At 41.8% G+C, this 166,938-nt stretch carries 147 protein-coding genes, 3 tRNA genes and 3 CRISPR repeat arrays (1 of these 153 running past the window's edge); of the genes, 101 read left to right on the top strand and 49 right to left on the bottom strand.

What is annotated here, in order from left to right:
* Positions 1 to 723: 723 nt before the first annotated feature.
* The gene (locus tag M23134_RS37870; protein ID WP_004155909.1) at positions 724 to 3,360 is read right to left on the bottom strand and encodes a phage tail tape measure protein; all 2,637 of its coding nucleotides are present in this window, start codon (positions 3,358 to 3,360) and stop codon (positions 724 to 726) included.
* 180 nt (positions 3,361 to 3,540) lie between these two features.
* Positions 3,541 to 4,692: direct repeats of the CRISPR family, unit length 30 nt; unit sequence ATTTCAATTTCTGAATGATCCGATTAAGCC.
* Between the two features lie 385 nt (positions 4,693 to 5,077).
* On the opposite strand from M23134_RS37870, the gene M23134_RS10635 reads away from it, so the two are divergent.
* The 8 genes from M23134_RS10635 (at position 5,078) to M23134_RS10600 (ending at position 10,503) form a co-directional block, all read left to right on the top strand.
* Positions 5,078 to 6,067, top strand: a complete 990-nt coding sequence (locus M23134_RS10635; protein WP_004155893.1) for a hypothetical protein — start codon at positions 5,078 to 5,080, stop codon at positions 6,065 to 6,067.
* Between the two features lie 8 nt (positions 6,068 to 6,075).
* Positions 6,076 to 6,774, top strand: a complete 699-nt coding sequence (locus M23134_RS10630) for a hypothetical protein (RefSeq protein ID WP_004155892.1) — start codon at positions 6,076 to 6,078, stop codon at positions 6,772 to 6,774.
* On the top strand, positions 6,761 to 7,108 hold the full coding sequence (locus M23134_RS10625; RefSeq protein ID WP_004155891.1) for a hypothetical protein: 348 nt from the start codon (positions 6,761 to 6,763) through the stop codon (positions 7,106 to 7,108). Before M23134_RS10630 ends, M23134_RS10625 begins: the two co-directional genes overlap by 14 nt.
* Before the next feature lie 73 nt (positions 7,109 to 7,181).
* Complete coding sequence (locus M23134_RS10620; protein WP_045113336.1) at positions 7,182 to 7,427, top strand: hypothetical protein; 246 nt, start codon at positions 7,182 to 7,184, stop codon at positions 7,425 to 7,427.
* A 31-nt stretch (positions 7,428 to 7,458) separates the two neighbouring features.
* On the top strand, positions 7,459 to 8,274 hold the full coding sequence (locus M23134_RS10615) for a hypothetical protein (RefSeq protein WP_004155889.1): 816 nt from the start codon (positions 7,459 to 7,461) through the stop codon (positions 8,272 to 8,274).
* An 8-nt stretch (positions 8,275 to 8,282) separates the two neighbouring features.
* Complete coding sequence (locus M23134_RS10610; RefSeq protein ID WP_004155886.1) at positions 8,283 to 8,783, top strand: hypothetical protein; 501 nt, start codon at positions 8,283 to 8,285, stop codon at positions 8,781 to 8,783.
* Between the two features lie 12 nt (positions 8,784 to 8,795).
* Positions 8,796 to 10,061 (top strand): hypothetical protein, encoded by a 1,266-nt coding sequence (locus tag M23134_RS10605; RefSeq protein WP_004155884.1) that lies wholly within the window; start codon positions 8,796 to 8,798, stop codon positions 10,059 to 10,061.
* A gap of 10 nt (positions 10,062 to 10,071) precedes the next feature.
* Positions 10,072 to 10,503 (top strand): hypothetical protein, encoded by a 432-nt coding sequence (locus M23134_RS10600; protein WP_004155883.1) that lies wholly within the window; start codon positions 10,072 to 10,074, stop codon positions 10,501 to 10,503.
* A 781-nt stretch (positions 10,504 to 11,284) separates the two neighbouring features.
* Here the strand turns inward: M23134_RS10600 and M23134_RS10595 are convergent.
* Entirely contained in the window at positions 11,285 to 13,102 is a 1,818-nt protein-coding gene (locus M23134_RS10595; RefSeq protein WP_004155877.1) for a hypothetical protein, read from the bottom strand.
* Between the two features lie 182 nt (positions 13,103 to 13,284).
* On the opposite strand from M23134_RS10595, the gene M23134_RS10590 reads away from it, so the two are divergent.
* On the top strand, positions 13,285 to 13,632 hold the full coding sequence (locus M23134_RS10590) for a helix-turn-helix transcriptional regulator (RefSeq protein ID WP_004155874.1): 348 nt from the start codon (positions 13,285 to 13,287) through the stop codon (positions 13,630 to 13,632).
* A gap of 109 nt (positions 13,633 to 13,741) precedes the next feature.
* Here the strand turns inward: M23134_RS10590 and M23134_RS37865 are convergent, their stop codons facing one another.
* The gene (locus M23134_RS37865; protein ID WP_004155872.1) at positions 13,742 to 14,146 is read right to left on the bottom strand and encodes a helix-turn-helix domain-containing protein; all 405 of its coding nucleotides are present in this window, start codon (positions 14,144 to 14,146) and stop codon (positions 13,742 to 13,744) included.
* An 850-nt stretch (positions 14,147 to 14,996) separates the two neighbouring features.
* On the opposite strand from M23134_RS37865, the gene M23134_RS10580 reads away from it, so the two are divergent.
* The 11 genes from M23134_RS10580 (at position 14,997) to M23134_RS10525 (ending at position 24,654) form a co-directional block, all read left to right on the top strand.
* Positions 14,997 to 15,290: a hypothetical protein gene (locus M23134_RS10580; RefSeq protein WP_045112974.1), complete on the top strand. Its 294-nt coding sequence runs from the start codon at positions 14,997 to 14,999 to the stop codon at positions 15,288 to 15,290.
* Positions 15,291 to 15,373: 83 nt separating this feature from the next.
* Positions 15,374 to 15,736 carry a hypothetical protein gene (locus tag M23134_RS10575; RefSeq protein ID WP_004155870.1) on the top strand — a complete coding sequence of 121 codons (363 nt, stop codon included), beginning with the start codon at positions 15,374 to 15,376 and terminating at the stop codon, positions 15,734 to 15,736.
* A 345-nt stretch (positions 15,737 to 16,081) separates the two neighbouring features.
* Entirely contained in the window at positions 16,082 to 16,375 is a 294-nt protein-coding gene (locus M23134_RS10570) for a hypothetical protein (RefSeq protein ID WP_004155869.1), read from the top strand.
* Between the two features lie 35 nt (positions 16,376 to 16,410).
* On the top strand, positions 16,411 to 16,752 hold the full coding sequence (locus tag M23134_RS10565; protein WP_004155868.1) for a hypothetical protein: 342 nt from the start codon (positions 16,411 to 16,413) through the stop codon (positions 16,750 to 16,752).
* Between the two features lie 33 nt (positions 16,753 to 16,785).
* The gene (locus M23134_RS10560) at positions 16,786 to 18,543 is read left to right on the top strand and encodes a hypothetical protein (protein ID WP_004155867.1); all 1,758 of its coding nucleotides are present in this window, start codon (positions 16,786 to 16,788) and stop codon (positions 18,541 to 18,543) included.
* A 43-nt stretch (positions 18,544 to 18,586) separates the two neighbouring features.
* Positions 18,587 to 20,065 (top strand): replicative DNA helicase, encoded by a 1,479-nt coding sequence (dnaB, locus tag M23134_RS10555; RefSeq protein ID WP_004155866.1) that lies wholly within the window; start codon positions 18,587 to 18,589, stop codon positions 20,063 to 20,065.
* A gap of 45 nt (positions 20,066 to 20,110) precedes the next feature.
* On the top strand, positions 20,111 to 20,914 hold the full coding sequence (locus M23134_RS10550; RefSeq protein WP_004155865.1) for a DnaB-like helicase C-terminal domain-containing protein: 804 nt from the start codon (positions 20,111 to 20,113) through the stop codon (positions 20,912 to 20,914).
* Positions 20,915 to 21,326: 412 nt separating this feature from the next.
* Positions 21,327 to 22,064, top strand: coding sequence for a DnaB-like helicase C-terminal domain-containing protein (locus tag M23134_RS10545; protein ID WP_004155863.1), 738 nt, complete (start codon positions 21,327 to 21,329; stop codon positions 22,062 to 22,064).
* A 162-nt stretch (positions 22,065 to 22,226) separates the two neighbouring features.
* Positions 22,227 to 23,084, top strand: coding sequence for a Rha family transcriptional regulator (locus M23134_RS37860; RefSeq protein ID WP_232296798.1), 858 nt, complete (start codon positions 22,227 to 22,229; stop codon positions 23,082 to 23,084).
* 130 nt (positions 23,085 to 23,214) lie between these two features.
* Entirely contained in the window at positions 23,215 to 23,634 is a 420-nt protein-coding gene (locus M23134_RS10535; RefSeq protein WP_045113334.1) for a hypothetical protein, read from the top strand.
* 750 nt (positions 23,635 to 24,384) lie between these two features.
* The gene (locus M23134_RS10525; protein WP_002702486.1) at positions 24,385 to 24,654 is read left to right on the top strand and encodes a helix-turn-helix domain-containing protein; all 270 of its coding nucleotides are present in this window, start codon (positions 24,385 to 24,387) and stop codon (positions 24,652 to 24,654) included.
* A gap of 58 nt (positions 24,655 to 24,712) precedes the next feature.
* On the opposite strand, the gene M23134_RS10520 is transcribed toward M23134_RS10525, so the two are convergent.
* The 3 genes from M23134_RS10520 to M23134_RS41055 form a co-directional block, all read right to left on the bottom strand.
* A complete protein-coding gene (locus M23134_RS10520; protein WP_004155846.1) occupies positions 24,713 to 25,975 on the bottom strand; it encodes a site-specific integrase in 1,263 nt (420 codons plus the stop codon).
* A gap of 279 nt (positions 25,976 to 26,254) precedes the next feature.
* Positions 26,255 to 26,374: transfer RNA gene (locus M23134_RS41060), tRNA-OTHER, on the bottom strand.
* A gap of 534 nt (positions 26,375 to 26,908) precedes the next feature.
* A tRNA-Lys gene (locus M23134_RS41055) sits at positions 26,909 to 27,045 on the bottom strand.
* Positions 27,046 to 27,450: 405 nt separating this feature from the next.
* On the opposite strand from M23134_RS41055, the gene M23134_RS37855 reads away from it, so the two are divergent.
* The 8 genes from M23134_RS37855 to M23134_RS10480 all read left to right on the top strand — a co-directional run bounded on the left by M23134_RS37855 (position 27,451) and on the right by M23134_RS10480 (position 35,203).
* A complete protein-coding gene (locus M23134_RS37855; protein ID WP_004155843.1) occupies positions 27,451 to 28,938 on the top strand; it encodes a DNA-methyltransferase in 1,488 nt (495 codons plus the stop codon).
* Positions 28,939 to 29,193: 255 nt separating this feature from the next.
* The gene (locus M23134_RS10510; protein WP_004155842.1) at positions 29,194 to 29,757 is read left to right on the top strand and encodes a hypothetical protein; all 564 of its coding nucleotides are present in this window, start codon (positions 29,194 to 29,196) and stop codon (positions 29,755 to 29,757) included.
* Complete coding sequence (locus tag M23134_RS10505; protein WP_004155841.1) at positions 29,747 to 31,360, top strand: hypothetical protein; 1,614 nt, start codon at positions 29,747 to 29,749, stop codon at positions 31,358 to 31,360. Before M23134_RS10510 ends, M23134_RS10505 begins: the two co-directional genes overlap by 11 nt.
* Positions 31,350 to 31,979 (top strand): hypothetical protein, encoded by a 630-nt coding sequence (locus M23134_RS10500; RefSeq protein ID WP_004155840.1) that lies wholly within the window; start codon positions 31,350 to 31,352, stop codon positions 31,977 to 31,979. The genes M23134_RS10505 and M23134_RS10500 overlap by 11 nt, the downstream gene beginning before the upstream one ends.
* Positions 31,980 to 32,029: 50 nt before the next feature.
* Positions 32,030 to 33,889: a phage portal protein family protein gene (locus M23134_RS10495; RefSeq protein ID WP_004155839.1), complete on the top strand. Its 1,860-nt coding sequence runs from the start codon at positions 32,030 to 32,032 to the stop codon at positions 33,887 to 33,889.
* A gap of 36 nt (positions 33,890 to 33,925) precedes the next feature.
* Positions 33,926 to 34,411 carry a phage virion morphogenesis protein gene (locus tag M23134_RS37850; protein WP_053337281.1) on the top strand — a complete coding sequence of 162 codons (486 nt, stop codon included), beginning with the start codon at positions 33,926 to 33,928 and terminating at the stop codon, positions 34,409 to 34,411.
* A gap of 11 nt (positions 34,412 to 34,422) precedes the next feature.
* Positions 34,423 to 34,902 (top strand): hypothetical protein, encoded by a 480-nt coding sequence (locus M23134_RS10485; protein ID WP_004155831.1) that lies wholly within the window; start codon positions 34,423 to 34,425, stop codon positions 34,900 to 34,902.
* 115 nt (positions 34,903 to 35,017) lie between these two features.
* A complete protein-coding gene (locus tag M23134_RS10480) occupies positions 35,018 to 35,203 on the top strand; it encodes a hypothetical protein (protein ID WP_004155830.1) in 186 nt (61 codons plus the stop codon).
* Positions 35,204 to 35,205: 2 nt separating this feature from the next.
* On the opposite strand, the gene M23134_RS10475 is transcribed toward M23134_RS10480, so the two are convergent.
* The 3 genes from M23134_RS10475 to M23134_RS10470 form a co-directional block, all read right to left on the bottom strand.
* Complete coding sequence (locus tag M23134_RS10475; RefSeq protein WP_004155829.1) at positions 35,206 to 36,054, bottom strand: competence protein CoiA family protein; 849 nt, start codon at positions 36,052 to 36,054, stop codon at positions 35,206 to 35,208.
* 71 nt (positions 36,055 to 36,125) lie between these two features.
* Complete coding sequence (locus M23134_RS41050) at positions 36,126 to 36,296, bottom strand: DUF1660 family phage protein (RefSeq protein ID WP_004155827.1); 171 nt, start codon at positions 36,294 to 36,296, stop codon at positions 36,126 to 36,128.
* A gap of 37 nt (positions 36,297 to 36,333) precedes the next feature.
* On the bottom strand, positions 36,334 to 36,828 hold the full coding sequence (locus tag M23134_RS10470; RefSeq protein WP_004155826.1) for a hypothetical protein: 495 nt from the start codon (positions 36,826 to 36,828) through the stop codon (positions 36,334 to 36,336).
* 165 nt (positions 36,829 to 36,993) lie between these two features.
* Here M23134_RS10470 and M23134_RS10465 point away from each other — a divergent pair, with 165 nt between their 5' ends.
* Complete coding sequence (locus tag M23134_RS10465) at positions 36,994 to 37,686, top strand: hypothetical protein (RefSeq protein WP_004155820.1); 693 nt, start codon at positions 36,994 to 36,996, stop codon at positions 37,684 to 37,686.
* A 373-nt stretch (positions 37,687 to 38,059) separates the two neighbouring features.
* A CRISPR array of direct repeats spans positions 38,060 to 38,547; the repeat unit is 30 nt; unit sequence ATATTAATCGCACCATATAGGAATTGAAAT.
* 360 nt (positions 38,548 to 38,907) lie between these two features.
* Here the strand turns inward: M23134_RS10465 and M23134_RS10460 are convergent.
* Together M23134_RS10460 and M23134_RS10455 are read right to left on the bottom strand one after the other, a co-directional pair.
* Complete coding sequence (locus M23134_RS10460) at positions 38,908 to 39,339, bottom strand: hypothetical protein (RefSeq protein ID WP_004155819.1); 432 nt, start codon at positions 39,337 to 39,339, stop codon at positions 38,908 to 38,910.
* Positions 39,340 to 39,743: 404 nt separating this feature from the next.
* Entirely contained in the window at positions 39,744 to 40,313 is a 570-nt protein-coding gene (locus M23134_RS10455; RefSeq protein WP_045113333.1) for an SH3 beta-barrel fold-containing protein, read from the bottom strand.
* Positions 40,314 to 40,754: 441 nt separating this feature from the next.
* Between M23134_RS10455 and M23134_RS10450 the strand changes: the two genes are divergently transcribed.
* Positions 40,755 to 41,036: a hypothetical protein gene (locus M23134_RS10450; protein WP_004155814.1), complete on the top strand. Its 282-nt coding sequence runs from the start codon at positions 40,755 to 40,757 to the stop codon at positions 41,034 to 41,036.
* 168 nt (positions 41,037 to 41,204) lie between these two features.
* Here M23134_RS10450 and M23134_RS10445 read toward each other — a convergent pair whose 3' ends face one another.
* Complete coding sequence (locus tag M23134_RS10445; protein WP_004155813.1) at positions 41,205 to 41,702, bottom strand: hypothetical protein; 498 nt, start codon at positions 41,700 to 41,702, stop codon at positions 41,205 to 41,207.
* Positions 41,703 to 42,123: 421 nt separating this feature from the next.
* On the opposite strand from M23134_RS10445, the gene M23134_RS10440 reads away from it, so the two are divergent.
* Entirely contained in the window at positions 42,124 to 42,366 is a 243-nt protein-coding gene (locus M23134_RS10440) for a hypothetical protein (protein WP_045113332.1), read from the top strand.
* A 42-nt stretch (positions 42,367 to 42,408) separates the two neighbouring features.
* Complete coding sequence (locus tag M23134_RS10435) at positions 42,409 to 42,792, top strand: hypothetical protein (protein WP_004155809.1); 384 nt, start codon at positions 42,409 to 42,411, stop codon at positions 42,790 to 42,792.
* A 346-nt stretch (positions 42,793 to 43,138) separates the two neighbouring features.
* Here the strand turns inward: M23134_RS10435 and M23134_RS10430 are convergent, their stop codons facing one another.
* Together M23134_RS10430 and M23134_RS10425 are read right to left on the bottom strand one after the other, a co-directional pair.
* Positions 43,139 to 44,209, bottom strand: a complete 1,071-nt coding sequence (locus M23134_RS10430; protein WP_004155807.1) for an IS481 family transposase — start codon at positions 44,207 to 44,209, stop codon at positions 43,139 to 43,141.
* A gap of 119 nt (positions 44,210 to 44,328) precedes the next feature.
* The gene (locus tag M23134_RS10425) at positions 44,329 to 44,556 is read right to left on the bottom strand and encodes a hypothetical protein (protein ID WP_004155805.1); all 228 of its coding nucleotides are present in this window, start codon (positions 44,554 to 44,556) and stop codon (positions 44,329 to 44,331) included.
* A gap of 436 nt (positions 44,557 to 44,992) precedes the next feature.
* On the opposite strand from M23134_RS10425, the gene M23134_RS10420 reads away from it, so the two are divergent.
* Complete coding sequence (locus tag M23134_RS10420; RefSeq protein WP_004155802.1) at positions 44,993 to 45,280, top strand: hypothetical protein; 288 nt, start codon at positions 44,993 to 44,995, stop codon at positions 45,278 to 45,280.
* A 269-nt stretch (positions 45,281 to 45,549) separates the two neighbouring features.
* On the opposite strand, the gene M23134_RS10415 is transcribed toward M23134_RS10420, so the two are convergent.
* From M23134_RS10415 to M23134_RS10395, 4 genes are all read right to left on the bottom strand, one after another.
* Positions 45,550 to 45,801, bottom strand: coding sequence for a hypothetical protein (locus M23134_RS10415; RefSeq protein WP_045113331.1), 252 nt, complete (start codon positions 45,799 to 45,801; stop codon positions 45,550 to 45,552).
* A 397-nt stretch (positions 45,802 to 46,198) separates the two neighbouring features.
* On the bottom strand, positions 46,199 to 46,429 hold the full coding sequence (locus M23134_RS10410; RefSeq protein WP_004155797.1) for a hypothetical protein: 231 nt from the start codon (positions 46,427 to 46,429) through the stop codon (positions 46,199 to 46,201).
* 61 nt (positions 46,430 to 46,490) lie between these two features.
* Entirely contained in the window at positions 46,491 to 46,706 is a 216-nt protein-coding gene (locus M23134_RS10405; RefSeq protein WP_004155796.1) for a hypothetical protein, read from the bottom strand.
* 4,410 nt (positions 46,707 to 51,116) lie between these two features.
* The gene (locus M23134_RS10395) at positions 51,117 to 51,476 is read right to left on the bottom strand and encodes a hypothetical protein (protein WP_002702419.1); all 360 of its coding nucleotides are present in this window, start codon (positions 51,474 to 51,476) and stop codon (positions 51,117 to 51,119) included.
* Between the two features lie 423 nt (positions 51,477 to 51,899).
* Between M23134_RS10395 and M23134_RS10390 the strand changes: the two genes are divergently transcribed.
* From M23134_RS10390 to M23134_RS10380, 3 genes are read left to right on the top strand one after another with little or no spacing between them, the layout of a single operon-like run.
* On the top strand, positions 51,900 to 52,205 hold the full coding sequence (locus tag M23134_RS10390) for a hypothetical protein (RefSeq protein WP_004155791.1): 306 nt from the start codon (positions 51,900 to 51,902) through the stop codon (positions 52,203 to 52,205).
* A 35-nt stretch (positions 52,206 to 52,240) separates the two neighbouring features.
* Positions 52,241 to 52,519: a hypothetical protein gene (locus tag M23134_RS10385; RefSeq protein ID WP_004155790.1), complete on the top strand. Its 279-nt coding sequence runs from the start codon at positions 52,241 to 52,243 to the stop codon at positions 52,517 to 52,519.
* Positions 52,516 to 52,896, top strand: coding sequence for a hypothetical protein (locus M23134_RS10380; RefSeq protein ID WP_004155789.1), 381 nt, complete (start codon positions 52,516 to 52,518; stop codon positions 52,894 to 52,896). The genes M23134_RS10385 and M23134_RS10380 overlap by 4 nt, the downstream gene beginning before the upstream one ends.
* A 53-nt stretch (positions 52,897 to 52,949) precedes the next feature.
* Here M23134_RS10380 and M23134_RS41045 read toward each other — a convergent pair whose 3' ends face one another.
* On the bottom strand, positions 52,950 to 53,093 hold the full coding sequence (locus M23134_RS41045; protein WP_157558424.1) for a hypothetical protein: 144 nt from the start codon (positions 53,091 to 53,093) through the stop codon (positions 52,950 to 52,952).
* Between the two features lie 475 nt (positions 53,094 to 53,568).
* Here M23134_RS41045 and M23134_RS10375 point away from each other — a divergent pair, with 475 nt between their 5' ends.
* The 3 genes from M23134_RS10375 (at position 53,569) to M23134_RS10365 (ending at position 55,449) form a co-directional block, all read left to right on the top strand.
* Positions 53,569 to 54,006, top strand: a complete 438-nt coding sequence (locus M23134_RS10375) for a hypothetical protein (protein WP_004155785.1) — start codon at positions 53,569 to 53,571, stop codon at positions 54,004 to 54,006.
* 62 nt (positions 54,007 to 54,068) lie between these two features.
* The gene (locus tag M23134_RS10370) at positions 54,069 to 54,482 is read left to right on the top strand and encodes a hypothetical protein (protein ID WP_004155784.1); all 414 of its coding nucleotides are present in this window, start codon (positions 54,069 to 54,071) and stop codon (positions 54,480 to 54,482) included.
* 676 nt (positions 54,483 to 55,158) lie between these two features.
* Positions 55,159 to 55,449: a hypothetical protein gene (locus M23134_RS10365; RefSeq protein WP_004155783.1), complete on the top strand. Its 291-nt coding sequence runs from the start codon at positions 55,159 to 55,161 to the stop codon at positions 55,447 to 55,449.
* Between the two features lie 462 nt (positions 55,450 to 55,911).
* Here the strand turns inward: M23134_RS10365 and M23134_RS10360 are convergent, their stop codons facing one another.
* From M23134_RS10360 to M23134_RS10345, 4 genes are all read right to left on the bottom strand, one after another.
* Complete coding sequence (locus tag M23134_RS10360) at positions 55,912 to 56,505, bottom strand: hypothetical protein (RefSeq protein ID WP_004155782.1); 594 nt, start codon at positions 56,503 to 56,505, stop codon at positions 55,912 to 55,914.
* 154 nt (positions 56,506 to 56,659) lie between these two features.
* Entirely contained in the window at positions 56,660 to 57,349 is a 690-nt protein-coding gene (locus tag M23134_RS10355; RefSeq protein ID WP_004155781.1) for a histidine kinase, read from the bottom strand.
* A gap of 322 nt (positions 57,350 to 57,671) precedes the next feature.
* Complete coding sequence (locus tag M23134_RS10350; protein ID WP_075164007.1) at positions 57,672 to 62,387, bottom strand: PKD domain-containing protein; 4,716 nt, start codon at positions 62,385 to 62,387, stop codon at positions 57,672 to 57,674.
* Positions 62,388 to 62,697: 310 nt separating this feature from the next.
* Positions 62,698 to 63,249: a DUF4255 domain-containing protein gene (locus M23134_RS10345; RefSeq protein ID WP_004155779.1), complete on the bottom strand. Its 552-nt coding sequence runs from the start codon at positions 63,247 to 63,249 to the stop codon at positions 62,698 to 62,700.
* A 418-nt stretch (positions 63,250 to 63,667) separates the two neighbouring features.
* Here M23134_RS10345 and M23134_RS10340 point away from each other — a divergent pair, with 418 nt between their 5' ends.
* From M23134_RS10340 to M23134_RS10255, 20 genes are all read left to right on the top strand, one after another.
* Positions 63,668 to 65,014 carry a hypothetical protein gene (locus M23134_RS10340; protein WP_004155778.1) on the top strand — a complete coding sequence of 449 codons (1,347 nt, stop codon included), beginning with the start codon at positions 63,668 to 63,670 and terminating at the stop codon, positions 65,012 to 65,014.
* A gap of 5 nt (positions 65,015 to 65,019) precedes the next feature.
* Positions 65,020 to 65,673 carry a hypothetical protein gene (locus tag M23134_RS41765; RefSeq protein WP_045113328.1) on the top strand — a complete coding sequence of 218 codons (654 nt, stop codon included), beginning with the start codon at positions 65,020 to 65,022 and terminating at the stop codon, positions 65,671 to 65,673.
* Between the two features lie 25 nt (positions 65,674 to 65,698).
* Positions 65,699 to 67,066 carry an ATP-binding protein gene (locus tag M23134_RS37845; RefSeq protein WP_075164006.1) on the top strand — a complete coding sequence of 456 codons (1,368 nt, stop codon included), beginning with the start codon at positions 65,699 to 65,701 and terminating at the stop codon, positions 67,064 to 67,066.
* A gap of 261 nt (positions 67,067 to 67,327) precedes the next feature.
* On the top strand, positions 67,328 to 67,621 hold the full coding sequence (locus M23134_RS10325) for a GIY-YIG nuclease family protein (RefSeq protein ID WP_004155775.1): 294 nt from the start codon (positions 67,328 to 67,330) through the stop codon (positions 67,619 to 67,621).
* Positions 67,622 to 67,772: 151 nt separating this feature from the next.
* Positions 67,773 to 69,626 carry a serine hydrolase domain-containing protein gene (locus M23134_RS10320; protein WP_004155773.1) on the top strand — a complete coding sequence of 618 codons (1,854 nt, stop codon included), beginning with the start codon at positions 67,773 to 67,775 and terminating at the stop codon, positions 69,624 to 69,626.
* Positions 69,627 to 69,701: 75 nt separating this feature from the next.
* Complete coding sequence (locus tag M23134_RS10315) at positions 69,702 to 70,196, top strand: hypothetical protein (protein ID WP_004155772.1); 495 nt, start codon at positions 69,702 to 69,704, stop codon at positions 70,194 to 70,196.
* Positions 70,197 to 70,638: 442 nt separating this feature from the next.
* A complete protein-coding gene (locus M23134_RS41040) occupies positions 70,639 to 70,803 on the top strand; it encodes a hypothetical protein (RefSeq protein ID WP_157558423.1) in 165 nt (54 codons plus the stop codon).
* A gap of 132 nt (positions 70,804 to 70,935) precedes the next feature.
* Positions 70,936 to 72,198, top strand: a complete 1,263-nt coding sequence (locus M23134_RS10310) for a lanthionine synthetase C family protein (RefSeq protein WP_004155770.1) — start codon at positions 70,936 to 70,938, stop codon at positions 72,196 to 72,198.
* A gap of 7 nt (positions 72,199 to 72,205) precedes the next feature.
* Positions 72,206 to 73,498, top strand: a complete 1,293-nt coding sequence (locus tag M23134_RS10305) for a serine hydrolase domain-containing protein (RefSeq protein WP_004155769.1) — start codon at positions 72,206 to 72,208, stop codon at positions 73,496 to 73,498.
* Positions 73,499 to 73,507: 9 nt separating this feature from the next.
* Positions 73,508 to 76,402: a triple tyrosine motif-containing protein gene (locus M23134_RS10300; RefSeq protein WP_004155768.1), complete on the top strand. Its 2,895-nt coding sequence runs from the start codon at positions 73,508 to 73,510 to the stop codon at positions 76,400 to 76,402.
* A 185-nt stretch (positions 76,403 to 76,587) separates the two neighbouring features.
* Entirely contained in the window at positions 76,588 to 76,965 is a 378-nt protein-coding gene (locus M23134_RS10295) for a hypothetical protein (protein ID WP_004155760.1), read from the top strand.
* A gap of 80 nt (positions 76,966 to 77,045) precedes the next feature.
* Positions 77,046 to 80,321 (top strand): lantibiotic dehydratase, encoded by a 3,276-nt coding sequence (locus tag M23134_RS10290; RefSeq protein ID WP_004155757.1) that lies wholly within the window; start codon positions 77,046 to 77,048, stop codon positions 80,319 to 80,321.
* Between the two features lie 886 nt (positions 80,322 to 81,207).
* A complete protein-coding gene (locus tag M23134_RS10285) occupies positions 81,208 to 83,907 on the top strand; it encodes an NHL domain-containing protein (protein WP_045113327.1) in 2,700 nt (899 codons plus the stop codon).
* A gap of 83 nt (positions 83,908 to 83,990) precedes the next feature.
* Positions 83,991 to 84,251 (top strand): glycine-rich domain-containing protein, encoded by a 261-nt coding sequence (locus tag M23134_RS10280; protein WP_004155749.1) that lies wholly within the window; start codon positions 83,991 to 83,993, stop codon positions 84,249 to 84,251.
* A gap of 795 nt (positions 84,252 to 85,046) precedes the next feature.
* Positions 85,047 to 86,054 (top strand): DNA phosphorothioation-dependent restriction protein DptF, encoded by a 1,008-nt coding sequence (gene dptF, locus M23134_RS42475; RefSeq protein ID WP_004155738.1) that lies wholly within the window; start codon positions 85,047 to 85,049, stop codon positions 86,052 to 86,054.
* Positions 86,039 to 86,836 carry a DNA phosphorothioation-dependent restriction protein DptF gene (gene dptF, locus M23134_RS42470; protein WP_004155736.1) on the top strand — a complete coding sequence of 266 codons (798 nt, stop codon included), beginning with the start codon at positions 86,039 to 86,041 and terminating at the stop codon, positions 86,834 to 86,836. The genes dptF (M23134_RS42475) and dptF (M23134_RS42470) overlap by 16 nt, the downstream gene beginning before the upstream one ends.
* A gap of 2 nt (positions 86,837 to 86,838) precedes the next feature.
* The gene (gene dptG / locus M23134_RS10265) at positions 86,839 to 88,326 is read left to right on the top strand and encodes a DNA phosphorothioation-dependent restriction protein DptG (protein WP_002704322.1); all 1,488 of its coding nucleotides are present in this window, start codon (positions 86,839 to 86,841) and stop codon (positions 88,324 to 88,326) included.
* A 6-nt stretch (positions 88,327 to 88,332) separates the two neighbouring features.
* Positions 88,333 to 90,852, top strand: a complete 2,520-nt coding sequence (locus tag M23134_RS40485) for a hypothetical protein (protein ID WP_004155730.1) — start codon at positions 88,333 to 88,335, stop codon at positions 90,850 to 90,852.
* A gap of 126 nt (positions 90,853 to 90,978) precedes the next feature.
* Entirely contained in the window at positions 90,979 to 93,519 is a 2,541-nt protein-coding gene (locus M23134_RS40480) for a helicase HerA domain-containing protein (RefSeq protein ID WP_004155727.1), read from the top strand.
* Positions 93,520 to 93,528: 9 nt separating this feature from the next.
* Positions 93,529 to 95,361, top strand: coding sequence for a DUF262 domain-containing protein (locus tag M23134_RS10255; RefSeq protein ID WP_004155725.1), 1,833 nt, complete (start codon positions 93,529 to 93,531; stop codon positions 95,359 to 95,361).
* Here M23134_RS10255 and M23134_RS10250 read toward each other — a convergent pair.
* The 5 genes from M23134_RS10250 to istA all read right to left on the bottom strand — a co-directional run bounded on the left by M23134_RS10250 (position 95,358) and on the right by istA (position 101,861).
* On the bottom strand, positions 95,358 to 95,744 hold the full coding sequence (locus M23134_RS10250; protein WP_004155721.1) for a DndE family protein: 387 nt from the start codon (positions 95,742 to 95,744) through the stop codon (positions 95,358 to 95,360). The genes M23134_RS10255 and M23134_RS10250 overlap by 4 nt on opposite strands.
* Entirely contained in the window at positions 95,737 to 97,827 is a 2,091-nt protein-coding gene (locus M23134_RS10245; RefSeq protein WP_004155719.1) for an AAA family ATPase, read from the bottom strand. Before M23134_RS10245 ends, M23134_RS10250 begins: the two co-directional genes overlap by 8 nt.
* 2 nt (positions 97,828 to 97,829) lie before the next feature.
* The gene (gene dndC / locus M23134_RS10240) at positions 97,830 to 99,236 is read right to left on the bottom strand and encodes a DNA phosphorothioation system sulfurtransferase DndC (protein ID WP_045113326.1); all 1,407 of its coding nucleotides are present in this window, start codon (positions 99,234 to 99,236) and stop codon (positions 97,830 to 97,832) included.
* Between the two features lie 327 nt (positions 99,237 to 99,563).
* Positions 99,564 to 100,307 (bottom strand): IS21-like element helper ATPase IstB, encoded by a 744-nt coding sequence (gene istB, locus M23134_RS10235; RefSeq protein ID WP_004155717.1) that lies wholly within the window; start codon positions 100,305 to 100,307, stop codon positions 99,564 to 99,566.
* Between the two features lie 6 nt (positions 100,308 to 100,313).
* Positions 100,314 to 101,861: an IS21 family transposase gene (gene istA / locus M23134_RS10230; RefSeq protein WP_157558422.1), complete on the bottom strand. Its 1,548-nt coding sequence runs from the start codon at positions 101,859 to 101,861 to the stop codon at positions 100,314 to 100,316.
* 139 nt (positions 101,862 to 102,000) lie between these two features.
* Between istA and M23134_RS42465 the strand changes: the two genes are divergently transcribed.
* From M23134_RS42465 to tnpB, 3 genes are all read left to right on the top strand, one after another.
* Positions 102,001 to 102,162: an HIT family protein gene (locus tag M23134_RS42465; protein WP_082226541.1), complete on the top strand. Its 162-nt coding sequence runs from the start codon at positions 102,001 to 102,003 to the stop codon at positions 102,160 to 102,162.
* An 83-nt stretch (positions 102,163 to 102,245) separates the two neighbouring features.
* On the top strand, positions 102,246 to 102,518 hold the full coding sequence (gene tnpA / locus M23134_RS42700; RefSeq protein ID WP_004155715.1) for an IS66 family insertion sequence element accessory protein TnpA: 273 nt from the start codon (positions 102,246 to 102,248) through the stop codon (positions 102,516 to 102,518).
* The gene (gene tnpB / locus M23134_RS10220; protein ID WP_004155714.1) at positions 102,511 to 102,810 is read left to right on the top strand and encodes an IS66 family insertion sequence element accessory protein TnpB; all 300 of its coding nucleotides are present in this window, start codon (positions 102,511 to 102,513) and stop codon (positions 102,808 to 102,810) included. The genes tnpA and tnpB overlap by 8 nt, the downstream gene beginning before the upstream one ends.
* A 207-nt stretch (positions 102,811 to 103,017) precedes the next feature.
* On the opposite strand, the gene M23134_RS10215 is transcribed toward tnpB, so the two are convergent.
* A complete protein-coding gene (locus tag M23134_RS10215) occupies positions 103,018 to 105,420 on the bottom strand; it encodes an FAD-binding protein (RefSeq protein ID WP_004155713.1) in 2,403 nt (800 codons plus the stop codon).
* A 296-nt stretch (positions 105,421 to 105,716) separates the two neighbouring features.
* Here M23134_RS10215 and M23134_RS10210 point away from each other — a divergent pair, with 296 nt between their 5' ends.
* The gene (locus tag M23134_RS10210) at positions 105,717 to 105,923 is read left to right on the top strand and encodes an HIT family protein (protein ID WP_004155711.1); all 207 of its coding nucleotides are present in this window, start codon (positions 105,717 to 105,719) and stop codon (positions 105,921 to 105,923) included.
* Here the strand turns inward: M23134_RS10210 and M23134_RS10205 are convergent.
* Together M23134_RS10205 and M23134_RS10200 are read right to left on the bottom strand one after the other, a co-directional pair.
* Positions 105,918 to 107,081 (bottom strand): cysteine desulfurase family protein, encoded by a 1,164-nt coding sequence (locus M23134_RS10205; RefSeq protein WP_004155710.1) that lies wholly within the window; start codon positions 107,079 to 107,081, stop codon positions 105,918 to 105,920. The two genes, M23134_RS10210 and M23134_RS10205, sit on opposite strands and share 6 nt — an antisense overlap.
* A 168-nt stretch (positions 107,082 to 107,249) precedes the next feature.
* Positions 107,250 to 107,777 carry a hypothetical protein gene (locus tag M23134_RS10200; RefSeq protein WP_004155709.1) on the bottom strand — a complete coding sequence of 176 codons (528 nt, stop codon included), beginning with the start codon at positions 107,775 to 107,777 and terminating at the stop codon, positions 107,250 to 107,252.
* Between the two features lie 224 nt (positions 107,778 to 108,001).
* On the opposite strand from M23134_RS10200, the gene M23134_RS10195 reads away from it, so the two are divergent.
* From M23134_RS10195 to dcm, 13 genes are all read left to right on the top strand, one after another.
* Positions 108,002 to 108,559, top strand: coding sequence for a hypothetical protein (locus M23134_RS10195; RefSeq protein ID WP_004155708.1), 558 nt, complete (start codon positions 108,002 to 108,004; stop codon positions 108,557 to 108,559).
* Between the two features lie 90 nt (positions 108,560 to 108,649).
* Positions 108,650 to 109,798 (top strand): helix-turn-helix domain-containing protein, encoded by a 1,149-nt coding sequence (locus M23134_RS10190; protein ID WP_004155707.1) that lies wholly within the window; start codon positions 108,650 to 108,652, stop codon positions 109,796 to 109,798.
* Positions 109,799 to 109,804: 6 nt separating this feature from the next.
* Positions 109,805 to 110,500 (top strand): hypothetical protein, encoded by a 696-nt coding sequence (locus tag M23134_RS10185; RefSeq protein ID WP_004155706.1) that lies wholly within the window; start codon positions 109,805 to 109,807, stop codon positions 110,498 to 110,500.
* Positions 110,501 to 110,658: 158 nt separating this feature from the next.
* Positions 110,659 to 110,937 carry a hypothetical protein gene (locus M23134_RS10180; protein ID WP_004155705.1) on the top strand — a complete coding sequence of 93 codons (279 nt, stop codon included), beginning with the start codon at positions 110,659 to 110,661 and terminating at the stop codon, positions 110,935 to 110,937.
* 10 nt (positions 110,938 to 110,947) lie between these two features.
* On the top strand, positions 110,948 to 112,225 hold the full coding sequence (locus M23134_RS10175; RefSeq protein ID WP_004155704.1) for a Clp protease ClpP: 1,278 nt from the start codon (positions 110,948 to 110,950) through the stop codon (positions 112,223 to 112,225).
* Positions 112,226 to 112,314: 89 nt separating this feature from the next.
* Positions 112,315 to 113,202 (top strand): hypothetical protein, encoded by an 888-nt coding sequence (locus M23134_RS10170; protein ID WP_004155703.1) that lies wholly within the window; start codon positions 112,315 to 112,317, stop codon positions 113,200 to 113,202.
* A gap of 128 nt (positions 113,203 to 113,330) precedes the next feature.
* On the top strand, positions 113,331 to 113,783 hold the full coding sequence (locus tag M23134_RS10165; RefSeq protein WP_004155701.1) for a hypothetical protein: 453 nt from the start codon (positions 113,331 to 113,333) through the stop codon (positions 113,781 to 113,783).
* 231 nt (positions 113,784 to 114,014) lie between these two features.
* Entirely contained in the window at positions 114,015 to 115,229 is a 1,215-nt protein-coding gene (locus M23134_RS10160) for a DUF2586 family protein (protein WP_045113324.1), read from the top strand.
* 99 nt (positions 115,230 to 115,328) lie between these two features.
* A complete protein-coding gene (locus M23134_RS10155; protein WP_002694114.1) occupies positions 115,329 to 115,757 on the top strand; it encodes a hypothetical protein in 429 nt (142 codons plus the stop codon).
* Between the two features lie 162 nt (positions 115,758 to 115,919).
* Positions 115,920 to 116,540 (top strand): hypothetical protein, encoded by a 621-nt coding sequence (locus M23134_RS10150; RefSeq protein ID WP_004155697.1) that lies wholly within the window; start codon positions 115,920 to 115,922, stop codon positions 116,538 to 116,540.
* A 32-nt stretch (positions 116,541 to 116,572) separates the two neighbouring features.
* Positions 116,573 to 116,758 (top strand): hypothetical protein, encoded by a 186-nt coding sequence (locus M23134_RS10145; RefSeq protein ID WP_002698042.1) that lies wholly within the window; start codon positions 116,573 to 116,575, stop codon positions 116,756 to 116,758.
* Between the two features lie 312 nt (positions 116,759 to 117,070).
* Positions 117,071 to 117,667: a DUF6046 domain-containing protein gene (locus tag M23134_RS10140; protein WP_004155691.1), complete on the top strand. Its 597-nt coding sequence runs from the start codon at positions 117,071 to 117,073 to the stop codon at positions 117,665 to 117,667.
* 91 nt (positions 117,668 to 117,758) lie between these two features.
* Positions 117,759 to 118,934 carry a DNA (cytosine-5-)-methyltransferase gene (gene dcm, locus M23134_RS10135; RefSeq protein WP_004155689.1) on the top strand — a complete coding sequence of 392 codons (1,176 nt, stop codon included), beginning with the start codon at positions 117,759 to 117,761 and terminating at the stop codon, positions 118,932 to 118,934.
* Positions 118,935 to 119,417: 483 nt separating this feature from the next.
* Here the strand turns inward: dcm and M23134_RS10130 are convergent, their stop codons facing one another.
* From M23134_RS10130 to M23134_RS37830, 11 genes are all read right to left on the bottom strand, one after another.
* Positions 119,418 to 119,630, bottom strand: a complete 213-nt coding sequence (locus tag M23134_RS10130; protein ID WP_045113323.1) for a heavy-metal-associated domain-containing protein — start codon at positions 119,628 to 119,630, stop codon at positions 119,418 to 119,420.
* A 62-nt stretch (positions 119,631 to 119,692) separates the two neighbouring features.
* Positions 119,693 to 121,945, bottom strand: coding sequence for a heavy metal translocating P-type ATPase (locus M23134_RS10125; protein ID WP_004155685.1), 2,253 nt, complete (start codon positions 121,943 to 121,945; stop codon positions 119,693 to 119,695).
* A 238-nt stretch (positions 121,946 to 122,183) separates the two neighbouring features.
* Positions 122,184 to 124,178: a copper-translocating P-type ATPase gene (locus tag M23134_RS10120; RefSeq protein ID WP_004155684.1), complete on the bottom strand. Its 1,995-nt coding sequence runs from the start codon at positions 124,176 to 124,178 to the stop codon at positions 122,184 to 122,186.
* Between the two features lie 172 nt (positions 124,179 to 124,350).
* Complete coding sequence (locus tag M23134_RS10115) at positions 124,351 to 124,923, bottom strand: helix-turn-helix domain-containing protein (protein ID WP_004155680.1); 573 nt, start codon at positions 124,921 to 124,923, stop codon at positions 124,351 to 124,353.
* A 55-nt stretch (positions 124,924 to 124,978) separates the two neighbouring features.
* Complete coding sequence (locus M23134_RS10110) at positions 124,979 to 125,614, bottom strand: DUF3347 domain-containing protein (protein ID WP_004155679.1); 636 nt, start codon at positions 125,612 to 125,614, stop codon at positions 124,979 to 124,981.
* 17 nt (positions 125,615 to 125,631) lie between these two features.
* Positions 125,632 to 127,416 carry an efflux RND transporter periplasmic adaptor subunit gene (locus tag M23134_RS10105; RefSeq protein ID WP_053337284.1) on the bottom strand — a complete coding sequence of 595 codons (1,785 nt, stop codon included), beginning with the start codon at positions 127,414 to 127,416 and terminating at the stop codon, positions 125,632 to 125,634.
* Between the two features lie 18 nt (positions 127,417 to 127,434).
* Positions 127,435 to 128,064, bottom strand: coding sequence for a DUF2911 domain-containing protein (locus M23134_RS10100; protein WP_004155672.1), 630 nt, complete (start codon positions 128,062 to 128,064; stop codon positions 127,435 to 127,437).
* 13 nt (positions 128,065 to 128,077) lie between these two features.
* Complete coding sequence (locus M23134_RS10095; RefSeq protein ID WP_045113322.1) at positions 128,078 to 129,343, bottom strand: TolC family protein; 1,266 nt, start codon at positions 129,341 to 129,343, stop codon at positions 128,078 to 128,080.
* A complete protein-coding gene (locus tag M23134_RS10090; RefSeq protein ID WP_004155667.1) occupies positions 129,330 to 133,103 on the bottom strand; it encodes an efflux RND transporter permease subunit in 3,774 nt (1,257 codons plus the stop codon). Before M23134_RS10090 ends, M23134_RS10095 begins: the two co-directional genes overlap by 14 nt.
* Before the next feature lie 170 nt (positions 133,104 to 133,273).
* The gene (locus M23134_RS10085) at positions 133,274 to 133,720 is read right to left on the bottom strand and encodes a hypothetical protein (RefSeq protein WP_157558421.1); all 447 of its coding nucleotides are present in this window, start codon (positions 133,718 to 133,720) and stop codon (positions 133,274 to 133,276) included.
* Positions 133,721 to 134,061: 341 nt separating this feature from the next.
* Complete coding sequence (locus M23134_RS37830) at positions 134,062 to 136,704, bottom strand: phage tail tape measure protein (RefSeq protein ID WP_053337280.1); 2,643 nt, start codon at positions 136,702 to 136,704, stop codon at positions 134,062 to 134,064.
* Positions 136,705 to 136,884: 180 nt separating this feature from the next.
* A CRISPR array of direct repeats spans positions 136,885 to 137,378; the repeat unit is 31 nt; unit sequence TATTTCAATTTCTAAATGATCCGATTAAGCC.
* 380 nt (positions 137,379 to 137,758) lie between these two features.
* On the opposite strand from M23134_RS37830, the gene M23134_RS10070 reads away from it, so the two are divergent.
* The 8 genes from M23134_RS10070 to M23134_RS10035 all read left to right on the top strand — a co-directional run bounded on the left by M23134_RS10070 (position 137,759) and on the right by M23134_RS10035 (position 143,324).
* Positions 137,759 to 138,748, top strand: coding sequence for a hypothetical protein (locus tag M23134_RS10070; protein WP_004155652.1), 990 nt, complete (start codon positions 137,759 to 137,761; stop codon positions 138,746 to 138,748).
* A gap of 3 nt (positions 138,749 to 138,751) precedes the next feature.
* Entirely contained in the window at positions 138,752 to 139,450 is a 699-nt protein-coding gene (locus M23134_RS37825) for a hypothetical protein (protein ID WP_004155651.1), read from the top strand.
* Positions 139,437 to 139,784 (top strand): hypothetical protein, encoded by a 348-nt coding sequence (locus M23134_RS10060; protein WP_004155649.1) that lies wholly within the window; start codon positions 139,437 to 139,439, stop codon positions 139,782 to 139,784. The genes M23134_RS37825 and M23134_RS10060 overlap by 14 nt, the downstream gene beginning before the upstream one ends.
* Before the next feature lie 76 nt (positions 139,785 to 139,860).
* Positions 139,861 to 140,103, top strand: a complete 243-nt coding sequence (locus M23134_RS10055) for a hypothetical protein (protein WP_004155648.1) — start codon at positions 139,861 to 139,863, stop codon at positions 140,101 to 140,103.
* Between the two features lie 120 nt (positions 140,104 to 140,223).
* Complete coding sequence (locus M23134_RS10050) at positions 140,224 to 141,039, top strand: hypothetical protein (protein ID WP_004155646.1); 816 nt, start codon at positions 140,224 to 140,226, stop codon at positions 141,037 to 141,039.
* A 13-nt stretch (positions 141,040 to 141,052) separates the two neighbouring features.
* A complete protein-coding gene (locus tag M23134_RS10045) occupies positions 141,053 to 141,553 on the top strand; it encodes a hypothetical protein (RefSeq protein WP_004155644.1) in 501 nt (166 codons plus the stop codon).
* 9 nt (positions 141,554 to 141,562) lie between these two features.
* Positions 141,563 to 142,837: a hypothetical protein gene (locus M23134_RS10040; protein ID WP_004155643.1), complete on the top strand. Its 1,275-nt coding sequence runs from the start codon at positions 141,563 to 141,565 to the stop codon at positions 142,835 to 142,837.
* 46 nt (positions 142,838 to 142,883) lie between these two features.
* Positions 142,884 to 143,324: a hypothetical protein gene (locus M23134_RS10035; RefSeq protein ID WP_004155642.1), complete on the top strand. Its 441-nt coding sequence runs from the start codon at positions 142,884 to 142,886 to the stop codon at positions 143,322 to 143,324.
* Between the two features lie 50 nt (positions 143,325 to 143,374).
* On the opposite strand, the gene M23134_RS10030 is transcribed toward M23134_RS10035, so the two are convergent.
* Positions 143,375 to 145,396, bottom strand: a complete 2,022-nt coding sequence (locus M23134_RS10030) for a hypothetical protein (RefSeq protein WP_004155641.1) — start codon at positions 145,394 to 145,396, stop codon at positions 143,375 to 143,377.
* A gap of 174 nt (positions 145,397 to 145,570) precedes the next feature.
* Here M23134_RS10030 and M23134_RS10025 point away from each other — a divergent pair, with 174 nt between their 5' ends.
* On the top strand, positions 145,571 to 145,894 hold the full coding sequence (locus M23134_RS10025) for a helix-turn-helix domain-containing protein (protein ID WP_002698006.1): 324 nt from the start codon (positions 145,571 to 145,573) through the stop codon (positions 145,892 to 145,894).
* Between the two features lie 1,194 nt (positions 145,895 to 147,088).
* Here M23134_RS10025 and M23134_RS42460 read toward each other — a convergent pair.
* Positions 147,089 to 147,214, bottom strand: a complete 126-nt coding sequence (locus M23134_RS42460; RefSeq protein ID WP_004155638.1) for a hypothetical protein — start codon at positions 147,212 to 147,214, stop codon at positions 147,089 to 147,091.
* Positions 147,215 to 147,243: 29 nt separating this feature from the next.
* Between M23134_RS42460 and M23134_RS10020 the strand changes: the two genes are divergently transcribed.
* The 12 genes from M23134_RS10020 (at position 147,244) to M23134_RS09960 (ending at position 156,729) form a co-directional block, all read left to right on the top strand.
* Positions 147,244 to 147,552, top strand: a complete 309-nt coding sequence (locus M23134_RS10020; protein ID WP_004155637.1) for a hypothetical protein — start codon at positions 147,244 to 147,246, stop codon at positions 147,550 to 147,552.
* 144 nt (positions 147,553 to 147,696) lie between these two features.
* Positions 147,697 to 147,987, top strand: a complete 291-nt coding sequence (locus M23134_RS10015) for a hypothetical protein (protein WP_004155634.1) — start codon at positions 147,697 to 147,699, stop codon at positions 147,985 to 147,987.
* Positions 147,988 to 148,027: 40 nt separating this feature from the next.
* A complete protein-coding gene (locus M23134_RS10010; RefSeq protein WP_157558420.1) occupies positions 148,028 to 148,486 on the top strand; it encodes a hypothetical protein in 459 nt (152 codons plus the stop codon).
* 6 nt (positions 148,487 to 148,492) lie between these two features.
* A complete protein-coding gene (locus tag M23134_RS10005; protein WP_004155628.1) occupies positions 148,493 to 148,834 on the top strand; it encodes a hypothetical protein in 342 nt (113 codons plus the stop codon).
* A 33-nt stretch (positions 148,835 to 148,867) separates the two neighbouring features.
* Positions 148,868 to 150,604, top strand: a complete 1,737-nt coding sequence (locus M23134_RS10000; RefSeq protein ID WP_004155627.1) for a hypothetical protein — start codon at positions 148,868 to 148,870, stop codon at positions 150,602 to 150,604.
* Positions 150,605 to 150,647: 43 nt separating this feature from the next.
* A complete protein-coding gene (gene dnaB / locus M23134_RS09995; protein ID WP_004155626.1) occupies positions 150,648 to 152,126 on the top strand; it encodes a replicative DNA helicase in 1,479 nt (492 codons plus the stop codon).
* A 45-nt stretch (positions 152,127 to 152,171) separates the two neighbouring features.
* Positions 152,172 to 152,975, top strand: coding sequence for a DnaB-like helicase C-terminal domain-containing protein (locus M23134_RS09990; protein WP_004155625.1), 804 nt, complete (start codon positions 152,172 to 152,174; stop codon positions 152,973 to 152,975).
* Positions 152,976 to 153,389: 414 nt separating this feature from the next.
* Entirely contained in the window at positions 153,390 to 154,127 is a 738-nt protein-coding gene (locus tag M23134_RS09980; protein WP_004155624.1) for a DnaB-like helicase C-terminal domain-containing protein, read from the top strand.
* Positions 154,128 to 154,287: 160 nt separating this feature from the next.
* Positions 154,288 to 155,145, top strand: a complete 858-nt coding sequence (locus M23134_RS37820; RefSeq protein ID WP_232296796.1) for a Rha family transcriptional regulator — start codon at positions 154,288 to 154,290, stop codon at positions 155,143 to 155,145.
* A 130-nt stretch (positions 155,146 to 155,275) separates the two neighbouring features.
* Entirely contained in the window at positions 155,276 to 156,076 is an 801-nt protein-coding gene (locus M23134_RS42050; protein WP_232296795.1) for a hypothetical protein, read from the top strand.
* A gap of 54 nt (positions 156,077 to 156,130) precedes the next feature.
* Entirely contained in the window at positions 156,131 to 156,373 is a 243-nt protein-coding gene (locus tag M23134_RS09965) for a hypothetical protein (RefSeq protein ID WP_045113319.1), read from the top strand.
* An 86-nt stretch (positions 156,374 to 156,459) separates the two neighbouring features.
* Positions 156,460 to 156,729 (top strand): helix-turn-helix domain-containing protein, encoded by a 270-nt coding sequence (locus tag M23134_RS09960; RefSeq protein WP_004155618.1) that lies wholly within the window; start codon positions 156,460 to 156,462, stop codon positions 156,727 to 156,729.
* A gap of 64 nt (positions 156,730 to 156,793) precedes the next feature.
* On the opposite strand, the gene M23134_RS09955 is transcribed toward M23134_RS09960, so the two are convergent.
* From M23134_RS09955 to M23134_RS09950, 3 genes are all read right to left on the bottom strand, one after another.
* On the bottom strand, positions 156,794 to 158,056 hold the full coding sequence (locus tag M23134_RS09955; RefSeq protein ID WP_004155613.1) for a site-specific integrase: 1,263 nt from the start codon (positions 158,054 to 158,056) through the stop codon (positions 156,794 to 156,796).
* A 279-nt stretch (positions 158,057 to 158,335) separates the two neighbouring features.
* A tRNA-OTHER gene (locus M23134_RS41030) sits at positions 158,336 to 158,457 on the bottom strand.
* A gap of 276 nt (positions 158,458 to 158,733) precedes the next feature.
* Positions 158,734 to 159,246, bottom strand: coding sequence for a tetratricopeptide repeat protein (locus tag M23134_RS09950; protein WP_004155612.1), 513 nt, complete (start codon positions 159,244 to 159,246; stop codon positions 158,734 to 158,736).
* A gap of 425 nt (positions 159,247 to 159,671) precedes the next feature.
* On the opposite strand from M23134_RS09950, the gene M23134_RS09945 reads away from it, so the two are divergent.
* Positions 159,672 to 160,814 (top strand): hypothetical protein, encoded by a 1,143-nt coding sequence (locus M23134_RS09945; protein ID WP_157558275.1) that lies wholly within the window; start codon positions 159,672 to 159,674, stop codon positions 160,812 to 160,814.
* Here the strand turns inward: M23134_RS09945 and M23134_RS09940 are convergent.
* Positions 160,732 to 162,201, bottom strand: coding sequence for an acetyl-CoA carboxylase biotin carboxylase subunit (locus M23134_RS09940; protein WP_232296799.1), 1,470 nt, complete (start codon positions 162,199 to 162,201; stop codon positions 160,732 to 160,734). The genes M23134_RS09945 and M23134_RS09940 overlap by 83 nt on opposite strands.
* A 681-nt stretch (positions 162,202 to 162,882) precedes the next feature.
* On the opposite strand from M23134_RS09940, the gene M23134_RS09935 reads away from it, so the two are divergent.
* Positions 162,883 to 164,136, top strand: coding sequence for an aminotransferase class I/II-fold pyridoxal phosphate-dependent enzyme (locus M23134_RS09935; RefSeq protein ID WP_004155607.1), 1,254 nt, complete (start codon positions 162,883 to 162,885; stop codon positions 164,134 to 164,136).
* Positions 164,137 to 164,191: 55 nt separating this feature from the next.
* Positions 164,192 to 164,392 (top strand): hypothetical protein, encoded by a 201-nt coding sequence (locus M23134_RS09930; RefSeq protein ID WP_004155603.1) that lies wholly within the window; start codon positions 164,192 to 164,194, stop codon positions 164,390 to 164,392.
* Positions 164,393 to 164,491: 99 nt separating this feature from the next.
* Here the strand turns inward: M23134_RS09930 and M23134_RS09925 are convergent, their stop codons facing one another.
* Entirely contained in the window at positions 164,492 to 165,943 is a 1,452-nt protein-coding gene (locus tag M23134_RS09925; RefSeq protein WP_004155601.1) for a tetratricopeptide repeat protein, read from the bottom strand.
* Positions 165,944 to 166,740: 797 nt separating this feature from the next.
* On the opposite strand from M23134_RS09925, the gene M23134_RS09920 reads away from it, so the two are divergent.
* On the top strand, positions 166,741 to 166,938 hold the start of the coding sequence (locus M23134_RS09920; protein WP_004155592.1) for a hypothetical protein. 552 nt of this gene lie beyond the right edge of the window; 198 of the gene's 750 nt are visible here — the first part of the coding sequence; its start codon is at positions 166,741 to 166,743; its stop codon lies off the right edge, out of view.

Below are 166,938 nucleotides of genomic sequence, written 5' to 3'. Positions count from 1 at the left end.
TTTTTTTTACTTGGGTTTGACCCAACTGAGCTAGTAATGACTCACAATAAGCAGGTAAAGTAGGCATTTTTGACCCTAAATTTAAAACATTTGCAACTCTTCCCTAATCTGTAGAGTTTTCAGAAAAGAGCTGTTCTTTTTATTCGAATATGCTACATTTGAAGCATAAACGATATAAATAGTGATTTTTTAAACATCTAAATACTTATTGATATATCATTTATGCTTTTATCCAAGCAAAGCCCCACTGGTGCACATTTTAATGTGTTCCTTTTTTCTACGAGCATTTAATAATGCGGTTACGAAGCAAACTAAATATTGATTATTAGAAAGTGAAAGCCGAGTCATTTGTCTATAGCTTTTTTATGAATAAGTCTGTCTAGTTTTTACATCTCTCAGCAAAGCATCCAGATTATATAAAATGCATTCTCTGCCTTTTTCGGAGAGTGGGGAATGCATTTGTTTCTTTCAGCCCCGCTGGAGTAAGTCGCCTCGGATGCGCCGTCTTACTCAATATAGATTAAGTTAAAATCAGCTTGCTTGTACCACTCAATGGTACAAAGTTAGAGGTGGTGACCGTACCAATGCGTGCGAAGAATTGACATATTACACACCTCACGGCAAACGTACTTGTATACCGCTGATTTGTTTGATATACTATTTTTTCTTGTCAACAAAGTTACAGGTGAAAAGTACCAGGCATAGCTCACTATTAAAGCTGGCCTACCCCTCCTGCACCATCATTGCCCCATTGATCTTGCGCACAATCTCCTGTACAATCAAATCGGCCGATTGCTGCACCTCTTGACCTTTGGCATCCAGGTTGTTGATACTGTCTACATTCATCCCGATGATGTTGCCAATGGTAATGTTGATGTTTACTTGTTTGCTGCCTCCCCCCGTGATTTTATTCATGCCACTCGCACTGGTGGTAGCATCGCTGCCACCAGTGGGACTTGCCTTGGTTTTACCCGGCGTTTTGGTGGGGTTAATCAAGGTATTGAAAGCCGCACCAGTCATCGTATCTACCGTTTTTTTCTTACGGTCTTCATTGAACCTGTCTATCTCATCCTGTAGTTTTTTGAGGCGTTTTTTACGCTCTTTTTCTTCCTTTTCCTGTTGTTCTTCGGCGGGAGTCTTGGGTTGGGGCTTTTTGTCTTGCTGGGCTTGATCTTTTTGTTTTTGACTCAGGCTGTCTGCCTCTTTCGACATCACCCCAATCAGGCGCAGCCCTTGTTTGATTTTGTTGAATACCCAGCTAAACTTGTCAATCAACCAGTTGAACAAATCGCCAATGCCACCAAATACTTTGCCCACAATGGTACCCAAACCTTCAAAAGCTGTACCTACCACTTTAAGCAAAATGCCTCCAATCCACAAAAAGAGTTTGCCCAGTGGGGTAAGCAGGCGTAAAATCACCCGAAGCACCGGGCGCAAACCATTAATCACGGCAGTAACTCCTGCCATGACATTCCCTAGCAAGCCCCCCACATCTACGTTTGCCCGAAACGAATCGGCAAGCTGATAGACAAAAGGCAACACCATATTTACCACTCCGGTAATTGTCTTCCAGATATGCCCAAAATTGTCCATAATCGTATTTGCCACATTGAGCACTACCTCAATGAGAGGCGATAGTGCCCCAATCAGGTTGCCCGCGATGTTCCATACATCCTGGCTGACCATCAGCAGGTTGGTGCGTAACCCACCAAGCAGCTGCTGAATATGATCTTTCATGGGGGCAAAGGTGGTGGCCAGGCGACCAATCAACCCTGAGATATTAGCAAGCATTGTGGCAATAAAAGGAGAGACAAAGCTGACTGCCTGGGCAATGCCCTGCACCACCTCTTTTACGCCCAGCGAAGCATTGCCAAACGCGTGTAGGCTGCCCTTTGCCCCCAACAAATCGCGTTTGAACTGCCCAAAGGCTTGACGCAAGGGAGCAAAAGCATCGCTGAGTATTTTGTAATACTGTCCAAAGTTTTCGCCCAAATCACTGAGCACCCCCGTCATTGATTGGGTCATTTGGCGCAGGAAAGGATCAAAGCGGTCACCAATTTCAATCATTAGTCCACTAAAAGCCGACTTTGCCTTGGTGACATCCCCCGCCAGGTTGTCTTCCATCGTTTTGGCCATTTTTTTGGCGGTGCCCGCTGCGGTATTGAGCACAATGTCGTAGCCCTTGATGGCTTCAGCTCCTTTGAGGGTAATTTCACCTCCTTTTTTGAGGGCAGCCTGCAAACGCTTTTCCCCAAGGAGTCGCTTCATCAGGGCTACCTGGGTGGCATTGGCCGCATCAATTTTTAGCTTCTTTTCTCCGTTGAGTAGCGAGAGCATATTTTTGGTGGCCTCAGAACCATAAAGGGTGGCAATGGTGGCTTGCTTTTGCTTGTCGGTCATATTGACCGTGACTCGGTTGAGTTCCTGAATCATCCCGGCGATGCCTTTGAACTTGCCCTTGGCATCAAACATTTCAATGCCTAAGCCTTTCATGAGGGTACGCATTTGACGGGTGGGTTTGGCCAGGCGATTGAAACCCGAAGCCAGGGTAGTGGTGGCTACCGAACCCTGCAAACCATTGTCGCCCAAAATACCAATGGCTGACGCCGATTCTTCCAGGCTTACTCCCAAAGCCCTTGCTGTAGGTGCCAGGTACTTCATACTTTCGGCGAGCATTTCGAGGTTGGTATTACTGGAAGTAATCGTTTTGGCAAATACATCGGCTACCCGGTCGCTTTGGTCAGCGCTGAGCCCAAAGGCAGAAATGGCATTGGAGGCAATGTCGGCGGTGCGTCCCAAGTCCATTCCCGAAGCCGCCGCCAGGTCAAGCACTCCCCCCAAGGCACTCGCCGCATCCTTTGCCGAAAAGCCCGCCATCCCCAGGTACTCTAAACCTTGCCCCGCTTCCCTGGCGCTAAACCGGGTCGTTTTACCCATTTCAAGCGCCTTGTTACGCAGTACTTGAAACTCTTCGGCGTTTGCATTACTAATGGCTTGCACCTGGCTCATCTGGGCGTTGAAGCCCATACTTTCTTTGACCGCCACTCCAAAGGCAAGGGTGGCGGCTGCCCCCATGGCAAGCAAGGTCTTTTTGAGTCCTTTGAAGGCAGTGCTCACTCCCGAAACTACGACCCCACGAAGCTTGCCCATTTTGCGGATGACCCTTGAAATGGCGTTGCCCACGGCAGCTACCGCACGGCTTGCCACCGGGAAACGCTCCTGAAACTTGCCCGCTGCTTTGCTTGCTTGTGCACCCAGTTGCTCTACCTTAGACCTGGCTTTTCCGGCAAGCTTGTTTAATTTATCAACTTTGGAACTTGCCAGGTCCCGCATTTTGAGGGCAAACTCGTAGATTTTCATGAGATGTTTTTGCTCTCAAGCTAGGTGGGATTTGAGGATAGTATAAAGTCTTTATTTAGGCTTTAGTTAATTACAAAGGTAAAATAGTAGCTAAAGACAAGGATTAAAATCAAAAGTATTTAGGTTGGTGTTTTGAATGATAGGGTTAAATATATTCAGAAAGTTTTATGCACCTGACTGTTATCAATTTCTGAATGATCCGATTAAGCCATAGCTGGTGGGTTGCTCCTGAGCAGGTAGGATGGTATTTCAATTTCTGAATGATCCGATTAAGCCTCTTGTATTAAAATAGGGGTTCGTTGTGTTATAGTGAATTTCAATTTCTGAATGATCCGATTAAGCCTTAGTTTTAAAGCTAATGTACAATTGCCTAAGTTCTATTTCAATTTCTGAATGATCCGATTAAGCCTTTAAAGATGAAAGAGGCAAAAGAGAAAAACAACAGGATTTCAATTTCTGAATGATCCGATTAAGCCCAATCGTTGCCGGAAGGAAGCAAATCGAAAGAAATCAATTTCAATTTCTGAATGATCCGATTAAGCCTTTGTGTATGGAAACAACAACAGAAGTACTAAAAAAATTTCAATTTCTGAATGATCCGATTAAGCCCTGAAACAAAAAAACCGCCACGATCAAATTGGCCGATTTCAATTTCTGAATGATCCGATTAAGCCACAGATAAAGAAATAACAGAGCGAATAGATTACAAATTTCAATTTCTGAATGATCCGATTAAGCCATCAGTTTGTATAGAATAATAAAGGTTTTATTGTAGATTTCAATTTCTGAATGATCCGATTAAGCCTGAAGAAGATAAGCTAAAAGCTAAACGAATGTTCAAATTTCAATTTCTGAATGATCCGATTAAGCCAAATAAAAACAACCTGAGTGCCCTACCTGAGAGCATATTTCAATTTCTGAATGATCCGATTAAGCCGAGAGGTAATAAATTTTTATGAGGTAATCAAAGCCATTTCAATTTCTGAATGATCCGATTAAGCCATAAAAATTTTTAGTACTGGCGGTGGTTTTAGTTAATTTCAATTTCTGAATGATCCGATTAAGCCTTATACAGCTCCAATATTTTTATTATAGCAATTGGTATTTCAATTTCTGAATGATCCGATTAAGCCATCGGGTTTTTGTTTTTGTACATTGCAAATGCCTTTATTTCAATTTCTGAATGATCCGATTAAGCCATGGCCAAACGAGTACGAGCGACCAAAAGGCATTCGCATTTCAATTTCTGAATGATCCGATTAAGCCACATCGCTTGAGGCAGGCGCCGAAACATTACCGCTCATTTCAATTTCTGAATGATCCGATTAAGCCCCGTGAAGTAATGGCTAAAAATGGGCATTTACAAGCTCAAATCAAAGTTGAGGCAAGAGTTTTTAACCTTGTAAAGTCTGTAACCTACAATAGTGTAAAAAGCTCTAGAGGGTTACAGACCTTGCAAGTAGCTGACTATCAGAATATTGAATACTGTTAATAGATTGCACTACCTTTTAAGCCATCAATATGCATAAGGTTTCAGACTTTAAGATGGGTTGGATGCATAGGATGTGATATCTTTTGGTATAGTTGGTCATTCAATTTATCATCACAACTAAAGTATTGAATGGCTCTTTATGAAAACCACAAAATAACCCATTCAAACCTCAATCCTCAAAAAACGCTTACCTAAAAACACCCAACCAGTACTAAATTGCCCCCCATGCTCACATTCAATACCCAAGTCATATTTACCCCGGTCACTGGTGGGGTGGAGTATCTACTCGACAGTTTTACCTCGCTGGAAATCACCAGTTCGTGGAAAAACCTGGGCGATATGGCCATACTTAAGCTGGGCAGGTTAAGGGGGCAGTTCAACAAGCAACTCAAAGAGGGAGATGGAGTAGAAATTAAGTTGGGCTACGACGGCGAGCTGCCTACCGAATTCAGGGGCTACATTGCCCGGCTACTTCCCAACCAACCCTTCGAGATGCATTGTGTGGACGAGGTCTATCATTTGCAGCGCTCTAACCTCAACCAAACCTGGAAGCACACCACTTTGAAGGAGGTGATTGAAGAAGCCATCAAGGGCTTTGAAATAGAGCTGGTAGATACCCAAGAAGTCCCCGAAGTAACCCTTGCCCCCTTTCGGGTGGCCAATGCCAGTGCCGCCAGGGTGTTGCAAAAGCTCAAAGACAATTATGGGCTTGCCATGTACTTCCGGGGCAAGCAGTTGTACGTGGGCTTGCCTTATTCAGAGGATGTGGCACTGACTACCGGGGTAGATGAAACACCTGTGGTGTATGACTTACAGCGAAACGTACTTGCCACCGAGTTGGAGTATCGCCGCAAGGAGGATATTAAGATCAGACTCAAGGCAACCTCTTATTTGAAGAACAATCAAAAACTGGAGGTGTATGCGGGCAGCGAAGAAGGCGAACTCAGAACCTGGATTTCACCTGAGCCCATTGCAGATAAAGATACTTTACAAAAAATTGCCAACGAAAAAGTCAAGCTGTACCGCTACGAAGGCTACAAGGGCGGGGTTAAAACCTTGGGCATTCCGCATGTGGTACATTCGGCGCGTTGCCAAATCCGGGATGCTGATTATCCCGAACGTGAGGGCGTATATTTTGTAGATGAGGTAAAAACCACGGTAAGCAAAACCGGGGGCTTCAAACGGGCGGTAAAAATTGGAAGGAGGGCGCAGTAAACTAAACTATGGATGAAAATATCAACGCTTTTATTAATTCTATTCGGCGAATTATGGAGGCATTGCCTGCCGATAGCAAAAACCTTCGGGGTACGGTGGTAGAGGTAGACGAAGCCGAACGCACTTGTGAGGTGCAACCACTGGGCGGTGAAGCTCCTTTGCCGGATGTACGCCTGGTGGCAAGTATAGACAGCGAGGTAGCAGGCGGGGTAGTGTTTATTCCAAAAATAGGCAGTGCAGTGATTGTATCGATGCTCGAAGCCTCAGAAAGCGAGGCTTATGTGGCAAAGTTTGGCGAAGTAGAAAAGCTGCTCGTTCAGTTCAGCGAAGACAGTGTGGCTGAGCTGAGCGAAGCGGGCTTGAGCTATAAAAATGGGGACTTGGAAGTGAATATGAGCCAGGATGCTCATCAGTTGAAAGTGGGTGATTTGAGCTTGCAACTCACCGCTGACAAGCTTTCGCTCAATGGAGACAGTGCGGGTGGACTGATCAAGGTAACTGAGCTCAAAACCGAGTGGAACAAGAACAAAGCAATCCTCGATGGCTTGGTTCAGGTACTTTCGGGGTCACCTATTCCTGAACCGGGCAATGGCAGTCCTTCGGCGTTGCAGGCCACCCTCAAGGGAGTCGTGGCGGGTAAACAGACGGGAGTATTTAAACCCAGTTTTGAAAATAAAAAAGTAATGCACGGCGATGGCGACAACTGACCCTAATAAGTGGCGTAAGGTGACAGATGTACTACTCTCGGAAGTAGACGGTGATTTGGCTTTTGAAAACGGTGACTTTGCCTTGGGCGATGCCACCTTGCAGCACCAGGCGCATAACCTGGTGGCCAACAAAGGCGATTTGCGGGCTGCACCCCAGGCGGGTATTGGGCTGGATATTTTTCTAAATGATGAAAACCGTGATTTTAGTGAAATGCGGGCTGAGATTGAGCTGCAACTGGAACTGGACGGGCAAACTATAGAATCGGTGCGCTTTGACATAGATGAGCAAATAGGAGGCGATTTGGTACGAATTGAAGCGGGGTGGAGTAATTAAATGCTTGAATGGTTTCGCTTCGCTAATGGTTAAATGGTTGGCGCAAAGCGATGATTGATACACTGATATAGATATGATGCAAGTTTATACTACTTACGAGGGGCAAAACATCATAGACCTTGCCTTGCAACTGTATGGAAACCCCCAGACGTTTTTTATGCTGCTAGACGACAATCCTACACTTTCGCTGGATCAGGAGATTGCGGCAGGTACTGAGGTCAGGTACGACCCTGACAAGGTAGACATTCGTGACTACCCTTTAATCAAGTACTTTACAAATAAACTACCCCAGACGGTGATTGTAAAAACAGGAAATTAAATACCGCAAACAAACAAGCAAACAAACAACCATGGCAAGAACCCTTACTCAAATACGCAATGAACTGCTGGCGGCCAAAGCTGCCGAACCTAAGCTTGATGCCTTAGACTCTCCTTCTAACTTTGCGATCTGGCGGCTTTGGCTCTACGTAGTGGCCATGGCAGTCTGGACGCTGGAACAACTCTTTGACCGCCACAAGGCAGAGGTAGAAGCAAGACTTGCCCAGAACATTTTTGGTTCCGCAGAATGGTTTGTACTACAGATGAAAAAGTTTCAGTACGGAGACAACCTCGTCAGAGATGAAAACGGGGCGCTGGGCTACGCCCAAATTTCTCCCGAAAAACAAATCATCAGCCAAGCGGCCATCTCGGTAGCGAGCGGTAGTGACAACGTTGCCACGCTCAAAGTAGCCAAAACAGTGAACGGACAGCCGGGGCAACTTTCGGCCAGTGAACTCGCCGCCGCAAGAGGCTACATTGATCGCTTGCAACCGCCAGGAGCATATATTCTCGTCAATAGCTTGCCTGGTGACATCGCAAGGCTCAGCCTGGAAGTATATTACAATCCTTTGCTCGAAGCTACCTCACTCAAAACAAGCATAGAAACTGCCATTGATCAACACCTCTCCAACCTGCCTTTTAATGGTAAAATCCTGCGATCTAAAATTGTAGATGCGGTGCAGGCGGTAGCAGGCGTGGAAGATGTAGTCATTACATTATTTGAAGCCAAGGCAAGTGGAGAAACTTACACCCCAGTAAACCGGGTATACATCCCCAAATCGGGCTATGTAAAAATAGACAATGAACACCCGCTTAAAGACCACCTCACCTTAAAAACTCCTTTATAAATAAAAGCATGACCATTGACTGGAATAAATTTGTACGTTGGCTAGTACCTTCGTACCTCAAAAAGGAACAAGCACGGCATTTGGCTTGGCTACAAGTAATGCTTACCCCTATCAAAACCTTGCACACAAAGTTTGTGGCTTTTAGGGTGGCCACCCAACTGGAAATCGCCATCAGCAACCAAACGATGGTGCTCGAAGAAGAACTCAACCGCAGGTTAGGGCTAAGCCAGGAGATCATTATCATCAACCAAACCTATCAGAAAAACCGCCGCCATATCTATTACCTCAGCGAAGCATCCAGTTTGCAATATTACCGTTACTGGTTGAGCGAAATTACCGAAAAAAACCTTCTTCCCAAGTTTAGCTACACTTTGAGCGAATTTCAGGGGGAGTACGATTTTGTAGTACAGACTCCGGCACTGAGTGAGGATCAACAACTTCAGGTACGTGCCTTCATCAACAAATACAAATTACCCGACAAGATTTACACAGTTATCATCAAAGAATAAACAGCACACACTATGGCAAAAATATTAGACCTCATTACGGGCGGGCACCCCGACTCGCTGGACGATTTGCTCCATTTGCAGGAGGCTCAACAAGAAGGACAAGTGGCAAGCTTTATGGCGTTGGGGCTTGATTTGAGTAAGAGTTATATACTTCAAGGCTGCGAAATCAGCGAAGATGACAGCGGTTTTGCTACCACCACCGCAGGTATGATTCTTTATAATGGCGAAGTGTTCGAAGTAGAGGCTCAATCGGTACCAGACGCTGAGAACTATGGTTGGGCAGTAGAGGACACTTATCGCCCCGGCAACCCAGTGACTTATGCTAACGGCAATGTCCATTCACCCCATAAGATCAGGAAAATGAAGCTCGTAAATATAGCAGCACAAGCCGAAGTGCTTCATCAGGAGTTGTGGCACACCAAGGTAGCACTTGGTACCGAAGAAGGTATTGTGGCAGGTTTCGACCTGAAAAAGCCACTCGGTGACAGTCTTATATTTAATGGTGAACGCACTGGCAACCAGACCAGCGAAACTGAAATTATCTGTCAAGGCAAAAAATGGCAGGTTGTGGGAGATATTGTGCTTAGTTTTCCTCCACCTGATTCACTACCCAACAGTCATTATAATGGAGAGGAATACCAGATGTATTGTCAGCCGAATAAATGGCAGGATGCCCTGGAGTTTTTGGTAGCAGAAGAGGCGCCTCCTGCAAACGTCTGTATACTGGGCAAGGTAACCTTGGATAATAGCTACGAACCAACAGGTGCCAGCGTGCAGGAGTTGTATGCAATAAACGAAGAGTATGAACCAAAAATCCGGATGGAAATTTATAAAACCGGGCATAGGCTTATTAAGTACTTCCCGGTACACAGCTATGCAAATAAAACAGACTTTGAGGCCTGGGTGAGAATAGCCCAACCCATCAAGGAAGCCATTGATACCAAACTGCAACAGTCGCTCTATGCCGAAGTCGAGTTTAGAGAACATCGCTACCCTTTCAGAGTGAGCTTGTTTGGCTACCTTGCTTTTGCTGACTTGTCTTCTGGGGTACTTGCTAATATGTATGGGGAGTTTATACCCCAGTCTGCCAAAAGGATCAGCACAGGCATCTACCGCTCCGCTGACCGTTTGAATACTTATCAGCTGATAGCAAGTAATATATCAGCTGATTTGTCAGACGACACAGGACTGAACCTGATAAATCCGCCAATGATAAGCAATATAGAAAATAGCGACATCATGCACTTTCTCGGCATTTTTGCCAGTTATTTTATTTAATCAAATCACCATGAAAAAACAACAACAAACCCCGCTCCCTACTTTGTATTGTACCGTAGGGCTACCCTTTTCGGGCAAAGCAGCATGGGCGGCTTGTCAGGGGCTGCCCGTGGTTTCGCTTGCTGCCAATGAAACAGTAATTGATGGAGGTGGCAAAGTTACTCAGAAAACCAAGGCTACCACTGAGCCACTGGCTTTTACCCGCCAACTCATCGAATGCTTGTTTGCCGCAGGTAACCAAGTGGTCATTTTACTGGCCGAAAACCTTACCAAAAAAGAACGTGCTTACTGGCAAAACCCTGATGCCTGGCAAACCATATTCAGGGAGTTTAAGATTAGCGAGAAAGAAGCGATTCGTAAGGCAGTCGCAGCGGGGGTGGGCAAGCAGCAGGTACTAACTATTCAGGAGAAAGCCAAAAAGTATGAAATGCTAAATCAGTAAGCAAGCTAATCAACCAAGCAATGGAAAATCTGTAAATCAGATTTGTGAGTGGGCAAAAAACCAAAGAGTACATCCAAGACTTAATTGATTATTATTTTGTGTTTTTGCAACAAGAGAAGGCAAGTCCGACAACTGAGATATCAGACAATGAAACGGTTACTGGTATAGTGTGTAATATTTGCTGTAAAGGGGCTTAATGGAGTGATTAAGGGTGATAAAAATGAGGCGGCTTATTTTTCAAAAGATGCGGGTGTGGTGGGATTCAGGTTGAAGCCCTGGCAGTTAATTGCTCTAATGGGCTGGCATAAACAAAAACCTGACAGAAAAATATACCTCTATCTCCCTGCCAGGATATCTAAAACCTGAGGCATTAGATATAGTGATTTCAGTAGCAAAAGTAAGACTTTGATCTATTCTATGCTAGAATAAATATCATATTTTAATATCATTAACAAAATACGTATGAGTTTACAAATTGATGTGGATCAACTCAGGGGTGGAGTAAGTGATACCAAAGCCACCGAATTTGGGTTGTGAAAACTCGAAATTTATGACTTTGGGGATAGCCAACCCATCATAAGGTTTGGCATCAGGGATAATTCTTCGGTACAGGCAAACATTGATCATACCGCAAAAACCTTTGTTTTACGTGACCCTTATGAGCTTAACTCTCAGGGAGGGCTTGCAGTTGCCTATAACTAAATAACCTTACCCCCGAAAAGTCACCATCTCTTAACCTCCCCCCTTCCTTAATCAAAAAGAAGAGGGTTGTTTTTTTGTACTATTCAGAGTCAGCTAAACTTTTCAAACCCTTCACCAGTGTAATCCTAAGCGTAGTATCACTAATGTGTTTCACTACATACCTGTCCTGACAAAAGTCGTACACTTTATATTTTTTCTGTAGAATATCGGCATACTTTACTCCCTTTATCAAATCAGGCAACACCTCTTCATACCACCTTAATTTCCGATAAGGGTCGTCGGTTCGGTCGCGTCCCTGGTAGTACCTGTCAAAACACTCCGGTGGAATATAATAACCATTTTTACTGGTTTTCTTTGCGCCTGCCTTAACAGGTGTACCAGTTACACCAGTTGCTTTCCTGGTTTTTGATTTAGGGTGTTTAGACACCGTTTTAACGGGTACAACACTGGTGAGCATGTGGGTCCCGTTTAGACTGTTTTGACTGGTGTAACTGCCATCACTGTTATCCTCTTTTTTAGGTGTTTTGACTGTGCCCATACCCTCGTTGATGGGTGTTTTAACACTGTTTTGACTGGTATGACTGCCATGACTGTTTTTACCTGTTTTAATAGTATTCACGTCTTTGTTTACAGGTGTTTTAACACCGTTTAAACTGTTTTGACTGATACAACTGTTATCCTCTGTTTCAGGTGGTTTAACTGTTGCATCAGGTGTGACTGATACAACACCATCTTCACTGTCAACCGGGGCGTTATCTGCTTTAGGTGTTTTAACTGCCTCAACTGTTGCATCACTGTTGATGTCACCTGCCGTTGTTTTAATGCTTGGATGACTGGGATGATTATCAGGTAATGTAACACCACCAGTAGGGTATAAACCAGCCTTGCTTCCTGCATTTGCCACCTGAAGTATGCCAGCCACAATTGCGTCGGTAATTTGTTCCGGAGAAGGTTTGCCGCCTGGGTCATCACTTGTACTTTCCTTAGAATTCAAAATATCATATTCGTTCCCTTCTTCTTGTACCCGTTTCATAAAAACACTATGAAAGTAATAGGCATAAATCGTGAGTAGTTCCATCAGCAGCACCAGCGAAAAACCAATGCCTATGCCCATTGTCCGGTAATGATCATTGGTGCTGGTTGCTGCCTCATATTTAGTTTTTACCTGAGTGATCTCATCCAGCTGTTTTTTCTCCAGCGCCAATTTTTCTGCTTTGCCCGCCTCCAGGTTTTCCTGCTCTTTTACTGTCAGCCCCCAACGCCTGAGTTGGGCATTTACAGACAGGTTTTCGAGCCCGGCAATGGTATTACTAAGCTGAGTCAGGCGAGGTTGGTTTTTCTTTTTGATCTGCTGCACTTTTTGGGTCTCAGCAGCGGCAATAGCCTTGGACTGGTCAATCTGTGAATCCCCAATCAAAGCTCCACCCACCGCACTCACCACAAGTGATGAAATCACAAATAAACTTAGATACCCCCATTGTATTAGTGGTACTTCATTTCCATTTGCCCGCTTGTAAAACACGTCGGTTGCCTTCTCTTTCTTGCCCCATTCCAAAGCTCCAAAAATTATGATAAGGCATACCAATGTGAGGAGTAGCAACAGGGTAGTAATAACCCCCAACGATTTAAAATCCAGATGGCGGGTAGCAAGTAAAACAGCTGTAATAAGGGCAAGCACAACCGAAACCGGGTGATAAAACAAGCGAAAGCCTTTGCCTAGTTTATACCACACCACTCGTCGTTCCAGGTACGACTTGCCTGTCATGTAGGTGTCTGCCTTCTGGTAATACTCCTTATACTGAGAGCTTTTATGTTTCTCATCATAAGGATTCTTTGTGTTTAACTCAGAAGTTGAATTGGCTTTTTTGATTTTTTGTAAAAAAGTATTTTTAGTCATAGTTAGTCAGGTATTGGTTTACCCGCAAATGCAAGCAAGAATTTAAAAAACATCACTTAATTATGTCTTAATAATTTAAAAATAGTCATTTAAAGACTGTTTACAAATAAAACGACTACTTATCACATAAAAAAGCATCAATTACTGATGTATAGAAAATAAAAACCGGGTATTTTAGCAAAATGAAAAAAAAGGAACTACTGAAAATAGTCAAACAACTGCGCAAAAGTCATGGGTTTACCCAACAACAAATGGCTGATAAACTGAAGTGGGGCAAACAGTCTTATGAGAGACTGGAGAATGGCCGTACTCAGGCATTCGACCTCGATGAGATTACCAGCATTGCTCAAATATTTCAATTAACCGCGACAGAAATGATGGAGTACCATGCCCCTCATGGACAGGTAAAAACTTTATTAAAGGAGGGGATTGCTCTTTTCCGGCAGAGCAGCCAGCTTTTTCAGGAAGCACAGCAGAAAATTGATGAGGCAGAAAGGTTGTTGAATAACCTGGAAACAAAGGAAGCATAAAAATATCCGGAAGTATATATATAAGAGGAGAAGTTTCATAAAAAAACCTTCTCCGATCGAAGCAGAGAAGGTTTTACACTTACTTTAACTAAAACTATTCATCCAAAATTTAGCCTTTAATTTGAGTACCAGAATTTTCATTGGCTCTTTTGACTGCGTCCAATTCTGATTTCAAATAAGTATTTTCCTGAAACAACGTATCAATAAGCGTTTGTTGTGTCAATACCTGCTCTCTTAGATTTTTTACCAGCCCACTTTGATTACTCCTGCTCCCATCCATGCTCAGGAGGGGAGTTCCCTGACCTGTGAGTAACCAGTTGCCATTCACATTCGGAAACCGATCTAAAAACTTAATAAAAAAATTAAGCGAAGGCTTGATGGCGCTTTTTTCTCTGATGTATTGATAAACGCTTGTGATAGGTACATCTATTTCTTCAGCAAATGTTTTTCTGTTATACCCTAAGTCTTGTATAATTTTAAGTAACCTTTCTTTAAAACCTATATCTATTCCCATTTGTAATGTTTAATGTTGGTAATTGTTATATATTTTATTTTAGTGCAAATATAGCAATTCCATTTACTTCCACAAAATATCATATATGAGAAAATAGCAATAGAAGCCTTGTTTCAAAATGAGCGAATTTTTAGTCTGATTACCTACAACAAACCCATGCGGTTTACCAAACAGGCAACCAGAGAGTTGTTGTACCTCTTTTGCTTATGTCCACACAGAAATGTAATTGATTACTGTCGGAGCAAACAAAGAGGTTCAGACTTATAATTCCGCCATCTTCCCAAAAAAAAAGCATAAAAGTGCCCTGAATGTTTTTTTGGAAACATTTTAAATTAAGCTAAGGAATAAGAAAGTGGGGTTTCTTTGAGAAAGAATTTGATGTCAAGCAAGCTAACTGACAACAAATTGGAGTGAATGTACACGAAAAATTATTGAAAATAGGTGGAGCTAACGCTCGTAGAGCATAAGGAAAATTACACAAAAACATTACTTGTTGTATAACTCCCCAAATGAAAGAACCCAAACATCCTGCAATAATATAAACTTAACCTTACATTACAAAATTTAATCGTATTTTTTATTACTATCATTTTTGATAAAAATAATTCTCCAAAAAAATTATTAAATATTTTAAATAATGTTTGCAGGTAAACATCTTGTTTTCAATATTTGCATCTCGTTAAGGAAAAGACCTTAATGCATTGCGTAAAAAACGCCTGCAAAAAAATAATAGGAGTTAATTGTAAAAATACTATAAAGTAGAATTCAGGCTGGCTCAGGTAGTAAACAAACTGTTGAGTCAATTCTGTCTTTTTACAACTTACTTAATAACAAATAAACAGATCAAATTATGAATGAATTCAACAAACGCACAAGGAAGCGTATAGCAAGAAAAGTGACCATACTGCAAAAAATTTATGAAAGTAATATTGACAACTTTACTGCCAGTGATCTTCGCAACTTAAATGCCTGGTTACTCTATAATGTGTGGCAGGAACCAGACTCCTTACCTGTTCAAGTGATCACTTTTGGAAACGAACAGATCAGACTTTTTAAATTTCCGGCAAGTTTTGCTCATCAAATAGAAACCCGGATAATTTCTTACTTCAAACAAAAAGATAAATGTAGCCAGGTGTCTGCTTAGGCAACCCGGCAAAATCAATTTTAGAACTCGATAGATACCTCAAGCCAGTAGTTCAATAAATTGTTTATCCAAAGTAAGATTAAATGAATAAGCCAAAGAAGCGCCCGCAAAAGAGTGCTCCTAAGAGCACTACTGTGCTTCAAAAGATTTTTGAAAGTAATATCAAAGATTTCACTATTACTGACCTTAAACACTTAAATGGTAGTTTGTTCTACCGTGACTTCAAAGAAAGATATCCTCAGGCAGAGGATTTACCTATCCAAACCATTGTTTTTGAAGGAAAACGGCTCACTCTTTTTGAGTTTCCCGAAAGTTTCGAAGGAAAGATCAGATCAAAAATATTCTTTCATTTCAAACGTAAAGCAGAAAACCTTCGTCGTGAACGGGCTTGCCAAAAAAATGAAGGAAAATCAGAAGAAGATGACGAAAGCTTTGTTCAGGGATAATTTATAAATGCCTGAAAAAAGAGCGTAAGAAAGGAAGCACTGTTTCAACCCGGTGCAACCTTTTCTTTTCAGATAGCTGAACTGTTCACTGTATCTAAGACGAAGGGAGACCTAAGACTTGTTATCACAGCTGGATTACTCATAAGACGTATTACTATGCCCAAAATTCCTGGGCAAAAAAAATCACTTGTAACTATATTAACCTTGTTTTATGCTCGCTCCATAAAGCAAACGCTTTATCGGTATACGAATACCACCGACTACTTCTTTGTGACACAGAGAACTGTAGTTATCGGTGTTCTGTGTAACCGGGGAAAATTAAGTAACCAACTAAAAATATTTATCATGAGCTGGGAAATTACCTGGGAAGATCGACGTAAAGCCAAAGTGCTTGCCCAAATCCGTCAGAAGAGATTGCGGGGCAAAGTCAGGGTACAAATCAATCAAAATACGTGGATATATGTACCAAAGAAAATTGCCCGCAGCAAACGTAAGTTACGGGCGTTTTTATCTTGCCGGGATCGTAAACTATTGGAAAAAAAAGCCTTGGAAACAGGTAAAAACAGACAGGCGGCAACGGGGCAAGGCCTCAGCAATGAAGACGAAAAAGCAGCGAAAGCTGTCTTACACAAATGCTAAAACAAATAAAAATAAATTCATCAAACTAAATAACAATGCCTTACAAAAAAAATTTAATTCTTGATTTTCACGCGCTTATTCAAAATCAAACAGACCTTAAGCTCACTGAGCATGTGGTTTTGACCTGGGCTTATGAAGCTGCCTGGGATGGCACTCTTGAACCTCTTGAGGATGATGGTATCAGGTATTATTGTTTTACTCCAAAGGGTGTTCGGGATGCCCTGCCTACCCTCAAAATTAAGACTGATAGAGGAATCCGGAAAATCATCGAAAAACTGGTAAAGCAAGACCTGCTTGTTCCCCACTACAATCGGCAGGGGATAGGTGCTTACTACGCTTTTTCTCCTATCACCCAAAAGTTGTTTAAAGGCTCCTGATGTACTGTCTCAATTTACCTTAAATAATTAGTGATGAAAAATCAAAAACAAACAGATAACACCTATAAAAAACGAATCAACCTCGATTTTGAGGCAGTCATCCGGCAAGGCATCAGTCTTAAACTGGACGAGCATGCGATTCTTGGCTGGGCACACGACTTTGCCAGAAGTGGTAAAAATAAGTCTATCAAAGAAGGAGAGATTGAGTATTTTTGGTTACAGGCTAAAAAGTGTCGTCAAGACTTGCCCGCACTTGAGATAAAAAGTGATCGGGGCATTCAGAAAAAACTGGAAAAGTTAGTCAACGCTGGATTTTTAATCCCTCATCCCAATCGAAAAGGATTGGGGGCTTATTTTGCTTTTTCAGGCATTGCCCAAAAAATTTTTGAAAACACCTGTATTTTGCCCAATGAATCGCAGTTGCATCATTTACCAGGACTTGAGAGCCGAAAGAAACAATTGTTCGAACTCATAGGAGAAATCAGTAAAGATCGAACCATTGTTCTATCAAATAACGAACAATTCTTCGATATACTCATTGAAACTCTCTTGGGACAACGAAAGATTGATCGAAGTGACATCGAACAGTTTATCGAAGCAACATCATACAGTTGTTCGCACAATAATTTAGTTAAAGATAATATAGTTATTGATAAAACCTATACTCTCTCTAAAGAAAAAGAAGAAAAAGAAATTTTTGAAAGTAAAGAACAAATATTCACTGCTGTGCAAGAAGAAGAGAAGGAGGAAAATGTTTTGTTAAAAAAAGAACATTGTCAGGCAGGAGTTAATGACCACGAAAAACCGAACAAAGATTTAGCTGCTCTGGAAAAAAACGTAAAGGCAATGGAAGCCAGAGAACTGGAACGGCAAAAGGAAGCCAGTGCAAACACTCAGGTGCTCCTAAGCAAAATGGCGGCTATGGAAAAAAGAATGGCAACCCTGGAAGCCAGGGAACAGGAACGGCAAAAAGAAACTGCTAAAACCAATGAGTCGATCCTGAACAGAATAAATGCTTTGGAAAAAAAAGCATCGGTTACCCCCACAAATGAAAACCAAAAGGTAAAAGAGGAAATTTATTCAGAAAAACAATCAACTCAGGTAAGCGAAAAGAATCAGTCTGTTGCCACAGAAATGCCCCAAAACAAACCCGCACCATCTGGTCAGCAAGAATCAAAACACCTGGTAAATCCGGTACCTTCCAAAGAAGAAGTCATTCAAATATTTACTGAGGAAGGCAGCACTGTGACAATGGCAGAAAAATATTTCAGTGATAACCTGTCGCTTATTCAGGAAGGTTTGATTAGTGAAGCTACGGTTCGCCGTAATGCCCTGTCAGCTGTTCCACCAGACACAACGCAAGCGTCTGCGGATCAGGCAGAGCAAAAACCAGAAAATACTGCGGTAAAAGATACTGCCAGACAGCACGAGACCTATCATCTGGCACAAGAAACCTACAAAGCCTTTAACATTTTGCCTTCCAAAAAGGAGTTGGGAAACCTTATGCAACAAATTTCAACCATTCAACAGGAGCGTGACCTGAGCATTCAACAAATGCGGCAAAACCTGCAAATGTATCAAAGCTTTATTCAAACCCCAGGGGTAACGACCAACTACAGCCTCAAAAACTGGCTCACAATTGAAGGAAATGGCTATGGCAGAGACTGGTCGAAAGACCTCGATAGAGTTCAAAAAAAACAAGACTATCAACGAAAGAAAGAGATGGGGCAAATAATATATACCTCCTACCAACAGGACTTTGAGCCCGCCACCAGACCAGACTGGTATTAGCATAAAACTCAAAAAATAATCACTCAAAAACTGATCAAAACCCATGACCAAAAAAACAATGGTAGTACAAGGACAGGTTCCTCCTCAAGCCATCGATATAGAAGAAGCGGTACTCGGAGCGATACTCATTGAACAACCTGCCTTCATGCAGGTTATTGACTTGCTGCAACCCGATTACTTTTACAAGCCTGCCCACAAGGAGGTTTATCAGGCAATACTGGAGCTGTTTGCGCAAGCCAATCCAGTAGATATGCTTACAGTAACTCAGCAACTAAGGCAAACAGGTAAACTTGAAATGGCAGGAGGTCCCGCTTTTGTGATGAAGCTGACCTCCATGGTAAATTCCTCCGCCAATATTGTGTACCATGCCCACATTCTGGTAGAACAGGCAATAAAGCGGCGACTGATCGAGATAAGCTCCAAAATCCGTAAAGTGGCCTTTGACCACACCAGCGATGCATTCGAGGTCATAGATGACCTGGCAAACGATGTATTTCAACTAAGCGAGACAGGAATAAAGAAGCAGTTCAGCCGGGCATCAAAAATAGTTTCAGAGAACATACTCACGCTTGAGGAGGATGTAGCAAACCCGCAAAGAATTCAGAAAAACAAGATACCGTCGGGTTTGTATAGCCTGGATAAGCATATTGGAGGGTTTGATAAGGCAACGCTGACTGTGTTAGCAGCTCGACCCGCGATGGGTAAAACCGCCTTTGCCCTGAACCTTGCCCTCAATGCCGCAGAAGTATTTGAGCGACCTGTGGCCTTCTTTTCACTTGAAATGAGCGCAAGAGAGCTGGGTTACAGGCTACTTGCCATGTGTTCAGGCATTGCGTCTAAAAGAATCAAAAACAGAGCGCTGTTCCAGGAAGAGATACCGAAGGTAAGGCAGGCAGAAAAGCTCATCCAGAAACCTAACCTCTTTATTGATGACACCCCACAGCTATCCCTGCTTCAATTCAAAGCAAAAGTACGACGGCTGGTGTTTAGCCATCAGGTAGAGTGTGTAATCATTGACTACCTTCAGTTGATGAAAGGGCATAGTGGTCAGGCAAGCCAAAACCGACAGCTGGAAGTAGCCACCATTGTCAAGGATTTAAAGGCGCTCGCCAAAGAAATGGATATCCCCATCATTGCACTCTCTCAGCTTAACCGGGGGGTAGAAACCAGACCAGGGGATAAACGTCCTGTGATGGCCGATTTGAGGGAATCAGGAGAAATAGAACAGTCGGCCGATACCATCGCATTTCTCTACCGACCAGCTTATTACGGAGTTACCGAAGATCACCTTGGAAACTCTACCGAAGGAGTCACTGAACTCATCATTGCCAAGCATAGGGATGGTAAACCGGGAACGATTCTGCTGGAGTTCGTTCCTCAGCACCTCAGATTTCAGGACTTGAATCAACAGTTTTGGAGAGAGCCCATACCAAAACCTGAGCAGCCAGGCAGGGCAACACAATCGCTTCCGGCAAAACAGTTCAGAGGGTTTAGTCAAAACCCTGACGATTTTGACAAATAAAAGGCATTCATAAGAATTAAATAAAAACAACAAAAGAGTTATCAAATGAAAAAGCAAAGTAACAATCAATCACAGAATAAGACCCCGGCAGAAATTTCTGGCATTAGAAGTGGTTTTGAAGAATTGGATCAACTCACAGGTGGATGGCAAAAGGGGCAACTTACTTTGATTGCTTCACTTTCTAGCTTGGGTAAAACCTCTTTAATGGCAATGTTTGCCCACAGTGCCAGCAAAGAAAACACCCCTACTCTGATCTTTAACCTGGAATCACCAACGGATTGCCTTGTTCACAAAATGATATGCACTGAAGCAAGGATAGAGATGAACAGCAGCAGGTCGGGACAACTGACCAAGGAAGAATTTGCTTCACTTGAAAAACAAGCCCAACTGTTGAACCAACGTCCAATATTTATTGATGACAGCAGTAGTTTTCCACTTCAGAAGTTAAAGACCAAAATCATGCGGTTCAAAATTAAACACGATATTCAACTCGTATGCATTGACTTTATTCAATTCATTGAAGTCAAAGAACAATCTTTTGGTAGCAGGTCTCAGGAACTCGCCTGGATCACAGAGCAACTAAAAAAAATGGCCAGTGAACTGCAAATATCCATCATTGCTGTAGTACAGTTAAATCGTTCACATGCCTTGGAAAGACGACCGCCTTGCCTGGCTGATCTGGAAGCCACCAAAAATGCTGATACTGTTTTATTTCTCCACCGGGTACCGGAAGATGCCCAGGGCATTACGCAACTTATCCTGGCAAAGAACAAAGCCAAACCAACCAATGTAATCATACCATTGCAGTTCATTGGCAAGCACACTTACTTTAAAAGCTTGCAAAAGTGATCCAGAGGGGCAGGTAGTGGTAGGGAAGGACTTAAACTCGCTACCCAAAAACAGAACCAGACTTATGACCTGGTTCAGTGTTGACAGACAAAGTAACAATGCAAAGAAGGTTTTAGAGGAAGATTTACATAACTCGCTGACTATCAGTTTTCCCTTCAAGTTGCGGAAAAATAAAAAGGCAGGAAGAGAAGCCCCTTTGATGTTATTCGTATGTCAGTCGAATGTGCCAAAGATTTGAAAATTTAGAAGAGAGTTTTGGCAAATGGCTAATGGAGAGGTTATGCCTCCTCAAACACTACCTACAGCTCCCTGAGAGGATTTAGCAGGAATCCGGATGACTTTGAAGAAAAGTAAATCCTGCCAGCAAATAGCAAAATAGGTTTTTCAAACATTTTAAATCAAGATAACTCTTATGATGACAGCCGATTTATTTCACCTTACCCAACCCCTTACTCATATTGCTTCTTACCCTAAAGCAGGCAAAACCAGCCTGGCGGTAAGTTTGGCTCTCGATGCACTTATACACCACGATATGGGTATTTTCTTTTGTTCGGCAGGCAAAGAAAGAGACATCAGGCATCGCATGGTATCAGCCATGAGTGATATTGACCTGATAGAAATAGAGCACATCAAAGAAAGTCCCGAAGATGCAAAGTACAAAAAATACCAGGATACGTTAATGGCCACCTTTAACCTTAATTTCATTGCCTGTAACATCAGAGGGCTTGCATTTGAGGAGTTCAGACGCAAATGCCTTTATCACGCCTATTACAATCAGGTTAAACTCATTATTATAGATGATTTACATCAGGTAGTGGATGGAGACACTCAAAGTAATATTCAGGAATTAAAAAAGCTTGCCAACGTGTTGAACATCCCTTGCATTGTATTTACCCCATTGCCCCAGGCAGAAGATGACAATATACAAAAGGTGACTAAAATCAATGCTTTGCTGAACACTTATGCAGATGTAACCATGTGGCTGGATCGTCCGGAGTATGAAATAGCGGCTCAATTGGAAGTAATTAAGCAGCCTACAGGCGAGCCCTCTGACATCCCCCTGAGTTTTACTCCGCGAACGGCTCACTTTACGGATGTGGAAATGGTTGGCTTACATTTTATTCTGACAGAATTGGAAGCGACCAGATAGCATATTTGTGAGCTGTCCCCCTGATATCTTAAATATTATGGGGGGACATAGAACAGTTTAGTTTTCAAAAATAACAAGGGGCGAATGAGGAACCGGGAAAGATGTTATTTTCTAAAAAAAACGTTTTCGCCCCACTCAAACCTTATTTTAATGACAAAATCAATGAACAAAGACAACTCAACACAAGTTTCACTGGAAGGCTTATTACCTATTGAAATAAAAAACGAAATGCCAGTAGTAGATAGCAGGTTGGTGGCAGAAACATTAGGAATCAAGCATAAAGCTTTGATGGCAACGATCAGGCGTTATCAGGCTAAAATAGAAGAATTTGGCTCACTGCCTTTTGAAACCGAAGTGAGAAAACGTGATGTAGGGGCAACTACCCTAAGATTCTGCTACCTTAGTGAGAATCAGGCCATCTTCATTGGTACCCTTTCCAGGAACACGAAAAAGGTTGTTGCCTTTAAATCCAAACTGATTCAATCATTCGACCATGTTCGAAAAACAGTTCAGGGACAGCCATTCAATCAGAAGCTTTGGGTACAGGCAGTAAAAAACCTCTGTGAACTAACAAAGTCCACCAAAGAAACTAAAAGGGAAATAAAAATTTTGAACTCCCGGCAAACATTTTTGGCACACGAAATAAGTAGCATCAGGGATGCACAAGATTCCTTGACAGACAAAATAACCCATATCAAGGCAGCTCAAGCAAGTTTACAGATAGAAAACTTCAACCCGCTTTTTACCAAAGTCAGAAAAGAATTGGGGCAAATGATGCAAAATTATTCGATCTGGTATGGGATAACCACCCAGGGACTCTACCAGATTCTTTACAAGGAATTTACCGTAGCATCCGGACAAAATATATATCAGCAAGCAAAAATGGCAAATAAAACACCCATCGAGTGGCTCGAATCCACAGGCTGGATTTTAGAGGCTTATGACCTGGCAATAAAACATTTTGGAATGCCAGAGGAAAATCAAGATTATAAGGGTGACTTAGGAAATCCTGACAGATAAGAGAGTAGAAGGCATCATAACAGTAGTTCAATCTTTCAAATTGGAAGAAAGACAACTACTGTTATTTTAACCAGTGAGTGATGTTGAGATTCAAAAATGGTAAATCAATCAGCTTTTAATGATAAAACCAATGAACACAAATGATTTAAGGCAGCAACCTCCTGTGGCAGGTTTGCTTCTGGTAAAGGCATTGGCTGAGGCTCTAATGGAAGCTATTAGGTGTTATCAGGCTAAAATAGAAGAGTCTGGCTCGCTGCCTCTTGAAACGGTAGTGAGAAAACGCGATATAGGGGTAGCTACCCTTGATCAGGCTAGAATAGAAGAGCCTGGCTCGCTGCCTTTTGAAATGGAGATGAGAAAACGTGATATAGGGGCAGCTACCCTTGATCAGGCTAAAATAGAAGAGCCTGGCTCGCTACCTCTTGAAACGGTAGTGAGAAAACGTGATATAGGGGCAGCTACCCTTGATCAGGCTAACATAGAAGAGCTTGGCTCGCTGCCTCTTGAAACGGTAGTGAGAAAACGTGGTGTTAAGATGCTGCTACCTTAACGAAAGCCGGGCGATTTCTGTTGGTACCCTGTCCAGAAAAAGGTTGTTGCCTTTAAAAAACGACAATACAAAGAAGGTTTTAAAGGAAACCTCACATAACTCACTGACTATCAATTTTTCCGCCAAGTTGCGAAAAATAAAAAGACAGGAAGAAGCAGACCCTTTGATACTATTTGTATGTCAGTCGAATGTGCCAAAGCGTTTACCATGTTAGCCCAAACTGATAAGGGGCGGGAAGTCAGAAAACACTTTATTGAGTGTGAAAAAAAGTACAATGCGAGAAATGAAGCATTATCCCCGGCACAAATGCTTTTGATACAGGCTCAACAAATGGTAGACTTCGAATCAAAACTATAGAGCAGGATAAGCAAAAAGTAGAAGTAGAATTGAATGCACTGGAAAAAAGAAGAAACCTTGACGCTTTTTGTAGATTCTCGAAAAGTGTTGAATCAATTAGTAAAAAACTATGCAACCTATAAGCGCGCACCAGTACAGAAGATATACCAAACTGTTTACAAGTAATTCTCTTTGGTATATGGAAAAAAACTATATCAAAATGCTAAAAGGGTGAATAAAACGCCTATTGCCCCAATGCATCGGGATTTTCAACCTGGTTGGAAAGCAGAGGTTGGATTCCAGAAGCGTATGATCTGGCAAAAAAGATTTTCGTAATAACAACTAGTGAAAAAATCAGAGACAAATGCCTGCAACCATAACCTTTTATTTAAAAAAAAATAAGTATTTAAAATTATGGCAATAAATATTCCAACAACAGAAGATCTTCAGGACTTAATGAAGGATTTTGAAAAAACAATGTATGGCAAGATAGAAGCGTTATTTAAAGCTGAAAACAGTGGGTTAGATATATACACCAACAAAAGAATCAAAGAAGAAATGGGAGGAGACATCAGCGATGATACCCTTGCCCGAATGAGAGAAAGAGGGGAGCTTCCAGCGAAAAAAGTGAGCGGAAAGTGGTACTATAAAGGAGAAGATATACGCAGAGTCTTTACAGAATAGTCGTACACACTACCAAATACCCCTCGTTTTATATTGCTAAACCGAGGGGTAATATCTCTCAATCAGTAAACAAGCCTTCAAACTTATCCATTTCTTTTGCAATGGTTTCATTGGCAAGGCTTGCATAAATTTCTGTGATTGCTTCATTAGTATGCCCGGTCATTTCTTTTAGTTTTGATCGGTCAGTCCCCGCATTATACACCAAAGTGGCAAAGGTTCTACGCCCTACATGGCTTGTCAAGTGCTTATCAATTCCTACATACTCCGCAATCATTTTGAGGTAAGTATTGTAATTTCCACTGGTAATTACAGGAATCAATACACCTTTACTTAAACAGACAGGATCATCTTTGTACTTATCTAAAATAAACCTGGCCTGAGGAAGCAAAGGCATCTTGGCAATGGTGGAAGATTTTACCCGTTCTTTAATAATCCAGGTTCGCTCACCTTGCTCAATCAGGTGCTCTGGTTTCAAGTCCACAATATCAGAGAAAGCAAATCCGGTAAAACACTGGAAAACAAAACAATCACGAACTCTTTCCATTCCTCGCTTATCAGATAAATCTACTTCCATAATTTGCTTTAACTCATCCAGAGTAAGGATAACCCGCTTTGGGCGCTCATCTTTAGGGATTTTGAACTTCGCAATTAATGGGTTAGTTCTAATTTCTCCCAACTGTACAGCAGTGTTGACTGCCTGACGGAAATGCCTCACCTCTTTGATGGCGGTCTGATGTTTCTTAGGCAAACGGGTAGAACCATCAAACCTGATCGTGGTTTTAGTAGTACACCAATCTACATACCGAATATCAAAGCCCTTATAAGCTTCTTTTAAAAGATCAGTCAGATAAATGTCCTCCTTGCCATACTCATCCCGTAAAAACAACTTTAAGTTCTGAATGGAGATTTTGATTTTTCTTTGCGTACCACTTCTAAGTCCGCTCCGGTTAGCTGATCTGGTAAGTACTTCTAAAAGAGTGATGCCTTTTTCTTCTTCCCCTTTGGCAACTGCTTTTAATTTTTGAAGTCGTACTTCTTCTTCCTCGTTTACCAAATCAGTATAAGCATTCAGAATCCTGCCTCTCATCTTATTTAGCAGGCGATTCATGCTTTTGATCACTTCGCTAGTACCTTTGATAAAAATTTGATCTCCATTCTTTTCCAATTTGACCACTGGAGGCAACCATCTATCCATAGGTATTTTGACCTCAGTCTGGAAATCCACTCTTTTCCCTTGATAAGATATACGGCAAAACACAGGGGTTTCACCTTTCTTGTTTGTCTTATCTTTTCTTAATAAAAAACCTATTGAAAGTCCCATAATTATTGTATGTTTAGTTACCAATTTTACTCATATAGCAAATGGTAACCTACTCTAAGTTTTAGTATTTATGATGCTTATTAACAACCACTTACAATGCACAGCACTAGAGATACGGCTACTTTTCAGGTTACCTAAAAGCTAAAATAGCACAAGGTAACCCCAAGGGTAGCTCGAATGATGCGTAAAGATGCGCATTACTGCTTATAAATAAAAATATAAATACCTGAAAATCAAAGAGAAACAATGATTTGCGTATGATTAAAGAAAGGGGTTGGAAAGCAGACAGGGCTCGAACCTGCACCCCCGGCACCAAAAGCTAAGGAGTAAGTTAGATTTGACCCTTGTGTGGATAATGAAATAACTTTACGGTGTTCTATCCAGTTGAACTACTGCTTTCATGTTTTTTAAAATTTGGGTGGATAATTTTCAAACTGCCGGGTTCGAACCGGAGCCTCCTTGCGGAGGTTCAACCAATAGAATAGAAGTAAGTTTGAATGGAGCCTGCCCAAAGTTTTTGTTTTCAAAATATCAGATTTTCATACAGCTTTTCTGTATTGATAAAACAAAGTAAAAGGGGGCTTGCGCAGTCTTTTTGCGTAGCTTATATTTTTTTTTAGGAAATAGAGTTAGGACAGCCCGCGACTGCTGAGAACAAACAAACTACAGGGGCACACATAGCTATAAGGCTAACACGCGCATCCTTGCGCGTGACTGCTGAGAACAAATAAATCAATGTACAAAGAAGGTGGCAACGTGGGCACACGCGAGGGTGATGGGCGTTAACGAAGGTAAATAATAAAAAAGAAGTGGGTAGGATTCGAACCTACAGCCCATAACAGGAAAGAAGTAAGGTATATTTGACCTGTTGGGTAATGATATAACTTAGCCACTGGGCACTGCTCTAGAGTATAGCGCTACCACTTCTGACAATGGCAAAGCAGGCAGGACTCGAACCTGCATTTCTGGAATGGAACATTTTAGAAGTAAGTTTCATTTGACCTGCCAAGGTGAGCGATAATTTCGAAACTTAAAAATTTCCAGCGTCCTAACCGTTAAACGACTGCTTTTTATATCAGCTCATAGCGTTCAGCCAATAGACGATAACTATTTTGTGAACACCCGAAACTGAAAAACAATAGGTTACCAATACTCTTATAACATTTTTCACACGAGCGTATTGATATAATGTAGTGAAGCAGGCAGGACTCAAGTAAAAAACATAAAATACTGATATTCAGCATAAAAAAACCTGTAAATACCAAGCAGTAACCTATATGGTAACCATTTGGTTTAGGTTTGTTTTTGACTGTTTGCTTACGCTTACTCCCTTATTTGATTACAAAGTAAAACTGCTATTACGCAACCTTTTTGCGTACTACTTTTTTATTCAAAAAAAATCTCTGTGAATGCCTGAAAACCTCCTGTAATCAACTAATAATAAACTTTTTACATCAAACAACTATTGAAAGATTATGGCAAAAGAAGATCAAACCCCCACTCCCGAAGCCTTGCGTTCCCGCATTTTAGGTTTAGAAATGATCGACTGGAAAGCAATGGATTTTATCCAGCAGGACAACTTTAAGGTATCTACCGACGAGCAATACCAAAAAGTGGTCAGCTCGTTAGTCAATAACCAGTTCGTAGCCCCTTTTTATGTATGGCGAGACGAAGCAGGCAACCACTGGTGTGTAGACGGCAAGCGCCGCGATACCGTGTTGCGTCGTATTGAAGAAGAAGGTGGGGCAACGGTGCACGATACCGATACCGGGCAAAACCAGTTCTACGAAATTACTATCCCCACAGAACTACCTGCGCTCATTATCGAGGCAGACTCCAAAGAAGAAGCGGCCAAGTTGGTGCTCCTTTATTCCTCCGGTTATGGTGAGGTGACTCAACAAGGGCTGGCCGAATTCATTGAACAGTACGACCTCAACTTTCCTCAGCTCAAGTTTGAAATCAACCTCCCTGAGTTTTCTATGCCTCGCTTCGAGCAAACCTTTGATACCTTTGGGCTGGGCAGTAATGGCAGTGCAGGCGGGGAAGCTCCCTATGCCGAAGAACACGAAGACTTTATGCCTGACGAAGAAGCCGAGGTAATCGTACAAAAAGGAGATGTATATGAGCTCAACGGCAAACACCGTCTCATCTGTGGGGACAGCCTTTTGGCAGCAACCTTTGAAACCCTAATGAATGGAACACTAGCAAGAGTACTTATTACCGACCCACCTTATAACATCCCTTACAGTCTATTTGGTGGCTTAGGCAAAGTACAGCACGAAGACTTTTCTATGGCTGCGGGCGAAATGGGTGACCAGGAGTTCGTGGAGTTTCTTGCAACCTATATGCGCCACGCCGTACAACACACCGTAGATGGCAGCATTCATTACAATTTTATGGACTTTCGTCACGCCTGGCACATGTGCGAGGCTGGAGGTAAAGTATATGGCAGCCGCGAACCCAAACAAGTCTGCGTTTGGAACAAATCTATTCAGGCAAATGGCAGCTTCTATAGGGCAAAACATGAGTTTTGTTTTATTTTCAAGTCGGGTGAGGCAAAACACTTGTCTCATCTGGAACTCAAAGATCGTTTCCGCTCTAATGTTTGGGAATACAAATCTGCCAACGATTTCTCGAATGAGGAACGCAAAGAGTTTGGCAGGTTAGGTGCCCTGGAAAACCACCCCACACCCAAACCAGTGCGAATGATTGCCGATGCCTTGCTCGATACTACCAACGAAGGGGACATTGCGTTGGACTGCTTTTTGGGTTCAGGTACCACTCTGATGGCCGCCGAACGCACCCGCCGGATATGCTATGGTGTTGAATACGAACCTGGCTATATGCAAGGCATTCTTACCCGGTTTATTCATCATTGCCAAACCGAAAACAAACCATTTGAGATCACACGCAATGGTGAGTTGATGACGGAGGAAGCCCTTGCCCCCTTGATGCCTAAATAAATGCTGGGGCAGTCAAATCCGTGTCTAATCAGTTAGGCATGGATTTGCTGACCCACTCCCTTCCCCTTTATTTTTTGCTTTAGGCAAATTATACCACTACACCTTGCCTATTTCTCCATTCTCATAACAAATGGCTGTTTAAGCTCTTTCAATTGCGCACTTTTGTAACTACCGTCATATAGCGCAGTTACTGAGTAATAATAACTTATATTGGGCAAATTGTACACGCCCATGCGCGGGCGCGCGCGAAGGAAAATGAGCAAAGATAAAAAAAACATATCGCCCCAAAGGAAAAGCAAGGCTACCGAACACTACACGACTCCTGACAAGCAAAAGGCTTTTGTGGAGGCACTCGTGCATACCGGAGGTAACCGCCAACTTGCCTGTGAACGCGCCAGCCAACAATTGGGAGTCAAGGTATCACGCAGCTCGGTCTATCACTGGCTCAAAAACAACCAAAGCTTTGCCAAAAAAGTAGCCGAAGCCAACCAGATTGGCGATGCTATTACGGTAGACCTTGCCCAAAGTACCCTGGTACAACGCACCCAGGGCATGTATTACAAAGAGCAGGTGGTGGTAAAGCTGAAGGTAGATAAGTACAAAGAACGGGTAGAAGTAAAAGAAGTGAAAAAGTACCTGCCGCCTGATTATCACGCGGCAAAAATACTGCTGAGTGCCAAGGCACAACACCTGGGGTATGGTACCCAAAAAGTGGAGCATTCGGGTGAAATCACCACCAAAAATATTCAGGTAACCATTGCCAACCCTTATGAAGCTGAGGCAAACGAAAATGGGGAGGGAGAAATAGATGACCAGTAAAAAGAAAGGGCAAGCAGTGACCGTCCGCCCCAGTAAACCCCAGTTTGATATTTACGTGTCGCGTACTCCGGTCAACTTGTTTATGGCGGGGCAGGGAGCAGGAAAAACGCACGGGGCTGGTTTGATTTCGTTTCGTTTGATTACCAACTTTCCCGGAGTGTTTGGTTTTATGGGCGCCAACACCGATATGCAGCTCACTGACTCTACCCTATACCGGGTCTTTTTGGTCTGGAAAGATTTGGGGTTGGAAGAATATGACGAATACCTGGGGCAGGGCGACTATGTGGTGGGCACTCAACCCCCCAGGCACTTTAGCCGGGAAGGGCACGCTTTTAAAAGCTACCGCAACAAAATCAGCTTTTGGAATGGCTGCGTAGTTTTTATTGGGTCTTTGGAGAACTACAAAGCCCACGATGGGAAAGAATTTGCCTGGGCGATTTTGGATGAAACCAAGGACACGCGCGAGGAAGCAGTGCAGGAAGTAATCCTGGGAAGGCTTCGCCAACAAGGTTTGTATATTAGCCAGACAAGGGTGGGGGCACTCACTAGTGAGGAATATGATGAAGGAAGCCCTGTAGCAGCTAACCTCCCTTTTAACCCTTTGTATATTTTTACTTCTCCTGCCAAAGTCCCTTGGATCAACGATTGGTTTGAGTTGAGCGAGTATGAAGAAGAAATCAAGGCAAAGATTTATGATCCGCCCCAGTACTTTAAAAAGAAAGTAGGCGGGGGCTCTAAGTTTGTGGTGATTTCAGCTACTCACCTGAACCTCAAAAACCTGCCTTCTAACTACATTCAAAAACAAGAAGCCAACCTTGCCTCTCATCGGCACGGGATGCTCATTTATGGAGACCCCCTGGCCAAAAGTGGAGGTGAGTTTTGGAAACAATGGGATGCCAGCGTGCATTCAGGGTATTATTATGAAGCAGTGTATGATCCTGCCCACCCCCTGGATATTACCTGGGACTTCAATGTGCACCCTTATGTGACCTGCATTGTCATTCAGGTATTTGTGCGACCCAAGGAAGGGATGATTGATGTGTATATTTTAGATGAGATACTGGGTAAGACCCCTCGCAATACAACCCCTCATACTTGTGAGAATTTTTTAAAAATATACCAATCCCACCAGGGGCGAATTTATGTGCACGGTGATCCATCGGGCAAAAATAAGCAGACCAAAACCAAAGACAAGCGCTCCGATTTTAAGGTGATTGCCGAGCAGCTCAAGCCTCACTTTACCAGCCTGCGTGATATGGTGCTGTCCAAGGCACCAAGCATATCAGAGAGTGGAGATTTTATCAACCTGATCTTAGAAAAGCAAAGCTATGGTATTCGGGTGCACGTAGACAAAGCCCGTTGCAAAACGGTGATTCGGGAATTTGAATACACCAAAGAGGCCGAAGATGGCACCATCAGCAAAAAAACGATCGAAGACACCAAACTCAAAATTCGCTACCAACCCTTTGGGCACATTTCAGATGCGATCCGCTACTTTTTTGTGGCAAAGTTTGCGAAGGAGTACAAAAAATTCAGAGGGAAGGGCACCAGCCAACGCAAAACACAAACTGTACCACGAAAACAATCAAAAGATGCATTCTAATTTTTTACACCGCTACGACTACCGCCGAAGGTTGAGTGAAGCGGATTTACTTGATTTCATAGCAGGGGACTGGGGCAAGCTTGCCGAAGCCCAAAAATCGGCCATCGAAGAAATGGGGGAGTACATGGCTGCCCGTTCGTCATTGCCAAAAATATTTATCCAGTTATTTGCCTATGATTTTGCCCAAACTTTCGCAGCAGGTGATTTGGTATGGGTGAATATGAGTCCTGATACTCATCTGCCCCCAGAGGTGAAATACTATAGAGTCATCAAAGCCAACCAAGGCATTACTCCATCCAGCGATAACCCTGCTTATTGGCAGCCCTTGACCACCGATCCTCGCAGTACGATTGTACGTGATTTTGTGGTAGATATTGCCCTTTACAGGGTAGTGCCTGCCAATAGCCCCATAGAGATTGCCAATCAGTTTCGGCAATTTTATGACGATGCCATTGCCTGGTGTAAAGTCTATATGAAAAACGAGCGCCCGACTCAGTTGCCTCAAGAACCTCCTGGGGACCGGGGGATACTCATTGCAGGTGGTAAAGATAAACCAAGCTACGGCAGTAGTAGCAGCAGCAATAACAACGATCGACGAAATAGTTACCAAGGTTGGTAAACATCAGTTACACTTTTTTTCAATTGCCCAATGTCTAAAAAAACAAACGAATGACTCTGCCTACTACCCCTCACCTGAGCACTTTTGCCTCGGTGTTTCAATACGGCAGGGACCGCGTAACCATTGCCGACTGGATGCAAGCCTGGCGCATTGCCGAAAGCCCGGTCATGCCCCGTACCTATCCTTTGATGGAAATCTATGACATGGTCTGCATTGATGCCGAAGTAATCACCGCCATCAATAACCGCAAGAACAAAGTATTGGGTGAGCCTTTTTTAGTACTTGACTCTGACGGTAATTATCAGGAGGCTGCCACTAAAAAACTTCGGGGCAGTTGGTTCGATGATTTCATCAATGCGGTGCTCGATGCAGAGTTTTTTGGTTACTCGCTGATTGAGATAGGGCAAGATTTACATGATAACTATTCTATCAAAGAAATCAATACCGTTGAGCGGCGCAACATTATTCCTGGGCGAAAGTTAGTGCTTCCTTATCCTTTCTCTGCCTACGGTGAGGGCATTGACTTTAGTGCCGATTATTTGAAGCGTTGGTATATCTTCTGCCATAGCAAACGTTTCCCGTTAGGCTTGTTGTTGTACGCGGCCCCTTATGCCATTCTCAGCAGGGATGCCCTCATAAAGCACGCTGACTTTAACCGGGATTATGGCAAGCCCTATAAGATTGTGCATACCGACAAGGAAGGAGAAGAACGCCGTGAGGTATTGGATGCTTTGCTCAATGTAGAGGAAGAGCTCAACGGGGTATTTGATATTGAAGAAAAGGTAGAGGTTGCTTTTCCCTCCGGAGGGGGCGGTACCATAGATACCTTTGATAAAATGGATGAGAAGGCAAGCAAGAAGCTGCTGAAAATCATTCAGGGACACGTCAAACTCAGTAACGATACTGAGGGCGGTGCCCAAACCTACATGAACAAAGACAGCATTGCCAAAACACCCAGCGAAGAGATCAGAGAATATGATATGGCAAGGGTGGAGTCGGTAGTGAATGAAGAACTCTTTCCTCGCCTGCTGGACTTCAATTACCCGTTGGCCGGGCATTCGTTTATCTTTTTGGATACCCACCTGCGCGAGCTCCAGCGCCAAAAGAAAAGCATCTCGGAAACCGCGCTCACCCTTGCCTTGAATCACTTTGAGGTAAGCCCTGCCGAGTTTAAGAAAGCTACGGGAATTAAGGTAAAAAAGAAGGCAACCTTGCCCATAGACCAAAATGTAAAGCAGGTAATAAAAAAGAAAGAAGCAACAAGTGATGAAGGTACTACAGATATCAGTATTGCCACTGAACCTAAGACTGAAGCCAGTCAGGAAACAGGCAACCAGGTAGACAGTGCGAGCAATCTTGATACTAATGTCGAAGTTGCCAAAAACCAAGACTTTTTTAAGTATGGTGCGGTAACGCTGCCCATTAGAGATAAAAATCTATGGGTGAGCCTACTGCCAGACATCGATATAAACGACTTGTACATCTGCCCCAAGGCAGGAGTATACGGCTACGAAGATACGCCGCACATCACTGCTTTGTATGGATTACATGCTTTAGCAGGAACACCGGATCAAATCAAGGAGTTGCTTTCTGCCAAAAAGTATGCTTCAAAAGGTATTGAGGTAAACCTCACCTCCATTTCGGTGTTTGAGCAAAAAGACAGGGACTATGAGGTGCTCAAGTTTGAGGTAACCAGCCCTGCCTTAGTAACGCTCCACGAAGCATTAAAAGCAGAACTTAAACATACTTTGCAGTATGAGACCTATCAGCCCCACGCCACCATTGCTTTTATAAAAAAAGGAGCCGCAAAGAAATACATCATTGCCAAAATAGAGCAGCCGATCAAGCTATCTCTAAGCGAAGCGATTTATAGCGATGGCAGCGGGAACAAGACACTCATCAAACTCTAAACGACGCTTTGCGCTAACCATAAAACCTAAATGCTGATGATCAACGAACGAAAATTTAGAAAAGTCATGCGCGGCATGCCCAGTGGCGTGGGACGGGTCATGCTGCGCTACGTCCAGCGCAACTTTGCCAGTGAATCGTATAGAGGCAGCGCCTGGCAACCTCGCCGAAACCAGGGCAACAACCGCAAGCCACTACTGGTAGACACAGGCAAGCTCAAAGCTTCTTTTAAGGTAAGGGAGGCTAGTTGGCGAGTGATTAGGGTAGGCAGTGATCGGCAGGCAGCAAGTGGCAACGCTCACCTTGCCCAACTCCACAATGAAGGGGCGCAAGGCGTTGCCACCGTTCGCACTTATACCCGGAGGGGGCGTAATGGATCAGTGAGGGTACGTAGCCACCGCAGACACGCCCACCTGCCTCAACGACAGTTTATGCCCATCCCAGGTACAGAACCACTCCCTCCGGAACTTTGGGCAGCCATTGAAAATTTTGTAAGCGTAGAGTTAGACAAAGTATTTAAATAAAACGCATAAAAATGATTGATTTATACAACGAATTAGAGATACGCCTCAAAACACCCGAAGTAGGCATTCGTCATTTTAACTTGTGGGAAGGGCAATTTGACAATACCAGCGAAAAATTTCCTTACCCCCTACCTGCCGCCTACCTGGAAATCACCCGCGAAGACACCAGTCCGCTGGGTGACAAGGTGCTGCTGGTCAAATCCAGCTTTACCCTGCATCTGGGTTGCAAAGATTACCGTCCCACTACCACTGGAGCCAAAGTTACCACGGGCAAAGGTATCCTTTTGCTCTCCCAAGTCATCACCGCCCAGCTCCACGGTTGGCAATCGGGTAAGTTTGGTACGCTTACCCAAGTGAGTAGGCGCACCGTGAATGGCAATGGGTATTTGTACCGGGTGGAGCATGGGTATGAGATGAGTTATAAGGATTATTCGCCACAAGTAGAAAGAGAGAAGATCGATGGGGATAAGGTAGTAGTAAGAATAGAGTAACGCTACCAGTACCGGATACTTGATTTTTTACCTTGGTATTACGTATTTTATTTCAGTTGATTTTTACATCAAAACCTGACCTTAAAAAGTTATTAGTGTTAAACTATATTTACCAATGAGCCAACCTGCCGAAGGGGATGAATTTTCTCACCATTGTTTTCATTGCGATCAAAAATCTACTCAACATTACCTATATTCAGAGAAGGAACAGGTAGAGTTTGAAGGAGATACAGTAGAGATTATAGACTCTTTTTATTTGTGTTTATTATGTGGACAGGTGAATAAAATAGAGGATATATAAATTTACCCATTCTCCCACCACTTTGCCTGGCTATCTATAAAAATATTGCTCTCCGGGACGCTTAACTTGTCGTTGGTCAGGTGAAAAAATGGTCGGTTACTTTGAGTTTTAAAATCTTTGGTCAAATCTGCTTTTTGACCATACACAGGTGTTTTGAGGCGTTTATACGTTTTCTCATATCCACCCACGCACCGCTCTTCTCCGTTTTCAAACCAGGTGGATACTTCAATATATCTGGTAGCTTTGCCATAATGCACAGGAGTTAAGATACTGCCACTGCCTGGATACCAGTAATAAACCCGGCCATAATACAAAGTATGCAAAAAACGCTCAAAAAGTCTTGGTCTGAATGCTTCTTCTCCCAACGCTTTGGTGAGCGGCACCACCCAAAGGATGTATGCCCCTCTTTTTTTATATTGCGCAGTTCGGTGTAAAATTTTAGGAATGGAAAGTGTGCTGGCTTGCACCTCTATAACCACTCCTTTTCCGTCGATCCTTCCGCTTATATCAGGTCTGACCATCTGGTAGCCTTTACTACTGTTTGCCCACAAGGGTCTTTCTACTTCCCAGCGACCGCCTGAATAGGCTTGTTGTAAAACAGCCGCAATTTCGTTTTTACAGTTTTTATGCAGCTCGCTTTCTTTGGTCCCTACAGGACTGTGCCTGGCACTGTACGCAAAGTGGTCACGTTTTTCTACACACCTTCTAATCACCACTTCTTCATAAGTATCAGGGCAATAGAAAGGGGCACCTGTTTTAACCGCTTGTGAAATATGTACCGCCTGGTTGTCAGCAGCACGTTTGGCAACTAACTTTATCTTATCAGGGGTAGAATTGTACTCGTAAGGCATACAGATCAAATCATTAGTTTGTAAAATATTTGACAACTGGACAAAAGGTGGTAGAAGGGGCAAACCACCTCTTATACATCTATCCACCCCTCTACCGAATACCTTGATACCTGGGTTTTGCCACAGCGGGTACAGCGCCTTTTGAGGCTGTCGCCTTGCCATTTGTGCCCCCATATTTTGCAGGCAAGTGGGGTAGGCTTGCCTTTAGCTGTATCTTTATCTCCAGTCTTCTTATTATTCATGCGCGGTGTCATTTTTTGGTTAAATAATCAGTAATGGCTACTTGCTTTTATAGTCTACTTCTTTCAACAACTGGCGCACGGTTTCGGGGCGGTAATAGAACTGATGCCCCAGCAAACGACACAAGAAATTGGTATCGCCCAGAGTTTGCCATTTCTTAAAGGCTGCCCGCACTGCTTCGTGGCGGCGGGTGCTATTCATCCAATCAGTTGACTTGACCTGTTGCCGGATGTGCATCAACTCTTCGACCCCCACTTTCACCTCTGCCAAGTCTGCTTCTTTGAGCCGATTGGCGTTGCGTAAAACCAACGCATACACCGAACGAGGGCGGTAATAGTATTTGTAAGCAAGGGTTTGGCAAATGACCTCTGTCGATCCATACTTGATCCTTTGCAGGTACTTGAAGCTGCCCAGTACATCGTCGCGGCGGCGCACGGCGGGTTCTTTATTTTCGTCTGCCTGGTATAGCTGCTCTATCATGGCTTCGAGGGCTACTACCTCCCAGGGGGGTAGCGCGCTATGTGTAGTGCTCATAGTGTTTTACTGTTTTTGCCTACTAAATTACAAAAAAGTTATCAAACCCTAATTCACTATCTATCATACACTTAAATGTATCTATCCTAAAAAAAAGCCCCAAAAACGAGCACTTGATTCTCTTAGCTTTCGCCTTGTTCAAAAATCAAAACAATACAAACATTGATGAAACAAATCACACGCAAACACCTGGCAGTAATGCTGGGCTTGTTGTTATTGGGGACCAGCCTGGTGGTAGGCTGCAACAAAATCATCCGGGTAAGCAAAGCCCCGGATGAAAAACTTAGCCCCGAAAAAATGGTATTGCCTCGCTTTGTGGCAGGCAAGCTCACCCAAAAACTACGGGAGGTGCTACCTGATACTTTTGCCCGTGTAGAAACCAGGCAAATATTACCCCTGGGCGACACCAAAACCGTGCTCATTGAGGGCAAATATGCCGTAGGTGGCATCCAGTTTCTGGAGAAGGAAGGCAGAGTGGGCGTAGCAGTTTCTTATGACCTGGAACAGCTCTTTGCTTTTGTGGCAGCCAAACTCAAAGAAGAGCTCACTGTTAACGGCAAGACAAGCCCGGAGATCATAGAAGCCCTGGGTTTGTCGCTGGACATTTTGTTTGCTTATTACGAAACCAAAGCGAAAATACCCGTGCAAGGCAAGGTCAACACTGTTTTTCCGAACTCAGCGACCGCCACTGCCCAGGTGTTTTTATCTCAGCTTCGCTTGCTTTACTTTCAGATAGTAAGCCGGGGTGATGGCAATGGGGTAATACTTAAAATGGGTTGGAATGTAGAGGTGTTTGAAGCCTTTTTGACCGATGTGTTGGCGGGGAAGTATAAAGTAAAGGTGGTAGAGAAGGAGTGAGTTGCCCTAAAGCAAAAAAACTTGAAGGAAAGTAGATTAGCATCTACCCATCCCCCAAGATCCTTTAACCAGCTATGCGTTGCAAAGGTATGTTTCTTTTTGGTAATTTAAAATAACACTGCTGTTTTTTTTAACATTTTAATCAAGTAAAAACTTTTTAAAATTAACTGTTGCCAAGGGATTGGATATAGGGACATACAAAAAAGTTTTTTTTAAGAAGCAGCTTTATAGAAAAAATACAACACATCACCAAGTGTCGTCGCTCTTCAATGATACGATTAGAGACTGACGACATTTTTGCCCACTGTTACAGGTTTTTTTAAAAAAAATGTTATGTTTACCGTACAAACACGCACTTCTGCAAATTGAACGCATATTAATCGCACCATATAGGAATTGAAATTCTTCAGGTGACAAATGTTTTGAGATGAATCCATCAATATTAATCGCACCATATAGGAATTGAAATTAGGCCACAGGGTCACCCATCACGGTGAGAAACCCGATATTAATCGCACCATATAGGAATTGAAATACAGTATCAAGTATCGGGCAGCGGCAACGCTCCGAATATTAATCGCACCATATAGGAATTGAAATGTAGGTGTTTTCGCCCAAAAGACAGCACCTCCTCCAATATTAATCGCACCATATAGGAATTGAAATGTAGTTATCCACATAGGGGTGAGAAGCAAATGTATATATATTAATCACACCATATAGGAATTGAGATTAGAGCCTTTTGTAACAAAGAGGTGACTGATAATATTAATCGCACTATATAGGAATTGAAATTAAAATCTCCAGTACCTGGCTTGCCCTGATAGGTCCATATTAATCGCACCATATAGGAATTGAAATATATCCTGAACAACGCCTGCTGTAGTGTTGGGGAGAGTTTTTTTTGGAATAACATCCATCTGACTAAGTAGGGGTAGGTATTGGAGGTATGGCTACCTGGAAACTTTCTTGTTCGAATTGACTCACATCTGAGCCTACTAATCTCCAGGGTAGGGCGGAAACAACAAATCCGGCATGTTTATCAATTAAATAATCGATCAGGGTTCAAGCTAATTGAATATTTATTTAAGGTAAAAGTTAGAAAAAATCCTGAATGGGGGATATGTGTCAAATTATCTAAAGTTGACAATATTTCTCAAAAGTGAAGAGCCTCCTGGATTGCATCTGGTTACATTACAAATCAGGCAATACAAATATATATTATTGATCGCATTCCTGAAGCCACTTCACCGCATGAACTTTGGCCGCAATAGGCATGATATGCAAGCAACCACTGGGGAACAGTTTATTCAAACGGCGTGAGAATCCAAATTGATAAATTACGTTTTCAGGAAAAGTAAAGGCAACGTAGTGTTTGCAGCCTATGGTTTTGGTCATTTTAGGAATCCATTCATTGACCACCCAATCAATGTCTTCGGGGCTTGCTGAAAAATGTTGTAAGTCTAAAAACCATTTGCCCACTTGGTATTTTTTGGCATGTTGACCCACTTCTTGTAATAAACCTTTGAAATCTTTTCTGGGACAATGTCCTTTGCTTTTAATAATGAAAATCCCTTCTGAAGCCATTAAATCAGCGCTGATGTAGTTGCTTCTATAAATATCGGTCACCTTAATGTTTGCTGTAGTGCTCATTGCGAATGATTAATCGTCAAATTTTGTATTAAGTAGTTGATTTGATAGTTGGCAAAGATCAAACAAAGAATATAAGCAACTGACTATTAAGTATTTAAATTAACAAGAACAAGTGTTAAAGAACCATTTAGAGAATAAAATTCCCTATTTGGGAATAAAAAGTTAAGCTTGGCTTTTTATTGGTAGAAGGTGGAGGCGGCAAGCCAAACCTCTGGGAAAGATAGGTTTTGTAGAGGAAGAATGTATGATGACAAATGTAAAAGCATCACACATCATTGTTTTAAGGAGTGAGTCCATGCTTCAAAAGAAGTTTGCATAATTTAGTCGTTGTGCTAAACCACTATATTAGCAAACTACCCCATTTTATTCAACAATCAGCAATATACACTAATAAAAACTGGAGTCTAAAACTCCAGTTCCTCCTCCTGATAATATAGCCTGAATATTTCGCCCTCTTGCAGGCTAAAGTTCCAGTCAGCCTCAAGGGTTGCCAGTTCCTGCATCAGCTCACTTACCTTTTCCTGAGTTGCCCAATAACCTGCTTCACGCAGGGCTTTCTTTAGGTGCAGGGTAGTCAGTATTTTATGTTGGTTAAAGTGAGCCGTGGCCTGTTGTTTCACTACTTCATAACTCAGTTTTTTGAAGCGTAGGGTGTGGTATTCAAACTCCTCATTTACCGGGTTCAGCTCAAATAAAACATTCAATTCTTTTAACCGATCGATGTGCAGTTTACGCCACTCTCCCTTGTCGAGGTCGTAGTAATTAACCCAACCTTGGTCTTTGGGTGGATTATACTCTGCCCCGTTTGGGTGATCCTTGGCCGGGATCAGGCTAAAGTTTAAAGTTGCTTTCCGCACGTTTAGGGTGCCGTCTAACTTGGTGTAGGCGACCTGTACGATGCCTTTTCTTAAATCTTGTTTTAACTCCTCCTTAGTAAGGGAGTTGGTAGCGTTGATTTCAATGGTTGTTGTCATTGTAGTAAGCGTTTTGGTTGTTTGTTTAACTTTAATTATAAACCAAAGTACGACAAACACACACCCACTATCAAGCACTTAATCCCTTGATAACGAGGCGAATAAGATTAATTGCAAAAGCATACATTTCGCCCCAAAACCCACCAAATTGCCCACAATATGTCCTTGTTTGCCCCAAAACGCCCCTGGTTTTTTTCTAATTTGATCAAATACAGCTACCACGTAGACTCACCATTGCACTACTCCAATCCAAATCGCCCCAAACTCACATAAAAGCTGCACTTTTCCAAGGGAACAAAACGTATCAAAATATCGCTTTTCGCAGACAATATTACACCATAATTACCTGTGCCACAGTGAGTTGCTAAGGGTACGCAATTAGTCGTTCTTTGTATCATAATAATTAAACAAGTAAACAAAAACATAAAAAAATAAAAAAAGATGAATCATATAAAACAAAGAACAATAGTAGCACTAAGCAGCGGAACAGTTCAAATTACCCTCAACGGAAAGATTGAAAAAACCACCTTAAACCTTGATTTGATCCCAGCTAAAAAGCACCAGCAAATTGGTAAAGAAAACCACCAGGGCAAGCAGCTCACCTTTTACAGCCTCAGCGAAGAAAAATGGAAAGTAATTGATTTTGAACAGGTAAGCGAAATAAGAGTTCTTACCTTTTTCACCCAGACAATGCCCGTAACCATTTTCAAGAAATTAATATAAAGCCAGACAAAACCAAGCCCTTGCCCTACCTCTACAGGTGGGGCGTTGCTTGTTGGTGCAAACTATGAGCAGGTTGCTAATGACCGTTCGTTTTTTTATCTTTTTTGGTTGCTCTAAAGCAATGCCCCACTGACTTCGGGTAAAATCAGTGGGGCTTTTTTTGTTGGCTTATATTGCATCCACTCTTTCTATTGAAAAATCAATCACTGCCATGCAAGGCTTTTTCTCCCAGAATGCTTTCCCGTAATGGCTTATCAAATAAGTTTTAGCGCTCTCCTGTGAGTCAGTCAAGTCATAAGCACCAGTGGAATAATTTTTATACAAATACTGGTTTCTTGGGTAGTTATATTGATCTACAGCCTTGAATACCTTAGAGTCAATATAGTTTATATCCAGAAGACTCAGGATATGGCAAAACTTTCGAACCTTTAGATTGATCAGTTTAATAATCAAGGAAAGGTTGGTTCCTTCAATGGGCATTGATAACTGATCATTTAATTGAGCGAACAAATCCTCCTGAGTTTGTAGAATATTTTCTCTGTTTTCATGTTGAATTTGTTCCCAACCAATGATTGGCAGGAAAATCCGTGAGATTTTCTGTCGTCCAATTATTTTATTGAACAAATCAAGCGAGATGCTTCGGTTTTGAATAGTTATATGATCCATGTATTCTCGTTTTATTTAGTAGTACGTTTAACTTTAATTATGAACCAAAGTACGACAATACCCTGCCCACTATCAAGCACTTAAATCGCTGATAAAGAGGCGAATAAGGTTAGTTTCAAAAACGTACTTGTTGCCCCCAAACCAGCTAAAACACCCTCAATATGTCCTGATCTGCCCCAAAACGCCTGCACTGTTTTTATCATTTATTATCATTTGCCTATAGCATAGCTACTCTATTGCACTATGGTAATCTAAATTGCCCCAAACCCGCCCACAAATGGCACTTTTCGAAGTACACAAAACACCTCAAAATATCGCTTTCTGCAAGTACTATTACATCATAATCACTTGTGTCACAGTGAGTTGCTAAGGGCACGCAATTAGTCGTGCTTCGTGATATAAATTATTAGAAAACAAGAAAATGAAAACAAGAAAAAGATTTCGAATACCCGGAAGAACCGTTTTTGACCGGGACCTGGAACAGCACCAGGTAATACTTGACATGGGCAAAATTCATGAAGGGTTGCTGAAGGTGACCCACGAACAACTTGGCTCCACCTGGTTACCCATCAGTGTGGTTCGAAACATAGAACCACTCAGCACTAAAAACTACATCATCGAAGTAAACCGAGATTACTGGAAGGATATTTTTTGGATGAGTTAAACTACCGAAATATGATTTTAAAACAACAAACCAAGCCTAAATATGAGCTACGATAAAATACTAACCGAAGCGGATAAACTTAGCAGCAACGAACTACTCTGGCTAATTGCTGACCTTAACCACATGCAAAAAGTGAAGGAATACGATGAAGTACGTCCTAAGCTTCAGGGGCATACTAAAGGTGTGGTGTTGTCTGAAAAAAACGAACTTGGTTTTATTCTGACTGACGAGCCGGAATACGATGAAGGAAAACTTCAGCTGATGGCAGAACCTTATGGAGATAAAATGATTTATGCCTTGTATACCCTGCACGGTATCGAAATTAAACACCTGTTTACCTTAACGGATGGCTGTTTCGATTGGGAGAAAAAACTGGCTCCAAAAATCAGACTGTTTTTTGAAAAAGGGGCAGCAGCATTTGAATAATAAGGAAGGAACCGGGAGCCTCCCTCGATGAGTCGGCTTCCAGATTCTGATTTTTCGGGGGAGCCTTGCTTTGGGCAGGAGCAAAAACGAAACCCTATATCAGGTTTCGTTGGCTGGTGTGATCGGTAAAGCAGGGGTAACACTTTTTGGTTGCTTTCTGAATATATAAACTGTAATGGTTCAAACTTTTTCTGACAGCAGGAATGCTACGCACTTGGAATAGTGCAATATTAGGATGAGTGGTTGTCAGACAAGTTGTCCGATCTTTCATCCTCTCTTTACGTCAAAGTTACTCTTAATTCTTTCCACTTCCAAATTTCCTTACGTCGTTTGGAAGTGGTCAGAATTAAGTTGATTTTGTCTGCAAGTTCGGATTCACTTCCGAAAAAGAAATCATTTTTATTTTAGCTAAATGCAAACTATCTAACCAAGTTCTCATCGGTGTTTTTCCATAACAATATTTTCCCTGATGAGTTCGGTTAAGATTGTATTCATCCAACCATTTATTCAAATCTTCTTGTAGCTCCTCTAAATTATTATAAATCCTTTTGCGAAAGGCTACCGCGTAAAATTCGTCTTGTATTGTCCGATGGAAACGTTCACAGATACCATTGGTTTGAGGACTTCTAGCTTTGGTTTTAGTATGATCAATATCCTCTATAGTTAGGTACAATTCATATTCATGGTGTTCTCTTTTACCACAATATTCCGTTCCTCTATCAGTCAATACTCTCAGAAGCTTAATGTCGTGTTGCTCGTAAAAAGGTAAGACTTGATCGTTCAATAAGTGGGTGGCTACCAACGCATTTTTTCGGTCATAGAGCTTGGCAAAGGCCACTTTTGCATACGTATCAATAAAAGTTTGTTGATAAATTTTACCAACTCCTTTAATAGTTCCCACATAATAAGTATCCTGAGCACCTAAATAACCAGGGTGGTAGGTTTCTATTTCTCCGTGCGCTTCTTTTTCCTGTTTAGCTTTCTCCAAAGCTTGCACTTGAGACTCGGTTAAAATCAAGCTCTCCTGAGCTACTTTTGCTTCTAATGCCTTCAAACGTTTTTTGAAATTCTCTAAATCGTGTCGGAGCCAAATGCTGCGTACTCCACTTGGAGAAACGAAAACGCCTCGCTTTTTGAGTTCATTACTGGCCCGTTGTTGACCATAAGCCGGGTATTCTATAGCAAAAGCTACCACCGCTTTTTCCACCTCAGCATCTACCCGGTTAGCGAGTAAAGGCTTCTTACGACTAATTTCTTGCAAAGCCGTTTCTCCCCCTTCTTCATAGAGTTGTTTAAAACGGTAAAAGCTGTCTCGGCTATAGCCGAGTACTTTGCAAGCTTGGGATACATTCCCTAATTCTTCTGCTAGTTTTAACAAACTGAGTTTGTTCGCTATTATCTTATCGTGATGGGACATAATGAAATAGTTTAAACCTTTAATAGTACAATTGTTTTACGATGTACTGTCAGATCAAGTTTAAACTATTTCACATAAACGAGGCTGTATGACCAACCCCGTTTTACTGCCATCCCAACCTACCCCTCTTTTTTAGCCGCTTCTTCCGCTTTTGCGATGCGATAGTTGAGCTGCCTCAACTCCTCAATCATCAGGGTTAAAAATTCCACTTGTTTTTCCTGTACTACTACTTGCTCAATGGCTTTGGTCGCTTTGGCTGTTTCAAGTGTTTTTTTTACCTGGGCTAGTTCAATAGCTAACTCATTTCTTCTTTCTATTATTACCCAGTATGCTTCGTTTGTAATCATGGCTGTTTTATTTAGTAATGTGTGCGTTTAACTTTAATTATGAACCAAAGTACGACAAACAATCTCTCACTATCCAGTACTTAATCCCTTGATAACGAGGTGAATAAGATTAGTTGCAAAAGCGTACTTTTTGCCCCAAAAGCTGCCATTTCGCCTCCAATATGTCCCCGGTTGCCCCAAAACGCCCCTGGTTTTTTCTGATTTGATCAAAAGCTCCCATCTGGTAGTTGCTTGATTGCACTACTCCTATGCAAACCGCCCCAAACCCGCCCAAAAGCTGCACTTTACCAAGGGAACAAAGCGCCTCAAAATATCGCTTTCTGCAAGTTGTATTACATCATAATTACCTGTGTCACAGTGAGTTGCTAAGGGCACGCAATTAGTCGTTCTTAGAGTCATAATAATTAAAACAACCCCCAAACAAGATTAACAACAGATGAAACCAACGAATTTAAACCCCACGATATTAAAAAGTTTTAAAGCAACCGAAAGCTTTTATAAACACCAATATCCCAACCACAAAATAAGCCAGGAAGTATTTACAAAGGCTTTCATTGAAGGAATGAAAGAGGCAGCTAAAATGACCCCTGAAAAATTTAATACAATCAAAGAAGAATACATCATGGGCGGCAAAAAACTGGAAAACCTAGCCTCAAAAGCCAACAAAAACAAGCTAGATAAAAGAAGCTTTACCAGAGGGTTTGTTTCTGGATTTACTGCGTAAGACCTACCCCCCCCCCCTTAAAAACTATTACCTGGACTAAAGCCCTCCACCACCTCATCAACCCAAAAAAAATCTTCACTTTTAATTTTTCCGTTCTATGAATGCATGATTAGTCAAAGCATTGCTGACCCGCAGCCACTGAGCAGGCGGGCAAGTATCAAGGTTGCCTGAAGGTGTTTTTTGAAGAAGAGTTGGGGGATGGATAAAAAGCGTTGGTTTGTGATAGAGGCTGGACTGGATCATCAACCAGCCCCTTGATTTTGTCTGGTTTAGTTAATATGGTCAAAATATGGGTGAGGCATCAATTCCCGAATATCGTCGTCCTTTACAAACTCATAATACTCAAGAACTCTTTTTCGATCGTTGGGTGAATGAAGAATATGCGTCGTAAGTTCGCTTGGTAATTCTTTTTCCCGGTTGAGCCTGAGCGCATCCACATATAATAAAATACCTGTATCGTTTAGTTCATTGTTATCATCAAAGAAAACGAACTGTTTGAACATTAAATGGCCTTCTTTCATTTTGTCACATTATTTATCATTTACTATCTGTTTTTACGTGCACACCATAAATATACAGCATAACGCTGTATTTTTTATGCGCTACTTATTGAAAAGGAGTCAGGGTTTTATTTGTAATGCCAGGCAAGCACCAAACCCAGCGGTTAAGTTGAATTGCCGCTGGGTTTACTTGATGACGCTTACTTTTATTACAAACTATTTTTGACGCATTCAGTAGCGATTTTGTTTACCCAGGCGATGCCTGTGAAATAAACACCTACCCAGACCCAGGCGTTGGGTGCTTACACAAGTAGCTGAGTAATAGTCGTTCGTTGTGTTAATTCTATCTTTTTCTGGCTGAACCTACCCAAAGCAAAACCCCAACAACTTCATAAAAATTAGTGGGGCTTTCTGTTGATTATTTTACTTCACGATTTGCTTCGGCAAATTGCTCGGCTTGTTCCATTAGGAGGTGGAGTTCTCCATCCAGTCTATCGATGATCTCCAGCTCTTTTTCATAAAAGGCGACATCTACCAATGTGCGGGAATCTTTGGCGTGTTCCAGGGCTCTTTCGGCAAGCAGGCGTTCCTTGCTGAGCTCTTCGCTTCGTGTGGTCAGCAAGGCATACAGTTCTTTCTGGGTATTCATTTGATCTCTGTTTTATAGTTTGTATAAAAACACCGGGACAAAGCCGCCCCGGTGGTGTTAATTATTCACTGCCTTTGGCACCAGCAGTCACTAGTTTTGATTTGAGTTTCATCAACTCAAATACTGCCCGATCGACATTACTTAGTTCAATTTCGCAGCGATCAGCCTCATTGCTCTTGCCTGCCTTTACACAGGCTTTGAACTCCTGACTGGTGGCTGCTTTATGCCGTTGTAATGCTTCAATTTGGGCTTCTACAATTTGAATGGCGTTGTCCATGTCGTTGTTTTATTTAGTAATTATTTATAAACCAAAGTACGACAAACCTACCTCCACTACCTAGTACTTAATCCCTTGATAACGAGCCAAATAAGATTAGTTATCAAAGTGCACATTACGCCCTCCAAACCAGCTAACTCCCCCCCAATATGTCCTCATTTGCCCCAAAACACCTCCACTCTTTTCACCATTTGTTATTATCTGCCCATAGCATTGCTACTCTATTGCACTATGGTAATTGAAACTGCCCAAAACCCGCCTGGAAATGGCACTTTACGGGGGGCACAAAACCACTTCAAATATCGCTTTTCGCAGATAGCATTACATCATAACCTTTTGTTTAACAGCGAGTTGCTAAGGGCAGATCATTGCTGGCACTTTACGCTGAAGTTATTGATTAACAAAACATAAAACAGATGGAAAATTTAGATTATACCAATTACGATGGAAAGAGAGCCATCAGGCTCTTTTTCTTTGCTGCTGGTAGCCGTGCGACACTTTAGGCATAGACTAAAACCCTGGCACTAACCAGACTCTTGGCATTTAACTATTCAAGGTAGCCGTACCACGCTTTCTAATCCAATAGGCACCTTGGCACTAACCAGACTCTTGGCATTTAACTATTCAAGGCGGACACGTCACACTTTTAGAGCTGGTAAATATATTTACTTTGACAAGACTCTTGGCATTGAATTATTTAAGGTAGCCACCACACACTTTGAGCACCAGCGGGCATTCCGGTATTGACAAGACTCTTGGCATTGAATTATTTAAGGTAGCCACCACACACTTTGAGCACCAGCGGGCATTCCGGTATTGACAAGACTCTTGACATTGAATTATTCAAGGTAGCCGTGCGACACTTTAGGCACAGACTAAAACCCTGATATTGACAAGACTCTTGAAATTGAACTATTCAAGGCAGCCGTACTACACTTTCTAATCCAGCAGGCACCCTGGCATTAACCAGGCTCTTGACCTTGAACTATTCAAGGAGGGCACAGCACACTTTCTAATCCAATAGGCTCCCCAGTATTGACAAGACTCTTGAAATTGAACTATTCAAGGCAGCCGTACTACACTTTCTAATCCAATAGGCTCCCCGGTATTGACAAGACTCTTGACATTCAATTATTTAAGGTAGCCACAACACACTTTCTAATCCAGCAGACACTTTGGCACTCACAAGACTCTTGACATTGAATTATTCAAGGCAACCACAACACTCTTTAGGCAGTAACAGGCACCCCGGTATTGACAAGACTCTTGGCGTTGAACTATTCCAGGCAGCCACAACACTCTTTAGGCAGTAACAGGCACCCCGGTATTGACAAGACTCTTGAAATTGAATTATTCGAGGCAGCCACAACACACTTTCTAACCCAGCAGGCGCTCCGGCATTGACAAGACTCTTGATATTAAACTATTCAAGGATGGTACAGCACACTTTCTAATCCAATAGGCACCCCGGTATTAACAAGACTCTTGACATTCAATTATTCAAGGCAGCCGTGCGACACTTTAGGCACAGACTAAAACCCCAGTATTGACAAGACTCTTGACATTGAACTATTCCAGGCAGCCACAACACACTTTCTAATCCAGCAGGCACTCCGGCATTGACAAGACTCTTGACATTGAACTATTCAAGGAGAGTACATCACACTTTAGGCACAGACTAAAACCCCAGGATTGACAAGACTCTTGGCATTGAATTATTCAAGGCGGACACGTCACACTTTTAGAGCTGGTAAATATATTTACTTTGACAAGACTCTTGGCGTTGAACTATTCCAGGCAGCCGTACTACACTTTAGGCACAGACTAAAACCCCAGGATTGACAAGACTCTTGGCATTGAACTATTCAAGGCAGCTGTACCACACTTTCTAATCAAGTAGGCATCCTGGTATTGACAAGACTCTTCACATTGAACTATTCCAGGTAGCCACCACACACTTTAGGCACAGACTAAAACCTTGGTATTGACAAGACTCTTGACATTGAATTATTTAAGGCAGCCACAACACACTTTAGGTGTAGACTAAAACCCTGATATTGACAAGACTCTTCACATTGAACTATTTCAGGTAGCCACCACACACTTTAGGCACAGACTAAAACCCTGGCATTGACAAGACTCTTGACATTGAACTATTCAAGGATGGTACATCACACTTTTAGAGCTGGTAAATATGTTTACTTTGACAAGACTCTTCACATTGAACTATTCAAGGATGGTACATCACACTTTTAGAGCTGGTAAATATGTTTACTTTGATAAGACTCTTCACATTGAACTATTCCAGGCAACCACAACACACTTTAGGCACAGACTAAAACCCCGGCATTGACAAGATTCTTGATATTAAACTATTCAAGGATGGTACATCACACTTTTAGAGCTGGTAAATATATTTACTTTGACAAGACTCTTCACATTGAACTATTCAAGGTAGCAGTACCACACTTTCTAATCCAATAGGCACCCCGGCATTGACAAGACTCTTCACATTGAACTATTCCAGGTAACCACCACACACTTTAGGCACAGACTAAAACCCCGGCATTGACAAGACTCTTGGCATTGAACTATTCAAGGCAGCCGTACCACACTTTCTAATCCAGCAAGCACCTCGATATTGATAAGACTCTTGGCATTGAACTATTCAAGGAGGGCACAGCACACTTTCTAATCCAGCAAGCACCTCGATATTGATAAGACTCTTCACATTGAACTATTCAAGGTAGCAGTACCACACTTTCTAATCCAATAGGCACCCCGGTATTGACAAGACTCTTGACATTGAATTATTCGAGGAGGGCACAGCACACTTTCTAATCCAGCAAGCACCTCGATATTGATAAGACTCTTGGCATTGAATTATTCCAAGCAGCCACAGCACACTTTAGGCACCAGTGGGAATCCAGGCATTGACAAGAGTCTTGGCATTGAACTATTCAAGGCAGCCGTACTACACTTTCTAATCCAGCAGGCACCCCGGCATTAACCAGGCTCTTGACATTGAACTATTCAAGGAGGGCACAGCACACTTTCTAATCCAATAGGCACCCCGGTATTAACAAGACTCTTGACATTAAACTATTCCAGGCAGCCGTACTACACTTTCTAATCCAACAGGCACCCCGGCATTGACAAGACTCTTGATATTAAACTATTCAAGGAAGCCACAACACACTTTCTAATCCAACAGGCACCCCGGTATTGACAAGACTCTTGACATTAAACTATTCAAGGGGGGGCACAGCACACTTTTAGAGCTTGGTAAATATATTTACTTTGACAAGACTCTTGGCGTTGAACTATTCAAGGCAGCCGTACTACACTTTAGGCACAGACTAAAACCCCGGTATTGACAAGACTCTTGACATTGAACTATTCAAGGTAGCCACAACACACTTTAGGCACCAGCGGGAATTCAGGCATTAACAAGACTCTTGACATTGAACTATTCAAGGTAGCCACAACACACTTTAGGCACAGACTAAAACCCCGGCATTGACAAGACTCTTGACATTGAACTATTCAAGGATGGTACAGCACACTTTCTAATCGAGCAGGCGCTCCGGCATTGACAAGACTCTTGACATTGAATTATTCAAGGCAGTCACAACACACTTTGAGCACTAACAGGCACCTCGGTATTGACAAGAGTCTTGACATTGAATTATTCAAGGCAGCCGTACCACACTTTCTAATCCAGCAGGCACCTCGGTATTGACAAGAGTCTTGGCATTGAACTATTCAAGGCAGCCGTACCACACTTTCTAATCCAGGAGACACCCCGGCATTGACAAGACTCTTCACATTGAACTATTCCAGGCAGCCACAACACACTTTTAGAGCTGGTAAATATATTTACTTTGACAAGACTCTTGACATTGAACTATTCCAGGCAGCCACAACACACTTTAGGCACTAACAGGCACCCCGGCATTGACAAGACTCTTCACATTGAACTATTCGAGGCAGCTACACCACACTTTCTAATCCAGCAAGCACTTTCATTTTGACAAGACTCTTGACATTGCACTATTCAAGGCAGCCCACACCTTTAGCGCCAACGAGCATTCTGGCACCAACCAGACTCTTGATATTGAACTATTCAAGGCAGCTACACCACACTTGCAGCACCAGCAGATGCTCCAAGAAGTATTTTCAATAACTTTTGACCCAACAAAGTGTGGCAAAAACTGACGGCTCAGTTTAGATTCTGAAGTTCAGAAATTCTTCAAGGCTTAATAAAGTATTCCTGCCAGGATTATTTCTGGTGGGAATGCCTTTGTCAATTCCTCACAAGTCCAGTACAAACAGCTTTTTGGTTTCTTACCAGGAAGACAAAAAACGAAACCGGGTATTAGGTTTCGTTGGTAAATTGGGGTTGATTGACTACTTCCAAAAAAAGTAATATACATCACCCTTTCTCCTGGTTAACCGCCATTTACTTTTATAAGAAGCCGCTGCCCTGCCAGTAAGCTTTAGGCATAATTTAGCAGAGCTGTTATACATCTTTGCGTAATGAATCACTCTGTTTCTCTGCTCTTCCGGAATAGCCTTTATTGTGGAAATGGCTTTGTCTGAGCGTAAAGCCTCAGCTGCTCTGATAACCCAAAGAGCATAGGCCGCTGTGCCGTAGTCTTTAGGAACCTTAATTACCACAGGGTTTTCGATGATGTGTCTTTCAAATATGCTTGACTTAGCTCTTAAGCAAGCTTCTTTTACACTTTTACCAAATATTTTAACTTCCATGTTGTTCTTGTTTTATCCTTTAATTATGAACCAAAGTACGACAAAGAAATACCCACTAGCCAGTACTTAATCCCCTGATAGTGAGTTAAATAAGATTAGTTGCCAAAGTGCACATTCTGCTGTGAAAGCTACCAAAATGCTCCCCAATATGTCCTCATTTGCCCCAAAACACCTCCACTGTTTTTACCATTTGTGATCATTTGCCTACTACATAGCTACTCTATGGCACTATGGTAATTAAAACTGCCCCAAAGCCGCCTAAAAATAGCACTTTTAGAAGCGCACAAAACCACTTCAAATATCGCTTTTCGCAGACAGTATTACATCATAATATCCTGGGCAAGAGCGAGTTGCTAAGGGTGTGCAATTAGTCGTGTTTTGTGTCATAATAATTAAAACAGTAAACCAAAAGATTCAATGTCAATGGAAAATTTAGCGCATATCGCCCTTGAAAAATTTAAAATGTATCAAAGGTATTTTGACCGAAAACAACTCCCATATCGTCTCAATCAGGCAGACTTTATCGCTGGGTTTCAGGCCGGGGTAAGCAAGGCAGCAACTACCGACAAAGCTACTTTACAAAAAATGCTGGATGAGTTTATCCTGAACGATCAGGAATTGGACACCCTTGCTTTGAAAGAAGCAGACAGCAGTCACCCCTCTCTGGATAAAATAAGTTTTACCAAAGGTTTTGTCGCAGGTTTTACCGAGCAAGGTATCAGTAATTAAGACCTAAGGAATAACTACTAAAAAACACCATAAAAATGAGCACACAATCACCCACGAACATTTTTGACCAGGATTTGGTCACCCACCGGGTAACAATCGATTTAGGTAAAATTCAGGAGGGCATTATCAAAATAAGCCACGAAACTCACGGCTACGCCTGGCTACCTATCACCGTTATTCGTAATCCTCGGCTTTTGACAGGAGTAACCTCAGATAACCAGGGGGAGGGGGTTTATCGCATCGAAATCAATCAGGATTATTGGGAGGACATTTTTTGGATAGATCATTTGTTTTACTTAAACCGGAAAAAATGAAATATGCTACCATCATAGCCGCCGCCGAAAAACTGACCGACGAGGAGTTAGGCTACCTCATTGCCCGGTTGGATGATATGCTGAGTGCCCGCTACTACCACCAGGCAGACCAGGTGCCTCAACCACAGGAATACCAAAAAGAGGTTGTCCAGGCATCGGATCATGCCTTGGGTTTTACGCTGGAAGAGTTTAGCGAATACACCCAGGGGCACCTGTACCTGATGTGTCTGCCCAACGGCGACTGTTTCAACTACGCCCTGTTTACCGTGGCCGAAACTGGTATGGAGGATATTTTTATCCTCGTAGATGGCAAACAAGACTGGCAGGAACAGCTTGCCCCCAAGATTCAACAGTTTTTTGGGCAAGCGAGCACCTAAACCAAGATAAAAACGAGGCTTTACACATAAAGCCTCGTTCAATCATTTTAATACTAATAAAAATCCCGGTCGCTCACCCCAAAGTCTTTGTCTCCGTAGTTAGGTTCCCACCCCCAGGGATCAAACCCTTCCTCTTCTTCTTCGGTGCTCCATTTTATGTTGGTTGGGGTTGCTTTTTTCAGTAGGTTGTTTGACATTTGCATTGGCTTTATCTTTTAAAGTTAAAAACAACGGGTTTGGGAGCTGGTACCTTCCAAACCCTTTTTTATTATACCTCTAAGTACCTCAATCTTTGGGGAACTATCCAGTACTTAATCGCTGAATCGCAAGCCAAATAAGGTTAATTACCAAAGTGCATATTCTACTCCCGGAACCGCCAGATTGCGCATAAACTGTCTTCGTTTGCCTGAAATTCCCCCACTTTTTTCAACGTTTGCCTGTATTCCACCATCCTGTAGTTCCCTGTTGCATTATTGCCAGCATAGTTGCCTGAAACCCGCCCAAAAATGGCACTTTTCCGGGCACAAAAACTCACGCTAAAAATCGCTTCCAGCAAGCTTTATTACATCATAATTACCTTGCCCACAGTGAGTTGGTAAGGGGGTAAGATTAGTCGTACTTCGTGCTGTAATTATTTATTAATCAACCCATTAAACCAAACAGAAACAACCTATGGGAGCAACAAATTTTGAACGCTACGCCTTCGGGAAAACATTGGAAGAAGCTTACCAAATGGCTTACGAAGAGGCCGAAGATTTTACTGGCATCACCGATGGAGCAAGTGGAGACCTCAACTCTAAACCAGGCTGCATAGAAGTAGCCGTACCCGAAGGGGTGACCCCTGCCAGGTACCTGCGCTGGATTGAAAAAGCAGATCAGGCTTTTACGGGCTATGGCATTAGCCAAAAGCAAAAAGATAAGCTGCTGGGCTCCATTCCTGACAGGCATCAGGCAAGGGTGTTTACCTACGCTAATTACTACGCCGACACCAGTGCCAAAGCACTGGCCATCAAAATGACCGGAAGAAAGGCACAGGAGTTTCGCCGGGGGACAGTGTATGCAGGCAAACCAGGCAATGTGTATGTGTTTATTGGCTGCGCCAGATGTTAAGGAAAGACCAGCGAAGGCTGGTTTCCTTATTTATACCACAGATTTAAACCATCAATGAATCAATGAAAATGACTTATTTTGAAAGACAAAGCTTTGGGGCAAGTGCAGGCGAAGCTTTTTGGGCTGCCTATAAAGAAGCCTACGAACAAGCCGGGGCAAACAGCGACTTGCACATCAGAACAAACTTTGAAGTTGTTCAAGCTCCCACCGGAGTAACCCCGCTCAAATACGCAGACTGGATCAGGCAAGCCTGCTGTTCGCTCAAAGCAGATGCCAGCGAGTGGGACAAAAAACGTTACCTGCTTTTTGTACCCAAGGCACGGCAGGCAGAAGTGCTCAGCCTGGCCAAAACCCTGGTGCACGAGAACAAAACCCTGGGACTAAGGCTCAAGGGACCAGCGGCCAGTGCCTACCGGATCAAACACGGAATCAAAGGCAAACACGGGAAAGTGTTTTTGTTTATAGGGGTTGGCTAAGTAACGTGTTCGCAATAACTGTCCAATTTAGAATAAATCCGCTTTATTGCCTTTCGTTATTTTTATTGCCCGTAGCGCTGCTACGAGCGCAAAAAATGCCTCAGTCAATTGTGCGTATTTGCCCTAAAAAACAGAAATTTATTTTGAACACGTTACTAAGTCCTCTCTTGTACGCTTCTATTTCTCCAAAGGTGAACCTGTTGGTTTGCCTTTTGGAGGTTGGGGCAAATAAGAAAAACTGCCTAAGTGCATAAGTAGCAGGACAAAATTGTCTGCACTTTATGGCTGTATTTATTGTTCCGCCATGCGTCGAAAAGCCATATAACAATACAACCATTTAACTATAGTTATTTATGTCCAAGTACTTATAATGCCCCCAAACCACCCTTTTTACCCTCAATATGTCTCGGTTGCCCGAAATTTCCCCTTGATTGTATCATTTTTTGCCTTCCTGAGCTTAGGGAATGTTTCACCATTGCACTATTACTGGAATAAATGCCCCTATCCGCCAAAAAATGGCACTTTTCTTAGTGCTCCAGATGCCTCCAAATATCGCTTTTGGCAAGCTTTATTACCTCATAACCTACTTACCAACAGTGAGTTGATAGTCGGACTAAATTAGTCGTCCTTAGACATATAATAATTCAAACAAGGACTTACTAAATCACTTAAAACAATGACTACAATAGAAACAAAGACTACCTGGACAGCCCGCAATATCTGGATCAAAAAATGGAACAAAGAAGCGGTGTTTATTGAAGACAGGCTCGATAAATACCGCTCGGTGTGGGTGCCCCGCACTGCCATCCGAAACCCTCAATTTAAGAGTAAGCGTGACTTTGGCAAAGACAGCATCCACTATATATATGATGTTGAAATAAACGAAGAATGGTGGAAAGCCAACGTACGCTACCGGGGTTTTGAGTTTGAAACCAACAATGGGCACAGAAAAAGCTGGTGGAGTTAATCACTCTGCCAGTTTTTAGGTATGAAAGCATAGACCTTGCGCACTCTCCTGACTCGATCAGAAAACATCTCTTGCTACCCAACAAAAGAACAAGATGACTTAGCACAGTTCAGGTAACTGGGCGCTATGTTAGTGCCTTGAAGTTGATTGCCAAAGCTGAATGACTGTTCGAAGGGGTGAAAGTAGTGTTTGATTACAAACCCCAAATTAATCAAAGTAGAGCTTGGGCTTCGCAAACAAAAAATAGTCTATCCATTTTATAATAGAGGCTCTTTTGCCTTGATTATCTGTACTGAGTTTGTGTTTCGCACTGCGGTTCTTTGCTACTTTTTTTGCAACTGTCGCTTACCACCGCAGGGCTGTTTCAATGTCCACTGGGCATTACTTGCTTAAAAAGTACCGTTTCTCAGGGCAAGTATCTTATTTTTTATTATTGCTTCAATAAGAAAGTCCTGCACACCATTAGCGGGTAGTATCTGTCCCAAGTTTAGACAAGTTACGCAAGTACCGACTAGTACTGTCTATAAGTGGAATACCACAAGATTTACGCAAAGCATTGCAATCATTACTCTTGCCACTAAACACATCGCTTCCATGCATAAAAGCACCTTTGTCATATTTTGGGGGTGTAAGTGTAAAACTTTTGATATGATCTTTAAAATCTTGTTTTTTGTCGAATATCCAAAAACCTGTAGGTAAGAAGTCTTTATCTAAGCAAACTACAAAAAGCTGATCCCACCCCTTGGGTGTGATGGCATTAGTTTTTCGTTTTGCGGAAAACCCTGAGACTGTTTTTACTTGTATTGTGGTCGTTTTTCCAGGCTCTGTCACACAAAGACTCCAGCCTTTTTGAGAGTGCTCAGCAAATTTAACTTTAGAGCCTTTTGGGTAATGGCGTTGACAGTACCTATAGGCATAGTATTCGCCTATTGCAGCCGCTTTTTGATCGCCCTTGGGCATCGCTTCTGAGTTTTCTTGCAGTTCTTCTATTGCTTGGTAAGCCGTAGCATATTGGCCAATGATACTTTTTATTTTTTGAGAGGTATATTTGTTCATTGCATCACAAGTTACATTTCAAAGGTTTTTTTATGTGGACATAAAGTTAGAATTACAGAAGGCTTTTACCAATTTTCTGTTCGAAAACTCACTATTGAGTTAGCCGTCTTTATTTTCTATTTAACCTACCACACCTCCATAGTTCATCACTTGATTAGATAAATAGAGATATATCCGTCTCCCCCACAGCCTCTTCCCTCAAACAATTACTCACCTTCCCCGGCAACAAAAAACACAGTTTCAAGCCTGTACCCACTTTGTCGACGGGGCACACCTTGCCCCCTACCGAGTGAGCCCACTGCTGGATGGCAGCAAGCCCTACTCCTGAAATAGCTCCCGTAATCCGTCGTTTGAACGAATGGTCGAAAATATCTGCACTGCTGGTCGGATACAGGCCATTGTCTTCTATATACATCGCAATAGTTTGGGCATTGTAGGCAGCCGCTTCAATGCTAATAAAGCGATCTTCATCGGGGTCAGCGTGTTTGCCCATGTAGTGTACCAAACTGAAGAACATTCTAAAAAAGCTCATCTTGTCTACCCTCACGTGCAGGTTTGCCACATAGCTCGAAAAACGAATGTCTTTGCGGCTAAAGTAAAGATGGTACATTTGGTAAGCTGTATCAATAAGCGCCTTTAAACTGCACTTTTCTACGTTCACAGCTTCGGTGGAGACATTATTGACATCATCGATGCTGCGAAGGGTGTCTTCGAGTTCACTGATTCTTTTGAGCAAATCGGTATTTGCCAGTTTGTAAGCTTTTTGCTTCATCGTCTGCACCAATTGCCTGGCTTCCTGCAAGCCTTCTGATATTAATGATTGTTGGATTGTATCGATCATCATTTGATTGTTTTATGGTTGTATTGTTTTGCTTCGCTGATTGTTTAATCGTTACGCAAAGCGGGTATATCTATTTGATTGGATAGTAATTGAAAAGAAGGGCAGGCTCAGTAAACCTGCCTTCTTGGTTTATCCCTGTTTTAACCAACTACTCATCTATCACTAACCTTCACTTGGTAACTATTTAAGAACATCAGCTCTAGCTACTTCACTTATAGATGATGAGGGTAAAACAGGACACATCAACTAAATTACACTTAACTATTACACTACTATTACTTTATGCCTTTGGAACAGCTATTGACTATCGTCTGAATGCTATCGACTATTTAATTTTCTTCACCTTCACCTCAAAGCTGTTCCGTTCAGGGTTTGTGGCATCATATACTTTGATTACATACACCCCCGCCGGGAGTTCGTGCAGGTAGATTTGGTGCTTATGGGTTCGACTTGCCCAATGCCCCCTGATTACTACCTGCCCTTGCAGGCTGATGACCTGCCAACGGATGTTGGGCGAAGGCGCCAGGCTTTGGGGCAAGGTGAGTGTCACTTCTTCCCTCACCGGATTAGGGTAGGCAGTCAGCAACTGGGGCAACGGGTGCTTGTAGTGGTTTGCAACAAGTCCTGTGACCGTATTTTCATCATTGTCGCGCTTGGCTTGGGCAGGTACTTTTGCCGTAGCCACTTGGTAAATGTTTCTGCGTTGATAGTCTGCCACAAATACCACTACTTTTAAGTTTCTGGAGTTTGTTGCGGTTGGTCCCACGTTGTAACTAAACCCAAGGCTTTGAACTTCACCTTTTTGCCACGCATGCCCTCTAAATACTCCTGCTGCATCAGGCAACATCTTGCGAAGCACCTGAGCGTAGGTTTCGCCTGTGCCACTGGCCACCCGATTACTGTCTACAATGGCGGCGTGAAAAACAACAAGCTCGTTGAAGGCTGTTAAGGCAGTGATCTTTGCTGAGATTTCGAGCGATTTGTTTTGCCATTTCACAGGGTCTATTGTGATAGTAAAATTCGCTGGCAACAAGGTCTTTTTGAGTAGGCTGTCTTTGAGTTGGGTCACTGACAAGGAATCTTTCACCCTGCCGTTTACCACCATAGCGGGTACGTTGCGCAAACCGTAATGCAAAGCCCTACCACTGGGGTCTTTAGGGTTTTCGCTGTTGAACTCATCTACCGTGGGGAAACTGGTGTGGTAATGAATACTTACAGTTTCGCTGCTACTCATTACTTGAGCTAAAACTTGACTTTTGCTGGCGGCATTTGCTACCCCTTGATTGGTGAAATACTCCAACAGTGCTGTGCGGTTGCGGTTACGAACTTCGACGTTATCAAAAGTCACTCCCTGATATTTGTTGCCCGGAGGGTTGTCAGCGTTGGAGCCAAAGGCAAACCGGAACCGAATAATGGTGAGGTTAGTGTCGACACCAGCGGGTAAACCAGCAATGGCTCTATCCAAGGCAATGTGTGCCGTGCGCCAACCTTTGATCTTGCCCGACCAACCTTGAGCGTCACCGTTGTCTGTAGTGTAATCATTGCCTGGTTTGCCCAAAATGGGCGTGGTATTGTACCAGCCAATGCCTTGCCCCACTGCCCCCAGGCGTTGCCAGGTCTTGCCATCGTCCAGGGTATAGAGTAGTACTAACCCATCCGCTCCCGCATCGGTGTCTAGTTTGTAATCGAAAGAAAGCATCGGGCGGGTGAGCTGGCCAATGTCAAAGGCGGGGCTTGCTACATAAGACTGCTCGTGGTGGGCATAACCACCCGGCATTTGCCAGGCATCATTTACAAGTTGCCAACTGCTGCCTTTACTTTCTTTATTTGTTTTGATGGTTCCGTGGGTGAGCCAACCTCCAGCAGTATCAAAGTTTGTCAAATAAGGTGTTGTTTCGCTTACTTTGATGAGCGGAAAAATATCAATGCGACGGTGCAAAGTATAAGCCGCCATTGAGGTACGAATAGTAAGGCTTACCTCATAAGTGCCAGGGCGTTGGTACTGGTGCACGGGGTTTCGTGCATTGGAACTTGCCCCATCGCCAAAATTCCAGGCATAGCTCCGGATAGAATCACCTACTACCAGCGACAAGTTGGTGAAGTGGGTAGGGCGGGGGTTCGTCTCCCCTTTACCGACAATATACTGCCCGGTAAAATCAAAGTCTACCTTGAACGCTTGGGCGATTTGTTCACTACAGCCTGCGACATTGGTGGCACTCAGGGAATAATTCAGTAGTGGCACGCTTCCTTGCCTATTGGGGTGCACCGGGTAAGCTACTTGGGGCGTATTCACCAGCAAATTGCCAAAATTCCACGCCCAACCTGACACGGGAGTGCCAGCAACCGCAGTAAAACGGAGGGTGTCATCGTTCCAACGCCTTTCGGCAATGACTTTTACACTGGCGGGTGGGTCAATGACCTCAAAATACACCGTTGTATCACGGCTGGAGGTATTAGCGCAGTCGGTGCCGCTGCCCGCGAGCGCTGCAAATAGCTCATATTTGCCCGCCGCAAAGTCGGCAGGGTTGAGCAAGCTGCCTTGGAGTATCCTTTCTTCACCCGTGACTACGTTCCTTGCCATAAAACCGGGCAAAAGCGGGGTGAGTACCCCGTTTTTGAACGCTGACAGCATTACAGGTGAGTCGTTACTACAATAACTGTCGGCAAGCCCGGTAAAAGTCAGGGTAGGCAAGGGGGCGATGGTGATATTATAGGCATCAGAGTAGTTTACACAACCATTGGCGTTGGTGTAAACATAACGAATAAGGTACTCACCCGCGTTGAGGTTGAGTTTGTTCGTTTTGGCATCTGTTGGAATGGCAGCTTCACCTGACCCAATAATAGGAAAAGCAGGCAACCAGCGGTCAGTAAGGGCTCCGTCTTGCGCCACCAAGCTAACAAAAGAAGCCGACGCGGGTTTGTTGCCTGCTATGCGTTTGATTTCAAACTTGCCTGCGGTGAGGTAATCGGCAGGAGGCGTATTATTGCCGCTAAATACGGGGGTGAGCACCACAGGAGTGGCATCTCCTACGCAATAACTCCGTTTGGTGTTGAATCCTGCAATACTCAGGGTGGGTAATGTTTCAATTGTAATGGCTACCTCAGCACTTTTGGTACAACCATTCAGGCTTTGGGTCACTTTGAGGTTGCCATTGATATTGCCCCACCTGACGGTTACCGTATTTTGATTGCTTGCCCCTACAATTTGCCCGTTTTCTACCTGCCAAGTATAAGCGGTGCCCCCTGTACTACTGCTACTGCCAAGGGTGTAAGTCACTGTTTCACCAGCGCAGGGGTTCAAATCCCCTACAATACTGGGTGTGGGCAAGGCAAAAACTTTCACTGCATAGTCAGTAATGGTAGTGCAGCCATTGCGGGTTTGGGCGAGGCGGAGGATTTTGCTCGTTCCTGCCACATTTCCTTTCTCCCACACTACGGCTACGCTTGCTTGACGATTGATTCCCCCCACGAAAGTTCCGCCTCCTGCGGGTGCCGACCATTCAAATTCATCGGTGGTGGCGGCAATGCTAGACGCGTAGTTGTAAATTGTACTGCCATCGCCGCATACTTGGGCGTTGCCCCCCGCAATGCTTTGCTGAGGTGGGGTGGTCACCCGAAAAGATACCTTGATGGGGGTACTTGCCCCCACTTGGGTTACCTCGAAACGGTAAGCCCCAGCACCGTACTTTTGAAATAAACCTTGACCGCTAAAAGTATAGCGGTAATCATTGCCGCCACCAATCAGTTGCAAGTTTAAAGGGATGGCTTGGTTGGCAGGGCTGTAAAGTTTTGCCCCCAACACCGAACTCAGGTTGGCAATGGTGACGGTTTGAGAAGCCGCTACATTACTGCAATAACTCGTGGCAAGCCCCAATACAACGGCATCGGCATCATACACGCTAAAAGTGGTACTCACGGTCACTGTACAATTGTTGATTGAATACTCATAATACACCTTGTAACCCGTGCCCGGAAAAAGTAGCCCCGGATAGAGTTTGTTGCCTATTACTCCATCGCCCTGGAGTGCGCCTACTCCCCCCGCCGGGCTGTTGGTGACGGTGATGTTTACCGGAGAAAAATCATTGTCGGGAAAACTCGTAGCGGGTAAGCTTACCTTGGGATTGGGTGGAACTGCTACCCGAATGGTTTTGCTGCGTGCGGTAGTACTTATTTTGCAATCATTTACGCTTTTGACCTCCAAAACCTTGTTTCCTACGCTTGCCGAAGTTGCCACATCCAGGATAATCATATTGTCGACAGTATAATACTCTCTTGCGCTTACTTGTACCGCGTGTGGGTCGCTACTGGCAAGAAAACCAACTGGCAATTTCCACAAATAACCTGTCACATCGGGCACCGGAGCTGCCGTATAGGTAAAGCCATTGCCCCCGGCACAGACTACGCCAAAGCCCTCAATATTTGTTGGGGCAGGAAGCGCACTGCTTGTGGTGGCATTGATGCCTTGTACGGTGGCAAATACCTCGTGGGGGTACAATCCCTCGAAATGCTCATAACCACTTATGGGTTTTAGTTGAGCTACTGTGCCTTTATTTTTACTGTTTGATCGCACCTCCAACCCGCTCAGCACAATGCCCCCTACCTTGGTGGCACCCACAAAATCATAATCTATATACAATTTGCCTGAGTTGAGTGACACCATAGGCGCAAGAAAATCGCCAGGAGCACCCGTGATTGTTACCCTGGGCAGCTTGCTTACCACAAAATCGGGATGATCAAAAGCAAGCACTAATGTACCCCTGCCCAAGGCAAATGAACCCACGCTTTGCTCGCTGATAATGATGGGCGAAAGTGTTACCGACTTGCCACTGTTGCAGGCAGCCACCGGATCGGCAGGAATGATCGCTACGGGGTCGTTAAACGTGCTTTCCTCTGCTACAGAAGCACTTTCTTCTATATAAGCAGTGGCAGTGGCCAGCGTGCTAATGGCAAAGCTGGTACCCTGCCCCCGAAGTTGGGTTTGGGCATAGGAGGGCTGGGCAAGGCTCCAGAGGAGCATGCAAAATAGGGTGAATGTTTTCATTTTTTTAGTTGATAGTTGGTAGTCAGTAGTCGGTAGATGACTTGAACTACCCTGAGTTGGGTTTAGAGTTTGATTCTTTTATTGGTCTATTGTTGGTAGCCTATGGTAGCTCCCGACTACCGACTCTTGGCTTACTAAAAAACAGCACCTTGCACTATGGGAAACAAATTTAATCGCTGTATAAACAATTGAAATGCGGCAAGGCACTGCTTGAGAATTATAAACTTTTAAGAATTACAAATTTTTCAATTACGTAGAGCTCCCTACTGTTGGTTTCCTCATTCGTAATTCGTAATTGTTTAACTCGTAATTAATTAAACTGAGGAATACGAGTTGCCATTTGCTTAGTCCCTACGCTTACACTACGCACTTTATAGAGCGCTGAAGGCGCGTGTTTGGCTCCGGTCATTGTCCAGATGTAGCTGTTTTCGCGCAGGTTCTCGTTGGCAAGCTCAAACTGAAGGTACTCCACACTACCCGGCAAGTTGGGGTGAGTCAAGGGAGTAAACGTAGGGTATTGTTGAAAAAAGCCCAATACCGCATCAAGGTATTCCATCCCCTTAAGGTAATCTTGTTGGTCACGTTGTTCTTCTTTTTCGTGCACTGATAACAGTAGCGTCAAATTGAGATGATAAGGTGCCCCAGGGTGGCTGGTACGGCTGCGCTGCACAGTGCGTTCTTCCTGGATGTCGAGTAGGGTAATGACTACTTGGTTGAGCGCCGGGTCGAGGGTAGACTTTCCATCGCGGCTCACGAGTTTGTCTACCACCACGTTGAAGGCATCAAATGAGTTGCGGGCAAACTGAGCTGACAAGTGCTCGGTCAAAGTGCTTTGTAATAGTCGTAGTATAGGAGTTATCATTTGTATTATAGTTTAGATGGTTCTATTGCTTTATGGTTGGGCAAAGCCACTTGCCACTGCCAACCATTTGTAATTAATTGACGATGCAAGGTTAGGCAGAAAGGCAAGCGAAAGGCAAAACTTGGGCGTTAAAGTCCGTTAAACGGTAATAAACAATTTTTTTAATTATATTAATAATTAAAAAAATACAATTTAATTTGTAAAGAAGTTGAAAACCTATCTGAGAGGCTCTAAGCAGGGGTTTTAGAAAAGTATTTGAATGACACAAGGAGTGTAAATTGTACTTTAAGACTTAAATATAAAACTATTGCAATCGATTAATTCCTTTTAACGCATTTTAACGTGGCTTCTTTGAATTTTAGAGCGACCTGGGTGTAGTATTGCCGTCGGAAATTTTTACAAACGAAAACTAACCCACATGCCTACACATGCCGAACCAGAGCACGACTTGCAGCAGCAACATGAGATGCCACAATTTACTCACGATCAAATGCCTTTGCGTATAGATGAAGCGCTCAAAGAAAAACGCGACCCCGAACAAGTAGCCGCCCGTAAAGCCGAAAGGGAGGAGATAGTGAAACAATATAATGAACGACAAGCGCAAGCCAGGGCAAAAGTCCAAACAACAGAAACAGTGACTGAAATAAAAAAGCCCAACCTTGAGACCTTGATGAGTAAATACCAGGGAGTGGCGCTGGTACATCGGGTGTTCGCTCACTATAGGGTAGAAATGGGCAAAGCCAAAATGCCTGCCAGCGATAAACAAATACTTGCCCAAATTTGCCGCGATTTTCACCTGAAAGCGGTAGAAGGTGGCAACCGACTAACAGCAATGCCGGGAGCTTCGAAAGCTGCTTTAGCGTTTGGTTCTACCTTTAACAAATTACGCCGCAAACACGCCCGCAGATACCAACAACAAGTACTGGCAAAACAACAAACGTACACTAAACAGATAAACGAAGAAGAAAAGCAAAGGCTTGTGGCCGATATGCAACGCCATAACCAAAAGGAAAGGAAAACTAAGAGTAACCCCATGGACAAGAAAAAGGTTGATCCTGAAAATGAATATCAGGAAGAAAATAGTTTTTTGAAAAACTGGGGAGTATCTATTACGGGCAATGGACAGTTTCATGTAATAGGTGGAATGAAAGGTACAGTCAGAGGTAGTTTTGACATGAAAACATTTGCCAAATATGCGGGCATTGCCTTTGAAGGAGGCAAGTTGAAACTTACTTTGGGGGTGGTAAAAAAGTTTTATAAGGCATTGGACACGGTACTCAAGTCAAAAAAACAACTGGACGCCCTTAAACTAGCCGATGGGGTAGCACGAGGACTCAAACATTTGCAGTCTGCTGATGGCAAAAGCAAGCAACTAGGCGATAACGCCCGCGAACTCTTGGGGTTGAAACGAGGGCTGGATGAGATGATTATGGATGTGGTGGGTAACTTGACAGAGCAACTAAGCAGGCACAAACAAGAGAATGAAAAAAAGGCGATTAATGCTAGTTTTAACCAATTATTGAATAAATATCAATTGCCTTCCTTGGGTCATGAGTTGTATGCCTCCATAAGCATTCAAAACCCTCAAACTAAAGAAATCAATAAACAACCGCAATTTAAAGCCTCTAAAAAACACCTGGGTTATTATGTGGATGTAGATATTAGTGGTAATTATATGTCAGATGATGCAGAAAATACTATGTACCACAAAATAGGTCCTAATAATAAAATGGTGAGGGCAGGTTTCCTAAATCAGAAAAAATAAAATCTATGAATAATATAGTCAAATTTATAGTAAGTGGGGGTTTAATTATCCTACTCCAAAGCTGTACAGTAACTAAACAAAAAAGTTATTCTGGATATAAATCTTTGTATTTAAATACATTATTGGAAAGCAACATATATAGTGTAGGAAAGCAACTGGAAATTGGAGGCAAAAGATTGAGAAAGAATGTTAAAAATGAGAATAGTAGTAAAAAAAGTTTAAACAGACTTGCTAGATACGAATATTTAAAAAACAAATTGGTTTCTGTAACAAAAGTTTGTATTACTAAGCATGTACTTGATTTTATGAAAGGCAAAACAATAAAAGAGTACATAAAACACATAGAGATTAAGAAAGATTTTTCTCAGTCTTACATATATATACTCAAGAAAAACACGGTTCATGAACTAATTGAAAACTTGAATGAATACTCAGCCTTTCTCAAAAAAAACTATACTCCCTACCTCAAAGACACCACTTCCTGGAGTAAACGTTACATAAAAGTATTGCCCCAGGCAAATCAAAAAAATCCGACTGACTTTACCACTTTTTATTTTAGAGCAACAAGCCCTGAGGAAGCAATAGTCATTTTAAACACTTTACAGCTGGGTATTTTACAAGAAGCGCTTGAAATACAACGTAAAATTTTAAAAGAGTAAAAAAAACTACAAAACACATTGGAAAATGAAATCAATCAACATCGAAACATATCCACCAATGCTACAGTGGCTCGTGAGCTACCTCATAGTGCGTTGCCAACAAGTGGCTAAGCCTGACGCGTCCCAAGCGTTGCCTCAATGCCCTACTTTGCCAGAGGCTGAAGATGAATGGCTATTGCCCTTTAGCCCCGACGAACGCCTTGTCATTGCTATAGCTTTAGCCAATGCCAGCGCTCCCGAAATATGGAACCTATTGTTGGATACGGCTATAGATGCTGGGTTCGACGAGTCAGCTATCAATCAATTAGGTTTGGTACAAATCCCTCAAACCAAGTATTTACAGGCAAGCGTGGGCACGGCACATTTTTTATTGGCTAAAGGTGACGAGTATCAGGCATTTTGGCAACTCTTTCTTCCCCAAAATACCTTCCGTCGTTTAGGGGTACTTGTCTTGTCTGCCACTGATGTCCTACCTACTATAGACACAGTACTCAAACTTAGCCCTCGTTACCAACACCAACTCCTCACCCACACCCCTTGGCAACCCCAATACGGGGCGGAGTTTCCGGCAACTTTGCTGACCACTACCAAAACCTGGGACGACTTGGTGATGGACGAAAAAACGGGCATACTGCTAGACCAAGCCCGCAAATGGGTACACCATTATGATGAGGTGCGTCAACAACCAGGTGTGGTGGGAGCCAAAGGCTATCGTTTGTTGATGGCGGGACCATCGGGCACAGGTAAAACCCTCACTGCGGCATTACTGGGGCAAACGGCAGGCAAGCCCTTGTACCGCATAGATGTATCGAGCATTGTAGACAAATACGTGGGTGAAACCAGTAAGCGTTTGCGCCAGGTGTTTGACCTTGCCGAACAACACGATTGGATTTTGTTTTTTGATGAAGGTGATGCCCTCTTTGGCAAACGCAGCAACGACACGGGTAGCAGCAACGAACGCTACGCCAACCAGGAGGTGGCGTATTTGCTCTATAAACTGGAAGAATACCAGGGGATGATTTTTTTGGCGACCAACCACAAAGGGGCGATTGACCCTGCCTTTGAGCGAAGGTTTGACTCACTGGTGACCTTTAGCAAACCTGATGAAGGCACCCGCCGCCGTTTATGGCAACACTTTTTTGGGCAGACAAGCACGCTGGAGCTCGACCCACGCATTGGCGCAGGCAATTGGCGCGAACTTGCCGAAGCTGCCCCAGTAAGCGCCGCCTGGATTGAGAAATTTTTTCAGTATTGTGTGATGCAAACTACCGCCAAACGCGACCGCTACATCAGTGCCGAAGATATGCGTACCTACTTGCACTGGTTCAGCGCCGAACGGGGCTACTTTGATGGCAAGGCACACCGTTTGTTTTTGCGGGAGTTGGTGGGGTAATAACCTCAAAGGCACTCAAGTCTTCCCGAACAGGTGAGGGAACTGGCACTTGGTACAGCCAGTGTATGAGTGCTCCTGAACTGATATGAGATCAGCGCCAGATACTTCACATGCGTTTAGTATGACTAGTGTACAGGTCTTCCCGAACAGGTAATGGAACTGGTACTTGGTACAACTAGTGTATGAGTGCCCCTGAACTGATATGAGATCAGCGCCAGATACTTCACATGCGTTCAGTATGACTAAAAAACCATAAAAAAAATGAACGGCAATTACTTTGTGTATATCACTACCAACCCCAAGCGAACCACCTTGTATATTGGGGTAACCAACGATCTGGTAAGGCGTTTGGAAGAACACGCTAGTCAGGCGGGGAACCCTAAAACTTTTACGGGAAGGTATTTTTGCTATCACCTAATCTATTGGGAACGTTTTGATAGACCACAGGATGCCATAGATAGAGAAAAAGAACTGAAAGGTTGGCGACGGGAGAAAAAAGAAGCCCTTATCGATGCGGAAAATCCACAATGGATATTTTTGAATGATGAGATTTAAAAAGCGAGGGTTTTGATAAAATAAGTCGTTTTCTACCAGATGTTTCACTGGGGCTCAACATGACACAGGGTAGCGGCCACTAGTCATGCCAAACAAGTGAGGCAGATAAAATATAAACTTTACCAAGCAATTTTTATAATAACTCAATACAATGATCAATAGACTATTTTTATGCAGCCTTGCCCTTATGTTGTGGGCGGGTGCAACACGTGCTCAAACGAAGCAAAACTATAATTTGGATATAGAGCAACTAGATGCCCAAACTAAACAGCCCACAGGGTGGGACATGACTTTTAGTTATGGAGGAGCCAAAGGCTATATTGTAAAACCAGATGCACAAACCGTAAAATCGGGCAAATATGCCCTGACTATTTTACCCGATGCTAATAAGTCTGACCGGGACTTTGGCGCTTGTGCCTATGTGATACCTGCCAAGTACCAAGGGAAAACTATAGAGCTACGCGGCTATATGAAGCTAAAAAACGTGGGCAAAGATGGTCATGCCGGGCTTTGGATGCGCATAGATGGCGAAGAAGGTGAACCTTCTTTAGCTTTTGATAATATGCGCAAACGGAAAATTAACGGTACCCGCGACTGGCAAGAGTATAAGGTAAACTTGCCCCTCTCTAAGTATGCCCTTAAAATACATGTGGGTGGGTTGCTCACCAGCCAACAAGGGCAAATGTGGATAGACAACCTGAGGCTATACATAGACGGCAAACCTTTAGCAAAAGTAGCTACGCGGGCTTACCCTCCCAAAGAACGAAAACCCAGTATTTATTTTGAAATGAACAAAGCCAATGTGCTCAAAGAGTGGCAAAAGTTTGAAAAAGTAGTAGATACGATTAAACAAAAAGTACCCCATTTTGGCTTTTATGCGGCACTGGTGCACCAAGGTGAAATTATTCGGGAGACAAGCAATGGGATGGCTGACCGCAAGAAAAAACTACCCATGTCTGCCAATGTGGTACACGCTTGGGGGAGCATTTCTAAGATGTTCACTTCCATTGCCATTTTACAATTGGTAGAAAAGGGTAAAATCAAGCTGACCGACCCCATTACCAAATATTTACCTGAGTTGGGCAAAGGAGTAGACAGTTTGGGCGGTATGCAAGCCATTAAAATACACCACTTACTCAACCATAACAGCGGTTATGACCGCAAGCCAGTATACAACGCCATTGCAGACAAGTTTCCTGAGTTTGAAAACCGAGTGGCAAATTCGAAAGAAATCAAGCCATTTTTGAAATATGCCTCGCAGAAGTTTAGACCAGGGAGCAAGTACCAATACAACAATGGGGCTTATTCGCTACTGGGCATGGTCATAGAGCAAGCAACAGGTCAGAAGTATATCGCCTACATCAAGCAACATATTTTGAAACCATTGGGTATGAGCACCGCCCACTATGACAAAACACCCCAAAAACTGCAAAACCTGTTTGGCACCTCATATCGTCATAAAAAAGATGGAAAAGTATCTACGGGAAGACCAGATGAAAGTGCAGGGATCAGAGAAGCCAATGGAGGGCTGAAAGCCAAGGTAGCAGACATGCTCAAGTTTATGGACTTTTTGAAGTTTAGAAAACGAACAAAGTATCTCAAACGCTACGAAAAAGTATTGCCAAGGACTGTTCTGGAAAAATATTATTTTGATCTCAACTTACAAGATAGTACTCAGTATACCCGAACTTATAAAACCACCCAGCACGGTTTTTATTTTGTAAATGGTTTTGTCAATACCTTGGCAAATGAAGGTACAAAAAACCAATTCGAAGTGATGGGGCATAGTGGGAGTGTTCATGGTTTTCTGTCTAACTTTATTTTTAGAAAAGAAACCAAGGTTCCTTATGGCATTATACTGATGATAAATACCAGTGGACAAAGGGGAACACCCGAAAGAGTTGCCTTCTCTGTACTGTATAATCAGCTCAGGTATTTACTCAGAAACATCAAAATAGACTCAGGTGAAGTCAGCTGGAGTAAAATAGCAAAGCGCTATAAATAATTTTAAATACTCTCAAGGTTCTTTGACTTTGTTGTTAGAGAACCTTGAGAGTTGAATAAAACAAATGCTTCTACTATGGAACAAGAAACTGTGCTCAAATACAACATCTGGAAGCAAATCACTTGGATGTTGTTAGGCTTTGCCCTAATACCCAGCGTGCTTTGGCTACTGAGCTTGTACACCGATCAACTGGGCGGCTGGCAATACGATGCCTGGTGGATGCTTGCCTTGGGGGTGGTATGCGCTGTTTTTGCAGTGTGGCATTCGGGGCGCACAAGTCATCGGTTTGTGCTACGTTCTGAAGGCATCAGCATAGACTATGAGTTGTTTTACTGGCACCACATCAACGAGGCAAGGCTTACCCAACGAGGGCGGGAATTGCCTACCCTTACTCTATACCTTGCCGATGGTGAAACGGTGCCCTACCTGGTGCAACTGAGCGAGGCACAATATGCGGTATTGCTCAAAGCGCTGAAGGCTGGGTTAGGCGATAAGCTTAAGGTGAGCCCAAAGGCACGCAAGGCGCAACGGGTAGAGGTAAATACTAATATTTATCATGATCCTAATTGAGGTACAAAATCCCCTCCCGAACAAGTGCCAGATGCTTCACATGCGTTCAGCATGGCTAGTGTACAGGTCTTCTCGAACGTGTGAGGGAACTGGTGTGAGATCAACGCCAGATACTTCACGTGCGTTCAGTATGACTAAGAAGGGAATATAAAAATAATACAAAAAAGCTTCCTGAGACAAAGTAGGAAGTCAAAAAAAACACTGTAGTTTTACTTGTTTGTTTTTAGAAAAACATAAATGCAAATAGTAAAATATAAATACATTATATAACTATAAAGTTATTAAAGTAGCCTTTAACGCTTTTTAACGTGTAGTATTTGGCTTTAGCTTGCATCGAGGCGTAATATTGCATCATCAATAACAAAGACAAGTGCTGCTCATCGGGCAGTATAGTTGTTACACATTCAACTATATTAAATCATATTTTTAAAATTTTAGTATTATGAATAAGAAGAAAAACAAACTAACCATTAAGTCTAATTGGGCTAAATCTTTAACCTTACGTCCTGAACAAATGAATTACATGAAGGGTAAAGGAGGGGATGAATGTCAGCCTGGAAATACAGATACAGAACCCCCAAGAGGAAGTGCAAATCGCATCTGCTAGATAAAATAAAGTTGGTTTTAATCTCTGTTGATATGAAGCTTGTTACAAAGCTTTACTTCAGCAGAGATAACCTGATTGATGAGTTTAAACAACCTCTTAAAACCTTCTGTGAACCCATAATTTATTGATCTAATGCCATCTTTTGAAAACGTTGCAAAGATAGTTCTTGATAAAATTGCTAGTGATTTGATTGCCACCAATACTTTGGAAATCGATGAAAGAAATGTATACACAGGAAAAACAGGCATTGCCCTTTTCCTTGCTTATTACTATAAATATAGTCAAGATGAAAAATATTTGGAGAAAGTATATCAGATAATGTCAAGTGCCTTAAACGAGATAGATCAAGAAAAAAGTATATCACTTTCTGGAACGTCAGGGATTGGTTGGGTATTACAGCATCTTACCCAATTAGGTGTTTTTTCACAAAAGGAAACGCAAGAATACCTAGCTACCTTGAATCATTTTGTTATGAACTCATTAATTTATGATAAACAGCAGGATAACTATGATCTGATGCACGGCTATATAGGTAAATTAATTTATTTAATATCATCTCACAAACTTTCAAAGCAACCCCAAGTAGTTACCGAATACATTTTGGAATTCATTGATTATTTTCACGAAAAAAGTAAAAAGGAAAATGACCACGCAATTTTTTGGACTCAATCTAATTCTGTAATTAATGGTAAAATTAATAAGGTATGCTTAGGTTTAGCACATGGTATGCCTAGTATTATCAGTTTTTTATGTCTTCTACTGGAAACATTTGACTTACCACAAGAGCGAAAATTTAAGGCTAGCGAACTAATTCAAAAAGCTTGTACTTGGATTTTAAATCAGAGAGGTATTTACGAAGTAAAAAGAGGAGTTTATCCAACTTTTATTCCACCAGATAACACCCAAAAAGAAGGATACTTGGCCTGGTGTTATGGTGATCTGGGTATTGCTATTGCACTGACCAGAGCAGGTAAAACAATTCAAAATAAATTGTTTTATCAAGAAGGAATTAAAATAGCTGTTCTAGCTGCCAAAAGAGATTTGATTACATCAGGTATTTCACAGGATGCTACTAATTTTGATTCTACCATTTGCCACGGGTTATTTGGAATTTTATATCAATTTCATATCCTTTATAAAATGACCCAAGAGCCTATATTTAAATCGACAGTTGAATATTGGCTAAACATTGCTTTGGATAAAACAGACCTTGAATTATCGTTTTGTGGTTTCCAAGCATGCATTAGTCCAAGACAAAACACCTTGAAAGAATGGAGAGATGACCCTACTCTATTGGGAGGAGCTGCTGGAATTGGCTTAGTATTGCTTGACTATTACTTTCCATTAATCAAGCCACCCGAGAACTGGGCAAAAATTTTATTATTAGATATCTAAATGGTTTATGAAAAAAAAATGGATGACTATAATCTTCTTAATAAGTATTTTTTTTGCTGCTAAAGCTCAAAAAACAAAAGAAGATAGTATAAAAATGAATTGGCAAACAGTAAAGGAAATGTTGCTTACATTTTCAAAACGAGTGCCAGAAATAGGAGTGTCCTTTACTTATGTGGTAGATGGAAAAATTTATGATCAAGTGCGTTTAGGGTATGCCAATCGCATAAAAAAAGTGAAAACTAATGGAAGTCTAATTCATCAATGGGGGTCAGTATCTAAACTGGTAACCTCTATTGCTGTGTTTCAATTAATAGAGCAAGGTAGGGTCAAACCAACTGATTTTATTACTCAATATATTCCTGAATTAAAAAAAACTTCTAAAGGTTTTGGCGGCTTCGACTCGGTACGTGTTTATCACTTGATCAATCATAGTACTGGATATGATGGTGGTGTTATTCTTTACAAAAAATTTATAAAAGACCACCCTGAATTCAAAGAAAAAGCAACTTTCTGCTTTGATGATTTAAAACCCTATCTCCATTTATTTAAGTTTATCAGAAAACCAGGAACAAAATACAAATATTCTAATTGGGGATATTCGCTTTTAGGTCTACTGGTAGAAAGAGTGACTGGCAGGAGATTTTCTAGATATGTCAAGAAAAAAATCCTTAAACCATTAGACATGAAGACTGCCTACTTTGGATCAACAAAAACTAGTGAAACACACAAATTAGTCACTAGTTACTATATGCCAAAAGATTCTAGCCAGAAATTAAAAGAAAAACTCCCTACCCATGATCAATGCTTTGGTGAAGCTAATGGAGGTCTGAAAGCAAGTCCATCTGATATGATCAAGTTGATGAATTTTTTTATGGATAAGGGAAGTCCTAGAGAAAAAAAGCGACATTCCAAAGTTCTGAAAAAATCCACAAGGCGAGCCTACCTTACTTTTTCTAACAAAAATAAACTAGACTCTACCAAAGCAGTCTACAAGTACAATCAAAAAAATTTCAAAGAGGGTAAAATAGGGGGCATAACATTTATTAATTTTGTACCTCAGAATGCGGAAATACTAGGGCATGGTGGGCTTATTCACGCATATAGATCAGGTTTCTTTTGGCGTAATAAAAGTAATCGTGGGATCATATGGACACTCAATACTAGAGGTTTTAATGGAGACAAAGTAGCTATTTTTACAGGTATTCTCGATTCTATGCAAGATCGTTTGTTAGGGTTAGACATAGTCCATAAAAGTGACTGGAAATATTACGAAAACCTTTTTGGGAAAAAGAAAAAGTAACTATTTAAAATGATTGATAAATTGTTTCAAACTACTTTTTTATTCTTCGCACTCAATCTAGTTATTGCGGGAGTTATCCAAGCTTCAGCACAATCAAACCTGCAATTTCCTGAAGCTCATTTTAACCAAAGAAAACATAACATTTCTGATAGAGCTGAAGATATACTCATTGATCATCAAGGAAATATCTTGATTGCCATGAGGCGTGGGGTGCAAAAATTTAACGGTAAAAGGTGGAGTAATATTTACATCGGAAAGGATTCACTCAAAGTAAACCCTATATTCACACCAGATATTTACAAGCTCTATCGCTACAAAAAACAAATATTTTTAATAGGGGAAGAAACTATTGGTTACCTGCATCTAAACACGCAAGGTAAATATCTATACAAAGAAATTGCTGATGTTAAAGAAGTTAAGAGTGAATTATACCTCATTCGCCAAGTCGTTACTAGGGATAATCATATTTTATTTTTGGGGATCAAGGGTATTTTGGTGTGGAATACTATTTCTCAGAAAAAAACTATTCAAAGAAATAACTTCAAAACCAACTATGTAACTTATCATAACATTAACCACCAGTTGTACATCCGAGTATACAAACAACCAACTCAGATTGTAGATACTACAAGTTTTAGTTGGCGTACTACTCAACGTTACCCTTTTATTAAGGAGACTTTTCCTCGGCATATTTTTCAGTTAAAAGACAAAAGGTTATTAGTGGTGAGTCAAAAGAGAGAGATGCTAGTAAGAAGTACTGAAGGGGACTTCAAATCACTTGATTCTGAACTCAACAATATTTGCAAAAAGGAACAGGAATTCTATGTACAACAGCGGAAAAACCAACTGTTTATCAAAGCTGGTAAACATTTTATTATATATGACTTTTTTCGCAAGAAAATATTATATCTGAGAACATTTCGTGCTGAAATATCCAGTTTTACTCTTACACCTCAAAATAACCTTTGGGTAGCTACTCTAAATGATGGAGTGTATTTTATAGAAACTAATGCTAATTACAAAAAACGGGAAATTCAACAAATCAACGAAAGAAGTTACAAATTTGGGGACATACAAATTAAAGTAGATAATCTACTATATGTCAATATTACTACTTCTGATTGGCAAAAAAAGTATAAACTACCTGCGATTTACAAGATAAAATTATTAAACAAAAAAATTTTTTTCTTGACAACTAATGGTTTCTACAGGTTCAATGAAAAACGACAAGAATTAATCAAAGAATCTAATAAAAGTACTCAATATCTACTGCTCTCAAGCATAAATCCTAATATTTATTATCAATTTACTGGCAATTCTTTTTTAATTTTAGAAGAGCAAAGCAAAGGATTTAAAACTTTGGATAGTCTTTCTTTGAAAGCATTCATTCGTGGGGTTGTCGAAAAAAATGGAAACCTTTGGGCTAGGGCTGGAAGGTTTGGCATTACAAGAATAGCTTTGTACCCTGACGGTAAAGCAGTAAAATATACAAAAGCCTATCTAAGGATTAAAAAACCTGAATATGCAAGCTTTGTACCTTTTAAGTTTAGAGATAAAGTTTGTTTTCATAATACAGCAGGTATCTATTACTATGATGAGTTAAAAGATAGTGTTCTACGTTATACAATTCATTATAAAGATAACCAACAAAAACCTACCATCAGCAATCCATTTATCCAACATTACACATTTTTACATCCCATCAATAATGATTCTATACTTGTTACGCCTGGCGTAAGTGAAAAATACAATACTCCTGGTATCCTCATTTATAAAAACAATGGATTTAACTGGCATAACACATCATTCAGAAGAATGCCTAGATATAGATATGAACACTTAAGAAAACTAAACAAGGATACTTTCCAATTATTTACAAACCATAATATATATGAAATTTACCCTAGCAAAAAAGTAAACATCGATTATGCCTTTAAAACCTATCTCAGGAGCGTCCAGGTAAAAGTCAAACAAACAGACAGCACCAGTGGCAAAGAGGCTTTGGTAGACTCTAGCATTTATTATGGCAACCTTGCCAATCCACCCTCAGTTACTTTGCTCTACCCCCACAACACCCTCACTTTTACCTACGCCAGCGATAGCTGGGCGGCTTATGAGCGTAATTTGTACAGTTACCAGCTCATTGGGCTTGACGACAATTGGTCGGACTGGAGTACTGAGCAAAAGAAAGAATATACTCACCTGCGCGAGGGTACTTATACTTTTAAGGTGCGTTGTAAAAACATCTATAGCACCATTAGCTCGGTAGATAGTTATACCTTTACCATACTCCCGCCCTGGCACCGCACTGCCTGGGCTTATGCTTTGTATGTACTCGCCGGGCTTGCTTTGCTCATTGGGGGTAGTTATGGTTATAGCCGTTATCGTAGCCGTAAACTCTACCTGCGTAATCAACATCTGGAACTGGTAGTGGCAGAGCGTACCGAAGAAATAAAAGTACAAAAGGAAACCATAGAAATTGCCAACGAAGAACTTACCAAGGCAAACCAGCGCCTGCGTGAAGAAAGGGATGAAAAAGTAAAGATTTATATGCAAGAAGCCACCGAAGCTGCCAACAAACTGCAAAAGGTGCGTAATACGCTCAACGAGAAAGGCATAGAGGCAGTAAAGCGGATGATTGGCAACGAAATAGAAGGAGTAGACGAGTTTGCCATTGTGCGGGAAAAGGTTCATCAGGAGTTTCCGGCCTTTGCCGAAACCATAGACCAAGCTTTTATTGATAAGAAAGTAACCAAATTGGTGTGGCAAGTGGGGCATTGCCTTAAATTGGGGATGTCGCCCATGGAAACGGGCGAGACACTATCTATTAGCAATCGTTCGGTGTCGGTGCATGGCACCAAGTTGCGCAAACTGGGAATATTGGAGCCTATCAAGAAAGCATAGCTTTTTAATTACGAATGGGTCAATTACGAATTACGAATGGGCTCGCGCATCACTGAATCTTTACAGGGTTGTTGGTTACAAAAATCTATTCTATGTAAGCTAACGACGAATTGAGTTTGCTCAACCAGAGGACAATTCAACTATAATACAACGTAACTATCACTATAAAATAAAGAGGGAAAAATATGTCGTTAAACGCCGCTTATACACCCGTTCAAGAATGGACGGATAGCATTGTAAGGTTGTATGAAATAAAAGAGGCACTGGAAAAAAATGAGGTAGAACAAGCCAAGACTTTAGTAGAAGCTGAAATAAACTCGAAAGGCAAATTTGTTGCGGTACAACAAAGGGTTCAAAGACTTTACCCTGAGTTTGTAACCACCATAGGCGAGATGCTTGACCAGGGTAAAATCAGTAAACTAATGTGGCAAATTGGCTACTGCCTTCAACTAAATATGACTCCACTCGAAACTTCCAAAATACTCCGAACTACTAATCGGTCGGTGTCGGTGATGGCTTGTAAGCTGCGCAAGTTGGGGGTACTGGAGGCGGTGAAGAAGTAGCCTTAAGAATTACGAACAGACTCGAAGCAACTATGGTCTACCAACTACAGACTCTGGACTACCAACTAAAAAACTAACCAATGAATACATTCGAACCAGGTAATTTTTATGTATTGCGTACTCCATTGTTGGAGCGCAGCTATTTGAAGCCTCCGGTGGGAGTTGCCCAAGGCATAGAGCAGGTGCGCCAACACCTACAAGCTATGTATGCCTTGCCCGCCTTGCAACAAGCCTTGTACATTGCCTCGCCCAATTTGTTTGCTCAGTTAGACCGTTGGCATACTTTAGTAGCACTGCCTGCCCCCAACAAAAAACAAAGCAAAGACTTGCAAAACCTGGAGCAAAAACTATGGATGTTTTTGGCAAGGGCGGCGTATCGTTGTACCCCCTTTGGCACTTTTGCTGCCGTAACTGCGGGTGAGTTTCGTTTGCAAAGACACAGCAGCCTAGCCCTGGATGGGCTTGGTCCCATGCGTACCTCGTCAAGGCTGGATATGGTGTATTTGCTGAGGCTCAGGGCGGCACTAGAGGCAGATACAGAGGTAAGGGAGCAATTGCTTTACTTTCCTAACAATACGCTCTACTGCAACGGTGACGATATGTTATGTTCGTTTTTTGATGAGCAAACCTTGCAACACGTAGCCTCGTCGAAGGAGTTTAATGAAGTGGCTTGGGAGCTGTTTGCCACTTGCCGTCAGGCGGGGGGAATGCGCATACAAGAAATGATTGCCCACTTGATGACAGACCCCGACTTGACCGAAGCAGATTGCTACGAGTTTGTGGAGTATTTGATTAACCATCATTTGCTTATTTCTGAACTGTACCCCAGTCTCAATGGTGCCGAATACCTGGAGCAATTGCACACTAGGGTAAAACAAATACCTGCCGCTCAGGAGTACCTCGATATTATTGAGCACATTCGTAGGCAACTGGCGCTGATTGATGCCACCCCTGACCCTGCCCAAAGCCTGGGGCTTTATCAACAATTGGCAGGCTATCTGAGTGCTCAGCCTTTTTATCAGGCACAAGAGACAGCTATCACTGCCCACCCCAACGAAAAAACTGCGTCTAAAAAAGAACTTATTCAAGTAGATGCTTTTAGGGATGAAAATGGGCAAGCACTGAGCAAAACCGTGCCCCGCCACCTGGTGCGCCAAATAGCCACTTTGATAGACAATGTAGGGGAAGTACCCACAACAAAAGCAGACCTTACCTCCTTTGCCCAGGCTTTTTTTAAACGATATGAAAACGAAGCGGTACCCTTGTTGCTGGCAATGGACGAGGTAACCGGGGTGGGTTATCCTTGTGGCAAACGGGTAGCAGCGCTACCTACCTATTTGCAGGAATTGGGTGTAGTGATTGGCGAAGGTGGGGCAATGCCCCAAGTTGCTGACCCCAAAACTGGACAGACCTCAGCGCTGGATTCCTTGTTGGAACAAAAATATGTAGAAGCTTTGCAAAAGGGCTTGACTGAAATACGCTTGAGCAAAGTCGAAATACAAGGTCTAAAAGCAAGCAAACCCAAGGCAAAAGAAAAACAAGCACCACCGCTTCCTCCGGCAATGATGGCGATGGGTAAGCTACTCTACCAAACGCCTGACGACCTGGAACACAATCCCAAACAAGGTAACCCGCGCAACTTTCGCTTTCAGTTGTACCACGCCAGTGGTCCCGTGGTGGGCAATTTGTTGGGGCGGTTTTGCTACGGCAGCCCCTTGCTAAAGGAAAAGCTCAGTGCCACCCTTGCCCAGGTAGAACCTGATAATGATCACCTGGTATACGCCGAAGTAGATCACTTGCCAGGGCAACGGGTGGGCAATGTAATCATTCGCCCCAGGTTGCGTGACTATAGCATTGCCTTGGGCGGTGCCAATACCAACGATGCTCACCAAATACCCGTGACTGACTTGTGGTTGAGTACCCAAGAGGGCGGCAAACGTTTGGTGTTACACTCGCGGCGCCTGGGCAAACAAGTGGTGCCCCGGATGAGCAATGCCCATAACTACGCCCACAATGCCCACCCCCTCTATAAGTTTTTGTGCGACTTGCAATACCAGGAAGAGTACCGCCAGCTGCCCCCGTTCTTTAAGGTGCAGCGCTGGCAGCAAAGGAGTTATTTGCCCCGCCTGGTGTATGATGATAACTTGATTTTATCGCCCAGGCAGTGGCGGGTGAGCCGTCAGCTATTAGAAGCAGTTCAATTACAAAAAAAGGAAGACCTGCATACCACCATTAGTACCTGGACATACAAAATAGAAAGACTGAGGCAACAATTGCGTTTGCCCCAAACGGTGCTGCTGGTAGAAGCGGATAATAAACTCTATATTGATTTTGCCAACCCCTTGAGTGTGGGAGTGTTTTTGCAAAAGGTGTTTGTGGGTAAAGAAGTCGTTCTGGAGGAAGTAATAGAAGAGCACGTGCCCAGTCAATCCTATAGCAATGAATTGATCTTTCCGATCACTAATACGGTCCCACCAATCCACAAGCAAACACAGGGGCTTGCTGCCCAAACCTTGCCTCAAAGTATACAAAAGAACTTTGCCTTGGGCAGTGAATGGGTATATTTTAAAATTTACCTGGGTGCCTTGGGCAGTGACCGACTAATTGTAGAAGACCTCTACCCTCTCAGCAAAGAATTAAAAGATTCGGAGCACATTGATCAGTGGTTTTTTATTCGCTATACCGATCCGGACTACGGTCCCCACTTGCGTTGGCGGCTGCACTTGTGCCATCACCCCAAAGAGTTGGGTGAAGTGGTACAAGTATTTTCGCAAAAACTGCTGGCTCTAAAGCAACAGGGGAAAATTATCCACTATGTACCCGATACCTACCAACGTGAACTCAACCGCTACTTGCCTTACAACATTGCCCTGAGCGAAAAATGGTTTGCCCTGGACAGTGACTTTGTAGGGCACATTTTAGAACTGCTCGCTCAGGATGAAACTGCCACCGATGCACTCAAATCGGCGCTTGCCATCAAACGCATCAAAGCCTTATTGGATGCTTTTGATTTGCCCAAAGAAACCCGCGAAAAGATTATCCACCAAGGTAGGGTAAACTTTAGCCGGGAGTTTGGTTTTGATACCCACCCCCAGGCACAACGCCTCAAAAAAGCCCTGGCAAAGCACACACTGCCTCCCTGGTTACCTCCGGCTTACCGCCTACTGTTTGATCAACTTACCGAACAGGAAGTGCCCCTTGCCCAACAAATAAAAGCCAACCTGCAACAACACGGGGCAAACGAGGCTCAACTCTGCTCGTTGCTGAGTAGCTACATCCACATGTTTAATAACCGCCTTTTTGTCGGTGGACAAAGGCTGGAAGAGATGTGGGGGTATTGGAAGTTGGAAGGATAAAATAAGCAGCTGATGCTTTGCTTCTTATCTTTTTTCTTTCTGCCCTTGCATTACCGACCTTGCAAGCTTGCCAAATTGTCCCTGAACCTTGCCAGGTTGTCAAGCTTACCTCGCCAAACTGTCCTCGAACCTTGCCAAATTAGCATGCTTAGCTTGACAATTTGGCATCATAATGAGTCACTTATATAACTGATGTTACGCAGTAATTTCCAAGTCTGCTTATTTATATTGTTTGATAGCTTTATTGCTTTATGGTTGCGCGATGCGTAGCCCAATCATTTAGCAATAAAGCCATATAACCATTAAAATAAGTAGGTCTGCGTAACTTCAGTTATATAAGTCAACTAATGTGATCTATAGATAGTTAGATACAGGTTTTTCTTTTTTATTTAAAGTTTTTTTCATTGGTGGAAAACAACTTTTTAAATACCCCTCGATAACATAATTGTATTATCAAGAGAAGTAACAAATTCCAGATAGGTGAAAAAATGACAATATGCATCACTCCATTTTTACTCACTTTGCTACGTTAAAGACAGTGAACAACAGTTTAGTTTGACTGTAGGCGTCAAATTCCTTCATAAAATCTCCTGCTATTGCACATATTTTCGTTAATTTTGTAGCATTCAGAACAATCATAACACAATAACTTCTCTATAAAGCACAATTATAAAAATGCTGTTTTTGTTAATTACTCTGTTTTTAATAAAGTGATATAAATCAGAGGGCTAACTCTGAAACTCACATTTATAGGCAAGTAGCTAATAAAGTTCCTTTTGTGACGATTAATTTATCAAGTGAATCAGACATTGCCAAATAATTAAAATCAAGTGAATAAAACTTCTTTGCAATAAAGGATGTCTGTTCTATTTTAAATCAGGTTTTTATGAAACAAATTTTTAATTTAGGTTTACTCCTATTACTCATACCATGGTTATTTTCTCAACCAACTTCTGCACAAAACGCTTACAATATTGCTGACTTTGCAAGTGCAAGGTCGTTAGGTGGTGGATATGAAGGGGATGGCGGACCAGCATTGAATGCCAAATTTACATCGACGCATAAAATGGCATCAGATGCTCAAGGTAATATTTATGTAACAGAACGATTACGTGTACGTCGCATAGATGCTGCAACCAATATCATTACTACAGTAGCAGGAGATGGGTCAGGTTCCCCTGATACACCCACACCGTTTGAAGTGCTTGATTTAGCATTAGATGATGCAGGTAATTTATACATGGCCAACAGTAGGGGCAATCAAGTGTTACGCCTAAATCGTACTACGGGTGTTATCACACCTGTGGCAGGTACTGGAGTGGCAGGTTTTGCTGGTGATGGTGGACTTGCTACTCAAGCTCAATTAGTCGGTCCTAAAGCTATTGCTCTAGATGCTACAAATAACCTCTACATTGTAGATGGTACTCGGATTCGAAAAGTAGATGCGGTGACGGGTATCATTACCACTATAGCAGGTTCAGGTAGGCTACGCACCGATGGAGTGCCAGCTTTAGAGGCTAGTCTTGCACTTATACATGATTTGGCGCTGGATGCTATAGGTAATATTTATGTGGTTGAAGTTTTGAAGCATAGGATACGAAAAATAGATGCACAAACTAATATCATTACCACAGTAGCTGGTAGCGCGCAACAGACAAGCAACAACCCTATTGGACCTGCAACTCAGGTCAAATTGAAACTTCCACATGGAGTAGATGTTGATGCTGAGGGCAATATATACATAGTAGATTATTATTATGCAAGAAAAGTAGATGCAGTGACTGGTATGATGTACCCCATAGCAGGACAGCTGTTTACTTTATCAGAACCAATTAATGGGAATGCCACTAAGACTGATTTTTCAATGGGAATGGCAGTGTTAGTTAAAAACAGCAAAGAAGTATATGTAGCAGAACGACACTGGATTCGAAAGCTTACTTCCTTTTATACCGATGGCTTGATTGTAGCCGATCATATAGAAGCAATGGCAGGCAATACGGTAAAAGTACCCGTAAGAGCCAAAGATTTAAGTGCTTTGGCGGGTGTTCAATTTGATATCAACATTCCTTCGGACAAGGCAAGTTTTGTAGGTTTGACCAACATCAACAGCAAGTTGACTGATTTTGGAACAGACAACTACAACGAAGTATCGGCTGGTAAAGTAAGAGTGCTTTGGGCAAATGCTTCTATGCAAGAGCAAACTTTTCAAAACAATGAAGTTTTGTTTGAAATAGAGCTCAACATTCCAGGAAATGCTACTACAGGCGACAAGTTCTTCCTCACTTTTGATGGCTCTATTGTGGTTGATCAAGAGGCGAAGACATTGAAAGTAGGGCATAAAACAGGTAGCGTACAAATAGTGGCTTCATCGAGCATTACAGGACTTTTTAAAACACCTGTCGGACAACCCATTAAGGGGGCTTCTATGACCTTGAGCAGGACTGCCGGAATTTTTGATACACACAACGCTACTGATAGTGGGACTTATATTATCAACGGTTTGGTACCTGGTAATAATTATCAGCTTGTGCCTAACAAACCTGCCAATAAAATAGACAACGGGGTAGATGTAGGGGATGTTATAGCAGTACGTCGCCACATTTTGCAAAAAGAGTTGCTTAACTCACCTTACAAGCTCATTGCAGCAGATATAGACTTATCTAAAAGCATTAATGTAGCAGATATTTTATTAATGAGAAGAGCTATTTTAGGGATGCCAGTACCTTTGTTGGTTACTTGGTGCTTTATACCTGAGAGCTTTACTTTTACTGACCCTACCAACCCTTGGAATCCTTCTTTTGTAGATTCGTATATTTTTACTGCTACCAGTACTCAAGCAACACAAGATTTTATTGGAGTAAAACTGGGTGATGTAAATTACAATGCTACACCGACCTTAAGAACCTCCACCCAAGCAGTGGAATTAAACACACCAGCTGTAGAGGTAATAAATGGTGATGTGATTCGGATTCCTGTGGCGGTAGGGGCTAATTATAACCAAATAGCAGGTTTCCAAGGTTCATTAGAGTTTGACCCAAAAGTGTTGCAATACCAAGGCGTAGAAGCCGCAGCTTTGTCCATCAACGCGAGCCAGCACTTCAATACTGCTAATGCAAGGCAAGGGGTGATCTCTTTCCTGTATGACCATCCACAAGGTGAGGCTAATAGTTTTGAAAACGGGCAAATATTGTATTACCTTACTTTTAAAGCAATAGGCAATGCAGGGCAATCTGCTGCCATCAAACTTACAAGTAGCCAAACTAAAGCCACAGCTTATAGTCAAGCATTCAAAGGCACCTCAGGGCTAATTTTAAGCGCAGGTGAGGTAAAGCTGATAGAGCCAGTAGTAACTATATTTCCTAACCCTGCCAAAAACTTCAATGTACAGTTTGGTGTAACCATTGATGAGAGTAAAGTAAACTTTATCTTGAAAGACCAACAAGGTAAAATCGTGGACTCACGCGAAACTAATTTTGCCAAGGGGCAGCACACCATAAGTTTTGAGCCCAATGTGATCGCAGGGAATTACTTCTTGACTATTGAGTATAATCAACACAAAATCACTAAAAAAGTGATGATTAAATAACCGTAGCCGATAATAAAATACAAATCCCGTTTTTCAAGAATGCTTGAAAACGGGATTTTTTGTTTTAGGTACCTAATAAAGTTATGGATCAAATGTGGCATTATCATATACTGGATACCCTGGCTTATCATCAGGATTGTGAGAAGGTTTTTGGAGGGTACATGCACCATTACCCCTACTTTGGGATGAGAGGCTCACAAGATGCCCAGAATTTAGCGGATGTTTTTGAAAAAACTAAAGATTTGTACCTTGAGTTATTTGATGAAGAAATGGTTCGAGAGGATCAAAATAAATGCTGGCATGATTGTCAAAACCGTTGTTGGCAGGCCTGTTCTTCAAAGTAGATTTTTTTAGAAAAGCTGCTAAGTTTTTTGGGTAAGAAGGTGTTCTATTGATAGGTTATTTTTTGCAAGGCTTACAATAAACACGATTCTTTATAAATGGGTGTTTGTGAACTCTCTTGAGTTGTACCATTACACCTGAGCAAATTGTTCTCTTTAAGCCACAATTTGCTCGGAAGTAGTATTGGAAGTTGAAAGGATAAAATAAGCTGAGCGCTGTACTTCTTTTCTTGCTTGCTGGTGTTGCAGGCTTGCCAGGTTGTCAAGCTTACCTCGCCAAACTGTCCTCGAACCTTGCCAAATTAGCATGCTTAGCTTGACAATTTGGCATCATAATGAGTCACTTATATAAGTCAACTAATGTGAATCTATAGTGTAGCTTAGATAGAGGATTTTTCTTTTTTATTTAGTAGGTAGCTGCCTAACCCAGGACTTACCCCTGTTTCGCCCACACAGGCGCAACACGCGCCAAAGAAAAACGGGTGGAGCAAGGGTTTATTACAGGTTGATTTTGAAGGTGTTGGGGCGGGGTTTGGTTTATGACTCCTCATTAATACCGATTACTCTTTATCATTCCACACAAGTTATTTACAAACCCAATGAGACATTGAAGGTTGTTCTTAATATCTAAAAACTTACTAAAAGCCTTTTTTACTGTTTTGTTTCCTTCTATTTGCAAGTTTAATACCTACCTTTTCTAAGTAAAAAATTTGAAACCTCAGATTTTTACGCTAAAATTGAACAATCCATTCATAACTCGTCGGTATACTATACTGTTTTATCCTTTGTTTTTAGACAATGCACAACCCTAAAGAACATCAGTGCCTAAAGCCTATCTTGGGAAATCTACAAGAAGCTTCACGCGAAGCTGTTGTGGATGGTTCTCAGGTATTACAAGAAAATGGCTTTAAAAAATATTTTCACGTCAAACGCCCCATTCAAGAAGAACTTGAAGCAATTATTAAAACTGCCAACAAGGGTAAACAACTTGTACTAGTTTGTGGCAATGTAGGAGATGGTAAGTCTCATTTGCTATCTTTATTGCATCAACAGTGTCCAGATGCGATGAAAAACTTTACTGTACATAATGATGCTACTGAAAGCAATAACCCTAAAGAAACTTACCTGGATACTCTAGAAAAACTACTGCATAACTTCAAAGATGAAAACTTACAAGACCAAGTCACGGATAAAATCATTTTGGCGGTTAACCTTGGAACTTTGACAAACTTTCTTGCCGAAAGAGGAACCAACTTTGGACAACTACAAGCATACGTAAAACAAAATAATATACTGGATACTGATACCGAGAAAGACACTAAGAAAGTTTCGGATGTGTTTTCTCATGTAAACTTTGCAGACTACCACCTATATGAACTGACCGAGCAAGGAGCCAACTCTGAGGTTATTTTATCTCTGTTCAAACGACTTACTCAGAACACCCCCACCAACCCTGTTTGGGCAAGTTATCAAAACCACTGTGTGAGCTGTGAACTAGCTGAAAAATGCCCCATCAAGTTCAATTATGAGTTTGTGATGGAAAAACAGGTACAAGAAAAACTCACTCACTTGCTTATCAAATGTATTGTGCAATACAAACACTTGATATCGGTAAGGGCACTACTTAATTTTTTACACGACTTAGTTGTTCCGTTAGAGCTTGCCCCACTGAGCACAGCCGAGGTATACACCAAAGTAAAACGTTATCAGGTAAAAACGTTTATCAATAATATACATCCCAACTACTTGTTTGAACATCCAGACTATCAGCCATTTACAAACATTTACACTTGCTTGACCCAGTAAATGAACGTAAAGAAGACTTGGATCAAACCATTATTCAACTAATTACAACAGACAAAGTAAAAGATACATTTGAAAGAGAGGCAGGCTTGCCTAAGGAAAACTCTTTTTTTCATAGATTTTTAACTGAGGGGTTTCAAGATAAAACGCACAAAAAAAGTAATTACACGCTACTTATTAATCTTTTTACTCGTTGGCATTACTTCAAGACCAATCAGCAAAATGAGGTATTGGGAAATCAAATATATCAAAAATACTTACAAAGCCTTTATTACTTTAATAGTGAGGCTACCCCAGAAAGTGCTCCCTACCAACAACTATATAAAGACATAAAAGAAGCTATTTATAGGTGGAACGGCAATGCTTTTCAAGCAGACATGGTCAATGTATTTATTGGTCATAAACAAGATACATATAAGATAAGTCAGCGTCTTAAGCTTAAACCAAAGGTTCACCCTCGTGATATTTCAGTTCCTCAAAAAAACCTCAAAAAATTTAAAGACATAATTACCCTATACTATGGCGTAGAGGGCAACCCAGAAGAAAGCTTAGAGATATCAATAGATTATGAATTGTACCAACTTTTGCAAAAAGTAATCAAAGGATACCGCCCTAACAAGCTTGATAAGAGTAATCATATCAACTTTGTGCATATCGTAGATAAAATCATTGGTCTAAACAGTCAAAACACGCCACTCATATTCCATGAAAATAATGGTAAATCAAAGAATGGTTATCGTTTAAGCAAAGACGATTTTGGTAAGTACCAATTTGAAAAAATATAGCTATGGACTTTGAAATAAAAACTAAAGAATTAGAGAATAACTATCTGAAAGACAGAAAAGGAAAGAAAGAGTTTAGGCACACTACTAACAAAAATTTCAAGCTACTTCCTTTTGTAACCAACGATAGTAAAATTAGAGGAGAAAAAAACAGTGTTAAAAAAGACCTTACGGCTTTTCAGGGCATTGCTAGTGAGTGTTATCGGATGATCCATAATCAAGAAAAGCCCGATAAAAAGCTACTATATAAAGAAGAAATCATCGACAAGGTTTTAACTAAATCACAAGTAAAGGCTGAAGATAAGCCACAAATAGAAACTATACTTAATAAAGTGGCTTTTGATACTCAGGGTAACCTGTTTATATTCGATGAACGTATTTTTTCATACATCAACTTTCAAAAACCAACTGGGATTCTTGAAAATATAAGCTTGTTTTTTTACACTATATTTTTTGATGAAAAATTAAAAAGTAAAGCCTCAAAAAAAACGAGTCAAAAATCGGTAAGCAATATTTATTACCAACTTATACTGAGCAGTTTACCCGAAGTAAAATCCAATAAAAATAACCATAAAGGCTTTGATATTTATCAGAATTTTGTACCTGAAATTACAGAGATGTTCCGCCAGGATTTAGCCTTTATGTTGGAAGATAAAAGTTTTTTCATTGCTTATTTTCCTTTGCTCATTAAGTATTACTACTTTAACTATTTAAAGCAGCTCACGCTCAGCCTAAATCATTTTTTTGATGACTTTAATCAAAGTATATTTTTTACTTTGGAATGGGAAACCTTATCTAAGTCTAGAATAAGCCATCAAAATGGCTGGAGTTTATTTGAAAGCAAGGCTCGTAATATCTTTTCCTTTGTAAATTTCTTTGAGCTTATTAGTTATATTGAATACAAAGGGGAATCATTTTTTAAAGGCAACTTTCAGCAGATAAAAGTTAAAATAGAAGCACTTGATTCCGCTGAACAAACAGAACTTACCCAGAAGCTTGAAGAAATCACCCAATTCTATCAACAAAAAATGGAAGCCCATATGGATAAACCTTTTAGACCAGGGAGCAGTTGGGCAGATTTTGAACAAACATACCAGCCTCGTTATAGCCTGGCTGATGCACCTGTACACCATCACCTCCATAAGTTATGGACAGCCATTGACTATCAATTTATCCATAGTGAAAGGGATAGTCCTTATAGTAGGTATCAAGCTTGGATCACAGAATTTTGTAAGCTGAACTTTGTTCGCAACCGTGGGCGTTTGGGGCAGTCCTTAAGCCTTGACCAACACACTTTGTTGTTTATTACTAAACTTTGTCTGGGAAAACATCCAAAAATAAGGCTTAAAAATCTATGGGTTGAATATAATAAGCGAGGACTTTTTTTTGACCCAAGCAGTCAAAAAGAAATTGTTAAGTTGTTTGAAAAAATCAATCTTTTGGAGAAAAAAAGTGACAGTGGGGATGCCCAATATGTAAAGACCATACAATAAGAAGCTATGAACAAGGACTTAATTCATCAATACATTACAAGTGCAGTACTGGAACACTTTAAGACCAAAGGATTAGCACCAGGCGATAGATATAATATTTACTTCGAAAAACCTGAACAAGTACAGGGACAATTTGAAGCTTTTGACTTAGAGGCATTTGATTATACTGAGGCATCTTACAAAGTTCATTACCTGCCAATTGATAACATCAAACTCATTGTAGCTTGTAACAATGCTGAAACTACGGAAGACTTCCTAACCAAGCTCAGGAATGAAGTCAGTAAAAACGAAGGAATCTTCACTGATACGGCCATTCTGTTTATTCATAATACCCAACTAGACAGCCTTACCGGAGGAACCGAAAGTCTGTTGAAGGAAGGAATGCCTTTACACATAGATGTAATCAAGGAAACTATCAAGGAAAAAATCAAAGAAGAAAAGTTTCTAAAAGGCCATGAACGAAAAATACTCTTGAACACCTTAGAGCAACAAAAGTCTGATTTATTTGAAGATAATCATTCCCTGTTTGATTTTCGGGTATTCTTAGAAATATTTGCAGCTCAGGAAATTTCTGACACTCAATATAAATCTCTGGGCTTATTTAAAGACAACGAGCTGCATTCTATCAAAGAAGAAAAAAATATCAACAAAAGGATTCAGTCAAACCGAAGGCTCTTTGATACAGTAGACCAGACACACAAATACGGAAACCCATCGGACGATCTGGAGAAACACTTTGCATCTGCTGGGGTAAATGCCTTGAGTAAAACTGGGGAGAAAAAACAAAAAGATGGTTCTCAGGAACAACCTTGGTTTTCGGCAAACTTTGAACAGGTACATGAATGGGAAGAACAGAAAAAGAAAGGGGATAAGCCAGAGTATATTGAAACCACACTCAAGAATCAATTAATAATCTGGGAAAAGCCAGAAGGAAATACCAAGGCCAAACAACGTCAGCGCAATATCATTATATTTAACCACTTGCCTGATGCAAGCACTCCTAAAGACCCCATTGAGCTTACCTGCCAGTTTAATGTAAATCCTAAAAAAAGTGATATAAGCTGTCCTATTGATAGTAATCTAAGTGTAGAGTATGCCAATACAAAAGATAAGATTAACCTAAAGCTTGCTCCAAAAGATGCCCAGGATACTGCCTATTGTAAGGTTACTTACACTCATGTTGACAAAGTAAGCAATGACAAAACCAATTTTGAATTTCGTGTTTTTATACTCCCCCTGCCAGAACAGTTACTCAAAAGCATCAAAACGAATTATGTAATAAACATAAAAGCTAATGGACAGTTTATTGAGATCAGGACAGATAATATTGATGACGTTTTAACCTTTAACGAAGATCAGGAAGGTATAGACTCAGAGGGTTTGATAGCTGACGGAACCTATCATTTGTATGAAGACACTCGGTTAGAGTTGAAGCCTGATTCAAATTATGATGAAAGCTTTGTAAACTTTACTCTAAACTATAAAAACACGAGCATTCCATTTCGCACCAGGGTGGATTACGAAGAGCTCAGAGGTATTACAGGTCTGGAAGTATGGCAACAAAAGCGAGTGAAAAAAGATAGTTTTAAATACTCTCATGAGGTTAAAAACAACAAAGATGTTATAAAGCTCAAGCAAAAGAATAATGAATATACTGTTCGAGATGATTTCCGGCAAAGCCTGAAGCTGGAAGCAAAACTGATAAGTTTAGGGGGATGCTATTGGCAAGAGCAAAGTAGTGAACATATCAGTAAACAACACTTAGATATTGCCCCATCTGTGGCTGAGCATTTTCACTTGATTGTTAAATATTACCAAGATAACAAGCTTTTGCCTAGTTTGACTTTTTGGAATGATACGCTACGCCAACTTATCAAAGACTTTCTACACTGCTATCTCAAAGAGCTTAAAAGTATTACCAAAGGTGCTCCGCTTACCAAACAACAACAGAACCTGGAAAACATTGGAGTGATTAAAGAGCTACATGGCCAGGAAAGATTTAAATATACTCCGTTAAACCCGATCAACTTAGTTTATCAACTAGCCTTGTATGAAGAGTTGGATACGCTGGAGTTACCCAAAGAAATTGCGGGTAAATTAACCCCACTGGGTATTGTACCTTACATCTACGGGCAAGGTGAAGGTAGAAGTATTGAACTATATGCACCAATAGAACAGACCCATTCTCAGGAGTGGTTGTATTACCACAGTGCGCAAGTAGATACTTCTTCTGCCTCTAAACGCTACGCAGCCAACCTTATTAAAGACAAAATAAATGAATTTATTGCTCACTTTCACTATCTCTTTATTAAAGGCACCCACGCTCCACTAAAAATAAATTTGATTAACCTGGGTGATTGTAAAGAAGCATTTCAAGGTATTTTTAACTATTACAAATCTGTCATTCAACAATCGACAGTTTTTCCTATTGATGTATATATATACGGCTCCGACGATTATATTACCAAATCGAAGAGTTTCTTTCATGATGATGTGGATGCCATCAAGATGAGTTGGTATACCTAAGAACAGAGCGTTATGATCCAGAAGATATACTCAATGTATTAGGCAAATGTACACTTCTATACTAAAAAACTAGATAAGGGCGTAGAATACGCTCACCTTTCTTTTTATCAGTTTAAGCCCAAGGAAATGAGAGTAGCCCATAACACGGCTACTGACGTAGCTACCGGACTCTCGCTACATGGATTGGTAAACGACATTCCTTCTGTTTTTACCAATGGCAGTTACCGCACTGGGTTTGGTTCTATGAATCTATCACTAAAGCAACTTGACCTGCTTGAAGAATTGGCAGTGTATTACAACGCGCTCATCGATGTTGCTAAATCTGACAACCCTTTTAATATAGAGCAGGCAATATGTACGATCATCAGTGAAGAGTCTAAAAAAGACCTGGAACAACTCTACAATCACTCACAATGGATTACATTTATTGACCCAAAGGTTGACCTTAACTACTTTAAGGGGAACAAAGACATTGTAATTATTCATTACAGCGATCAGTACAGCAATACCAGTGGCTATGATGCAATTACTGTAACCCGTAAAGCAAAACAGTACCAGTTTGTGATTGAGGAGTTTCTAAATAGTAAACCTAATATCGAGGTTCAAACTTCTCAGACACTTGACATCATCAACATGTTCAACGCCTTGAACGGAGACTGGTTATTACAACTGATTTCGCACTCAGAGTATTCACACTTTGACCGTGAAAAAATGAGTATTCTATCTGCGGTTAAAGTAGGTTTAGGCTTTTTATATCATGAAAACATCATCTGGGTACCCATATCACTAGAAGAGGTACTACGGGTATCAGGTGGGGCAGGTTTGAAGCAAAAAGAGGGCATATTTTCAGCTAAAAACCTTGGCTTAGAAGGCAAGCACAGCGATGACTTACTTATGGTAGGCTTAGAAGAAGTAGGAGGAAAACTCTTATTTCACTTATACCCTATTGAAGTGAAAGTGGGCAAAAACTATCAGAATGTAATAGGCAAAGCTGTAGCCCAAGCCCGCCACACTAAAGAAGGTATATACACTACCTTACAGGGAGATACTTTTCAACATAAATTTTACCGTAACTTCTTTGCTAAAATGGTACTGGTTAGTGCCGAAAAAATGAAGATTTATGGTGTTTGGCCTCAAAAAAACAACGATTGGCAGAAAGTTTTAGAAGATTATCGCTACCGACTTTTAAACGATGATTTTACGATTACCAATAAACTCAAAGACTTTATTGGGGAGTACGCAGTGGTTTCATTCAAGGCAGACGTATTTGTACGTAAAGTAAGCGAACAAGGTGAAGGCCTGTTGATGGAGTTGCTAGAGTCTGATGGGTACAACTATCTTTTGGAAGCTACAGAACAAATAAAGGATAGGTACCAAAACGGAGAGTTCAAACATCAAATGCTCCACCAAAAATATCAAGTAGCGCAAACAGTCTCAGACCTGCCCCCAAACTCTGAATCAGCACAAGTAGAAGTAAAAGTCAATGGTCACTCATCTGATACTCACCTTGTGATTAATGAAGAAAAGCCCTTAAACATCTTGTTTGGGCACGAAGTAAATTACCAACAAGAAGTACGCTGGTACCCTACCTCTACTGATAAAGTAATGCATACCAATACAGGGATTATAGGTACTATGGGAACTGGTAAAACTCAGTTTACAAAATCATTGATTACTCAACTGGTTCAAAACTCAACTTATAATGTCAATGAAACCCCTATTGGCATGCTCATATTTGACTATAAAGGTGATTACATTAAGGACGACTTTGTACAAGCAACTAGCGCCAGGGTATTTGACCTCTTTCAATTGCCTTATAATCCGTTGGCAATTGACGTTAGTGAGAACAGTCGTCCTCTACTCCCCTTACATATTGCCAGTAACCTTAAGGAAACCATTACGACTGCTTTTAACCTTGGTATTAAGCAATCGCAAAAATTACAAGATGTAATTATGCAGTCGTATGATGCCAAGGGTATACATAAAGCCAATAAAGCTACCTGGAATAAACTCCCCCCTTCTCTAGCCGATATTTGTGAAATATACCTCAACGATGAAGATGTAAACCAAGACAGCCTTTACGCTGCATTAAAAAAACTATATGATTTTGAAATTTTTGAGCCAGATGCTTCAAAAACAAAGTCTTTATTTGACCTGATAGAAGGAGTTACAGTAATTAATCTCTCTGGGTATGATGATGGCATTCAAAATCTGGTGGTAGCAATAACCTTAGACGTTTTTTACTCTCAAATGCAAAAAAACGGTCATAGTACCATTGATGGCAACTTAAGGGAAGTAACCAAAATGATATTGGTAGACGAAGCTGACAATTTCTTAAGTAAAAATTTCGATTCACTACGCAAAATATTGAAGGAAGGAAGGGAGTTTGGCGTAGGAACTATCTTATCTACGCAGTTTTTGAATCATTTTTCCACTGGTGATAATGAATACTCTAATTACATTCTCACCTGGATTATTCATAAGGTAACTGACATCAAAATTAAAGAGATTGACAGCCTTTTTAACCTTGAAAAAGGCGCAAAGGAACGATTAATAAGCGAAATTAAAAACCTCGAAAAGCATTATAGTGTAGTGAACCTCGCTGGTTCAGAACCTATATTTATGAAAGATAGAGCTTTTTGGGAGTTGATGGCCAATCAATTGTAATTATTGAATATGAAGATAGAATCATTTAGCCTTACCGTATTTGAGTTATTTGATAAACATAAAATTTTTCAAATACCTCGTTACCAACGAAGTTATGCCTGGACAACCTCAGAAGTCGATGACTTCATTACTGATTTAAAAGATTGTTATCAAGCAAGGAAAAACGGAACAACAGGTCAGGAGAAAGCAAAGTCTCATTTTTTTGGAGGCATAGTAAGCGTAGAAAAAGATGTGGAGGCAGCTCACAGGCATACGTATGATGTTGTAGATGGACAACAACGTTTAGCCACCTTTATACTTCTGGTATCATCAGTTATTAAATTTTACGAAAAGCTAAAAGAACAAGCAGTAAAGGAAAAGGATGCTGAGAGTGAGTCATTTTGCTTAGAGCAAATCAATATCCTTAAAGGCAACTATATTACTTACAAAACCAGAGAACGTTCACAGCATATTGAAGTAAAACGTTTTATGGCATCAAAGATAGATACTGATTTTTTTATTGACTTAATAAATAACAATAACCCAGAGCTTGATGACTCCATTGCTTCACATAAAAGGCTTCTTAAAGCAAAAAAGGCGATTGATAAAGCCATAAAAGCATTTGTGGATGAAGAAAGCTCTCTAACAACTAAAATAGAAGTACTTATAAAAATAGAAGATATTCTTTCTAAAGATTACTTGCTATTGCATATTATCACCTCAAGCCGCGAGGAAGCTTATACTTTATTTCAAGTATTGAATGACCGAGGCACTAACCTTACAAATGGCGATTTAATTAAGGCCAATGTACTTGAAGCACTGGAACAGTATCCTAACGAACAAAATAGTGTAGAAAAATCCTGGGATCAAATACTCTCTAGTGAAACAAAGGTTGTAGAAGATAACTTACAGTGGATTTACTCCTCTAAAAATGGTGAAAGAGCTAAAAAAGCCAAGCTTCACAAGGAATTCACCCAGCTTTTTTATCCCATCCAAGAACAAGTTGACCAGGAACAGTCAATAGAAATAAGGGATAATACTCAAAAAATTGTAAATGAATTTGAGTTATGTAACAAATACTTGCATTATCATTGGCCATTCCAAGATGTTGATAATGTCAAACAATGGGATAAGTATCGTCTTTATTTATTAATCAACGTATTAGATAATAAAGCAAGCATACCTTTATTACTTGCGGCTCAACAACTTGGTGCACGTAAATTTGCAGATTTAGTACATTTGCTGGAGAAGTTCTTCTTTAGGTACAAGATCATCTGTAATGGACATGCAAGTGCTTTGATACAAGTATATAATAAAGAAGCAAAAACAATTAGAGATAACCCTGCTACATACAATATAAATCAACAACTAAAGAAAAAGTTGAATAACCTATTACAAAAAAGTGCTGATGACGAAACCTTCAAAAATTTACTTCCCAGTAAACTAAAGTATGAATCATCAGCAAGAAAAGCAGTGAAATACTTCTTAACTACAGTAGATTATTACTTAAGTTGGTATAATGATGGAGCCCAGGGAAGCCCTCAACCTAAAGGCTTAAATCGTATATATGATTTTGAATCCTCAACCATTGAACATGTGTATCCACAAAAGCCTGAACCACATGTAAAAGATTTGAGTTTGGAACCACTTGTCAATACGCTTGGCAACTTATCATTCTTTGATACCAAAGACAATGCTACTGCTGGTAATAAAGCCTTCAATAATAAAAAAGATATTTTAAAAGATTCAATGTTAAAAATGAACATTGAGATTGCAGATAATTCTGTTTGGGACGTAGCAACAATACAACGTAGAGAAAAAAAGCTAATTGAGGTTGCCTTAAAGGTGTTCAGTTTATCTTAACCCAACCCCAAGCTCACCTCACTAATTAAAAAATCAATACCATCCAGGTTTGGATTAGAGCTGATGCTGCCATGCACCAGCTCTAATCCATGATCTATATGAAGCTTAAGGTATTTTGGGATATCCTTATCTGTTTTATAAAGCCCATACTTTTGACAAATAAGGGCGATATAATACGCTTCATGTTCGCCTAGTAAAATTCGCTTGCTGTATTCTTTCCCTTTAGCATCAGCGATATTTTTTAAGTCAAGCTTTTTACTCTGCGCCAGGGAATGACCAAGTGCAATGCGGGCAATAGCATTCTCTGCCCCTAGGCTTAGTTTACTGGTAAGTTCTGTAATACGTATTTTATTGGCTTCAGAAGTTTTAAGACTACTAAACATGTTGAGTAACTATTTTTTGGGCTGTTTCAAATAATTCATTTGGCTTCACAGGCATAAACGAAGACTTTTCATCATCTTCATTAACTATTAAATGAGTATTATTTATGTACTCTTTTAGCAAATCATACTCCGCCTGTGTCATCTCTTTATTAAGCAATGGCAAAATCACTACTTGCTTAGAGATTGTTGGGTAGAATTCTGCAATGATGTTCTGAGAGTGAGCTACATCCAGTTTTTGCATCGGACTATCAATGAATACCGGAAAGTCAATATTTGATTCTTCTACCAGAGATTTTAAAATGGCCGTGGCATAAAGTTGTTGTTCACCTTTTGATAAAGTCGTTTTTTCTATTTCCTCACCACGGTTATTGTACAAGTGTATATCTATAATATCATTGTCCAGCTCTACCTTTACTTTTTCTACAAAGTCTTTTTTGTGCATTAAGGTTCTTAGCCCTTGTAAAATATGTTGCTCCAATGACTCATGCTTTTTGTGCTTCATCTTTACAATAAATGCATTCAAGTGTTCAATTAACCTTGCGGTTTGTTTATCTTTACCTTTATACTTTTCGCCCACTTCTATTTTTCGGGTAAGGCTTTCGTATAAACTTTTTTGACTATTCAGTGTGCTTTCTCTCTTACTACTTTCACTGATGAGTGCCTCTATTTTATCTTCTATTTCGATCACTCGTTGCTCCAATCGTGTTTTTTCATCTCGATGCTTTTGAATCAATGCATCTTTCTCTTTACTCTCGGCATCACTAAGTTGAGCAGTCACTTGAGCGTTATCCTGACGATTGCGTTTCACGCGTTGTTTTAAAGCTTGAAGCTGTTTTTTATAAGAAGTTTTTAAGTTATCAATGATTGCCCTGAGTGTATACAACTCATCTTCTGAAAAACCATGCAATACTTTTACTTCATCGGTTGCTTGTTGTTCGTTAGGTTTAAAATGTTTATCGATTAATTGTTGAAGGCTTTTTAGGTAGTATTCATGGGTAGCTTTATGAATATCTTTATTTTTGAGTGACTTGAAGTCTTTTAATAACTTTTTGAAGTTACCTTGGGTAGCTGAGTCCTGTACAGAGGCTTTAGATTGTTTTAGTTCTTGCACCCCTTGCTCCAACACTTCATTCAATAGTTTGAAAGAGATAGCAAAAGGAGCCAACTCCATCAAATCTTTGAACTCATTTCTTATTTGCTCCCCCTCTACCTTAAGCTGTACTTTACGTTTACGTAAATCTTTGATCTGATCAACTGACAACCCACTTCCTTGCCGGATTAAACGCTCCTGTATTTGATCTATCTGAGTTTGGCAAATCAACTTCTCTTCTTTGAGTTTAATAACTTGCTCATCACTATATTCAATTAACTTCTCTGCTTCTTCAATCTGTTTAACCGTCGTTTCAAACTTCTGTTTCTCATCATCACTTGCCGAATCTCTACGAAAACGAAGTCTTAAATCCTGAAGGTTGCTTTTGAGCGTTTCATATTTGTTAATCCCTAGTACTTCCGAATAAGCTTTACTCAACTTTCTCTTATCATCGATGGACTTCATTTCAGCCAGTGAAACTATTTTTTCAGCATCAAAGAAGAAGAACTTGGCTATTTCTTTAGGTAAAATAAAATCGTGGATAAAAATCTCTGTACCAATATCCTTGATTAATTCATTTTCTTGCCCATCAATCAGTATTTGTAATTTATCCTCAACAGCCCCGTAGCTATAGCTCCTAATGATATCTATATTACTGCAAGAAACCCCTGGTATATCAATATCATTAAATGTGATTTGCACCGAATATAAACGCTCATCATTGGCATAAGCCAAGCGATTCATGCTTGCCAACAAATATTTATGGTATCCTCCTGCCTCAATGATTTGGCGTTTAAAAATATCATCTACTTCTTGCATGAGCTTGCCGTACAAGCACCAAACCAATGAAGTAAGTAAGGTAGTTTTACCATAACCGTTGCTTCCAGCTACTACAAATACATTGCGATGGCTTTGGCTTTTATAATCAAAAGTAAGTTGTTGATCTCCCGCGTAAATTTTAAAGTTATATAGCTTTATTTTTTGGATATTCATTCTTATATGTCTAGTTTCATTTGACCATTGTCACCCTCTTTTTTATCAAAATTAACCTCTCCATCCTGATAACCTTCTACAGCGGTTTTGGTGGGGTAAACATGTTCTTCTATAATATGTTCGAGGTCATTTTGAAGCCCTCTTTTATTTACCAGAAGTACTTTATTCTTTTGCGCCTTTAGCAAGTTGTTAATCAATTTAAACTCCCCTTCATTGTCACAAACTTCTTGTAGCAATTTCTTTTCTTTTTTTATGTTTTCATCTCCTTGATTGAAACTGATTTGCCGATTGAAAACATCATTGTATATATCAGAAACATTAAATTCAAAGATAAAATCTCTATGCCAGGTTACTTGAATAGCAGCCAACTCCTGATGGGTTATCAGCACCATCTCAGGCTGATCTTCTTGGATTTCTCTTTGAGCCTTAAGAACCTCCTCTAAAATGTATTTTCTCCATCTTGGCCAGTAGGGACCTGGTCCCTCTTGATTATTTCTTCTAATGGGCATTCGGTATTTCTCCAGATCATATTCTGGGTGATCCCGATCTACTGTTTTTGATAAGAAATCACGAATTTCCACCAATGGTACCATCCAGTCTTCTCCGCTTTCAATCAACCCTTCCATAGATTTGTCTCTTTTTACCACAGTACAAACCCAACAACCAAAACGACTGTTGCCACAAGAAGGAGTTGAGATATCGGTAATAATAGGACAATCACCACCACTAGAACTCATGTATAAGGTAATCAACTCTTTGTTATCACCTTCCCAAGGTGGGTTTACTGCTTGCAAATAAGTCCAAACATCCTTAGTGAGTACATCTTTGATGGGAGTAAAAGCATAGGCATTTGCCAAAGAGTGAGTTCTTAGGCGCTGCCCTTTTATTTCATGACGCTTAATATTTTTGGCTCTTTGTGAACTTTCGTCCGATCGGGTACCCAGTAGGATGATAACCTCTCCATAATTACTTATTTTATCCTTAATATATTGGGTAGTAGGGTTAATTTTGAGACGTTCGGTACACCAACGAAAGATAGTGTTGGGGGCAGGGTATCCTTTACCAATTAGGTTTACCCAAAAACTACTTTCAAGCTTTGGAGTAGTTTGTTCTACAGTCATCGGCATGCCTTGAGCAAGGCTTGCTTCTCTTATTTTTTCAAGTGTTCTCTCTACAAAACTTAAAATTTTTGGGTTTTCGACCAAAGTGTTGTTACAAATTACATGGATGGGGCGTGTGCGCAAATCTTGCGGTACATTATCTTGAATCGTTTTCCACACCAATTGCAATAGCATAGTAGAATCCTTCCCTCCGCTAAACCCTATAATCCAGGGACGGTTATTATCCTCCTCACGATACTGCTCAAGTATCTCTTTTTTTATTTGTTCAACTTGCTCTTTTATATTCATTTTTGTAGGATCATTTTTGCTCACTAAAGTTAACAATCTTAACATTATTAACAAAACGGCATCGAAAAGACAAAATTACTACTAAAACAAACAACATCGTAAGATCGTTGCACAATTATGGAAAAAAATAATTGTCCTTTCTGTCAAACTAATTTGAGCACCATAAAATCTCAGAAAAATGTGTTTGCTATTTATGTGTAATCGGTAAGGTAGGGGTAACAAAGAAATGTAAATAAGGGGTAACAGTTTTTGGTATAAAAAAACCTCTGTTTTAGAGGAACCTTCAGCAATTTAGCCAAAAGTTGTTACTACACCAACCTTTTATTTTTAAAAGATGGTTTTCCTATTTTTCATTCTATAGCTCTCTCCCTTTAGTTGAACGACTTGCGCTCTGTGTAGTAACCTATCCAGCATGGCTGTAGCCAACACCTGATCATCGAGCGCTTCAGCCCATTCTTTGGGAGATTTGTTGGTCGTGATGATGACTGAACTCTTTTCATGCAAGGTGTCAATGAGGTGAAAAAGCATTTGCCCGACTTTTTTCTCGATGGGGAACATCATAAGATCATCTATGACCAGTAATTCGGCTTTCACACAGGCATTATATTGTGCCCGATTATTTTTGGTCATATCCGAGAGTTTTAGTATTCTGGCTAAATCCTCCATTGTCCTAAAAATGGCCTTATAACCTGCCTTGAGTGCCAAGTAAGCCAGTCCTGCTGCAATGAAGGTTTTCCCTGTTCCTGATGGTCCCATTAAAATGACGTTAAAATGCTGTTCGAGCCAATGAAGCTCTTTTAGTTGGTTCATTTGTGTTTTGGAGATGCCATTGTCCACCCCAAAATCATAGTATTCGAGTAAATGATTCTGGGGAAGTTTGGCTCTTTTAATGCGAGTTTTCATCATTCGCTGTTCCCGTTCATTGATTTCGGTTTGCAACAAAAGGGTGAGCCATTCTTGATGAGTCATTTGTTCAGTTTGTGCCTTCACCAGGCTTTCTGATAATTTTTGCTCCACATTGAGTAGCTTGAGCTGTAGAAGCATCTGTCTGAGATGATCGGTTGTATACATTTTATATTAGTTAAAAAGTTGTTCAAATAATTCTATATCGGTTTTTTGTGGTTCCATTGCTGCCCAAGTATCTGCTGAGGGGTGCTCAACTTTGGCAGAAGCTGTAGTAGGGGCTGATTCAACTCCCTCCCCGATGTTAGGATTTCCAATTTTCTCAAGCTCATAATAGCGGGCAATTTGGCTGAAGTCAGTGCCACTATAGACTTTCTGCTCTCTACAGAACCGAAAAGTACGCTCTATAACATCTTTTGGGTGTTTTTCTAAGGTCTTCTCTATAGTATTGAGCTGACCTTTAGCATAACGATTCCATTTTTCGGCTACTTGGGTAAGGTAGGTTTTGGCAAGCTCAGGTTCTACAAACTGCTCTGCCAAGCTCTCAATGAGCTTGAGTACCAGGTACTGGCTGTTTCTTAGATGACTTTCGGCTATTACTTGTTGGTGTTTTCCGGTAACAATCAAATGTCGGGCAAGCTCTTGGTGAGCCTCACTATAGATATACAACCATTCTTTATCTGATTCAATGATTACCTTTGGGTTTTCATAATAGGTGCCCAACGGAACACTATAGAAGTTCCCCTGAAAACAAACTAAATTATCTTTACGAACCTGGCGATAAGTATAGGGGATAAAGGATGGTAGAGGAGTAAAAACTTGTAAATGAGACTGTTCCTTTTTGAACTCCTCAGCCGGAACCAGTCCAGTGCCATTATGAACTCGTCCATTACCTGTGCGCTCAAGCCAGGCAAGTGCAGCAGTGTTCAACAAACTGATGTTTTCAAACACCCGGCCGTGCAGAAAATTTCCTTTGACATAACCCACTACGTTTTCAATTTTGCCCTTACTCTCTGGATCAGCCTTTCGGCATAGGTACACCTTAAACTTTCGACTTTTCAGGTAAGATGAAAATGCCTGGGTGTAGATAATAGCTCCTTTATTCTCCGAAACCACAAATACCCGATCCTGATCATAGACCACCTGAGCTGGAACCCCTCCATAATAGGCAAAAGCTTGCTCATGAGCTAAAATGGCAGTTTCACTGGTGAAGGGGGTGTCTTGGAAATAAACATATTTATAGCGGGAACAACTCAGTACTATAGCGAAAAAGTACACCTTATGCTTTTGCCCGTCATTGTCCACCAACCAATCCTGACCGAAATCTACCTGAGCTTGTTCACCATACATCATAGCAGGGATTGGCTGATAATCTCGGAAGTTGCGAGACTTTTTGATGATGTTATGCTTTTTGCGGACGTACTGAGTAAAATTGTAAAAGGTTTTCTCACACACCTCTGGTAAATCATCATAATGCTCATGCAACCAATCGCGAACCTGAGCACTACTTGCTGATGAGCAACGCTCCAGACGAGTTTTAACAAAGTGTTCATAATCAGATAACTTGGGGCAACGTTGCTCAGCGTCAACCAACACCCAATGTTCAAAATCAGGTTGGGATAGCCATTTGTAGAGCGTTTTTCGGCTGATACCTAATTCACGACTGATCTGAGATAGGCTTGCCCCGCTTTCGCGTAGAGCCAATAATTTTTGGTAATTCATAAGTTTTTGCAATTGGGCTGTTTTTAACATGGCTTACCAGATTTGTTGGATACAAGCCATAAACTTAAAAAACTGTTACCTCTTAATTACCAAAACTGTTACCCCTTAATTACCAAAAGCGAAATCTGTAGGAACGAAAATGTGTTACCTCTTAATTACCGAAATGTGTTACCTCTTAGTTACCGATTACATTTATGATAGGTTCCCAGTTTCACCAGGGCATACGCTTATTATACCCAACAAACATGTAGCTAATTTTTTTGAGCTTACTCAAGAAGAAATGAAGTATCCCTCCCAGTGAGTACATGTTTACATCTGCTATTTGCCTGCTTACCTTTGTATCAAAAAGATATGAATAAAGAACAGAAAATGTTTGATTGAGTTATGGGAGCAAAGTGGACAAACTCAACCTGCTTTTGTGCAGATCAAGGTGTAAGCCTGGCCAGCTTTGGTTATTGGCGTACTAAATGGTTGGCCTTGCACAAGTCAGAGGAAGTCCAGTCACCTGTTTTTGCTCCTATAGAAAAACCAACCCCCAAGTCAGTTGATATCAAGGCAGCCCAAGTGTACGAAATTGTTTACTCCAATGGAGTTCGTCTTTGTTTGCCTTCTTTGGACTTATCCATTTTACCTCAACTGCTCAAATTAGATGTTTAGCCTTCACGCCGATTACCAATATTTTTTGTACCAAGGTATTTGTGACATGCGTAAAAGCTTTGATGGTTTGTGTGGTTTGGTGTTGGGCGAGTTGGGGCGTGAACCCACTGATGGTTCGGTGTATGTTTTTCTCAACCGTCGTCGCACTCATCTAAAATTACTTCATTGGGAAGCAGGAGGTTTTGTGTTGTACTATAAGCGTTTGGAAAAAGGCTGTTTTTCACTGCCCAACAAGGCGAGGATTTCCTGGTTGGAACTGAGCCTAATGGTGGAGGGGAATAAGATCCTATAAAGAAGGGCTTGCTTGGCTTAACTGTTCTTCGTGGAATGGATACCTACTAAGGATAAAGCTACCCTCAGAATCGAATATTTTGAGGGAGTTTGAGAAAAGGAGGGGTTTCTTATACTCCAGTGATAGGATGTAAAAAAAGTGATCCCATAAAATCCAGGATCACTTTTAGCTATATACATTACCTGTCAAGTATTGAGTAGCCTAAGTTTAACAAGTAGAACCTCCTAAACAATAGTGACCATTATCGTAGCCATCGTTATGAGCGTCCTGAATACTAAAATACGGGACACGATGTTGATTTGACATTAACATTTCCCATTCACAACCAAACATATGTAACTCTGGGCAAGGAGTAGAATTAAGATTGCCCACAAAAGGTGCGATATAAAACCTTAAATGAATCGTAATCTCATATGCTGGTTCTCCAAGACGTTTTACAAGAATTTTCGCTGAATAGTTCTCATGATATGGGTTTTGAGTTGTTACAAATGGTAGCTCCCCTACTGATAACCGAAAAGAGATTGGATAAAGCCTGGTACTGGGTATATTGATCTTTTTAATACTACCTTGATTACCTCTGGTTTTGGTAGCAGTAAGTAGGTACTGATCTTTTTGATAATGGTTAGTAATATAAAAATTATCTGTTTCAAGAAACCTTACCGGATCAGTGAGTTCAGAAGAAAACTGCAAGTAAGTGCTATCAGGAGCGCTTGCGAGATCAATTTCAATTTCCAAATCAGAGCTTCGCATCCAAACTGGTAGTTCAATTTTTAAATGATCTCCCGAATTAGGGATTAGTGAAAAAGTTGTTTCAACTATCTCAAGACCTTTACCTTCTTTGCTGCAAAGAGATTTAAAATTGTCCATTTGTATGCCTGCTTCGATGGGGGTAAGTGTGGCAGGCTTAGAAGCATCCAGATTCCAACGGGCAGCATTAGGGCAGTCAAACAACCCTGTGGCGTTAAGAATGTGATAATTGGTTACCCAAGTATTATAGAAAGGATAATCTGTAGCAAGCGTTGTGTCGTTATAGGTATTGTACTTTCCTTTATGAAATCTGACTCCGCCTCCGGGAAATTCGCCTCTCAGGTAATCAATGAGTTTATCAAAGGCATCGTGGTAATCATCCTTAAAATCATCCCATTTGTTAGCTCTGTTATTGGGTAAAAAGCCTACAATTTCAATAAAAGCACTGTCTCTTTGATAAGTTGGGCAAAGGTAATGCATAGATTCCTTGGTAAATCTAATACCAATGGGAGTGATAAAATTCACATCAGGATTGAGGTCACTTAGAAAATTAAGTGCTTTTTCTACTGCTTCAATAGTTCTTCGAATGGGCACACTAAACTCAATACTGGTACCTACATTATTGGCTTCCGGATCACTGGTGAATTCTGTATTATCTACATCTTTCTCACTATCAGATAAAGAGCTATCGTATTCAATGCATTCGTCAGGTAAACGTCTGATGGCTCGGTAATAGGCAGAGGCTTTGTAACCTCGGACAAAGTGCTCTCCATTATCACTCACAAAAAAGTTATCGTTTAGTATATTTACCGTCGCAGCGGCTGGTTTGGGCTTTGAAATATTGAATAACAGACCTTGCAACCATAGGCCAAAATGATTACCTGGATTCTTTCTGGCAGGCGGCCATACTTTTTTACGATTGTTGTGATGATTTTCCCAGTTACTGGGGCGGCTTTCGACAGGCACCTCATTCCAGTAATCTATACGGCAATGAGTATCATCTTTAATTCCTCCCTCTCTTAGGCATTCCGCAGTATTGACATAAATTTTTACTTGGTGATTTTCATGCAAAAAACGGGGAGGTTCATCGTTATTTATCTGTTCATCTACGGTGTCATTAAATTTATTTTTGATTGCTTGCCAAGTGGTGGCTTCAAAACGTTCATCTAGCCAGTAACTGTCTCTAACCTCTAAGGTATAGGAATGAACAATGCCAAATAATCCATAACCACAGGTGACTGAATAAAACAGGTTATTATCTTGTATCAGGCACTTACCGTTAGATTCATCGGAAAACTTTTGAGGGTCTGAAATGCCATGGGTAGGTTCAATCACCCAGGTTTCCACTAACCTTTCACTGTTAGAGGTAGTTTTTACCACCAGCATTTCTACTGAGCGAACCATGTCGGTAAATCCAGGCAGGTACAGCCCGGTACCATGGGTATTAGTATTGATCACTCCCCCAATAGTTTGTCCATCAAAAGGTCCCATATTTATCAAACCAAGTCCTTTGGGTGCTAAAATTTCACGATTAATAGTTCTAAGCTGAGTACCTGATTTCACTCTTACCAATGCGTGAGAAGATGATTGTAAGTTAAGTTGGCTATCTGGTTTAAGCCAGGAATAGTTGGGAAGTTCACCTGATAGTTTTACAGGAGAGATCAGTATGTTATTTGAAACAGGCTGGGCAACCTTAGAGTGTGAGTGCCCCGATCCTACCATTTTAACTTTTAAACCACTGGCAATGGCTATTTCGAGAATATGCCTGATGTCAGGTTCATTGGAAGGCTCATAGTAATTAGATTCAGGAATGGTTGTTTCATGGCTTTTGATCCAGTTTTTCCAGGTTAAAGTATTAGACATAGCAAAAATGATTAGCAACTACTTGAAGAAAAAAGATAGAATTTACTAGCTGGTGTAGAATAAGATACAATTGAAAATGATTTAAGAATCAATCCAACCTTTTAACTCTAAACTTTGATTGTTAAGTAGTCAGGTGTTAGAAATTTTATTTAACAATGGCTAATATAGAGAATATCTTTTGTATGATTTCTGGTAAATTTATGAGTCTTCAATAGGGATTTATGAAACTTAAATTTGAGTTTATAAGCTGAGTATAGGGGAAAGTAGTTTTGTAAGTTTAAAATGACTGCTGGGCATTGGCAAAAGAAATGAAACAAATATTGGCCGAAAAATACCAGCCTGACGGGTTCAACATAGGCATTAACATGGGTGAAGCAGCAGGACAAACTATTTTTCATGTACATATCCATCTTATTCCAAGGTATAAAGATGATGTAGAAAACCCTGCTGGTGGAGTACGTTATGTCATTCCTGAAAAGGCAAACTATCTCAAGGATTTATAAAAGCCGTAGAGCTCTCAAGTTTTCAATAGCTTCCTTGAGCAACTCAATGGCTTTATTTATCTCTTCTTTAGTGGTGAATCTCCCCAAGCTAAAACGCATACAACAATAAGCATCTTCTTTTGAAAGTCCCAAGGCTATCAACACATGTGATGGTTCTACAGACGCTGAGGTACAGGCAGAGCCACTGGAGAAAGCCAAACTATCTAAATTAGCAATCAAGGCATCACTATCTACTCCTTGAAAAAAAATGTTACTAGTATTATAAAGTCGGTGTGTAGTATTACCATTAATAGTAGTATCTTCTATCTGTAGTAGATTTTGTTCTAAATAGTCTCTGAGTTCTTGAACTTGCTTCGCATCTTTTTCCATGTCTTGAAGAGCAACTTCTGCAGCTTTGCCCAAAGCTATGATGCCTGGTACATTGAGCGTACCACTTCGCATACCTTTCTCGTGCCCACCCCCATGAATAATAGCTTCTAATTTTACTCGAAAAGGCCTACGGCTTCTAAAATATATGCCCCCAATACCTTTAGGTGCATATATCTTATGACCAGAGAAAGTCATTAAATCGATGCCTAAATCATTTACACTAATAGATAGTTTACCAAATGCTTGGGTAGCATCAGTCATAAAAAAAGCCCCAGCCTCATGCACAATGGCTGATATTTCTTTGAGTGGTTGTATCACCCCTGTTTCGTTGTTTGCCAGCATCACTGACACTAATACAGTATCTTCTCTTACTGCCTTTTTTAGCACTTCCAGGTCTAGTAGTCCATCAGGTTTAACTGGCAAATACTCCACATCAAAGCCTTTGCTTGCCAAAAACTCATAAGTATCCAGCATCGCCTTATGCTCAGTCGCTAATGTAATGATATGTTTACCTTTTGACTTTTGTGTTTCTACCATCCCTTTTACAGCAAGGTTAATCCCTTCAGTCGCACCTGAAGTAAAGATAATCTCGCTTGGTTTTGATCCTATGAGTTTGGCTATTTGTTCTCTGGCTTGATTTACCGCTTGGTTGGCATCTAACCCTGGTTGATGCCTACTGGCAGCATTCGCAAAATTTCGGGTAAGATAGGGCATCATTGTCTCTAAAACTCTAGGGTCTACTGGGGTAGTTGCGTTGTTGTCTAAATATATAAAGTCTTGGTTTTCCATTTCTTGAGTTGTTGAGTGGTAAAGCAGGCTTTACTTACCATTATTTGTTTCAATTGAGGTATAAAAAGCTACTTTATTCATAACATTCATTACTACTCATAACCTTTTGACTTTAAGCCTGACTCAGTTTTGTATGAATCAGGCTTAAAAAAGCTTGGCATTTACAGTCTAATTTGCCATAAAATCCATGATTCTCACACTCAAACTCTCTCCTTCATAGTGAGTGGTTGCCCAAGCTCCTTCACCTGGTGGCATATCGGGCAAATAATAAAGCATCAGTACCCGTTCAAACTTTTGCTTAACCTGAGCCTTCAAATATTTTGCAATCTTTTCAAGTTCTTCTTTAGTTCGCTTTTTTTCCAGACGAATGTTGATTGTATGCTTGTAATTTGCCATAGAGGTTTGATTAATCATAGAAAACCCAGCTGGTTTCTCCAGGGGAACTACTGTTTCTTCTTTTTCAGAAACGGTTGATTTTTCAGGTGCCTTCTCCATAGGTTTTTCTTCTTTTTTTACTTGTCGAGTAACCTCTTGCTTTCTTTCATTCCACTTGCGGGTAGCTTCATCCTCCTTGTTTTTCTCTTCTTCTGGGATAAACGGCGACACAATAAGGCTAAATATCACAAGTACAACTAATGCTTTTTGCCAGGTTTTGAGTTGGTTAAAGGCGTTTTTGATTGTTTCAGAAACTGTCATATTTGATTGTTTTGTAAAGTTATAAATCACTGATAAACAAAAGTATTCAAAAACATCTTAGCCGCCCAAAAAATCCCCACTCTTTCTCCTCGTTTCCCTACGATTCCCCACCATGATTGTTTATACTTGCACTACACAATTACAAATAAAAAAGCCCCGCCAAAGTGCCTTTTAGTTTGGACGACTACAGCACTCAACACGGGGACCTATAAAGTTGAATCAATATGCAAAACTCAACAATTTCCACAAGAAACCCAAACCAGATGTTGGGTTTGTGGGTAGAGGATGTCACTTATCCGGCATTGGGTGTAGGGCAGGTACAAAGCTATGATGTTCACCGCCAATCGTGCATCGTAGAAGACTGGCAAAAACCTGTGCTCAACAACCTGAGTTTTAACGGGCTACTCTACCCTTACCACCGCTTGCGCCACGCGCAGTACCATTATGTGGGGCGCCATGGCAACGCGCTTTATTATGTGCACCACGGCACCGTGTGGCGAATGGACTTTGAACCCACTCCGGGTATTTGGTCGGTGGCAGATTTTGCCGGGGCGGGTACTTCTTTTTATGAGCGAAGGGCTTATATGGAAGCCATGCATTTAGAAGGCTGGGGCGATGAGCTTACCCACGACGAAGCCGAAATGCTCCTGGGTTACTGGCAATACAGTGGCGAACTGGAAGGCTTGATTCCTTACCTGATTCCTTGTGAACACCACGAGCGCAGCAGTCTGGGTCAGTACCTGAATGAGCTCCGGCAAGTGTATGCCATGGCAGTGGTATAAGACCATTTACCTTCTCCCTGACAAGCAACCTTGTTGGGGAGTTTTTTTTAACACAACTACAACAACAACTCCTTACTTATCTGTACTCCCATGAAAACAAGCGAACAAACTACCACAAAAAAAACAACTACAATCAAAGAACTGAATCCTGCCCACCTCCCCACTTTTGAAGGTTTCTTTTACCCCGCCAGTATCTGGCTGGATAAGCACCTCAACCCGGTGGCCAAAAACCTGCTCGTGGAAATTTCTTTGCTGGAGCAACGTCCGTTGGGCTGCATTGCCTCCAATGAACATTTTGCGGCGACCCTGAATATTAGCAAGCGTTCAGCGGCCAGGTATATTTCGGAGCTTGTTAAAGACAACTACCTGATTTTGTCAGGATTTGACGGGCATCACCGCCAGCTTCGGGTCAATTTTTCCCGGCTGGAACCTCGACAATTTGGCAAGGTTGAGGGACAAACTGGCATGGTTCAAGGACAATTTGGCGAGGTTCAAACGGCACAACCATGCCAAAAAGAGCCAGCAACCATGCCAATTTGTCCACATAATGGTATCAGTAATGAGTCAACTAACAATATCTCTATAGAAGAAGAGAAAGGGTTGCTTAAAAAAGAAAAAGCGACTGTACCACCCAAAAAGAAGCAGGCGCCTAAAACAGCAGAAGTTAAGGTAGTCAAAAAGAAGGAGGCGCCTAAAAAAACAAGCCTTGCCTCCGAAGTCAAGCTGCCTTTTGCTTCGGACACTTTCAAGCAAGCATGGGACGATTGGCTGAGGTACCGCACGGAGATCAAAAAGCCCTACAAATCGGCACTCAGTGTACAACGCATTTTGGACAAGCTGGCCGGGTTTGAAGAAGCTTTTGCCCTGGAACTCATCGGGAAGTCGATTGCCAATGGCTGGCAGGGTTTGGTCTTTGCCAAAACGGGTGAGCAGTACCAGGAGTGGCTGACTGCCAAACGTAAAAAAACGCAGGGCACAGGCACCCGCGCCCAACCTCAGCCCGACTTGATGAATGTCACCCGCCAGACCACCAGTATTTGCCACCAGTTGTCAGCGCTTGAAGCGCAACAGGCCAACTTCAAGGATTACCCGGCACACACCCTGGCGGTGCTTCATGGGCAACTGCAAAGCTTGTGGCGCAAAGCCCGGCAACTACAAATGTTTGGCAGCGAGATTTATAGAATCACCGCGCTGGGCAATGAAGTAAAACAACTGATCAATCAACACAAATCAAACTAAAAACTAATGAAAGATTTAATGAACGAGATTACCCTTTACCTACAAAGCCACCAGGCATTTCCGGTAGATTTTGATGCCTTTTGGCAATGGTGTGGCTTTGCAAGAAAAGACTCTGCCAAGCGTACACTGGAGAAGAACTTCACCCAAAGTGTTGATTACCAGGTTTTCCACTCCGATGTGGAAAACCCAAAAGGAGGTAGACCTGCGGCTATGATTTGTTTATCTATTGATTGCGCCAAGTCTTTTGCCATGCTTGCCCAAACTGAAAAAGGGCGCGAAGTAAGACTGTATTTTCTGGAGTGCGAAAAGCGACTGAAGGCACTGACCAGGGGCAAGAACAAACTTCAGATTCTCAAAGAAAGCGTGGAAACCCTGATTGACCATGAGGAACGGATCAGCGATTTGGAACAAGAAAGAGAAGAAGCCAAGGTCTACCTTGCCGCCATCAATAAAGCTCCTTCGCAAACCCTTTTTGTAGATACCCGCCGTGCCTTTGACCACCTCATCAAGTCTTACGCGCTCGCCAAAGGAATACCACCCCAGGAAGTATATGCTACTTTTTATCGTCAGTTCTCCATAAGGTTTCAGGTGCAACTGTACCACCTTGCCCAAAAAGCCGATAAAACACCCATCGCCTGGATAGAAAGCCGGGGCTATATCACCCAGGCGTATGACCTGGCGAGGGAGTTATTTGTGGAGTAAAGAAGGGGGCTTTTGCCCCTTTTTTAGCGAATGAAATTTACCTACAACCCTGCCACCTACCAACCTGCCCCAAAAAACTACACTCCCATAAAACCCCTCTTTTTAGCCTGCTCATTCCTTGCTTAATAGCTGCCCAAACCAAACAAGCAAAAAAACTGATGGCTTTAAGATACACAGGCGATTGCCACGTGGCAGGCAGTCGCGCCGAAATACTGGACTTGAAAAATGGGACCAACACCACGGGCAGCAATCCTGATGTGCGCACGCTCGCACCGGGGCTACTTGCCACGGTGACCGATGCCACGGGTGGGGCAGTGCAACTCGCTGCGGTGAGCACTTCACAGTTTGCCGCGCTTGCTGCCCAGGAAGAGGGGGATGCCCCATGGAAACGCATCACCTACGACATTGACACCGATACGGCTACGGCACTGAGCTAGGCGAAACTGCATGGAAGAATACAAATATTTTGACATTCGGAACGCCGCAGGAGAGGTTGCCCATATTTTGCTCTACGACAAAATCGGCATTGATGAAGAAGGCAAGGGTATCTCCGGGCAACGGTTTGCAAAAGAACTGTACTCGCTTGCCCGAAGGTATCGCCGCCTCAATGTACGCATCAACTCGCCCGGCGGCAAAATCACCGATGGTTTGTCGGTTTGTGCCGCTATTCTCAACATCAATCAAACCACGCCTAATGTGCGCATTGATACTTATGTAGACGGGCTTGCCCTCAGCATTGCGGGGCTGATTGCGGTATGCGGCAAAAAAGTAGGCATGTGCAATTTTGCCAAATTGATGCTCCACAACCCTTTTATCGGGGGCAAAAACAGCACTGACCCCAACGAGGCAGGGCAACACGAAACCTTGATGCAGGTCAAAGAAATGTTGCTGACCCTGCTTGCTACCCGCACCGGGCAAAAGATAGAGACGCTATCTGCCATGATGAACCAAACCACCTGGCTGAGTGCAGCTGAGGCAAAACGCCAGGGCTTTGTGGATGAAGTATTTGAACATCCCAGAAAGAAAAGCATGGCTACATCGGTGGCTGCCGCCGAAAACGATGTGGCAAGCCTCTTTGATATTTTCAATCAATACCCCATAAAATTTTTACCTGAACCTACAAATACAAATCACCCTATGAGTTTAACATCTGAACAGGCAGAACAACTTCGTAATGAGGTGCTGGGCTATAAAGGCGACCTGACCGCTGTGCTCAATGCCTGTGGGCTACCCACCGATGCCGGACGCGACGGCATTCTTGGCCATGTCGAAGGGCTTCGCAACGAGATCAAACGCCTTAAATCGCTTGACCTCAAAATTGAGAGCTACAAAACCAATGTCGAAAACCTGGAAAACGAAAAGAAAAGGTTACACGATGAGGTAGCCGAAATGAAAAAACACGAGGCCATTGCCTTGGTAGAGAATGCCATCAAAGAAGGGAAAATTGCCCCGGTAAAAAAGGAAAAATGGCTTAACCACGCCTATGACAACTATGACATGGTGCGCGATACGCTTGCCGATATGCCTACCCACCCCAACCTGGTGAACAAAATCAAGGCTATGGGTACCAGTAACGAAGCCGGGGCAAATGCTGGTTTTGAGGAGTTAAGCTTTAGCGAACTGTCCAACAAGTTTCCGGAAAAACTGATGCTGATCAAAAACGAAAACCCGGTGCTTTACAAAGAACTGTTCCGCAAGGAATACGGTACTGAGCCAGTGCTCTAAGTTAGTTTTTTAGTCAAGAGTCGGGAGTCAGGAGCTTTGCCAGCCTTCCGATTATTTCAAAACATTTACACTAAATATTAAAAAAAATCATGGCAGGAGTTCATAAGGAAATCTGGACGGGGGAAGTAATTCGCAAGTTCAGAAAGGATACTTCATTTATGAATCGCATTCCGGATCGCAGCGATCTGGTCAATAACAAAGTGATTCACCTCACCGAACTGGGGGCCGACCCCAAGGTGCTCATCAATAACAGTACTTACCCTATTGCCACAGTAAACGACGTGGACTCGGATGTGGCCATCAGTCTGGACAAGTTTGACACCGAAAACACCTCGGTGTCGGACGATACCTTGTACGCCATTTCGATTGATAAAATGGGCGAAACCACCACCAAACACACCGAATCAATGCGAGAGGCAACGGGCGACAAAGCCATTCACGCTTTTGCTCCAGCAAGTAATACCGCGCGCACTCCGGTGATTGCCACGAGTGGCGAAGCCGTAAGCGAAGATGGGATTACCCGTAACCGTATGGTGCCTGGTGATGTGGCTCACCTCAAACGCCGTTGGGACGATGCCAACGTACCCAAACAAGGCAGGGAATTGATTCTTTCGCCTGCCCACGTGCAAGATTTGATTACTACCCACGAAAGCTTTCGTGACCAATACGCAAACATTCGTGAGGGGCAGCCCCTGCGTTTGTATGGCTTTATGATCGGCGAATATACCTCTTTGCCTTATTATGCCGCCAGTGGCATCAAGAAAGCTTTTGGCAGTTTGTACAACCCTGGCACCGACCGCATTGCCAGCGTAGGTTTTGTAAACTCGGAGATGTTTAAGGCACGCGACCGGGAGGTAAAAATGTACTGGCAGCGCTCTGAAAACAATCCTCGTTTGCGCCAACACGAAGTGGGCTTCCGCCTGTACTTTGTGGCGTTGCCCAAAGCCAACCGTGCGGTGGGGGCAATTGTGGGGTAAAAATCAATTGTTGTTGCTACGCTGATTGTTCCATTTTAAATGGTTTTATGGCTCTATGGTTTTATGGTTGGGCGAAGCCATTCTACTGCGCTTTGCGAACAATTCAACAATTTTTTAAAAACTGAAACATGACACAAATCAAACAATACAACAAAGAAGAGCTTCGGGAAATGTTGCCCGAAGCCTTTCAACGCTACCGTGACCAGCCTACCTTGCTGGTACTCTCGGACACCAACATTTTTGCCGATGACCCTGGCGGGCGAAGCCTGGCCGTCAAACATTCGCATAAGTTCCACGCCCGCATTTTTCGGTTTCAAAACCCCGAATATGCCGAAGGTCGCCAGGAACAAGCCTTTGGAGTGATAGAAGATGTAGAGGAAGAAGATACTCCCCCCAAGGTAGGCAAACCTTTGGCGAAAGCCACTGCTAAAAAAGTAGTAGAGGGTGATTTTGAAGATAAGGATGATATTTCGGCAAATCTCACAGAGCAGGTAAAAGCAGAGGAAAAGGCAGCGGAGGCTAAAAAAGCGACAACGACGGTACGCAAAAGTGGCACAGCTGGAGTGAAAGCGAAGAAGTAGAACTAGTCCAGAGTTGGGAGTTGGTAGACGGGAGTTTCTACAGCCTTAAGCTTTTAGCCATTAGCTTTTAGCTTGAGGCTGTTTTTTTAAGTATTGTAACCAACTTTATAGCACGTTGATTTTAGATGGGTATAAAGTTCACAGGTTGAAGCTTCATCACTTTTGCACTACATTACTAACTATCGTCTCCCGACTCCCGACTACCAACTATTGACTAACCAACTAAAAACTATGAGTAATTTACCAGACGTTTCGATCAATTATCTGGATGGGCAACTCGGTGGGGCGGGCTTTAGCAACGACGGGGTGGCAGCCATGTTGCTTTCGGGCGTTGCCGTGCCCCTTTCCGGGGATGCAGGTTTTGACTTGGGGGTGGTCATTGGTCCCTTTTTCGGAATCAAAGATGTGCAGAAAAAAGGCATTACTGCCGAGTATGACACCAGCCATTCGCTGAAAGTATACGCCCACTGTGTAGATTTTTACCGTCAGGCGGGCGAAGGGGCAGAACTCTATTTGATGCTTGCCCCCAAAACAGTAACGATGGCAGAAATGCTGGACACGGCAGGCAATTATGCCCCCAATTTGCTTAACCAAAAGCAGGGCAACATCAAGCTGTTGGGAGTGGGCAGGGTGCCCGATGTGGCTTATACGGCAAGCCCCAGCGAAGAGTTAGACCCTGATGTGCTGGCAGCTTTGGCAAATGCTCAAATACTTATCAATGCCCAACAGACATTGCACCAACCCGTGCAGGTAATCATAGAAGGGCGCGACTTTCAGGGCAACGCTTCAGCGGTGAGTAATTTACGCACTCAAACCGCCAATCGGGTCTCAGTGTGTTTGGGTTGGCACGACGAGAGCTACGAAGGCAGTTGGTTGGGTTTGGTGCTGGGCAAGGTAGCCGGGGTACCTGTGCAACGCAACATTGGGCGGGTAAAAGACGGCGACTTGGGCATTCAGCAGGCGTATATTGTCACGGCTGCCACGCCCAAAAAAACGGTAGAACAGTATGGGCAAGGCAACCTCAACTTGTTGCACCAACGCGGCTATATTGTACCCCGCAGTTTTGCCAACCGAGCGGGTTATTACCTCAACGGTGACCCGGTAGCCATTGCGCTCACCACCGACTACAACAGCATTGGCCGGGGCAGGGTGGCCGATAAAGTAGCCCGTATTGCCTACAATGTGTATGTACAGGAGTTGTTGGACGATTTTCAGCTGGAACAAGGCAAGTTGCCTGTGGCAAAGGTGAAAGCGTTTGAGCAGGACATTAAAAAAGCCCTTGACTTGCAGATGACCAACAACGGGGAGGTGTCTTCGGTCACCCCTTTGATTGACCCTGAACAGGACGTGATTGCCACCGCCGAGCTGAAAGTGAAAATTGACATTGAACCCGTGGGTATGGCGCAAAAAATCACCATTGATCTGGGGTTTGTAAATCCTGGGTAAAATATGGTTGGATGGTTTCGCTACGCTCTATGGTTCAATGGTTGGGCAAAGCCGTGTAATGCCAACCTTCCAAAAACGAACAATTTAAACATTTAAAAAATGGCGAATAACTCCTCACAACTTCCCTTTGAGATAGGTTGGGAAGATGTAACGATCACCCTGTTTGGACGAATTGTAGACGGCTTTCGCGGCTTCAAATACAAGGTATCAAAAAGCAAAGCCAACATCCACGGGCGTGGCAAAGACCCCATTGCCCGTGCCAAGGGCAAGAAAGAATATGAAGGCAGTATCAAGTTGTTGTTTCGGGAAGTGATTGCCTTAGAAAAGGCGGCCATCCAGAACGGTGGAGCTGACCTGACCGACCTCGATCCTTTTGATATTACCTTGGTATATGCCGAGAATGGGCTGGTAGTCACCCACATCCTGAATAATGTAGAAGTAACTGAGTATGAACTTACAATGGAACAAGGCGATGACTTTATGGAGGTAGAACTGCCCATTAGTATTGGGAAAATTAGCAGGCAGTAACAGGGTTATATTATTGCGCTGCGCTGATTGTTAAATTGTTTTATGGTTGGGCGAAGCCATTCTGAGTCACTTCGCGAACAATTTTAACAATTGAACAATCAGCCGAAAGGCGAAACAATTGTAATAACCCCAGCATTTTTTTTAACAATCTTTTTTTAAAACATGACACAAATACAAGAAAACAACACCCCCGAATTTTTCACTCACGGAGAGCAAAAGTACCGAACCACCCCACCCACTGTAGAAGAAGAAACTCAGTGGAAGGCAACTTTTGGGGAGGTATTGGCTGCCGATGATGGCGAAGGACACAGGCTTTGGCTGCGCCGCCCCGACTTACCCATTATGCGGGTGGCCATTGCCCAGTTTAAAAAAGGCAAAACCACCATTGATTTTGAAGATTTGCTCTTTAAAAGCTGTTGGCTGGCGGGCAATGAAGCCTGGCTCATGAACGAAGATTTGTATGAGGCTGCCTTGAATGAGTTTGAGCCCTGGGTAGAAATACCCGATGCAGAAACCCGTTTTTTGGCAGACGAAAACCTCTACGAGCTTAAGGTCAAAGGTTTTGTGGGTAAGGTGGCAAAACCTAGCCGCAAACAACGCAAACAAGCCGAAAAACGCAACACCGCCAACAAACCTTTCGGCACTGAAATGCACTTGCTGGAAATGATTTGGCAGGAAGGCGACCTGAACGAGCTCCGCCAGGACGACTTTGCCTATATGGGCGTACTTGCTGCAATTCAGGAACTCAAAACCCGGAAAATAGTAGAGCTGGTAAAAAAGTAGCCGAGTACCGCATCAAAGGCGAAAAAGTGGACATGGAACAATGGGAAGCCATCCACGAAGGCTTTTTGCGGTACTACTTTTCCCTGAGCAGCACCGAGATAGATTCGCTTTCAGACGATGAGTTTGCCCGGCAAATTGCCCTGCTGGAATACATCAGAGACGAAGAACGCAAACAAACGGCGGTGAATGTGAGTCAGTCGGGAGTCTATAGTCAGTAGACGAGAGTTTTCAGTTACAGCCTCAAGTCCTTAGCCATGAGCTTCTCCGTGCGGCGGAGTGGAGCAAAGCTCTCATTAGCTTTAGCCCGTCGCAGATAGCTCACGTGTCTGTTTGTTCAAATGCTCAATCCTTAAGGAACCGAACGTAGTGAGCTCAACACAGTTAAACAGCATTGGTCGATAGCTCACTGCTATATTCTGAGACCTTAAGTAACAAAAATTAATGAGTATGAAATACTTACTCTCATTATCGCAAATTTAATAATTGTATAATAAAAAACTCCCGACTACCAACTCCTAACTCCCGACTAAATGACCTACGACTTAAACCAATTGTACCAAAGAGCCTTCGGAAGGTTCATTGTATATCCAGGGCTGACCAAGCCAGGCAATCTGGTAGAAAGCTATACCCCTTCGGCGCTTTTGGGTAAGGGCAAAAAACAAAGCTTGTTGAGCACGCCTATTATGATGCCCCTGAAGCTGGATGATTATGCTTTTCCCCTGGAACCGCTCATTGAGGTGAGTACCTCTAAATCTATTGTGATCAACCAAATGGTGAACGCCGAAACCAATGTACTGGAAGATATGGGGCTGGACAATTTTAAGCTCACCATTCGGGGCTTTTTGGTCAGCGAACAAGCAGGCAGCGCTCCGCTGGATGAGCTACGCAGGTTGATGAAACTCATCAAAAAACGCAGCAGTCTCAAGGTAAATAATGAACTACTTGGTGCCTTTGGCATTCGGGAGCTTGCCATCTTGTCGGCGCGTTTTGGCGACCCCGAAGGAGGCATTGAGTTTAAGCCCTATACGCTGGAATGTATTTCAGACGAGGCAGTGGAGTTGAGGCTCAATCAAGACAAAGCGGACGCATTTACTGATACCAGCCCGCTTCCCGAAAATTCAAGGTAAATAGTCCACAGCGTTCAGTTGATAGCTGTGGTGTACGTATAAACTACTAGTAATATACTGAAAACCAATAGTATAAACACCATTTTTATTTATGAGACACGCCAGCCTCTTTAGTGGTATGGGCGGCTTCGATTTAGCCGCCGAAAGAATGGGCTGGGTTAATGTTTTCACCGTCGAAAACAACCCTTTTTGCCAAACCATTCTCCGCCACTACTGGCCAGACACCACCCACTATGAAGACATCAGACAAACCGACTTTACCCCCCACTACGGGCAAATCGACCTCCTTACCGGAGGATTTCCCTGCCAGCCATTCAGCCAGGCCGGAAAACGCAAAGGAATTAACGACAAGCGTTATCTCTGGCCGGAAATGCTTCGCGCTATACGAGAGATCAGACCCACTTGGGTGCTGGGTGAAAACGTTGCTGGAATCGCCACGATGGTACTCCAGCCGAGTGTGGCTCACCTGGAAGGCGGGACCAATGCTGAGGGCGAAACAATACACCGAACAATGGAAGCCGAAGCCGTTATCCACCGAATATGTGAAGACTTCGAAGCCCTCGGCTACAGCGTCCAGCCGGTCGTTATTCCGGCTTGTGCCGTCGAAGCGCCCCACCGAAGAGACCGGGTCTGGTTTTTGGCCTACACCCACCGTAGTGCAGCGCGATCATCCCGAACGGGTCGCCCGCCTCAAGGAAATGGGAGCCAAAACCATGACGAGCCGAATGGCAGGCAAGCTACGCCCCAACAGTATACTCGACTATGCCATGTTTCATTCGCTTCTGCCTACCCCCACTACCCAGGAACCAAGCAGCCTCTGTACCCTTACCCCCAACGGGAGACGGCAGAGCAAAGATGGCAAGAACAGCTACAGCCTGAACCTGGGCAGAATGGCGACTATGAAGCTACTACCCGCCCCCACAGTGAGAGACTGGAAGGGCATGCACGGAAGGAAGTACAAAAAACTAAGGGGCGAAAAGGTGAAAACAAACTACGAATCGCTGCCAGGCATTGCCCACAAATTTGCGATGAATCACTCAACCCAAAATGGAGATACACCTACCCCGCCCCAAGGCAAGACTACAGGTTCCGCCCCGATTGGCAAACTCAATCCCCGGTTTGTGGCGGAGATGATGGGTTTCCCGCCCCTGTGGACGGAATTACCATTCCTCGCCTCCGAAACGAGTCGATCAAAGGCTACGGAAACGCGGTAGTGGTACCATTGGTGGTGGAGATTTTTCGGGGGATTGAGGGGGTGGAAAGATAATTCTTGTTACATTGAGGATTATACAAAAGTAGAGCCTGTCATAACTAAGTGACAAGTTCGTAATAACTGACCATTTTTAGTTTAAATTTTCTTTACCATGCATCGTTAAAAATAGCCAAATCCAAACACGTAAAAATTCGAATAACTGACAACGGCTAATTTTAAAAAAGCTCTTCGCTCGACTTTGGTCATTTTAAAACCACTTATTCTAAAAATGAGTTTTACTAAGCATTTTTTTATAGAAAAAACTCATTTTTAGGAATATTTCAGGCAAACATTGGGCTAATATTTAAGGTTTTGTTTACAAACACTTTTGTATTAAATCTAATTTTGCACGGTCGTCCAAAAAAGGTGATAGTGTAACAATGCTTATTTAGGGCATATAAAGCAATTTAGCTAATATTACAAAAGACCAAAGCCGAGCTTAGATAAATCTGAGCAATAACAAGCATAGAGTTTAAATACAATGAAAGACACTTAAAGTCATATTTCTCTGGCAAAAAAACCTATTGCTTTTAATTTATCAATAACCTGCTCTTGCGCTTCATTTGTGGCTGTACGTACAGTAAGTACTCTGTTGAGACTTTTCAAATCAACCTCCCAATCCTTAATTGCTTCTAGTTGATTAAGATGAGGAGTAACTTTCGTCAAACATCCATTACATTGTATATTGGTCTTAAACTTAAGTGTATTCATGGGTAATTTTGGTTTTTGGTTACACAAACTTCAATAATCTAATTTGAATGAAACAGTCTTTTTTAAAGACGAATCATTTTTAAACGCAAGCTGTTGGCAACCACCGATACTGAACTAAAAGCCATGGCTGCTCCTGCTAACATAGGGTTTACTAAAAAACCATTGAAAGAATAAAATACTCCAGCTGCTAAGGGAATACCCACTATATTGTAGATAAATGCCCAAAACAAATTTTGCCTTACCCCCTTCACGGTTTTGGTAGAAAGCTTGAAAGCCTTGGGCACTAAAGCCAAATCGGAGGTGATTAAGGTGATTTGGGCAACATCCATAGCTATATCTGATCCTTTACCCATGGCAATGCTTACATTTGCCTGCGTCAACGCTTGTGAATCATTGATACCATCGCCAACCATTGCCACTACTTTGCCTTGGGCTTGTAGACCTTGCACAAAGGCCTGCTTGTCTTGAGGCAACATTTCTGCCTCAAAATATCGAATACCTACTTGTTGGGCAACTGCTTTGGCGGTTTGGTGATTATCACCCGTGAGCATATACACTTCTACTCCTTGGGTTTGCAGTTGTTGTATTACCTGATAAGAGGTTTCCTTAATTTGATCAGTAATGGCAAAGACTGCTAAAACTTGAGTACTGTTGGCAAAAAATACTACAGTGTAGGCTTGGCTTTGCCATTGTCGCACTTGTTGAGTAAGTGCCGCCGAAATCTCAATCTTATATTCTTCCAACAAGCGATGGTTGCCAACATAATAGGTGTTGCCAGTAGTATCAGTAGCTACTGCTCCCTTACCAGTAATACTATAGAATTGCTCAATGGCTTGAGGGTTTGTTCCTTGTTCTCTGAGGGTTTGTACAATTGCCTCTGCCAAGGGGTGTTCAGATTGCTGCTCTATTGCAATGAGTATACCCTGCCAATGTGACATCTGCTCAGACTCTAACCACACCATATCTTTCACCGATGGCGTGCCCTCGGTAATGGTGCCTGTTTTGTCAAGTACTACCGCATTTACTTGGTGTGCCAGTTCCAAGCTTTCAGCATCTTTAATCAAAATGTTGTGCTCTGCCCCTTTGCCTATGCCTACCATAATGGCAGTGGGTGTGGCCAGCCCCAAAGCACAAGGACAGGCAATCACTAATACCGCAATGGCATTGAGCAATGCTTGAGTAAGGGCTTGTTCGCCACCAAAGGTAAACCAAGCCACAAAGGTTAATATAGAGATAAGCATCACCACAGGCACAAATATACCTGCCACCTTGTCTACCAGTTTTTGCACGGGTGCTTTGCTTCCTTGTGCTTCTTGTACCATTTTAATAATTTGAGCCAACAACGTTTCTTGCCCTACCCTTTCAGCCTCAAAACGAAGGCTTCCTTTTTGGTTGATGGTGCCCGCAAAGAGTTTGTCTTCTGCCTTTTTTTCTACAGGCATTGGCTCGCCTGTAATCATACTTTCGTCTACAAAAGAACTGCCCTTGATTACCCGTCCATCTACGGGTATTTTCTCGCCTGGACGCACCACAATGTGCATGCCAAGTGCTACCGCTTGAATGTCAATTTCTTGCTCTTCTCCATCTATCACCACCCAAAGCGTTTTGGGTTGCAACCCAATCAGTTTTTTTATGGCTGACGAGGTACTGGCTTTGGCTCTTTCTTCGAGTAGTTTCCCAAACGAAATAAAAGTAATGATGACGGTAGCTGCTTCATAATATACATGAGGGGCAAAACCTTTGCTTTGTAAAACTTCTGGAAACAGTGTATTAAACAGGCTAAACAAAAAAGCAATACCAGTGCTCAACGCAACCAGCGTATCCATATTTGCCTTTTTGTGTTGGGCTTGTTTCCAGGCGTTTATAAAGAACCGCTTACCAAAGTAAAATAATACAGGGATAGTTAATACAGCTGAAATCCACCTGCCAGGTTGCCAATCCATAAAAAACATGCCTATGACAAAAACTGGCAAAGTGAAGATGGCTGCCCAGGTAGTTTGTTGTTTTAAGAGCCTATATTGTTTGTTTTGGACTTGTTGCTGCACCCCCAAAGAGTCGGCTGTATCCGTAATAATATCATAGCCACCCCCTTGCAATGCCTTGCTCATTTCAGCTGGAGCCAAAGTGTTTTGGTATTCTACTAATACTGAGTTAGAGGCAAAATTTACACTTGCTTGCTTTACTCCTTCTGTATTGCCAAGTATCGCCTCTACACTGGCAGCACAGGCAGCACAACTCATGCCAGTTACAGGAAAAGACTGTTTTACCAAATCAGGTTCAGGTGTATTTATCTTAAGTAAACTTGTAGTGTTCATTGTTGTCTTTGTCTTAATTGATACTACAAATTTCGCCAGTTTTCATCATTGTTGTATTACATCATTTGCGGAGAGTTTTATGAAATTATGACTGTATTTGATTCAAATTACTTCGGGGAAGTATCTCCTGCTTTTTGGGTTAAGTTAAATGAGAGGAGATACTCAAAACATTCCTGATGGTAACGTTGCAGCGCTGGTAAAAACTACTTGGAAGAACTTTAAACAATGTTTTAAATAATTATAATTTAGCTTTAACTTGTTTTTTTAATAGTTGAGCATTGATTGCTACTACAATTGTACTTAAGCTCATAAGTACTGCTCCTAGTGCTGGACTCAAAGTAAAACCAATAGGATATAAGACTCCAGCAGCCAGAGGTAGAGCCAACGCATTATAAGCAGTTGCCCAAATAAGATTTTGAGTCATTTTACGATAAGTAGCTTTACCAAATAGTATAAGTTGGGCAATATCTTGTGGATTGCTGTTTACAAGAATAATATCAGCTGTTTCAACCGCAACGTCGGTTCCTGACCCAATTGCAATGCCAACACCTGCTTCAGCCAAAGCGGGAGCATCATTTACCCCATCACCTGTCATGGCTACAAACTCTCCTTGTTTTTGTAGCTGTTTGACTACTTCTACTTTTTCGTGAGGCAAAACCTGCGCAAAGTATTTATCCAGCCCTAGTTCCTCACTGACAGCCTTGGCAGTTCGCTCATTATCTCCGGTGGCCATCATTACCTTTATTCCATTTTTTTTGAGAGTATCAATTGCCTGTTTTGACTCAGGTCTAATCTTATCTGCGAGTGCTATACTGCCAATAAGAGCATTCTCCAACAATATAAACACCACAGTTTCTACCTCATTTTGATACGCATTGTTAGGTATGGAGATATTTTGTTCCTTCAAGTAACCAGGGCTTACGACTTTAATATTTTTACCATCAACAGTAGCTGTTACTCCTTTGCCTGTGATCGCCCCAAAATTTGATGTAGTTGGAAGGCTCAGTTTCCATTCTTCTGCTTTTTTGAGGATACCCTGAGCAATGGGGTGCTCAGAATTTTGTTCCAGAGCACCAGCTAACAAAATAATCTCTTTTTCTGAGTACTTTTGATCAATGTTTACTATTCTGGTTACACTAAAGTCCCCCAAAGTCAAAGTACCCGTTTTATCAAACACAACAGCAGATATATTACGAGCGTTTTCAAAAGCAGTACGGTTGCGAATCAATATTCCGTTTTGGGCAGATAGAGCTGTAGAAATAGCCACCACCAAAGGAATGGCCAAACCCAAAGCATGGGGGCAGGAAATCACCATAACTGTTACCATTCGTTCTAATGCATACACAAAATCATAGCCCAAAGCCCACCACACTGTTAGAGTAATAACTCCTGAAGTCAAGGCAATATAAGCTAACCATTTGGCGGCTTTATCAGCCAAATGTTGGGTTTTAGATTGTTTATTTTGAGCTTCTTCTACCAGACCAATTACTTGTTGCAGGTAACCTTCTTTCCCTGTTTTTTCTATGATTATTTTCAGGGAACTATTACCATTGACTGATCCTCCGATTACCTGATCACCAACGTTTTTTTTTATGGGCTTTGATTCTCCGGTAAGCATCGATTCATTGATATAACTTTCTCCTTCTACGATTTCCCCATCTGCCGGGACTTTGTCGAAGGATTTGACCAGAATTACATCCCCTTTCTTGAGTTGATCGATGGATACATCCTTGATCTGGCCGTTTTCGATCAAATGAGCTTCGGATGGCATCAAGCGAGCCAGTTTTTCCAGTGCTTTGGATGCACCCACCACTGATCGCATCTCAATCCAATGTCCAACCAACATGAGGTCAATGAGTGTAGCCAACTCCCAAAAAAACATTTTGCCAGGAAGTCCAAACACTACTGCACTGCTATATGTGTAAGCTACCGTAATAGCAATAGAAATAAGTGTCATCATACCAAGGGCTTTGTCCCTGATTTCTTTTACTAAGCCCATCAAAAAAGGGTAGCCTCCATAGCCAAAAATAAATGACGCAAAAACGAAAAGAAAGTAGGGTTGCGCCGAAAATGACCAATCCAACCCTAAAAAGGATTGAATCATTGGTGAAAGTAACAAAACAGGTATGGATAGCCCCGTAGCTATCCAAAACCGTTTTCTAAAATCACGGATCATCATTCGATGATGCTCCTGATGGTTATGAGATGAGTTATTGTGATTTGAGTGATCCATATTTTTATTAAAAAAACAAGAGATAATTAAGTCTGGTTAGCTTTAATCATCAATGGGCATACATAACATTAATAATTGTGGCTGATAAAATTTTATTATAAGGATTTAATCTCACCCTTTGACATTGGCTGCCCATGATCAAGTTTGATTATTTTTTCGCATAAAATTATGATCATATTTGATCCAAGCTGCGTCGTTGAAATGACTTTTCCTTTTTAAATTGAGTAGGAGTCATCCCGGTTTGTTTTTTAAACTGAGCCGAAAGGTGAGCGGTACTGCTATAATGCATTTGAAAAGCAATCTCAGACAAGGTGAGCTCATTGTAAAACAACAACTCTTTTACTTTTTCAATTCTTTGTTGGGCTATGTATTTTTCGATAGTGACTCCTTCTACTGATGAAAACAAGCGACTCAGGTAACCATATTCCTGGTGCAGTTTTTCTGCTAAAAAAGTAGAGTAGTTCACCGCCAAGGGTTCTTCTTGGTAATGTATCTGTTCAATCAGAAGAGTTTTAATTCTTGAAATTAAAGTTGACTTTGTAGATTGTAACAGTTCAAAACCTACTTCTAAAAGCTTTTCGTTTAAATTCTTTTGTTCGGTGTCGGTAAGTTCTTTTTTCAGTATTATTTCGCCCAGACTAACCTTCTGATAAAGTATAGCTAAATCTGTCAAAATATCTTTGACCGAAGTGATACAACGGGCACATACCATATTTTTGATGTGTATTAAATAATGATCTTCCATAAGCTTGAAAAATCACAAAGGCGAAAGCTTTCACCCTTGTGATACTTTTTATAGTTTAGTTGGCCATTATGCTATCTTTTATACTCCCACACTTGAGCATTTTCTCACCAAAGTATGGATTACGAATTTTTCTCTTTTCACTAAGCCACCCCGCGCCTTTACTGTCAAAAGCCATTGGGCAATGCTGCTTATACAAAGGTATTTGATTGGCTTTAAAAGTTTTTACCAGCACCAACATGTGCATAGAGAGCATATCGAGTTCCTCACGCTGAGCAACCACATCGGTTGCTTTGGATATCTTAGTATTGTGGGTTTTAATCATGTCCAGTTGACTACCATACACTTTTTTGAGTTTACCTGTAAGCGAAGAAATATCAAATTTCTCCAAAGAAGTTAAAGTAGTCTGAGCCGAAGACTTTGCTTTTTCAGCATCTCCAGCTACCAGGGCATTTTTCAATGCCAGATAGTTGTCCAGTAAGCTGGCTACGTGAAGCATAGCTTCTTCCGAAATAGCATCACCCAAAGCAGAGTTTTTGGAATTCTTTTTTTCTCCATCAATACTAGCAGTACTCCTTCCATCTTTTGAAGTAGCATCAGCTTGTTTTTTCTCACCACTGCCACAGCTTTGCAACCCCATCGTCAAGGCCATTACCAAGGCAGCATACCAAATTTTCACATTGATTTTTCTCATGATTTGTTTAGTTAAAATTAAAATTTGATAGTCTCTTTTATACTACCACATTTCAGCATCTTGTCACCAAAATATGGGTTACGAATTTCTTCCTTGTCACTCAGCCAAAAAGCACCTCTATTATCAAAAGCCATTGGGCAATATTGCTTATAAAGTGTGATTTCATTGACTCCAAAACTTTTCACTACAGCAATGAGTATATTAGACAATTGCTCGAAATGGGTACGTTGTTTCTCCACATTTTTGGCTTTATTGATCGCCTTTGTTGCCGTTTTGATTTGAGTCAAGTGCTTCATCCAAGTTATATGTGCTTTACCTTTGAGCAAACCCATGTTTACTTTTTTCAGGCGATTACTCATAAGTGTGGCTTGAGCATTGATCTGGGTAGCATCTGTTTTTACAAAGGCATCTTTGAAGCTCAGGTATGCTTTGACTAATTCTTTTAATTGATTTTTAAATGGCGTAGGGGTAGTTTTACTATAATCCGTGATTTTAACCCCTTCTTTCCTCTCTTTTTTTGCAGAGTTTTTTTGACCTTTAATCTCTATGTTTTTGTTCATCATACTCAGTTTGTTATTCAACTGAGCTGCTGCATCAATCGCAAATGTGCCATTGGTCACGACTTCTTCTCCTTTTTTCAATCCCTCTTTAATGATATAGCTGTTTCCCAGTGGTTGCCCCAACGTTACTTCCCTCATCTCAAAGATGGGTACCTTTTCCTTAGTATCTTTGATGTACACTACCGATCGTTTACCTGTCCACATCACCGCAGATTTTGGTACAATAAGCGCCGTATTATTAAAAGGCAAATGTGCTTTTACCAACCCTTCCACAAACATTTCAGGTTTGAGTTTTAGCCCCTTATTCAGTATTTCGGCTCTTACATTTGCAGTACGGGTTTGAGGGTTAATCATCGGGTCAATGAAGGTAATTCGACTATCTAGCACCTGATCAGGATAAGCAGCTACCTTAAATTTAATCACTTCACCTACTTTCAACCAAGCCAAGTCACTTTCATAAGCATCAAAAATTACCCATAAAGCATTAAGGTTAGCAACTTTAAACATGGGTGATCCTTCTTGAACATAATTACCTAAAGCCACCTTTCGTTTGATGACTACCCCTGATACATCAGCATAAATATCAAAATTGGTTTGTACCTTTTTATCTTTTTCTATGCGCTTGATCTGGGCTTCAGTAAGTCGTAAATAGCGTAGCTTATTGCGAGTTGCCTTGACCAATGCCGGATTGGTTTGCTCATAATTAAGAGCTTCTATCAGTTCCTTTTGAGCAGTAAGTAACCCTGGAGCATATAATGAGGCCAATCGCTGCCCTTTTACAATGTTTTCTCCGGTATAATTTACATACAATCGGTCTATACGCCCTTTGACGTGAGAAACTTGGGTGAACATTTGTCGTTCATCCATTTTGATTTTTCCCGTTAATCGGACTTCTTTCTCAGGACGGGCTTCATTAATTACTGACGTTTGGATGCCAGCCAAAGCTACCGCATTTTGGGTCATCACCAGGCGATAAGGGGAATCATCGCTATTATTATCCTTTTGCAAAATCAAATCCATGCCACAAATAGGGCATTGGCCTGGTTCAGGTTGCCTTATTTGGGGATGCATAGAACAAGTCCAAACTTCTGATGCCTTGCTTACTTTTTTGCTTGATGTCTGCTGATAACTGTGACCTGAATGCGAATCGGTTCCGCTTCCTGTACCAAATAGCAACCAACCAATAAAAATCCCTAACACCACCCAAAGTATAGGCAGGTATTTTTTAAATTTACTCACCATGTTTTTCATAGGGCAGAATTAATCATTTTTCACAGTGAATGACACCTTCATTTTTTCCCAGCTTAAAGAAACAACAGCTTCACCTTTGTCTGTGGTAATTACCTCATACTTGAGCTGCTCTTGGGGCGACTCAAGCATGGTTGGTTTTACTTTGACCCTTATGATATCTTCTTTCTCCTGGTAGTCATCTGCCAGGTGTTGGACGTGGTTTTTATTGATAATAAGTGTCCACATATCCTTGCCAGGAATAGTAAAAAATGCATATTTACCTGCTTTTATCTGCTTACCATTTACTACTACATCTTTAGCGAAAGTAATGCTGGTAGCAGAGTGTGCTCCACTAGCCCATACTTTGTCATAAGCCACCAGTCCACCCCAAATAACTCTATTCCTGACACTAGGGGCACCATAGTCAATATGAATATGATTTTCACCCACATCACTCATCGCCATTCTTCGGGGGCTCAATGTTTTTTTCTTTTCTGGTTTAGTAGCACCTGATTCAGCTTTGGAGTGTTTATGATGAGCGTGCTTATCAATGGCTATAGTATCGTTGCCATTGGTATGGTTCGTTTTTGCACCTGTACCACAGGCTTGTAAAGTGAATACAATCCAGATGATTAATAATTTGTGAACAATATACTTCATAAGTATCTTGGGTTTATTGTGTTTTTCCTAGTAACATTTCTATTTCAGCCTTGATCATAAACTGCTTTAACAACACTTTATTTCTGGCCAACTCATATTTGAGTATTTGCTGTTGAAATCGCAGAACTTCTTCAAAACCTTTACCTGAAGAAGCAAAGGTGGTAGATTGAATACGGATGGCTTCCTGAACATCCGTGATTTGCTGCTTGTAAAGTCTTAACTGAGTTTGAGTCAATTCATAGCTTACCAGCAGTTGCTGGAAACGACTTCTTAAATTATTTTTCAGTACCGAAGCCTTTAACTTTAACTCTTCTTGTTGAATGCGAATTTGCTGCCGTTCAACCCGATAAGTTTTTTGGTTCAAAGGTATTTTAACCCCTACTCTTCCCATTAAGGCATCTCTTCCGTTTTGAGGAATATCTACCTCAGAACGAGCACTCACATTGATATAATCAAGCCCAAATTTAATCGTAGGCTTACTCATCAGTTGCGTCATCCAATGTTTGCTTTCCAGTAATTGCGCTTGACTTTCCCACACACCAAACTGAGGATTACTTTGGTAAGCACTATCCACAAATATCCCAGGAGAGTTAATCAAAAGTCGTTTCGGTGAACCCAAGCTATCATCCACCGCAATAACCTGATTGCCTTCCAGAAACAATAAACCTTTCAATGCTTCGGTAAATTCTTGACACTTTAGGCTCAATAACTGAAGCTGGGTATTGATTTGACGGGTTTCAGTACGCACCCTGATGATGTCTACCATGCTTGCTTTACCAGTTTCGTACTTTTGCCTGGTCAGTTTTTGATAAACAGATAAAATATCCAGATATTTGACATAAAGAAGGCTATCCTGACGAAGCATATACAAAGGGTAGTAGGACTTTTTGAACTGCCATATCAACCGATTCTGCAACACAGGAATCCTGGTGGCCACTACCTTTGCTTGTTTTTGTGCAATGACTCTTTGCTGTTTAAGAGTGCCTTTCCAAGGCAAAGCCTGAGAAACTGAAAAACGAAATCGTTGTGCTCCCAGACGAGTTTCCACAGGCAGAGCAAATATTCCCAACCCTACTTCCGGGTCAGGTAAATACCCTACCATGCCTGCTTGTTTCTGAGCTGCCAACTGTTGGATTTCTATAACTTTAATGCCTTGATGGTTAAATAAAAGCTTTTGTAGATGTTGCTGTAAAATAGTTTGGGATTTACCAGAAGAAGTAACCCCTATCATTAGCCAACTAATTAACCAAAGGACTTTTAAATGATTATGCTGCTTCATTATTTATGGAGGTTTTAGTTCGTAGTTTATTTTCTTGCCAAACGGAGTATAATACTGGCACTACAAACAATGTGATGAGTGCAATGGCCATTCCCCCAAAAGAAGGAATCGCCATTGGAATCATAATGTCAGCCCCCCTCCCTGAAGAAGTAAGAATGGGTAACAATGCTAATAAAGTGGTTCCAGTGGTCATTAAACAAGGTCTTATCCGACGCATTCCGGCTTCCAATACCTTTTGGCGAATTTCTTCTTTGGTTTTGGGTATGTTTGCCTTAAAGTTTTGATCTAGATAGGTTGTCATTACTACTCCATCATCAGTGGCAATGCCAAACAAAGCGATAAAGCCAACCCAAACAGCCACACTTAGATTCACCGGGTTGATTTGGAATAAATCACGCAGATTATTATCAAACAGGGAAAAGTTTAAAAACCAACCTTGTCCATACAACCAAATCATAATAAACCCTCCGGCAAAGGCGACTGCAATCCCGGAAAAAACAATAAAGGCAGTGATGAGGGATTTAAATTGAAAGTATAGAAGTATTAATATAACTCCCAAACAAAGTGGCACCACCAAGGCTAAGCGCTTTTCAGCCCTGATTTGATTCTCATAGCTTCCTGAAAACCTAAAACTGACCCCAGCAGGGACTTTGAGTTTTCCCTGAACGATTTTTTGTTGAATGTACTTCTGAGCATTTTCTACAGCATCTACCTCAGAGTAGCCATCCTTTTTATCGAATAAGACATATCCCAGCAAAAACGTATCTTCACTCTTGATAGATTGTGGTCCTTGGGTGTATTCAATCTGGGTGAGGCTTCCTAGTGGAATCTGTTTGCCATCTTGTGTGGGAATGAGGATATTCTTTAAAGACTCTGGGTCATCCCGCAATTCACGGGCGTAACGAACTCGTACCGAGTATCTTTCTCGTCCTTCAACTGTCATAGTTTGAGACATGCCTCCTACTGCTACCTGAATGTATTGTTGTACTTGTCGAATAGTAAGACCATAACGAGCTATTTTATGGCGATCAATACGAATATTTAAATAAGGTTTGCCCACTATTCTATCCGCAAATACTGCTTCTTGTTTGACCGATGGGACTTCTTTGAGTAGTTTTTCCAGCTGCATGCCAAAACTCTCAATGGTTTTCAAATCAGGCCCTTTTACTTTAATCCCCATAGGAGCCCGCATTCCAGTTTGTAACATAATCAAACGAGTCTCAATTGGCTGTAATTTGGGAGCCGAAGTAACACCTGGGATTTTTGTTACTTTGACGATCTCCTGCCAGATATCATCAGGTGACTTGATATGCTCACGCCACTGACGAAAATGCTTACCCCTAGAGTTTGGAATCAACTGACTTTGATTATCGCGTACAAACTGCCCTTTGTCATCTACTTTAAACCTAATCTTATGTCCGTTTTTATCTGTTTTGAACTCGCTGCGATATAAAATCACGTTTTCATACATCGAGATAGGTGCTGGATCGAGAGCACTTTCTACCCGACCAAGTTTACCCACTACTAATTCTACTTCTGGAATAGCAGTTACCAACATATCCAGTTGTTGCAGCGTTTGGGTATTATACTGTACTCCTGAGTGAGGCATAGAAGTAGGCATCAGCAAAAAAGCACCTTCATCCAAGGCAGGCATAAACTCTTTGCTTATACCTGGAAACTGGTGAGTCAAATAAGCCCAGGGGCGAGTGCTACGCAGATTCACTCCTACCAGGTCAAAACCTTGGGCTACCTTACTAAAGACAGCATCAAAGCCAAGCCAAACTGCTGCGCCCCATAACAGTAAAAAAGTGGGGATCAGCAAAAAAGTCCGTTTATGACTAAGGCACCAACCTAGTAAATAAGGATAGTAGCGGATGACCAAAAAGAATAGCCCTAAAACAAAGGTAATAATGCCTGCTACGAAGATAAAATTAAGCGGGAAACTGGCATTTGTTCCCAATGGTAGCCAGTTTTGGGTGAGCAAATAGGTTACCCCCAACAAAGCTATGCCAATATAACCCCATTTAAAATGCTTTTCATAGTGTGGCATCAACCAGACCTGCACCAGATTCACCAAGGTGAAAGTCAGCAAAAAGATGCCTGTTAAGGTACTCCAGCTTATAAGCACATACCCCGAACTCAATAGCAAAGCGAAAGCAAAGCCTAACCTTATCTTCCTTCGGCTAAGCCGGAAAGAAAAAAGTAGGTGAGCAAGCATCGGAATAAATGCCAATGAAACAATCATGGCTGACACTAAGGCAAAAGTTTTAGTAAAAGCTAACGGACGAAAAAGTTTACCCTCGGCTGCTTCCATTGTAAACACGGGAATAAAGCTCACAATAGTAGTAGCCATGGCTGTAACAATTGCGGGGGCTACTTCTACAGCACCTTTAAATATGGTATCAAGTTTTGATTGTCCAGTAGGGGCTTCTTCAAGGTGCTTGAGCATGTTTTCAGAAAGCACAATGCCTACGTCTACCATCGTTCCAATAGCAATCGCAATTCCTGATAATGCTACGATATTGGCATCTATACTAAAATAACGCATTGCAATAAAAGTCATGAGTACTGCCACCGGAAGCAAACCCGCAATAAGCACCGAAGCTCGTAGGTTTTGTACCATTACAATAATTACAATGATCGTAATTAAAATTTCTAAAGTAAGCGCTTCATTGAGTGTACCCAAGGTTTCATAAATAAGTTGGGTACGATCATAAAAAGGAATAATTTTTACCTTGGAAACTCTACCATCACTCAAGGTTTTACTGGGCAATCCAGCTTCTATTTCTTTAATCTTGGCTTTTACTTCATTGATCACCTCCAGTGGATTGGCACCATAACGGGCAATGATTACCCCACCTACGACTTCAGCTCCTGACTTATCTAGTACTCCTCTTCGGGTAGTTGGACCAATTTGCACGGTTGCAATGTCACGAATACGAAGCGGAATATCGTTTTTAACACTTACGACCGCTTCCTCCAGGTCTTTGGCATTTTTAATATACCCCAACCCTCGTACAAAATACTCTGCTTGATTGATTTCAAGAGTTTTGGCACCAATATCGAGATTACTGCTTTTTACCCCTGTCACTACTTGGGACATACTAATATGATGTGCTTTAAGCGCTTCAGGGTTAAGCTCTATCTGATATTCACGCAAGTGCCCTCCAATAGATGCCACCTCAGAAACTCCTGTGGCAGATGCAAGTCCATATTTTACATAGAAGTCCTGCACACTACGGAGTTCCTCCAGTCCCCAACCTCCAGTTACTTTACCTTGTTCATCACGGCCTTCCAAGGTATACCAAAATACTTGTCCTAAAGCTGTGGCATCTGGACCTAATGAAGGCTGTACACCTTCGGGCAACAGTCCTTTTGGCAGAGAGTTGAGCTTTTCTAGCATTCTGGAGCGACTCCAGTAAAACTCAACGTTTTCTTCAAAGATTACATAGATACTCGAATAGCCAAACATGGAATTGCTTCGAATGGTTTTTACGCCTGGAATACCTAGTAAAGCAGTAGTCAGTGGATAGGTAATTTGATCTTCTATATCTTGAGGAGAGCGACCTTTCCACTCAGTGAAAATAATTTGTTGGTTTTCTCCAATATCAGGAATTGCATCTACAGGTACAGGATCATTTGGCAAGCCTATATCCCAATTAAAAGGAGCCGTTATGATTCCCCAACCTACAAATACCATGAGCAGGAGAAGGGTAAATAATTTATTTTCTAAAAAGAATCTAATAATATAGTTCCACATGTTTATATCGTCTGATAAACAATATGCTTTTACTCAAAAGCTTGTTTGAAATGAAAGAATAAACAAAAAGATGGGATTGATGAATGAGGCAATAAGTTTCATAACGTATTTTGATGCTGAACCAAAAAACGTAAAACCTCAGTACACCAACGAGGGAAGTGTATGAAGAACTATAAAAGAAAGGCTTGATATAAAATAACTTGTTGTTGCCCAGTGAGAGGTGGTGAAGAATCAGTAAAATCAGTAAGATTTTTCTCCAAAAATACAGGAGTTATCTCTTCAGAAGAAATAATAAACACAGGTAAGGTGCCAGCAAACGCTATAGTTGTAGTCTTAAACTTAGGGGCAAAGACTTCAGTTTTAAAAGAAGTAATTTCATTAGTACAACAGTCGTCATCGGGTGTAGGCACGTTTTCATCCTGTGCTTGAGTTTGGTGATGAGGCATTTTGCACAAAGCCTCATTGGTTCCACCTGTGCAACAGCAAGACATCTCACTAGAGGAATGTGTTGAGACTGAAACCGTTTGTAATGTCTGACAAGAATGTTTGAACACATTAATCCCAACTGAAACAATCAATATATTGAATGCCAGGTATAAAGAGATTAAAGATTTCATTTTGTTAGACATGATGAATTAATAAAATACGTTATTAGTCTTTATCACAAATTGGGACTGTTCACTCAACTGTGTCAAAAAAATATAAAGTACTGATAATCAATGATCATTTTTTGAAAAAGCACAGTTTAATGAACGCTCTCCACAAATTTACCAAATTGCATATACAAAGTGTTATATTATTTGGCTTTAGTTTTATATCTTTTTAAATGCACTAATTTGTTATATTTTAAGTGAAATTACTTGATCTTTAAATCAGCTTACTTGCTGAATAAATGTTGGATAACATTCTTATATAACGTTCCTTACAACAAAAAACTCGCTGTTTTTTTCAGTACCATCTACCCCTCCTGCACCATCATCGCCCCATTGATCTTGCGGACAATCTCCTGTACAATAAAATCGGCTGATTGTTGCACCTCCTGACCTTTCGCATCCAGGTTGTTGATGCTGTCTACGTTCATGCCGATGATGTTGCCAATGGTAATATTGATATTGACCTGTTTGCTGCCTCCGCCCGTGATTTTGTTCATGCCACTCGCACTGGTGGTGCTTGCCCCACCGCTGCTCTCCGGGGTTGCCGTGGTGGTCTTACCAGATTGTTTAGTGGGGGTAATCAAGGTATTGAAAGCCGCACCAGTCATCGTACCCACCGTTTTTTTCTTACGGTCTTTGTTGAAGGTATCTATCTCATCCTGTAGTTTTTTGAGGCGTTTTTTGCGCTCTTTTTCTTCCTTTTCCTGTTGTTCTTCGGCAATAGTTTTAGGCTTTGGCTTTTTATCTTGCTGGATTTTATCCTTTTGTTTTTGACTCACGCTGTCTGCTTCTTTCGACATCACCCCAATCAGGCGCAGCCCTTGTTTTATCTTGTTGAACACCCAGCTAAACTTGTCAATCAACCAGTTGAACAAATCGCCTATGCCACCAAATACTTTGCCCACAATGTTACCCAAACCTTCAAAGGCAACCCCTACCACTTTGAGCAAAATGCCCCCAATCCACAAAAAGAGTTTGCCCAAAGGAGTGAGCAGACGTAAAATCACCCGAAGCACTGGGCGCAAACCATTGATCACTGCCGTGACTCCTCCCATGACATTGCCCAGCAAGCCGCCTACATCTACGTTTGCCCGAAACGAATCGGCAAGCTGATAGACAAAAGGCAATACCATATTTACCACCCCGTTAATTGCCTTCCAGATGTGCCCAAAGTTGTCCATAATAGTGTTTGCCACGTTGAGTACTACCTCAATCAGGGGTGATAGTGCCCCAATCAGGTTGCCCGCAATGTTCCACACGTCCTGGCTAACCATCAGCAGGTTGGTGCGTAGCCCACCCAATAGTTGCTGAAGACGATCTTTCATGGGGGCAAAGGTAGTGGCAAGGCGGTTGATCAAACCTGAGATATTGCTGAGCATGGTCGCAATAAAAGGAGAAACAAAGCTGACTGCCTGGGCAATACCTTGTACTACTTCTTTTACGCCAAGTGAAGCATTGCCAAAATCGTCCAGACTGCCTTGTGCCCCCAACAAATCGCGTTTGAACTGCCCAAAGGCTTTACGCAAAGGAGCAAAAGCATCGCTGAGGGTTTTGTAATACGTTCCGAAGTTTTCGCCCAGGTTGCTCAGCACTCCTGTCATTGATTGAGTCATCCGGCGCAGGAAAGGGTCAAAGCGGTCACCAATTTCAATCATCAAGCCGCTGAAAGCCGACTTTGCCTTGGTCACATCCCCCGCCAGGTTATCTTCCATGGTTTTGGCCATTTTCCTGGCGGTACCCGCTGCGGTATTGAGCACAATATCATAACCCTTGATTGCCTCGGCTCCTTTGAGGGTGATTTCACCCCCTTTTTTAAGCGCGGCCTGCAAACGTTTTTCCCCAATGAGTCGCTTCATCAGCGCTACCTGGGTAGCATTGGCCGCATCAATTTTCAGCTTCTTTTCTCCGTTGAGTAGCGATAGCATATTTTTGGTGGCCTCAGAACCATAAAGGGTGGCAATGGTGGCTTGTTTTTGCTGATCGGTCATATTTACCGTGACCCGGTTGAGTTCCTGAATCATCCCGGCGATGCCTTTGAACTTGCCCCTGGCATCAAACATTTCAATCCCTAAGCCTTTCATCAGGGTACGCATTTGGCGGGTGGGTTTGGCAAGGCGGTTGAAGCCCGAAGCCAGGGTAGTGGTGGCCACCGAACCCTGCAAACCATTGTCGCCCAGAATACCAATGGCCGAAGCCGATTCTTCCAGGCTTACCCCCAAAGCCCTTGCCGTGGGTGCCAGGTACTTCATACTCTCGGCAAGCATTTCGAGGTTGGTGTTGGATGAAGTAATCGTTTTGGCAAATACATCGGCCACCCGGTCGCTTTGGTTGGCACTGAGCCCGAAGGCAGAGATGGCATTGGAGGCAATGTCGGCGGTACGCCCCAAGTCCATTCCCGAAGCCGCCGCCAGGTCAAGTACTCCACCCAAGGCACTGGCCGCATCTTTGGCCGAAAAGCCCGCCATTCCCAAATACTCTAAACCTTGCCCCGCTTCTCTGGCGCTGAACCTGGTCGTTTTGCCCATTTCCAGCGCCTTGTTTCTGAGTACCTGAAACTCCTTGGCATTAGCATTACTGATGGCCTGGACTCTACTCATCTGGGCATTGAAGCCCATACTTTCTTTGGTAGCCACCCCAAAGGCAAGGGTAGCTGCCACGCCTATAGCAAGCATGGCTTTTTTGAGTCCTTTAAAGGCAGCCATCACCCCCGAAGCCACTACCTGACGAAGCTTGCCCATTTTACGGGTGACCCTTGAGACGGCATTGCCTACAGCAGCTACCGCACGACTTGCCGCCGGGAAGCGTTGCTGAAACTTGCCCGCTGCCTTGCTTGCCTGAGCTCCGAGCTGTTCTACCTTAGACCTGGTATTGCCAGCCAGCTTGTTTAGCTTTTCCACTTTGGAACTTGCCAGGTCCCGCATTTTGAGAGCAAACTCATAGATTTTCATGGGACATTTTTGCTTTCAAACTAGGTGGGATTTGGCAAGAGTATGGGGTATTTGTTTAGGGGTTGGTAAATTACAGAGGTAAAATGGTAGCTAAAGAAAGGTGTAAAATCAAAACGTTTAGGATGATGCACTGAATGATATACTTAAGTACACCCAAAAAGTTTTATACACACGACGACTGCTGTCAATTTCTGAATGATCCGATTAAGCCAAAGCTAATAGCTTTTGTTTTGGATATAACAGGTTTATTTCAATTTCTAAATGATCCGATTAAGCCCTGATATAGCAACTGGGGAAGCCATTTTAAGAACTCTATTTCAATTTCTAAATGATCCGATTAAGCCGTGGCTGGTGGCTGCTCCTTGGTTGGTAGCACCTTATTTCAATTTCTAAATGATCCGATTAAGCCAATTGGTGGTAAGTGGTGAACACGAGATGCAATGTTATTTCAATTTCTAAATGATCCGATTAAGCCTTTGCAGGGGGTACAGAAACATACTCGAGTGCACACTATTTCAATTTCTAAATGATCCGATTAAGCCGTGGCTGGTGGCTGCTCCTTGGTTGGTAGCACCTTATTTCAATTTCTAAATGATCCGATTAAGCCCAGCAAGGAGGGAAAGCAGCACAAGACCCGTTATAAAATTTCAATTTCTAAATGATCCGATTAAGCCCCGTGAAATAATGGATAAAAATGAGCATTTACAGGCTCAAATCAAAGTTGAGGCAAAAGTTTTTAACCTTGTAAAGTCTGAAACCTCCCATAGTGTAAAAAGCTCTAGAGGGTTTCAGACCTTACAAGTGTTTGGCTATCAGAGATTTACTCACAAGTCAATTGATTATACTACCTTTTGTGCTCTCAATATACACAAAATTTCAGACTTTGAGGTGTATAGGGTGGTTATTATGTTGTTTGTTGTCGTTGGTCATTCAAGTTGCCAATACAGCTAAAATATCGACTGATTCTTTAAGAAAACAACACCTCACCCCCTCAAACCTCAATCCCCCAAAAAACTCTTACCCAAAACCACCTGGGCATTGCTAAGTTGCCCCCATGCTCACATTCAACACCCAAGTCATATTTACCCCTGCTGCTGGTGGGGCGCAGTACCTGTTAGACAGCTTTACCTCGCTGGAAATCACCAGTTCCTGGAAAAATCTGGGTGATATGGCCGTGATCAAATTGGGCAGGTTACGGGGTCAGTTCAACAAGCAGCTCAAAGAAGGAGATGGAGTAGAAATAAAGCTGGGCTACGACGGTAAGTTGCATACCGAATTCAAAGGTTACATTGCCCGGCTGCTCCCCAACCAACCCTTCGAGATGCATTGTGTGGATGAGGTCTACCATTTGCAGCGCTCCAACCTCAACAAAACCTGGAAGCACGCCACTTTGAAGGAAGTAATTGAAGAAGCTATAAAAGGCTTTGAGGTGGAGTTTGTGAACCCCAAAGAGGTGCCCGAAGTAGCCCTTGCCCCCTTTCGGGTGGCCAATGCCAGCGCCGCCAAAGTGTTGCAAAAGCTCAAAGACAACTACGGGCTGGCGATGTATTTCCGGGGCAAGCAGTTGTACGTGGGCTTGCCTTATTCAGAGGATGTAGCGGCTACTACTGGGGTAGATGAAGCACCTGTGGTGTATGACTTACAGCGCAATGTACTTGCTACCGAGTTGGAATATCGCCGCAAGGAGGACATCAAGATTAAGCTCAAGGCGACTTCATACCTCAAAAACAATCAAAAACTGGAAGTGTACGCAGGCAGCGAAGAAGGCGAGCTGAGAACCTGGATTTCGCCCGAACCCATTGCGGACAAGGATACCTTGCAAAAAATTGCCAACGAGAAGGTCAAGCTGTACCGCTACGAGGGCTACAAGGGGGGAATCAAAACCCTGGGCATTCCACACGTGGTGCATTCGGCACGTTGCCAAATCCGGGATGCTGACTACCCCGAACGCGAGGGATTGTATTTTGTAGATGAAGTAAAAACCACGATCAGCAAAACCGGGGGCTTCAAGCGAGCCGTCAAAATTGGAAGGAGGGCACAGTAAACTATGGATGAAAATATCAACGCTTTTATTGCCTCTATCAGGCGGATTATGGAGGCTTTACCCACTGACAGCAAAAACATCCGGGGTACGGTGATAGAGGTAGACGAAGTTGCCCGCACTTGCGAAGTGCAGCCTTTGGGGGGTGAGGCTCCCCTGCCCGATGTACGTCTGGTGGCAAGTATAAACAGTGAAGTGATTGGCGGGGTAGTTTTTATTCCCAAAATAGGCAGTGCGGTGATTGTATCGATGCTCGAAGCCTCGGAAAGTGAGGCGTATGTGACCAGTTTTGGGGAAGTAGAAAAGCTTATCATCCGGTTTAGCGAAGACAGCTTTGCCGAGTTGAGCGAAGCAGGTTTGAGCTACAAAAACGGTGATTTGGAAGTAAACCTGAGCCAGGATGCCCACCAATTGAAAGTGGGTGATTTGAGCCTGAAGCTGGCTGCCGATCAGCTTTCGCTCAATGGAGACAGTGCAGGTGGACTGATCAAAATCAAAGAGCTCAAAACCGAGTGGAACAAGAACAAGGCAATCCTGGATGGTTTGGTTCAGGTACTATCTGGTGCCCCCGTGCCCGAACCTGGCAATGGCAGCCCCTCAGCGTTGCAAGCCTCCCTCAAGGGAGCTGTGGCGGGCAAACAGACCGGGGTATTAAAAGATTCGATCATCAACAAAAAAGTAACGCACGGCGATGGCGACAACTGACCCTAACAAATGGCGCAAGGTGATAGATATTCTGCTCTCGGAAGTGGATGGAGACCTCGCTTTTGAAAACGGTGACTTTGCCTTGGGCGATGCCACCGTACAGCATCAGGCACATCACTTGGTGGCAAACAAAGGGGATTTGCGTGCTACCCCCCAGGCAGGTGTTGGGCTACACATATTTCTGGGCGACGAAAACCGGGATTTGAGCGAGATGCGCGCCGAGATTGAGCTGCAACTGGAGCTCGATGGGCAAACCATAGAATCTGTCCGCATTGACCTGACCCAGGGAGAAGGGCACGAACTGGTGCAGATTGAGGCGGGGTGGAGTAATTAAATGGTTAAATGGTTTCGCTTCGCTAATGGTTTGATGGTTGGCGCAAAGCGATGATTGATACACCGATATAGATATTATGCAAGTTTATACTACTTACGAGGGACAAAACATCATAGACCTTGCCCTGCAACTTTATGGCAACCCCCAGGCATTTTTTGTGCTTCTGGACGACAACCCCACGCTTTCGCTGGATGAGGAGATTGCAGCGGGCACCAAGGTCAGGTATGACCCTGATAAAGTAGACATTCGTGACTTGCCCTTAGTCAAGTACTTTCAAAATAAGTTGCCCCAGGCGGTAATTGTAAAAACAGGAAATTAAATACTATACTAAGATTAAAGTGATTTTAGGATTTACAGGATTGATTAGTGTTGGTATTAAAACAATTAGTCAAAATCCATCTTCAAAACCATTTTTGTTTAAGTATACAAGCAAACAACCATGGCAAGAACCCTTACTCAAATACGCAACGAACTGCTGGCGGCCAAGGCTGCTGAACCCAAGCTCGATGCCCTGGACTCTCCTTCTAATTTTGCGATCTGGCGACTCTGGCTCTATGTGGTGGCCATGGCAGTCTGGACGCTGGAGCAACTCTTTGACCGACACAAGGCAGCAGTGGAAGCCCGGCTCGCACAAAGCATATTTGGCTCGGCAGAATGGTTTGTGCTACAGGCAACAAAATTTCAGTACGGAGACAACCTCGTCAGGGATCAAAATGGAGCACTGGGTTATGCCCAGGTATCTCCCGAAAAACAAATCATCAGCCAAGCCGCCATTTCGGTGGCCAGCGGCAATGACAACGTTGCCACGCTCAAGGTAGCCAAAACGGTGAACGGACAGCCGGGGCAACTTTCGGCAGGCGAACTGGCAGCGGCCAGAGCCTACATTGATCGTCTCCAACCGCCAGGGGCGTATATTCTGGTTAATAGCTTGCCTGGCGACATCGCAAGGCTCAGCCTGGAAGTATACTACAATCCCTTGCTGGAACCTGCCCCATTCAAAACAAGCATAGAAACCACTATCAAACAGCACTTAGCCAACCTGCCCTTTGACGGTAAAATACTGAAATCTAAAATTGTGGATGCAGTTCAGGCAGTGGCAGGAGTAGAAGATGTTGTCATTACATTATTTGAAGCAAAGGCAAGTGGAGAAACTTACACTCCAGTAAACCGGGTGTACATCCCCAAATCGGGCTATGTAAAAATAGACAATGCACACCCACTCAAAGATCACCTCACTTTAAAAACTCCTTTATAAAATAAGTAAAAGCATGACCATTGACTGGAACAAATTTGTACGTTGGCTAGTGCCTTCGTACCTCAAAAAGGGGCAAGCACGGCATTTGGCTTGGCTGCAAGTAATGCTTACCCCCATCAAAACCTTATACGCAAAGTTTGTGGCTTTTAGGGTGGTCACCCAGCTGGAAATCGCCATCAGTAACCAAACGATGGTGCTCGAAGAAGAGCTCAACCGAAGGTTAGGACTGAGCCAGGAGATCGTGATCATCAACCAAACGTATCAGAGAAATCGCCGCTATATCTATTACCTCAGCGAAGCCTCCAGTTTGCAATATTATCGTTACTCATTGCGCGAAATTATCGAAAAAAATATCATCCCAAAGTTTAGTTATGCGCTGGGCGAATTTCAGGGAGAGTACGATTTTGTAGTACAGATTCCAGCACTGAGTGAGGATCAACAACGTCAGATTCGTGCATTCATTAATAAATACAAATTACCCGATAAGGTTTATGCAATTATCACCAAAGAATAAGCACACACTATGGCAAAAATATTAGACCTCATTACGGGCGGACACCCCGACTCGCTGGACGATTTGCTCCATTTGCAGGAAGCTCAGCAAGAAGGGCAGGCGGCAGTATTTATGGCGTTGGGACTTGATTTGAGTAAGTCCTATATACTTCAAGGCTGCGAAATTAGCGAAGATGACAGTGGCTTTGCTACCACCACCGCAGGCTTGATACTCCACAACGGCGAGGTGTTCGAAGTAGAGGCTCAGTCGGTACCAGACGCCGAGAACTATGGTTGGGCAATAGAGGAAACCAGTCGCCCAAACAACCCTGTAATTTATGCCAATGGTAATGCACACGCCCCCCATAAAATCAGGAAAATGAAGCTTGTAAATACAATAACACAAGCCACCATACTCCACCAAAACCTGTGGCACACCAAGGTAATGCCCGGCACTGAAGAAGGCATTGTGGCAGGTTTCGACCTGAAAAAGCCGTTCAGCGACAGTCTCATATTCAATGCAGAGCGGACTGGCAACCAGAGCGACCAAACCGAAATAATCTGTCAAGGCAAAAAATGGCAGGTTGCGGGAGATATTGTGCTTAGTTTTCCTCCACCTGATTCACTACCCAACAGTCATTATAATGGAGAGGAATACCAGATGTATTGCCAGCCCAATAAATGGCAGGATGCCCTGGAGTTTTTGGTAGCAGAAGAGGCGCTTGCTGCACACGCCACCTTTTTGGGCAAGGTAACCCTGGATGATAGCTATGAACCAACAGGTGCCAACGTGCAGGAGTTGTATGCAACAAACGAAGAGTATGAACCAAGAATCCGGATAGAAACTTATAAAACCAAGGGCAGGTTGGTAAGGTACTTCCCGGTACACAGCTATGCAGATAAAACAGACTTTGAAGCCTGGGTAAGAATAGCCCAACCTATCAAGGAAGCCATTGACACCAAACTACAGCAGTCGCTCTATGCCGAAGTCGAGTTTAGAGAACACCGCTACCCTTTCAGAGTGAGCTTGTTTGGCTACCTTGCTTTCGCTGATGTGTCTTCCCCTCAAAGGGTAAGGGTACTTGCTAATATGAATGGGGAGTTTATACCCCAGTCTGCCAAAAGGATCAGCACAGGCATTTACCGCTCCGCTGACCGTTTGAATACTTATCAGCTGATAACAAGTAATATATCAGCTGATTTGTCAGACACAGAACTTAACCTGATAAATCCGCCAACGATAAGTAATATGGAAAACAGTGACATCATGCACTTTCTCGGCATTTTTGCCACTTATTTTATCTAATCAAAACTCCGACAAATAGACGATCGATCAATCAATTAACACATTTATGAATCAACAGAAACAACCACAACAAAAGCAACTCCCTACCTTATATTGTACCGTAGGGCTGCCCTTTTCGGGCAAAGAAGCATGGGCGGCTTGCCAGGGGCTGCCTGTGGTATCGCTTACCGCCAATGAAACAGTAGTTGGTAGCAAAGCCACTAATAAAACCAAGGCTACCACTGATCCACTGGCTTTTACCCGCCAACTCATCGAGTGCTTGTTTGCCGCAGGCAATCAGGTAGTGATTTTACTGGCCGAAAACCTCAGCGAAAAAGAACAGGAGTATTGGCAAAACCCTGACGCCTGGCAAACCGTGTTTCGGAAGTTTCAGATCAGCGAAAAAGAGGCACTTCGCAAGGCTACCCTGGTCGGGGCGGGCAAACCGGAGTTGAATAGAATCAAAGAACTGGCAAAACACGCAGAGACTTTAAAAGTAAACACTTGAACACCCAAACCCCTGGGGTAGACAGACGGTCTACCTACAGGGGTTACTTATCACATATTTTCCAGACTTTTCAATTGGGCTACAATGGTGCTTCTGAGCGTGGTATCACTGATGTTTTTCACCACATACCTGTCTTGTCTAAAATCATAGACCTGGTATTGCTTTTCCAGAATATCTCCATACTTCACCCCTTTCATCAAGTCAGGTATTACTGTTTCATACCACCTCAACTTGCGGTAAGGCTCATCGTTACAATCGCGTCCTTCATAATAGCGGTCAAAACAAATAGGAGAAATATAATAGCCATTGCGACCTGTTTTTTTTCTGCTTTGTTTGACACCGTTGCTCGCCACAATAGGTGTTGCACGATTGTTCATAGCAGCACTACCACCCATTAAACTGTCATGACTGTCTTTTGACTTGACACCACTGCTTTTGTTCATAGGTGTTGTATGATTGTTCATACTACCCATTAAACTGTCATGACTGTCTTTTGATTTGACACCACTTTTGTTCATACCATCACTCGTTAAACTGTCATGACTGTCTTTTGACTTGACATCACTTTTGTTCATACCACCCATTAAACTGTCATGACAGTCTTTTGATTTGGCATCACTGCTTTTGTTCATACCACCATCCACTAAACTGTCATGACAGTCTTTTGACTTGACATCACTTTTGTTCATACCACCATCCATTAAACTGTCATGACAGCCTTTTGACTTGACATCACTGCTTTTGTTCATAGGTGTTGTATGATTGTTCACACCACCCATTAAACTGTCATGACAGTCTTTTGACTTGACATCACTTTTGTTCATACCACCCATTAAACTGTCATGACTGTCTTTTGACTTGACACCGCTTTTGTTCATACCACCCATTAAACTGTCATGACTGTCTTTTGATTTGACACCACTTTTGTTCATACCACCACCATCATTATTCATTAAACTGTCATGCAACTCGTGCCTGTTTACCGGGTCAGGCTTACCTCTGGGGCGCAAACTGATTTCCTTTCTTTGATCATGCCCTTCTGACTCTGTGGCTGAATCAGAGACATTGATTAACTGACTAAACCCGGTTTGTAAACCCTGAGTCACTGCCGTTATGATTTCCTGGTGAGGCAATACTCCTTCTTTAGCTTCTTCGGGCAGGGGCAAAATAGCGTGTTGCCTGCCTTCGGCTTCTACCCGTTTCATAAAAGCATTGTGAAAGTAATAGGCGTATATCAGGAACAGTTCCATCATCAGCACCACCGAAAAACCAATCCCCATTCCTAAGTGGCGGTAATAATGGTTGATTTGGCTACGTTGCCCGTAACGGGTCTCAAGCCGGGCAATTTGCTGCGCCTGTTGTTGCTCAAGTTTTGCTTTTTCTGCTTTGCCCGCCCGCAGGTTTTCCTGCTCGGCTTTGGTCAGCCCCCAGCGCCTTACCTTAGGGTTTACCGACAGGCTTTCGAGCCCGGCAATGGTCTTTGCCAGCTGTTGCAAACGTGTCTGGTGATCGGTTTTTACCTGTTGGACAGCTTGAACTTTATCCGCCATAATATTTTTGTTCTCATTCGTTTGGGCATCGCCAATGAGTGCCCCACCCAAAGCACTGACCAGCAGCGAAGCAAACACCAGTAAACCAAGGTAGAGCCATTGCACCAGCGCTACTGCTCTGCCGTTTGCCCGCCGATAAAACACATCAGTGGCTTTTTCTTTCTTGCCCCATTCGAGTGCGCCAAAAATCACCAGCAAACACGCCAGAGTGAGTAAGAGCAAAAAGATAGAGGTGGGACCCAGTGAGTGCAGCTTTAAATGCCGGGTGGCCAGCAGGGTAGCGGTTACCAAGGCAAGTATGACTGATACCGGGTGATAAAACGTCCTGAATCCTTTGCTGAGTTTAAACCAGACCAACCGCCTTTCGAGGTAAGACTTGCCCTCCATATACTGCTGCGCCTTTTCATAGTGGTCTTTCCATTTGGCCACTTCGTGTTGTTCATCGTAAGGATTTTGGGTGGTAAGCCGGGTGGCAGAATGTGCCTGTTTGATCTTTTGTAATAGTTGTTGAGAATTGTTCATAGTAAAGATAGTTGGTAGTGAATCAGTAAATTACATCATATTTAAATGTCTTATAATACATTTAACATCAAAAATGGATGTTATTCATTCAAATGTAATCTTTTGGTAACTACTTACAAACAAAAAGCATCAAAACTTGATGTGTGTCAAAGAAAAAGCAGGTATTTTAGCCCCATGGAAAAACAAGACTTACTAAAAATCATTAAGCATTTGCGTACCAGTGAGGGGCTTACCCACCAACAAATGGCGACTAAACTGGGTTGGGGCAAACAAACTTATGAAAGAATTGAAAATGGACGTACCCAAAATGTAGGGCTGGACGACATTGCCCAGATTGCGCAGGTATTTGGGCTGACGGTGGTAGAGTTGATGAACCGGGCAACCCCGGAAGGAACTGCCACTGCTTTGCTCAAAGAAGCCGTTCATTTATTCAGGGAAGCCCAAACCAAAGTGGATGCCGCTGAACAAATACTGAAGAAGCTACCAAAAAATAAATGAGTAATGCCAATAAAAAAACCTTCGCCTGAAACAAGCAAAGGTTTTTGCATAAATAAATAATCAAACGACTCTTAGTAGTTGTAATTCACAAACGGATACAACAAATTGTTAAAATTGTATTTATCAAATAATAATACTCTTTTGAAGTATATATATAGCACTCCCATTTATTCAAGCGAATTATTATATTCGCTAAAATGATAATTTAAATTTTCATACCAAAACAGGGACTTTAGCCTAAAAAACACCTGCTACAGCGCAAAAAACTGAACGGTTGTTTTTTGGCTCTGGTACAGAAACATCAGTTTCCGGTACAGGCAGACCAAGCCATTCCAGACCACAGGTAAATCAGTAACGTATGCAAACAGCCATACTTTAGTCCTGAATAAACACCTGTGGTAAGGTGGCTGCTTGCTTTAAAACCAGGCATAAAAGCGCCATACAGCCTCAAATCAAGCAGTTTGATATACAGTTAAGAAATAACTCTGGGTTTCTTTTAAGCCTGTCCTGCCAGCGGGATTCTGCTGACAGGCAAGCCGTGTGATGTTATATAAACAAGAAAAATAGGTGGAGCCTTTGCTCTAATGATATGTCGTAAGCAAAATCAAACACTGCCAGTAAGCAGGCAACGTTTGATCTCCCGAACGAAAGAACCCTTATGTTGAGTACAATCTTACCAAACTTTCATCAACATTCAAAATTCTTTCAAAAAAATATTAGCTATCACATAAGCAAGTATAAATACTTGTTTTTTACGCAAAAAAGAGAAGTTTTTTAACAAAAACCTTGTTTGTATTATTTCTTGTTCATACTATTGCATCCTCATTAAGCAGAAGGCTTAGTGAAATACCTGACAATGATGATCTGAGTTTAGTTGAATGTGAGGGTCAAACAGTACCATGGATAGCGCTTATCTAATGCAAGTTTGACCCTTGTAATATTTCCGGGCAAAGACATGCACGTAGCATGCCTTTGCCTTTTTCTCTAGACAGACAGGTAAACAACATTGTCAGCACAAACGACTGCTTATTAAATAGAAAGAAACTACTTACTTAAATTAACAAATGATCAAATGAAGTAAACAACATTATAATTCCCCCAGCGACTTGTTCAAGAGAGGCAAGCAATATCTTCAATCCCTTCATTCATCCTGGTGTCAGTCTGGCAAACCTATTTGCCATTATGTAACGATGACTACTCAGGGTAAGCAAACGCACGAGTAAATGCTTCCTGGTATAGCTTTCGGTAAGGTGGTGTGTCCCTCTGGGCAGGCAACTCTACGGCATTGCTGTAGCCATACAAAAGAGGATATTCTCTCAATATTTAAAGATCAAACATCAAAGTAAAAAATGAAAAAGAGGAAAAAAAGAGTCAACCCGCACACAAGAAAAAAGGTAACGGTATTGCAAAAACTGAATGAAAGTGACATTCAGTACTTTACCATTACTGATCTAAAGCACCTCAATGGGAGTCTGTTTTATCACGACTTTCAGCCCCAGTATCCCAAAAAACTCTCCGTTCGTGAGGCTGTCTTTGAAGGCAAAATAGTCTCCTTGTTTGAATTTCCGGTCAGTTTTGAGGCAAAAATAGAATCCAAGATAACCCATCATTTCCAAAGAAAATCGGACAATCTAAAAGGACAATGTGGGAAAGATTAGGTGGGTAAAAATACACTGCTAACAAAAAACTATAAGAAAAATGATACATCATTTGTCGCATACCTTGTGGGCAAACCTACCACTGCTATGGCTGATTTTACAGGCAATGCTAATACTGAGTAGTAAACCTAAAGAGCACCAGCTATGAGTAGAGAAAGCATTACCAAACAACACAAGCGCGAAGCAAAGCTCCTTGCCCAACAGCGGCAAAAAGACCTGCAAAACAAAGTGAAGGTACAGGTAGACCACAACACCTGGATTTACCTACCCAAAAAACTTGCCCGAAGCAAACGAAAGCTCAAAGCTTACCTGGCAGCCAGAGCAGAGCGTATCCGGGAGAAGAAAGACCAGGAAGAACAAATCAGGGCAGGGCGTATTGCCAGAAATAAGGCAGCAGCCAAAGCCAGAAGGTTGAAAAAGAAAAATAAAAAGTAGTTCAAACACAGATTTAATCAATACTTAAAATATGTACCAAATGAATCATCAGACATCAACACCTGTCAACTATAAAAAACACATGAGGTTCGATATGACAGCCCTCATTGAAAACAACATCAGTATCAAAACTGATGAATATGTCATTCTGGACTGGGCACACGACCTGGCATGCGATGGCAGTCACCCTTCGGTGGTGGAGGCTGGGATAGAGTACTTTGAACTAAGTGCCGACAGGTGCCTTCAGGAGTTGCCCACGCTGGGGGTTGGCAGCAAACAAAGTATACAGAAAAAATTTGAAAGGTTAGTAAGACAAGGGTTGCTGGTGTCTCACCCCTACCAAAAAAACAGAGTGGCATATTACGGATTCACTTCCAAAGCCAAGAAGCTCTTTACTCATTTTGGCCTGCTGGATAGCACAGATACATACGAGATTAGTGAGCAGGCAAAGGTGGTATCTCAAATGCTAAAACAAATAAAAATTAATTCATCAAACTAAATAACAATGCCTTACAAAAAAAATTTAACTCTTGATTTTCACGCGCTTATTCAAAACAACATAGACCTTAAGCTCTCTGAGCATGTGGTTCTGACCTGGGCTTATGAAGCTGCCTGGGATGGCACTCTTGAACCTCTTGAGGATGATGGCATCAGGTATTATTGTTTTACTCCAAAAGGATTTCGGGATGCCCTGCCTACCCTCAAAATTAAGACTGATAGAGGAATCCGGAAAATCATCGAAAAACTGGTAAAGCAAGACCTGCTTGTTCCCCACTACAATCGGCAGGGGATAGGTGCTTATTATGCTTTTTCTCCTATCACCCAAAAACTATTCAAAGGCTCCTGATGTACTGTCTCAATTTACCTTAAATAATTAGCAATGAAAAATCAAAAACAAACAGATAATACCTATAAAAAACGAATCAACCTCGATTTTGAGGCAGTTATCCGGCAAGGCATCAGTCTTAAACTGGACGAGCAGACGATTCTTGGCTGGGCATACGACTTTGCCAAAAGTGGTAAAAATAAGTCTTTCGAGGAAGATGGTACCATGTATTACTGGCTTAGACCAGAAAAATGCCGGAATGACTTGCCTACACTGGAAATCGCAAGTAAACGGGGCATGCAGAAGAAGTTTGAAAAACTGGTAAAAAAAGGGCTTCTGATCCCTCACCGTAACCGAAGTAAAGTAGGGGCTTACTATGCATTTTCTCCTGTCGCAAAAAAACTGTTTGACAATACCTGTATTTTGGCAGCCTCTGACTTGCCCAACCTTAAAAAACGAAAGGAACAACTAATCACCCTATTAGTGGAAGTCAGTCAGGGGCAAACCATTGATCACGCCACAAGTGATCAGTTGTTCACCCTTATAGTGCAAAACCTTCTGGAGGGGCGACCAATAGTTCACCAGGATTATGCTTCACTGTTCACCCCGGATGTGAACGGTGATTCACCCAATAATATAGTTAATAATAATATAGTTAATGATAATAAAATTAAAACCTATACTCTCTCTAAAGAAAAAGAAGAAAAAGAAATTTTTGAAAGTAAAGAACAAATATTCACTGCTGTGCAAGAAGAAGAGAGGGAGGAAAATGTTTTGTTAAAAAAAGAACATACTCAGGCAGGAGGTAATGACCATGAAAAACTGAACAAGGATTTAGCTGCTCTGGAAAAAAGAATGGCAACCCTGGAAGCCAGGGAACTGGAACGGCAAAAAGAAACCGCTAAAACCAATGAGTCGCTCCTGAGCAAAGTGGCAGCTATGGAAAAAAGAATGGCAACCCTGGAAGCCAGGGAACTGGAACGGCAAAAAGAAACCGCTAAAACCAATGAGTCGCTCCTGAAAAGGTTAAGTGTCCTGGAAAAAAAAGCATTGGCTACGCCCGTAAAAGAAGAGGTTTATTCAGAAAAAAAATCAACTCAGGTAAGTGAAAAGAATCAGTCTGTTGCCACAGAAATGACCGAAAACAAACCCGCACCATCTGGTCAGCAAGAATCAAAACACCTGGTAAATCCGGTACCTTCCAAAGAAGAAGTCATTCAAATATTTACTGAGGAAGGCAGCACTGTGACAATGGCAGAAAAATATTTCAGTGATAACCTGTCGCTTATTCAGGAAGGTTTGATTAGTGAAGCCACGGTTCGCCGTAATGCCCTGTCAGCTGCTCCAGCAGACACAACGCAAGCGTCTCCGGATCAGGCAGAGCAAAAACCAGAAAATACTGCGGCAAAAGATACTGCCAGACAGCACGAGACCTATCATCTGGCACAAGAAACCTACGAAGCCTTTAACATTTTGCCTTCCAAAAAGGAGTTGGGAAACCTTATGCAACAAATTTCAAACATTCAACAGGAGCGTGACCTGAGCATTCAACAAATGCGGCAAAACCTGCAAATGTATCAACGCTTTATTCAAACCCATGGGGTAACGACCAACTACAGCCTCAAAAACTGGCTCACAATTGAAGGAAATGGCTATGGCAGAGACTGGTCGAAAGACCTCGATAGAGTTCAAAAAAAACAAGACTATCAACGAAAGAAGGAAATGGGGCAAATAATGTATACCTCCTACCAACAGGACTTTGAGCCCGCCACCAGACCAGACTGGTATTAGCATAAAACTCAAAAAATAATCACTCAAAAACTGATCAAAACCCATGGCCAAAAAAACAATGGTAGTACAAGGACAGGTTCCTCCTCAAGCCATCGATATAGAAGAAGCGGTACTCGGAGCGATACTCATTGAACAACCTGCCTTCATGCAGGTCATTGACTTGCTGCAACCCGATTACTTTTACAAGCCTGCCCACAAGGAGGTTTATCAGGCAATACTGGAGCTGTTTGCTCAAGCCAATCCAGTAGATATGCTTACAGTAACTCAGCAACTAAGGCAAACAGGTAAACTTGAAATGGCAGGAGGTCCCACTTTTGTCATGAAGCTGACCTCCATGGTGAATTCCTCCGCCAACATTGAGTACCATGCCCACATTCTGGTAGAACAGGCAATAAAGCGGCGGTTGATCGAGATAAGCTCCAAAATCCGTAAAGTGGCCTTTGACCACACCAGCGATGCATTCGAGGTCATAGATGACCTGGCAAATGATGTATTTCAACTAAGCGAGACAGGAATAAAGAAGCAGTTCAGCCGGGCATCAAAAATAGTCTCTGAAAACATACTCACGCTTGAGGAGGATGTAGCAAACCCTCAAAGAATCCAGAAAAACAAAATACCATCGGGTTTGTATAGCCTGGATAAGCATATTGGAGGGTTTGATAAAGCAACGCTGACCGTTTTCGCAGCCCGACCCGCGATGGGTAAAACCGCCTTTGCCCTGAACCTTGCCCTCAATGCCGCAGAAGTATTTGAGCGACCTGTGGCCTTTTTTTCACTTGAAATGAGCGCAAGAGAGCTGGGTTACAGGTTGCTTGCCATGTGTTCAGGCATTGCGTCTAAAAGAATCAAAAACAGAGCGCTGTCCCAGGAAGAGATACCAAAAGTAAGGCAGGCAGAAAAGCTCATCCAGAAACCTAACCTCTTTATTGATGACACCCCACAACTATCCCTACTACAATTCAAAGCAAAAGTACGACGGTTGGTGTTTAGCCATCAGGTGGAGTGTGTAATCATTGACTACCTTCAGTTGATGAAAGGACATAGTGGTCAGGCAAGCCAAAACCGACAGCTGGAAGTAGCCACCATTGTAAAGGATTTGAAGGCGCTCGCCAAAGAAATGGATATCCCCATCATTGCACTCTCTCAGCTTAACCGGGGGGTAGAAACCAGACCAGGGGATAAACGTCCTGTGATGGCCGATTTGAGGGAATCAGGAGAAATTGAGCAGTCGGCCGATACCATCGCATTTCTCTACCGACCAGCTTATTACGGAGTTACCGAAGATCACCTTGGAAACTCTACCGAAGGAGTCACTGAACTCATCATTGCTAAACACCGGGATGGTAAATCGGGAACGATTCTGCTGGATTTCATTCCTCAGCACCTCAGGTTTCAGGACTTGAATCAACAGTTTTGGAGAGAGCCCATACCAAAACCTGAGCAGCCAGGCAGGGCAACACAATCGCTCCCGGCAAAACAGTTCAGAGGGTTTAGTCAAAACCCTGACGATTTTGACAAATAAAAGGCATTCATAAGAATTAAATAAAAACAACAAAAGAGTTATCAAATGAAAAAGCAAAGTAACAATCAATCACAGAATAAGACCCCGGCAGAAATTTCTGGCATTACAAGTGGTTTTGAAGAATTGGATCAACTAACGGGTGGATGGCAAAAGGGGCAACTTACTTTGATTGCTTCACTTTCTGGCTTGGGTAAAACCTCTTTAATGGCAATGTTTGCCCACAGTGCCAGCAAAGAAAACACCCCTACTCTGATCTTTAACCTGGAATCACCAACGGATTGCCTTGTTCACAGAATGATATGCACCGAAGCAAGGGTAGAGATGAACAGCAGCAGGTCGGGACAACTGACCAGGGAAGAATTTGCTTCATTTGAAAAACAAGCCCAACTGTTGAACCAACGTCCAATATTTATTGATGACAGCAGTAGTTTTCCACTTCAGAAATTAAAGACCAAAATCATGCGGTTCAAAATTAAACACGATATTCAACTCGTATGCATTGACTTTATTCAGTTCATTGAAGTCAAAGAACAATCTTTTGGTAGCAGGTCTCAGGAACTCGCCTGGATCACAGAGCAACTAAAAAAAATGACCAGTGAACTGCAAATCTCCATCATTGCCGTAGTACAGTTAAATCGTTCACATGCCTTGGAAAGACGACCGCCTTGCCTGGCTGATCTGGAAGCCACCAAAAATGCTGATACTGTTTTATTTCTCCACCGGGTACCGGAAGATACCCAGGGCATTACGCAACTTATCCTGGCAAAGAACAAAGCCAAACCAACCAATGTAACCATACCGTTGCAGTTCATTGGCAAGCACACTTACTTTAAAAGCTTGCAAAAGTGATCCAGAGGGGCAGGTAGTGGTAGGAAAGGACTTAAACTCGTTACCCAAAACCAGAACCAGGCTTATGACTTGGTTCACTTTTGGCAAACGAAGCAACAATGCAAAGAAGGTTTTAGAGGAAGCTTTACATAACTCACTGACTATCAGTTTTTACGCTAAGTTGCGGAAAAATAAAAAGGCAGGAAGAGAAGCCCCTTTGATGTTATTCGTATGTCAGTCGAATGTGCCAAAGATTTGAAAATTTAGAAGAGAGTTTTGGCAAATGGCTAATGGAGAGATTATGCCTCCTCAAATACTACCTACAGCCTCTTTGAGAGGATTTAGCAGGAATCCGGATGACTTTGAAGAAAAGTAAATCCTGCCAGCAAATAGCAAAAATAGGTTTTTCAAACATTTTAAATCAAGATAACTCTTATGGTGACAGCCGATTTATTTCACCTTACCGAACCCCTTACTCATATTGCTTCTTACCCTAAAGCAGGTAAAACCAGCCTGGCGGTAAGCTTGGCTCTCGATGCGCTTATACACCACGATATGGGTATATTTTTTTGTTCGGCAGGCAAAGAAAGAGACATCAGGCATCGCCTGGTATCAGCCATGAGTGATATTGACCTGATGGAAATAGAGCACATCAAAGAAAGTCCCGAAGATGAAAAGTACAAAAAATACAATGATACGTTAATGGCCACTTTTAATCTTAATTTCATTGCCTGTAACATCAGAGGGGTTGCATTTGAGGAGTTCAGACGCAAATGCCTTTATCACGCCTATTACAATCAGGTTAAACTCATTATTGTAGATAATTTACATCAGGTAGTGGATGGGGACGTTCAAAGTAATATTCAGGAATTAAAAAAGCTTGCCAGCGTGTTGAATATCCCTTGCATTGTATTTACCCCATTGCCCCAGGCAGAAGATGACAATATACAAAAGGTAACTAAAATCAATGCTTTGCTGAACACTTATGCAGATGTAACCCTGTGGCTGGATCGTCCGGAGTATGAAATAGCGGCTCAACTGGAAGTAATTAAGCAGCCTACAGGCGAGCCTTCTGACATCCCCCTGAGTTTTACTCCGCGAACGGCTCATTTTACGGATGTGGAAATGATTGGCTTACATTTTATTCTGACAGAATTGGAAAAGGCAGGGTAGCATATTTGTGAGCCCCCCCCCTGTTATCTTAAATATTATGGGGGACATAGAACAGTTTAGTTTTCAAAAATAACAAGGGGCGAATGAGGAACTGGGAAAGATATTATTTTCTAAAAAAACGTTTTCACCCCACTCAAAACTTATGTTAATGACAAAATCAATGAACAAAGACAACTCAACACAAGCTTCACTGGAAGGCTTATTACCTATTGAAATAAAAAACGAAATGCCAGTAGTAGATAGCAGGTTGGTGGCAGAAACATTAGGAATCAAGCATAAAGCTTTGATGGCAACAATCAGGCGTTATCAGGCTAAAATAGAAGAGTTTGGCTCGCTGCCTTTTGAAACCGAAGTGAGAAAACGTGATGTAGGGGCAACTACCCTAAGATTCTGCTACCTTAGTGAGAATCAGGCCATCTTCCTTGGGACCCTTTCCAGGAACACGAAAAAGGTTGTTGCCTTTAAATCCAAACTGATTCAATCATTCGACCAGGTTCGAAAAACAGTTCAGGGACAGCCATTCAATCAGAAGCTTTGGGTACAGGCAGTAAAAAACCTCTGTGAACTAACAAAGTCCACCAAAGAAACTAAAAGGGAAATAAAAATATTGAACTCTCGGCAAACATTTTTGGCACACGAAATAAGTAGCATCAGGGATGCACAAGATTCCTTGACAGACGAAATAACCCATATCAAGGCAGCTCAAACAAGTTTACAGATAGAAAACTTCAACCCGCTTTTTACCAAAGTCAGAAAAGACCTGGGGCAAATGATGCAAAATTATTCGATCTGGTATGGGATGACCACCCAGGGACTCTACCAGATTCTTTACAAGGAATTTACCGTAGCATCCGGACAATATATATATCAGCAAGCAAAAATGGCAAATAAAACACCCATCGAGTGGCTCGAATCCACAGGCTGGATTTTAGAGGCTTATGACCTGGCAATAAAACATTTTGGAATACCAGAAGAAAATCAAGATTATAAGGGTGACTTAGGAAATCCTGACAGATAAGAGAGTAGAAGGCATCATAACAGTAGTTCAATCTTTCAAATTGGAAGAAAGACAACTACTGTTATTTTAACCAGTGAGTGATGCCAAGATTCAAAAATGGTAAATCAATCGGATTTTAATGATAAAACCAATGAATACAAATGATTTAAGGCCACAGTCTCCTGTGGCAGGTTTGCTTCTGGTAAAGGCATTGGCTGAGGCTCTAATGAAAGCTATTAGGTGTTATCAGGCTAAAATAGAAGAGTCTGGCTCGCTGCCTCTTGAAACGGTAGCGAGAAAACGCGATATAGAGGTAGCTACCCTTGATCAGGCTAGAATAGAAGAGTCTGGCTCGCTGCCTCTTGAAATGGAGATGAGAAAACGTGATATAGGGGCAGCTACCCTTGATCAGGCTAAAATAGAAGAGCCTGGCTCGATGCCTCTTGAAACGGTAGTGAGAAAACGTGGTGTAGGAGCTACTACTCTTGAAAACCATCAGGCTAAAATAGAAGAGTTTGGCTCGCTTCCTTTTGAAATGGAGATGAGAAAACGTGGTGTAGGGGCTACGACTCTTGAAAACCATCAGGCTAAAATAGAAGAATCTGGCTCGTTTCAGTTTGAAACCGGAGTGAGAAAACGTGGTGTAGAGGCAGCTACCTTAACGAAAACCGGGCGATTTCTGTTGACGCCCTTTCCAGAAAAAGGTTGTTGGTTGTTGCCTTTAAAAAACGGCAATACAAAGAAGGTTTTAAAGGAAGTCTTACATAACTCGCTGACTATCAGTTTTCCCGTCAAGTTACGGAAAATAAAAAGACAGGAAGAAGCAGACCCTTTGATACTATTTGTATGTCAGTCGAATGCTATATACAAGCAATTCTCTAAGGAAATAAAACATAAAATCAGGAAAGTTTGCTATAGCATCACCCAAAACATACAATTCCCTAAAACCTAAAATGTAAAGGTGTTTGCTTTTTCGCTTCTTTACACTATAAACAACTAAATAAAAATGGAGACAACAAATTTAATGATACAAAGCTTTGGGGATTCAAAAATTGTTTTTACTGGACAGGGCTGGATCAATGCCACAGCTACCCAGATGCCTGTTGAGGACATATATCAACTACTTTATAAAAGGTTTACGCTGATATACAAACAAAATCCATCTCAAAACGCCAGGCAAGCGAATACAACTCCCATTGACTGGATTGAAATACAGAAGCGTATGATCTGGCAAAACAGATTTTCGTAATACCAACAAATAACAAGTAGTAAAAGAATCAGAAACAAATGCCTGCAACCATAACCTTTTATTTAAAAAAATAAGTATTTAAAATTATGGCAGTAAATATTCCAACAGCAGAAGATCTTCAGGACTTAATGAAGGATTTTGAAAAAACAATGTATGGCAAGATAGAAGCGTTATTTAAAGCTGAAAACAGTGGGTTAGATATATACACCAACAAAAGAATCAAAGAAGAAATGGGAGGAGACATTAGCGATGATACCCTTGCCCGAATGAGAGAAAGAGGGGAGCTTCCAGCGAAAAAAGTGAGCGGAAAGTGGTACTATAAAGGAGAAGATATACGCAGAGTCTTTACAGAATAGTCGTACACACTACCAATGAAGTACCCCTCGTTTTATATTTGCTAAACACGAGGGGTAATATCTCTCAATCAGTAAACAAGCCTTCAAACTTATCCATTTCTTTTGCAATGGTTTCATTGGCAAGGCTTGCATAAATTTCTGTGATTGCTTCATTAGTATGCCCGGTCATTTCTTTTAGTTTTGATCGGTCAGTTCCAGCATTATACACCAAAGTGGCAAAGGTTCTACGCCCTACATGGCTTGTCAAGTGCTTATCAATTCCTACATACTCCGCAATCATTTTGAGGTAAGTATTGTAATTTCCACTGGTAATTACAGGAATCAATACACCTTTACTTAAACAGACAGGATCATCTTTGTACTTATCTAAAATAAACCTGGCCTGGGGAAGCAAAGGCATCTTGGCAATGGTGGAAGATTTTACCCGTTCTTTAATAATCCAGGTTCGCTCACCTTGTTCAATCAGGTGCTCTGGTTTCAAGTCCACAATATCAGAGAAAGCAAATCCGGTAAAACACTGAAAAACAAAACAATCACGAACTCTTTCCATACCTCGCTTATCAGATAAATCTACTTCCATAATTTGCTTTAATTCATCAAGGGTAAGGATAACCCGCTTTGGACGCTCATCTTTAGGGATTTTGAACTTCGCAATTAAAGGGTTAGTTCTAATTTCTCCCAACTGTACAGCGGTGTTGACTGCCTGACGGAAATGCCTCACCTCTTTAATGGCGGTCTGATGTTTCTTAGGCAAACGGGTAGAACCATCAAACCTGATCGTGGTTTTAGTAGTACACCAACCTACATACCGAATATCAAAGCCCTTATAAGCTTCTTTTAAAAGATCAGTCAGATAAATATCCTCCTTGCCATACTCATCCCGTAAAAACAACTTTAAGTTCTGAATGGAGATTTTGATTTTTCTTTGCGTACCACTTCTAAGTCCGCTCCGGTTAGCTGATCTGGTAAGTACTTCTAAAAAAGTAATCCCTTTTTCTTCTTCCCCTTTGGCAACTGCTTTTAATTTTTGAAGTCGTACTTCTTCTTCCTCGTTTAGCAAATCAGTATAAGCATTCAGAATCCTGCCTCTCATCTTATTTAGCAGGCGATTCATACTTTTGATCACTTCGCTAGTACCTTTGATAAAAATTTGATCTCCATTCTTTTCCAATTTGACCACTGGAGGCAACCATCTATCCATAGGTATTTTAACCTCAGTCTGGAAATCCACTCTTTTCCCTTGATAAGATATACGGCAAAACACAGGGGTTTCACCTTTCTTGTTTGTCTTATCTTTTCTTAATAAAAAACCTATTGAAAGTCCCATAATTATTGTATGTTTAGTTACCAATTTTACTCATATAGCAAATGGTAACCTACTCTAAGTTTTAGTATTTATGATGCTTATTAACAATCACTTACAATGCACAGCACTAGAGATACGACTACTTTTCAGGTTACCTAAAAGCTAAAATAGCACAAGGTAACCCCAAGGGTAGCTCGAATGATGCGTAAAGATGCGCATTACTGCTTATAAATAAAAGTATAAATAACTGAAAATCAAAGAGAAACAATGATTTGCGTATGATTAAAGAAAGGGGTTGGAAAGCAGGCAGGACTCGAACCTGCGACCTGCGGATAATGATGAAGTAAGTCTTGATTGACCCTTTTGGATAATTTCAAAACTTTCTTGGAAGTCCGCTGCTCTGCCAACTGAGCTACTGCTTTCGTATATGAAAAAAAATCGGGTGGCTAATTTTCAAACTACCGGATTGGAACCGGAGCCTCCTTGCGGAGGTTCAACCAATAGAAGTAAGTTTGAATGAAGCCTGCCCAAAATCTTTGTTTTTATACAGCTTTTCTGTATTGATGAAACAAAGTAAATGGGCTATTGCGCAATCTTTTTGCGTAGCATTTGTTTTTTCAAAAAACTTCAGAAAATTGTATAAAAAAACGTCTGCCTTTGGGTAAAAGCAGACGTTTTTTAGTTGTGGGTAATCAATGCTATTCTCCCTGCATAATGCCTTGTTTGCGTTTGCAACGATCCATAGACTTTTGGTAACGGTCTATGTCATCATTGATCAACGAAAATTGAATACTTTTCTTATAAGCGTCAATGGCTTCGTCGTATTCGCCTTTGAGTTCTTTCATGATGCCATACTCATTCCAGATTTTCGACTTATTCACTCCTCTTACCGTGAGTGCGCCTTCAAGGTGTTTTTTCAGTTCATCGAAACGCTCTAAAGTAGACAACAAAATGGCATAGTTTAGATATACCGCACTATAGTCAGGCGCGTACTTCAGCGACAAACGGTAACATTCCTCAGCTTTTGCGTAATTTTTATACTTGGTTTCATAAATCCACCCCAAGTGATTGTATGCCTTGCCATACTCGGTTTCTTGCTCAATGATATACACCAGTTTATCAAAAGCCTCTGAAATCAAACCATCTTTAATGTCTTGGTCTGCTTCTACAAATAATTTTTCCAGTTGTAGTATATTATCGTTTGTATCCATACTAAGGTCTGCGTTTTAATTAGGTTTAAACTCGGTTTCGTCGCCAGTTACTTTGCGTAGCTATACCATTGCCTGCTACAGGCTGTTCATTGGCTTTTTTATCATTTAACTTGTAGAAATTAAAAAGGGTATAAAAAATTGAATTCCAATTAATTATACCCATAATTCATTGCAAAAGGTTATTATTATATCTCCTAAAACATCATAATAGCTTTTACAATGAATATACATTTTAAAAAAACTTTCGTAAAGAACTATCCTCTTTAGTAAAAAAATATTTTCGTGGTCATTTTTGTGAGGAGGTCAACATATTTACTACCATTTCGGAAACATTTGATAAATCGTGTTTGAGTTTAGAGGAATGCACTAAACTAGAAAAGCTTCTGCAGGTTTTTTATTTGGGTCAATTGGTAGGTTTACCTACTTTGAACAGTATCTTAGTGAAGCATGGGGTTGTGAGCAATTCTGCTCAAATCAGCTATCAAAAGTTGGCTTCTAATTTATCTATTAGCACCATTCGGAAGCTATTTGAAGAGGTTTTTTCGGCTCAGTTGGGTCAGGTACTCCAAGAAATGAGTGAAAAAGATTCAAGTTGTTGGTCAAAAACAACGGTCACTGTTGTGTTGGATGATAGCGTGTTTCGGTGTTGGCTATCTTCTCAGAATCATTTGAAAGATTTTGAGGAGTGCTACGGGAAATTTTTTAGTGGTCAGTTTGGTACAAGTGTGTATGGTTTTCGGGTGTTGACCCTTGGGGTGAGCATTGATGGGGTATTTTACCCACTTTTCTTTGATTTTATCAAGAAGAAAACCTCCAACGCTTATCAGAAACCAGCAAAAGTAGCTCAAAAGCTTGTGAGGCGCTGGGGAGAATATCGCAAAAAGCTGACTAGAACTGGGTATGATTTTCCTACACTTCACCTGAGTTGTGACAATGGATATAGTAATGAGGCTTTGGCAGAAAGTTGTGCCCAAAATGGACTTTGTTACATCAGTGTAACCAAAAAATCTCATTATGTGGTAATAGAGGGTCAAAAGGTAAAGCTCTCTGATTGGATTGAGAAAGAATTTATCCCAGCAGAGCAAGCTCATCAAGCGAGTCAAAAAATGCTTCCTGAGGAAGATAAAACCACTTTTAAAAGGAGAATAAGTGCCTATTATTGTAGCAAGAAACAAGCTGTAACTTTGCTGTTTTTTCGGCTCAATGGATCAAAGAAAGTAAGTGTTATTTATAGCACAAGTAAACATATTTTCGCCAAAACCTTGCGAAGACACTGGTTTCAGAGAACTTATATTGAACAGTTTTTCAAATTACTCAAACATGTGCTCCAAATTGGGGAAGCCAGAACAAAAGACAAAAAAGGTTTTGAATTCAAGTTATACCGATTTTCTTATGTAGCCTTGCACGCACAAAAACTGGTGAAATGGATCAGAAAACAAATGAAGGGTTTTAACAAAAAAGGGTTCATTACCATACAGCGAACCCTTAATTCAGACCCGGATATTTTAGACCTTTTGCAAGAAAAATTAATAGCAAACATTTGTAAATCAAATAGTTATAAACAATGAAATAATTACAATTTAACAGAAAATTGACCATAGCCGCAGCTACTGTTGCCTCTTCTTCTTGTTCTTGTATTGATAAGTTATTTTGATCCAGTAATTCGGGAGAAAAGTGTTTGTTCACAAAATTTGTATCAAATTTCCCCGAAGTAAATGCTTCGTGTTGCAACACAAAGCGACAAAAGCTCAAGGTGGTTTCAATACCCACAATCTGATACTCTTCTATAGCCCTGATCATACGCTCTATAGCCTGTGCCCGGTCTTTGCCATAAGTCACCAGTTTGGCTATCATTGGGTCATAATAAATAGGAATGTCCATTCCTTGCTCAAAGCCATCGTCTACCCTTACTCCAGCACCTTGGGGTCTTTTATAGGTACTCAGTTTGCCAATGTCAGGCAAGAAATTATTCTTGGGATCTTCGGCATATACCCTTACTTCTATAGAATGCCCCTGAATGCTCAAATCTTCTTGCTTGAGTGACAAAGCCTTGCCTTCAGCTATTTTAATTTGTTCTTTTACCAAGTCTATTCCTGTAATTTGCTCAGTTACGGGGTGCTCTACCTGCAAACGAGTGTTCATTTCTAAAAAGTAGAAATTGAGGTGTTCGTCGGCAATAAACTCTACCGTGCCTGCCCCATAATAATTACAAGCCTTTGCCACATTTACTGCGGCTTCGCCCATAGCTTGGCGTATTTCGGGGGTAACCACCGCTGAGGGAGCTTCTTCTATTACTTTTTGGTGGCGACGCTGAATAGAACATTCACGTTCAAACAAGTGGATAACATTGCCTTGGGTGTCGCCCAATACTTGTATCTCGATATGCTTGGGCGAGGTAATGTATTTTTCGATAAATACGGCACCATCACCAAAAGCTGAGACAGCTTCGCTCACAGCACGGTTCATTTGCTCTTCAAAATCTGCCGGATTTTCCACCACTCTCATTCCTTTTCCTCCACCTCCCGCACTTGCTTTTATCAAAATGGGGTACCCTATTTCTTTGGCTTTTACCTTGGCCGCCTCAATGTCGGTAATGGCTTTGGGGGTACCAGGCACCATTGGAATGTCATACTTTGACACTGCCTCTTTGGCTGCGAGCTTGCTACCCATTACTTCTATAGCTTCAGGCGATGGCCCTATAAATATGATATCGGCTTCGGTTACTCGGCGGGCAAAGGTGGCGTTTTCGGACAAAAAACCATAACCAGGGTGTATGGCATCTACGTTCAGTTTTTTACAAACCTCAATGATCTTGTCTATCTGAAGATAAGACGCTGCCGAAGGAGGAGGACCTACACAAACAGCTTCATCGGCATACTTTACATGCAATGCATTTCGGTCGGCTTCGCTAAAAATAGCCACAGTTTTAATCCCCATTTCGCGGGCGGATCGCATCACTCTTAAAGCAATTTCGCCTCGATTGGCTACCAGTATTTTTTTTATTCCAGCGGTGTGATTTGAATTATTCAATGTTGGTATATTTTAATATTTTTGTGTCTAAAACTAACAATTGTATCGAGTAACCAATATAAGCTTTTAAGCAATATCGCGTATTTTTTATCTCTTGAAATGCTTGTATCAACACCTGATATTTTTGTGTTAAAATACCTGCCAATATTAAATTACATCTACAAAATAAAGCAATACATCATACCATTTACATAGCATATTTTTGCTTTTTCAAATTAGAGATTTATCAAGCAGGATTAAAAATATTTAAGTTATTTTTTCACATTGCACCTGACTTTTGGTCAAAAAAAGATACAAAAACCCTTCATTCAGTATAAATTAGGGCATTTATGCTTTGCAATCCAATATATTAACAATAACTTTGCGTGCTTTTTAGAGCATGTGCCTTTCAAGTATAAAAGGGGCTGCTTTAATCAAGTTGGTTGTTTAGTTGTGATGTTATCAAATGCATTTAAGTTACCCATTACATCCTATAATTTTGATGATTGCAATATTTTCAAAACATTGAAAAATGTTTTACTTCAAACGAACTATTGATGATAAAACTAAAAACAACTGAAACCAACACCTTTGGATTATTTATTTTAATTAAAACCAAATAGTACTGTGGACTTATTTGAAAAGATATTAGCCGATCAAGGACCTCTTGGAGCACACGCAGACGAATGGCATGGATATTTTACTTACCCTAAGTTGGAAGGTGAAATAAAGCCGTGGATGACCTTTCAAGGCAAACAAGTGCTTACCTGGAGCTTAAACAACTACTTGGGTTTGGCCAACCATCCTGAAGTAAGAAAAGTAGATGCGGAAGCCAGCGCTGAGTGGGGTATGGCTTATCCAATGGGTTCGCGGATGATGTCGGGTAACAGTAACTTACACGAACAACTTGAAGCACAACTATCTGAATTTGTAAAGAAAGAAGATACAGTATTGCTTAACTTCGGTTACCAAGGGGTGATATCTATCATTGATGCCTTGATTGACCGCAAAGACGTTGTGGTGTATGATTCACAGTCTCATGCTTGTATCATTGACGGTTTGCGTATGCACTTGGGTAAACGATTTGTGTACCCACACAACAACATCGAAAACCTGGAAAAACAACTTGAGCGTGCTCAAAAAGTAGTGGATGAAACCGGAGGAGCTATTTTAGTGATTACCGAAGGAGTGTTTGGTATGGCAGGTAGCCTGGGTAGCCTTCAAGAAATTGTAGCACTCAAAAAGAAACACAATTTCCGTTTGTTGGTAGACGATGCACACGGGTTCGGAACGATGGGTTCTACTGGTGCAGGTACTGGCGAAGCACTGGGTGTGCAAGACGAAATTGATGTTTACTTCTCTACTTTTGCCAAGTCTATGGCTACTATCGGAGCGTTTGTGTCTTCTACAAAAGAGGTATGCCGCTATTTGCGTTATAACATGCGTTCTCAGATTTTTGCCAAATCGCTTCCAATGCCTATCACCATAGGTGCTATCAAGCGTTTGGAAATGCTTCGCTCACAGCCTGAACTACGCGAAAACTTATGGAATGTAGTCACTACGCTCCAAAATGGATTAAAAGCAAAGGGGTTCAACATAGGTCAAACTCAATCGCCTGTAACGCCTGTATTTCTTAAAGGAGGTACCAATGAGGCAGGGCATATTGTAATTGACCTGAGAACTAATCATAATATATTCTGTTCTATTGTGGTGTTTCCGGTGGTACCTAAAGATGTGATCATGCTTCGCATTATACCTACTGCAGCACATTCAATAGACGATGTAGAAAAAACATTGGCAGCATTTGAAGATATTTCTAAAAATCTTCAGGCTGGAAAATACAACAAACCTATGCCTACTTTGGAAGAAGTACTGGTGTAGGGTGTTGCTTGAGTAATCAACAGTTATTAATCATAAACTTTTATTAATTAATTCTATGAGTAAGAATCGTTATAATGATGTACAAGCGCTCTTGGACGAAGTAAAAGAAGACTTTTCTAAATTCTATGAGAAGGAGAACCAAGCAGCTGGTACTCGTGTACGTAAGAAAATGCAAGACTTAAAAGTACTTGCTCAGGAAATTCGTACTGAGGTTCAGGATATCAAAAACAAAGCCGCTGAAACTGCTAAAAAATAGTCTTAGTTGCTTATAATGTTATCCAAAAGCTTAGCCCTTGTATATTCAGAATATGCAGGGGTTTTGTTTTTTTAAGGTAATCTTATTCTATTTTCAAAATCAAGACTCCAACACTTCTCCTTGTTTAATGCGCTTTTTCATCACCTTGGTTTTGTTGGTAATAAACAACAAATCGTCTTTGTCAAGCTGAGTAATAGTAAGCCACTTATCTATTTTGCTCATATCCCAATACACATCTATTTCGTTGAGTAGCAATTCTTCAAAGTCTGCCTCTGATTGTGTGGTACCCAAATGGCGTATTTTTTTAATGATGAGTTCAAAGTATTTGGCAAGTATTTGATCTCGGATTTTAAGGTCAGCAAACTCGCTCAATTTACTTAGATACCCCTGGGCTTCTTCATAATTTTCTGACACAATCAATAGCTCAATTATAGATAAATAAGCCAAGGCAAAATCACCATCTTTTTCGATGGCCACCCGGTAGTTTTCAATGGCTAGTTGATAGTCTCCTTTTTCTTTATAAGCGTTGCCTTTGCCATAATAGCTATAGGCATAGTCAGCGTCTAAGGCCTGTATTTGGTCATAGTTTTCAATGGCTTTGTCGTATTTTTTCATTTTAAACGCTGTATTGGCGTGTAGTATCAAAGCTATTTTATTTTGAGGCTCAAGGGTAAGGGCTTGATTAAAAATTTTAATGGCTGATTTATACTCTGCGTTATCACTGTGGGTAGCCCCTTTGAATAGCATGGCATTGGTATCTTCGGCATTGAGGTGCAACACTTCATTAAAAGACTCTCTGGCGTCTTTCAAATGCCCGGTTTCATACTCTTCTATTCCTTTCAGGTACCAATCTTCGGGGGTGTAGTCAGGCGCATTTTTTAGTTTTAGCAATACTTTTTTATATTCTTGTATTTCCAGTTTTGTTTCTGCTGGGAAAGTCAAAGTTTCGTTTAAAACCTGGGTTTTATCTGCCAGGCGTGCGCCCAACTCTAAGTAGTGTGCAAAATCTTGTTCCCAGGTAGGTACTTTACCTTTAAGGTTTTCGGCTACTTCTTCGTTTACTACTTTGATAAGGCGGTCTATCTCAGGGCGGGCATTTTTATGAATAATATCGGCTATATCAGTTTCTTTGATATACTTGGTCACTGTAGCTGCTACTGCTGCTTCACCTTTTTCCCGTACAATCTCTCTTACATCACGGTCACGCACTTTGCGCTGTATCATGTCTTTGAGGTAATAGCGAATAGACTCTTTAAAGTTTTCTTCTATCCATACTCCCAGCAAATGCCTTCCCAAGAAGTTGCGTTGCCATATCAATAGTATGATACCTACCACTATAAACCCGGCGATGATCTTTAAAGCATTTATATTCCAGTGAATTTGCTGGTATAGTGAATCTTCTTTAGCTTTTTGTTCCGACTCGAGTACTTTGATGGCGGTTTCTTGGTGGGCAAGCTTGTCTCTCAAATCATAAATCATCTTTTGCTGGTCAGAAATTGTCTTCTGCTGGGTTTGCAACAACTGTTGTTGGGTCTTGGTTCTATCGTCCAATGTACGGAGTTCTGTTACTTGAGCATAGGAAGTTATGCTTAATACCAATAAACTACAAAACAAATAATGATATAATTTTGGTAGATATTTCATCCTTATAAAAGTTACAGATTGTTTGACAATCTTTGCAAATAAACAAGCACCAACAGAGGCTGCATATAAGCTGTTTGTTTTGTGGTACCATTTATCTATTATGTTCTAATATAGAAAATTTTAAGTAACCTTACTTCAACCTTTATTTGTTTTAGCGATGGGTTGCTCAAGTCAAGTATTTATTTAAGTTTGAAGGTGTTGAAGTTTGCCACCGTATTTTATTTTGATATTTCAAGATATGCAATTGTAGTTCAAAACTCACACACTATTTATATTTTTAGCAAAAAAAAGTCACCTATCACTTACAAGCTCACCACGGCGCTACAATAAAATAATTGTATAAATTAAAGTACAATTTATTATTTATACCACCGTATTTACGATTGGCAAGAATAAACGCTCATTACACACTTTACATCAACATAAACCCTTGATTAACAACACTTTTCAAGCATTGCACTTATATCAACTGTGTTGATTGCCTAAGCATTACTCAGGCTTTATCTGTGCTGATAACTTGAGTAGATTTTGCACTATATAGGATTAATAAAAAAAAATATTATATTTTTGCACCAACTTTTCCAAAATCAGTACTTCAAAGAAGTATAAATATATGTATACAAACATAAAAAACAGTACATTTTAAGAGTAGCTATACACTCACCTAAAACTTAACCAGTAGCACATTTTTCACTTATACCACGATGAAACAGCTTACTAATTCTCCTTTGCATGCCAGAGCTACCAATTATGCCATGCACAAAATTACTGAGGGGTCGCGTGAAACCCGTATTGTAGGAGAGCTTATTGCATTAGAAAACATTCGAAAAACTACTGCTAACGAAATAGTACAACACGCCAAAACCTTGCTTGCTGCGCCCGAAGAGCCACCTGAACTACTG

This window comes from Microscilla marina ATCC 23134 (assembly GCF_000169175.1).
Taxonomy (GTDB): Bacteria; Bacteroidota; Bacteroidia; order Cytophagales; family Microscillaceae; genus Microscilla; species Microscilla marina.
This window is presented reverse-complemented; position numbering and strand designations above follow the sequence as displayed.

Bases quoted from the DNA above. Each gene is read 5' to 3' on its own strand.
- M23134_RS37870 (WP_004155909.1), bottom strand. From the start codon at position 3,360: ATGAAAATCTACGAGTTTGCCCTCAAAATGCGGGACCTGGCAAGTTCC.
- M23134_RS10635 (WP_004155893.1), top strand. From the start codon at position 5,078: ATGCTCACATTCAATACCCAAGTCATATTTACCCCGGTCACTGGTGGG.
- M23134_RS10630 (WP_004155892.1), top strand. From the start codon at position 6,076: ATGGATGAAAATATCAACGCTTTTATTAATTCTATTCGGCGAATTATG.
- M23134_RS10625 (WP_004155891.1), top strand. From the start codon at position 6,761: ATGGCGACAACTGACCCTAATAAGTGGCGTAAGGTGACAGATGTACTA.
- M23134_RS10620 (WP_045113336.1), top strand. From the start codon at position 7,182: ATGATGCAAGTTTATACTACTTACGAGGGGCAAAACATCATAGACCTT.
- M23134_RS10615 (WP_004155889.1), top strand. From the start codon at position 7,459: ATGGCAAGAACCCTTACTCAAATACGCAATGAACTGCTGGCGGCCAAA.
- M23134_RS10610 (WP_004155886.1), top strand. From the start codon at position 8,283: ATGACCATTGACTGGAATAAATTTGTACGTTGGCTAGTACCTTCGTAC.
- M23134_RS10605 (WP_004155884.1), top strand. From the start codon at position 8,796: ATGGCAAAAATATTAGACCTCATTACGGGCGGGCACCCCGACTCGCTG.
- M23134_RS10600 (WP_004155883.1), top strand. From the start codon at position 10,072: ATGAAAAAACAACAACAAACCCCGCTCCCTACTTTGTATTGTACCGTA.
- M23134_RS10595 (WP_004155877.1), bottom strand. From the start codon at position 13,102: ATGACTAAAAATACTTTTTTACAAAAAATCAAAAAAGCCAATTCAACT.
- M23134_RS10590 (WP_004155874.1), top strand. From the start codon at position 13,285: ATGAAAAAAAAGGAACTACTGAAAATAGTCAAACAACTGCGCAAAAGT.
- M23134_RS37865 (WP_004155872.1), bottom strand. From the start codon at position 14,146: ATGGGAATAGATATAGGTTTTAAAGAAAGGTTACTTAAAATTATACAA.
- M23134_RS10580 (WP_045112974.1), top strand. From the start codon at position 14,997: ATGAATGAATTCAACAAACGCACAAGGAAGCGTATAGCAAGAAAAGTG.
- M23134_RS10575 (WP_004155870.1), top strand. From the start codon at position 15,374: ATGAATAAGCCAAAGAAGCGCCCGCAAAAGAGTGCTCCTAAGAGCACT.
- M23134_RS10570 (WP_004155869.1), top strand. From the start codon at position 16,082: ATGAGCTGGGAAATTACCTGGGAAGATCGACGTAAAGCCAAAGTGCTT.
- M23134_RS10565 (WP_004155868.1), top strand. From the start codon at position 16,411: ATGCCTTACAAAAAAAATTTAATTCTTGATTTTCACGCGCTTATTCAA.
- M23134_RS10560 (WP_004155867.1), top strand. From the start codon at position 16,786: ATGAAAAATCAAAAACAAACAGATAACACCTATAAAAAACGAATCAAC.
- dnaB (WP_004155866.1), top strand. From the start codon at position 18,587: ATGACCAAAAAAACAATGGTAGTACAAGGACAGGTTCCTCCTCAAGCC.
- M23134_RS10550 (WP_004155865.1), top strand. From the start codon at position 20,111: ATGAAAAAGCAAAGTAACAATCAATCACAGAATAAGACCCCGGCAGAA.
- M23134_RS10545 (WP_004155863.1), top strand. From the start codon at position 21,327: ATGATGACAGCCGATTTATTTCACCTTACCCAACCCCTTACTCATATT.
- M23134_RS37860 (WP_232296798.1), top strand. From the start codon at position 22,227: ATGAACAAAGACAACTCAACACAAGTTTCACTGGAAGGCTTATTACCT.
- M23134_RS10535 (WP_045113334.1), top strand. From the start codon at position 23,215: ATGAACACAAATGATTTAAGGCAGCAACCTCCTGTGGCAGGTTTGCTT.
- M23134_RS10525 (WP_002702486.1), top strand. From the start codon at position 24,385: ATGGCAATAAATATTCCAACAACAGAAGATCTTCAGGACTTAATGAAG.
- M23134_RS10520 (WP_004155846.1), bottom strand. From the start codon at position 25,975: ATGGGACTTTCAATAGGTTTTTTATTAAGAAAAGATAAGACAAACAAG.
- M23134_RS37855 (WP_004155843.1), top strand. From the start codon at position 27,451: ATGGCAAAAGAAGATCAAACCCCCACTCCCGAAGCCTTGCGTTCCCGC.
- M23134_RS10510 (WP_004155842.1), top strand. From the start codon at position 29,194: ATGAGCAAAGATAAAAAAAACATATCGCCCCAAAGGAAAAGCAAGGCT.
- M23134_RS10505 (WP_004155841.1), top strand. From the start codon at position 29,747: ATGACCAGTAAAAAGAAAGGGCAAGCAGTGACCGTCCGCCCCAGTAAA.
- M23134_RS10500 (WP_004155840.1), top strand. From the start codon at position 31,350: ATGCATTCTAATTTTTTACACCGCTACGACTACCGCCGAAGGTTGAGT.
- M23134_RS10495 (WP_004155839.1), top strand. From the start codon at position 32,030: ATGACTCTGCCTACTACCCCTCACCTGAGCACTTTTGCCTCGGTGTTT.
- M23134_RS37850 (WP_053337281.1), top strand. From the start codon at position 33,926: ATGATCAACGAACGAAAATTTAGAAAAGTCATGCGCGGCATGCCCAGT.
- M23134_RS10485 (WP_004155831.1), top strand. From the start codon at position 34,423: ATGATTGATTTATACAACGAATTAGAGATACGCCTCAAAACACCCGAA.
- M23134_RS10480 (WP_004155830.1), top strand. From the start codon at position 35,018: ATGAGCCAACCTGCCGAAGGGGATGAATTTTCTCACCATTGTTTTCAT.
- M23134_RS10475 (WP_004155829.1), bottom strand. From the start codon at position 36,054: ATGCCTTACGAGTACAATTCTACCCCTGATAAGATAAAGTTAGTTGCC.
- M23134_RS41050 (WP_004155827.1), bottom strand. From the start codon at position 36,296: ATGAATAATAAGAAGACTGGAGATAAAGATACAGCTAAAGGCAAGCCT.
- M23134_RS10470 (WP_004155826.1), bottom strand. From the start codon at position 36,828: ATGAGCACTACACATAGCGCGCTACCCCCCTGGGAGGTAGTAGCCCTC.
- M23134_RS10465 (WP_004155820.1), top strand. From the start codon at position 36,994: ATGAAACAAATCACACGCAAACACCTGGCAGTAATGCTGGGCTTGTTG.
- M23134_RS10460 (WP_004155819.1), bottom strand. From the start codon at position 39,339: ATGAGCACTACAGCAAACATTAAGGTGACCGATATTTATAGAAGCAAC.
- M23134_RS10455 (WP_045113333.1), bottom strand. From the start codon at position 40,313: ATGACAACAACCATTGAAATCAACGCTACCAACTCCCTTACTAAGGAG.
- M23134_RS10450 (WP_004155814.1), top strand. From the start codon at position 40,755: ATGAATCATATAAAACAAAGAACAATAGTAGCACTAAGCAGCGGAACA.
- M23134_RS10445 (WP_004155813.1), bottom strand. From the start codon at position 41,702: ATGGATCATATAACTATTCAAAACCGAAGCATCTCGCTTGATTTGTTC.
- M23134_RS10440 (WP_045113332.1), top strand. From the start codon at position 42,124: ATGAAAACAAGAAAAAGATTTCGAATACCCGGAAGAACCGTTTTTGAC.
- M23134_RS10435 (WP_004155809.1), top strand. From the start codon at position 42,409: ATGAGCTACGATAAAATACTAACCGAAGCGGATAAACTTAGCAGCAAC.
- M23134_RS10430 (WP_004155807.1), bottom strand. From the start codon at position 44,209: ATGTCCCATCACGATAAGATAATAGCGAACAAACTCAGTTTGTTAAAA.
- M23134_RS10425 (WP_004155805.1), bottom strand. From the start codon at position 44,556: ATGATTACAAACGAAGCATACTGGGTAATAATAGAAAGAAGAAATGAG.
- M23134_RS10420 (WP_004155802.1), top strand. From the start codon at position 44,993: ATGAAACCAACGAATTTAAACCCCACGATATTAAAAAGTTTTAAAGCA.
- M23134_RS10415 (WP_045113331.1), bottom strand. From the start codon at position 45,801: ATGAAAGAAGGCCATTTAATGTTCAAACAGTTCGTTTTCTTTGATGAT.
- M23134_RS10410 (WP_004155797.1), bottom strand. From the start codon at position 46,429: ATGAATACCCAGAAAGAACTGTATGCCTTGCTGACCACACGAAGCGAA.
- M23134_RS10405 (WP_004155796.1), bottom strand. From the start codon at position 46,706: ATGGACAACGCCATTCAAATTGTAGAAGCCCAAATTGAAGCATTACAA.
- M23134_RS10395 (WP_002702419.1), bottom strand. From the start codon at position 51,476: ATGGAAGTTAAAATATTTGGTAAAAGTGTAAAAGAAGCTTGCTTAAGA.
- M23134_RS10390 (WP_004155791.1), top strand. From the start codon at position 51,900: ATGGAAAATTTAGCGCATATCGCCCTTGAAAAATTTAAAATGTATCAA.
- M23134_RS10385 (WP_004155790.1), top strand. From the start codon at position 52,241: ATGAGCACACAATCACCCACGAACATTTTTGACCAGGATTTGGTCACC.
- M23134_RS10380 (WP_004155789.1), top strand. From the start codon at position 52,516: ATGAAATATGCTACCATCATAGCCGCCGCCGAAAAACTGACCGACGAG.
- M23134_RS41045 (WP_157558424.1), bottom strand. From the start codon at position 53,093: ATGTCAAACAACCTACTGAAAAAAGCAACCCCAACCAACATAAAATGG.
- M23134_RS10375 (WP_004155785.1), top strand. From the start codon at position 53,569: ATGGGAGCAACAAATTTTGAACGCTACGCCTTCGGGAAAACATTGGAA.
- M23134_RS10370 (WP_004155784.1), top strand. From the start codon at position 54,069: ATGAAAATGACTTATTTTGAAAGACAAAGCTTTGGGGCAAGTGCAGGC.
- M23134_RS10365 (WP_004155783.1), top strand. From the start codon at position 55,159: ATGACTACAATAGAAACAAAGACTACCTGGACAGCCCGCAATATCTGG.
- M23134_RS10360 (WP_004155782.1), bottom strand. From the start codon at position 56,505: ATGAACAAATATACCTCTCAAAAAATAAAAAGTATCATTGGCCAATAT.
- M23134_RS10355 (WP_004155781.1), bottom strand. From the start codon at position 57,349: ATGATGATCGATACAATCCAACAATCATTAATATCAGAAGGCTTGCAG.
- M23134_RS10350 (WP_075164007.1), bottom strand. From the start codon at position 62,387: ATGAAAACATTCACCCTATTTTGCATGCTCCTCTGGAGCCTTGCCCAG.
- M23134_RS10345 (WP_004155779.1), bottom strand. From the start codon at position 63,249: ATGATAACTCCTATACTACGACTATTACAAAGCACTTTGACCGAGCAC.
- M23134_RS10340 (WP_004155778.1), top strand. From the start codon at position 63,668: ATGCCTACACATGCCGAACCAGAGCACGACTTGCAGCAGCAACATGAG.
- M23134_RS41765 (WP_045113328.1), top strand. From the start codon at position 65,020: ATGAATAATATAGTCAAATTTATAGTAAGTGGGGGTTTAATTATCCTA.
- M23134_RS37845 (WP_075164006.1), top strand. From the start codon at position 65,699: ATGAAATCAATCAACATCGAAACATATCCACCAATGCTACAGTGGCTC.
- M23134_RS10325 (WP_004155775.1), top strand. From the start codon at position 67,328: ATGAACGGCAATTACTTTGTGTATATCACTACCAACCCCAAGCGAACC.
- M23134_RS10320 (WP_004155773.1), top strand. From the start codon at position 67,773: ATGATCAATAGACTATTTTTATGCAGCCTTGCCCTTATGTTGTGGGCG.
- M23134_RS10315 (WP_004155772.1), top strand. From the start codon at position 69,702: ATGGAACAAGAAACTGTGCTCAAATACAACATCTGGAAGCAAATCACT.
- M23134_RS41040 (WP_157558423.1), top strand. From the start codon at position 70,639: ATGAATAAGAAGAAAAACAAACTAACCATTAAGTCTAATTGGGCTAAA.
- M23134_RS10310 (WP_004155770.1), top strand. From the start codon at position 70,936: ATGCCATCTTTTGAAAACGTTGCAAAGATAGTTCTTGATAAAATTGCT.
- M23134_RS10305 (WP_004155769.1), top strand. From the start codon at position 72,206: ATGAAAAAAAAATGGATGACTATAATCTTCTTAATAAGTATTTTTTTT.
- M23134_RS10300 (WP_004155768.1), top strand. From the start codon at position 73,508: ATGATTGATAAATTGTTTCAAACTACTTTTTTATTCTTCGCACTCAAT.
- M23134_RS10295 (WP_004155760.1), top strand. From the start codon at position 76,588: ATGTCGTTAAACGCCGCTTATACACCCGTTCAAGAATGGACGGATAGC.
- M23134_RS10290 (WP_004155757.1), top strand. From the start codon at position 77,046: ATGAATACATTCGAACCAGGTAATTTTTATGTATTGCGTACTCCATTG.
- M23134_RS10285 (WP_045113327.1), top strand. From the start codon at position 81,208: ATGAAACAAATTTTTAATTTAGGTTTACTCCTATTACTCATACCATGG.
- M23134_RS10280 (WP_004155749.1), top strand. From the start codon at position 83,991: ATGGATCAAATGTGGCATTATCATATACTGGATACCCTGGCTTATCAT.
- dptF (WP_004155738.1), top strand. From the start codon at position 85,047: ATGCACAACCCTAAAGAACATCAGTGCCTAAAGCCTATCTTGGGAAAT.
- dptG (WP_002704322.1), top strand. From the start codon at position 86,839: ATGGACTTTGAAATAAAAACTAAAGAATTAGAGAATAACTATCTGAAA.
- M23134_RS40485 (WP_004155730.1), top strand. From the start codon at position 88,333: ATGAACAAGGACTTAATTCATCAATACATTACAAGTGCAGTACTGGAA.
- M23134_RS40480 (WP_004155727.1), top strand. From the start codon at position 90,979: ATGAGAGTAGCCCATAACACGGCTACTGACGTAGCTACCGGACTCTCG.
- M23134_RS10255 (WP_004155725.1), top strand. From the start codon at position 93,529: ATGAAGATAGAATCATTTAGCCTTACCGTATTTGAGTTATTTGATAAA.
- M23134_RS10250 (WP_004155721.1), bottom strand. From the start codon at position 95,744: ATGTTTAGTAGTCTTAAAACTTCTGAAGCCAATAAAATACGTATTACA.
- M23134_RS10245 (WP_004155719.1), bottom strand. From the start codon at position 97,827: ATGAATATCCAAAAAATAAAGCTATATAACTTTAAAATTTACGCGGGA.
- dndC (WP_045113326.1), bottom strand. From the start codon at position 99,236: ATGAATATAAAAGAGCAAGTTGAACAAATAAAAAAAGAGATACTTGAG.
- istB (WP_004155717.1), bottom strand. From the start codon at position 100,307: ATGTATACAACCGATCATCTCAGACAGATGCTTCTACAGCTCAAGCTA.
- istA (WP_157558422.1), bottom strand. From the start codon at position 101,861: ATGAATTACCAAAAATTATTGGCTCTACGCGAAAGCGGGGCAAGCCTA.
- M23134_RS42465 (WP_082226541.1), top strand. From the start codon at position 102,001: ATGTGTTACCTCTTAATTACCGAAATGTGTTACCTCTTAGTTACCGAT.
- tnpA (WP_004155715.1), top strand. From the start codon at position 102,246: ATGGGAGCAAAGTGGACAAACTCAACCTGCTTTTGTGCAGATCAAGGT.
- tnpB (WP_004155714.1), top strand. From the start codon at position 102,511: ATGTTTAGCCTTCACGCCGATTACCAATATTTTTTGTACCAAGGTATT.
- M23134_RS10215 (WP_004155713.1), bottom strand. From the start codon at position 105,420: ATGTCTAATACTTTAACCTGGAAAAACTGGATCAAAAGCCATGAAACA.
- M23134_RS10205 (WP_004155710.1), bottom strand. From the start codon at position 107,081: ATGGAAAACCAAGACTTTATATATTTAGACAACAACGCAACTACCCCA.
- M23134_RS10200 (WP_004155709.1), bottom strand. From the start codon at position 107,777: ATGACAGTTTCTGAAACAATCAAAAACGCCTTTAACCAACTCAAAACC.
- M23134_RS10195 (WP_004155708.1), top strand. From the start codon at position 108,002: ATGCAAAACTCAACAATTTCCACAAGAAACCCAAACCAGATGTTGGGT.
- M23134_RS10190 (WP_004155707.1), top strand. From the start codon at position 108,650: ATGAAAACAAGCGAACAAACTACCACAAAAAAAACAACTACAATCAAA.
- M23134_RS10185 (WP_004155706.1), top strand. From the start codon at position 109,805: ATGAAAGATTTAATGAACGAGATTACCCTTTACCTACAAAGCCACCAG.
- M23134_RS10180 (WP_004155705.1), top strand. From the start codon at position 110,659: ATGGCTTTAAGATACACAGGCGATTGCCACGTGGCAGGCAGTCGCGCC.
- M23134_RS10175 (WP_004155704.1), top strand. From the start codon at position 110,948: ATGGAAGAATACAAATATTTTGACATTCGGAACGCCGCAGGAGAGGTT.
- M23134_RS10170 (WP_004155703.1), top strand. From the start codon at position 112,315: ATGGCAGGAGTTCATAAGGAAATCTGGACGGGGGAAGTAATTCGCAAG.
- M23134_RS10165 (WP_004155701.1), top strand. From the start codon at position 113,331: ATGACACAAATCAAACAATACAACAAAGAAGAGCTTCGGGAAATGTTG.
- M23134_RS10160 (WP_045113324.1), top strand. From the start codon at position 114,015: ATGAGTAATTTACCAGACGTTTCGATCAATTATCTGGATGGGCAACTC.
- M23134_RS10155 (WP_002694114.1), top strand. From the start codon at position 115,329: ATGGCGAATAACTCCTCACAACTTCCCTTTGAGATAGGTTGGGAAGAT.
- M23134_RS10150 (WP_004155697.1), top strand. From the start codon at position 115,920: ATGACACAAATACAAGAAAACAACACCCCCGAATTTTTCACTCACGGA.
- M23134_RS10145 (WP_002698042.1), top strand. From the start codon at position 116,573: ATGGAACAATGGGAAGCCATCCACGAAGGCTTTTTGCGGTACTACTTT.
- M23134_RS10140 (WP_004155691.1), top strand. From the start codon at position 117,071: ATGACCTACGACTTAAACCAATTGTACCAAAGAGCCTTCGGAAGGTTC.
- dcm (WP_004155689.1), top strand. From the start codon at position 117,759: ATGAGACACGCCAGCCTCTTTAGTGGTATGGGCGGCTTCGATTTAGCC.
- M23134_RS10130 (WP_045113323.1), bottom strand. From the start codon at position 119,630: ATGAATACACTTAAGTTTAAGACCAATATACAATGTAATGGATGTTTG.
- M23134_RS10125 (WP_004155685.1), bottom strand. From the start codon at position 121,945: ATGAACACTACAAGTTTACTTAAGATAAATACACCTGAACCTGATTTG.
- M23134_RS10120 (WP_004155684.1), bottom strand. From the start codon at position 124,178: ATGGATCACTCAAATCACAATAACTCATCTCATAACCATCAGGAGCAT.
- M23134_RS10115 (WP_004155680.1), bottom strand. From the start codon at position 124,923: ATGGAAGATCATTATTTAATACACATCAAAAATATGGTATGTGCCCGT.
- M23134_RS10110 (WP_004155679.1), bottom strand. From the start codon at position 125,614: ATGAGAAAAATCAATGTGAAAATTTGGTATGCTGCCTTGGTAATGGCC.
- M23134_RS10105 (WP_053337284.1), bottom strand. From the start codon at position 127,416: ATGGTGAGTAAATTTAAAAAATACCTGCCTATACTTTGGGTGGTGTTA.
- M23134_RS10100 (WP_004155672.1), bottom strand. From the start codon at position 128,064: ATGAAGTATATTGTTCACAAATTATTAATCATCTGGATTGTATTCACT.
- M23134_RS10095 (WP_045113322.1), bottom strand. From the start codon at position 129,343: ATGAAGCAGCATAATCATTTAAAAGTCCTTTGGTTAATTAGTTGGCTA.
- M23134_RS10090 (WP_004155667.1), bottom strand. From the start codon at position 133,103: ATGTGGAACTATATTATTAGATTCTTTTTAGAAAATAAATTATTTACC.
- M23134_RS10085 (WP_157558421.1), bottom strand. From the start codon at position 133,720: ATGAAATCTTTAATCTCTTTATACCTGGCATTCAATATATTGATTGTT.
- M23134_RS37830 (WP_053337280.1), bottom strand. From the start codon at position 136,704: ATGAAAATCTATGAGTTTGCTCTCAAAATGCGGGACCTGGCAAGTTCC.
- M23134_RS10070 (WP_004155652.1), top strand. From the start codon at position 137,759: ATGCTCACATTCAACACCCAAGTCATATTTACCCCTGCTGCTGGTGGG.
- M23134_RS37825 (WP_004155651.1), top strand. From the start codon at position 138,752: ATGGATGAAAATATCAACGCTTTTATTGCCTCTATCAGGCGGATTATG.
- M23134_RS10060 (WP_004155649.1), top strand. From the start codon at position 139,437: ATGGCGACAACTGACCCTAACAAATGGCGCAAGGTGATAGATATTCTG.
- M23134_RS10055 (WP_004155648.1), top strand. From the start codon at position 139,861: ATGCAAGTTTATACTACTTACGAGGGACAAAACATCATAGACCTTGCC.
- M23134_RS10050 (WP_004155646.1), top strand. From the start codon at position 140,224: ATGGCAAGAACCCTTACTCAAATACGCAACGAACTGCTGGCGGCCAAG.
- M23134_RS10045 (WP_004155644.1), top strand. From the start codon at position 141,053: ATGACCATTGACTGGAACAAATTTGTACGTTGGCTAGTGCCTTCGTAC.
- M23134_RS10040 (WP_004155643.1), top strand. From the start codon at position 141,563: ATGGCAAAAATATTAGACCTCATTACGGGCGGACACCCCGACTCGCTG.
- M23134_RS10035 (WP_004155642.1), top strand. From the start codon at position 142,884: ATGAATCAACAGAAACAACCACAACAAAAGCAACTCCCTACCTTATAT.
- M23134_RS10030 (WP_004155641.1), bottom strand. From the start codon at position 145,396: ATGAACAATTCTCAACAACTATTACAAAAGATCAAACAGGCACATTCT.
- M23134_RS10025 (WP_002698006.1), top strand. From the start codon at position 145,571: ATGGAAAAACAAGACTTACTAAAAATCATTAAGCATTTGCGTACCAGT.
- M23134_RS10020 (WP_004155637.1), top strand. From the start codon at position 147,244: ATGAAAAAGAGGAAAAAAAGAGTCAACCCGCACACAAGAAAAAAGGTA.
- M23134_RS10015 (WP_004155634.1), top strand. From the start codon at position 147,697: ATGAGTAGAGAAAGCATTACCAAACAACACAAGCGCGAAGCAAAGCTC.
- M23134_RS10010 (WP_157558420.1), top strand. From the start codon at position 148,028: ATGAATCATCAGACATCAACACCTGTCAACTATAAAAAACACATGAGG.
- M23134_RS10005 (WP_004155628.1), top strand. From the start codon at position 148,493: ATGCCTTACAAAAAAAATTTAACTCTTGATTTTCACGCGCTTATTCAA.
- M23134_RS10000 (WP_004155627.1), top strand. From the start codon at position 148,868: ATGAAAAATCAAAAACAAACAGATAATACCTATAAAAAACGAATCAAC.
- dnaB (WP_004155626.1), top strand. From the start codon at position 150,648: ATGGCCAAAAAAACAATGGTAGTACAAGGACAGGTTCCTCCTCAAGCC.
- M23134_RS09990 (WP_004155625.1), top strand. From the start codon at position 152,172: ATGAAAAAGCAAAGTAACAATCAATCACAGAATAAGACCCCGGCAGAA.
- M23134_RS09980 (WP_004155624.1), top strand. From the start codon at position 153,390: ATGGTGACAGCCGATTTATTTCACCTTACCGAACCCCTTACTCATATT.
- M23134_RS37820 (WP_232296796.1), top strand. From the start codon at position 154,288: ATGAACAAAGACAACTCAACACAAGCTTCACTGGAAGGCTTATTACCT.
- M23134_RS42050 (WP_232296795.1), top strand. From the start codon at position 155,276: ATGAATACAAATGATTTAAGGCCACAGTCTCCTGTGGCAGGTTTGCTT.
- M23134_RS09965 (WP_045113319.1), top strand. From the start codon at position 156,131: ATGGAGACAACAAATTTAATGATACAAAGCTTTGGGGATTCAAAAATT.
- M23134_RS09960 (WP_004155618.1), top strand. From the start codon at position 156,460: ATGGCAGTAAATATTCCAACAGCAGAAGATCTTCAGGACTTAATGAAG.
- M23134_RS09955 (WP_004155613.1), bottom strand. From the start codon at position 158,056: ATGGGACTTTCAATAGGTTTTTTATTAAGAAAAGATAAGACAAACAAG.
- M23134_RS09950 (WP_004155612.1), bottom strand. From the start codon at position 159,246: ATGGATACAAACGATAATATACTACAACTGGAAAAATTATTTGTAGAA.
- M23134_RS09940 (WP_232296799.1), bottom strand. From the start codon at position 162,201: ATGCGATCCGCCCGCGAAATGGGGATTAAAACTGTGGCTATTTTTAGC.
- M23134_RS09930 (WP_004155603.1), top strand. From the start codon at position 164,192: ATGAGTAAGAATCGTTATAATGATGTACAAGCGCTCTTGGACGAAGTA.